Source organism: Granulicella rosea, assembly GCF_900188085.1.
Classification (GTDB): domain Bacteria; phylum Acidobacteriota; class Terriglobia; order Terriglobales; family Acidobacteriaceae; genus Edaphobacter; species Edaphobacter rosea.
Genome location: NZ_FZOU01000002.1, coordinates 401031 through 631716 on the forward strand (window position 1 = coordinate 401031; position 230686 = coordinate 631716).

The 230686-nt window shown below is 61.3% G+C and carries 190 protein-coding genes and 4 tRNA genes (2 of these 194 only partly in view); 105 read left to right on the forward strand and 89 right to left on the reverse strand.

Annotated elements, in window-relative coordinates:
- Positions 1–471, forward strand: the 3' portion of a protein-coding gene (locus tag CHB87_RS07760) for a molybdopterin-dependent oxidoreductase (protein WP_245817877.1). 69 nt of this gene lie to the left of the window's left edge; 471 of the gene's 540 nt are visible here — the last part of the coding sequence; the start codon falls outside the window, past its left edge; the stop codon is at positions 469–471.
- Positions 472–549: 78 nt separating this feature from the next.
- Positions 550–1194, forward strand: coding sequence for a hypothetical protein (locus CHB87_RS07765; protein ID WP_089407837.1), 645 nt, complete (start codon positions 550–552; stop codon positions 1192–1194).
- Between the two features lie 44 nt (positions 1195–1238).
- Here the strand turns inward: CHB87_RS07765 and CHB87_RS07770 are convergent, their stop codons facing one another.
- Entirely contained in the window at positions 1239–2831 is a 1593-nt protein-coding gene (locus CHB87_RS07770; protein ID WP_089407838.1) for a UbiD family decarboxylase, read from the reverse strand.
- A gap of 173 nt (positions 2832–3004) precedes the next feature.
- Here CHB87_RS07770 and CHB87_RS07775 point away from each other — a divergent pair, with 173 nt between their 5' ends.
- Positions 3005–3766 (forward strand): energy transducer TonB, encoded by a 762-nt coding sequence (locus CHB87_RS07775; protein WP_089407839.1) that lies wholly within the window; start codon positions 3005–3007, stop codon positions 3764–3766.
- Here the strand turns inward: CHB87_RS07775 and CHB87_RS07780 are convergent.
- The 4 genes from CHB87_RS07780 to CHB87_RS07795 form a co-directional block, all read right to left on the reverse strand.
- Positions 3763–4770, reverse strand: a complete 1008-nt coding sequence (locus CHB87_RS07780) for a VTT domain-containing protein (RefSeq protein WP_089407840.1) — start codon at positions 4768–4770, stop codon at positions 3763–3765. The two genes, CHB87_RS07775 and CHB87_RS07780, sit on opposite strands and share 4 nt — an antisense overlap.
- 105 nt (positions 4771–4875) lie before the next feature.
- On the reverse strand, positions 4876–5463 hold the full coding sequence (locus CHB87_RS07785) for a Dps family protein (protein WP_089407841.1): 588 nt from the start codon (positions 5461–5463) through the stop codon (positions 4876–4878).
- A gap of 97 nt (positions 5464–5560) precedes the next feature.
- A complete protein-coding gene (locus CHB87_RS07790) occupies positions 5561–6814 on the reverse strand; it encodes an HlyD family secretion protein (RefSeq protein WP_089407842.1) in 1254 nt (417 codons plus the stop codon).
- A 2-nt stretch (positions 6815–6816) separates the two neighbouring features.
- The gene (locus CHB87_RS07795; RefSeq protein ID WP_245817878.1) at positions 6817–8340 is read right to left on the reverse strand and encodes a TolC family protein; all 1524 of its coding nucleotides are present in this window, start codon (positions 8338–8340) and stop codon (positions 6817–6819) included.
- Positions 8341–8575: 235 nt separating this feature from the next.
- Between CHB87_RS07795 and CHB87_RS07800 the strand changes: the two genes are divergently transcribed.
- From CHB87_RS07800 to CHB87_RS07840, 9 genes are all read left to right on the forward strand, one after another.
- Positions 8576–9670, forward strand: a complete 1095-nt coding sequence (locus CHB87_RS07800; protein ID WP_089407843.1) for a Gfo/Idh/MocA family protein — start codon at positions 8576–8578, stop codon at positions 9668–9670.
- 122 nt (positions 9671–9792) lie between these two features.
- Positions 9793–11016, forward strand: a complete 1224-nt coding sequence (gene argJ / locus CHB87_RS07805; protein WP_089407844.1) for a bifunctional glutamate N-acetyltransferase/amino-acid acetyltransferase ArgJ — start codon at positions 9793–9795, stop codon at positions 11014–11016.
- Between the two features lie 105 nt (positions 11017–11121).
- Positions 11122–13812: a pyruvate dehydrogenase (acetyl-transferring), homodimeric type gene (aceE, locus tag CHB87_RS07810; protein WP_089407845.1), complete on the forward strand. Its 2691-nt coding sequence runs from the start codon at positions 11122–11124 to the stop codon at positions 13810–13812.
- A gap of 92 nt (positions 13813–13904) precedes the next feature.
- The gene (locus CHB87_RS07815; RefSeq protein WP_089407846.1) at positions 13905–14690 is read left to right on the forward strand and encodes a thiamine pyrophosphate-dependent enzyme; all 786 of its coding nucleotides are present in this window, start codon (positions 13905–13907) and stop codon (positions 14688–14690) included.
- A 142-nt stretch (positions 14691–14832) separates the two neighbouring features.
- Positions 14833–17028, forward strand: a complete 2196-nt coding sequence (locus tag CHB87_RS07820; RefSeq protein WP_245817879.1) for a GumC family protein — start codon at positions 14833–14835, stop codon at positions 17026–17028.
- The gene (locus CHB87_RS07825) at positions 17025–18014 is read left to right on the forward strand and encodes a polysaccharide biosynthesis/export family protein (protein ID WP_089407848.1); all 990 of its coding nucleotides are present in this window, start codon (positions 17025–17027) and stop codon (positions 18012–18014) included. Before CHB87_RS07820 ends, CHB87_RS07825 begins: the two co-directional genes overlap by 4 nt.
- Before the next feature lie 5 nt (positions 18015–18019).
- Entirely contained in the window at positions 18020–19228 is a 1209-nt protein-coding gene (locus tag CHB87_RS07830) for a glycosyltransferase family 4 protein (protein ID WP_089407849.1), read from the forward strand.
- Between the two features lie 3 nt (positions 19229–19231).
- Complete coding sequence (locus CHB87_RS07835; RefSeq protein ID WP_089407850.1) at positions 19232–20383, forward strand: glycosyltransferase; 1152 nt, start codon at positions 19232–19234, stop codon at positions 20381–20383.
- Between the two features lie 15 nt (positions 20384–20398).
- Positions 20399–20995, forward strand: coding sequence for an LbetaH domain-containing protein (locus CHB87_RS07840; RefSeq protein ID WP_089407851.1), 597 nt, complete (start codon positions 20399–20401; stop codon positions 20993–20995).
- A gap of 102 nt (positions 20996–21097) precedes the next feature.
- Here the strand turns inward: CHB87_RS07840 and CHB87_RS07845 are convergent, their stop codons facing one another.
- Entirely contained in the window at positions 21098–21481 is a 384-nt protein-coding gene (locus CHB87_RS07845) for a response regulator (RefSeq protein ID WP_089407852.1), read from the reverse strand.
- A 161-nt stretch (positions 21482–21642) separates the two neighbouring features.
- Between CHB87_RS07845 and CHB87_RS07850 the strand changes: the two genes are divergently transcribed.
- The 3 genes from CHB87_RS07850 (at position 21643) to CHB87_RS07860 (ending at position 26981) form a co-directional block, all read left to right on the forward strand.
- Positions 21643–23007, forward strand: coding sequence for an ABC transporter ATP-binding protein (locus CHB87_RS07850; protein WP_089407853.1), 1365 nt, complete (start codon positions 21643–21645; stop codon positions 23005–23007).
- Positions 23004–24800 carry an ABC transporter permease gene (locus tag CHB87_RS07855; protein WP_089407854.1) on the forward strand — a complete coding sequence of 599 codons (1797 nt, stop codon included), beginning with the start codon at positions 23004–23006 and terminating at the stop codon, positions 24798–24800. Before CHB87_RS07850 ends, CHB87_RS07855 begins: the two co-directional genes overlap by 4 nt.
- A 123-nt stretch (positions 24801–24923) precedes the next feature.
- On the forward strand, positions 24924–26981 hold the full coding sequence (locus CHB87_RS07860) for a two-component system sensor histidine kinase NtrB (protein ID WP_176441650.1): 2058 nt from the start codon (positions 24924–24926) through the stop codon (positions 26979–26981).
- A gap of 128 nt (positions 26982–27109) precedes the next feature.
- Here CHB87_RS07860 and CHB87_RS07865 read toward each other — a convergent pair whose 3' ends face one another.
- Both CHB87_RS07865 and CHB87_RS07870 read right to left on the reverse strand, forming a co-directional pair.
- On the reverse strand, positions 27110–29005 hold the full coding sequence (locus CHB87_RS07865) for a glycosyl hydrolase family 28 protein (RefSeq protein ID WP_089407856.1): 1896 nt from the start codon (positions 29003–29005) through the stop codon (positions 27110–27112).
- Between the two features lie 441 nt (positions 29006–29446).
- Positions 29447–29917, reverse strand: coding sequence for an AI-2E family transporter (locus CHB87_RS07870; RefSeq protein ID WP_089407857.1), 471 nt, complete (start codon positions 29915–29917; stop codon positions 29447–29449).
- A 156-nt stretch (positions 29918–30073) separates the two neighbouring features.
- On the opposite strand from CHB87_RS07870, the gene CHB87_RS07875 reads away from it, so the two are divergent.
- From CHB87_RS07875 to CHB87_RS07885, 3 genes are all read left to right on the forward strand, one after another.
- Entirely contained in the window at positions 30074–31462 is a 1389-nt protein-coding gene (locus tag CHB87_RS07875) for an alpha-amylase domain-containing protein (RefSeq protein WP_089408128.1), read from the forward strand.
- A gap of 89 nt (positions 31463–31551) precedes the next feature.
- Positions 31552–31755: a hypothetical protein gene (locus CHB87_RS07880; RefSeq protein ID WP_089407858.1), complete on the forward strand. Its 204-nt coding sequence runs from the start codon at positions 31552–31554 to the stop codon at positions 31753–31755.
- Between the two features lie 116 nt (positions 31756–31871).
- Positions 31872–33269, forward strand: coding sequence for an arylsulfatase (locus tag CHB87_RS07885; protein ID WP_089407859.1), 1398 nt, complete (start codon positions 31872–31874; stop codon positions 33267–33269).
- 5 nt (positions 33270–33274) lie between these two features.
- On the opposite strand, the gene CHB87_RS07890 is transcribed toward CHB87_RS07885, so the two are convergent.
- The 8 genes from CHB87_RS07890 to CHB87_RS07925 form a co-directional block, all read right to left on the reverse strand.
- A complete protein-coding gene (locus CHB87_RS07890; protein ID WP_089408129.1) occupies positions 33275–33940 on the reverse strand; it encodes a UPF0149 family protein in 666 nt (221 codons plus the stop codon).
- Positions 33941–33977: 37 nt separating this feature from the next.
- The gene (gene queF / locus CHB87_RS07895) at positions 33978–34397 is read right to left on the reverse strand and encodes a preQ(1) synthase (protein WP_089407860.1); all 420 of its coding nucleotides are present in this window, start codon (positions 34395–34397) and stop codon (positions 33978–33980) included.
- A 17-nt stretch (positions 34398–34414) separates the two neighbouring features.
- Positions 34415–35020, reverse strand: coding sequence for an outer membrane beta-barrel protein (locus tag CHB87_RS07900; protein WP_089407861.1), 606 nt, complete (start codon positions 35018–35020; stop codon positions 34415–34417).
- Between the two features lie 90 nt (positions 35021–35110).
- Positions 35111–35683: a 3-hydroxyacyl-CoA dehydrogenase NAD-binding domain-containing protein gene (locus CHB87_RS07905; protein WP_089407862.1), complete on the reverse strand. Its 573-nt coding sequence runs from the start codon at positions 35681–35683 to the stop codon at positions 35111–35113.
- 2 nt (positions 35684–35685) lie between these two features.
- Positions 35686–35868: a hypothetical protein gene (locus CHB87_RS07910; protein WP_089407863.1), complete on the reverse strand. Its 183-nt coding sequence runs from the start codon at positions 35866–35868 to the stop codon at positions 35686–35688.
- A gap of 74 nt (positions 35869–35942) precedes the next feature.
- A complete protein-coding gene (malQ, locus tag CHB87_RS07915; RefSeq protein ID WP_089407864.1) occupies positions 35943–37526 on the reverse strand; it encodes a 4-alpha-glucanotransferase in 1584 nt (527 codons plus the stop codon).
- A 134-nt stretch (positions 37527–37660) separates the two neighbouring features.
- Entirely contained in the window at positions 37661–39640 is a 1980-nt protein-coding gene (locus CHB87_RS07920) for a peptidylprolyl isomerase (RefSeq protein WP_089407865.1), read from the reverse strand.
- 250 nt (positions 39641–39890) lie between these two features.
- The gene (locus CHB87_RS07925) at positions 39891–41183 is read right to left on the reverse strand and encodes a BON domain-containing protein (protein WP_176441651.1); all 1293 of its coding nucleotides are present in this window, start codon (positions 41181–41183) and stop codon (positions 39891–39893) included.
- Positions 41184–41405: 222 nt separating this feature from the next.
- Between CHB87_RS07925 and CHB87_RS07930 the strand changes: the two genes are divergently transcribed.
- Positions 41406–41482: transfer RNA gene (locus CHB87_RS07930), tRNA-Met, on the forward strand.
- 74 nt (positions 41483–41556) lie between these two features.
- On the opposite strand, the gene CHB87_RS07935 is transcribed toward CHB87_RS07930, so the two are convergent.
- Together CHB87_RS07935 and CHB87_RS07940 are read right to left on the reverse strand one after the other, a co-directional pair.
- The gene (locus CHB87_RS07935; RefSeq protein WP_089407867.1) at positions 41557–42702 is read right to left on the reverse strand and encodes a tyrosine-type recombinase/integrase; all 1146 of its coding nucleotides are present in this window, start codon (positions 42700–42702) and stop codon (positions 41557–41559) included.
- Between the two features lie 104 nt (positions 42703–42806).
- A complete protein-coding gene (locus tag CHB87_RS07940) occupies positions 42807–43049 on the reverse strand; it encodes a helix-turn-helix domain-containing protein (protein ID WP_176441652.1) in 243 nt (80 codons plus the stop codon).
- A gap of 228 nt (positions 43050–43277) precedes the next feature.
- On the opposite strand from CHB87_RS07940, the gene CHB87_RS07945 reads away from it, so the two are divergent.
- A complete protein-coding gene (locus tag CHB87_RS07945) occupies positions 43278–44240 on the forward strand; it encodes a LysR family transcriptional regulator (protein WP_176441653.1) in 963 nt (320 codons plus the stop codon).
- A gap of 31 nt (positions 44241–44271) precedes the next feature.
- On the opposite strand, the gene CHB87_RS22865 is transcribed toward CHB87_RS07945, so the two are convergent.
- Entirely contained in the window at positions 44272–44592 is a 321-nt protein-coding gene (locus CHB87_RS22865) for a helix-turn-helix domain-containing protein (RefSeq protein WP_425432472.1), read from the reverse strand.
- Positions 44593–44627: 35 nt separating this feature from the next.
- Between CHB87_RS22865 and CHB87_RS07955 the strand changes: the two genes are divergently transcribed.
- The 4 genes from CHB87_RS07955 (at position 44628) to CHB87_RS07970 (ending at position 51923) form a co-directional block, all read left to right on the forward strand.
- Complete coding sequence (locus tag CHB87_RS07955) at positions 44628–44840, forward strand: hypothetical protein (RefSeq protein WP_142988270.1); 213 nt, start codon at positions 44628–44630, stop codon at positions 44838–44840.
- 377 nt (positions 44841–45217) lie between these two features.
- Positions 45218–46348 carry a helix-turn-helix domain-containing protein gene (locus CHB87_RS07960; RefSeq protein ID WP_176441655.1) on the forward strand — a complete coding sequence of 377 codons (1131 nt, stop codon included), beginning with the start codon at positions 45218–45220 and terminating at the stop codon, positions 46346–46348.
- Positions 46345–46890, forward strand: a complete 546-nt coding sequence (locus CHB87_RS07965; RefSeq protein WP_142988271.1) for a hypothetical protein — start codon at positions 46345–46347, stop codon at positions 46888–46890. The genes CHB87_RS07960 and CHB87_RS07965 overlap by 4 nt, the downstream gene beginning before the upstream one ends.
- 143 nt (positions 46891–47033) lie before the next feature.
- On the forward strand, positions 47034–51923 hold the full coding sequence (locus CHB87_RS07970; protein ID WP_089407874.1) for a DEAD/DEAH box helicase: 4890 nt from the start codon (positions 47034–47036) through the stop codon (positions 51921–51923).
- A 13-nt stretch (positions 51924–51936) separates the two neighbouring features.
- Here CHB87_RS07970 and CHB87_RS07975 read toward each other — a convergent pair whose 3' ends face one another.
- From CHB87_RS07975 to CHB87_RS07990, 4 genes are all read right to left on the reverse strand, one after another.
- Positions 51937–53526, reverse strand: a complete 1590-nt coding sequence (locus CHB87_RS07975) for an ATP-binding protein (RefSeq protein ID WP_176441656.1) — start codon at positions 53524–53526, stop codon at positions 51937–51939.
- A 110-nt stretch (positions 53527–53636) separates the two neighbouring features.
- Entirely contained in the window at positions 53637–54806 is a 1170-nt protein-coding gene (locus CHB87_RS07980) for an SIR2 family protein (RefSeq protein WP_089407876.1), read from the reverse strand.
- 261 nt (positions 54807–55067) lie between these two features.
- Positions 55068–56684: a ParB/RepB/Spo0J family partition protein gene (locus CHB87_RS07985; protein ID WP_089407877.1), complete on the reverse strand. Its 1617-nt coding sequence runs from the start codon at positions 56682–56684 to the stop codon at positions 55068–55070.
- Between the two features lie 86 nt (positions 56685–56770).
- On the reverse strand, positions 56771–57715 hold the full coding sequence (locus CHB87_RS07990; protein WP_089407878.1) for an ArdC family protein: 945 nt from the start codon (positions 57713–57715) through the stop codon (positions 56771–56773).
- Positions 57716–58290: 575 nt separating this feature from the next.
- On the opposite strand from CHB87_RS07990, the gene CHB87_RS07995 reads away from it, so the two are divergent.
- The 7 genes from CHB87_RS07995 to CHB87_RS08025 all read left to right on the forward strand — a co-directional run bounded on the left by CHB87_RS07995 (position 58291) and on the right by CHB87_RS08025 (position 68205).
- Complete coding sequence (locus tag CHB87_RS07995; protein ID WP_089407879.1) at positions 58291–58659, forward strand: hypothetical protein; 369 nt, start codon at positions 58291–58293, stop codon at positions 58657–58659.
- 558 nt (positions 58660–59217) lie between these two features.
- A complete protein-coding gene (locus CHB87_RS22220; RefSeq protein WP_176441657.1) occupies positions 59218–59391 on the forward strand; it encodes a hypothetical protein in 174 nt (57 codons plus the stop codon).
- 554 nt (positions 59392–59945) lie between these two features.
- Entirely contained in the window at positions 59946–61193 is a 1248-nt protein-coding gene (locus CHB87_RS08005) for an efflux RND transporter periplasmic adaptor subunit (protein WP_089407881.1), read from the forward strand.
- A 2-nt stretch (positions 61194–61195) separates the two neighbouring features.
- Positions 61196–64423 (forward strand): efflux RND transporter permease subunit, encoded by a 3228-nt coding sequence (locus CHB87_RS08010; protein WP_089407882.1) that lies wholly within the window; start codon positions 61196–61198, stop codon positions 64421–64423.
- The gene (locus CHB87_RS08015; RefSeq protein ID WP_089407883.1) at positions 64420–65859 is read left to right on the forward strand and encodes a TolC family protein; all 1440 of its coding nucleotides are present in this window, start codon (positions 64420–64422) and stop codon (positions 65857–65859) included. The genes CHB87_RS08010 and CHB87_RS08015 overlap by 4 nt, the downstream gene beginning before the upstream one ends.
- Positions 65860–65917: 58 nt before the next feature.
- Positions 65918–66799 carry a universal stress protein gene (locus CHB87_RS08020; protein ID WP_089407884.1) on the forward strand — a complete coding sequence of 294 codons (882 nt, stop codon included), beginning with the start codon at positions 65918–65920 and terminating at the stop codon, positions 66797–66799.
- A 77-nt stretch (positions 66800–66876) separates the two neighbouring features.
- Positions 66877–68205 carry a chloride channel protein gene (locus CHB87_RS08025; protein WP_089407885.1) on the forward strand — a complete coding sequence of 443 codons (1329 nt, stop codon included), beginning with the start codon at positions 66877–66879 and terminating at the stop codon, positions 68203–68205.
- Positions 68206–68287: 82 nt separating this feature from the next.
- On the opposite strand, the gene mobF is transcribed toward CHB87_RS08025, so the two are convergent.
- The 23 genes from mobF to CHB87_RS08140 all read right to left on the reverse strand — a co-directional run bounded on the left by mobF (position 68288) and on the right by CHB87_RS08140 (position 91448).
- Positions 68288–71419, reverse strand: coding sequence for a MobF family relaxase (gene mobF, locus CHB87_RS08030; RefSeq protein WP_089407886.1), 3132 nt, complete (start codon positions 71417–71419; stop codon positions 68288–68290).
- Positions 71420–71427: 8 nt separating this feature from the next.
- Positions 71428–73503, reverse strand: coding sequence for a type IV secretion system DNA-binding domain-containing protein (locus CHB87_RS08035; RefSeq protein ID WP_245817880.1), 2076 nt, complete (start codon positions 73501–73503; stop codon positions 71428–71430).
- Positions 73500–73877: a ribbon-helix-helix domain-containing protein gene (locus tag CHB87_RS08040; RefSeq protein ID WP_089407887.1), complete on the reverse strand. Its 378-nt coding sequence runs from the start codon at positions 73875–73877 to the stop codon at positions 73500–73502. Before CHB87_RS08040 ends, CHB87_RS08035 begins: the two co-directional genes overlap by 4 nt.
- A 198-nt stretch (positions 73878–74075) precedes the next feature.
- A complete protein-coding gene (locus CHB87_RS08045) occupies positions 74076–74396 on the reverse strand; it encodes a hypothetical protein (protein ID WP_089407888.1) in 321 nt (106 codons plus the stop codon).
- A 12-nt stretch (positions 74397–74408) separates the two neighbouring features.
- Positions 74409–75449, reverse strand: a complete 1041-nt coding sequence (locus tag CHB87_RS08050) for a TadA family conjugal transfer-associated ATPase (RefSeq protein WP_089407889.1) — start codon at positions 75447–75449, stop codon at positions 74409–74411.
- Between the two features lie 65 nt (positions 75450–75514).
- Entirely contained in the window at positions 75515–75907 is a 393-nt protein-coding gene (locus CHB87_RS08055; protein WP_089407890.1) for a single-stranded DNA-binding protein, read from the reverse strand.
- A 455-nt stretch (positions 75908–76362) separates the two neighbouring features.
- On the reverse strand, positions 76363–77052 hold the full coding sequence (locus tag CHB87_RS08060; RefSeq protein ID WP_089407891.1) for a VirB8/TrbF family protein: 690 nt from the start codon (positions 77050–77052) through the stop codon (positions 76363–76365).
- An 11-nt stretch (positions 77053–77063) separates the two neighbouring features.
- Complete coding sequence (locus CHB87_RS08065; RefSeq protein WP_089407892.1) at positions 77064–77915, reverse strand: type IV secretion system protein; 852 nt, start codon at positions 77913–77915, stop codon at positions 77064–77066.
- Positions 77916–77945: 30 nt separating this feature from the next.
- On the reverse strand, positions 77946–78746 hold the full coding sequence (locus CHB87_RS08070; protein ID WP_089407893.1) for a hypothetical protein: 801 nt from the start codon (positions 78744–78746) through the stop codon (positions 77946–77948).
- Between the two features lie 26 nt (positions 78747–78772).
- Entirely contained in the window at positions 78773–79066 is a 294-nt protein-coding gene (locus tag CHB87_RS08075; RefSeq protein WP_089407894.1) for a hypothetical protein, read from the reverse strand.
- Between the two features lie 8 nt (positions 79067–79074).
- Complete coding sequence (locus tag CHB87_RS08080) at positions 79075–80283, reverse strand: TraB/TrbI/VirB10 family type IV secretion system protein (protein WP_176441658.1); 1209 nt, start codon at positions 80281–80283, stop codon at positions 79075–79077.
- A 76-nt stretch (positions 80284–80359) separates the two neighbouring features.
- Positions 80360–81136: a TrbG/VirB9 family P-type conjugative transfer protein gene (locus tag CHB87_RS08085; RefSeq protein WP_089407896.1), complete on the reverse strand. Its 777-nt coding sequence runs from the start codon at positions 81134–81136 to the stop codon at positions 80360–80362.
- The gene (locus tag CHB87_RS08090) at positions 81133–83652 is read right to left on the reverse strand and encodes a VirB4 family type IV secretion system protein (protein WP_089407897.1); all 2520 of its coding nucleotides are present in this window, start codon (positions 83650–83652) and stop codon (positions 81133–81135) included. Before CHB87_RS08090 ends, CHB87_RS08085 begins: the two co-directional genes overlap by 4 nt.
- The gene (locus CHB87_RS08095) at positions 83652–83948 is read right to left on the reverse strand and encodes a VirB3 family type IV secretion system protein (RefSeq protein WP_089407898.1); all 297 of its coding nucleotides are present in this window, start codon (positions 83946–83948) and stop codon (positions 83652–83654) included. The genes CHB87_RS08090 and CHB87_RS08095 overlap by 1 nt, the downstream gene beginning before the upstream one ends.
- A gap of 51 nt (positions 83949–83999) precedes the next feature.
- Positions 84000–84326 carry a TrbC/VirB2 family protein gene (locus CHB87_RS08100; protein ID WP_089407899.1) on the reverse strand — a complete coding sequence of 109 codons (327 nt, stop codon included), beginning with the start codon at positions 84324–84326 and terminating at the stop codon, positions 84000–84002.
- 188 nt (positions 84327–84514) lie between these two features.
- On the reverse strand, positions 84515–85558 hold the full coding sequence (locus tag CHB87_RS08105) for a nucleotidyl transferase AbiEii/AbiGii toxin family protein (RefSeq protein WP_089407900.1): 1044 nt from the start codon (positions 85556–85558) through the stop codon (positions 84515–84517).
- Positions 85551–86147: a DUF6088 family protein gene (locus tag CHB87_RS08110; RefSeq protein ID WP_089407901.1), complete on the reverse strand. Its 597-nt coding sequence runs from the start codon at positions 86145–86147 to the stop codon at positions 85551–85553. The genes CHB87_RS08105 and CHB87_RS08110 overlap by 8 nt, the downstream gene beginning before the upstream one ends.
- Before the next feature lie 503 nt (positions 86148–86650).
- Complete coding sequence (locus CHB87_RS08115; RefSeq protein WP_089407902.1) at positions 86651–87424, reverse strand: tyrosine-type recombinase/integrase; 774 nt, start codon at positions 87422–87424, stop codon at positions 86651–86653.
- A gap of 7 nt (positions 87425–87431) precedes the next feature.
- Positions 87432–87938 (reverse strand): hypothetical protein, encoded by a 507-nt coding sequence (locus CHB87_RS08120; RefSeq protein ID WP_089407903.1) that lies wholly within the window; start codon positions 87936–87938, stop codon positions 87432–87434.
- Positions 87939–88049: 111 nt separating this feature from the next.
- Entirely contained in the window at positions 88050–88493 is a 444-nt protein-coding gene (locus CHB87_RS08125; RefSeq protein WP_089407904.1) for a hypothetical protein, read from the reverse strand.
- Positions 88494–88654: 161 nt separating this feature from the next.
- Positions 88655–89845, reverse strand: coding sequence for a HEPN domain-containing protein (locus CHB87_RS08130; protein WP_089407905.1), 1191 nt, complete (start codon positions 89843–89845; stop codon positions 88655–88657).
- A gap of 92 nt (positions 89846–89937) precedes the next feature.
- The gene (locus CHB87_RS08135; RefSeq protein WP_089407906.1) at positions 89938–90852 is read right to left on the reverse strand and encodes a nucleotidyl transferase AbiEii/AbiGii toxin family protein; all 915 of its coding nucleotides are present in this window, start codon (positions 90850–90852) and stop codon (positions 89938–89940) included.
- Positions 90849–91448 carry a type IV toxin-antitoxin system AbiEi family antitoxin domain-containing protein gene (locus CHB87_RS08140; RefSeq protein ID WP_089407907.1) on the reverse strand — a complete coding sequence of 200 codons (600 nt, stop codon included), beginning with the start codon at positions 91446–91448 and terminating at the stop codon, positions 90849–90851. The genes CHB87_RS08135 and CHB87_RS08140 overlap by 4 nt, the downstream gene beginning before the upstream one ends.
- A gap of 180 nt (positions 91449–91628) precedes the next feature.
- Here CHB87_RS08140 and CHB87_RS08145 point away from each other — a divergent pair, with 180 nt between their 5' ends.
- On the forward strand, positions 91629–92486 hold the full coding sequence (locus CHB87_RS08145; protein WP_176441659.1) for a type IV toxin-antitoxin system AbiEi family antitoxin domain-containing protein: 858 nt from the start codon (positions 91629–91631) through the stop codon (positions 92484–92486).
- A 32-nt stretch (positions 92487–92518) separates the two neighbouring features.
- Here CHB87_RS08145 and CHB87_RS08150 read toward each other — a convergent pair whose 3' ends face one another.
- A complete protein-coding gene (locus CHB87_RS08150) occupies positions 92519–92893 on the reverse strand; it encodes an antitoxin Xre/MbcA/ParS toxin-binding domain-containing protein (protein WP_142988272.1) in 375 nt (124 codons plus the stop codon).
- Between the two features lie 782 nt (positions 92894–93675).
- Positions 93676–96756, reverse strand: a complete 3081-nt coding sequence (locus CHB87_RS08160; RefSeq protein ID WP_089407911.1) for a sensor histidine kinase — start codon at positions 96754–96756, stop codon at positions 93676–93678.
- Between the two features lie 120 nt (positions 96757–96876).
- Here CHB87_RS08160 and CHB87_RS08165 point away from each other — a divergent pair, with 120 nt between their 5' ends.
- On the forward strand, positions 96877–97320 hold the full coding sequence (locus CHB87_RS08165) for a cupin domain-containing protein (protein ID WP_245817882.1): 444 nt from the start codon (positions 96877–96879) through the stop codon (positions 97318–97320).
- Between the two features lie 553 nt (positions 97321–97873).
- On the opposite strand, the gene CHB87_RS08170 is transcribed toward CHB87_RS08165, so the two are convergent.
- Both CHB87_RS08170 and CHB87_RS08175 read right to left on the reverse strand, forming a co-directional pair.
- The gene (locus CHB87_RS08170; RefSeq protein ID WP_089407913.1) at positions 97874–98857 is read right to left on the reverse strand and encodes a zinc-dependent alcohol dehydrogenase family protein; all 984 of its coding nucleotides are present in this window, start codon (positions 98855–98857) and stop codon (positions 97874–97876) included.
- A gap of 121 nt (positions 98858–98978) precedes the next feature.
- Positions 98979–99596, reverse strand: coding sequence for a DUF417 family protein (locus tag CHB87_RS08175; RefSeq protein ID WP_217897021.1), 618 nt, complete (start codon positions 99594–99596; stop codon positions 98979–98981).
- Positions 99597–99769: 173 nt separating this feature from the next.
- On the opposite strand from CHB87_RS08175, the gene CHB87_RS08180 reads away from it, so the two are divergent.
- The 5 genes from CHB87_RS08180 to CHB87_RS08195 all read left to right on the forward strand — a co-directional run bounded on the left by CHB87_RS08180 (position 99770) and on the right by CHB87_RS08195 (position 104716).
- Positions 99770–100399 carry a response regulator gene (locus CHB87_RS08180; RefSeq protein WP_089407914.1) on the forward strand — a complete coding sequence of 210 codons (630 nt, stop codon included), beginning with the start codon at positions 99770–99772 and terminating at the stop codon, positions 100397–100399.
- A gap of 135 nt (positions 100400–100534) precedes the next feature.
- On the forward strand, positions 100535–101362 hold the full coding sequence (locus tag CHB87_RS08185; protein ID WP_142988273.1) for a hypothetical protein: 828 nt from the start codon (positions 100535–100537) through the stop codon (positions 101360–101362).
- A gap of 151 nt (positions 101363–101513) precedes the next feature.
- Positions 101514–102236: a hypothetical protein gene (locus CHB87_RS21865; RefSeq protein ID WP_142988274.1), complete on the forward strand. Its 723-nt coding sequence runs from the start codon at positions 101514–101516 to the stop codon at positions 102234–102236.
- A complete protein-coding gene (locus CHB87_RS08190; RefSeq protein ID WP_176441660.1) occupies positions 102226–103101 on the forward strand; it encodes a CPBP family intramembrane glutamic endopeptidase in 876 nt (291 codons plus the stop codon). The genes CHB87_RS21865 and CHB87_RS08190 overlap by 11 nt, the downstream gene beginning before the upstream one ends.
- A 190-nt stretch (positions 103102–103291) precedes the next feature.
- Positions 103292–104716 (forward strand): dihydrolipoyl dehydrogenase family protein, encoded by a 1425-nt coding sequence (locus tag CHB87_RS08195; RefSeq protein ID WP_089408132.1) that lies wholly within the window; start codon positions 103292–103294, stop codon positions 104714–104716.
- Positions 104717–104829: 113 nt separating this feature from the next.
- On the opposite strand, the gene CHB87_RS08200 is transcribed toward CHB87_RS08195, so the two are convergent.
- Both CHB87_RS08200 and CHB87_RS08205 read right to left on the reverse strand, forming a co-directional pair.
- The gene (locus CHB87_RS08200) at positions 104830–106299 is read right to left on the reverse strand and encodes an ATP-binding protein (RefSeq protein ID WP_089407917.1); all 1470 of its coding nucleotides are present in this window, start codon (positions 106297–106299) and stop codon (positions 104830–104832) included.
- A complete protein-coding gene (locus tag CHB87_RS08205) occupies positions 106280–106960 on the reverse strand; it encodes a winged helix-turn-helix domain-containing protein (protein ID WP_245817883.1) in 681 nt (226 codons plus the stop codon). Before CHB87_RS08205 ends, CHB87_RS08200 begins: the two co-directional genes overlap by 20 nt.
- 616 nt (positions 106961–107576) lie before the next feature.
- On the opposite strand from CHB87_RS08205, the gene CHB87_RS08215 reads away from it, so the two are divergent.
- The 3 genes from CHB87_RS08215 to CHB87_RS08225 all read left to right on the forward strand — a co-directional run bounded on the left by CHB87_RS08215 (position 107577) and on the right by CHB87_RS08225 (position 110086).
- Complete coding sequence (locus tag CHB87_RS08215; RefSeq protein ID WP_089407919.1) at positions 107577–108635, forward strand: type III polyketide synthase; 1059 nt, start codon at positions 107577–107579, stop codon at positions 108633–108635.
- The gene (locus CHB87_RS08220; protein ID WP_245817884.1) at positions 108625–109338 is read left to right on the forward strand and encodes a methyltransferase domain-containing protein; all 714 of its coding nucleotides are present in this window, start codon (positions 108625–108627) and stop codon (positions 109336–109338) included. Before CHB87_RS08215 ends, CHB87_RS08220 begins: the two co-directional genes overlap by 11 nt.
- 106 nt (positions 109339–109444) lie before the next feature.
- The gene (locus CHB87_RS08225; protein WP_089407920.1) at positions 109445–110086 is read left to right on the forward strand and encodes a DUF2306 domain-containing protein; all 642 of its coding nucleotides are present in this window, start codon (positions 109445–109447) and stop codon (positions 110084–110086) included.
- A gap of 9 nt (positions 110087–110095) precedes the next feature.
- On the opposite strand, the gene CHB87_RS08230 is transcribed toward CHB87_RS08225, so the two are convergent.
- Positions 110096–110941: a hypothetical protein gene (locus CHB87_RS08230; protein ID WP_142988275.1), complete on the reverse strand. Its 846-nt coding sequence runs from the start codon at positions 110939–110941 to the stop codon at positions 110096–110098.
- 159 nt (positions 110942–111100) lie between these two features.
- Between CHB87_RS08230 and CHB87_RS08235 the strand changes: the two genes are divergently transcribed.
- From CHB87_RS08235 to CHB87_RS08250, 4 genes are read left to right on the forward strand one after another with little or no spacing between them, the layout of a single operon-like run.
- Positions 111101–112270: an NAD(P)/FAD-dependent oxidoreductase gene (locus CHB87_RS08235; RefSeq protein ID WP_089407922.1), complete on the forward strand. Its 1170-nt coding sequence runs from the start codon at positions 111101–111103 to the stop codon at positions 112268–112270.
- A gap of 43 nt (positions 112271–112313) precedes the next feature.
- Entirely contained in the window at positions 112314–112877 is a 564-nt protein-coding gene (locus tag CHB87_RS08240) for a YceI family protein (protein WP_089407923.1), read from the forward strand.
- Between the two features lie 53 nt (positions 112878–112930).
- The gene (locus tag CHB87_RS08245; RefSeq protein ID WP_089407924.1) at positions 112931–114313 is read left to right on the forward strand and encodes a multicopper oxidase family protein; all 1383 of its coding nucleotides are present in this window, start codon (positions 112931–112933) and stop codon (positions 114311–114313) included.
- A complete protein-coding gene (locus tag CHB87_RS08250) occupies positions 114306–115118 on the forward strand; it encodes a hypothetical protein (protein WP_089407925.1) in 813 nt (270 codons plus the stop codon). Before CHB87_RS08245 ends, CHB87_RS08250 begins: the two co-directional genes overlap by 8 nt.
- 100 nt (positions 115119–115218) lie before the next feature.
- Here the strand turns inward: CHB87_RS08250 and CHB87_RS08255 are convergent, their stop codons facing one another.
- The 3 genes from CHB87_RS08255 to CHB87_RS08265 form a co-directional block, all read right to left on the reverse strand.
- Positions 115219–116703 (reverse strand): ABC transporter permease, encoded by a 1485-nt coding sequence (locus CHB87_RS08255; RefSeq protein ID WP_089407926.1) that lies wholly within the window; start codon positions 116701–116703, stop codon positions 115219–115221.
- A 349-nt stretch (positions 116704–117052) separates the two neighbouring features.
- Complete coding sequence (locus CHB87_RS08260) at positions 117053–117427, reverse strand: RrF2 family transcriptional regulator (protein WP_089407927.1); 375 nt, start codon at positions 117425–117427, stop codon at positions 117053–117055.
- A gap of 115 nt (positions 117428–117542) precedes the next feature.
- A complete protein-coding gene (locus CHB87_RS08265; RefSeq protein ID WP_217897022.1) occupies positions 117543–118037 on the reverse strand; it encodes a GNAT family N-acetyltransferase in 495 nt (164 codons plus the stop codon).
- A gap of 58 nt (positions 118038–118095) precedes the next feature.
- Between CHB87_RS08265 and CHB87_RS08270 the strand changes: the two genes are divergently transcribed.
- Positions 118096–118890 carry a TIGR00282 family metallophosphoesterase gene (locus CHB87_RS08270; RefSeq protein WP_089407929.1) on the forward strand — a complete coding sequence of 265 codons (795 nt, stop codon included), beginning with the start codon at positions 118096–118098 and terminating at the stop codon, positions 118888–118890.
- Here CHB87_RS08270 and CHB87_RS08275 read toward each other — a convergent pair.
- Entirely contained in the window at positions 118874–119701 is an 828-nt protein-coding gene (locus tag CHB87_RS08275) for an EAL domain-containing protein (RefSeq protein ID WP_176441661.1), read from the reverse strand. The two genes, CHB87_RS08270 and CHB87_RS08275, sit on opposite strands and share 17 nt — an antisense overlap.
- 191 nt (positions 119702–119892) lie before the next feature.
- On the opposite strand from CHB87_RS08275, the gene CHB87_RS08280 reads away from it, so the two are divergent.
- Positions 119893–123246, forward strand: a complete 3354-nt coding sequence (locus CHB87_RS08280) for a sugar-binding domain-containing protein (protein ID WP_089408135.1) — start codon at positions 119893–119895, stop codon at positions 123244–123246.
- Positions 123247–123314: 68 nt separating this feature from the next.
- Here the strand turns inward: CHB87_RS08280 and CHB87_RS08285 are convergent, their stop codons facing one another.
- The gene (locus tag CHB87_RS08285) at positions 123315–124625 is read right to left on the reverse strand and encodes a hypothetical protein (protein WP_089407931.1); all 1311 of its coding nucleotides are present in this window, start codon (positions 124623–124625) and stop codon (positions 123315–123317) included.
- A gap of 462 nt (positions 124626–125087) precedes the next feature.
- Between CHB87_RS08285 and smc the strand changes: the two genes are divergently transcribed.
- The 14 genes from smc to CHB87_RS08355 all read left to right on the forward strand — a co-directional run bounded on the left by smc (position 125088) and on the right by CHB87_RS08355 (position 140840).
- Positions 125088–129011 carry a chromosome segregation protein SMC gene (smc, locus tag CHB87_RS08290; protein ID WP_089407932.1) on the forward strand — a complete coding sequence of 1308 codons (3924 nt, stop codon included), beginning with the start codon at positions 125088–125090 and terminating at the stop codon, positions 129009–129011.
- An 86-nt stretch (positions 129012–129097) separates the two neighbouring features.
- A complete protein-coding gene (locus CHB87_RS08295) occupies positions 129098–129385 on the forward strand; it encodes a hypothetical protein (RefSeq protein ID WP_089407933.1) in 288 nt (95 codons plus the stop codon).
- Positions 129385–129867, forward strand: a complete 483-nt coding sequence (locus CHB87_RS08300) for a DUF5946 family protein (protein WP_089407934.1) — start codon at positions 129385–129387, stop codon at positions 129865–129867. Before CHB87_RS08295 ends, CHB87_RS08300 begins: the two co-directional genes overlap by 1 nt.
- Positions 129864–130718: an alpha/beta hydrolase gene (locus CHB87_RS08305; protein WP_089407935.1), complete on the forward strand. Its 855-nt coding sequence runs from the start codon at positions 129864–129866 to the stop codon at positions 130716–130718. Before CHB87_RS08300 ends, CHB87_RS08305 begins: the two co-directional genes overlap by 4 nt.
- A gap of 71 nt (positions 130719–130789) precedes the next feature.
- Entirely contained in the window at positions 130790–131725 is a 936-nt protein-coding gene (locus CHB87_RS08310; RefSeq protein ID WP_089407936.1) for a phosphoribosylaminoimidazolesuccinocarboxamide synthase, read from the forward strand.
- Positions 131718–132287 (forward strand): CvpA family protein, encoded by a 570-nt coding sequence (locus CHB87_RS08315; protein WP_245817886.1) that lies wholly within the window; start codon positions 131718–131720, stop codon positions 132285–132287. The genes CHB87_RS08310 and CHB87_RS08315 overlap by 8 nt, the downstream gene beginning before the upstream one ends.
- 45 nt (positions 132288–132332) lie before the next feature.
- Positions 132333–132617, forward strand: a complete 285-nt coding sequence (locus CHB87_RS08320) for a helix-turn-helix domain-containing protein (protein ID WP_089407937.1) — start codon at positions 132333–132335, stop codon at positions 132615–132617.
- A 121-nt stretch (positions 132618–132738) separates the two neighbouring features.
- Positions 132739–134565, forward strand: a complete 1827-nt coding sequence (locus CHB87_RS08325; protein WP_142988276.1) for a hypothetical protein — start codon at positions 132739–132741, stop codon at positions 134563–134565.
- A 111-nt stretch (positions 134566–134676) separates the two neighbouring features.
- Positions 134677–134751: transfer RNA gene (locus tag CHB87_RS08330), tRNA-Gly, on the forward strand.
- A 74-nt stretch (positions 134752–134825) separates the two neighbouring features.
- Positions 134826–134900, forward strand: a tRNA-Cys gene (locus tag CHB87_RS08335).
- Between the two features lie 71 nt (positions 134901–134971).
- Positions 134972–135046 (forward strand) — tRNA-Gly (locus CHB87_RS08340).
- A 155-nt stretch (positions 135047–135201) separates the two neighbouring features.
- Positions 135202–137169, forward strand: coding sequence for a spermidine synthase (locus CHB87_RS08345; protein WP_176441662.1), 1968 nt, complete (start codon positions 135202–135204; stop codon positions 137167–137169).
- A gap of 34 nt (positions 137170–137203) precedes the next feature.
- Positions 137204–138766 (forward strand): trehalase family glycosidase, encoded by a 1563-nt coding sequence (locus tag CHB87_RS08350; protein WP_089407940.1) that lies wholly within the window; start codon positions 137204–137206, stop codon positions 138764–138766.
- A 70-nt stretch (positions 138767–138836) separates the two neighbouring features.
- Positions 138837–140840: a methyl-accepting chemotaxis protein gene (locus CHB87_RS08355; RefSeq protein ID WP_089407941.1), complete on the forward strand. Its 2004-nt coding sequence runs from the start codon at positions 138837–138839 to the stop codon at positions 140838–140840.
- A 4-nt stretch (positions 140841–140844) separates the two neighbouring features.
- Here the strand turns inward: CHB87_RS08355 and CHB87_RS08360 are convergent, their stop codons facing one another.
- Positions 140845–141297, reverse strand: coding sequence for a hypothetical protein (locus CHB87_RS08360; protein ID WP_142988277.1), 453 nt, complete (start codon positions 141295–141297; stop codon positions 140845–140847).
- Positions 141298–141428: 131 nt separating this feature from the next.
- Between CHB87_RS08360 and CHB87_RS08365 the strand changes: the two genes are divergently transcribed.
- Positions 141429–142598, forward strand: coding sequence for an alginate lyase family protein (locus tag CHB87_RS08365; RefSeq protein ID WP_089407943.1), 1170 nt, complete (start codon positions 141429–141431; stop codon positions 142596–142598).
- Here CHB87_RS08365 and eda read toward each other — a convergent pair.
- From eda to CHB87_RS08385, 4 genes are all read right to left on the reverse strand, one after another.
- Positions 142595–143251, reverse strand: coding sequence for a bifunctional 4-hydroxy-2-oxoglutarate aldolase/2-dehydro-3-deoxy-phosphogluconate aldolase (gene eda, locus CHB87_RS08370; protein WP_089407944.1), 657 nt, complete (start codon positions 143249–143251; stop codon positions 142595–142597). The genes CHB87_RS08365 and eda overlap by 4 nt on opposite strands.
- A 143-nt stretch (positions 143252–143394) precedes the next feature.
- On the reverse strand, positions 143395–144492 hold the full coding sequence (locus CHB87_RS08375) for a sugar kinase (protein WP_089407945.1): 1098 nt from the start codon (positions 144490–144492) through the stop codon (positions 143395–143397).
- A complete protein-coding gene (gene kduI, locus CHB87_RS08380) occupies positions 144489–145322 on the reverse strand; it encodes a 5-dehydro-4-deoxy-D-glucuronate isomerase (protein ID WP_089407946.1) in 834 nt (277 codons plus the stop codon). Before kduI ends, CHB87_RS08375 begins: the two co-directional genes overlap by 4 nt.
- Positions 145323–145695: 373 nt before the next feature.
- Positions 145696–146982, reverse strand: a complete 1287-nt coding sequence (locus CHB87_RS08385) for a zinc dependent phospholipase C family protein (RefSeq protein WP_245817887.1) — start codon at positions 146980–146982, stop codon at positions 145696–145698.
- 140 nt (positions 146983–147122) lie between these two features.
- Here CHB87_RS08385 and kduD point away from each other — a divergent pair, with 140 nt between their 5' ends.
- The 9 genes from kduD to CHB87_RS08430 all read left to right on the forward strand — a co-directional run bounded on the left by kduD (position 147123) and on the right by CHB87_RS08430 (position 154012).
- Complete coding sequence (kduD, locus tag CHB87_RS08390; protein WP_089407948.1) at positions 147123–147893, forward strand: 2-dehydro-3-deoxy-D-gluconate 5-dehydrogenase KduD; 771 nt, start codon at positions 147123–147125, stop codon at positions 147891–147893.
- 89 nt (positions 147894–147982) lie between these two features.
- The gene (locus CHB87_RS08395; RefSeq protein WP_089407949.1) at positions 147983–148183 is read left to right on the forward strand and encodes a hypothetical protein; all 201 of its coding nucleotides are present in this window, start codon (positions 147983–147985) and stop codon (positions 148181–148183) included.
- A gap of 43 nt (positions 148184–148226) precedes the next feature.
- The gene (locus CHB87_RS08400) at positions 148227–148982 is read left to right on the forward strand and encodes a hypothetical protein (RefSeq protein ID WP_089407950.1); all 756 of its coding nucleotides are present in this window, start codon (positions 148227–148229) and stop codon (positions 148980–148982) included.
- A 271-nt stretch (positions 148983–149253) separates the two neighbouring features.
- Positions 149254–150252, forward strand: a complete 999-nt coding sequence (gene yiaK / locus CHB87_RS08405; protein WP_176441663.1) for a 3-dehydro-L-gulonate 2-dehydrogenase — start codon at positions 149254–149256, stop codon at positions 150250–150252.
- 29 nt (positions 150253–150281) lie between these two features.
- Positions 150282–151115 (forward strand): ATP-dependent sacrificial sulfur transferase LarE, encoded by an 834-nt coding sequence (larE, locus tag CHB87_RS08410; RefSeq protein WP_089407951.1) that lies wholly within the window; start codon positions 150282–150284, stop codon positions 151113–151115.
- A gap of 11 nt (positions 151116–151126) precedes the next feature.
- The gene (gene larC, locus CHB87_RS08415) at positions 151127–152404 is read left to right on the forward strand and encodes a nickel pincer cofactor biosynthesis protein LarC (protein WP_089407952.1); all 1278 of its coding nucleotides are present in this window, start codon (positions 151127–151129) and stop codon (positions 152402–152404) included.
- A gap of 8 nt (positions 152405–152412) precedes the next feature.
- Positions 152413–152958 (forward strand): SMI1/KNR4 family protein, encoded by a 546-nt coding sequence (locus CHB87_RS08420; RefSeq protein ID WP_089407953.1) that lies wholly within the window; start codon positions 152413–152415, stop codon positions 152956–152958.
- Positions 152955–153725 carry a nickel pincer cofactor biosynthesis protein LarB gene (larB, locus tag CHB87_RS08425; protein WP_089407954.1) on the forward strand — a complete coding sequence of 257 codons (771 nt, stop codon included), beginning with the start codon at positions 152955–152957 and terminating at the stop codon, positions 153723–153725. Before CHB87_RS08420 ends, larB begins: the two co-directional genes overlap by 4 nt.
- A 50-nt stretch (positions 153726–153775) precedes the next feature.
- Complete coding sequence (locus CHB87_RS08430; RefSeq protein ID WP_089407955.1) at positions 153776–154012, forward strand: hypothetical protein; 237 nt, start codon at positions 153776–153778, stop codon at positions 154010–154012.
- Between the two features lie 156 nt (positions 154013–154168).
- Here the strand turns inward: CHB87_RS08430 and CHB87_RS08435 are convergent, their stop codons facing one another.
- From CHB87_RS08435 to CHB87_RS08465, 7 genes are all read right to left on the reverse strand, one after another.
- Positions 154169–154945: an SDR family NAD(P)-dependent oxidoreductase gene (locus tag CHB87_RS08435; RefSeq protein WP_089407956.1), complete on the reverse strand. Its 777-nt coding sequence runs from the start codon at positions 154943–154945 to the stop codon at positions 154169–154171.
- A gap of 24 nt (positions 154946–154969) precedes the next feature.
- On the reverse strand, positions 154970–155479 hold the full coding sequence (locus CHB87_RS08440; RefSeq protein WP_089407957.1) for a gluconokinase: 510 nt from the start codon (positions 155477–155479) through the stop codon (positions 154970–154972).
- A gap of 72 nt (positions 155480–155551) precedes the next feature.
- The gene (locus tag CHB87_RS08445) at positions 155552–156814 is read right to left on the reverse strand and encodes a tagaturonate epimerase family protein (RefSeq protein ID WP_089407958.1); all 1263 of its coding nucleotides are present in this window, start codon (positions 156812–156814) and stop codon (positions 155552–155554) included.
- Between the two features lie 124 nt (positions 156815–156938).
- The gene (locus CHB87_RS08450) at positions 156939–158216 is read right to left on the reverse strand and encodes a nickel-dependent putative hexonate epimerase (protein WP_089407959.1); all 1278 of its coding nucleotides are present in this window, start codon (positions 158214–158216) and stop codon (positions 156939–156941) included.
- A gap of 47 nt (positions 158217–158263) precedes the next feature.
- The gene (locus tag CHB87_RS08455) at positions 158264–159205 is read right to left on the reverse strand and encodes a hypothetical protein (protein ID WP_142988278.1); all 942 of its coding nucleotides are present in this window, start codon (positions 159203–159205) and stop codon (positions 158264–158266) included.
- A 34-nt stretch (positions 159206–159239) separates the two neighbouring features.
- Positions 159240–160655, reverse strand: a complete 1416-nt coding sequence (uxaC, locus tag CHB87_RS08460) for a glucuronate isomerase (protein WP_089407961.1) — start codon at positions 160653–160655, stop codon at positions 159240–159242.
- A gap of 181 nt (positions 160656–160836) precedes the next feature.
- Positions 160837–162780: a hypothetical protein gene (locus tag CHB87_RS08465; RefSeq protein WP_089407962.1), complete on the reverse strand. Its 1944-nt coding sequence runs from the start codon at positions 162778–162780 to the stop codon at positions 160837–160839.
- Positions 162781–163037: 257 nt separating this feature from the next.
- Here CHB87_RS08465 and CHB87_RS08470 point away from each other — a divergent pair, with 257 nt between their 5' ends.
- Both CHB87_RS08470 and nagA read left to right on the forward strand, forming a co-directional pair.
- Complete coding sequence (locus CHB87_RS08470; protein WP_089407963.1) at positions 163038–165236, forward strand: glycoside hydrolase family 20 zincin-like fold domain-containing protein; 2199 nt, start codon at positions 163038–163040, stop codon at positions 165234–165236.
- A gap of 30 nt (positions 165237–165266) precedes the next feature.
- Positions 165267–166403, forward strand: coding sequence for an N-acetylglucosamine-6-phosphate deacetylase (gene nagA / locus CHB87_RS08475; RefSeq protein WP_089407964.1), 1137 nt, complete (start codon positions 165267–165269; stop codon positions 166401–166403).
- Positions 166404–166497: 94 nt separating this feature from the next.
- On the opposite strand, the gene CHB87_RS08480 is transcribed toward nagA, so the two are convergent.
- The gene (locus CHB87_RS08480) at positions 166498–167892 is read right to left on the reverse strand and encodes a glycoside hydrolase family 28 protein (protein ID WP_089407965.1); all 1395 of its coding nucleotides are present in this window, start codon (positions 167890–167892) and stop codon (positions 166498–166500) included.
- Between the two features lie 126 nt (positions 167893–168018).
- On the opposite strand from CHB87_RS08480, the gene CHB87_RS08485 reads away from it, so the two are divergent.
- The 9 genes from CHB87_RS08485 (at position 168019) to cobA (ending at position 179921) form a co-directional block, all read left to right on the forward strand.
- A complete protein-coding gene (locus tag CHB87_RS08485) occupies positions 168019–172257 on the forward strand; it encodes a sodium:solute symporter family transporter (RefSeq protein ID WP_089407966.1) in 4239 nt (1412 codons plus the stop codon).
- Between the two features lie 66 nt (positions 172258–172323).
- On the forward strand, positions 172324–172998 hold the full coding sequence (gene phoU / locus CHB87_RS08490) for a phosphate signaling complex protein PhoU (protein WP_089407967.1): 675 nt from the start codon (positions 172324–172326) through the stop codon (positions 172996–172998).
- Between the two features lie 6 nt (positions 172999–173004).
- Positions 173005–173943: a hypothetical protein gene (locus tag CHB87_RS08495; RefSeq protein ID WP_089407968.1), complete on the forward strand. Its 939-nt coding sequence runs from the start codon at positions 173005–173007 to the stop codon at positions 173941–173943.
- A 20-nt stretch (positions 173944–173963) separates the two neighbouring features.
- On the forward strand, positions 173964–174563 hold the full coding sequence (locus tag CHB87_RS08500) for a Uma2 family endonuclease (protein WP_089407969.1): 600 nt from the start codon (positions 173964–173966) through the stop codon (positions 174561–174563).
- Positions 174564–174778: 215 nt separating this feature from the next.
- Positions 174779–175303, forward strand: coding sequence for a transglycosylase domain-containing protein (locus CHB87_RS08505; protein WP_176441664.1), 525 nt, complete (start codon positions 174779–174781; stop codon positions 175301–175303).
- A gap of 182 nt (positions 175304–175485) precedes the next feature.
- The gene (locus CHB87_RS08510; RefSeq protein WP_089407971.1) at positions 175486–177207 is read left to right on the forward strand and encodes a nitrite/sulfite reductase; all 1722 of its coding nucleotides are present in this window, start codon (positions 175486–175488) and stop codon (positions 177205–177207) included.
- A gap of 158 nt (positions 177208–177365) precedes the next feature.
- Complete coding sequence (locus tag CHB87_RS08515) at positions 177366–178439, forward strand: hypothetical protein (protein WP_089407972.1); 1074 nt, start codon at positions 177366–177368, stop codon at positions 178437–178439.
- Between the two features lie 103 nt (positions 178440–178542).
- Positions 178543–179193: a precorrin-2 dehydrogenase/sirohydrochlorin ferrochelatase family protein gene (locus tag CHB87_RS08520; protein ID WP_089407973.1), complete on the forward strand. Its 651-nt coding sequence runs from the start codon at positions 178543–178545 to the stop codon at positions 179191–179193.
- Positions 179190–179921 carry a uroporphyrinogen-III C-methyltransferase gene (cobA, locus tag CHB87_RS08525; RefSeq protein WP_089407974.1) on the forward strand — a complete coding sequence of 244 codons (732 nt, stop codon included), beginning with the start codon at positions 179190–179192 and terminating at the stop codon, positions 179919–179921. The genes CHB87_RS08520 and cobA overlap by 4 nt, the downstream gene beginning before the upstream one ends.
- An 83-nt stretch (positions 179922–180004) precedes the next feature.
- Here cobA and CHB87_RS08530 read toward each other — a convergent pair whose 3' ends face one another.
- From CHB87_RS08530 to CHB87_RS08555, 6 genes are all read right to left on the reverse strand, one after another.
- Positions 180005–181606, reverse strand: coding sequence for an amino acid permease (locus CHB87_RS08530; protein WP_089407975.1), 1602 nt, complete (start codon positions 181604–181606; stop codon positions 180005–180007).
- 51 nt (positions 181607–181657) lie between these two features.
- The gene (locus CHB87_RS08535) at positions 181658–183136 is read right to left on the reverse strand and encodes an APC family permease (protein ID WP_089407976.1); all 1479 of its coding nucleotides are present in this window, start codon (positions 183134–183136) and stop codon (positions 181658–181660) included.
- A 146-nt stretch (positions 183137–183282) separates the two neighbouring features.
- Positions 183283–183918 carry a thiamine phosphate synthase gene (gene thiE / locus CHB87_RS08540; RefSeq protein WP_089407977.1) on the reverse strand — a complete coding sequence of 212 codons (636 nt, stop codon included), beginning with the start codon at positions 183916–183918 and terminating at the stop codon, positions 183283–183285.
- Complete coding sequence (gene accC / locus CHB87_RS08545) at positions 183919–185274, reverse strand: acetyl-CoA carboxylase biotin carboxylase subunit (protein WP_089407978.1); 1356 nt, start codon at positions 185272–185274, stop codon at positions 183919–183921.
- 167 nt (positions 185275–185441) lie between these two features.
- Positions 185442–185951, reverse strand: a complete 510-nt coding sequence (gene accB / locus CHB87_RS08550; protein ID WP_089407979.1) for an acetyl-CoA carboxylase biotin carboxyl carrier protein — start codon at positions 185949–185951, stop codon at positions 185442–185444.
- A gap of 52 nt (positions 185952–186003) precedes the next feature.
- Positions 186004–187083, reverse strand: coding sequence for a M24 family metallopeptidase (locus CHB87_RS08555; RefSeq protein WP_342743546.1), 1080 nt, complete (start codon positions 187081–187083; stop codon positions 186004–186006).
- 72 nt (positions 187084–187155) lie between these two features.
- On the opposite strand from CHB87_RS08555, the gene CHB87_RS08560 reads away from it, so the two are divergent.
- Positions 187156–188052, forward strand: coding sequence for a metallophosphoesterase (locus CHB87_RS08560; RefSeq protein WP_089407981.1), 897 nt, complete (start codon positions 187156–187158; stop codon positions 188050–188052).
- 3 nt (positions 188053–188055) lie between these two features.
- On the opposite strand, the gene CHB87_RS08565 is transcribed toward CHB87_RS08560, so the two are convergent.
- Together CHB87_RS08565 and CHB87_RS08570 are read right to left on the reverse strand one after the other, a co-directional pair.
- Positions 188056–188307, reverse strand: a complete 252-nt coding sequence (locus CHB87_RS08565) for a helix-turn-helix domain-containing protein (protein WP_089408138.1) — start codon at positions 188305–188307, stop codon at positions 188056–188058.
- Positions 188308–188409: 102 nt separating this feature from the next.
- Complete coding sequence (locus CHB87_RS08570; protein ID WP_089407982.1) at positions 188410–189441, reverse strand: MBL fold metallo-hydrolase; 1032 nt, start codon at positions 189439–189441, stop codon at positions 188410–188412.
- Positions 189442–189792: 351 nt separating this feature from the next.
- Here CHB87_RS08570 and CHB87_RS08575 point away from each other — a divergent pair, with 351 nt between their 5' ends.
- Positions 189793–191094: a hypothetical protein gene (locus CHB87_RS08575; protein WP_142988279.1), complete on the forward strand. Its 1302-nt coding sequence runs from the start codon at positions 189793–189795 to the stop codon at positions 191092–191094.
- 71 nt (positions 191095–191165) lie between these two features.
- On the opposite strand, the gene CHB87_RS08580 is transcribed toward CHB87_RS08575, so the two are convergent.
- Positions 191166–192953 carry an AMP-dependent synthetase/ligase gene (locus tag CHB87_RS08580; protein ID WP_089407984.1) on the reverse strand — a complete coding sequence of 596 codons (1788 nt, stop codon included), beginning with the start codon at positions 192951–192953 and terminating at the stop codon, positions 191166–191168.
- Between the two features lie 156 nt (positions 192954–193109).
- Positions 193110–197657, reverse strand: a complete 4548-nt coding sequence (locus CHB87_RS08585) for a glutamate synthase-related protein (RefSeq protein WP_425432470.1) — start codon at positions 197655–197657, stop codon at positions 193110–193112.
- 210 nt (positions 197658–197867) lie between these two features.
- On the opposite strand from CHB87_RS08585, the gene CHB87_RS08590 reads away from it, so the two are divergent.
- The 9 genes from CHB87_RS08590 (at position 197868) to CHB87_RS08630 (ending at position 206831) form a co-directional block, all read left to right on the forward strand.
- Positions 197868–198308: an arginine repressor gene (locus CHB87_RS08590; protein ID WP_089407986.1), complete on the forward strand. Its 441-nt coding sequence runs from the start codon at positions 197868–197870 to the stop codon at positions 198306–198308.
- Positions 198301–199380, forward strand: coding sequence for an N-acetyl-gamma-glutamyl-phosphate reductase (gene argC, locus CHB87_RS08595; RefSeq protein WP_245817888.1), 1080 nt, complete (start codon positions 198301–198303; stop codon positions 199378–199380). The genes CHB87_RS08590 and argC overlap by 8 nt, the downstream gene beginning before the upstream one ends.
- Positions 199377–200159 (forward strand): acetylglutamate kinase, encoded by a 783-nt coding sequence (gene argB / locus CHB87_RS08600; RefSeq protein ID WP_089407987.1) that lies wholly within the window; start codon positions 199377–199379, stop codon positions 200157–200159. Before argC ends, argB begins: the two co-directional genes overlap by 4 nt.
- Complete coding sequence (locus CHB87_RS08605) at positions 200156–201406, forward strand: aspartate aminotransferase family protein (RefSeq protein WP_089407988.1); 1251 nt, start codon at positions 200156–200158, stop codon at positions 201404–201406. Before argB ends, CHB87_RS08605 begins: the two co-directional genes overlap by 4 nt.
- Positions 201399–202487: an ornithine carbamoyltransferase gene (argF, locus tag CHB87_RS08610; protein ID WP_089407989.1), complete on the forward strand. Its 1089-nt coding sequence runs from the start codon at positions 201399–201401 to the stop codon at positions 202485–202487. The genes CHB87_RS08605 and argF overlap by 8 nt, the downstream gene beginning before the upstream one ends.
- 138 nt (positions 202488–202625) lie before the next feature.
- The gene (gene argH, locus CHB87_RS08615) at positions 202626–204074 is read left to right on the forward strand and encodes an argininosuccinate lyase (protein ID WP_089407990.1); all 1449 of its coding nucleotides are present in this window, start codon (positions 202626–202628) and stop codon (positions 204072–204074) included.
- A complete protein-coding gene (locus tag CHB87_RS08620; protein WP_089407991.1) occupies positions 204061–204678 on the forward strand; it encodes a GNAT family N-acetyltransferase in 618 nt (205 codons plus the stop codon). Before argH ends, CHB87_RS08620 begins: the two co-directional genes overlap by 14 nt.
- 71 nt (positions 204679–204749) lie before the next feature.
- Positions 204750–205421, forward strand: a complete 672-nt coding sequence (gene tmk / locus CHB87_RS08625) for a dTMP kinase (RefSeq protein ID WP_089407992.1) — start codon at positions 204750–204752, stop codon at positions 205419–205421.
- Between the two features lie 3 nt (positions 205422–205424).
- Positions 205425–206831, forward strand: a complete 1407-nt coding sequence (locus CHB87_RS08630; RefSeq protein WP_245817889.1) for a cytochrome P450 — start codon at positions 205425–205427, stop codon at positions 206829–206831.
- 68 nt (positions 206832–206899) lie between these two features.
- Here CHB87_RS08630 and CHB87_RS08635 read toward each other — a convergent pair whose 3' ends face one another.
- From CHB87_RS08635 to ku, 3 genes are all read right to left on the reverse strand, one after another.
- The gene (locus CHB87_RS08635) at positions 206900–207820 is read right to left on the reverse strand and encodes a TPM domain-containing protein (RefSeq protein ID WP_176441665.1); all 921 of its coding nucleotides are present in this window, start codon (positions 207818–207820) and stop codon (positions 206900–206902) included.
- Between the two features lie 29 nt (positions 207821–207849).
- Complete coding sequence (ligD, locus tag CHB87_RS08640; RefSeq protein WP_089407994.1) at positions 207850–210486, reverse strand: DNA ligase D; 2637 nt, start codon at positions 210484–210486, stop codon at positions 207850–207852.
- 93 nt (positions 210487–210579) lie between these two features.
- Positions 210580–211503 carry a non-homologous end joining protein Ku gene (ku, locus tag CHB87_RS08645; protein ID WP_089407995.1) on the reverse strand — a complete coding sequence of 308 codons (924 nt, stop codon included), beginning with the start codon at positions 211501–211503 and terminating at the stop codon, positions 210580–210582.
- Positions 211504–211592: 89 nt separating this feature from the next.
- Here ku and CHB87_RS08650 point away from each other — a divergent pair, with 89 nt between their 5' ends.
- Positions 211593–212720 (forward strand): DNA polymerase III subunit, encoded by a 1128-nt coding sequence (locus CHB87_RS08650; protein WP_089407996.1) that lies wholly within the window; start codon positions 211593–211595, stop codon positions 212718–212720.
- Positions 212721–212884: 164 nt separating this feature from the next.
- Here CHB87_RS08650 and CHB87_RS08655 read toward each other — a convergent pair whose 3' ends face one another.
- Entirely contained in the window at positions 212885–213937 is a 1053-nt protein-coding gene (locus CHB87_RS08655; RefSeq protein WP_245817890.1) for an L-threonylcarbamoyladenylate synthase, read from the reverse strand.
- A gap of 181 nt (positions 213938–214118) precedes the next feature.
- Between CHB87_RS08655 and CHB87_RS08660 the strand changes: the two genes are divergently transcribed.
- Together CHB87_RS08660 and CHB87_RS08665 are read left to right on the forward strand one after the other, a co-directional pair.
- Positions 214119–214733 (forward strand): class IV adenylate cyclase, encoded by a 615-nt coding sequence (locus CHB87_RS08660; protein ID WP_089407998.1) that lies wholly within the window; start codon positions 214119–214121, stop codon positions 214731–214733.
- A gap of 126 nt (positions 214734–214859) precedes the next feature.
- Positions 214860–216527 (forward strand): methyl-accepting chemotaxis protein, encoded by a 1668-nt coding sequence (locus tag CHB87_RS08665; RefSeq protein WP_089407999.1) that lies wholly within the window; start codon positions 214860–214862, stop codon positions 216525–216527.
- 90 nt (positions 216528–216617) lie between these two features.
- Here the strand turns inward: CHB87_RS08665 and CHB87_RS08670 are convergent, their stop codons facing one another.
- Positions 216618–217589: an energy transducer TonB gene (locus CHB87_RS08670; RefSeq protein ID WP_089408000.1), complete on the reverse strand. Its 972-nt coding sequence runs from the start codon at positions 217587–217589 to the stop codon at positions 216618–216620.
- Between the two features lie 337 nt (positions 217590–217926).
- Here CHB87_RS08670 and ileS point away from each other — a divergent pair, with 337 nt between their 5' ends.
- The 8 genes from ileS to CHB87_RS08710 all read left to right on the forward strand — a co-directional run bounded on the left by ileS (position 217927) and on the right by CHB87_RS08710 (position 227969).
- A complete protein-coding gene (ileS, locus tag CHB87_RS08675) occupies positions 217927–220827 on the forward strand; it encodes an isoleucine--tRNA ligase (protein WP_089408001.1) in 2901 nt (966 codons plus the stop codon).
- 116 nt (positions 220828–220943) lie between these two features.
- A complete protein-coding gene (gene lspA, locus CHB87_RS08680; protein ID WP_089408002.1) occupies positions 220944–221453 on the forward strand; it encodes a signal peptidase II in 510 nt (169 codons plus the stop codon).
- 3 nt (positions 221454–221456) lie between these two features.
- The gene (locus CHB87_RS08685) at positions 221457–221636 is read left to right on the forward strand and encodes a hypothetical protein (protein ID WP_089408003.1); all 180 of its coding nucleotides are present in this window, start codon (positions 221457–221459) and stop codon (positions 221634–221636) included.
- 64 nt (positions 221637–221700) lie between these two features.
- Positions 221701–224742: an excinuclease ABC subunit UvrA gene (gene uvrA / locus CHB87_RS08690; RefSeq protein ID WP_089408004.1), complete on the forward strand. Its 3042-nt coding sequence runs from the start codon at positions 221701–221703 to the stop codon at positions 224740–224742.
- A 107-nt stretch (positions 224743–224849) separates the two neighbouring features.
- Positions 224850–226148: a tetratricopeptide repeat protein gene (locus CHB87_RS08695; protein ID WP_176441666.1), complete on the forward strand. Its 1299-nt coding sequence runs from the start codon at positions 224850–224852 to the stop codon at positions 226146–226148.
- 32 nt (positions 226149–226180) lie between these two features.
- A complete protein-coding gene (locus CHB87_RS08700; RefSeq protein ID WP_089408006.1) occupies positions 226181–226648 on the forward strand; it encodes a hypothetical protein in 468 nt (155 codons plus the stop codon).
- 2 nt (positions 226649–226650) lie between these two features.
- The gene (locus CHB87_RS08705) at positions 226651–227190 is read left to right on the forward strand and encodes a hypothetical protein (protein WP_089408007.1); all 540 of its coding nucleotides are present in this window, start codon (positions 226651–226653) and stop codon (positions 227188–227190) included.
- A 155-nt stretch (positions 227191–227345) separates the two neighbouring features.
- The gene (locus CHB87_RS08710; protein WP_245817901.1) at positions 227346–227969 is read left to right on the forward strand and encodes a SprT-like domain-containing protein; all 624 of its coding nucleotides are present in this window, start codon (positions 227346–227348) and stop codon (positions 227967–227969) included.
- A gap of 48 nt (positions 227970–228017) precedes the next feature.
- Here CHB87_RS08710 and CHB87_RS08715 read toward each other — a convergent pair whose 3' ends face one another.
- Together CHB87_RS08715 and CHB87_RS08720 are read right to left on the reverse strand one after the other, a co-directional pair.
- Complete coding sequence (locus CHB87_RS08715) at positions 228018–229040, reverse strand: pectinesterase family protein (protein ID WP_217897023.1); 1023 nt, start codon at positions 229038–229040, stop codon at positions 228018–228020.
- Positions 229041–229102: 62 nt separating this feature from the next.
- The gene (locus CHB87_RS08720) at positions 229103–230005 is read right to left on the reverse strand and encodes a prolipoprotein diacylglyceryl transferase (RefSeq protein WP_089408009.1); all 903 of its coding nucleotides are present in this window, start codon (positions 230003–230005) and stop codon (positions 229103–229105) included.
- An 84-nt stretch (positions 230006–230089) separates the two neighbouring features.
- Between CHB87_RS08720 and hpt the strand changes: the two genes are divergently transcribed.
- A complete protein-coding gene (gene hpt, locus CHB87_RS08725; protein WP_089408010.1) occupies positions 230090–230668 on the forward strand; it encodes a hypoxanthine phosphoribosyltransferase in 579 nt (192 codons plus the stop codon).
- Positions 230669–230676: 8 nt separating this feature from the next.
- Here hpt and CHB87_RS08730 read toward each other — a convergent pair whose 3' ends face one another.
- Positions 230677–230686, reverse strand: partial view of a hypothetical protein gene (locus CHB87_RS08730; RefSeq protein WP_176441667.1) — the 3' portion only. The gene runs 158 nt beyond the window's last position; only the last 10 of its 168 coding nucleotides appear in the window; its start codon lies off the right edge, out of view; its stop codon occupies positions 230677–230679.

The following is a 230686-nucleotide window of genomic DNA, read 5'->3' on the forward strand; positions in this document are numbered from 1 at the left end:
CATGCGCAGATGGCGAAGATGGAGGAGCACACGCATAAGCCCTCCGCTCCGTCGACCAGCCTGAGCCTGACCGTCGCGGGCAAGACCACCACCTATGCGCTCGCCGACCTGCAGGCGATGCCGCAGAAGACTGTCACGGTCCACAACGCGCACGCCAATACGGACGAAACCTACACCGGCGTCCTCGTCAGCGACCTGCTGGCGAAGGTCGGCGTCACGCCCGAGAAGCTGGGCAACAAGGCGATCTACCACAGCTACCTTAAGGCCGAGGGCACGGACGCCTATTGGGTGCTCTACTCGGCGACCGAGATCGAGCCCGCGATGCACAAGTCGACCGCGATCATCGCGCTCACGGTCGGCGGCAAGCCCATCGGCGAGGACGGCGTGTTCAAGTTCGTCGCCAGCGACGACGTGCATCCGGCTCGTTGGGTGAGGAATCTGAAGGCGCTCACCTTTGTGACGGTGGAATGAAGTTGCCGAATTTAAGGATTGGTGCACCAGTTGGAATCTTAATGATCTGCACGATGAATTCACGAGTATGCTCATCCGATGACGCCGTTCAAATTTAATAGCTCTGAACTCCTAATTTCGCCAAAAGAACTGGTTCAATTATTGGGCGAAAAGATGGACACTTTATGGAAAGCTCAACCTAAAGCGACCAATGCTGAATGGACCCGCCAAGTTAAGGGGTTTCTACGGGAAATCGCGCAGGGGCTTTCGAACTTGGAACCGGACGTCAAAATTGAGGTTCTTTACACCAACGCCGCTCCAGACACCCACGAGTTTCTTCTGGACCTTGTCTGGTGGTGCAGAAGAGGCGAGCCAGTCAAAACCGAGTTCATGGCGCTTGCGGCTGAGATTGAGTGGGCGTCATTCTGGTGGGGGTCCCCCGGTGAATCTCTCGGCAACCATGTACGTGATCGCGTTGGCGAAGATTTTGGCAAGCTAACGGTGGTGAAATCTCCTATCAAGCTGATGATTTTTTGCACAGATAAAAGCGGTCCCGAGAGGACGCATGAACCTATTCAGAGAATTGTCCTTGATGAGATCGATCGTTATCTGCGGGCCTACGCTCACCACATTCCCGGAGAAGCATACGTCTTGTTGGACGTCGCTACCGATGGAAACCGGAAAGCATGGATCCGAACTGTGGACGATGTAGGGATCTTGTCGGCACTCAAAGTCTTGATGTAACCCCCAACTGGGCTTACATCAAGGCTTCTTGACGACCGAGTACCCTACTCCACCCCCAGCTTCTTCCACATCGCATCTACCTTCGCCTTCACCGCCGCATCCATCTGGAGCATCGGCGGCCATTCGCGCGTGAAGCCTTCGGCGGCCCACTTGCGCGTGGCGTCGATGCCCATCTTGCTGCCGTAGTTCGGCAGGCGGCTGGCATGGTCGAGCGAGTCCACCGGCCCCAGGGTGAACTGGATATCGCGCTCGGGGTCGATATTGTTCGCCGTGCGCAGCGTTACCTCATTCAGGTCCTGTACATCGCAGTCCTCGTCGACGACGATGATGCACTTGGTGAACATCGCCTGGCCCATCGCCCAGATGCCGCTCATCACCTTGCGCGCGTGGCCCGCGTAAGACTTGCGGATCGACACGATCATCAGGTTGTGGAAGACGCCCGCTGCGGGAAGGTTGACATCGACAATCTCAGGCAATGTGAGCTGCATCAGCGGCAGGAAGATCCGCTCGACAGCCTTGCCCATCCACGCGTCTTCCATCGGAGGCTTGCCCACGACGGTTGCGGTGTAGATCGGGTCCTTGCGATGCGTGATGCAGGTGACGTGGAAGACCGGGTAGTCGTCCTTCATGGTGTAAAAACCGGTGTGGTCGCCGAAGGGGCCCTCAGTGCGCAGCTCGCCGAGCTGGACGTAGCCTTCGAGAATGTACTCGGCGTGCGCGGGCACCTCGAGATCGACCGTCTCCGCCTTCACCAGCTCAACCGGCTTCTGCCGCAGGAAGCCGGAGATCAGGTACTCCTCGACCTCTGGCGGCGCGGGCACGATGGCCGAAAAGGTCGTCGCCGGGTCGGTGCCGATGGCGACGGCGACCTCCATCCGGTCGCCGCGAATCTTCGTCAGCGTCTGGACACCGATGGAGGCGGTGGAGGCCGCTGCGGTCGTGCCGCCGGCGGTCAGGGCCATCAGGTCGACGGCCGCAGCCTTGTCGGTGGTGGAGGCGCGCAGGCGGTCGCGAAGCTGCTCGGCTGCGTTCTTCTGCCGCTGCCAGTGCATGCCGGTCGTCTGGCCGTCGTAGACCTGCATGCGATACATGCCGACGTTACGCTTGCCGGACTTCGGATCACGGGTGATGACGCAAGGCAGCGTGATGAACGGACCGCCGTCCTGCGGCCAGGTGGTGAGCACGGGCAGCTTCGTTAGATCGACGTCGGCGCCCTTCAGGACGACCTCCTTGCAAGCGGCTTCGCGACGGTCGATGACCTTCGGGAAGAAGCTGCCGATCTCGGCCAGCTTGGGCAGCATCTTCAGCTTTTCAAGCAGACCGACGGGCGATTCAGGATGGAGCAGCACGCGGATGCGCTCGGCGATGCCGTCGAGCGAGTCCACTTCCAGAGCCAGCTTCATGCGGCGTTCGGAGCCGAACTGATTCATCAGCACGCGTGCGCCAGGATAGCCGGTGACGTTCTCGAACAGCAGCGCCGGGCCGCCCTCGCCGCGCGTCGCAGTCGCGGGCAGCTTAGCCACACGGTCGGCGATCTCCGCCATCTCGAGCACGGGCGAGACCGCCTGCTTGATCCTGACCAACTCCCCTGCCTTTTCCAACTGCCTGATCCACTGCCGAAGATCGCTGTAAGCCAATGCCCTGCTCCTATCGTTTCCTACCTGATGATAAAGGTTCCGAACGGAGGGAGTTTCAGCGCATCCACACGATGCGGCATGGAACATCGTAAGAGGCTGAGGTGTCTAAGGTTGTGGACGCATTCCTCGCTGGATACGCCCCGATTCCAAAGCTCCAGGAGAGGGTGAAGCCCATGTTCGAGGACAGCCTGTTTTCATCGCAGCCCCAGCCCGCCACGTCGCGCAAACGCTGGACAACCGTTGCATCGATCGGGATTCAATGCGCCATCGCGGGAGCGATCATCGCCGTGCCGATGCTCAACCCGGAGACGCTGCACACTGCCGTCACCCCACCGTCCGCCGTGTTCTTCATGCACCGCGAGCCCCCTCCACCGCCGAAGCCCGTACCGGTTCGTCTCGCGGAGAGCGTCACGAACAGCGTATCCACAACTCCGCAGCCGATGGTCGAGCGCATTCACAGCGCGTTGCCGTCGCGGCCTGCCGCTGCGGCAGCCGACGACGGCCCGGCTCCCCTGATCGCAATGAACAGCGGCATGGGGAACGGCAGCGCCATCACCGCGCTTACCGGAACAGGCACAGGAACGGGGGTTGGAGTCAGCGTCTCTGCGGCGCCCGGCGGCGAGGCTGGACGTCCCGGCACTCCGCCGCGCATCTCTTCCGGCGTGTCGAAAGGCATGCTGATCACGGAGATCAAACCGGTCTATCCGACCATCGCCAGGGCCGCGCGTGTCCAAGGCACGATCATGCTCTCGGCTGTGATCGACAAGACAGGCCGGATTACCGGACTCCAGGTGGTTAGTGGGCCGGAGATGCTGCGAGGCGCGGCGCTCGATGCGGTACGCGGCGCTCGCTACCGGCCGTTCCTGCTCAACGGCGAACCGACCGAGGTGCTGACGACGATCTCGGTCAACTTCCGGATGGATGGGCAGGCTTAGATCGTGATGGGATGCGCGGTGGCGGGATCGGTCAGCGATGTCGCCGCCGGGGTCTCCACATAGTCGACCAGCGGGTAACCCAAGTCGCGCCAACCTTCGAAGCCTCCACGCAGCGGACGCACCCGGTTGATGCCCAGCTTGTGCAACTGCATCGCGACCTTCGCGCTGGTCTCTTCGCTGGGACAGGTACAGTAGAGGATCACGTCGCGGTCGCGCGGCAGGATGTCCTTATGGAGCGTAAGCTCGGCAGGTCCGACGCGCACCGCGCCGGGCAGCACACGGGGGTCGGGCATGTAGTCCAGCGGATGACGCAGGTCGACGATGAACGGCGGAATATGCCCCAGCCGGGTCGCCATCTCCATCATGGAAAGCAGTTCGGCAGGTTCGAGCCGCATCTCACGCACGCTCAGCAGGAACTTGCGGTTGCGATAGAGCCGCTGAAAGATGAAGCCCAGCACCATCAATGCGAAGATCGCCACGGCAAAGTGGCCGAGAATCGCGAAGAACGGCGCGCTCCGCTTGGCGATGTCACCGAAGAAGCGTCCTGCCAGCAGATACGCCTCCGCCCAGACGATCGACCCGAGCAGATCGTAGAGCAGGAAGCGCGGAAGCGGCATGCCGGTCTGTCCGGCAATCGGAGCCGCGACGGTCGAGAGACCGGGGATGAACTTCGCGAACAGCAGAGTGACCGCGCCGCGACGGCTGAAGTAACCCTCCGTCTTGCTGACACAGGTCGAGGCCTCCAGCGAGAACCGGCAGAGCAGCTTGAGCACGGCGTTGCCATAGCGCCGGCCCAGCCAGTACCAGCTCGTGTCCGCGATCAGGCACGCGGCCACCACCGTCACCAGCGCCAGACTGTTGTGGACGCGGTGGGTCGCCGACAGTGTCCCGGCTGTCAACAGCAGCGGGATACTGGGGATGGGGATTCCGAATTGTTCGACCAGCACCCAGACGAAAAGGATCACATAGGCGTACTGGACGAAGAATGCAAGTGCGATGGGCATAGCCGTTAACGAATAGATGAACAGATTCTGCGCTTTGATGCATGTGGAATACAAACGAAGCGGCCCGGCGAATGGTCGCCGGGCCGGTATTCGATATTTTTCCGCCTACACTGCGAAGGTCAGAGGCATCTCGACCAGGTGCTGGCCGATGAACCAGGACTGCAGTTCGTTCGGGCGAAGCACGTCGCTGACCACCAGGTCGTTGGTCCCCTGGTCGCCCGCGTCGTCGGCAGCCTCGGAGATATCGAGGCACTCCTTGATGATGATCTTGTGCGCTTCGAGCAGGCGCGAGATCTGCACCGGAACCTCTTCCTTGCCCTTCGGCGGACGCGGCACCTTGGTCATCTCCGCGACATCTCCACCCATGGCGACGGTCACGCCACCCAGCAACTGGATGCGCTCGGCGATGGTGTCGACGATGTCGACCTGCTCCTCGAAGTGCTTGTCGAAGAGGAGGTGGAGCTGGTAGAAGGTCGGTCCGCCAACCTGCCAGTGGTGCTTCTTATACATGTCGCGCAGCGCGATCGAATCGGCAAGAAGCTGGTTCAGCTTCTTCACCATCTCGGTGCGGACCTTCTGGTCGAGCGGGTGCGGCAGATCGGCCGTCACGGTTCCAAATGCCTGAATTTCACGTGCCTGTGCGTGCCAGTTTGGGGTTGCCAGGTCAGCCTTGCCGCTTTTATCCTTTGCCATCTGCTTTCACCTCTTCCGTTTGCCTTGCATTCCTTGAGATGCAGCAACGGCGGAGCCGGATGGCCCCGCCGTTCTGTATGACAGATAGGTGACAAAGCTAGTTCTTGACCCGAACCTCAGGCGTGACCGAGAAGCCGGGACGAAGTGCGTAGTCGCCGTTCTCCTGCTGAAGGTTGGTAAAGTCGATGCGAACCGGGATGCGCTGGACAACCTTCACGTAGTTGCCGGTCGCGTTCTCCGGCGGGAAGAGCGAGAGACGGGAGCCGGTCGCGCCGCCCACCTGCGTCACCTTGCCCGAGAACTTGCGTCCGCCGAGCGCGTCGACCTTCAGGGTGACCTCCTGGCCTGGCTTCATCTGCTCTAACTGCGTCTCCTTGAAGTTCGCCGTCACCCACAGGTTGTTGAGGGGAACGATCGTGACCAGATCCTGGCCGATGGAGAGATTCGCGCCCACCTGCACATTCTTCTTGTTCACGATACCGGCGGTCGGCGCAAGCACCCGTGTGTAGGAGAGGTTCAAGAGCGCCTGATCGACCTTAGCCTGAGCCTGCTTGACGTTTGCCAGTGCGGAAGCCGCCTTCGCGCGCTGCACCGCAACCTCCTGCGGTCCGTTCTTGCTCGCCTGAGCAGCCTGGAAGCGGCTCTGATCGAGCTTCTGCTGCGCCTGCGAGATCGCCGACTGCGCCGCGACAAGAGACGCCTCGGATTCGATGACAGCGGCAGAGCTGGCACGGGCCGTGGCCACGGCCGCATCGAACTGCTGCTTCGAGATGACGTCCTTCTCGACGAGCGGCGTGTAGCGCTCGACGTCCAGACGCGCCTTGATCGCGTTGGCCTGCGCCTGTTCGACGCGAGCGGCAGCGGCGGCGGCCTGCTTCTGAGCCTGGTCGACGCTGGACGTAGAAGCTCGCACGTCGGAGCCGCTCGTGCTGACCGTGGTGTTGGTCGTCACGCTGGTGATCGGCACGTTGGCGCTTGCGGTCGTATAGTCCGCCTGCGCGCTGGCGAGGGCCGCCTGCGCCTGTTCAAGCGCTACCTGATAGTCCTTCGGGTCGATCTCGACCAGAAGCTGATTGGCCTCGACCTTCTTGTTATCCTCGAAGTCGACGCGCAGCACCTGACCCGAGATGCGCGAGCTTACCTGGTAGATGTCGCCATCCACCTGCGCATCGTCCGTGTCCTCGCTGAACGTCGAACGCCAGTAGTAAAGCCCCGCCAGCACCACCAGCAGAAGAACGACGCCGATGACGATGAACTTGCGGCCCGACTTCTTCTCGGGCGACTCCACATTTCCGTTTGAGGCATTCGCCGCGTTCTGCGCGCCTTGATTGTTCTGATCCTGATCTGCCACGGCTACTTCCCTCCGAGATAATCTTTGTAGTTGGTCTGGGCGGCGCCGAGCGCGCGCGCCAGTGAAAGCTTCGCGACGTTATGCTGATACAACGCGCTGATGTACTGGTCGTTGGCCTGTTCGAGCTGCGACTGGGCCTGCGATACCGGCAGGTTGTCCGCGATGCCGGCATGGAAGCGCTGCTGCGATTCGCTCAACGCCTCCGTTGCAAGATCGACGTTCGACTTCGCCGCCTCGACCAGCTTGGCTGCCGCCTGGATGTCGAGTATGCTGTCCCGGACATCGGCGTTCACCTGCTGCACCTGGTCGGCCAGCTTTGCCTTCTGTTCCTGCACCGCGGCATCCGCGACCTGCACCTCGCCGCGATCCTTGGCAATCTGCAGGATCGGCGCCGAGATGGTTCCGGTTGCAGTGTAGGTTCCGTGCGAGTGGCCGAAGGTTGTGCCCTGATCGCCGTAGTCGCCCGAGACCTGCGCGGTCGGCAGACGATCGTCCCACGCCGCCTTCTTCTGCGCCTCGGCTCCCTTCAACTGCTCGGCCATGGCCTGCAGATCTTTGCGAGACTTCACCGCCTGCTCGAAAGCAGTCTGGGGATCGACGTTGTCGAGCGCCTTATACGGCGACAGATCGATCGCTCGGAAGTCCTGGTCGAGCGGCAGGCCGATGGTCCGGGCCAGCGCCAGCTTGTCCTTCGCGAGCTGATTTGTGGTCGAGATCAGGCTCTGCTGCTCGTTCTGATAGTCGACCTGCGCGCGCAGCACATCGAGCCGGGGATTCGTACCCGCATCGTGTCCCGCGACAGCCTGGTCGAGCGTGACCTTTGAGGTCGCGAGTTCGGCCTTCACCGCTTCGATCCGCGCGGCATCCGCCACGCAGAGCAGGTACGCGTTGCCAACCGTCAGGACGACCATGTCGTGCGCGTCTTCCGCCGTCAGTTTTGCACCGGCGAAGTTGTGCTTCGCGGCAAGGTAGCCCTGCAGCGCGTTCAGGTTCAGCACATTCTGGGTCAGATAGGCGCGAAAGTCGACGACCTGAAACGGTCCGATGATCGGCTTGATCCCGGCGATCTTCAGACCGAAGGCCGCAAGGTTCAACTGCTCGACCTCGATCGAGGCCTGGCCGGAGACGGTTGGCAGAAGCGCCTGAAGCTGCTCCAGCCGCTGACCGTTCGCATTCCTGACCGTGCTCGACTGCAGAATAACGCCAAGATTGTTGCGCAGGCCACGCTGAATCGCGTCGTCGAGCGTCAAATCCATGGTGGCTCCGGTCGACTTGCCTTCGACGACCGAGCCGCGATAGGAGTCCTGGCTGGAGCTGGCGCTGTTCTGTCCGGTCGCGCCGTAAAGTAGGGTTTGTCCGCCAGCGACCGACTGCGCGGTGGAAGCGGTGGACTGAGCTGCGTTCTGGCCGGTCGATCCCGGCGCCTGCGCCTGCATCATTCCGCCCACTCCGAAGAGGCTGAGGGCGAGTACCGGCCCCGCCATCTGGGCTGCCCGTCCAGCGGGCGTTCGTTTGCTTGCACTCATACTGGTTATGTTACCTGCACCTGTTCGTGATGGGAGTAATTCGGGAGAACGCTCTCTCGGCACTGTTTCTCTCATGTCCTGTTTTCAGATGCGACGGACTGCGAGGAAAATTCATTTTTTGTGAAAACCGCCTGAAATCGTCGGATTTATCGCAAATTCACCTCGAAATGGCCTCGAAAGCAGGCTTCCGGGTACACTGCGGACTGCGTCCAACCGGACTCAAGGGAGATTCACGATGGCTCAGGGAATCAATGTCGGCATCATCGGGTTCGGACTCGGGACCCGCGTCTTTCATGCGCCGTTCGTCAGCGCGGTGCCTGGACTGCACCTGCACGCCATCGTTCAACGCAAGGGAGACGAGGCGGCCGAGGCCTATCCGGCGGTGCGGATTCTCCGCTCGTCCGACGAGCTCTTCGCCGACCCGGCCATCGATCTCATTGTGGTGTCGACCCCGAACGAGACGCACTACGAACTCGCCCACAAGGCTCTGACCGCCGGCAAGCATGTGGTCATCGACAAGCCTTTCGCCGCCACCAGCGACGAGTGCCTCGCGCTGATCGCGCTGGCTTCGTCCAAGGGGCTGGTCGTCGCTCCCTTCCACAATCGCCGCTGGGATGGCGACTTCAAGACCGTCCGCGGACTGGTGGAGACCGAAAAGCTCGGCCGCCTGGTCACCTTCGAGTCGCACTTCGACCGATACCGCCCCATTCCGCGCGAGAACACATGGAAGGAGGCCGGCAACCCGGCCAACGGGCTGCTCTTCGACCTTGGCCCGCATCTGGTCGACCAGGCGCTCGCCCTCTTCGGCGACCCGGCCAGCATCACTGCCAGCGTCCGCACCGATCGCGACGATACGGCCATCGAAGACGCCTTCGATATCACGCTGAGCTTTCCCGACTGGCAGGGCCACGGCCTGCGGGCGCACTGCCGGTCGAGCATGATTGCCGCGGACGCCGCGCCACGCTTTCTGCTGCATGGAACGGCGGGCAGCTTCAGGAAGTACGGACTCGACCCGCAGGAGCCGACGCTGCTCGCCGGAAGCCACCCTCCGGTGATGGGCCCCGCGCCCGACTCCTGGCTGAGGGATGACGAGTCCTGCTGGGGCACGCTGACCATCGCGCCCGTACTCGCCGATCCCGGCACGCTGGTCCGGACGAAGGTCGAGACCGCGCTGGGAGATTATCGCGACTTCTACGCCAACGTCCGCGACGCGGTGAAAGGGGCCGCTCCACTGGCTGTGCCATCCGAGGCGGGATATAAGGTCATCAAGCTGCTCGAACTTGCCCGCGTGAGCAGCGCCGAGGGACGCACCCTTCCGGTCGTCTTCTAGTGGCGTCCTAGCCGGTTCCTTTGGTTGTCACTTCCGCAGGAGATCCGCCTCTTCTTTGGCGGTGGCCTGTTCTCCTTCGGGCCGCCCCTCCACAACCCGTTTTTCAGTAGAGTAAAGACACTATGGGCGAGCAACAACAGCAGTCGGCCGCACTCCCACGCGGTTTTCAATGGGGTGCGGTCAAGGCAGGCATCAAGGCCAGCGGTAATCTCGACGTCGCGGTGGCCTACGCTCCGCGCGGCGCGAACGCAGCGGCGATGTACACGAAGAACCAGGTGGTCGCGGCGCCGGTCACGGTCGGCCGCCGGCACCTGGCGTCCACCGGCGGACGCGTCACCGCCGTGCTGGTGAATGCCGGCAACGCCAACTGCGCCACGGGTCAGCCCGGCATCGACGCCTGCCTCCGCACATGCAAGGCCGCGGCCGAGCGCTTCCGCTGCATCTTCGATGAGGTCTTCCCGTCTTCGACCGGCATCATCGGCGTCCCGTTTCCGGTGGATAAGGTCGTCGCCGCGCTGCCCGCCGTGCAGGCCGCGCTGGGCGAAACGCCCGACCACGCCGAGCTCTTCGCCAAGGCGATCATGACCACCGACACGAAGATGAAGGTCGCCCGCGCGGTCATCGACGTCGACGGCACGGACGTTCATCTCTTCGGCGCGGCCAAGGGCGCCGGGATGATCCATCCGCAGCTCGGTCCGCCGCATGCGACGATGCTGGTCTATCTCTTTACCGACCTCGCCGCCTCGCCTGCCAGCCTGCGCGAGTTTCTGCAGCCGGCGGTCGAACGCAGCTTCAACTCCATCTCGATCGACGGCGACACCTCGACCAATGACACCGTGCTGCTGCTCGCCAGCGGCGCCAGCGGCGTCTCGCTCGACGACCGCATCGGCGAGGCCTTTGCCAATGCGCTGGAGTTGGTCTGCGGCTCGCTCGCCCACCAGATCATCGACGACGGCGAAGGCGTCACCCACGTCGTCACGCTGCAGATCAACGGCGCCGAGACCTATGAAGAGGCGAAGCAGGTCGCGAAGGCCATCGCCCACTCGCCCCTGTGCAAGACCGCATGGTCGAGCGCGGACCCGAACTGGGGACGTCTGCTCGCGGCAGCCGGCTACTCCGGCGTCGCCTTCGACCCGAACCGCGTCACCATCCGGATCGGCGATCAACTGGTCTTCGAGAACGGTGTTCGCGCAGCGCTCTTCAACGAGGCCGCCGCCCACGAGGCGATGTCCGCCCGCGAGTACACCATTGCGATCGACCTCGGCGAAGGCGAGGCGGCCTGCACCTTTCTGACCTGCGACCTGACGGCAGAGTATGTGAGCATTAATGCGGACTACTCCACCTAGCCGCTCCGGTCATTGATCGCACAGAAGATGACAGGTTCGCGCCATCCCTTATATCGTTATAAGCGACAGCACTATGCTGAACCTCACAACTGAGACCGGAGTCCCATGTCGACCAAGCTTGAAATCGCTGCCAGCACCCAGAACCGGACGCCCGCGGAGAAGCAGGACATCGCCGCCGAGGTCGCCGAGTGGATCGAAGCCTTTGACCAGGTGGTCGCACAGGACTGGGAGATCGGCGCCGATCTGTTGAAGGCTTTGCGTCAGCGCGCGAATGAGGCCGGCGTCCCGGTCGCAGGCAGCGTGACCACGCCGTACAAGAACACCATCCCCAAGCACGACGAGGTTCCCTACCCCGGTGATCGCAATCTCGAACGCCGCGTCGAAGCGCTGATCCGCTGGAACGCCATGGCGATGGTGCACAAGCAGAACAAGTACGACGCGGGCATTGGCGGCCATATTTCGACCTACTCTTCGCAATGCACGCTGCTTGAGGTCGGTTTTAACCACTTTTTCCGCGCCTCCTATGGCAGTGAGCCCGGCGATTTCATCTATTTTCAGGGTCACGCCTCGCCCGGTGTCTACTCCCGCGCATTCCTCGAAGGCCGCCTGACCGAAGATCACCTGCACAACTTCCGCCACGAGCTCCGCGACACGCCTGGCCTCTCCAGCTATCCGCATCCCTGGCTGATGCAGGACTTCTGGCAGTTCCCCACGGTCAGCATGGGCATCGGTCCGCTCAACGCCATCTACCAGGCGCGCTTCATGCGCTATCTCGAGAACCGCGGCCTGATCGAGAAGACCGGCCGCAAGGTCTGGGCCTTCGTCGGCGACGGCGAGACCGACGAGGTCGACACGCTCGGCGCCATCTCGCTCGGCGCACGCGAGAAGCTCGACAACCTGATCTTCGTCGTCAACTGCAACCTGCAGCGTCTCGACGGACCCGTGCGCGGCAACGCCCGCATCATCGACGAGCTGGAAGCTGTCTTCCGCGGCGCGAACTGGAACGTCATCAAGGTACTCTGGGGCTCGGACTGGGACGAACTCTTCGCGCTCGACCATACCGGCCTGCTGCTCAAGCGGATGGAGGAGTGCGTCGACGGCGACTACCAGCGCTTCAAGGCCAAGGATGGCGCGTATCTGCGCGAGCATTTCTTCGGCAAGTACCCCGAACTGCTCAAGATCGTCGAGCACAAGACCGATGAGGAGCTGGCCCACCTGCACCGCGGCGGTCACGATCCCATCAAGATCTACAACGCCTACAAGCGCGCCGTCGAGCATAAGGGCGGCCCGACGGTCATTCTCGCGCACACGGTCAAGGGTTATGGCATCGCTTCGGCCCAGTCGCGCAACCCAACCCACTCAGAGAAGAAGCTCACCGATGAAGGGCTTGCCGCCTTCGTCAAGCGCTTCGACATACCGCTGCCCGAGACCGCCGCGCTGAACGCCGACTTTTACAAGCCGGCCGACGACGATGCCGCGCTCCAGTACCTGCACGCCCATCGCGCCGCGCTCGGCGGTTACCTGCCCAAGCGCGAGATTCCCGCGAAGAACTTCGACGCCCCGGCGATCGACTTCTTCAAGGGCTGGCTGGGCGGCTCCGGCAGCCGCGCCATCTCGACCACCATGGGCTTCGTCAACATGCTCAACGGCATGTTGAAGCACCCCGAGATCGGCAAGCTCATCGTCCCCATCATCCCGGATGAGGGCCGCACCTTCGGCTTCGAGAGCGTCATGAAGGCCGTCGGCATCTACGCGCCCGAGGGCCAGAAGTACATCCCGCACGACGCCGACATGCTGCTCAGCTACAACGAGAAGAAGAACGGTCAGATTCTCGAGGAAGGCATCACCGAAGCCGGCTCCATGGCCAGCTTCACCGCCGCGGGCACTGCGTACACCAACTACCGGGTACCTACCGTGCCGTTCTATCTCTACTACTCCATGTTCGGCTTCCAGCGCATCGGAGATATGGCCTGGGCCTTCGCCGACTCGCGCGGCAAGGGCTTCCTGATGGGTGGAACCGCCGGTCGCACCACGATGCTTGGCGAAGGTCTCCAGCATCAGGACGGCCACTCCCCCGTGCTCAGCGGCACCGTCCCAACCTGCATTACCTACGATCCCGCCTTTGTCTACGAGATGGCGGTCATCGTGCAGGACGGCCTGCGCCGCATGTACCAGGAGGGCGAGAACGTCTTCTACTACCTCACCATGTACAACGAGGACTACCTCCAGCCGGCGATGCCCGAGGGCGTCACCGAAGGCATCCTGAAGGGCCTCTACAAGTATCAGCCCGCAGCCGGGACCGCCGTCGCCCAGCTCTTCGGCTCCGGCCCGATCCTGAACGAGGTCGTCAAGGCGCAGGGCATCCTCGCCGAGAAGTACGGCGTGCATGCCGATGTCTGGTCCGTGCCAAGCTACAACGAGGTTCGTCGCGAGGCGCTCTCGGTCGAACGCTGGAACCGTCTGCACCCGGCCGAACCCGAGAGGAAGTCCTACCTGGCGACGCTGCTGGACGGTACGGCAGGCCCGATCATTGCCGCATCCGACTATATGAAGAGCCTGCCCGATGCCCTGTCGCCCTGGCTGCAGTCGCGTCTTGTCACGCTGGGAACGGACGGATTCGGCCGCTCGGACAACCGCGAGCACCTGCGCCGCCACTTCGAGGTCTCGGCCGAGGCCATCGTCGGCGCGACGCTCTCCAAGCTCGCCCGCGAAGGCAGCTTCGACCCGAAGGCCGCCCAGCAGGCGTTCGCCGACCTCGGACTCGACACCGAGATCAAGGATCCTGCTCGCGCCTGACCCTGACCGGACGCCCCATGATCGCCGAGCCAAAGCGAGGCTATCATGGGGCTAGTCTTTTTAATACAGCCACAGACTGGACAAAGCCACACGTGAGCGCCAAGGCCTTCGAAAATCCACTGATCCCCAACCAGCGGCTGCGCGATATATATATCGCCATGGTGCAGACGCGTCTGCTGGGCAAGCGCAAGCCTCGCACCGCCTCGATCGCCCTGGGCCGCGAGGCTCTCTGGGCCGCCACCGCCATCGGCTTGCGTGACGCGCTCGGCGATCTTGTCAGCGAGACCGGCGCCGGCGTCGCGCTCGACATCATCCTGGGCGCGGAACTGAAGAAGGTCGTCAGCGGAAAGGCCGGCGGGAGTCCGCACCGGCTGCCCACCCTCGGCAAGGCGCCGGAGCGGTTGCAACTCGCGCTTGGCGCGGCCATGGCGTTGAAGGCCGCGGCGCAGAAGAATGTGCTGCTCGTGTACGCGGATCAGGCGGACCTTCCGCGCGCGGACTGGCGTGCGGTTCTGGGAACGGCGCTCGGGGGCGAGCTGCCGGTTGTCTTCGTCGTCTCCTGCGAAGCGGGTGCTAGCTACGATCTGGCCGCGTTGTCGCAGGCTCGCGGCGTGCCCGGCATCGCGGTTGACGCCAGCGACGCCATCGCGCTCTACCGCGTCGCGCAGGAGTCGATCGGACGCGCGCGCGCCGACGGCGGGCCGGCGCTGATCGCGGCTGTTCCCTTCCACTTCGGTTCGGCGAAGCAGCGCCAGCCGGACCCTGTCGCCCTGCTGGGCGGCCAGCTTCTTCGGCGTAAGGTATGCACCCAGGCGTGGCTGGAAGCGGTCGAACAAAAGACAGTGGCGATGCTCGCCCCGAAGCTCACGACGGCCTGACGCCGTACGAATTTCATCTCTTTCCATCCACATGCAATAATTGGCTCGCGTCAACATACCAACCTCCCCGGTTCCAAGTAGACTGATAAAAATGGATCGAAACGAAATCCCAGGCAAACCCTCCGGGGGTGCAATCCCAACCATGCCGGGATCAATTCCCCAGGCGGCTGACGCATCCCTAGCCGACGCGCTGCTCACCTTACGCAAACGCCGTTGGGTTCTCATCGTCGCGTTCGTTCTCGGCGCCGCCTTCGGTCTTTACCGCGCCTTCTTCCAGCCCAGAATCTTCGAGGCGTATGGACGCATCCAGGTGCGAACCGGCTCGGCCGACCAGTACAAGCTCACCTCCCCGGTGGGTCTCGGGCAGGACACAATGACGCAGATGATGACCGAGACGGCCATTCTGCAGAGCGACACGCTGCTCTTGACCGTCGCCAAGGATCTCGACCTCTGCAACAACCCCGCTTTTCTGGGCAGGAAGACGGCGCCCGAGCCGCGCCGCGATCTGAACGATCCGCAGGTGCGTCAGGGGACGCTGCTGGTTTTAAGCTCCAACCTGAAGATCGCCATGCAGCCCCGCACGAACATTCTGCGGCTGAGCTACAGCAGTCTCGATGGCAAACTTTCCGCCGAGATCGTCAATACCGTCATCTCCGAGTACATCCAGCGCAGCTACGAGACGCGTTTCGCATCCACGCAGCGCGTCTCCAAGTGGCTTTCGAAGCAGCTCGAAGATCTGAAGGCGGACGTCGAAGCCTCGCAGGAGAAGATGATCAACCTGCAGCGGAGGCTTGGCATCCTCGGCTTCGATCCGACGCATAACCAGATCAGCACCTCGCTCGACGACCTCGCCAAGGCATCGGGTCAGGCGAAGCTGGCGCGCATCATCGCGGAGTCACGCTACCGGATGCTCTCCGGTATGGAGCCCGACGCCATCGAAGGGTCGATCGACGCTGGCCCGGGTCTGCCGCCAAGCGGTCTGAATGCGCTTCGCACCCAGCTCTCCACCGCCCGTTCGACCTATGCGGAGCAAGAGGCGACACTCGGCCCGAACCATCCGCAGGCGAAGTCCACCAAAGCGCAGATCGACGAGCTGGCCCGGCAGGTTGCCGCTGAGCAGAACCGTCTGCTGCTGCAGTCCAAAGAGAATTACCTGATCGCGCAGGCCAACGAGGAGAAGACCAACGCCGCACTCGATGCCCAGAAGGCGGACGCCTACAAGCTGCGCGACGACCTGGTTGAATACACCCTGCGGCAGCGCGAGTTCGAATCCAACCGAACGCTCTACGAGGGCTTGTTGCAGCGGTTGCGGACGGCAGGCATCCAGGCCGGTCTGGAGTCGCTTGAGATCGACATCGTCGACCAGGCCGTGCCGCCGGCTTCGCCCATGCTGAGGCCCAAATCCACGCTGGTGCTCACGACACTGGCCGTCGCAATGATTCTGGGCGTGCTGATCGCGTTTCTGCTGGACACGCTCGATACGGGTATCCGCAGCGTCACCGAACTCGAAGCGATCACGGAGATGCCGTCGCTGGCGGTCATTCCGCGGCTGCGCAAACCTGCCGGTGCGGCGGTCCCGGATACCTCGCCGCTACCCGTCATCTCCCAGCCGAAGTCGCAGTTCACCGAGTCCTTCCGCGCGCTGCGCACGGCTCTGCTGCTTTCGACCGCCGGCCGCGAGCCCAAGCTGCTGATGTTTACCAGCGCGGCGCCGGGCGAAGGCAAGACGACGACCTCCATCAATCTTGCCGCGATCCTCGCCCAGCGCGGCGCGCGCGTACTGCTGATCGACGCCGATCTCCGCCGCCCGGCCGTACATGTCCGGCTCGGACTCGAGGGCCGTCTCGGGTTGAGCACCTATCTGAGCGGCTCGTCGACGCTCGAAGAATCGCTCCAGCATCTCGATGAGCTGCCCAGCCTCGACATCCTGACCAGCGGCCCCGTGCCCCCCTTCCCGACCGAGCTCGTCAGCTCCACCGCCATGCGCGAGCTGCTGCGCTACGCCGGCGAGATCTACACGCATGTCGTCATCGATTCGCCGCCCATTCTCTCCGTCACCGACGGCGTGGAGCTGGGCGGCATGGTCGACGCCGTCATCCTCGTCCTGCGCCACGGAAAATCCAACAAGCACGTGGTGCGGCGCGCGCGCGATCTGCTTGTCCGCTCCAACTGCCCGCTCAAAGGCATCGTGCTGAACGCGGTCGATCTCAGCGCGCCCGAGTATGAAAGCTATTATGGCTACTCGGGCGACGGCTACGCCAATCTGGACAATGGCTGGAGCGCGAGCTTCCGAGGCAAGAATGGCCGGAAGAACCGGACGAAGGGAGATCAGGCATGAGCATCCAACGCGGAGTCCTCTCGCGCATCGCTCTGACCTTGGCCGCCCTGCTGCTGACCGTCGATTGCCGGGCGCAGTTCTCCGGGCCAGCGTTCCTCTCGAACAGCCCCGCCAACCGGGCCGTCGTGCCGACCACCGACCCGGCCGTCCTTGCCGCGCCCAGCGTCGACCCGCAGATCGGCCCGGGCGACCTGCTCAGCGTCACGATCTTCGGCGTGCTGAGCTACGCGGCGCCTGCACGCGTTTCGGTCGACGGCACGGTGCAGCTTCCGCTCATCGGATTGGTCCCGGTCGGAGGGCTGCCGCTGCATCAGGCGGAGCGGCTGATCGCGACTCGGCTGATCGACGCCGGCATGTATCGCAACCCACAGGTGACGATCCAGATCACGGAGTCGCAGAATCAGACCGTAACCGTGACAGGCGAACTTCACGCGGTCATCCCGGTCAGCGGCGAACGGCATCTGCTCGAAATTCTGGCGGCTACCGGCCCCGGCCCAATCCCGAACACGATCAGCCGGGTCATCACGGTGCTCCGGCCGGGGCTGGATCAGCCCATCGTCGTCGATCTGGGCACGGACCCAGTGCAGAGCGCGAAGGCGAACATCCTCATCCGGCCGCGCGACACCATCGTGCTCTCTCACGTCGGCGTGGTCTATGTGGTGGGCGCGTTCAAGACGCAGGGCGCCATCCCGCTGGTGCAAAGCTCTCCCCTGACGCTGCTCGAGGCGACCTCGCTTAGCGGCGGCGCGGGCTTCGAGGGCAAACTGAGCGAGGTACGCATCATCCGGACCTTTGGCGCCGAGCGACGCATCCTGCCGATCGACATGAATCTGGTGCTGAAGAACAAGGCGCCGGACCCGGTTCTCCAGGCCGATGATATTGTGATTCTCCCCTCAAGCGCCATTCGGGCGGCGATCAAGTCGAATGGAATCAACACCCTGAGCAGCGTCGCCTCACTGCTGGTCGTCGCGCTTCAATATCACTGATCGACATGACGCGACCGATCCGGCTTGCCTATCTCGTCAGTCATCCGATTCAATACCAGGCTCCGCTGCTGCGGCGCATCGCGCATGAGCCGGGGATCGAACTGACTGTCTTCTTCGGGTCGGACTTTTCCGTCCGCGGGTATAGAGATGACGGCTTCGGCGTCGAGGTGAAGTGGGATGTGCCCTTGCTCGACGGCTACCGTTATGAGTTTCTGCCAAAGCTGCGGGACAACGGGACGAACGGAACATTTTCGCCGATCTGCCGCGGCCTGTTGTCACGCCTCGCCGGTTGGGGAGGCCAACCCTTCGACGCGTTGTGGGTCCACGGTTATGCGACGGCGCTCGCGATGCAAGGTATCCTGGCAGCGAACTTTCTGCGTATTCCCGTTCTGCTGCGTTCGGACTCTTCCCTGAAAGATCGCGCGCGCAGCCCCTGGAAGCTGGCGGCCAAATCAGCTTTCTTCCACATGCTGCGGCCGCTGGTCGACGCCGTGCTGACGACGGGAACTCTCAACGAAGACTACTGGCGTCTGTACTTCGGGCCGGATTATCCGCTCTTCCGCATGCCTTACGCGGTGGACAACCAGTGGTTTCAGGCGCAATGCGCGCTGGCGTCCACGCGTCGGCGGGAGTTGCAGGCGGAGTTCCAACTGGAGCCCGGCCGCCCGGTCATCCTTTTTGCTTCGAAGCTGCAGACGCGCAAGCACTGCGACGACCTTGTCGCAGCCTATGCGCAGCTTTCAGGGATGCAGCCGGCGCCTTACCTGTTGATTGTTGGCGATGGCGAGGAGCGCCTCGCGCTGGAACGGCAGGCTGCCGGGCTTGAAGGGGTGCGCTTCTGCGGATTTCGCAACCAGTCCGAGCTGCCGCGCTTTTTCGATCTTGCGACGGTCTTCGTGCTTCCCTCGCGTCACGAGCCCTGGGGGCTGATCGTGAATGAGGTGATGAACGCAGCGCGGCCGGTCATCCTGTCGGACGACGTGGGGTGCCAGCCCGATCTGCTCACCGACGGCGTTGAAGGTTTCGTCTACCCGGTTCGTGATGTCGACGCTCTCGCCGACGCCCTGCGCCGCGTATTGGCGACGCCCGAGACCGCCGTGAACATGGGACGCACTGCTCTCAAACGAATCGATGCATGGGGTCTGGAGGAGAACGTCGCAGGCCTGCTCGCGGCGCTCACACATGTCACCCGCCTCCGGCCCAGGGTGCGATAGCCGATGCGCGTCCTGCACGTCATTTCAAGTATCGATCCGGAGAACGGCGGCGTCACGGAGTTCGTCCTGACGCTGCTGCGCCATGCCGCGCCGGGAGACTCCGTCGAGGTCGTTACGCTGGACGATCCCTCCGTTCCGTTTCTGAAAGTGCTTCCGGCCTCCATCCACGCCATCGGTCCCGGCAGGACGGCCTTTGCCTATACCCCAGCCTTCCCGGCATGGCTGCGCGAGAATCTGCCCCGGTTCGACGGCGTAGTACTCCATGGACTCTGGCAATACAACAATCTCGCGGTCTTCCGCGCGATCTCCAAAAGCAAGCCCTATGTAGTGCTTCCGCACGGAATGCTCGACCCTTACTTCAAGTATCAGTCGAGGTTTAAGCACTACCGGAAGTGGCTGTATTGGGTCGCCGCCGAATACTGGATCCTGCGCGGGGCCGCGCGCGTCGTCTTCACCACGCAGGAGGAGGCGCGGCTCGCTCGTGAGAGCTTCTGGCTGCACCGCTGGAAAGAGGCGGTCATTCCCTTCGGCACAATGCCGCCGCCACCCGATCCGGAGGCACAGGTGGCGGCATTTTTCGAACGTACTCCGCAGCTTCGGGGGCGGAGTTTTCTGCTCTTCCTCGGGCGCATCCATCCCAAGAAGGGCTGCGATCTGTTGATCGAGGCTGTTGCGGAGGTTGCGCATCGTATGCCAGGGGTCGACCTGCTGATGGCGGGTCCAGACCAGATGGGCTGGGCCGCCGAGCTGCAGGCGAGGTCCGCGGAGCTTGGCGTCGCGGACCGCATCCACTGGACTGGCATGATCGACGGCGACGCCAAGTGGGGCGCGCTTCGGGCTGCGGAGGCCTTCGTTCTGCCGTCGCATCAGGAGAACTTCGGCATTGCCGTCGCCGAGGCGCTCGCCTGCGGAACGCCGGTGCTGCTGTCGGACAAGGTGAACATCGCCCCGGAGATCGCCGCCGATCGCGCCGGATATGTCGAGCCGGACACGCGGGAGGGTGTGAATCGTCTGCTTGAGCGCTGGCTCGCCAGCACCGCCGCCGAGCGCGCAGAGCTGGCTGCCAGCGCACTCGTCTGCTTCGAGCGCCGGTACGATCTGCGCGGAAACATACAGGCGATCCACAACCTCTTCAGACCCGCCGGGCCATCGTAGGATAGAAAGACGATCATGGCCAGAAAGCCCGCTTACAACGCGGCCGAACACATCTCCGCAGACACCGCCACCGACGCTTACCTGCGTCCGGCCTTTCCAGCCGGCAACCGCGCACGCCGGCTGGTTTGGAACATCGTCCACGCGCTGCTTTACCGCACGTCACCCCGCCCGATGCATAGCTGGCGGGCGATGCTGCTGCGGCTCTTTGGAGCGACGCTCGGGCCGAACTGCCATTTCTACCCGTCGTCACGGGTCTGGGCGCCGTGGAACCTCCACTGCGCCGACTCGGTCGGGGTCGGCGACGACGCGGAGATCTACAACCCGGCACGAGTTCGGCTGGGCTCGCATGCGATCCTGTCGCAGGGCGCTTATCTGTGTGGCGCCACGCACGACTACAACGACCCCGGCTTCCCGCTGCTCGCCTATGAGATGGAGATCGGGGCTTACGCCTGGGTCTGCGCGCGGGCTTCCGTTGCGCCGGGCGTACAGATCGCCGAAGGCGCGGTGCTGGGGCTGGCGTCGGTCGCCACGCACGACCTGGAGGCATGGACGGTCTATGCGGGGTCGCCCGCGGTGCGGGTGAAGGACCGCAAGAGAACCCTCTCACCTTAATTGAAGGTTAAGAAGCGGCCCGCTTAAATAGCCACAGGCACCCAGGGGAGTGATGCTCCGCGCCCGTGGATGCCTGTCGCTTAGAAGGTAAATCTGGTGGACCTACCGCCGCAGTTTGGCGAGCAGGTCGGTGGGATGTACGGGCTTGGCCAGAATCTCGAACTCATGACCCTGCGCGCGCGCCTTCTCCAGCAGATCGGCCGTGGCGGCCTGGCCGGAGAACAGCAGAATTTTGCAGTTAGGACGTTTCTGTCGCGTTGCGATTGCCGCCTCGATGCCGGTCATTCCGGTCATGATGACGTCGCTAATGAGCATATCCGGTTCAAAGGTGTCGAGCGCCTCGATCGCCTTTTCGCCGCTATATACAGCACGTGCTTCGAAACCTGCCTGATTCAGGATGATGGCGAGCGTATTGGCGATGACCTGCTCGTCATCGGCAACAAGAACGCGCGGTTTCGACGGTGTGCTGGCGGTTGTTTCAGACATGCGGAGTATCCCCAGGTGGTCTTCGTTTTCTTGCCGGTACGGCTGGGCGACGTTCGTGCAGCCGCTTTAACCGTTATACCAGCTAAGTAATGATACGCTGACCGGAGGCAACAGGGCGCAGCGTGTTTTTTACGCGTCTACTTCAGTTACGGGAACATTGAATGCCAGCAGCTATCATCCGGGCCGAACGCGTGGAAAAGTATTATGCGCAGCCCAGCGAGAATCGCATCCAGGTCATCTCCCCTACCGATCTGTCGATCGTGCCAGGAGAGATTGTCGCCCTGCTCGGCCCCTCGGGATCCGGCAAGTCCACGCTGCTCCGCATGTTGACAGGTCTCTCGGCGCCTTCGGCCGGCCAGGTTTATTGGCATGAGAAGCCGATTGCGTCGGCGGATGCGAACGTCTCGATCGTCTTCCAGAGCTTCGCGCTCTTCCCCTGGCTCACGGTGCTCGAAAACGTCGAGGCGCCGCTGAAGGCCCGGGGCATGGAGCCGGCCGAACGCCGCCGCCGGTCCATCAAGATTCTCGACACCGTCGGTCTGGACGGATTCCAGGCCGCCTACCCCAAGGAGCTCTCGGGCGGCATGCGCCAGCGCGTTGGATTCGCGCGCGCCCTGGTCGTCGAGCCCGAGGTCCTCTTCATGGACGAGCCGTTCTCCGCGCTCGACGTGCTGACGGCCGAAAACCTGCGCTCCGAGCTGCTGGAGCTGTGGCAGAAGAAGACGATCCCGACGCAGGCCATCTTCATCGTGACCCACAATATCGAAGAAGCGGTGCTGCTGGCCGACCGCATCGTGGTGCTGGGGCGCAATCCCGGCCACATCCGCACGGACTTCAAGGTCTCGCTGCCGCATCCGCGCGATCGCAAGGCGACCGCCTTCACCCAACTCGTCGACTATATCTACAAGGTGCTGACGCAGCCGGACGCCAAACCGCCGGCTCTGCCGACCACACCCACCGGCAAGCCCGTCCGCGACCAGCGCCAGATGCACTACCAGATGCTGCCACACGCGCGTCCAGGCGGCATAGCCGGACTGCTGGAGCTGGTGCTGGACCACCACGGCAAGGATGACATCTACCGCTTGGCCGACGATCTTGCCTTTGAGATCGACGATCTGCTGCCGATCGTGGATGCCGCGCAGTTGCTCGGCTTTCTGACCGTCAACGAAGGCGACGCGGCCATCACCTCCACGGGAACGGAGTACGCCAACGGCGAAATTCTGCGTCAGAAAGAGCTCTTCCGCACCGCCGCCGTCGAGAACGTGCTGCTGCTGCGCCAGATCGTACGCGCGGTCGAGGCCAAGAGCGACAAGAGCGTGCCCGAAGACTTCTTCCACGACATGCTCGACGAGCAGTTCAGCGAAGAGGAGACCCTGCGCCAGCTCGAGACCGCCATCTCCTGGGGCCGCTATGCGGAGCTGTTCGACTTCGACGCGTCTCGCCGCCGCTTTATCCAACCGGAGAAGCTCGTCCACGAGACCGACGTCGAGCACACGAGCCGCACCGAAGGGGAGATCGACGCATGATCCGGCTCCCCCACCGCTTCAACCGGCTCCAGACCCTTGGGAGTCAGTCGCGGGAGACGCTCGCTCGCACCCAGGTGCTGGAGCGTAGCTGGCCCTTCTTCCTCGACCTCTGCATCGCGGCCATCGGCCTCGCGTGCTTCTACGCGGTCGTACGCATCGCCATGTTCTGGGCCGGAACGGCGGAGCCCGATATCGTCATCTCGCTCCGTCCGCGGGCGCTGCCGCTGTATGCGTTCTATTCGGTCGTCCGCATCGGGCTGGCCTATCTGTTGAGTCTCGTCTTCGCCGTGGGCTACGGCTATCTCGCCGCGTACAACAAACGCGCGGAACCCATCATGATCGCGATTCTGGACATCCTGCAGTCGATTCCAGTCCTCAGCTTCCTGCCCGGCGTCATGCTCGCGATGGTCGCGCTGTTTCCCACGCGGCAGCTCGGCGTGGAGATGGGCGCCATCGTGCTCATCTTCACCGGCTCGGTCTGGAACATGGCCTTCAGCTTCTACTCTTCGCTGAAGTCGATCCCCAAGGAACTGGTCGAGGCGACCGGCATCTACCGCTTCTCGGCCTTCCAGCGGCTGGTGCAGCTCGAGCTTCCCTACGCGGCCATCGGCCTTGTCTGGAACTCCATCATGTCCGTCGCCGGCGCCTGGTTCTTTCTGATGGCGTGCGAGATGTTCCACCTCGGCAGCCGCGACTTCCGCCTGCCCGGTCTGGGCTCCTACCTCCAGACCGCCGCCGACTCCGGCAACGGCGCGGGCATCGCGTGGGGGCTGGGCACGATGGTCGCGATCATCGTCGCGACCGACCAGATCGTCTGGCGGCCGTTGATCGCTTGGAGCGACAAGTTCAAGTTCGAGGCGGTCGAAAGCAACAAGCGCGTCAGCTCGCCGATCCTGCATCTGCTGACGCACTCGAACGCGCTGGCGTCGGTCCTGCGCCATACGACCACGCCATTGTCCGAGAGCATCTACGCGAGGCTCGCCGCGCGCCGCGAGCGCAAGCTGATGCGACTGGCTGAGGCTGGCGCCCCGGCCGGTCGCCGCCGCACCGCTGTGCTCCAGATCGTGCTGCTCGTCGCGGTCAGCGGCGTTGTCCTCTTCGCGGCGTTTCAGGCCGTGCAGTTGCTGCGCCCGGTACAGGGTTCGGAGTATCTGCAGATCGCCAAGGGCGCCCTCGCCACCTTCCTTCGGGTGAACCTCTCGCTCGCGCTGGCCGCCGCGTGGACGATCCCGGTCGGCGTCGCCATCGGGTTTCATCCGCGGCTCGCACGCATCGCGCAGCCTCTGGCGCAGATCGCGGCGTCGGTCCCGGCGACGGCGCTCTTCCCCGTCATCCTGATCGCGCTGGTTCAGATCGGCGGCGGCATGGGCATCGGCTCCATCGCGCTGATGCTGCTCGGCACGCAGTGGTACATCCTGTTCAACGTCATCGCCGGCGCCATGGCCATCCCGTCCGACCTGAAGGAGGTTGCGACGCTCTTCCACTTCACGACGATCCAGCGCTGGAAGACGGTCATCCTGCCAGGCATCTTTCCCTTCCTCATCACCGGCATGGTGACGGCGTCGGGCGGCGCCTGGAACGCGAGCATCATCGCCGAATACTTCCGCGTGAAGAACCAGACCCTGCAGACGGTCGGCCTGGGCGCACAGATCAGCGCCGCGACCGAAAGCGGCAAGTTTCCCCTCCTGCTGCTCGCGACCATTGTGATGGCATTGATGGTGGTGACGACGAACCGGCTGGTCTGGCGGCCGCTCTTCCGGCTGGCAGAGACCCGGTACAAGCTCGGCAATTAATAAAAGCCGGTCGCGCGGCTTCCACTTCCCAAAACGGCACCCCTTCCGCATTCGGGCGAGGGCCCGCGAAGCTGCTGGACGAACGCTATCGCGCTTCCGATAATGGAGGAGCGGCCCGCCTATATGGAAAAGCTGTCTCCCCGAGCCTCTGCCCCAGCACTCGCTCCCCGCTTCGATTCACATCTCGATCCCGAACGGATCCTGCGTCTCTGCGTGCAGGCCTGCGCCGCTTCGCTCATCCTACTCGGCGTCCTCGTCCTCATCGGCTGGAGCCTCGATATCGGCGCACTCATGTCGATCCTGCCCGGCTACGTCAGCATGAAACCGAACACCGCGAGCGGATTCCTCGCCTCCGGTGCGGCTCTCCTTCTGGCAACCTCCCGCAGAGCAGGTGTGCTCCTTTGGAGCAGTCTTGCAGCGGCAGTCACCCTGCTGCTGGGCGCGCTCTCGCTCGCTGAATACCTCCTCCATGCCGACCTCCACATCGACCAGTTGCTGTTTCGCGACACCATGCAGACCATCGATCCAGGTCGCATGGCCTACATCACCGCCGTAGCCTTCTGCATCGGCGGCCTCGCGCTGCTGCTCATGCATGGTGCCCTGTTCGTCCGCCGTCTCTCCCAGGCGCTCGCCCTGCTCCTCGCCACGCTCTCGCTTGCCAGCATCGTCGGCTACCTCTACGGGGTCTCGGCGCTCTACGGTTCGTTCAACAACGCGAACTCGATGGCGCTCCACACTGGTGTGGGCTTCCTCATCCTGGGCTGTGGCCTCGTCCTCGTCCGACATGACTCCACCATCGGCCGGTTGCTCTGCGCGCGCGAACGGGGCGGCAACCTCGCCCGGCGCCTGCTGCCGCTGCTGGTCGGTCTGCCGATCCTGCTCGGCTACCTCTACCTCCGGCCAGCTGTCAATCTCGGCCAGCTACGTTTCGGCATGGCGCTCTTCGCCGTTACCCTCTCCCTTGCCGGATCGCTCGCCATGGTCATCGTCGGCCGTTCGCTCAACCGCGCCGAGCGTCAGCAGCGGGAGATGATGCAGGTCGCCGCGGAGGCCGCCGCCGCCATCGAACTCAGTGAGCGCGAACTTCGCCTCGTTACCGACCATCTGCCCGCGCTCATCGCCTACATCGACGCGTCCGAGCAGTTCGTACGCGTCAACCGCACCTACGAGCAGTGGCTCGGCCGCGCGCCGGAACAGATCGTGGGCCACACCCTGCGTGAGGTTCTCGGCGCGCCTTATGCCGACCGCACCCGCCATATTCGCAAAGCTGCCCGCCGCGGCCAGACCAGCTCCACCGAGACCCCACACCCCACCCTTCGCGGAGAACGCGCCGCACTCATCACTTACGTCCCCGACCTCGACGAAAAGGGTCGCTTCCGCGGCTTCGTCTGCATGGTGATGGACGTCGAAGACCAGCGCCGTGCCGAGGCCGCCCTGCGCCAGAACGAGAAGCTCGCCGCCGTAGGCCGTCTCTCCAGCTCCATTGCCCATGAGATCAACAACCCCGTCGATGCCGCCATGAACCTCCTCTATCTCGCGCGCGAGCAGACCGCCGACGCCGAGATTCGATCGCTGCTCGAGATCGCCGACAGCGAGCTAAAACGCGTCGCCAACATCGCCGGCGAAACCCTCCGCTTCCACAAGCAGGCCGACCGCCCCGAGCGGGTGCTCGCCGCCGACCTCTTCGCTTCCGTACTCATGCTGCATAGCCGCCGCCTGCGCAACAACCGCATCGAGGTACTGCGTCGCGAACGCGCGCTCAAGCCCTTCGAGTGCTTCGAAGGCGAGATCCGCCAGGTCTTGAACAACCTTATCGCCAACGCCATCGACGCCATGCTGCCAGGAGGCCGACTCCTGCTGCGCAGCCGGCCAGCCGTCGATTGGGCCTCCGGACAACACGGCATCGCACTCACCATCGCCGACACCGGCAGCGGCATGAACGAGCAGACCCGAAACCGAATCTTCGAAGCCTTCTTCACCACCAAAGGCATAGGGGGCACCGGTCTCGGACTCTGGATCAGCTCCGAGATCCTCATCCGCCACGGCGGTCACCTCAAACTGCGGAGCAGCACCCTCGACCGACGCCACGGCACGGTCTTCGTCATCTTTCTTCCACTCAACAGCCCCCTATCCGAAGACGTTCCAATCTCGGAGCCGCTCTACATCTTCGGCAATCACTAGCCGTTATGTTTCAATAGGTGGTCCAGTCGATCTGAATGCGAGAAGCTGATTCCGCGATCGGCCCGAACGCACGAAGGGGCAGACATCGGATGTCTGCCCCTTCGTGCATCTTTGGTAAACGCAGGTTATCAGTGGAAGGTTGGAGCCGCGATGTCGTCCGCGGTGTAGGTTGAGTTGAAGATGTAAGCCGAACCCGTGCTGCGGTACTCAGCGGTAGACAATACGGTCGAGTCACCCGGCATGGAGCCTCCGGCAGAGGGATCCGCCGCGACCGTATTGGTGCTCACCAGGGTGCCGCTCGTGTACGCGCCGCCCGTTCCCGTCCATGTGCCGTCCGTATACACCTGACTGAACGTGCTCGACGGAATGACCGACCCGCCAGACCCGACCCAGCTCGAATCGCTGTTGGGAAGCCGAACGAAAAGCTGAATGTTCGGCACAGCGACGACGTTGATGCCGGAGATGGTCTGTGCCGTCTGCGTCACCGCGTTGATGTTGGTGAACGAAGACGTTCCGATGATGGGCGGCGCACCAGTCGCACCGGTTCCGAGCGCGGACCCAAGACTGATCAGCGCACGATTCTCTTCGACGTTGATGTTGCTCCAGGTGAGATTCTGCACCGTTCCCGGAGCATAGTTATAGACCCCCATCAGGAAGGCCGCACCCGTGTCGTGAATGACGGTATTGCTGTCGAAGGTCACGTTCTGCGAGGCCGCCGTACCATCGGACCCGTTGTACTGCGTGGGGCCAACCAGCATCGCGTGGGCGTACTCATTCCACAGGATGTTGTCGTGCGCGCTAATGTTGTTCGTCTCATACACCGGCGCGGAGCGGTTCTGGTAGACGACGATCAGGTCGTCCATGGTCCGGATAAACGAGTGCTCGACCGTCACCCACTGGCAGTCTTCGATGTCGATGCCATCGCTCTCGCCCTCGTTCTTGGTCGTGCCGTCGTATGCCGTGTACTGGGTATTTCCGGAGAAGCCGAGGATCTTGATGTTGTTGACGGTGACCGGGCTGGTCGACGTCCCCACCGCATTGCCGAGCGGGAAGTTCCAACTGCAGGCGTTGCGAATGGTGAAGCCGGAGAAGTTGATCGTGTTGCCCCCGTTGGTGCTGACGTTCGTCGCGGTGATCGGGTATTCGGCGGTCCCACAGCCATAGGACGAGGCATACTCCTGGGTGCCGGTGCCGTCGAGAATGCCCGGACCATGCACGTTGATACTCATATTCACATTCGGGTAGTTGTTTCCGAATGCAAGCATCGGCCCGGAGTTGGTGGCGGCGGGCGATCCAGTGGAAAGGGCTCGCTTCAGGATCGCGCCGTCGGCAAGATACACCTCGCCTCCCGTCGGAAACGACAGATTGCCGCTGATCCAGTACTCGCCCGGCCCGAAGACGATGGGAAAGGTAGCGCCGGTGATGTTGGCCTGCGTGGTCGGGCTTGCCTGCGTGCTGGGCGTCATGCTGGTTCCGCCGGTGGGCGCAGTCTCGTACGGATTGACGAAGATGTGGATGGCGTTGAGCCAGTCGCCCTCGAATTCCACGGTAAACTGCTGGCCCACCGTCACGCCGCCGACGGTCTTCTGGGTCACGGGGAAGGTGATGGTATTGCCGTTCTTGACCGTGATCGTCGGCGCGCCGAGGCTGGGCAGAATCTTGACCTGGCTCGCGCTGGTGATCGTCGCCGGATGAGACCCATTCGGCATGGTGGTCGGGAACGAGATCGCCACGGTGGCGGTTCCGGTCAACATGAAGGAGGCGAAGGATCCAATTCCCAGGTTCCCGGTGTTGGCCGGAGCTCCTGTCGTGGGGCTGTAGCTCATGCCCGTGAAGGAGGAGGGAAAAGCAGTGAAGTTCACCGACCGCACCGGCGCCTGGTACACATGCAGGGAGATGTTGTCGGCCCATGCGGAGAAGTATGGAGAGGGTGTTTCGTCCGCTGGCAGCGAACCCGTGTAGGCGGTGACCGTCGCGCCTGCCGATCCACACAGCACAGCCAGCAGCGCGAACGCTCCGGCCAATCGACCGATCCAACCCGCTGTGGCGGTCCTTCTCCTTTGTTTGTTTTCCGTTTTTCCGACGTTCGCCGGCATGTGACCTGATCTCATGCTTCACCTCGTAACTTGCAGATTTAAAAGCGTCAAGCGCCGAGAACTATGGCCTTGGCGGAAATCCGATGTCAAGAGATCGGATCATAAAGCGAGGTAACATTTACGGTAGAAGGGAAGCGCTGTCATTTTGATGCAGGAGCAATTCCGCTGCTCTTTACTCTCATCCACCTCCCCGGAGCCGAACGCCTGCCTGAACTTACGCGAACCCACGCTGCGACTGAGTTCAACGCATTTCAGGCTGATGCCCGCCACCGAAGAAGCGCCGCGGTTACCGTAAGCAGAGTCTGAGCCAACCCCGCATCGTCCATGCGCAGATGAACGATGCGTGAACCGGCTCACGTTGGCCGGGCTTCAGTTGACATTGCGCCGCTTGAACGCGAAGATCACCGCCAGCACCGGCGGCGCAATCAGCACGCCCCATGGCGGGATGAGGATACCCAGCACGATCGGACCCAGCAGCGACGCCCACCACGGCACCATCGTGGTCCGGTGAAGGATGTAGGGCTGAATCACCAGACCTTCGAGCACCACGATTACGGCATAGAGTCCCAGCACCATCGACAAGCGGAAGAGCGTATCGTCGCCGCCGCTCAAGGCTGCGGAGATCGCCGGCCCAGCCACGGCCAGCATGCCGCCGATGCCGGGGATGAACTGGCAGACGCCGCCGATGAGCGCCCACATCGGCGCCAGCGGCACATGCAGCAGTTCGAGGCCGATCAGCCACAGAACACCCACGATCAGCGCATCGAGCGTCACCGCCTTCCACCAGTTCGCCAGCGCGCCGCCTGCCGTCTTCAACGGCGATTCCTGTCCCGTCACCATGACTCTTCCCCCATTCCAACCTGTTCATAAGATGCGGCATCTCACGCCTTGTAGCCGGAAATCAGCATATGGCAGCCGAGCAAACTCCAACTTCGCTCTGAAGTCCGATCTCTCTCGATGTCCATGCACGGCCCGGCAAACAAGGAGATCGAACCCATGGCAGTGATGATGCAGGCGTTTTACTGGGATGCCCCCAAGAACGATAACAAGGAACATGAGTGGTGGAACTTCGTCTCTGAAAAGGTCGAGGCGCTGGGCAAGGCCGGCATCAACGCTCTGTGGCTGCCACCCGTCAGCAAGGCATCGAGCGACACCTCCATGGGCTACGATCCGTACGACTACTTCGACCTCGGCGACTTCGACCAGAAGGGCGGGACGAAGACCTTCTTCGGCAATCGCGCTGAGCTTGAAGCGCTGATCAAGAAGGCGCATGAGCATGGCGTTGGCCTCTACGCCGACATGGTTATCAACCATAACTCCGGCGCGGATGAGGAAGAGGTCAACCCGCTCGACGGTCAGAAGCGATGGACGAAGTTCAACCCCAAAAGCGGCAAGTTCCCGCGCGACTGGAACTGCTTCCATCCCAGCCGCTACGAGCACGTGATGATGGAGGGCGAAAACTTCGCCGGCTTCCCTCACCTGTGTCATCGCAACCCCGCCGTCTATACCGCGATGTTCGAGTACGCACGTTTCTTGATCGAAGAACTCGGCTTCGACGGCTTCCGCTTCGACTTCGTCAAGGGATTCGGCGCGTGGATGATCGGCCTGCTTTCGAAGTATCGCTATGTGAAGGACGGCAATGAGTTCACACCCTACGTCGTGGGCGAGTACTGGTCCGGCGAGCAGGACATCAATGCCTGGATCGACAAGGTGAACAGCTATACCGACAACCAGATCGCAGCCTTCGACTTCCCGCTGCGCTACCAGTTGAAGAAGGTCTGCGACGAGCCGAACTACGACCTGCGCAACCTGACCTACGGCGGCAACGTCGTGATGAACCGGCCTGCGCACGCGGCCACCTTCGTCGACAACCACGACATGGGCGCGGACACGATCGTCAACGACAAGCTGATGGCCTACTCGTTCATCCTGGTTCACGAGGGCTACCCCAGCATCTTCTGGTATGACTACTACAACAACGGCCTTGCCCGGCCCGGCACACCCAACGGTATCGACGCGCTGATCGAGGCTCACCACAAGTACGCCGGCGGAGACTCGCAGATCCTGCACGCCGACCCGGACCTCTACGTGATGCAGCGCGTGGGCTGGAAGGACGACTCGACCGATCAGCGCGGACTGGTCTACGTGCTGAACAATCTGGGCGACAAGTGGTCCGGCACGTCGGTAAAGACGAAGTGGCCGAACACCCGCTTCGTTCCCGTTGCGTGGGACGGTCACGACGCAGCCCATCCGGACGAACGCACGACCGACGGCGAGGGCAACGCCGAGTTCCCCGCTCCGCCGCGCGGTTACGCCATCTACGTGCCCGTGGCGCAGGATACCAACAAGGACGAGCTAATCGCCGGACTCCAGACCGGCGAATAAGAGGTCGCCCGCGCCGCAGTCTGACGAAGACGGCGGCGCGGGCAGCGGAAAGGCTTCGGCAAACACCCGGAGCATGAGAAGATTTAAGAATGAGCGACGAATTCATCCCGAAACCAGGCACGATCAAGATAGGCGGGCAGAGCCGTCAGGCCCAGAAGCTGCAGGCCCTGCGCGAAAAAGCTGCCCACGTGAAGAGCGGCGCGAAGCCGGCCCCAGGCGCCTCCGCCTCGTCCTTCAAGGCAAAGGAACTTGCTGGAACGAAGAAGACCAGCTTCCAGCGGAAGGCCGTTTAGGTCCAACGCAACTTTGTATCGGTCGGAACGGGCGCCTCTCACGGGGCGCCCGAATCTATCTTGCAAAGTAGATCGTAGAGATACACGCCTTCCATACAGGCAAACCGGAGTAATCAGTGCAGGATCTTACCCGCAGAAGCTTCCTTTGGACCTCGCTTGCCGCGACCTCGACGCTGGCGTTTGGCGCCAGTAAGCCGGCCAACGCAGGCCGCCGCCCGAACATCATCTTCATCCTGGCCGACGATATGGGCTATGGCGATCCGAGCGTCTACGGGCAGAAGAAGTTCCGGACGCCGAACATCGACCGGCTTGCAGCCGAAGGGCTTCGCTTCACGCAGGCATATGCCGGAGCGCCTGTCTGCGCGCCATCGCGTAGCGCTCTGATGACGGGCTTGAACGGTGGACATACGCGCGTGCGGGACAACTTCGCGCTCGCCGGCGGCCATGTCGGATACAAGGGCAAGGAAGAGATTCGCCGCGCCAGCCTGACGCCCGAGGATCGCACCATTGCCGATTACCTGTCCAAGAGCGGCTATGCGACCGGTCTGATGGGCAAATGGCACCTCGACGGTTACGACCCCGATGCGACTCCGAATCGTCATGGCTTCGGAACCTTCAAAGGCTGGCTGACCCAGACCGGGAGCACCCAGGGATACTTCCCCGAGCAGCGATACGACAACGAGCGGCTAATCGACATCCCCGCGAACGCGAACGGCAAGCAGGGGCGTTATGCCACCGACATGGTGACCGACGACTCCGTTGCCTTCATCCAGCAGCATGCCGGCCAACCGTTCTTTCTCTACGCCGCCTATGACGCGCCGCACAGCCCCTACATCGCGCCGGATTTCGGATCCTACGCGAACGAGCCCTGGGACGACGACGAGAAGACCTACGCGGCGATGATCGAGCGCCTGGACCGGGGCATCGGCCACATTCTCGACGCGGTAAAGGCCGCGGGCATCGATCGGGAGACGATCGTCTTCTTCGCCTCCGACAACGGCCCGCGCTCCGAGCCGACGCCGCAGCAGACAAAGGTCATCAACTTCTTCGATTCGAACGGCGCGCTTCACGGCTACAAGCGCGACATGTACGAGGGCGGCATCCGCGACCCGCTGATCGCGCGCTGGCCCGGACATATCCCTGCCGGACGCACCTCGGATCTGCCGACTTTCTTCCCCGACTTTGTGCCGACGGCTCTCGACCTTGCGGGCGCGCCCGCGGAGCATACGGACGGCATGAGCATTCGTCCCTGGCTGCTGCACCCGGAGCTGAAGTTTGCCGACCGCTTTCTGTACTGGGAGTTCTACGAGCCGAGCTTCGAGCAGGCCGTTCGCTGGGGCAAGTGGAAGGCGGTTCGTCATGGGCGGAAGGGCAAGCTGGAGCTGTACGACCTCACCATCGATCCGGCTGAGAAGAACGACATCGCCGCGCTGCATCCCGAGATTGTCGCTCGCATGGAGCAGCATATCCGAGCCACGCATACGCCCTCGGCGGAGTATCCCGACCCGAAATAGCCGGCTCAGGCGCCGCAGCAGCGTTTGAACTTCTTGCCGGAGCCGCAGGGGCACGCCTCGTTGCGGCCCGGCGCCTCGGCCTTGCGAATGGGCTGCGGAATGAGCTTCTTCTCACGCCAGTAGTCGTAGATATCGCCGACGGCCTCGGGGATCAGTTGCGGAACCTTTTTGAGCAGCTCGTCCGACCTGACCTCTTCGTCAAGGAAAGGTTCGCCCTCATCGTCGTGGCAGAGGGCGAGGATCGGCAGGAGAATGTCGCTGTCCTCAGGATGAAGGAAGAGCGGCTCCCAGGCGTCGAAGCGCAGGCGGACGGCCACCATAAAGCCTTCGGCCCAGTCCTCGGCGATGACTTCATCGGTGTCCGTCTCCCAGAAGATCGGGGAGATGGTCCACTCGCCGCCGGCAAGCGTCTCCTGAATCTCCTTGAAGCGGCGCTGAATAGAGGCGCGAACCGTGGCGCCCTGCCCCTCGGTCGGGAATACGGGCTCTTCCCCATTCCAGACCTCGAGCATCCACTCTTCCTCTGGGACTACCTCTGGACCGACGGCGATGCCGGTGAGATATCCGTCAAGCTCGGACATCAACATGCAGCCCTGCGGCGCCTCTTCGGATTCAAGGAACTGCTCAAGCTCTACAAGGTAGCCGGATTCGGGTGTCTGAGTTGGTTCCATCGTGGTCTCATGGGTCTCGTCGGGTCGCGACGGCGGGCTAGCTGCGCGGAGGCTTCGAGTCTTCCGGGCGGGGGTAGGTTGCTGTGACGACGGTCGAGATGCCTCCGCGAGGACGGAAGTCGCCCTTGACGACGGCCCAGACTGGATCGGTCGCCTTCACGATGTCGTTCAGCACCTGATTGGCAATGTTTTCCTGAAAGATGCCGAGGTTGCGATAGTGGAACAGGTACTCCTTGAGCGACTTGAGCTCCAGGCACTGCTCGCGCGGCATGTAACGGATGGTGAGGACGCCGAAGTCGGGCAGGCCGGTCTTGGGGCAGATGCTGGTGAACTCCGGATCGTCGACGAGGATCTCGTAGGCTTGAAACTGGTTCTGCCAGGTGTCGATGGACGGAAAGACATGGTCGAGGCCGGAGGCCGCGTGGTCGTCGGTGTAACCGGTATTCTGGGTGCGCATGGTGTGCTCTCTTGTGGCTAGTTGCCGGATGGCAGGTGGAAGACGATGCCTGCGCTGACGGTCATGAGGGGGTAGTTATGGCCGTTGGTACCGAATGGGTCCAGGCCGCCGTAGGTCAGCTCCGGCAAACGGATATCCAGGATGGGCGCAATCTTGAGGTCGAGGCCTGCTGCGACCTGATACTGGAAGTTGCTCTTGATGTAGGGCTTACCACTACTGTCGATAAGGTGGCCGTAGTCAGTGCGCCCCAGGCCAGCCGAGGCCTGCACATAAGGCTTAAGCGCCTGATACCGGGTCTTGAAAGAGCCGCGCGCACCGAGAAGCGAAGAATAGACACGTCCGCCGGTGCCTTGTGCATAGCCCAGCGCACCCTGTTTGGTGCTGATGTCGGAGAAGCGGAGGTCCGCGCCGAGGCGCATGGGGCCCACATTGTGGAAGTCGTAGTAAACTCCGCCGCCGCCGCCGATGGGGGCAATGCTATTGACGAGGGGGTAACTCGGTTGCGAATCCTTTTGTATTCCGGAGAGCCGGCCGACAGTGACGTTGCCGTAAGCGGCGAGCTGGGCATGGGCGCAGTGAGCAAGGGCGAGAACGGAGAGCAGAAGAAGAGGCTTGCGAGTCATTGCTTCCAGTCTATCGCGTCTCTACGCCGTCAGCGCCGCCCGGGCAGCGGTTTATACGGCAGGCGCGCTCGCGGGAACAATAGCGCTTCGTCAGGAGACGGCATAGCCTTGATTCTTCATCAACATGGGCAGGTCGGGGTCGAACTCGGCCTCGACGGCATATCCCAGCGCAACCAGCAGGGCCGTGGCAAGGTCCATGGTAGGCGTTGCGATCTCGCGGGCGTAGAGGAGATTTACTCCCTGCCCTGGCGCTGCGTTCAGGACGCCGCGAATCATGACGCAGCGGTCCGGGCGGTACGTGCAGGAGGAGAGATCGGTGATGCTCAGCGTCTCGCTTGGCGTACACATGACGGTCTTCGGCGGGGCCATGCGGTCGACGAGGCTCAGAATTTCGAGCTTCGATTCCAGCTCATCCGGCACGAAGTCCACGACGATATCCGCCTCGCGCACTGCGGCTTCGACGGTCGACGCCAGCTCGACAGACTGACCGAGGCTGGCGAAATCCGACTCCGCGCGACGCAGCTTCGAGGGCATCACATCTTCGAGAATGACGCGAAAGCCAGCCGTGGCGCATGCGAGCGCAAAGCTGCGACCGAGAACGCCCGCGCCGATGACGGCAACGGTGATGCCGTGCGGCGCGGGCGTTCCGGATAGCTGCGTCATGGTTACTTGGCGGAGAGCGCGGTGATGACCGACTCATAGCTGGGATCGGCGGACTTGATGTGCTCGGCGACGCGCTGACGCTCCTCCTCAGACAGCGACGGCATCGTGGTAAGGATGCGGCGCAGGGTGACCGAGATATCGTCAACGTAGTTCATGGTGCGGATGGCTTCGCCGGAAAGAGGCATTCTTGCTCCTGATCTTTGTTCGGTCTGACTGCTGATTCGAGTTTAGTGCATTTGCCGCCGCGACGGGATGCCGCTTACTGCGCCGCGCCCAACTCCGCCCGTTTCGCGGCCTCGTCGGCCGGTTTGCCGGCTTCGGCGCCTTCGACCGGCGCCTCGTAGCCGTCGCGGTCGGTCATCTCCATCAGGGCGGAGAGCTTGATGGCAAAGTCCGGATGCAGGGCGTTGGGATGGTAGCGCCAGGTCCAGTTCCCCTGCGCCGCCGATGGCACGTTCATCCGCGCCTCGCTGCCGAGGTGCAGGATATCCTGCAGTGGCAGGATGCAGATGTTGGCGACCGAGCGTGCGGCAGCCTTGATCATCGCCCAGACGATCTCGCCGTCGTGATGAATCTCTTGCAGATAGGTCTGGACGTTCGCACGCTCCGTTGGCCCGCAGTCGTCACGCCACCAGCCCTGCGTGGTGTTGTTGTCGTGGGTGCCGGTGTAAACGACGGTATTCGGCACGAAGCGGTGCGGCAGATATAGGTGGCTGCCGCGATCCGAAAAGCCGAACTGCAGGATGCGCATGCCGGGCATCCCGAAGTGCTCGCGCAGCTCATCGACCTCGCGCGTGATGAGGCCGAGATCTTCGGCGACGAAGGGCAGCTCGCCGAAGACATCGCGCAGGCGCTGGAAGAGTTCGTGGCCGGGCGCCTTGACCCACTGGCCGTTCATGGCGGTGGGCTCCTCGGCGGCGATGGACCAGAAGGCCTCGAAGCCGCGGAAGTGGTCGAGGCGAATGCAGTCGTAGAGCGCAAGCGAACGGCGGATGCGCGCGACCCACCAGTCGAAGCCACGCTCCTTCAACGCGCTCCATTTATAAAGCGGGTTGCCCCAGCGCTGGCCGGTGGCGGAGAAGTAGTCGGGCGGCACGCCGGAGACACGGATGGGAGCGAGCTTGTCGTCCAGCTCGAAGATCTCCGGGTGTGTCCAGACGTCGGCGCTATCGTAGTTGACGAAGATGGCGACGTCGCCCATGATGGCGATCTTGCGGTCGGCGCAGTAGCAGCGAATGGCATTCCACTGTTCGGTGAAGAAGAACTGAATCGCCTGTTCGATGGCCAGCTCGCGTCCCTTTTCGGTCAGGATGGCGGTCATGGCGTCGCCGTTGCGGTGAGCATACTTCTCCTCCCACTCGTTCCAGCTCGCGTAGTTGTGCATGCGCCGGATGACGGTGTACATCGCGTAGTCGGGCAGCCAGGATACGTTATCGGTGCAGAACTGGTGGAACTTCGCGCGCAGCTCGTCGGGTGCGCGGTCGAGGAAGTTGGCCGCAGCCTCTTCGATCAGCGGCAGCTTCTGCACCGAAGCCAGCACGAAGTCCACCGGGCCTTCGTGGCCGGCGAGCCCCTGAATACGATCCCACGCGATCCAGCCCTGTTCGGCCAGTCGCTCAAGGCTGATCAGCAGCGGATTGCCAGCAAAGGCCGAGAGGGCCGAGTACGGCGAGCTGCCGTATCCTGTAGGGCTAAGTGGCAGCACCTGCCAGAGACGCTGCTTCGACGCAGCAAGGAAGTCGACGAATGCATAGGCCGCCGGGCCCAGATCGCCAACGCCGCCATACGACGGCAGAGAGGTTACATGCAGCAATACACCAGAGAGACGTTCCTTCATGTTCATCGGCTGTGGTTCCACCCTTTCGCTTCTGGTGTGATGCTCAAACTGTATATCGGCTTGCCCCGGAAAAGGAAAAAGGCCTGCGACCTTACCCTTGGCGGGCTTGAGTCACAGGCCTTACTTCCCTTTGCCCAGCGCTAGTTGCCGAAGGGCGATGCGCCCGGAGCGGGCTGCTTCTTGGTGTACTTCACTGCGTTTGCCTTCTCGTACTTGTCGGTGAGCGAGCCGACGAAGACCTTGAAGATCTCCTCGTGCTGCTCGTTCAGGAGCTGGTCCTTGGTCGCGTTGAAGTTCTTCGCAATCTCCTCAGCCGTCGGCTCCTGCTTGTCGGTGATGGTCAAAACCACACCCACGCGGCCGGCGTTGATCGGGCCCGAGATAGCGCCCTTGGCGAGCGAGAACGCCACCGAACCGGGGCCGGACATGGCGCCGAGATCGGGCACCTGACCATCCTTGCCAACGAGGTCGCTCGACTTGACCGGGATGTTCATCTCGGCCGCCGCCTTGCGCAGGTCGTTGTAGACCTTCGCGTTGGTGGCCAGCTTTTCGAGCTGCGAGTTCAGGAGCTGCGGCACCTTCTGCTCGCGGAAGTCGTCGGCGATGTGCTGCTTGTACTCGTCGAAGCTGGGTGCGTGCGCGGCTTTGATATCCACGACCTGGAAGATGGCAAAGCCGTCGCCGGTCGAAACCGAAGCCGGCGGCGCGCCTTTGGCGGTGGTGAAGGCCTGGGTGAGCAACTGCGCGCCATCGGCGACTCCGGCAACGACGCCATCCTTGGCGAGGTAGTCGGTCGTCTGGGCGTGCAGGTTGTGCGCAGCGGCGGTCTTGTCGATGCCGGTCTTGCTGGCTTCGGCGACGAGGTCGCTCGACAGCTTGGCCTCGGCCGCGCCGACCATCTGCTGCTCGAGCACCGGTACGATCTCCGGCTTGACCTCTTCGAGCGGCTTGGTGTGCGCGTCTTTCTTCTCCTCGACCTGCAGGAAGTGATAGCCGAACTGCGTCTTGAAGACGCCGGAGATCTCGCCAGGCTTCAGCGAGAAGGCGGTCTTATCGAACTCCGGAACGGTCTTGCCGCGGTCGAGCCAGCCCAACTCGCCGCCCTGGCCCTTGCTGCCGGGGTCGTCGGAGGTGGAGGCCGCAATCTTGGTCCAGTCGCCGCCGGCCTTGATCTGCTTCAGCGCGTCCTCCGCCTTGGCCTTGCCTGCGGCGTCGGTCTTCGCATCGGCCGAAGCCGGGACCGCAACGAGAATGTGGCGAACCTTCACCTGCTCCTTCACGTCGTAGTCGGCCTTGTGGTCGGCGTAGTACTTCTGAATATCGGCGTCGGTGACCTTCGGCTTGCCGCCGGGCAGCGCGTTCGCGTCGAAGGCGAAGTAGGTGAGCTTGCGCGTCTCTGGAATGGCAGTCGCGTAGCGGGTCTTGTTGTCCTTGAAGAAGGTCTGCAGCTCGGCGTCGGTCGGGTTGATCGTCTTGCGCAGATCCTCAGCCGAGATCGCTGCGTAGTCGAACTTCACCTTGGTGCCCGAGATGCGGTAGGAGTCGCGCACCGCGTTGTCCGAGACGTTGACGCCGCCGGTGACCAGCGCCTGCAGGCGATTCATCTCCATATCCTGCTTCACCTGGTACTCGAAGTCCGAGCGGGTGAGGTTGAAGGCGCTCTGGACGAAGTCCATGTACTTGTCGTCGCCGATGTACTCGCCGTTCGGGAAGAGATACTGGGCGAAGGGTCCGATCTGCAGCTCGCGGCGCAGATCGGCGTCCGAGACCTGAAGGCCAAGGCGGTCCGCTTCCTGCTTCAGCATCGCGCGCTGGACCAGCATGTGCCCGGCCTGCGTCTCCACATAGGGCAGCAGGAACGGCGGCAGCTTCTGCTGCTGCAACTGCTGCTGCGCCAGACGGGTGACGTCGGCCTGCTTCACGGTCTGCGTATCGCCCATGAAGCGTCCGAAGGCGCCCGGCTCATGCACCGTGGCAAAGACCGTGCCGTCGGCGCCCCCACCCATGCCGTCGTTGATACCCGGAATCAGGTAAGCCACCATGGAGACCACCGCGACTCCGATGATGCCCGCAAAGATAATCTTGGTTACGCGATTTTCCTTCTGCAAAATACGAATCATGCTTGGCTGACGACCTTCACTTCGCGCGGAGCTTCCTCCGCGTGCCCGGGGTTTTGCGTGACCGGCGACACCCTTTCAGGATGCACAGCCTGGTCCGTTGCAGGGCAAGCGTCGATTATAAATCAGCGCCGGGGTTGACGTGAGCGGAAGCCGCAGGATTCTCACAGAGGCTCGCAACCCATTGAAAATAAAACGAGCCCGGATGAACCCGGACTCGTCTTCCGTGCCTGAATCGTGGCTTCCGCCGCAATCAGCGAGGCGGATAGTAGTAGCCCGGCCCATAGTAGTAGCCCGGAGGATATGGACCCGGCGCGTAATAGACCCGGCGCCGCATCGGATAGCCCGGCTGAGCGCCAGCCGGAACTCCATACGCGAGCCGCTGCATCTCCTGCTCCGAGACGGTCGTGACCGCAACCTCCTGCGCCAGGTTGAAGGTGATGATTCCTTCCGACGGAACGAAGACCTGTCCACCGCCCGAGGTAGCCGAAGAACCCAGCCCCGCCGCGGCGCCGATGCCGCCGCCAACCGCCGCGCCCACTCCACCGCCCGCGGCCGCGCCCAGCAGAGCGCCGATCGCGCCGAATCCGGCCGTCTTATTCACCGTCTCGATCGTCTTATCGCTGCCGTTATGCGCCCAGAGGGTTGAGTTGATCGGATAAACTTTGCCGCCCATCATGACCTGCGTGATCTGCAACGAGAGTTCGCCGCGTCCTTTGAGCGCGCCGGATGCCTTCGCATCGACCACCTTGCCCTGAACCGTGGCTCCGCGCGGAATCGCAACTGCGCCGCCCGCGATCACGTCGTTCGCCACGACGCCGTCGAAGACCATGCCAGGCTTGGAGTGGTTGCTGGACAATGGCTGATTGACGCGTATGCGGATCATCGTTCCCGTCGGCACCGTAACCAGCGCGCCGCCCGGCTGCCCGCCATAGGGCGCCTGCGCATACTGCTGGGGATAGCGCTGCGGATACTGCGGAGGCGCGCCATAGGGATTCTGCGACGGCTGTTGCTGCTGCGCGTTTGGATCGCCGCCAGGATTGATCGGATGTCCGTTGGGATAGGTCGTCGGCATCGGCGGCTGATCCTGCTGCTGCGCCATCTGCGGCTGGTCCGGAGCCTGCGGCTGACCCGGCGCGGGCGCGATCGTTCCGTCCGACTGCAGCAACGGGTTCGAGCCGCTCTGATCGTCCTGCGGCGGAGGCGGCGCCTGATCCTGCATGCCTGGAGCCCCGGCCTGGGGAAGATTCGCCTCGGCGGCCGGGGTTCCCACGCCAAGGGTCAGTTCGTCGACTACCTTTTTGACGCCATTCGCATTCGCGGCCAGATTTTCCGCGCGGGTGCGCAGAGACTCATCACGCACCGACCCGCTCAGCGTCACGGTTCCATAGACGGTCGTGGTGCGGATCGATTCATTTGCCAACTCCGGCGCTCCGGCGAGCGCCTTCAGGACGTTCGCCTCCACCTGCGCGTCGGGCACGCCGCTCTGCGCCATCGCGCCAGCGGAGATCGCGATCATTCCGGCAGTAAGGACGGCAACACGCATCGACCGGATAGCCCGGTCGGTTGAAGAAGCGAATCCGGCAACTCGGTGAAAACCTGCAAAAGACATGGTGCCCCTCCAAAATATCGCTGCGGACAAGCGTACAGCCGGCACGTCGCAGCCACATCTATGCAGACGCGGATTTCAAAAAAAAGTTACGGATCGCTCTTTCCCCGCCAAAACACCCCTAGTTGACGCAGCTCGCCATCAGAGCTATATTGGGAATGCGGGGTGGAGCAGCCCGGTAGCTCGTTGGGCTCATAACCCAAAGGTCGTAGGTTCAAATCCTACCCCCGCAACCAATCAAATCAATGGTTTAGAGAGAATCAGAAAATCAGATTCACTCCCGTTTACTCCCAATAAGAAAATGGTCGTTTTAGGCACTCGCCCGCAAGGGCTTGAGCACCATCGTGACGACTTTCCCATTGGCTTCTCTCTTCGACTCCGGCATCGCCTGTCCGTACACGTTCATCGTGGTCTGGATGGAGGCGTGGCGCATGAGTTCCTGTTGCACCTTCATCGGCGCACCGGTCTCGTCAAGCCATGACCGGTACGTGTGACGAAAGGTGTGCCAGCCGATCGGCCCCAATCCCAACTTGATGCCCGCAGGCTTGAGATACCGCTTTTGGATCTCAGTTGAGTAGTAGGGCTTGCTCGACAACGGATTCGGGAACATCCATCCCTCCTCCGTCTCTGGGCACTGCTCACTCCAGGCGAGCAGGACCTCCAGCAAGGACTCATGAATCGGCACATGATCGTGGGAATACTCGGTCTTCACGTCGTCCACTCTTCCGTTCACGATGCTTCGTTGAACGAGGAGCTGACGACGCTCAGTGTCGAGGTCGCCCCACTGCAAACCTGTAATCTCGCTTACGCGAAGTCCAAGGCATTGCGCCACCACGACCATCGTCCGAAACGGTTCTGGTAAGCCGGCCAGTACCGCATCGAAGGTGTCATTGGTGAGAATCATTGGCCGCTTGCGCCGCTTCGTCGAATCTTTGACACGCACCATCTCGATTGGGTTGCGACGTTCGGTGAACAGTTCCCAGCGGGCAGCGCACTCAAAGATGACGTGCATCACGCTTCGGATATGCGCCTTCGTCTTGGGAGACTTGTCCATCTCTTTGAACCAACCTTCGACTGCCATCGGCCTGATCGCCCCGATGAGGTATTCACCCCAACGCGGCTTGATGTGCAGATTGATGTTCGACAGATAGGACTTCCGAGTCGAATAGCGTTCGGGCAACTCTTCAGCGATATACCTGTCACAGAGACCGCCAAACGTCACGGTTCCTAGATGGTGCATGGGCTTTTCAGCGTTGAGTTTTAGGAGAATCGCTTCGACGGCTTTTCGGGCCAGAGCTTCGGTCTTGTACTTATCGGTGGTGCCGATGAAGAGAGCTTTACGTGCTCTCCCTCCCGTGGCCGCATCCTCGTAGTACCGAAACTCCCAGACGTCTGCACTCTTCGCCCGCTTCTTGAGCGTTAAACTTCCGAATTGGTAATATGCTCGTGATTTCAAGGTATTCCTCCCTGACTCACGGCACTAATGGCTACCTTAAGGGTAGTCGATTGTGTGCCGAATCGCCAGTAAAATCGGGCCTTTCAGAGCCTCTGGAAAACTGGTCAGCCAACCATTTTGTGTTCTTTACGCTCGATCCATTCGTCGATGGCTGAAGCCCTGAACCGCCAGAGTTTGCCTACTTGAACTCCAACAATCTGACCGCGCAAGACCATCCGTTGGAGCGTTCTGGGATGGACGCCGAGCATCGCAGCAGCCTTGTTGCTATCGAGCAGAGGCTCGATACCGGATCGCCCTGGAACCGGCAAACTACGTTCGGACGTTGGTGGCTTTTTCTGGTCATACATGGCTGACCTCCAGTTGTTGCTTTGAAGGTGCGGCTCATGCGTCCGGTCTGTCCAATGAGTCCCAAGAATCGCCTTATGCGTGGCGCGCATAAGGCCGATTTCGTGAGGAACTTAGATTGACATGGGGTTTGCCGCCTGTGGATAATTTGTTATCGGCGGAAGGGTTCGACTGCACGAGCCGCCGACGCTATACCCATGTTGTTCTTAGAGCTAATGGGAGGCCGGGCCATGCAGAAACCAACTTTGGAGCTTCGTCATTTCAACGCTATCGTCACGCTGGCGGAAGAGCTGAGTTACACCAAAGCGGCTAGAAGGCTGGGAATGAGTCAGTCTGGTCTGAGCCGGTCGATCCAAGACGCAGAGCGTCGCCTCAATCGCAAAATCTTTGATAGAAACCGCTCTCGGGTCGAGCTGACTGACGCTGGTCGTGCTTGTGTCGCAGAAGCACGTCTCACTATCGAGCATGAGGAGCGAGCCATTCAGTTCACAAAGGCTGTTGCTCATGGGGTGGATTCCACGTTGATCGTCGGACGCTCACAGTACACCGATCCAGTGCTAAACGAAGTCCTTCTATCTCTCCATCTGCCTCTGCATCCGAATCTCGATGTTCAGTTGCATAGCGAGTTCGCGCCCGAGCTGGAGCATGGCGTTCTACACTCGCGCCTCGATCTCGCGCTCATCACGCATCCCAGTGAAAACCCTCGCCTCTCAACGGTGAAACTGACAGAGACACCGCTACACATTGTCCTGTCTGAAGATCATCCTCTCGCCAGGAAACACTCCGTGAAAGTCAAAGACCTGGGTGGAAACCGCTGGACGGTCTTTGACCGCCGCATTCATCCGTGGCTGTATGACACTCTCATGGGTCTTGCGAGACTTGCGGGAGTGGAATTCAAATCCCTCAATCACGTAATGAGTGCCGATGAGGCAAGCCACTTGCTCCTGAAGAGCGGCGGCTTTGCCTTCCTTACGAGGGCTGGCGCACTTCGCATAGCGAGGCACGGCCTGGTCGCCAAGCCGCTTGACGAAGACGCTCTCAAATTGGACGTTCACCTGGTGGCGCGGGCCGACAACAACTCGAAGCTCGTCAGTGAATTTGTCCGAACCTTTGTGACGAAACTGAAAACGGTCCTGCTACCGCCCCAACTCACATTGCTCATAGAACCGGGACACGGTCATCTCGGACGCTAGCGGGCCTGAACACCTAGTGCGCGGGGTTTCGTCACAGTTTGTCGGGAGCAAAGTGACTAAGGGGCTTGCCGTAGATGTTCGATATGGCCCATAATTCCGCGATGTCGATTGCTCGCTCGCCGGATTCGCATTTGTTCATGAAGGAATGGGCCATACCGAGGCGTAGGGACACTTCGCGTTGAGTCAGACCACTCTCGATCCGCGCCGCAATCAGTTTGGATAGAACCCTTTCGTAATACTCACGCAGGTCTTTGTTGCGTCCCTTTCGGGACTTGCGAGCATCCGGTTTGGCTCTTGCTGCCACACCCTGAAGTGTGGGTAACAGTTGACGAAAACCCCTAATAAGGGACACGCTTAAGGCGTCAGATGACGAGGAGTTCGACAACAATGGAAAACCCAAGATTGGTGTTTCCCGAGGTGGTCGGCAAGTCCGTGGCAGAGCTGTCCGTCTACGACGACGCGACCTACGGACGTGAAGTGCTGGTGAGGTTCACTGACGGAACTCAACTCTCCGTCTGCGTGGGCGTCAAGCAGTCCATCGACGCGCGATATTGCCGCGAGGACACACCGGATCAACCTATCTTCACGCGTGAGGATTAAAGCCCTCTCTATGCGACCGGCTGAACCGGTCGCACAAAGGTTGCGGTGTATAGGGGGATGGTGGCGATGTTATCGGGCTGAGACTGCGCCTGAATGACGAGTAATCTCCGAACTTCTGGACGGGAAGAGCGTCTTCTAGCAGGAGACACCCTGACAGCTCTCTATGACTACAGCAAGTGGAAGCCGAGCTGCTTCGCCATGAAAACCATGGATGTAGATGCAACCGATCTTGGAACGGGCCATATGGGGGCATTCCCTTCCTATCTCATCGCCCTTGCTGAAGGGCCGATGCCTAATTGGTGCAAGTCAAAGGGAGCGGATAGCGCACTTTATTTGACATGGGAACAGGCTTGTGTAAAGGTATTACACATAGATACATGACCCATATAAAACATCCCGGCGCAATACTCAGAGAAAAGTTGGAAGCGCGCGGTTGGACGCAAGACGAGCTCGTTGCCATTACCGGCAAGAGCCGCGCGACCATCGCCAAAATCATTGCAGGAAACGTTGGAATCTCTCCCGAGATGGCCGCTGTATTGGCCGCAGCTTTTGGGGATGCTCCGGAGGACTGGCTCAAGTGGAGCGGGCAATATGAGCTCTCTCTTGTCGATGCTCCAGTGGACGCCATCGGCAAGCGAGCCAAGATTTACGCGGATCTTCCCATTCGAGACATGCAGAAGCGGGGCTGGATCACTTTAAGCGCTGATCCTGTTGTGCTTCAGGCGGAACTAGAGACTTTCGTGGGTTCCCAGTCTGCCGATTCTTTGGCGTTTCCTATCGCAGCTCGAAAGTCAGATCCATTAGCAGAACTCTCCCCCCGCGAGAAGGCGTGGGCGTTTAGAGCCCGGCAGCTTGCCGCAGCCTTACCGGTTGCCGAGTTCGATCCATCGGCTCTTCCCGGTTTAGTCAAAAAGTTACGCGTCCTTGCTGCATACCCTGAGGAAATCAAAAAGCTCGCACAAACGCTCGCCATCCATGGAATTAAGTTCGTGATCGTCGAGCCATTAGCCGGAGCTCGTCTTGATGGAGCCGCCTTTTGGATTGGCGAATCGCCGGTCATCGCTATGAGCGCGCGCTTTGATCGCAACGACAACTTTTGGTTCACCTTCTTCCATGAATTGGGGCATGTAATTGCCCGAGACGCGCTCTCTTTTGACAGCCACGGAACGACGGAAGAGGAGAGCTTCAGTATCGGAGACGCAAAAGCAGAGGCAAAGGCCAATCGTTTTGCGTCGGATACCTTGGTTCCGAACTCGGAGATGGAATCATTCATTCGACGAGTAGCTCCCCTCTATCAAGAATCGCGCATAGTCCAGTTTTCGAACCGAGTAAAGATGCATCCAGGGGTTGTTCTCGGGCAATTGCACAAGCGGGGCGAAGTATCGTTTGGAGCGCACCGTAAGCTCATCGTGAAAATAAGAGATCTAGTGATTAGGACCAGCCTCACTGACGGCTGGGGCAACAGCATTTCACCCAAATTGATAAATGGAAATGAGGCGAATCTGTGAGCAAAGTATTGCCGACCCCAAAAACAATGAAGAAAAAAGCGCAGATGGAATACGTGCTCAGTCAGTACCGTTTGGCACATCCAAACACCGACCCAGCTATCGAACCACATCTTGTCGCACCCTGGGCCATAAAGAAAGGCATCATCATCCCTCGCATTGTGACGCAGGAAGATGTGCTGCGCCGCGATTTGTCCACTCACTTGAAGAGTGAACACGTCACCGACCCTCAAGACCGCCGCGTTCGCAAAAACCACTCAATTCCTGTTGAGGTTCAGACGCAAGATGGAGTGAAAAGGCGATCTAAATGGTATTCCATTTTCGAGGCTCCGGCACCGCACATGCATTTGTCCCTCGCCCTGAGACGAAGCATGGCGCTTAGCGATTGTCAGCAGCTCGACCTTGATTTGCGGTCTTACAACGACAACAACATTCACAGCGCTGTCGTGCCGAAGTTGGACTACAACTTCAATCTGGATATCGAAGAGGCCAGCCTTCCAACAACGTATCCCGCTGCTCCCCCGGATGATGCGGATGAGAGCTAGACAGATGAATAGTTAACACCCTGTCTGTTTCTGAGTTTTTAACGCGCTTCAGTGTTTTGACACTCAGCGAATCTCGGCGGGAACACCAGCGCAACGGACTGGCTCCCCTTTTTCGCCCGCACACCCTATTCTGAAGATGACCCATGACGACACTTCAAGCAATCCTCGATGAATACAGAACCGCGGCGGCTTCCGAACGCGAAAAGGGAACATATTTTGAGGAGCTAATCCTCTGCTATCTGAAGAATGAGGCTACCTACAAGGATCTCTATAGCCAAGTATGGACGTACGCTGATTGGGCCAATGAAATGGGTCTCGATCGGAGGGACACCGGAATTGATCTTGTCGCCAAAACTCGCGGGACCGGCGAATTTCACGCCATCCAGTGCAAGCTTTATGCCGAAGACTATTGTCTAAACCGGTCCGATCTCGACAGCTTCTTCACCGCGTCCGGGAAGAAGACATTCAGCCACCGCTTGATCGTCAGTACGACGAATTTATGGACGGAACATGCAGAAGATGCCCTTAACAATCAGCATCCTGCTGTCAGCAAAATCGACTTGCACGACCTGGAAAACAGCCAGATCGACTGGTCGCGTTACAAGCCGCAAGCGGACGCACCCCTAAAGCCGAAGAAGGTTCTACGAGAGCATCAGGTACACGCGGTTACAAATACGCTTTTGGGACTTTCGAGCGCTGAACGCGGCAAACTAATCATGGCTTGCGGAACCGGAAAGACATTCACAAGCCTCAAAATCGCGGAAGCTAAAGCCGGAAAGGGCGGAAGAGTTCTCTTTTTGGTTCCAAGCCTTTCTTTGCTGTCGCAAACGCTCACCGAATGGACGCAGGAAAGCGAAATACCGCTTCATAGTTTCGCGGTCTGTTCCGACAGTGACGTTGGGAAGAAGCGCAAGAAGGATGACGATAGCGTTCAAACGTTCACGCACGAACTTCGCTATCCGGCAACGACAGACGCGTCCCGTCTTGCAACTGAAATGCTCAAACGCCACGACGACGAACATATGAGCGTCGTTTTCTCTACCTATCATTCGCTTGCCGTCGTCAGTGCCGCGCAACATCATCATGAACTTCCTCCATTTGATTTGGTCGTATGCGACGAAGCTCACCGCACTACGGGCGCGACTTTCGACAACGAAGACGAAAGCACATTCGTTCGCGTGCATGATAAAGACTTCCTTGCCGCTGATAAGCGTCTGTACATGACCGCAACACCTCGCATCTATGGTGACCTAGCAAAGGCCACGGCGGAACGTGACAGCATCGCCCTCTGCTCGATGGATGACGAATCCCTCTATGGCACCGAACTTCACGTCATTACCTTTAGCGAAGCAGTCAAACGAGGGTTACTCGTTGACTACAAAGTCATCGTTCTGTCGATCGAGGAATCTCACGTCAGCCGACGTCTACAGGGTCTACTCGCCGATGAACATAATCAGCTCAAGGTTGATGATGCTGCGAAAATCGTAGGTTGCTGGAAGGCTCTAAGCAAGCAAGGCCTTACGACCGACCTTGCCACTGATGATGTGGCGATGAAGCGAGCTGTGGCCTTCTGTCAAGTCATCGAGATTGCCAAAGGCTCCAAAATCCACAAAGTGAGCTCAAAAAATATTGCTTCCATGTTCCAGGAGGTAGTGGAGGCCTATCAGGACAGTGAAGGTCTAACTCCTGAGAAGCGTCTTGCATGTGAAGCCGCGCACGTTGACGGGAGCATGAACGCAAGCGAAAAGGAAGCTAAGTTGGATTGGCTGAAAGCCGATGCTCCTGGCAACACGTGTCGAGTCCTTAGCAATGTTCGGTGCCTCTCCGAAGGTGTGGATGTGCCGGCGCTGGATGCCGTACTTTTTCTCACTCCACGAAACTCGCAAGTAGATGTTGTGCAGTCAGTCGGACGTGTGATGAGAAACGCTCCTGGAAAGCAGCGCGGTTACGTAATTCTTCCGGTCGTCATTCCGGCTGGGGTCGAGCCTCATGATGCTCTTTCTGACAATAAGACCTACGCCGTCGTCTGGCAGGTTCTCCAAGCACTCCGGTCGCACGATGACCGATTCGATGCGATGGTCAATAAGCTCGACCTGATCGGCCAAGACACTAAAAAAATGGAAGTCATCGCGATTACCGACAAGATTGATCGGAAACCCGCTCAGACAGGAGACAAGTCGAAATCTGTTTCCTCCAAGAACTCGTTTGGTATTGGTATCGTCCCGGAACTGACGGACGGACCGAAACAGGAGCCCCTTCAGTTTGAGATCGGAGAGATTGAGCGCGCAATATACGCAAAGATCGTGCAGAAGTGCGGCAATCGTAATCATTGGGAAGACTGGGCTAATGACATCGCCAAGATCGCCCGGACCCACATCGGGCGAATCACGGACATCGTTCAGACGGAAGCTAACGAAGAGGAGCGCGCGGCGTTTGACGCCTTCGCGAAGGATCTCCGTGATGACCTCAACGACAGCATTACGGATGCAGAAATCATCGAGATGCTTGCCCAACATCTCATAAGCAAACCAGTCTTCGACGCCCTCTTTACAGATCACAGCTTTGCCGAACACAATCCGATGTCTCAAGCGATGCAGCACATACTCGACCTGCTGCAGAAGCATCGCCTTGATAAAGAAACGGACACGCTGCAAAAGTTCTACGACAGCGTTAGAGTTCGCGCTGAAGGTATCAGCAGCGCGGCTGGCCGACAAAAAATAGTGGTTGAGCTTTATGATCGCTTTTTCCGCAATGCCTTTCCAGAGATGGCAAAGCGTTTGGGCATCGTGTACACGCCGGTCGAAATCGTAGACTTCATCATTCACAGCGTCAATCGCGTTCTCCAGACAGAGTTCTCTCAGAACCTCGGCAGCGAAGGCGTCCACATCATTGATCCCTTCACGGGCACCGGAACCTTCATAACGCGGATGCTTCAAAGCGGTCTGATTGATCCAGAGCAGATGCAAAAGAAGTACCGACGCGAGATCCATGCGAACGAAATAGTATTGCTGGCTTATTACATCGCGGCGGTAAACATCGAAGGCGTTTATCACAGCCTCATGGGAGGCAAGTACGAGACATTCGAAGGCATCTGCTTGGCCGACACGTTCCAGCTCTACGAGAAGGAAGATCTCATAAGCCAGATGCTCGTTGACAATAGCGCGCGAAGGAAACGCCAGAAGAAGCTTGATATTCGCGTGATTGTAGGCAATCCACCATATTCCTCCGGAGACAAAGACGACGACAACAACAAGAGCGTAAATTATCCCTCTCTCGACGAACGCATCGCGGAAACCTACGTCGCGCGTTCATCGAAACGTGTAGGAAAGAGCAAGATGTATGACTCATATATCAGAGCCATCCGTTGGGCCTCCGATCGAGTAGGAAAGAGTGGTGTTATTGGTTACGTGACGAACGCTGGCTGGCTTGAAGCGAATACGACCGATGGTCTGCGTAAATCACTGGGAGACGAATTCAGCACGATCTACATCTTTCACTTAAGAGGCAACCAAAGAACGATAGGAGAAAAATCGCGACAGGAAGGGGGCAAGATCTTTGGCAGTGGCAGCCGTGCTCCAATCGCGATTTCGATCTTTGTAAAGAATCCAGCGTCAGCTCATCGCGGGCGCATTCTGTGGCACGATATTGGTGATTACCTCAACCGGGAGGAGAAACTGGCCAAGATTGCCGCATTCGGCGATATAGAAGGCATCGAGCTACAGAACGGATGGGTCAATGTCAACCCAAATGAGCATGGAGATTGGTTCTCGCAACGATCCGGCGACTTCTCTGAGTTTTTCCGACTAGGAGACAAGCAGAAGGACGAGGAACCGAATCTATTTTCCACCTATTCAATGGGCATCAAGACGAATCGCGACGACTGGGTGTACAGCTTTTCCAAAAAAACACTTGAGAAGCGAATTGTGGAAATGACGAATTTCTACAATAGCGAAGTGGCTCGATTCCAAGACTCCATGGCAGACGGTCAGGATTCAGATTTCGTCATCAATCGGGATAAGACCAAGATCAAGTGGACCTCAGATGTTATCGCAGACCTTGAACACGGCAGAACTCACGAGGTGCATGATACTGACTTTGTTCAAGCCCTTTATAGGCCTTTCACAAAGCAGTGGATCTACTCAAACAAGACTTGGAATTGGAGTAGACATCTGATGCCATCGTTCTTTCCGAATTCGGAAGCGAAGAATCGTGTCATTTCTTTAACCGGCTTAGGGTCAACCAAAGGATTCACCGCGCTGATGGTAGACACGTTGCCTGATCTCGAAGTGGTCTCGAAGGGACAGTGCTTTCCGCAATACGTTTACGAATCGCAGAGGACGACCGAAGAGCTCACTGATGCAGACCAAGATCGTCTGTTCGCACCCGTGAATGCTGGGCTGGCGGCTAAACGTCATGGCATTACGGACGAAGGCTTGCGCCACTTCCAGAGCGCATACCCATCCGAATCCATAAGTAAAGACGACCTTTTCTTCTATGTCTATGGGGTGTTGCATTCCGTTGACTACCGCGAGAAGTTTGCTGACAATCTCTCGAAGGAGATTCCCCGGATTCCGAGGGTGAAGTCCACAGAAGATTTCTGGAGATTCTGCAACGCTGGCCGAGAACTGGCTGATCTGCATTTGAATTATGACTCTGTCGCCATGTACCCGCTGGTGATTGAGAGCCATGGCCCAATCAAAGACTCTGATTTCGCGGTACAGAAAATGCGTGTCGGAAAAGTGGATGGTGAAAAGGATCTTTCCACTTTGCATTACAACGAACGGATCGTCCTGAAAGGGATACCAACCGGCGCGTACGGATATATTGTGAACGGAAAGTCAGCCCTGGAGTGGGTCATCGAACGGCAAGGAATCAGCCTTGATCCAATCACCGAAATTAGAAATGATGCTAATGCCTGGGCCAAAGAGACTGTCAAAAACCCGCGCTACCCGTTGGAGCTATTTCAACGTGTCATCACTGTGAGTCTCGAAACACAACGTATCGTAGCCGGTCTGCCTTCATTAGATCTCTGATGAAGGCCGCCTATTAAGTAATTGTGCTGCTCGCCGCCCAAAGCTTTTGATAGTTAGGGCCCCTCGAATCTGGCGGCGAAACGGGTGGAATGATCTTGACGGACACGGGAAAAGCAAAATCTGTGCCGACTAAGATTGCTTCACCTGGCGCGAGCGTAGGAAGGAAACCGGCCGCAGACCGGTCAATGTCACCCGATGCCTTCTCGACCAATTCCCGATCGTTATTGTTCGTTAGCCGGTGAACAATCATCGTTCCCATCTGAGATAGGACGGCCTCAGGTAGGTCACGAGGTCGCTGCGTGGCGAGACAGAGGTTCAGACAAAATTTTCTCCCCTCACGAGCAATCAATTCGTAAGAGTCCAAGTAGTGCCTAGAGAATTCATCACCGATCGATTTGTTTATAAAGTTGTGTGCCTCGTCAAGGATGACTACTACCGGCTTCGCTTGGAAGCAGCCAGTACGCGCAGCAGTTAACAGATGCTTCCCGATGGTGTTTGCTACGATCTCGCGAGCGTTCGAGGCAAATGCTACATCTCTAAGTGACACTCTCAACACACGATTGTCTTTGTCAGCGAAGAATTCGGCCATCGCAGCGAAGAGTGACTTCTTGGCTCCAGGCTTAAATATGCACGCAAATTCGGGCGCGCTGACCATCGAAGCAATTCTTGCGATGAGGCTGGAGCAATAGCTCTGTTCGTTCCCATTAACATTTCCCCAATTTCCAGAGTTATTTAGCGCGATGCATTCGTGCTCGATTTGCTGAGGGAGTTTGTTTATATCGAAATCGGCTTCGTCGGCATCAACTGCGACAATATGCTTCACATACGCCGCGTTGAACAAGCTCTTCGATTGGTTCGCCTTCACAAACAGACCATTCACCGCCAAAGAGTTTTCCAGCTTGAGCAGTTTAAGGGTTTTCATTGCCGCCCTCAATTTGGGAGCCTGAGATTGTCCAGATGGGCGAAACATCGCGAAGAGATCGTGAATCGACATCGCCTGATAAGGCAGAACGACCTCTTCGGAACTGAGGGGCGGCTGATCTGCTCCGAGGTGCAGATGTCGAACCCCATTTCTTGCCGTGTGATACTCGCCGGTCGCGTCAATCAGAATGACTTTGGCATTGCTCTTTGCCAAGGATTCGATGATTCGGGCGATTGTCCAACTCTTACCTCCGCCCGTTGCACCGAGGATTGCAGCATGACGACCGAAGAGCTTCTCGGGCGTTAGCTTCACGGGCGTCTTGTCGTCCCTCGCCAACGTAGCTATTGACAGGGCCAAGACATCCTCGTCGTCAGCCTTAGCGAACTCCGCAATCTTGCAAAGAAGGTCGGGATGAGCTGAAAACACGGAAGCACCAATTCTCGGAAAACTTGAAATTCCCGTTGACACCTCACCGCTTGAAAGAGACATGCTGCAGAGGAGCTGAACCAACCCTAAGGGATGAGACTGTGGAGGTTTTCCCATATGCGGTTCGACGCTCAGCCGTTCGCGATCTGGCAGCTTGATTTGATTGATTCTCCCCAAGATCGCGTGCTGTTGTGTCTCTATGCACACAAACTCTCCGACCTCACCGGCACCAATGCGTGCGCCATGCAGCGTCATTCCCTCGATCTTGCTAGCAAGCGGGAGGTTGATTCGGAGAGAAGTGGGACTGCACTCGACCACGGAGCCTATCAAGCGGTCTGCATCGAAGGGGGAGACTGGGAGTCCACTCATTTGTTGATGACCTGCCTAATTCTGGCCGTATGCAGTTCGTCCTCTGAGGGAGCCTTCAAGTCGGGTATCGCAGAAACTAGATCTTCGAAACCAGCCGCAACGATCGTCAGGCGCCTATCCCCCGCTTCGATCAGCTTCTCCAATGAAGTTACTAAGTCGGGCATTTTTGATTCGTAGCTTGGGCCCACCACGACCATCTTGAGACTGGAATTTGAACGCAATGAAGACTCTATGGGCCCGACCAAATGTGCATCGTTGAAACCAAATCCCACGACCAAAAGCCCGGCGTTGGGCATACGCAGGGCGGATTGAAATCGAGCCATCATCTCGAAATAGGGCTGACTAAAAGAGGACTCAAACTTTCCATTTTTCGGATAAATAATGACTGGCTTCGCAGGATGTGAGACCCGTCTCACCATCCCGGCGGAATCTCGCTCCCAGTCAACCGAACCGTGAAGCTTTAGCAATTGGAGTGTGTTGGGGATATAAGTTGGAGCATCGTTGTCCGAGTCCCGCCGAACTATGTCATAGCTGAAATGGACTCCATCAAAGACCTGAGGGCTAGCGTGCGAGAAGCCGTCAATCAGTACAAAGCCAGCGGAACCCGCCGCAGACTCAAAACAGAGATCGTAGTTTGTCGTGAACAGCTTCGCGCGCGGAAGACGTGTCGGACGTTGAGCCAACTTTCGGAGAAAGGCTTCATGTATGGGCAGACCGGTTCCTACAGGTAGAAATTTCAGAAACCCGCACTTGTCCGCAATGAGCGCCTCTGCCTTGTCGATAAACGCTTGCACGATTGCATCTGAATTCAATACGACTGCCATTTGGCACCGCGAAAGTAAAAGCTCAACATCCTCCTTCCATCCATGGGTATCCTTTGGCTGTTGAACTCTCGCAAGAAGAGTGTCGAAATCTGGCGTGGCTGCCTTTATCGCTTTCCAAAGATCCGGCATGGTTGGCGCGAGCGCGTTTCCGGCGGAGTCCTTAATACAGAGAGACGTTCCCAACCCCGTCAGGATGACCAAGTTCTCAGAAAGTAACGTGGAGGACAGTATTGACTCTAGTTGTTTTCCCGCCCGCTTAGCTGCCTCAACAGCGGCGTCATCGGAACTTGTCGATACCGTCTCGGTCCAATGCTTCGAATACTGATAGGTTTTGAACTTCATTGTGGGTGCTCACTTTTGCCAGCTAGCGTTCAAAAAACACAAACAGGGCCGTATTACAGGCTATCAGTACCTTCGACCGTAATGCCCAAGGGAAAGGTGCAGGAGGAGGAACTTGACTCCTGCCGCGCCGCCGGCGAGCGGAGGCTGGCAAGCGGGATGAGGGTGCAGGGAGAAACCAAAGCGGGTTCTCCCTGCCACTTTTTGGGGTACAACGAAAATGAGCCCCGGACGAATCCGGGGCTCTTCTATACAGACAGTTTTTTACGCGGCCTTTTTTGCTGTGCCGCTCTTTTTCGCGGTTTCGGCTTTGACAGGCGGCTTCTTTTCCGTCCTGGCCTTCTCCTTGGCCGCGAATTCCTGCTTGACCTTGGCAGTTATCGCCTCGGTGTCCACTTTGTAGACTGCTGCCGCTTCTTTCAGCAATATAGGCGCATTGCTCCGGGCTGCGGCGAGAACGATGGTCAGTTCCACCATGATGCGACCGAGAATGCTCTCCTCTGAGCGGCGAAGGAACGCACTAAACAGCTTGGCGATGGAGTCTTTGTCGTTCTGCTTCTTGATGCCGTGCTGCTTGGCAACGATAGACAGACGGCGTTCATCCAGCATCGCTGCCAACCGCTCGACAACAAACAGCAGGTCGCGTTTCAGCAAGCGCACTGGAACGGCTGAACCGATGGCCGCGAGAATACGGATGCCCGTTGTCTCCGAGACAGCTTGCTCCCTGCGCTGCTTCTCCTGCTCCGCTTTCCACTTCGCGTTGTCGGCCACGTTGCGCGGCTCCTGCTTGGCTTTGGGGTGATGCACCGGGCAGTCGGAATTGGTGCAAACCTTCTGCATGGTGCCTTGGCCTTCGCCTTCCGCAACGATGGCCTCAGCTGTGAATTTGCACGTCTTGAACTCAGGCCGTTTCGCCTGTTCCTTGTCTTTGGGCTGGTCTTCGCGGATAGCGACGTACTTGTTACGAGGAAGCACCGAACCGCCCTCCGCCGTTGCGCGGTAGGCTGTGCTGATTTGCACGAGCTTGGGCGAAGCGGCGACGGTGACAGCGATATGTGCCTCGACCTTGACCTGATAGCAGCGTGGGTCGGTGCAAGCGTCCTGCTTGCCAAGGTCAGCAAACAAGAGCTTGTTATGGCCTGTGCGCTTGGGACAATCGACACAACTTCCGGCAGCCGGAACAAGCTGCGCGTTCCGCTTGTCGAACGGCGCGTCCTTCAAGAGCAAAAGCACGTTCGTTTCAATCCAGAAGCGAAGATTACGCACGGGTAAGAGAATCCGCACGGGCTTATCGCTGTTCTGGTTGTAGACCTCTTTGAAGCAAGCCGTCAGCCCTTGAACCTGCAACTCCGCTGTGAGCTTCGCCAGCAGAATCGCGTGTCCCACGCCGATCTCGTTGCTGTAGAACACAGCGGCGACCTCATCGCACAACTCGGTCAGCTTCAACCGCGTAGCAATGTAGACGGGGGTTTTACCAACTTTCGCCGCGATCTGCTCGATGGTGTAGGTCGGCTCCGTCAGTGCGAGAAGCCGTTTGTACCCTTCGGCCTCTTCCATCGGATGAACGTCGCGACGCTGGAGGTTTTCGACCAACTGCGCCTCAAGAACCTCGGCGTCGGTCATCTCGCGGATGATGCCGGGAATGGTGTCTTTCCCGGCCAAGGCGGAGGCACGATACCGTCGCGCCCCGAAAACGATCTCCAGCTTTTCTGCCCTGGGACGAACAAGGATAGCCTGATACACGCCGACCTTGCGGATGGTTTCGGCCATCTCACTCAGACCCTTCTCATCGAAGTGCTGGCGGGGGTTGGTGGGCGACTCCACAAGCATTGCAAGCGGAATATCGTGTGAGGAATTGGCTTGGTTGATTGCGGTTTCCATAATCGTTTGCTCCTTTCGAGCGGTTGGGTATTGCTGTGAAGACAGGGACGGGCATAGGTTCCTCACCCGCCCAACGCGGGAGAGAGCTAAGCCACTTGCGCCAGTTCTGCATCCGGCATTTCCGCTTGTTCCTTGGTGGGTGGCTCCAATGCCGCAAGAATGACGGCGGATGCTTGTTGCACCACTTCCAAGCTCTCGGTTAGGAGCGAAGCGTTGCCGTGGTACAGACCGATATAGTCAGCGGAAGCCGTGCCGACTTTCAGGCCAATGGCCTTACCCACAACAAAAGCGATGGCCTCGGCCTCGGTTTCGCGCACGTCCTTGGTGGTCGTGGTGCGCCGTTCGGCGTGCTTTAGCAACTCATGTCCCACCTCGTGAACAAGGGTGGAGAACTCTTCCGCTTCGGTCTGACCGGGGAGAATTGCTATGCGTCCGCCATAGCTTGCGCCTTGGGCGGGTGCGATGCTGTCCGTAAAGACAAGCTCGATGCCCTGTTGCTCAAGAAAAGCCAGCAAACGTTCGCGGTTCTCGCCTACGTCGCCGGAGACGTGGTGCATGGTGGGAAGCTCCGCCCCTTCGGTCTGTGAGACATCGAAGATGTAGGTATGGCGAAACCCTACGAGCTTGCGAGTGTTTTGCTTGGTAACATCCTTCTCCGCCTCGGCATCAGCCTTGCGCTGCACTCCGACTATGGGGGCGATAATGCGGATACCCTTCTCGCCCTTCTTCACGCTGCGGCCAAACTCCTTCCACTTCCAGAAACCAGCAACGCGGGTCGCGTCGGGCTTCTGTCGGGCAATTTCAAGGATGTTGCCGAAGCTGTAGTTATGGAAGCGGCTCATCGCGTCGAGGTAGGCGGTCAACGCATTGCTGCGTCCAGCCTCAAGCTGCTCAATCAGGCACTTCACGTTAGCGGCGATGATTTCTTTCGCCGTTTGAGGCTGTTGCTTTTGCTGCGGGGTTTCAGGGTTCTCGTTGACGAGGCGAGGACGGTTGTTGGTGGCTGCGGTGGTGGTGGCTAGGGTAGTCATGATTGCTTCTCCTTTGGGTGTTTGGCTCTTGCACGTCCGCGTTGATACGCGGCATGTACATGCCGAACGCCACCTGGCGAAGGCGGGGGTAGCAAGCGTCAAGGGGAGCGGGTATCTCCCACCCCAAAGGGGCGCGGTTTTATCGCGTGATTTTTGCGCGGCAAAAATTATGGGGAAACCCCTTGACGCGCGCGATCGGGGCAGAGCCCCTTAGCGAGGTCTGTTTTCCTTATGCGCGTGCGGGAGCACGCAAGAACTATTGGGAGGGCGTTGCGGGAAGGAACGGCCCGCTGAGGAGGGTGGCGAAGGACGCGCCGCGTCCGAAGACAGGGAGGATTACGTCCTCCCTCTTACGTTTGCATTTGAATGTGACTCTTAGACCGGATGTCTTGGAAGTTATGTCTGACCTGGCTGTCCAGAGCGATTAAAAGATTGCTTTCGGAGTTCGCTTTAAGAAGTGTTCTCTTGTCGCACGCTACCCTCCGACGATTTAGCGCGTCATTCTCAACGAGATGTATCGTGTGATACGCTTTTTTCAGCCACATTCGGGCACACTCGGTAATTGAGGTGGAGCAATGTTTTCGGACGCGAGATCGGTTGGCGCTTTGCTTCGCAAGTGCGCGTTCCTGTTTCTTGCGTTTTCGGTCTTCTGCTTCGCTCTTCATGCGAGGATTCAGGCGTACACAACAGCGACCTCGAATCTGACTGCCTCCAAGATCTCCACCGAGAAGCATTCCGCTAAAGTCCTCAAGGCGTTGGAAAAAGAAGACAATCCCACGGACGATGTCGATGCCTTAGTCCTGCATATTTTCCTTCGCGGATTTCATTCGGACGTTACGCCGCAGCCGTTGAGCGAACTGGCAAAGATTGAGCTCGCCGATCCCCGGAGACTCGATCTAGGCGGCATTTACTCCCTGCACGGCCCTCCTGCGACAAATCTGTAATTTGCTCTCCGTGGCCCTTGCGGCCCTCGCGTAGATCAACCGCCCTTCCACGGCGGAAACAGATTGTGGCATCTGCTGCCAATTTCGGAGGGACATTATGCACCCATTCAGTTCTTCTGATGGAAGCATCCCATTGGATCTGAGTTCCATTCTTCTCGTTGAACCCAATGCAGAGTTGCGTGATTCCAGACGCCTGCTCCTCGGTGCCCTTCGGCATCCAGTTCTTGCGGTAAGCGCCTACTTAGAAGTGTGTGCGCTGCCCGCGGATAGCAACTGCGCTCTGGTTGCTATCGACCTGACCCCAAACGAGCATGAAGCGTTCCGCATCGCAACGCACGCGCGGAGGACCTGGCCGAAGGCCAAGATTCTACTGCTGGGACAACCGTCCGAAGATTTTGACGACCCGCTTTACGATGATGCGGTGAGTCCCTGTTGCAACCCGTCTGGGATCGTAGAGTGTGCCGACAAGCTGCTTCGGGATCGAGTGCGGCGTTACTAGGGAGTCGCCGCACGTCGTATGTGCTGCAAGAAATTCGATGGGAGTAGATCGGAGTGACCATGAATACGAAGGGAGATTTTGAAGACCGCGAACGTCGCCGATCACCTCGTTTCCGCGCTATCACGGCGATCTTCATCATTCTGTTCACGGTGATGTGCTATCTGCTCGCACAGAGCATGATGCGTCATCACTTCTTGGACGGCGGTAGAGATAACAATCGGAGTCAGCATTAGCCATCGAACATAAATGTTAGTGGGCGGTGGCCTTGACACCCTCTTCCGCCATCCAACTCAGTAAGCACGCAACCAATAGCCCATGTATGCAGGAGCATACGACCCTTGGACACGTTCAATCACTCTCGGTCTCCTCGATCCAAATGGCGGTTTCCGCTAGGTGGACTCCTGTGTGTGATTTTGCCGTTCATGATCGTTGCCTGGGGAACCGCATATAAGCTTTCGCTGTACAAGACCACCAAAACTGGAACGCCGGCCAAGGTATGTACGCGCGGCAGCGACGCTGCGAAAAGCAGTGTGAGTCAAGCAGTGGATGGTCGCAAAGCCGTTGGAAACGGCACGGCCCTGGCGCTGCCTGTTAGTACCTGTCTCGTTGTTGCGGAACACCAGAGCTTGGTGTTGCCCAAACCTTTCCAGTCCATCCATTCTCTCCAGTCGGTGCCAGTTCTATCGGCAAGACCGCCTCCAGTCGGATTTCTCTTCTCGTAGATCGTCACTGACGAACGTCAGTAGGCCCTTGAAGATCCAAATCTGATTTGAAGGAAGGTCATCCCATGCGCTCAAAGCGCTTGCTTGTCGTCGCCCTTTTTCTGGCGGTCGCGTTCTTACTGTTTTATTTTGTCCACATTCATCATCGGGATGAAGCGGCCGCAGAAGCGCCAGCCGCGCCTCCCGCTGTTTCTGTGGCGACGGCACAGGCCGGGTTCATCGCCAATCAGCTCACGGTCGCCGGGGTGTTTCAGCCCTTTCAAGAGATCGACGTGCATGGAAAAGTGTCCGGCTACATTCGACACATCTATGTCGATATAGGCGACCGCGTTCGCCAAGGACAGACCCTCGCAGTCCTGGAGGTCCCAGAACTTCAAGCCGAAGTAGCTGGAGCGCAGGCTGGCGTTACCCAGACGCAACAAAACATCGTTCGCCTTCAAAATGAGGTGGCCAGGGAGCAAGCCGGATATGCGGCGGTTCACGCAAACTACGTCCGCCTCAAACAAGCCTCGGACCAGCAACCAGGACTCGTTGCAGCGCAGGAACTCGATGACGCCCTTGCGAAGGATCGTTCTGCGGCCTCGCAGGTGGATGCTGCCAAGTCAGCAGTCGCGGCGGCTCAGGGACAACTCGGCGTCTCGCGTGCCGAGAACTTGCGCGTCAGCAGCATGGAGCAATACGCCACCATTACCGCTCCGTACAACGGAGTTATCACGATGCGGTATGCGGATACCGGTGCGCTGATTCCGGCAGGAACGGCGGAAGGTTTGAATCAGGCGGTCGTTCGTTTGGCGCAAAGCGATGTGCTGCGTCTGCGGATGCCCGTCCCGGAAAGAGACGTACCGCTCGTCCACATCGGTTCCGTGGTGACCGTTCATGTGCAGGCCACCGGGCAACAATTTCCAGGCACCGTCGTTCGATTCACCCGCGACGTGTCGAACTCTACAAGGACCATGATGACGGAAGTAGATGTGAACAATCCCGACCTGACGCTGACGCCCGGCATGTATGCCGATGTCACTTTCAATCTTGAGCAAAAGAACAATGCCCTCATCGTGCCAGCGAGCGCAGTCATTCAGGGAGACCAGCCCTCTGTGATGCTTGTAGACAGCAACAATACGGTCCAAAAGCGTCCGGTTGTTCTGGGCATCAGCGGAGCGAATTCACAAGAAGTATCTTCTGGCCTCCAACCGGGCGACCGCGTCATTATCGGAGGAATGTCGGCGCTCCAACCTGGTCAGAAAGTCACTCCGCAAGCCGCTAAGAACGATCTCGCCAACTACCAGAAGGAATTACAGAAGGGTGGGCAATAACCATGTCCTTCTTTGCGATACGCTACCCCTTCTTCATCCTCATGGCCTGCATGATCGTAGTGGTTGTGGGCTGTGCCGCGATCACTGGTATGCCCGTTGACCTCTTCCCCCCGGTTAAAATCCCGGTTGTCGTCGTAGCGACTTTTTATTCCGGGATGCCGCCCCAGCAGATTGAATCCGATATCACGGACAGCGACGAACGCTTTTTCACGCTGGGCAGCAATATCGACCACATCGAATCCCGCTCGATGTCGGGCGTGAGTCTCATCAAGATTTACTTCCAGCCGGGTACGGACCCCACGGCAGCGGTGAGTGGTATCTCGAACCTTGCCATGGCGAACCTTCGCCGCCTTCCTCCAGGAACGCTTCCGCCGGTCGTCCTCAGCTTTGACGCTTCGAACCTGCCCGTATGCCTCATCACGTTGAAGGGCGCTGGGATGAATCAGACGCAGCTCAAGGATGCGGCTCAATTCAATGTAAGAAATCAGGTTGCAAATGTTCCGGGAGCCTCTGTCCCTCAACCATACGGAGGAACATATCGCCAGATCATGGTCTATGTCGATCCTCTGAAGCTCGAAGCCTCTCAGTTGGGGATTATGGACGTGGTTCACGCAGTCAATGACTCGAATCTCATTCTGCCAGCGGGTGACGTTCGCATCGGCCCCAAGGACTACAACATCTATGCCAACAGTCAGGTGCCAACGCCCAATGACGTAAACAGCATCCCGCTCAAGACCGTAGGGAACGCTTCTATCCTCGTTGGTGATGTGGGGCACGCCGTCGACGGAGGGCAGCTCCAAACGAACATTGTCCGCGTTGATGGTCAACACTCCGTCTACATCCCTGTACTCAAACAGGGTGGCAATTCGAACACGATCACCATTGTGAACGGAATCCGCAAGGCCACAGCGCATCTGCTCGACATCCCTCAGCAGTTGAAGACGGCGGTAGTGTTCGACCAATCTGTCTTCGTGAAGACAGCCATCAAGAATGTCATTAGCGAAGGCGCTATCGGTCTCTGTCTCACAGGCATCATGATCCTGCTGTTTCTCGGGAATGTCCGCGCAACCGTGGCCGTTCTACTATCTATTCCAATTTCGTGCATTGCCACATTCCTGATCCTCAATGCCTTCGGAGACTCGATCAACACGATGGTCTTGGGCGGAATGGCTCTTGTTCTTTCCCGTCTCATTGACAACTCCGTGGTGGTGCTCGAAAACATCTTCCGCCACTTCGAGATGGGGTCAGATCCGGTCAAGGCCTCGCAGGAAGGTGGTAAAGAAGTTCAGCTCGCGGTTCTGGCTGCGACCGTCAGCACCGCTATCGTCTTCTTCCCGGTAGTCCTGCTTACGGGCGTAAGTAAGTACCTGTTTACCGCACTCGCCTTGGCAGTTGTCATTGCTCTCTTTTGCTCCTATGTCGTGGCGATGACCGTTGTTCCTCTCTTCTGCTCACGCTTCATCAAGCACACGGGGCATGGCAACGAACATGAATCTGCCGAAGCCAATGATCCTGTACCGGAACATATGCTGGGTGGTCACGGTCAAACAAACATCTTTGCCAGGGTTGTCTATCACTTCAATCAGGGGTTCGGCTGGTTGCAGGCTCGCTACGACAGTGCCATCCACTATTGCCTCGGAAGACCAGTATTGGTCATCGCGGTCTTTTCAGCCTTCGTTCTAGTGAGCTTTGCCTTGGCTCCGTTTCTCGGTCGTGCGTATTTCCCCCGCACGGACCCTGGCCAGTTTGTTATCAGCGTCAAGGCTCCAACGGGAACTCGCATTGAACTCACCGATCAATACATCGCTCGCGTGGAAGAAGACGTTCGCGCCGTGGTCGCACCGAAAGACCTCAATATGATCGTTTCCAATATCGGTGTGACGCCTGACCTCTCGGCGATCTACACGCCGAACTCTGGAATGCACACAGCCTTTGTGCAGGTCAGTCTCAAGGAGGAACACAGCCTTAGCAGCTTCGCCTACATGCAGCGTGTTCGAGAGAGGCTCGCTGCCGATCTTCCGTCCGTGCAAACCTACTTTCAATCCGGCGGTCTTGTCGATTCCATCGTGAATCAGGGTCTTCCCGCGCCGTTCGACATCCAGGTCAGCAGTAACGATATGGAAGGCGGCTATGCTGTCGCCCAGCAACTCGCGCAGAAGATGCGGGCATTGCATGGTGTGAGCGATGTCCTGATCCCGCAGGACATCGACTATCCCGGCCTCGCGCTGAATATTGATCGCCAGCAAGCGGCACTCGAAGGACTGACACCCAAGACCATTGTCGATAGCGTGATTACGGCGATGACCTCGAATGGCATGGTTGCACCCAGCTATTGGATTGATCCGAAGAGTGGGAACAATTACATGCTCACGGTCCAGTACCCCGAGACGCAGGTGCAGACGCTCAACGATTTCAAACAGATTCCCTTACGTTCCGCAGATGGCAAAACGACGACTCCGCTTGAAACCGTCGCTTCGATCAAGTCGATCAATACGCCGACAGAGGTCGATCACTATCAACTCCGTCGTGTCTTTGATGTCTACGTGATGCCCAAAGCTGAGAATCTCTCCACCATCAGCAAGGACGTGGACAAGATTGTTGCCGGGATGCACCCACCTCACGGAACCGTGCTGACTGTTCGCGGCTCCGTAAACAACATGAATGAATCCTTCAAGTCGTTCGCCATCGGACTAATTCTCTCGATCATTCTCGTGTTTCTGATCCTCATGGCGCAGTTCGCCTCGTTTGTCGATCCCTTCATCATTCTCCTGGCGATTCCTCCGGGCATCTCAGGCGTCATTCTCTTCCTGCTGATGACGGGCACCACCATCAACATTATGAGTTTGATGGGAGTCCTCATGATGACCGGAATTGTCGTGTCGGATAGCATCCTGATCGTCGAGTTCACCGGCCAGCTTCGAGAACAGGGTCTAAAGCTTGAGGAAGCCATCATCACGGCCTGCAAAGTCCGGCTGCGGCCCATCTTGATGACTACACTGGCTACCATTCTGGGACTCATTCCGATGGCCTTGGCACTTGAGGCGGGAAGTGAACAGTATGCACCGCTCGCACGGGCGATTCTGGGTGGCCTCACCGTCTCCGGCATCGTCACGGTTTTCCTCGTACCGAGCGCTTATCTGTTGATCCATCGCCGCATCGAGGCACGCAAGGAAAATGCTGGGACTGAGGGCGAGGGTCACATGACCAATGGGATGGAGGCAACCGCATGAAAGGACTCACACTGATCTTCATTCTTGCGCTCCCGATCTCCGCGTTGGCACAGCAGAACGGAACAACCCTCCCATCTGCGCCGCAACCTGTGTCTCAGATGGCTTTCTCGTCGGGAGTGACACAGGCTCCTGCGCAGTATCCACCATCCGGTGGGTCTGCAAGCCAGCAAGCGCCCCTCGTCGATCCGGGAACTCCTGCTACTCCAATAACTCGTTCTGACGCGGAACAAATGGCTCTCAAGAACAACCCGAGAATTACCGCGAGTCATCTTCTTGCGCTAGCTGCGGGGCAGGTCACACGGCAGACTCGTTCGGGCGAATTACCGCAGATTTACGGCGCCGCAACCGCCGAGAAAGCTGAGGATGGGGGGCGGATCGGAGCGGGCTCGCTTACTGATTCGCGCTTGTATACCCATGCAGGGGCGGGCGGCACGTTGAGCCAGCTCATCACAGACTTCGGCCATACACGCGATTTGGTTGCGACGAATAAACTTCAGCAAAAGGCACAGGATCGAACCACGATTGCCACGGAGCAGGACGTGCTCCTAGCTGCCGACGAGGCGTTTTACCGCTTGCTCGATGCTCAGTCGTTGTTGAACGTCGCCAAAGCCACTGTCGCGGCTAGAGGGGATGTTCAAAAGCTCACATCTGCCCTAACCAAGAGTGCGCTGAAGAGCGATCTTGATTTGAATATCGCTTCGGCAGATTTATCGCAATCGCAGTTGTTGCAACTCGATGCTGAAAATGCTGTGGCGTCCGCGAGCGCCGCGCTGGCGGCGGTGCTAGCCGCGCCGCCCGATACGTTATACCAAGCCGTCGAAGACCCGCAGGCGTCCTTACCCCCTCCTCCCGCACCGGGTAGTTCGCCGGCACTCAATGCAGACGCCCAGGCGCAGAGACCTGACCTGCAAGCGCTACGGTTGAATGCCCAGGCGTATCAAAAATATGCCAGAGCCCAACAGCTTCAGCACCTGCCTACGATTTCTGCGTTGGCGACGGGAGGTATAACCCCTGTCGCGCCCGACGGGATCTTCACGCCGAATTATTACGCTGCGGGCGGCGTCAATCTGACCCTTCCGATTTTCACGGGGTTTCATATCGAGGCGCAGGCCGAGGAAGCTCGACTGCGGCAAAAGGCAACGGAGAAGCAAGCGCAAGAACTCTCCGATACGATTGCGCGCGATGTGAGAATCGGAATCTTGAACGCACAGACGACGTTCCGGAGGATTGCTGTTGCCGATCAGTTTCGAGACCAAACGGCACAGGCACTTGCGCTCGCGCAGACTCGCTACAAGCTCGGCCTGAGTTCCATCGTCGAGCTCAGTCAGGCCCAGTTGCAGAGTACGCAGGCAGCGGTAGCGGCAGTAAATGCTCGATATGACTATCTCCTTGCGTTGCGTTCTTTGGATTACGCTCGCGGACAACTTGCCCCATAGACGTTTCTGAGTTGAGGCAATCGGAAAAACAAGACTGGTTAGAGGCGAAGCGGAAACGATGAAAGACAGCTTGAAAATTCAAAAGATAGTGTTCGCAACCGATCTCCTGGAGAACTCTCGGCTGGCACTCGACTACGCGGTGGCCTTTGCCGAACACTTCGGCGCTTCGATCCTCATGCTGCATGTCGTTCAGCTCTCGGGAGCGGCACACGCTGCGGAGTTGGAAATTCACCGCGCCAGCGTTTCCCGACTTGCTGCACAAGAACGGCTGGAAGTGCTTGCCTCTGGGGTACGCCGCTTGGGTATGAGCGTAGAGGCCGAAGTCGTCGATGGGCTGACTTGCGAGATGATCTTGCAAGCGGTCGATAGACATAGGGCGGACCTACTGGTCTTGGGAGTTCATGGTGTTCACCGAGGCGTTGAACACCTGCTCATTGGCTCAAATACTGAAAAGATCATGCTCTCTGCTAAATGCCCCATCTTGACCGTCGGCGCACACGTGCTCACTGGTTTCGACATCAAGCTACACGTACAAGAAATCTTATTGTTTTCAGATTTCACGCCTGAGTCCACCTCGGCTGCTCCCTATGCGCTGATGCTTGGACAAGAGTTCGGGCTACCGGTAGATGTCTGCCAGTTACTTCCAGTGGTTGTGGAAGATAACCCCCGATTAAGAAGGCAGCTCGCTGAAGACTACTGTCAGAGCATGAAGCATGTCTTGGCTGACGAAAACGCCGTGTGGTGTCAGCCAGCATTTCAACTGGAGCGGGGAATGCAACTAGAGCAAATCGTTGATCGTGCAAAATCCCATCACGCGGGCCTTATCGTCCTCGGCGCGCATACTGAGTCTTTGGTCGGTCGCCACCTGCATACCAGCTTTGCCTATCAAGTGCTGGGTCGCGCGACTTGCCCAGTTTTCACGATTCCGCGACTGCCGTAATTAGGCTGGTCATCGTCATCGGCTCGCTCGCTAAGCATAAAATTTTCCTGTCTCAGAATTGAGCGAACGGAGTTGAGTTGCGTAACGCCGAGAATGTCCCTCAAGGATCACCCGACGCGCTCTTGAATAGCGCCCAGCCAAACGTTCTCTCGGCGGCACCGGATGCCGCTTTAATGACCGTCAAGATGTGGGTGATGGTGCTTCTTACTGGAATAGGAGCTGGCTTCACCAGTGGCTTGCTGATGAGACTCCTTCGTCTGGCACAGCATCTCAGTTTTTCCTACTCGACGGGCGATTTCCTTACTGGGGTGCGCAACACATCTGCGGAACACAGGATCATTGTTGTTTCGTTGGGAGGGGTTTTTGCTGGATTGTCGCTGTATCTACTGAGACGCATCTCTGGCGGCTCGGGAGCTGAGGTGACGGGAGCCATTTGGCATAAACAGGGTCGGTTTGAAGCTGCCCCTACGGTAGCGAAGTCAATCATCTCCATCATCATCGTCGGCATGGGCGCAGCAATTGGCCGTGAGGCTGCTCTGAAAGATACCGGAGCCACGGTCGCAGGAAAGATCTCTGATTGGACTAGCCTGTCACCGGAACAAAGACATCTACTCGTCGCATGTGGTGCGGGAGCGGGCATGGCGGCAGCCTATAACGTTCCTCTGGGGGGAGCCTTGTTCGCCATCGAGGTCTTGCTGGGGACGATGTCGCTTACCAACGTCCTTGCCGCTGTCATCACCTCATTCGTCGCGGTGGCGGTCTCCTGGTCGATGCTCCCGAACGTTCCAACGTTCAACGTGGCCCAACTTTCCATAACGCCCTCGCTGCTCTTATGGGCTGCTCTCGCAGGTCCGATTCTTGGAGCAGCGTCCGCAGGGTATGTGAGGTTTATTGGCTGGTCGGAAACCGGAAAGCCTAAGTCCTACATGGTGATCCTTGGGCCGATCATCGTATTCAGCATCTTGGGTATCGTCTCCGTCCGCTTCCCAGAGGTCCTTGGCAACGGAAAGAACGTCGTGCAGGAGGCATTTGGCAGCCAGCTCGGCCCGGGACTCTTGTGTTGGCTGCTCGTTTTGCGACCGCTTGCTACGGCAATGTGCCTGAAGTCGGGTGCGCCCGGAGGGTTGTTTACTCCGACCATGACCTTCGGGGCATTGCTCGGCGGTCTGCTCGGCGAGGGATGGAGATACGTGTCTCCGGCAACCTCAAAGGACAGCTACGCCATTGTAGGAGCGGGCGCGATGTTGGCGTCGGCATCCCAAGGCCCGCTTTCTTCTGTGGTCTTCATGCTTGAGCTAACCAACCACACGGACGCCCTTATCGTTCCGTTGCTCATCGCGGTGGCCGGTGCCACGCTGATGGCAAGAAAATTGGACGTTCACTCAATTTATTCCATTCGAGGCTGATACTAAGTCCGCGCGGCTTCTGGAGATGAGCCTGGTGATGGCGGGAGAGAATGAACTTCCGAGGAAGCAGGTTCGACTAGCTTTAGAGGCTCAATCCCTGGTCGCTGCTGGTATCGATCTTGGTGTGGGTTTGGACTTGAGAATTGTCATTCGCAAGAACTGTCGGGGTATGTCCCGCGTGTTCCAAGGCCTGGTCTCGCGCTATTGGTTGCGCCTGACGGTCATAGAACTGCCCCTGCGGATCAATGTGAAGCCAGCCCCCTTTTTCGTTGTGCTGGTAGCTCTGGATGTCTCCGGTTTCGCGTTTCCAATCATATCCAGTACCCTCATGCGGCAATGCAATATGGAGTGGGGCGTAGTGCCGCTGATCGGCTTCCGCAATCGCCTGCAATGTCATTGCCGCTGGTGTGAGTTCGTTTTGAACTTGGCGTCTTTGCTCTTCGAGAGACTGTTCATAGTTGTTCGTCATGGTCTGCTCCTTGGGTTGGGGTTGCTGGTTTTGAACCTCGCCGTTGGACCGTGAGACCTCGACAGCGGAGGCTTTGCTGATGTCCGTGCTGAGTCGTTCGGCAAGGGTTGAAACGTCGTTGGTGTAGATTCGCGCGTCCTGAGACGCGCGGGAGACGGACACATACGCAAAGCGTGTGTTGATGAGTTCCGGGTGTGCCGTGGTGTCCATGTTGACGAGCACACGATCCGTGGTGAGTCCCTGAGAGCTGTGCGAGGTGACGACGTAACCGTGGTCGAAGTGCCGCATCTGCGATGTATCGAATGTCAGAGTTCGATCTTTCTCGCCGTCCATGCGAACGGTCATAGCAGGGCCGTCGATCCGCTCGATGGTTCCCAAATCCCGGTTCTTCACCTCCATATCCGGCTTGCTCACGGTGAACTGAATCCGGTCTCCCTCCGAGAACTCGCGGACGATCTCGCGGTAGGCTGCGATGCCGTGTAGCCTTTCGGGGTTATAGGTGACGTGCTGGCCGTCCTGCCGCTCGACAGTGAGCTGGTTATCCTTGGGGCTCGTCGAAACGACGGTGGCGTAGGTGCCACGGTCGATTCCGAGTTCCTTGCTGCCTCGCGTGTAGTACAGAACATCGGCTGGCTGGTACAGGGCGGCCCAATTCCGGTCGGCACTGGCCAGTTCCGATCGCTGCGTAAGGACGGTCATCGGGTGGTTCTCTTTCGACAGAGCGCCGCTGCTCTGTAACTCCGAGCGGACGGCATCGTTGATGTCGCGGCGGCTGGCATTGTCGGGCGAGACGATGAGGGTATTCTCAGGCCGCGCAACGTAGTCTCTCGCGATGGCCTCGATGCGCTGCTGCCGGTCGGGGATCTCACTGATGCGTCCTTGCTTCTGGAGAAGCTGAACGCCTGTCGCGGTCTCGTTGCGCGAAAGGTGTTCGACGGCGCGGAGAAGTTCTGGGTCTTTCTGGCGAACGATCTGGTCAAGCTGGGATGTACGCATCCCGGCTTCCTGCATCTGCTCGAAGGGCTTTCCGGCGTCTACGCCCTGATGCTGCCGCGTGTCTCCGATAAGAAGTACCCGGTCCTGTGGGCCAATCTTTTCGAGAAAAGATTGCATCTGGCGGGTGCTGGCGAGACTGGACTCGTCAAGCATGTACAGGTGTCGTGCATTCGGGTCTCCCGCGTTGCGTTCGACCCCTCCACGCGCAAGGAAGCCTTGCAACGTGTCCGCTGGAATGCCAGCGTCACGCAGCTGGCCGGCTGCGCGGCTGGTCGGCGCAAAGCCCTCTACGGCGTAGCCGTTTTGCTCCGCACCCTCGCGAATACTGGAAAGAGCCGAGGTTTTGCCTGAACCGGCTAAGCCCTGCAGCCCGTGGATTCGATCTTGCGAGGTAAGCACCTCCTCGATGGCTCTTTGCTGCGCTGGATTCAGAAAGTCGCGGGAGCGGGCGTGGGCGGCGGCGGCATCCTGACGCATGATCGGTTCGGTGGTCTGTCGTCCCTGTTGCATTTGCTTGATGGTCGAAAGCTCCTCGGCAATCGCCTCACGGGTCGTGAACTGGCGACCCGTTTCATGCTTCTGGCCGGGTGTGATCTGGAACTCACTGGAGGTCACTCGCTGCTCGAAGTGGCCTCGCACCTGGCTGTACGTCAGGTCGCCCATCCCACGCCGGAGGGCATCGCGCATGATGTCTCGTTCATCGGTGATGGCCTCGCGCTCGAAGTTGCGGCTTTTGGCGAAACTCACCGCTTCTTGAACCTGTTGCGGTGCCGTTGTAGGCGGCTTACGTTCCATGCTGTTTGCACGTTCTTTGGCCTCCTGGACGACTCGATCTGCCTGATTGCCGAACTCGGCGGCAACCTGCCTGTGAGCGGCCAGCACCTCCGACGGAGTATGGATTTCCTTCTTGTCGCGAGTGGTGTGGGCGGCGATCTGCGCCGCCTCCGGCCCAGCAAAACCGCTCTTTTCGAGGTACTCCCGAATCTGCTGGCTGCGGGGACTGGAGGCGTCAAGGTACTCCTGGGTATAGCCCTTGATCTCGGGTGCGCCGCTTCTTCCCGGCGTGATCTCGTAGCCCAACTGAGAGAGCCGGTACATCAGCTCCGATTGGTAGACAGCGGTCGCAAACTGCTGGCTGTCGAAGTAGCTTTGGGGCTGGACGGCGCGAGTGGAGCCGTCTGCGCGTTCTGTCATATTGAAGATGACGGCATGGGTATGGAGCTGCGGCGCGGCATAGCCATCCACCGGACGGGCGGTGTCATGCTCGAACTTGGCAGCAACAAACTTCCCGGTTGTTTCAGCGGCGTGGTTCCCGCCGATTCGAGCTTGAGTGTATCGCTCCAACTCGATGAGAGCGGTTGTGACGGCTTGCCGGTGCGCCTCGCGTACCCGGTCATCTCCACCGACAAGGGCGGTCAGCGATACGGACTTTGGGGCTGAGAACGTGGCATCCCAACCGGCCCGATGCTCGACGGGTTTCACTGTGGTTCCGTCGGCGGTCGTGTACTCCTGGCCGCTACGGTGCCGAACCAACTGCTCGCCCGTGAGGGGATTCTGGCCCTCACTGAGGCGAGCGAAGTGTTGCGCGTCGATGCCCCCGGCAAGGCCGTACTGCTCGGCCAGCCTTCCTTGCCACTCTCCAAGAATGGTGTCGCCTTGCTTCCAATAGTTCTGCTCCGCAGACGTGAACTCCTTGGCGTGATACGTCTGCGCCTGACCGGAGCTGAGCGGTTTGGAGATGGTGAGCATGGGCGGTCTCAGACGCGAATCGTTTCATCTACTGCTACCGGTACATCTTCTTCTTGATCGTCGTCCGGGCTGTCGGGATTGGCTCCGCTGGAGGCAGTCTCTTCTGCGGTTGGCTGATCATCCTCCGCGTCCTTTTCGTCCTCCGGCTCGGCAACTGAGGGTGCCGGAGCTGACGCTGGGGCGGGTGTGGCGGCCTCCAAGTCGATACTCGGCGTGGCCGGTGCCGATGCCTTCTGTACGAGGGTCTTCGGATCGAAGGGCAGCTCATCGTCCTCCACCTTGCGCGGCACAAATCCGGGCGTGGTCTGCGCCACGTCCATGTACTCGAAGTGGAAGCGGGCGACATTGTTGCCCAGCTTCAGGAACGCATGGCGGTTCTCCAAGCCGGAGATCTCAGAGTCCATGACCAAGGGTTCAACCTGACGGTCGATGGTGAAGTTCTTGCCGGAGCGGGAGCCGTCGAAGTGTGTCTCCTTCATGCGCTCGATCTCGATCTTGCCGATGGCGTTCGACACCCATTCGGCGGCTTTCGGCTCCGTCGTTTTCAGAAAGATCTTGGTCGCGGGTTGCGAGAGCATGACCTCGGCAAGATGTCCGTAGATGACTTCCAACTGAGCCTTGCCCTGGAATCCGAGAACGAGAGGGTTCTTGGATTTCCGGTTTTCCGTGATCGCTGTATGGAGTTGCGGGAGCCGCTGGAGGCTGGCAAGTTCGTCAAGAACAAACCAAACGGGAGTCTGGTTCTCCTGCGGTGCAGTGAGGAGCCGCATGACGAGCAAGTCGATCCATAAGCTGTGCAGCGGCCTCAGTGCTTCGCGTTCGGTGGCACTCGACGTGATGAATATCCAACCCTTCCGCTCGACCGCCCATTCAGTCGCGCTCCAGGTTTTGTTCTTTGCTTGTTCTTTGGTGGGAAGCATCCGAAGGCTGTCCGCCACCAATCCCAGCGAGGCCAGAACGCCGTTGCGCTGCTGCTGCGCGCCCTTAGCAATCATGGCCTCCATCTCTGTCCCGCGCACCCGCTGGTCGATCTCGGCAGGATTGGAAAGCCACTCCACAAGCTGCTGAGGATTCGGACCGTAGGTCAGAAGATGAGCGAAGATTTTCTGCGGCGTCTCGGTGAAAAACTCACCCTTCTTGTCGCTGGTCGGCTGGTAGAGCGATGCGGCGATTGCCTTGGCTTCGGCTTTACGGCGAAGCTCCTCGGACGGTCCCCAGTAGGGGCACCGTTCGTCCAAAGGATTGAGCACCAGGTCGCCCCGTTTCTGGTCGTAGAACCTCTGGATGAACTCGCAAGCCGGGTCGTACACGATGGCGGAATGACCCCGGCTCTGTATCTGCCGGAGCACCTGCATAATCAAAGTCGTCTTGCCAGCCCCTGTGTCGCCCATGAGTTCGATGTGCTGCGCCTCGGCCTGCAGCGGGATACGCATCATCTCCTTGGCTTCGGTCGTGACGAAACCGATGCCATCGCCGTTCACGGTCTTATTGAACTCTTTTGGCGTGAGCAGGACGGGGCCTTTGAGCCGCCGGCCGTACTTCAATTCCTTGCGGCGCCGGATGTCTTTGCGGATGGCGAACGGGAGCTGCGCGAGCAACGAGAGGAAGCCAAAGAGGAGTGGCGGAGCGTAGATGCTCCGGAGCTGATCGCCGCCGAAGACGGCAGTGCGGAGGTAGGCATGGAGCGGTGCATCGAAGAATGTCTGTTCCTGGCCGCGATAGAGAATGCGTAGCCCCTGTGCGGTAGCTTGGGCCGATACCGCAAGCGGGATATGCTTGCCGTTTGGAGCGGCAGTCATTCCTTCCTGAACGTCGGACTCGGTTGCGAGGCGGCCCAACTTCGCTCCATCTCCGACGTAGAGGAGCTGGTACTTGCCCTTCCTGTTGAGTGCTCCCCCTGCTGCGCTCTTTGCGTAGATCGGTGTGTAGAACTGCTGCAATGGAGTCTGCCCGTAGCTGAAGCGGAGGTAGACGAAGATGCTCGTCAGTATCAGTGCGAAGAAGATCGCACCGTAGCTGTACACGGGCGAATGCGGTGGGAAGATGATGGTCTCTTTGCGACCCCATTGTGTGGTGTTCATCATGCACGCTCCAGGTCTTGCATCGCGTCTTCGGCGACGCTGCGTTTGCGTTTCTTGACCTCGGCAACCATGTTGTCGAAGGCTTCCGGTGTGAGCTTTTGTCCCGTGGCGAGCGGGCGAAAGAGATTGGTGAGCATGAGCCGGATGCCCATGATTTCCGTTAGCTCCGTGCTGGCCGCGACCGTACCGGCATCACGGGCAAGCTCGTCAAGGATGAGCTTGCGGATAAGCTCCCCTCGCTGCATACCGCGCGAACGCGCGAGTCGTTCCACGGATTCAACTTCGCTGGGATTGAGTTTTGTCGTTACACCACGCAATCGGTAGGTGGCTCGCTTGGCGGCATCTGTTGCGATCTGTGAGTCGTCGAGGAGTTTCATCTTTCCTCCTTGAGGTGTGGTGTCCCTGCGTGTACCCGAGTGTCCGCGGGGACACCTGATGGGCGTAAATCATTGGTATTGCTGGCCCTAGCTTGTCGTTCTCAAGTGTCCCTACACGACCCTCAGAGGGGTGGAGTGTCAACATGCTTCCGGTGCGTAGCACCGTTTCCACCCCGCCGAGACTGCCAAGGGAAGCCACTACTTCGTCCCCTGAGTCGATACTGGAGTTGAGGGAGTAGTTGCCGGGGGAGTCGAGCGCCGTCCGCGCTTGGCTCTCTCCGCCGCTTCCATCGGCCTGCGAATGCGGAGCGGATGTTCGGGCTTCTTCCCATCCGCTGTCTGAGCGAAGGTAAGGAAATCCTTGTCCTTGGAGAACACATACTCCAGGGCCTTCGAGACAACCTCGTCCGAAGGCGCGTTGATGAAGAGTGCGTACTGGTCGGTCCGCTGAGCAATCGACTCGTCAAGAGCGATGGTGGCGGTAACTTTGTTGACGGTTTGGACTTCAAGTAGTGCCATGCTGTTTCTCCTTTAGTGATGGATCGGTGCAATGGAACTTACAGGTCTATCGAACTGCGCCCACTCAGCAGGTAATGCAAGCTGGGCAGAATCGGTGATGTCGGCTCGATTGAACTTGGTGTCGAACTCGAAGACTTTGGCTGTGCGGTCGTAGCCGAGGACCTCGACCACTTCGCTTACCTTGCGGCCATTGGCGTACCGCTGTACCTGCACGACGTACTGCACAGAGTCCGCGATCTCGGCGGCGATGTCGTCGCGGTTGGCTTGCTGATGCGAACGCATCGCAAGCTCGCCAAAGCGACGCAGTGCTTTCACTGCGGAGCTGGCGTGAATGGTCGCCATCGAACCGGCATGGCCGGTGTTGAAGGAGTCGAGTAGAGTCCGGGCTTCATCTCCCCGGACTTCTCCGAGGATGATGCGGTCGGGACGCCACCGTAGAGCGGCCTTCAAGAGGTCGTTGAAACTCACCTGGCTGGTGTGTCCGTCCGTCTGGCACTCTGCGGGTAGCAGGTTCGGCTTGGCGATGCGAAGCTCGGAAGTGTCTTCGATGACGACGATTCGCTCCGACTCCGGGATGAAATCGGTGAGTGCGTTCAGCAATGTGGTCTTCCCACTACCCGTTCCACCGCTGATGAGAACGGTCTTGCCGGAGGCAATCAGACCGCTCAGAAACTCCCCCAGCGACTCATCCAATGCACCCTCCTGGATGAGCAGTGGAAGCGTGTAGCGGGTTCTGGCGAACTTCCGAATCGTGACGGACGGATGAGGACGGACGACCGGAGGAATGACGGCGGCAAGACGACTCCCGTCCGGGAGTTGAGCATTGAGGAGCGGCTTGTCCGCTCCGAGCTTGCGACCGAGTTTGTTGGCGATGACATCAAGCCCGGTGAGAAGCTGCCGGATCTCAAACTTCACCTCGGGCGCGGCGAAGAGTTTTCCACGCCGCTCATACCACCACAACCCATCAGGATTGCCCATGATCTCGCTTACGCTGTCGTCCAAGAGCAGCGACTCGATGGGGCGAAGGAACGGAAGTATCAACTCGAAGCTCATAGCGTCCTCAGAGAAGTAGGCAGCCCAGAGATACCGGGCTGCCTGCTTGGGTAGGAGAAGGCGGCCTATGCGGCCGCGTCCTCGGTTGCGATCTCCCCATGCTCTTCGTACTCCGCTTCTTCGGCGGCGGCCTGCTCTGCCCGGTCGAGCTTGAGGATGGACTTCACCTTGATCTCCCAGATGCGCTGCTTGGTGTCCGTCTTCTTGCTGTCGTACTCCCGGCTCCGCAACTCACCTTCCACCTGGATATGTGCGCCCTTGGTGAGGGTCTTGGCGAAGTCCGACAGCTTGCCGAAGACGATGCAACGGTGCCATTCGGTGTGCGAGATGTACTTGCCATCCTTCTTGTAGGAGGACTTGGTTGCCAGCGAGAGAGTTGTGAAGCTGCGGTCGTTGTTGGTGCGAACTTCTGCGTCGTTGCCGAGAAAGCCGATGAGGGTTACTTTGTTCTGGTACATGGTCGTGTCTCCGTTTGTTGAATTTCCCGAACTTGCTCGGGTCACTATTAAGCGAAGTGGGCCCGGCTCCCAAGTGCCGAAGCTCTGCATTTACGGAGGGTCCGGAACGGAAACCGTAACCCGCAGGGCGGCGTAGCCGAAGCAGAAGAGCGAGCTGCCGCAGGGCGCCGGATAGGCCCCGAAGCAGTGACCGTGCAAAAGGCGGGATACAAAACGGCAGACACATGCCGGAACTGAGTTCTCATCTGCTCTTTGGCTGCGGAAGTTTGCCCAACTGCAGCGTCATTCGAGCGACCGGGAACTCCCATGAGGGATGACCATTCGCCAACGTCGTTGCATGGCTTCTGGCCTCGGTTCGCCGCGAACACCCTGCACAGGCACAGGTGGGGTGAAGCAGCCGGATTGGCAGCAAGTTTGGACATCGCAGTGCCTCGTGGGATCGGGGAGTCTGTTATCTAGCTGAACGCCTGGTCAACGCGGAAACGGATGATGGTCAACCCGAGAGGATCAACCGTGGTCTTCTCGTTCGATACCTGCGGATTGAAGACGTAGGTGACGGTGGCTGTCCACTTCTCGCGCTTCAAGACGCTCTGGTCGCCGGAGTTGGTGAACACCTTGTCGAACTCGATCCGGGCTGAGTAGGGCGACTGGCGCAAGTCATCGAGGATGACGTTCTTTACCTCGATGTCCACATACGGCAGAGTCGAGTCTTTGACGTAGGTGGCAATGGTGTTGTTCTTCTGCTCCTGCTCAATGACGGCCCGCTGCACGTCGGCATTGAGGAAGTAAAGCGCCTGCGTCTGGTCGCGCTCGATGGTGTAGCGATTGCGACCAAAGTACAGGTTCGCCCAGCGGGTGAGGTAATACTTGTTCTCCGCCTCCTGGGGCCGATAGTCGAAGTTGCGGTAGTCGATCGCTTCGGCGTGTCCAACATCGCTGATGCGGATGATGAACGGCTTGGCCGATGCGAGTGCCTTCTGGCTCTTGAAGACGAGCAAGCCAAGCATCACGCAGAGTCCAGCAAGGCAGAGCATGGCGATCTTGAGGTAGGTGTTCGTCACCAGTGGATCGCCGTACTGTTCGAGGTACCGCTCCGCCGCACGGCTGATGTCGGGAGTGACTTCGGACTTCATAGATTCCTGCATGACGAGTCTCCTTATCCAAGTGCCATAATCGCGGTGGTAATCATGCCCCTGCCGCCGTCATGCCCGCTGCTCGAACCGGAGAAGATGGAAGCGGTGAGAGCCGGAATTTTGAGCAGGACGAAGACATTGACGAGGATGAGCAACAAGAGCAATGGGAAGTTCTTGACCATCGTCGCTGGGTCGGTCGCATTGATGAAGTTGGTGTAATAAGCGGTCAGGATATGGCTGAGGACGCTGAGGCAAGCGGCGGCGACAACCTTATAGAAGCTGAAACTGATGAACGCCTTGAGCCAGCCCCAGAAGAGGAAGTCCAGTTTGTCGAAAACAAGGAACGGGATGAACACTGGGCCGAGGAGTCCAACAACCGTGCTGGCGATAGCGCCATAGCCGACGATGGCGGCAATGAGTGCCGACAGCAGTCCAAGCAATACCTGCGTGATGGCGAAGATGAGCACAAGATACGGCTGCTCGAAGCTCGCCACCATGCCGGGGCCGGCGTTCTGTTGTGCCTGCGATAGGGTGTTCATCATCTGGTCGGTACTATCCGTCCCAATGAGTTGAACAAGGTTCTGAGCGCCGCCGTTGATGTAGCCTTTGATCGAAGATCCCAGTCCCGGAATGGACGAGTCGTAATACTTCACCATGACGTAAGCAAAGGTGATGAGCATGAAGAAGCTCAAGAAACGCGACATGCTAAATCCGGGTCCGCCCTGCGAGGATGCAAGCGCCTCCTGCACTCCGAACCAGACGAGCATGATCGTGGCGAGGGCGATGCACATGCGCAGGCCCATTGCGGTAACGGAGGGTGCGGCTGTCGCCGAGAGCGAGTCGCACCCTTGAGTGATGAAGTTCAGTAGTCCCATACTGCAACCCCCGCGTAGTGGATGAGGCGGTTAGTACCGCATTGCGGACGATGCACCGGAGTAAGCCGGTGCGACGGATGTCTGGAAGTTGTTCTGGTAGCTGGTGGCGTTCTGGAAGCTCGCCTTGAGAGCGTCCTGCTGCTGTTTGCCAGCCATCATCTGCTGCAACGATTGCGTGGTGTTGATGGAGTTGGTCTCCTGCTGAGTGCGAAGCATGAGCAAGAGTGCCTGGTTGATCCGCTGGAGAGTAGCCAACTCGGTTTGCTGCGTTGGGTCAGCCGAGTGGCTGGCCGCCTCCAGTGTGGCGATGTCCGTCGCCCGCTGTTGTGCGTTCGACCGGATGGTACCGAGAGTTTGCAGAGTAGTTGCGTTCACAGAGTCGTTCAGGTCGCTTGTCGCGCCCTGGGCGGCGATCTGCTGCTGCGATTGCGCGGTCAGACTTCCGTATCCGGGTAGCTGCGACCCGGTACGGGGGACATAGGCTTGTGTCGCCAACGACGCGCCGCTGCCGGTGTTGGCGGCATTTGTCCAAGACGAGGTGTTGTTGTAGGTGTTGGCGGAGGTATTGATCGCCGCCTCCCATGTGTACGGCGAGATGAACGGCTGGTAGAGCGTCTGCGGTGCCGTCATCATCTGGCGAGTGAAGTTGTAGGCCTTGATCGCGGTCTGCATCTCCTGCAAGGTATTCGCGCTGATGCCCGTTTCCTGTACGAGCTGCTGGATCGCATGGCCTGACTGTGTTGGGTCAAAGACCACGCCGCCAAACTGCGCGTGCGCAGTGGAGGCGAGGGTCGCCGATAGGAATGCTGCAAGTAAGACAAGTCGTTTCATGGCCGGTCTCCTTATTTCTGGGGTGGTTACTGTTTCGGTTGTGGTTTGGCCGGTGGCTTCTGAGTCGCCTTGTCGGGGTCGTAACTCAGGGCCGAACCGGCCCCGGTGTATGCGGGGGCAATGTTCTTCTGGAAGTTCTTCTCGTACTCCGCCTGGTCCTTTTCGATCTGGCGACAGGCCTTGGCTGTATTCCCACGGTCAAAGCACTCGGTAAGAGCCTTGCAGGTCGTCGCGGAGTCGCCGGGAAGACACTTCTTGTCGGCGCAGCCTGCGAGCATGAGCAGAGCGAGCGCGAGTGAGGCATAGCGAACTGTTCGCATGGAGTCTCCTAGAACGTCTGGGGGATGTTGTGATTGGTGTAGGCCGGGAGGAGCATGTCCTGGGTGAAGTAGATCTTTACCCGATGCCCCTCGCGGATGGTGATGGTCGGTGGTATCTGCATGAACCGGTCAAGGATGGTGGTGGAGGACTGCGAGACGCTGGCCGCCGCGCCGTTCGTAAAGGCCTGGGAGCCGGACGTGGTGATCGTGCCGCCGCCCTGTTCAATCTCCCCCGCGCCGGCAATCACGCCAAGGGCGATGGATGTGCCGAAGATTTGCAGGTAGTGATTGTTCACCTTGTCCTTCAGTCCTTCCTCTCCGATCTGATCGAGGCCGTGGAACTGATCGAGGTCCACGGAGTACCCATCAGGCATGATGAGGCGGTGAAACACGACGGCCATTCGGCGTTGCTGGCCGAAGCCCGCTGAACCGATCTTCTTGGCCTCACCCAGTACAACCGTCCCGTCAGGGATGAGGACGTGCTGGTGATCGTGCGAGTAGAAGGGATTCGAGACGAGCACTTTGACCGGACCGACAGCATCTCCATCAAGCCGATTCATCAACACCGTATCGAGCACCGCGCCCTCGAAGATGACGTAAGGCTGGCCCACGGCGGAGTCCAGATTCACTTCGGGGGCCTTCTTGGGAGCGGCAGTAGCGGCTTGCTCTCCAGCCGCACGGCTCGGTACGAAGCTCGAACCTTCACCGCCAGCTAATGCGGCGGCATACGGGTTCGCAGCGGAGACCGGCATCATCTGAGGCGAGTTCTGTGGTTGAGCTTGTCGTTGTTCCTCTTCCTTACTGCGGCTGTAAGCAAGATTCGAGGCAAAGCGAGAATTAAAGCTTAATTCGCGTTCTTTGCTGGCGAGCTGCTGCTGTTGCTGCTGCTCGGGCGTGAGCTGAGGTTGCCCGTTCTGCGGCTGGCCCTGCGAGGGTGGCATATTGGGTTGGCCGTTAGGGCCATACATCGCTGCCGCCTGTTGTTGTGCCGGTGTCTGACTCGCCGCCATCGCCGCCGCAAGCTGTGCGTCCTGCTGCTGCTTCTGCTTTTCAGCCGCAAGCTGGTTCTGGAGGTCGGCGATGTTGTTGGCGGTGTTGTCCTGCACGAACGGCTGCGGTGGCGTTCCCTTGGCTGGAGTGCCGTTGGGCGTCTTCTTCTTGGAGCTGAATAGACTTGCCGTGATGAGCAGAAGAATGGCACCCAGATAGACGAACATCTTGATGTTCTTGCGTATCACGCCCTTCGGCTCGGAGGCATTCTGCGAGAGCTGCGGTGTCTGATCCGTCATGACATTACCCCTTCCGTGAGAAGTCCATGTGCTTCTTGCCGATCTCGATGTATCCCTTGTCCACGATCTTCGGGATGATGTACGTGCCGTCGCGCAGGTCGTAGTTGATGAGGTCGGGCTTGCCGTCCTTCATCTCGTACACGCTGAACTTCTCGCTGGCCGTCGTCTTGATGTAGGTGAACTTGTCGTCGTGGTAGATCGACTGGACGGCGAAGGGGTCTTCGTTCTTGAACGTGTAGTCGAACTTGAGCTGCAGCGGGTACGCGCTCTTGTACTCGTCTACGGCTTGGGTGACATGGCTCTGCAAGGTAGCGAGCTGCTGTTTGGCCTGGTCTAGCTGCGCGGCGGGAACGTACTGCGCCGGTCCTGCTGACGCGGTGATCGAAGACTGATCTGCGGGCTGGACGATAACCTTGAGATCGGGGTCGCCGCCCTGGGCGGAGATGTCCTGCAAGGTGAAGCTGTAAATGTTGCCCTTGTCGGTAATCAAATTGAGATTCGTGCTGATCCCCGGCTTGGCCGGGTGAACGAAGCAGAAGCTCCCCACCACATCGACGATCCAGAAGTCCTTGTCGCCGGTCGCGGCCTCCATGATCTTTTCGGTCGTGGGCACCACGATCAAGGTCGTGTACTTGACCTTGGCGCGGATGGGCACGATGTCCTGCGAGTGGTACTGCACCGTCCGGGCTTGTTCGGCGGGTGCAGCGGGTGCGGCCTGGGCAAAGGCCATAGTCGAAGACAGGGCCGATGCAAGGGCGAGTGCGAGAAGGGTATTCTTCATGCGACAGCTCCTTTGCGGTTGGGGGTTGCGGTGGACGCTGCGGGTTTCTTCTCCGTGGCGTGTTGTTTGGGCGGAAAGGGTTGGTCTTCGGCCAGACGGCGGACGCCCTCGGCGACGCCGTAGCGGGCAAAGTAATCGCGTTTGAGCTGGTTGTCCTTGGCGTTGTTCGTTGCAATCCAGTAGGAGACCGAATCGACGTTGAGCCGGACTTTCTTGGAGGTCTGGGCTTTGCGGATGAGCATCTGTCCGCGTGTGAGGTCGGAGATGATCTCAAGCTCGGTATCGTTGAGGTGGAACGCTTGGCGGTACACCTCCCGGTTCATCTCCGGGTTGGCAAGGAAAATCTTGGTCGGGCAGCTCTCCGAGACAATCTGGAGCATTCCCGACTCCTCAAGCTCCTTGATGGACTGGGTAGCGAGGATCATCGCGGCGTTGTGCTTGCGCCAGGTCTTCTGAGCGGTGACGACATAGTTCCGTATCGTCTCGTTCTTGATGAAGAGCCAAGCTTCGTCCAGAAGAAACAGCTTGAAGGTGGAAAGCCGTTTCGGATTGGCGATTTCGAGTGAAGCCCGATGCAGGACATAGAAGAGCAGCGGCTCCAACACGTCCGGCGCGTCACCCCAACCGCCGAAGTTGAAGGTCTGGAAACTGGAGAATGTCAGCGTGTCTTCCGCGTTGTCGAAGAGGAAACCGTACTGTCCGTCAGCCGTCCACCGGTGGAGCAGTTCCTTCAACTCGCCGATGATCTCGGCGAAAGTCGAGAGCGTCCGCTGCGCGGGCTCGATGACGTACATATTCTCGATGGCCGCCCAAAGCTTCCGTTCCTCTTTGAAGTCGAGGTGATAACGCTGGCCGGTGCCTTCGATCAAGACACGGAAGAAGGAAAACAGAAATTGCAGGTTTTCCTTGGTGGGCTCAAGAGAGAACGGATTGATGCGAAAGTCCCGTGACTCCTGGCCGACATTCAAATAGCTCCCGCCGAAGATTTCGGTGAGCGATTGAAACGAACCGCCGATGTCAAAGATGTAGGTGAGAGGCTTGTATTTCTGGGCGTTTGTGAGCAGAAAATTACATAGGAAACTTTTGCCTGAGCCGGTCATGCCGAGGATCAACGTATGCGCCACCTCGCCGTTATGCAGGTTGAGGTAATAGGGCGTGGCGTTATCCGTCTCCATCACGGCCAGGTACTCCGTTCCCAGATGCGGGTTGTATTTCTCGCCTTGCAGGATGGTGAAGAAGAAAGAGATGTCGGCGTAGTTACTCAACAGCATGTACATCTTGCGGAGGTTATGCGCGTAGTTGCCGGGGACCACGGCGAAAAGCGCATTGAGCTGGTTGTAGGTCTCTGGAAAGAGCGAACCGTCTGCGTTCGTAAAGACAGTAGCGAAGTCGGCGATCTCGCGGTCGATGACCGCTTTGTCCTTGCCGTACAGAACGATGGTCAGAGACAGATCGCCAAGCGTCTGTCCGTCACTGAGCGCACGCAAGCAGTCGCCAAGAACCTCGATGTCCGCCTGTTTGCCTTCGTCGATCAGCACGTCACGCTGATTGACCTTGCTCTCATCCTTCATCGAAGAGATGAGTCCGGCCTTTGACATATTGGCGTGACGCCGCCGTTTCACAACTTCCTTCTTGGCCGCGTCGGTCGCAAGTGGAGTCCATTCGGTAACGGCGTAGAAATTCGCCTCGATCTTGAGCAGCTTGTCGAGCACCAGCGGGCGCGTCTCTGTGATGGACTCGCGCATCGTCAGCAGGCGAACGAAGTGATCGCCGATACGGAGGTGGTCGCGCTCCGCTTCGATGTCCGAGTTCACCACCTGGAAGTCGAGATACTGCGAGGTCTGCAGCTTGCCGGCGATACGCCACGCATCGAAGTTGAGCAGACGGCGAAGGAAGTGGAACTGGTTGTCGGACGAAAGTATCTCGATATCGACCTGATCTCGGAGCTGCTGCTCAAACGCCTCGACACGCTGCTTGAGCCGAAGATGATCGCGCTGTATCTGAGAGCGGAGCAACACCTTCATGACGTTGCTGGTGAACTGCGCTTTGAGCTCTCGAACCGCGCCCTCTGGATCGCTTGGGAGTCGTCCCAACGCGGCCATGATGCCGGTCTTGGACCTTGCTCCCTCAAGCACCACCGCGTAGTAAATCTCTATCTCGTAGAGATGGTCGCGCTTCGACTCGAAGAATTCACGGCGCTGGTCGATGGCCGCGTCGATCAGCGGGTCGCCATAGCGAGCGAATGGCATTTCTGGCCGATTGGTCTTGAAGAGATACTGATAGACATGAAATCCCGGCCCGAAAGATTTGAGGGCCGCTTCCAACCGTTTGACCGCGAACTCCTGTCCGGCCTGGTCGAGGCTCTCGAAGTCCACTCCGCAGACCTTGAGGATGATGCCAAGGTCGCCGCTCTTGGTGAGGAAGGTTGTCTCATCCCAGAAGCCGTAGAGGTTGATGTTCGCGTTCAGCGAACCGGCCTCAGTCCACGGCTTGATGATCTTGGCGAGTCGTAGCATCAGCGTATCTCCACGTTCGGGACTTGTTGCTTGGCAGCGTCGTAGCGCAACTTGAAGCGTTCGGACTTGCCCATGATCTTGAGAAATGCTGGGTCTGTAGTCGTGATCCAGCGACCGAAGATGTAGCCGCCGATGAAGACTGCGGCTCCGGTGAGGAGCGAGTTGAACAGGTTGAAAGCTCCGACCGCGCCAACGCAAACGAAGTAGAAAACCGTGCGCTCAACTCCGAGATACGTGAGGGGCTTATGCAGAGCCTTGTAGACCCGATTTCGGCGTCTTGGTGTGAGTTCTGTCATAAAGCCCCTCGCGGGTGAATGGAGCGTGAGTGGAATGACGAGACCAAGGGGCTATGAACCCCAAAGCCAAGTCAGGATGTTGGTAGCCATCACCGCGATTCCGGTGCCAGCCGCAACTCCGGCGAGAGTCTTCTTCGCGCCGGGTTCTCCGTGGGCGAACGCATACCCGCCCAACACAATCGCAATCAGGCTGCTCACTTTCGCGATCGTTCCTGTGAAGAGAGTCTGAATGGATGTGAGACCTGTATCAAAAGGCGAACTCCCGCTTTGCGCGTGAGCTGCCAGTGGAAACAGGAGAAGGGTGAGCAGTAAAAGGCCCGAGAAAGAAGGCCGAAGTTCCGGCCTCTTAACTCGGGCTATACGATGAAGCATCTTCATGTTTGCACCTCCATCCGACTTGAATCGTGTCGGGTATGGCGCAAACCTACGGCTCGCTACGGCTTCAAGTCCAATGACTTTCCGGTTCGCACTTATGCGTGTGAAGCATAAGTGCCTTGGACGCGTAAGGAGTCAAAGGAACTTTTCGGTACTTGTCGGTCTTCGCAGAGAAGGGAGCGAGCGAATTTCTATGAGCCGGGATCTTGCACTGGCAACAGACGTAATTGGCCTTGTATTCGAGCGCACTTGGTCATCATCTCCTCGAATGAATCGGCTTCATCGAGAAACAGACGCTCCTCAATCATGCGCTGATAGTCTGCGCGGAGCGCGTCGTAGGCGGTTCCGGTTGGCACCAACTTGAGTCCGTCGCGAACTGCTTGGAGGTAGTCGATACGATTGCCAGACGCATCCTTCTCGGCAAAGAAGGAGTTCTTGTGGACTGCAACGGCCTCCGCTACTTTCCGTGCCTTAAGCACATCCGGCAGGTATCCCTCTTGATCGAGGCGAGTCAGGTCATGGAAGTGTCGAGAAAAGCGCTGGCTGAGTCCGGCCTCACCCTGTAAGCAGTAGACGTGAGCGGCGGTGGCTTTCTCCCAGAAGATACGTTCGATCTCCATGACACGCGGTTTGGCGGTTGGGAAGGAAACATCCTGGATGAAGTCCTGCATATCGCACTGTACCGGTCGGACACTGCTGGGCTCGCCGGTGGATCTTGCTCCGAATTCCAGCATCACGCTTGGCAGTGCATACCGGGAAGGCGCGATGAGAGGTTCGTAGTCGATAAAGATACAGCTTTCAGTGACGCGGCTCTTTACGCCAGACAGGCCCGCCATCGCTGCTTCCACAATCGGATGCGCGTGGTCCCGTAACCATGCGGGCAGAAGTTCCTTGCGGATTTCATCCGACCATTTCTTCTCTTGGCTTCTCGTCGGCGGGATGGCGTCAAGTCCTTGCGGAGCGTTCGCCACCAGTTCGGGTGCGAGCGCCCGAATGTCATAGGTGAGGTCTATGTCTTCTGAGAACCGGCGAATGGCTTTGTACGCCTTGGACAGAGCGGTTCCACCTTTAAACACCAGATGGTTTCCGAGCGGGGACTCAAAGAACGTCGAAAGAGCCCAAACGACCCAGACATCTTTTTCGAGGAGTGGGCCTGAGCGACCGGAGGTAGAGATAGCGGTACGCAAAACCGCTAGCCTGTCTTTCGCGCTTAGTTGGAGAAAATTCTCAGGCATAGGAAGCACTTCGGCTCAACGCGGTCGCCAGCCATCCGGGGAACAAGGAGATATGCTGATTGACCTTCTTGAGGTCGCCCTTTGGAACCTTCCTCTCAATCTCTTTTAGCACCTCATCCACTCTCTCCGGTCCGGCCCATGCCAGCGCACGGACGATCTCGCCAGCGGGTTCCTTGGCGAACGTGAGTTGCCAGGAGGGGGCGTGCTGGAGTTCAATGACCTGTTTTCCGAGCGTGAGCTTTCGGGTTCTGCCGGAGGTCAGATAGACAGCGCGAACGGGAACTTGGGTCGTCAGGCCCAGCGCATTCGCTGATGTCGCGGGGGAAGGAACAATCGTCTCGCCCCGTTGTGCGGACAACTCTTCAATCAGCCTCTCCGCCAGAGGGGCACTGCTCCCGAAACGAGTGACAACCGGCGAGACATACACTCCTCGACCAGCTCTGAGCAGCCGTCCTCGGCGAGCGAGCCGGGAGAGAGATTGGTCAATAGCGGGTCGCGTTCCAAGATGCAGCAGCATCTTGGCGCTGACCGGCGCACCCTCCGGGAGGGCTGTCACTCGCTGCAATATCGACTCCACCAATCGCTCCACGTTCCACCCCTGTCAGAAGTATTATATTGACTTCTGACACTTTTGAACATGGGATTTCACTCCCGTCATTGGGAGTCGATTGGGAGTGCGAATCTGCGATGCAAACGGTTGAAACGAATTCCTTTACGCCACGTGCCCACACGGTATTCCGCTTGGCGAAACCCCAACAGTCGATCCGACTGTTGGTCACAAAATCTGACAAACCCAACGGTCGAGATTCACTCCCGATGCACTCCCGATAGCCTGTCCGATGCGTACTTTTCCGTACTTTTGAGTCGCCATTAGTACCGTAGAGTCAACAACATGCGCGTTATTCAGGTCACTCATAACCCAAAGGTCGTAGGTTCAAATCCTACCCCCGCAACCACTTAGCGAAACTTCCAACCCGGAATAACCCGGTGTAAGAGCAGTAACATTTGCTCCGCCGGGTTTTCGCACGTTTGGACGCTCACCTTCATGGGTTATGCGCTCCTCAAAATCCTGTTAACGACTGCGGCGTTTGCCTAGCGCTTTGCTTCCATCAGCGCGTTGCCGTACACGTTCATCGTGGTCGAGATTTGGGCGTGCCGCATAAGCTTCTGCTGCACTCCCATCGGTGCTCCTGTTTCGTCCAGCCAGGACCGGTAGGTATGCCGGAAGGTGTGCCAACCGATGCTGCCGTACTTGGCGGCCGCATCCCACCGCTCATCGTGCAGCGGTAGGCGCTTCCCGTTCGGAACGGGAAAATCGGTCTTGCACCACTCACCTGCGACGGCCCCACAGTTCGGGCAATCCACGAGACAGCAACCAGCGGGACGGATGTAGTCCTGCCCGATTGGCGACGCGTGGAAATGCCGCCCCGTCATGGGGCTGACGAAAAGCAGGTCCGACTCTATGACTCCGGCTCCCTCGTCTCCCAACTTGGCGAGCGCGTCCCTCTCGGCTTCACGAATGAAGTCGAGCAAGATGGCAGCGAGATCCGGGTCAAGGGGCAGTTCGTCCTCCGAGTATTCCGTCTTGACCAGCTTCAGCCGACCATGAACGACTGCTCGAACGATCTGCATACTGAGCTTCTGGAAGTGGATGTCCGGCTTTTCGAGAGCCAGGACTTCCTCAACGCGGAGACCCGAGCATTGCGCGAGTAGTGCCATCATGCGGTACGGTTGCGGAATCAGGGGAAGGATTAAAAAGAACTGCTCGACGGTGAGGATCACTGGTCGTTTCCGGCGTTTGCTGATGCCCTTGATTTCGACAAACTCCATCGGATTCCGTTGCCACTCGACCATCTCCCACAGCATGGCTTTCTCATACAGGCGATGTATGACTGTCGAATCCGTAGCTGTTCGCCGTTGCGAGTTCCTGCTTCTCCATTAGAAAATCGTCGCCGGTGATGATAAAGACTTCAAACTCTGGATGGATGTGCTTTGCCCCTGATTTCCGGACGAATGCTTCTTTTTCCTTCGCGTGCTTGATCAAATCCTTGTTCTTCCAGTGGGGCACAACAAGGTGCCATCGTCTAATCTTCACTGCCCCCAAGATCTCCAAGAGTTCTTGCTCGTTGTTCAAAAGTTTGCCGATATCTGCGGTGATCTTGCCCTTCTGCTTTTTGAGCAGTTCAGCAGGTGTCACGTAGTCCTGCGCGGAATAGCACTGGTATGCGTTTCCGTCACTTGCAACGCCCTCAAGGCCGCAGTCACCGTGAGTCTCGTCGGCAATTTCCTGATATCCGCCCTGCTTGTAGCGCAGTTTGAGGACCTTCTGGATATGGTCTTCCCACTCCGTCGTTCCCCAAGGTGTGAAGTCTCCAGGCATAGAGGCAATGCTCCGTTAAATTGCACCAGATGTCTAGCATAAACGGCTGGACGAGCGTCGTGCCGGTAGATCCCCGAGGAGACCACCGGTCTAAAGAATGCCAGCCACGATCTAGCGCCTCATGCGGGCCAGTACCAACAAGTTGATCTCGTTCTTTTTTGCCGCTTGTTTAGGGGAGAGCTTCTGCTTGCGCATGATGTCGAAATAGAACTTCTTCTCCCACTCACTAATCCAGCAGCGGTCAAAGGCGTGCTCAATTGCCTCAGCATTCAAAGACTTGGATTGGTCTTTCCTGATTCTCTTGACCGCTTGGAATATCTTGTCGGACGGGAGCCCAATGAACTTCTTTACACAACAGTTTCCAACCGTTGTCTGTTCACGATTTCGCCGGTTGACCAGCACGCAGAGTTCGATAATCGGAAAGTGTCCACAGAGGCATGTCTCTGGAACCTCAGCTTCGTAGACCTCAAGCAGGGACCATTCCAATTTGGCTTCGTCCCAAGTCTTCGCTGCAGAGCGATTGATTATCTCGTTCGTAAGTTGGAATTGCGGCAATCAGCCTCCGATTCTCAGGGACAGTTTACGCGCGACATTGAGGAATCAAGTCAAGTTCTTCATTGTCGGCCGGGCTATCCAGCGGCTATCCCTGACTCTGTTTCATTGCCGGGGCGTATTCTACCCTTGGATCAGGACAGAGATACCTTCTCAGGCGTCGTTTAGCTTTTCTTAACCGGAGTCCGGACGATCATCATCGCATCGAACGATTCCTCGTCTTTTTCGATGGTAGTACCCGGATCAGGCCGTACTTTGGGGGCCTGCCGTGACCTCGCCATGATCTCCTGGAATCGTGACTCGAGCCTCTGCAATGTAGGCACATCCGTGATCGCGAAGTAGTGAAAACTGCAGGGCAAGATGAACCGCACAAGCGCGTCGATTTTCTGGCCGCGATCTTGAGCTCCCAATAGATACATCAGGGCAAGCTGCTCGCCATCCTTCTGACGAGTTCCGCAATAGCGATATTGCCGGTCGGCGCTGTCCTGGTAGTACCGACCTTCTTGAAGACCGATATCAAAAGCGCCCCTGACTCGGTCCAAATGAATTTGCTGCGCGACAAAACTGCAGCAGTGCCGTGCGAGACGAAATGCCTGCGCAGCATCTTTCTGCGTTCTCTTAAGCGAAGAGTAACGAGCATTCATCGAGTCGAGGAGGGCATGGAGTTCGTTTGCCGGCTTTCGCAGAAAGACATACTTATTCTGCCGTCCTGCCAAGGCATCAATCAGATGGTTCAGGTTGTGGCGATATTTACCTTTCCCGAGTTGTTCGGGAGGCAGGCCGACGTGCAGCAAGGCGATCTTCAGGTACTTTTCAGCGGCTTCATGGGAATGAACGATGGCTCCCTGAACGTCGCCAGAAGAATGAAGTAAAGGACCCACGTTCCTAAGGTCAAACCATGCTCGACGGCTAAGATCGCGCTGCATGGGCGAAAGCAGTGAAGGCATCATTTCCAGATTGTGGAGGGAAGAGAAATCCTGGCTGCTTTCGAGCGCAACTCTTGAAAGATACTTCCATTCCTCAAACGACGCCGGTTTGCCGTTATCTTCCAGTTCCTTGAGAAACGTGTCGAGTCCGCGTCTCTCAGACACACCGTTATGGATGATCTCGAGAACTTGGATGCGTCCGCGAAAGAAGATGGGATCGCGGGAGAGAACGCCGTCCCAAGCAGCCTCCTCCCCATAGCGCTGAATGAACCAAGCCGTAATCTTGCCAAGATACGCAAGGCTTTCCTCATCACGCTCCTCCTTGCCGATCAGAGCGTGATAGATGTCCAACGGACGCAGGATCAGTGGAGTTTCCGCCATCTCAGCGTCTAGTTGTTCGATCTTTGCGTAGAGAAGCGCGTCATCCATCGGCGTCAATTGATTTCATCCATCGGCATCCTGTAAGGGGCTCGATCTAGCAACGGCCAGTTCCCAATACGGGATGGTTCAGTAGGACTTTACTAAGTTTTCCATGGCCCACCGGGACCCCATAGAAGCGACGTTGCGGACTGCTCGTTCAGCACGGGAAGAATGAAATTCTCGATGGTTGCGGTGACATCTCTTAGACCGATTGGCTCGATATAGAGCTTGTTCTTCGTTACGAAGGCGTTCCATTGCTTTTGCTTCGTCTCATCGTCGTAGAACTCGGGAGTGAGGGCGATTGGGAGAAGCTCAAGCGGAAGCGTAGTTTTTCGACGTTCGAATGTTCGCCGTATGGCTTCGGAAAGGGAGGCACCAGTAAACGAGAACATCTGAGAGATTGTTCTCAAGTCGTGGAAGTCTTTCATGCGAGTGTTCGCCATTCCCAGCTTAACCAACGCTTCAAATTTCTCCGCCACAACGGTTTCTCGCGGATACGCAAGAAGGAGTGGGGCGGGAAACTCAAGAAGTGTCGGGAAGGATGTCTCCACGGGAGCGGGCGTGATGGCGTCTCCGAAGCCGATATCGATTTGTACCGGCAATCTGGCGTTCTCAAGGTATCCGAGAAACGTGGCTCGAATCCCTTCATAGTCCTGGTCCTCTTTTATCCGTTCCACTTTGACAGTTCCTGGATCGAATTGGAGACCATCGTCCTCAACAGCCAGCGTGCAGATTTCTTCAAAGATTGCTTGGAACCGCTCTGGACTGTTGTTGCCAGTCGAGAGAAAGTCTGCATCTCGAGTGGGCCGGTGAGTTTGTTCAGTCCAAAGCTCGAATAACAGAGCCCCTTTCAGCACAAAGGAGTCTTTATGGTTGGATTTGCTAATTCGATATAAAACGCGTTCGAGGGCATACTTGGTCAGAAGAAGATTGAAGTCTTCCCTCTGGGTCCTTGCCCGATTCAGAAGGCGTTGCTTTACCGATGCGGCGACATTCGTGGGGCTAGCGTTACTCAGACGAGCGCCTCCATGTAGGGCCGAATCACGTTCAGAACCCTACAGATCTTTGCAGCTTCCCATAGATCATCCATAGAAGCCTTTCTTTCTTTATATGCGGCGCGAAGTGCTTGGATCGCAGTCTCCATGCCGATTTTGGAGCGAAATTTGAAGCAATCCGCGACTGTTTTTGCCGGGGTATACACCCGCAGAATCCCGCCATCCACGGAGTGCGTTTCGATGCCGTATTCAAACGCAGATTTGGAGAAATGGACGATTCGGATCGGAGGAAAATCGATTCTAGGGGTCCATGCGCCACGTTCGATGGCGAGCCACGTCTCAAATGGGTTTTCAGTGGTGAGCTCGTGATAACGAAGAGCCGACGAGAGGCAGAGAACTCCTGAAGGGATTCGTTTGGCGACTTCCAGGATCGTTTCGTACTCCGAAATCGAGACATTTTTCGCACGGTACAGCCCGCGGCCAACCCTCTCGATCCGTCCGGCCTGGGCGAGATTCCAGAGATGGGAACGGTCGAGGTCATGTTCTCGTAGGTCTTTGGAGCGTACGAGTTTTCGCTCCTGCACGATGGCCCCGACGGATTCGACCTTCTTGCTCACGGTTACATCCTATCAAAACCTTTACACTTGTCAACATCTGTCGAGGTTTTGATAGGTTCTGCCGCGCTGGATTCAGGATTACATCCGTCCTTGTGAAGGTATATATACCTTCACAAGGACGGTATATTTCCCAAAACTGGCTTCAGTGCTATGTATATATACCTAGCACTGAAGCCAAGAATGCGCCTCAAGACCCAACTCGCGATCAAAGCCGACATCGAATCGCTACCGCCTCGCGCGTGGAGCCGCAAGGACCTTCAGAAATACCTGGCTGAAAAGCGAGAAGCTTGGAACGCTCCCCAATACTTCAGTACTGGATTGTTTATCGACTTTCTCGTAGAGAATGAACTTGCTCGAACATCCGAGATTCGGTCAAAGGAATACGGCTCAAAATCCAGGTATGTAACGGGCGAACTCACCATCCTCCCTTTCGCCTGTTCCTTTTTCCCACGTTCATACGTTTCGCATGCCACAGCTCTCCACGTTCACGGTTTCTTGCCGATTGGAACAATCTACGTCAACCATGAGCAGAGTCCCAAAAAGACCACGTCACGACTCAGCCAAGGGCGCATCGATCAAGCATTTCAGAATCAACCCCGCCGTTCGGCCTTCGAATTCAGGACGGAGCGCCACACTGTCATTTTCTTGAACGGCAAGAACACCCGTGACGCAGGCGTGATCGAAACCACAGGACCCTCAGGAGAGCTTCTACGCTGCTCATCCTTGGAGAGAACCTTGATCGACTGTGTCGTACGCCCGCAGTATGTTGGAGGAATAGAAGCCTTGGCAACAATCCTTCCTAACGCGATTGATCGGGTCTCAACAGAGGAGATCGTGAGGCTGCTGGCTCAAACGAAATACGCCTGCCCATACCATCAATCGCTCGGATTTCTCCTTGAAAGGGCCGGGGTGGCTGGGGTTCATCTCGAACCTCTTCGCAGACTGCCGCGGCGCTTCAAGTTCTACCTGGATTACGGGATGAAGATTCCACTGTACGACCCCGACTGGCAGGTTTACTACCCCGCCACCATGAAATAAGCACATGGTGAAAGGACTCCGCGACGCTCTCGTTATACGGGCTGTCGCGCGTTGATCGCTTCAACGAGGCCTTCCAGGGGCTTTAGGTCACCCTTCTCGATGAACTCGACGGGGGCTTGATTTTCGAGATGCTTGTTTGGAGCGTTCAAAAAGATGCGTGCGCGTTTCTTGTTCCCGGCATGAAGTTCCACGATTGCCACCCAGATGCGGTAAACGCGGCGAAGTTCCGGCTGCAGGCTGCTGGCGTCGGGGTGCTTGCGAACACTCGGAGCCTTCTTGCCGATAGCCATAGCAATCGTTGAGACCGGCAGTTGGATATCGCTCGCAATATGCGAGGCATCGAGTCGACCGGACTGTGGATTGAAAAGGGCAGGATCGGCGCTCACAAAGGCAGGGGTACTCGACATTCAGATCACCTCTGCGCACCATGATAAGTTCTCGTTCAGGTCTCGAAAAGGTATCGTCAAAGTGATTCTCACCGGGTTGGAAATCCAAAGGTCGTTGGGTTTTCAACCCGGTTTCAACCCGACGTAAAAACTCCCTTCTCCTACTTTCAAGGACTTACGGCTACTTAAGGCTCCCGATCGGGCCATGTAACTCGTTGAAACTACGTTTCTACTGCCACTCATAACCCAAAGGTCGTAGGTTCAAATCCTCCCCCGCAACCGATCAAATCAGCAACTTACAAAAGTCTATAACTATCAGTCAGTAGACTCCCAAAAACTCCCAATAGTAAGATGCTGAGTTCAGGTGCTCGCTCTAAAAGGCTTGAGCGCCATCTCTACCACCTTCCCATTCGCTTCCCGCTTCGATGAAGACATTGCATATCCATAAACGTTCATTGGCTTCTGGATAAGAAGCGTGCGGAACGCGTGCCAGCCGACGGTCCCCGTACTTGCCGGAGTCTCCATGCGCGTCTCGCGCAGAAGCATGCGAACGCCGTTTCCGGTTTTCCGATCCTGGTTACACCAGGCGCCAGGCGCCGCCTCGAAACTCGGACATGCAACCGCACAGCAACCCAAGGGGGAGGATGGTCGCTGCAAACTGATCAGTCGCGGCGATTTTGGTCATAAGATCGCGTAGCAGTCTAGTCGTTCCTGCAGGTATGGCTAACAGGTCAGATAACAGAGCGAGAACTGTGAAGAGGCGTGATGCCTTGCACGCTCGTCATGTGACCGTCTTCGTATTTTCATTTGATGAATCTGGCAATGAGGATAACCTCCGTACCACTTCCGACTTTGCTGACGACCGAAAGCGAAGCACCCAACTGCTGTGCTCGTTCCCGCATACCGTCTAAGCCATAGTGACCGGAGGCGCGGCCCGAGGCGCCGTGGACATCGAAGCCAATGCCGTTGTCCTTGACGGTAAGTTTTAACGCCTTGGCGTAGATAAGCTGAACCTCAAGGGCGCGTCCCTGAGAATGGGCACAAGCATTGCGGATAGCCTCGTATCCAATGCGAAAGACTTCTTCCATGATGGAAGACGAGAGCTCGACCGGCACCCCAATGCAGTCAAATTCGACCTCCATTCGACCGTCTTTCGAACATTCCTCCGCGGCAGCACGAAGTCTTTCCGCCAGATCCCCTGCATGAGAGCCAGTACGCAGAGCAGTGAGCGCAGCGCGGCCTTCTATGACCGCTCGCGACAGCCATTCGTGAATCTTTGCCACCACGTTGTGTAGCTGAGTAAGATCATCGCTTCCATGTAGCGCTTCTTCCGCCACGAGTTTGGTCCCTTGAATCGTCTGCAGAAGCGTGTCATGTAAGTCACGCGCAACACGAGTGCGCTCTTCGAGCCGCGTCGTGTACTGAAGCTGAAGTCGCTTCCGCAGTTGCGTCACTCGAAGCCGGTAGAAACCATACAGGAGCATCGCCGCTGAGAGAAAAGATAGAGCCATGAACCAGCGAGTCTGGAACCACGCTGGGGCGATCGTGAAGATGATGCTAGAGCCGATTTCGTTCCATAGCCCCGAGTTGTTGCAGGCCAGTACGGTGAATCGGTACCTTCCCGGCTTCAGATCGTTGTAGAAGGCTTGGCGACGAGTCCCAGCGAGCTGCCAGTCTTTGTCGTGACCCTCTAATTTGTATCGAAAGAGTACGCGCTGGGGATTGGACAGACTCGTGGCCGTATAGTCAATTTGCAACTGTCGCGTCAGGGGCGGGATAGAAATATTTTGTCGCGCTCCTAAACTGGTTCCATCGGCAAAAAGTTCTTCGATACGAATGAGCGGCGGGAGAACATTCCTTGCGAGGTTTGCAGGATCTATCATCTGCAACTGATTTCCGTCAGCAAACCACAGTTTTCCATCTTCAGTCATTGCCGCCGCACGAGTAAGAAAGCCTTCTGTGAAACGCGCTCCATCGAGCGTATCTAACAGTAGCGGCCTTACGATGGCTTTTGGATTTTGCCTCCAACGCATCCAGTCTCGATGCAAGATTTCCATCGTGCCGCATTCAGACGTAAGCCATAAATTTGCCGAATGGTCGAAGACAAAGGACCGGAAATTTTCACATGGCAGCCCGTTCCCCAACCCGAGCGTTTGTTCCTTCCCATCCTTGTAAAGAACGACGCCGCCTGCTGTCGTTCCCATCACAGCGTCATCATCGGTTATGGCTATCTGCAACAGCGCCTTCGGCAGCCCACGATGCGGAAACGGGATGCGTTCGATCGATTCGCCCCAAATGCGAGCAAGGTTGCCATTGATATCGCCGATCCAGAGATTTCCTTTATGATCGAAGGCCATATCGTAAACACTCGGCAGTCTTGTTTTGACCATGAACCGGGTTGCTACGTCGTCATGAACCTTCCAAATCTCGCGGCTTGGGCCAAAGGCTACCCACATGTCGCCTTGGGCGTCCTCTGCATAGCTTTCAACGGTCGAATCGGTCGGACTGCCGGCCGGCGCGGCAATCTGGTGCATCGTGCCGTGGTCATAGCGAAAAAGCCTATTTCCTCTGCCTATCCAGATCCCGCCCGCGTTGTCCTGCGTGGCGACACCGATCGGATCTCCGGGTCCGATGCGAGCTTCGTGCTCAATCGAAATTGTGGCGCCACTACGGAGGACATCCAGCCCGTTTCCATTGACGACCCAGAGCGCACCATCCTTGGCAAAGAACAAGGACTGGACAGCATCGATGGTGAGCCCCTCCTTCTTGCCGAACGTCTTTATCGGAAGGTCGCGCAGACGATCGATTCCCTGGCTTGTTACAACCCACATATTTCCTTCGCGGTCTTCAAAGAGATCGTCGACCACCCCACCCGATAAACCATCGCTTTCCCGATACCGATCGACGACATCGCGATAGATACGGTAGATACCGTTTGGTGTTCCAAGCCACAGTGCGCCATGCCTGTCAAACAAGATTTTCTGAATCTCGATCTTCGTTGTGTCGAAACCCCTCACCGGATATGGCTTCGCCGCGCCGTCCACGATCTCTTCAAGACCCAGTTCAGCACCGACGCCTGCAAGACCGACCAGCAGTCTTCCGTCTGGAGCGGTGGCCACGGCTCTGACACCTTCAATATCCGCCAGATGCTCGAACAGCTTAGGCGTGTAAACCGTATGGGATATGGGACTCCATCTCACATAACTTCCCCCAGCACCCACCCAGAGATTTCCGTTGTGATCAGCAGCCATTGCTCCGCCGAACGGAAAGGGGAACGTCTTTGAAGGTCCAGCGCAATCAAGAGTGAGACCTGCTACCTTACAGAGTCCGCCTCCCACCACCAGGTTTTGGCGCGCTGCCCAGATAGTCCCGGAATCATCCTGAACGATGGCGACAATCAACGCTACTTCACTGGAGTAATTGAACAAGACTCCGTTTTGAAGATGAGACAGACTCGCGCCTGCGCCGATCCACAAGCTTCCATCTTTTGCAGTGAATAGCGAATGGATGCCTCCGTGCGGCAGCTTGACGTCGCCAACTCCTTCCCAACGAATAAAACGTACGCCGTCGAAGCGCAGCAAACCTGCGGCTGTTCCGACCCACAGATATCCGTCGGGGGTTTGTGCGATCACATTCGGCGCACCCTCAAACATCCCGTCCGACAAGCGCCATGCCGTGTGACCATACTGAGTGATCCGGCTGCTTGGGTCTACGGCCCATGCAGGACATACCCCCAGTTTGCAGAGACAAACCAGTAGGAAGAAACGTAGCCACGGCCTGACCATCATCGCTCCGATCACTACCCGCCAAGCAGTCCAGAATGCTTGCATACTGTTGTTGTACATCCGCTGAGCTGCGAAACAGCTATAGAAATCGATAGCCATCCCACTATCTTTTCTTATGTTGGCGTTGGCATGTAAAACCGCTAATGTTCATCAATGCAAAACGAAACGAGCAAAGCACCGACCAACTTGCGTACTCGGTTCCTCCTAGCTGGAACCGTGATGGAGCAACACCTTTCCGGGACCGAAACAGATTCTCAGTTCTCACTTTTCGAGAACCGCGCGCCGGGCTCATCTCGAACGCCTATCCACGAGCACGCCCACGACGATGAAACTTTCTTCATGATCGAGGGAGCGATGACAGCTCTCGTCGATGGAGAGAGATTTACCCTTCGTCCGGGCGAATCGATCTTTCTGCCACGACGTATTCCCCATCAACTCTTGAATGAGACCGCGGAACCTGCTCGCTATTTACTGTTGTGTACCCCCAGCGGGTTCGAAGGGTTTCTGGCGGCTGGGGGTTCAGTCCTGCCCCCTGGTACTGAACCCAGGCCGGTATCCCGTGAGGACATCGAACGCATGAGAAGCGCGGCTCCCGACTTCGGCATCACGATATTGCAGGACTGGCCACTCGATACCACCCAGTCCGCGATCGGTCCCGAGTGAAGCCCTTGACCCTGGGTCCTTTCGTTCTTGGGTTATGCGTCCTCGCGTTCTCGCTCCTCGCCTTATTCGCGGGTCGGCGGGGCCTCCGTCGTCATTCCATAAAGATGAACAACGATTTGTATGGTTCTTCGAAGACACGAACTCTTCCCGATCAACAGCGTTGCGAGAAGCTGCTTGATGGCATCGAGGGGTGTAAGGCGATCGCCGATAAAGCGCTTTCATCGCCTGTCAGGGTTGAAGATCTTCAACGAGCTCTCGGCGAAATTTCCGATCTTCTGGCGCAGACGATTGGGGATTGGGGTCCGCCTGGACCGTGAGCCGTGTCATGACTTACATGTCTAATCTCGCAAGTTAGAAGGTGGCGTAGCAGAACTACATCAAGCTACCTATGTGAGCCTTGTACTGCAGATCAAGCCTCCAGGCGGCATTCTCGACACATTCGATCTACGCAATTACGCTCGCCCTTCCTTCGTTACTATCCCACGAATAAAGTGAAGCCCAAGTCAACGAGGCGCCTTGAAGAGGGCGCCTCGTTGACTGAATAACGCCGTTCTCAAGCGTTTATACGCACCACGGTTTTGCCGAGACTTCCGCGTGCGACCGCACTGTGAGCGGCATCGATCTCCGAATCTTCGAAGACCCTTTCGGCAAGTAGAGGGCGAACCTTGCCGGATTCAACCATTTGAGTCACGCGGCTGAGGATCTCACCGTGGTGGGTCCGGCCTTCCCCGGTGAGCAGCGGAAGTAGAGTGAACACGCCGGAGTACGATGCGCCCCGGAAAGAGAGCGGAGCCAAGGAGTGGCTTCCCCAACCGAGACAGCTGAGCGCATGCCCCGTGTATTTCTTCACCAGCTTGAAGGACGCGTCCAGCGCGCTGCCGCCAACAGTATCGTAGACGATCTCCCAACCCCCACCATCGGGCGAAAGCGAGATGTACTCATCGGGTGTGAGGGTAAGATAGTCGATTGGGATTGCCCCGTATCTCTTTACGACATAGGACTTCTCAGGCGATACCGTGGCATGTACCTCCGCGCCGAACGCTAATGCGATTTGCACCGCAAGGTGTCCTACGCCTCCTGCGCCTCCGTGAATGAGTACGCTCTGGCCGGCGCTAACCTGTGCTCGATCGACGAGCCCTTCCCAAGCGGTAATGGCTGCGAGCGGCAGAGCCGCAGCCTCGGCCATCGTAAGGTTGGAGGGTTTACGGGCAAGGAGCGCCGCGTCAGCCGCTTGAAACTGAGCAAGCGAACCTTGCAAGCCGGCAACGCCCCCGGTCATCCCGTAGACGTCATCCCCGACCTGGAAATGCTTCACACCTTCACCCACCAACTCGATCGTACCCGCCACATCGATTCCCATCACGGCGGGAAAGGGGTGCCTCGCATGAGCCGCATTCCCAGCGCGAATCTTTGTGTCGAGCGGGTTTACTCCGCTGGCCTCGACCCGGATCAACACCTGGTCGGCTCCGACTGTTGGCAATGGTCGCTCGACAGCTTCAAACTGGCTACCTGCTTCGTTCACTACCCAAACTTTCATGCTTCCCCCCTCCCGGAATTCTTCAATGAGCGAGATTGCGCGCTCTTCGCTGGTCCGATGGCGCGCCGTATCCGACGCCGAATCATGGCTTCTGCACGCGGTGCGTTCGTGACGCATTCGGCTATAAGGCGTTTACGTTTCTTCGTCCGAGATACATACGAGCGGAATCCGCCATGGTGACGAATGCTGCACCGAACATGATAGAGTCCTTCAGAATGAGGCGACCTACGCCGGACAGGAAAGGAAAGCCCTGAGCACCGTCGCCCATAAAGTGGACCCAGGCCTCGGGTGTCGTTACAAGAAACGACAGTGTCACGCAGCTCATGCCGATGAGCAACGCGCTACCGAAAGCCGCCACTTGCGGCAGGGGCTTGTGCAGAGCAATCATAAAGCCGAGCACGACGATCGCAAGACCTAATGCCTGCGACACGGGATAGGTGCGATTCCCTTCATGCCATTCTTGGTGCGACGGAACGACCTCACCCTCTTTATTCATGTATTGACGATATGCTGGGGCACGGTCTTGATAAAGAAAGTTCATCGCTGGGCTGTTTGCGACCAGAGGAACAATGCTTTCCGCTTCATATTTCGCGAACTTCAGGCCACCGATCCACACCAGCACCAGCACCAGCCCGCAGCGGAGAATTGTTACCGAAACCCGATTCATACTCGCCATCGTTTCAAGCAGCCTTTGAGCAATAGATTTCCGGCCAGACGTCTCAATCATCAGGTTGTTCACGTTAGTCCCTCCACACGTGACAATAGTCGGGTGGAAGGATATCCGCGCCCCCCATCGCCACAGACTCGAACCCGGAGTTTTAGATAGGTAGTCAGCGACCGGGAAAAGCGCATAGGATTTGTCTATCACGTGAACGATCGGGCGATTGTTGGCGGAATCGAAAGGATGCTGCGATGCAACACTCTCAACCAATCCGGATACTCAGCATTGAAGATCATCCTGTCTTTCGCGAAGGATTGACTGCGATCATCGGATCGCAAACGGATATGGCCCTGATCGGTCACGCAGCGAACGCGAAAACGGGTCTCTCTGAATTCAGGGACAAGCGCCCGGACGTCACCCTGCTCGATCTGCGGCTGCCAGACTCCGACGGGCTGAGCCTTCTCGCAACCATGCGTGATTTGATCCGAAACGCGCGAGTCGTGATTCTGACGACTTCCGAGAGCGATGCCGACATTCTTCGGGCTCTCAAAGCAGGAGCCGCCGCTTACATCCTGAAGAGCATGTCGCGGGATGAAATCCTGGGAACGATTCGCGATGTTCACCTTCGAGGTAAGAGCATATCTCCGTCTATCGCAGCAAGACTTGCCGACCAGGTTGGCGAGGAGCAACTGACAACACGCGAGCTCGAGGTGCTCCGCCTCATCCGTGATGGGCATCGCAACAAACAGATTGCGGATGCGCTTTGCATTGCTGAAACAACAGTCAACTTCCATGTCAAAAACCTTGTCGATAAGCTCAATGCCAATGACCGCACACACGCGGTCACTCTGGCAGTGCGCCGCGGTCTGCTTTCCATCTAAACCTCGTCAAGTTGCAAAACTATTGAAATCTCCAGCAAAGATTCTGTTGGTTTAGGGTGCGTATATCGTGGAAGTCTCTCATAGTCTGACGGTATGAACCGTTGGGTTCAAGGAGGGATCCCAGTAATGCGCCCCATGTCTAAGTTTCAAAAGCAGCTTCCATCCTTCGCAAAAGAAACCGGTTCTTCCGGCCTGCCTGGCCGAGGTGGCGGCTACACGAGTTCAACCTTTTTCACCGGTACAGGCGATGCCGTCAACGAGACAAGTCAATCGCGCGGCTTGCAACTTCATGTCTTAGGACGTGTGCTTGCCATGATGCTCTTCCTGTGGCCCATCGGGCTCGCGGCGCAATCCTCGCGGAGGTCCAACTCTGTTGTAGTGGTGCCCAGTTCCTGGCTGCCGGAAGACGCACAGTCGCCCAGCGAATCTATGTTCTTGCACCCAAATAACGATGGAACAACTTATCTCTATCTGGAACAACATAGCAAGAATCATCTTGTCGTCCTGGACGTGACTCATCCGATTCATATTTCACAGGTGTCGGTCGTCCAGTTTGAAGGAGCCGCATTTGATTTTGTTAGAGCGCTTGGATCGTCATCCGCTCTGATCTGCTTCCGAGACAACAGCGGTTCCGGGGTCGTGCAATTCCGCCAGCCAAAGCAACCTCTGCTGATTGCGGCTCCAGAACTCAAGCAGGCCTCGCGCACGGAAGATATCGGCGCCTTCGGTCTTCTTGTTACCAACAGCCCACGAACAACAAATGACGTGCCCGAACACGACATCCAGATAGTTGATCTGTCGCCCAACAAACCGACCGTCCTGGCCACGGCTCATCGTGTGCATCAGCAGATTGAAGACTCATCGACGGGCGCTCACTTCCTGCTTGGTGCGGACGGTCTGACCGTAGTCAGACAACCGGATGTGGAATCACAAAACGAGATTGCACAGAAGTCGACAAACTGATTAGTGGCCCCGTTTCACTTGTCGCATCAGAAGAACGATATGAGCGCCGCCCGAAGGCGCCAAACAGATTCGGCGGATTTTGACAGACAAGTTTCCACGAAACATCATGTGCTTGCGGACTGGCCAACAGACCTTATTGTTTGGAGCGGAAATGCTCGATGTTCATGCACCACATACATCGCCTCACACATGGCGAGACTTCTTCGTACACATCGCCACAATAGCCGTCGGGCTTCTGATCGCTTTAGGTCTGGAGCAAGCGGTTGAGGCAGTCCATCGCCACCATGAACGTATCCATCTTCTCGACGACCTTCGCCAAGAAGCGCAGGTAAGCGCGCTCGAGATCCATGAAAATAACCAATCCTATCTTGTCGTGGAACGTTGGTACCGCGAAGCACTCCATGCGGCACTCAAGACCACGGACCGCAATGGCTACGTCGTCTTTACTCTTCCAGCACCGAGCACCCCAACATCCGGAGACCCAAGACCACCGGCGGCAGTATGGTCTGCAGCCAAATCCTCGGGACTTGTCAGCGTACTCACACGGGAAGAGATCGAAGATTGGGAGCGAGTCGACTATTTCGCTTCATCCGGGCAGCGCGACTTCGAAGCTTCGCAGGCAGCACTCAAATCTGTTGAGGCTGCCTGTGACCATCTCGGAACCGACTTCACTCCCGGCGCCACCATTCACACGACATTGGCGGGCCGCGACGAATTGACTCGCGCCATGAGTCTGGTTATTGGGTCGCTGCAATCGCTGCGCCACGACAATGACGAGACCATCTCGGCAACAGACTCGGTCCTACATGGAACACACCTCCTCGACCCTGCAAAGCAAGCAGCAACAATACGGGAGAACGCCAATGCTGAATAGCCGCAAGGGCTTCGAGCCCGGCTCAACGGGACTTCTCTCGGCCGGTCGCCATTTGCAAACGCGTGCCGTGCTTTGGGCATTGTTCCTCTTTGCGTTTACCTTTGCCTCGATGCTCGCTTCTGTGTTTGGATCCCGATGGTTGCAACTAAATGGGAATGCGTCTTATCTCCCACCAATTCTTGTACCAGTTGCCGCCTGCTGGATCTATGCCTTGCTGGTGCGCCGGTTCGAGGCGCGCAACGCGTGGGAACTCCACATCGGCTCGAACTTGTTGCCAGAGTTGGCGCTCGGTTTCCTCTTTGGCGGCATCTTCATTACGGCAATGTGGTCCGTATTATGTGGACTGCATCTGTACAAGGCACACCGTGGGCTTTGGACACAATGGTTCTCGGACTTTGTGTTCGATAGCTACATCTCCGCCGTGGTCGAGGAACTTGCGTTCCGTGCCGTCCTGCTAAGGATCTTTGCCAGGCTTTGGGGTGTCCGGACCGCGGTCCTGCTTTCATCGCTCCTCTTTGGACTGGCGCACATCTCTCATGGTTCATGGCTTGGGGTGATAGGAATCGCCGTCAATGGAGGCATCACGATGGCATTACTTTATGTCATTACCGGCCGTCTTTGGATGTCCATTGGAATGCACCTTGGCTATGACTTTGTGGAGACGTCGGTGCTCGGTGTCGCAAGCAATCACGGTCTGCTCTTGAGCGAGACAATGTCGAACGCGCCAGCGTGGCTCACCGGAGGATCGTTTGGTCCAGATGCCGCGGCGCCCGCGATGATTCTGGGCGTAATGATCAATATATGGCTTTGGCACGTAGCATTTGGACCTCGCCACACTCCAACGAGAGTAGTCAAAGTCCTCTGAGATTGATGCGCGACTGCCGCGCCGATATCAAACTGCCACCGGATCTGCCGAAGCTGGGGAGACCAATCACAGTGTTTACATGCACCACAGCCTGGATGACAATCGAGTGCAGGCATCCGCTGACGGCTCGGTCTGTCACAACCTTTTCCATCTCACGCCCATAGGTTTCATCGATCATTCGGAGGACAGTATGACAAGCATCGAAGAGGTCGCAGCGATAGTGCCTGAAGAATTTGATCTCGTCGTACTCGGCAGCGGAGAGGGTTCCAAGTTTCTTGCCTGGACCCTCGCAAGGCAAGGTCAGCGTGTCGCGGTGGTGGAGCATCGCTGGATTGGAGGCTCCTGCCCCAATATTGCATGCCTGCCGAGCAAGAACCTTATACACAGTGCGAAGGTCGCTTCCTACTTTGCACGTGCGGAAGAATTTGGCATTGAGATTCAAGGGTACGGCATCAACATGGCTCGGGTGACAGACCGAAAGCGATCGATGGTGAATGCCCTTGTGGACATCCATATGCGCAACTTCGAGAACAGCGGCGCAGAGCTGATTCTCGGTCACGGACGATTCGTCGGCCCGCGAACAATTCAGGTTGATCTCCAAACTGGGGGGAAGCGTCTATTGCGCGGCGCCAACGTCGTAATAGGAACAGGCACGCATGCGAGCTTGGACATGATCCCCGGCCTCGCCGCCGTGAATCCCTTGACACACATCGAAGCCCTGGAGTTGGAGCAAGTGCCCCCACACCTTTTGATTCTAGGCGGAGGCTACATTGGTCTTGAGTTTGCACAGGCAATGCGCCGGCTAGGCAGTCGTGTTTCCGTTGTCGATCACAATAGAACTCTATTGCACCGCGAGGATCCCGACGTCACATCAGCCATTGAAACTCCTTTTCGGGAAGAAGGAATCGACTTGATTCTCGATGCCGCGGTTCAGAGTGTGACAGGCACATGCGGTCAGGCCGTCAAGATGACCTATCTCCAGGATGACATAGAGCATTCCGTCGATGGCAGCCACATTCTCGTTGCTCTGGGGCGTACACCAAATACCCGTGATATCGGCCTTGATCTCGCTGGCGTCGACGTCAACCAGCGAGGGTACATCGAGGTGGATGAACATCTAAGGACCTCGGCTGACGGCGTATGGGCAAACGGAGATGTAACCGGCGGTCCACAGTTCACGCATGTCGCCTTCGACGATTTCCGCATTTTGCGCGACAATCTTGCCGGGGGCAAACGATCGACCAAAGGAAGGCAGATTCCGTTTTCCCTTTTCACCGACCCTGAGTTGGCACGCATCGGTTTGAGCGAGACTGAAGCCAAGGCCAGGGGTATCGCTTATCGACTCTTCAAAATCCCGATGGCCGCAGATCTCCGCACACGTACGCTGTCGGAGACACGGGGGTTCATGAAGGCGTTGGTCGGAGATGACGATCGCATTCTCGGGTTCACCGTGTTTGGAGTTAGTGGTGGAGAGATTATGTCCGCGGTTCAGATGGCGATGATCGGGAATCTTCCCTACACCGCGATACGGGACGCAGTGCTCGCTCATCCAACTCTCGTCGAGGGACTGGTTGTTCTCTTCTCCTCGACTCCGGAGATTAAGGCCGCTCCCTGACCCCATGCGACTTCGGTCCTGAGCTTGGTAGAACAAGTCGCCTGCTCCTGCGAAAACTTCGGCTTGATTACTCGCGATAAGAAACTTCGCGAGGCGTAAATCCCTTGTGGGCGCTACCCATGGACCAGTGCAAGAGAGCTGGCCTCCTCCTGCCGATGAGCTTCGTACAGCGGGAGCATGACCGTGAGTTGCGCCCCACCCTCATGACGATTCGAGGCAGTTACGCTGCCTCCGTGGACGCGGACAACTGCCTCAACGAAAGCGAGTCCAAGTCCATGTCCACGCGATGCGCGACCCTTCACTCTGCGCTCGAAGAGGTGACGATCGATCCCGGCCTCGAAGCCCGGTCCATCGTCTTGCACGGTCAGCGTAGCCATACGATCGTCCGCTCGGAGCGAAACGCAGACCATACAGGAAGCGGGAAGATGTTTCAGTTCGTTATCCAGCAAATTCGCGACGACACGGTGGAGGAGACCTGGATCGGCCAGGACTTTGATGGAGCCCGCGCTTTGAATCTTAACCCCGATTCCCTTGTCGCTCATGGATGGCTCGTACAGATCGATCATGCTTCTCAGCAGCTCGTCGAGATCGACTTCACTCCGCGAGAGCCGCAGTGCGTCCGCCTTGGCTTCCGCCACATCCAGCGAGGTGTTGAGGAACTCGGTCAGCCGGTCGAGTTCATCGATCGCCGAGCCAATGGACTCGGCGTGATCCTCCGCGTTGCCGTTGGCCAATGCAGTCTCCAGCTTGCCACGAACAGCTGTGAGAGGGCTTTTCAGGTCGTGCGTGAGCGAATCTGTGATGGTGTGCAGTTGATGGACGGTGACCTCGATCCTGTCGAGCATGTTATTCAGCGTGCGGGCCAGATGACCGATCTCATCTCTTCCGCTCGTGTCCGGAACCCTGCTGCTCAGGTCGGACTGGCCGATACGCGATGCTGCTTCTGTAATCTCGCTGACTCGGCCCAGCATCTTTCGCGTTGCATAAAACACGATCACGAAGCCAAGCAGGACCATGGCGCCCCAGAGGGTGAGAAATCGTACCCGAAGATTTCTTAAGACGTGAAGTTCGTCGCGCTCCGATAATCCGAGATAGATGTTGCTGCCATCCTCGATGCTGACGGAGGCAACGCGAAATGGGATGCTGGCGCCTTGGACTTGCACATCGAAGGGCACGTCACGCACCACCCGAGTCGAGCGGATGGCGGCAAGATTTGCCGCGCCATCGCCAGAGCCAACCCAAAGTTTAGCCGGCCCGCTTTCCCCTGCCTGAAGAAAGAACACGGCATCGTTCTCTTCGGCGCCGGATCGCTGACGGTTTGGAACCTCTCGACTGGCAAGCTCCGCCACCTCCCCCACGACCCGGCGATAAAGGCTGTCTTTGGGTGTTCTCGCGGCCACGTCTCCCAGAACCTCGACCTCGCCCGAGAGCCACGCATCGCTCCGCCGCTGGATGTCGTTTGCAACGAAACGGTGTAGCATCGCGAAGACCAGCATCGTTCCAATGGCGAATGCCAGACTCGCCCAGAGGGAGATACGCCACGCCGCGCTTCGCATCGTGGGGTTAGCTGCCTTGAAGAACATATCCGATACCTCGCAATGTCTTGATCAGCGGCTCGCGTCCTTCGGTGTCGATCTTGCCGCGCAGACGATAGATGTGAACATCGACCACATTGGTGTCGGGCTGGAAGCGCATCCCCCAAACTTCAGTCACGAGCATGGAGCGGGACACGACTCTGCCAGCGTTGCGACACAGGTACTCCAGTAGAACGAACTCCTGCGGACTGAGGTTGAGAACCTCATCGCCTCGCGTCGCCCTTCGTCGAAGGACATCGAGTTCCAGATCGCGCACACGCAAACGGTTCGAATCCTCTGCCTGGGGAGCGTTCCGTCTGAGGAGATTACGCATCCTGGCGAGCAGCTCGGCGATCGCGAAAGGCTTCGTCAGATAATCGTCTCCTCCGAGTTCCAGCCCCTTCACGCGGTCGTCCACCGATCGCCTCGCCGAAAGGATGAGCACCGGACTGGTCACGCCGGATCGCCGCAGTTGAAGGATAAGATCGATGCCGTCCTGATCCGGCAGTCCGAGATCGACGATCAAGCCCTGGTAGACGTGCTTCGCCGCAAGGAGAGCGGCGGCCTTTCCATCCTCGGCCGTATGGATCTCGTAGCCCGCGCCCATCAGCGATTGCTTCACAAAGGTTTGAATCTCGAGTTCGTCCTCGACCAGCAGGATTCGCATCATTCCATCCTCGCGTTGCGCTTCAAACGCCCCATCAATCCATCTTCGCCGCTCCGGGCCGGCTCCGCCCAGCAAGTGAGGTGCGACGACGAATCGTTCATCCAGCCGGACAGTTCGTCAAACTGGTTCCTGCCATCATAGAAGCAAAAGAGACGCGGGCAGACGACCCCACCCTTGCACTTCAACAACCAGCCTTGCTGGCCCGTCTATTTCCACCACATGACAAGCCCGGTGCAAGTCGATATCATCGGGGCGAAAGCAGGCTCGGAGAAGAACCGTCGCACGGGAAGTAGATCGGGAGCAGGTGGAACGAGGCCTACGGCAGGAGACTTCGAAGCCGCGCACATGGCTGACTGATGTGTAACGTAGCATGTCGACCGAGGCATTCCATCTCCCCGTATTCTCATGGCATCGTCCATGAACGAATCGTCATCATACCCCTCACGTCAAGGTGCTATCAAAGAAGTAAAGTTCTCGTCTCAACGAGTAGCTATTGATAAAAATACGGAGCCTGCTCTTTCCGGCAGTCGGCAATCTTCGGGAGCGTCGTTCTTTCACAGTTCAGCTTTTCCGCAACATAGGCGACATTTAACCCAACCCGGCTGAGGGCCCTTTGTGCATGACTACGGCTTACCTGAACCGCATCGCCACTGCCGTACCAGAGCACGACGTGCACGACTCCTTCGTTGTCTTTGCGGAGAAGATGCTCGCCGACCCGCGACTCCGCGCGGTCTTCCGCCGCATGGCGAACCGCGCAGACATCGGCCACCGGTATTCATTCCTCGATCCGACGGGTAACGGCCAGTTTTCTTCACACGATGCCAACGAGTTCTATCGTCTTGGAAGTTTTCCTCCCACATCTCAGCGTATGGAGCTGTTCGAGCAGAGCGCTCCCCTGCTGATGCGGAAGGTCGTGGACAAGCTCGCCCTGAGTAACGAGGAGCGAGCTGGAATCACGCACGTGATCGTCACCTGCTGCACCGGGCTTTATGCGCCTGGGCTGGACTTTGAGATCGTCGAGCACCTGGGACTTTCGCCGGGCGTGGAGCGCACGATGGTTGGATTCATGGGATGTTACGCCGCCATCAACGCGCTCAAGCTGGCGCGGCATATCGTGCGCTCCGATCCGAAGGCGAGCGTCCTCATGCTGAACCTCGAGTTGTGTACCCTGCACTTCCAGGAGACGCAGGATCTGGAGCAGATACTTTCTTTTCTGGTCTTTGCCGACGGCGCCGCCGCAAGCCTGATCTCGGCGCGCGAGCAAGGCCTGGCGCTGGACAGCTTCAAGGCTGTGGTCGTGCCCGAGACACGGGGGCTGATCACCTGGAAGATTCGCGGACTGGGTTTCGACATGTTGCTCTCCGGGCAGGTGCCGGTGGCGCTGGGACGTGCGCTGCATGAGGGCGAACTGATGGCTGAGCGCGACGGCATCGATCTCTGGGCGGTGCATCCCGGCGGACGGTCGATTCTGGATGCGGTCGAGAAGGGGCTGGAGCTGCCGCCGGATGCGCTCGCGGCGTCACGAGAGGTCTTGTCGCGCTTTGGCAATATGTCGTCGGCCACGGTGATGTTTGTGTTGGAGAAGATCATGCAGCAGGCGCGTCCCGGCCAGCGTGGCTGCGCCATGTCGTTCGGTCCGGGCCTGACGGCGGAGACGATGCGTTTTCATGTGGCCTAGCGCGGGGATTGACTTCAGTCGACGGGTCTCTCCGCGCGAGCTGCCGGAGCTGATGGATGGAGACTGCAGCTACGAGGATTTTCGCGACTGCCTGCGGAGTCTGGAGAAGGTCAATCGATGGTTGCTGGGCTACCGTCCAACGCTGGCCTGGCTGGACAAACTGCCGCGCGGCCTGCGTGAACCGGTGCATATCGTCGATGTAGGATCTGGCGGCGGCGATCTGCTGCGGCGGATCTCACGACGGGCGCGAAGACGGCAGGTTGCCGTACGGCTCACGGGCATCGATCTGAATCCCCATGCGGCGCGCGCGGCTTCGGAGTCTACCCCCAAAGAGTGCGGGATCGCATGGGTCACCGGCGATGCCATGCTATACCGTCCCGATGAGAAGATCGATATCGTCGTCAGCTCGCTGACGGCTCATCATCTTGAAGATCCGGAGGTCGTGACCTTGTTGCAGTGGATGGAAGCGACCGCGCAGCGAGGCTGGTTTATCAACGATCTGGAGCGGGCTGAATGGAGTTATCGCATGTTCGGCTGGGTGCGGTGGCACCCCATTGTGCAGCACGACGGGCCGGTTTCGTTCCGGCGCGCCTTCCGTAAGGAGGATTGGGTGCGTCTGCTGGCGGGGGCCGGGATATCGCAAGAGGCGGTGACGCTGGAGCGCTGGCGGCCAGGCCGTCTGTGCGTGGGGCGGTGGAAGTGATGACCGCGGATAGGATGCGTCTCGGGAGATCGACAGGTAAGAGGCCGGTTGCATCCGGAGCCAGCCTCGCCTACCCCAGCCCCTCGAAGCGCGGGAGAGACGACTGATGCCAACCGTTCCCCTGCCGGCGGCCAGACCCGCCAACTCCCGGTTCAAGACGATACTCTGGATCTCGCTTGGGATCACGACGCTCTTCGTCTTCATCACGTCCGAGGTTCTCCTCGTCACCGATTATCCGATGTACCATGCCTACCGCCTGCAGGTCATAGCCGACCGCGGGCTACTCATCCCGCACACGCTATGCGGCTCCTTTGCACTGCTGGCCGGTCCTCTGCAGTTCTCGTCGCGCTTCCGTCTCCGCCATCCCAAGCTCCATCGCATCCTCGGCCGGATGTATTTCGTCTCGGTCATTCTTGGCGCTCTCACCGGGATCGCCCTCGCCGCCGGTCGCCCCGGTCTGCCCGGAACCTCGATGCAGGGCGCCGCCTGGATCATCTGTACAACCGCTGCGGTCATAGCCGCTCGTAACCGGCAGATCGCCGTGCATCGTCAGTGGATGGCGCGTTCTTACGCGGTGACGTTTACCTTCGTTTCCAGCCGCGTGCTGAATCTCGTACCTTCCTACTGGAGCCACCTTGGCGACGTCCTGTCGGCGGTTGGGGTGATCGCCTTCACGCTGGCTTCTATCCTCCTGGTCGATCTCGGGCTGAACTGGCGCGAGTTGACCACGCGCCACAAAGAGCGTTGACAGGACAGCCTATTTTCCAAGACTGGTTCCCACCAGGTCCGAGCTGACGACAGGCCCGTAACCGCCGAGCTGCCCCACCATGACCGCGATCGCGGGGTCATCGCCCTCCAGCACCCACACCGAAACATCTTTCGGCTGAAGGCCAATCAATCTCGCAATCACCCTCACGATGCCGCTCAATTCCGGATGAATGCGAAACACCGTCGCCTTGATCGCCTGCCCCTCAAGATAAACCGTCTGCTCGCTCTGCGGCGAGATCACGAGCGGAACCAACCTCCCGCCGCCAACCGGCGCCAGCATCCTCACTCGAAACGGCTTCGTATCGTGCGGTACGTTCAGCAGCACCGTCCCGACAAAGCCATTCGCCAGGTCATTCGGCAGGTCCACATGCTTGCTCTCGAGATGGATATTGCCATTCTTGTCGGTCGTGCGGCTGGTCGCCGTGCCGGTTGCGGCTTCAACCGTGAAGTCGATAGGCTTGGTGAAAAACGGCCCCTTCTGTATGTGTCGGCTACGCACCAACCGAAGCGTACCCCGCTGCGTGAACGTCGTCTCCTCATCGTCGAGCGATCCATCGACAAAACGATAGGTCAGGCGCATCGTCACTTCGTCGCCCTGCACTACCTGCGAAAATTCACCATTGGCGATCGTCCTTCCATCCTCAGAGCGTGCCACCATCGATCGGCGCATCGGCCGTTGCACATGCCTGACGGCAATCGGTTCCGCCGGCAGTGCGATGGCCCAGACAGCCACCATCAAGCCGGCGAAGAGGAAACTGCATCGTCTCAACAAATGTCTCACCCTGACGTTCAGCTTATGTGACGCAATCCGCTGCGAAAAGAGCAGGCTCTCCATCCGCCTGTAAGATGACGATTCGTACAGAATGAACGTTCAACCTGTTTTTTGTACGTCGATGGGAATCCAAAATGACGATTCGTACAGAATGAGCTTTCAACCTGTCTTTTGAACGTCTATCAGGTTTAGATAGAAGCAAAGAAGCTCGCCAGGCATGGATTGAACACTCAGCGGGCCAGGAGCAATAATTTGCAAGATGAAGTTCTCATCCTTGGCGGCGGAGTGGCCGGCTGTGCCGCTTCGATCGCGCTCGCCCGCAAAGGACGCAGTGTAACGCTGATCGAGCGCGAGCCCAGCCCGCGCCACAAGGTGTGTGGAGAGTTTCTGAGCGGAGAGGCCCTGGAGGATCTGCATGCGCTTGGCATCGACGTTGCGTCGCTTGGCGCGGTTCCCCTGAACTATGTGCGACTCGCCGCAGCCAGGCGCGCCGCGGAGGCGCCGCTGCCCTTTCCCGCTGCCTCACTCACCCGCAAGGCGCTCGATACGGCGCTCATCGCCGCAGCCGTCGCGGCGGGAGTGAACGTTCTACGCGGACGCAGCGTGCAGTCGCTCAGTCGCACGACCGGCGGTCTCTGGACGGCCAGGGTCGACGACGGCGCCGTTTACGAAGCCCCAACCGTCTTCCTCGCCACGGGCAAGCACGACCTGCGGGGCCACGCCCGCCCAAAGGATCCTCACCAATGGGTCGCATTCAAAATGTACTACCGGTTGAGCGAAGGTCAGAAGACCGACCTTGCGGACGCCTCCGAGCTGATGCTCTATTCCGGAGGGTACGGCGGTGTTCAACCGGTGGAAGGCGGCGTCGTCAACTTCTGCTGTGTCGTCGAACGTCGGTTATTCGCGCGCGCGGGTCTTCGCTGGGAGGGTCTTCTGCGCAAGATGCAGCAGGATTGTCCTCACCTCGCGATGCGGCTCGAAGGCGCCGAACCGCTGCTTGAAAAACCGATCACCGTCACGCATATCCCTTACGGTTACATCCGCCGCATGACCGAGGATGGGCTCTACTGCATCGGCGATCAGGCAGCCGTCATCCCGTCGTTCACCGGCGACGGTATATCCATCGCCCTGCACACTGCCCGTCAGGCCGCCGCCGCCTATCTGGCTGCGGAGCCGGCGCCGGTCTTTCAGCCAAAACTTCGCTCCGCGATGCTGCCTCAGATGCGCCTTGCCGAAGTTGCCGCGAACGGGCTGAATAACGGACTTGCGCGTGCCGTCCTGCCCTTCTGCCTCAGGGTCTGGCCGGGCGCGATGCGTGTTACGGCCAAGCTCACGCGTGTCACCCAGCCTGCGGCGACTGTCGCGCCGCAGCTCTCCGCCAACTCCATCTAGCGAAGTCGCCTCCGATCCCGGCGGCCGGCTTTTCGGGGTAACTATGAATCCTTACGCCGCCTTGATCCTCGCGCTTCTATCGTCTCCAGCCGCGCTGGCGCAGCACGAGACCTTTGTTGTCCGCCCCGACGCCAGCGAGGTCAGGATCAGGCTGAACACGACGCACGAAGTCGTCAATGGCACGTTCCATGTGCAGTCGGGATCGATCGACTTCGACTCAGCCGCCTCCCGTATCTCAGGCCTCGTCACGGTTGCGGCAGGGAGCGGCAAGACGGGAAACGAGAGTCGCGACAAAAAGATGAAGAAGGATATCCTGAAGGTGGAACAGTTCGCGGCCGTCTCGTTCGCGCCGAAGGCGTACGCGGGACGGATTGCAGTCTCAGGCGACTCCACCATTCAGGTCACTGGCGTCTTCACTCTGCTGGGCACGCCACACGACCTGACGATCCCGATGCAGATACATATCGATGGTTCGAAGGCGACAGCGAAGGGGCAATTTGTCGTTCCCTATGTGCAGTGGGGTCTGAAGAATCCCAGCTTCCTGATCTGGAAGGCTGAGAACGATGTTGGAGTCGAACTCAACTTAGTCGGCGATATTGGAAATTAAGCGGCGGCCTCCAGTCGATCCCTAAAGATAGCTGTTGGAGAAACGGATAAACGATGCGAACCGAGATGCTCTCCCACGCTCTGACCCGCAGACGATTTACGCAGCTTTCGGGCATGGCGGCTGGGGCTCTGGCGATCCCCGAGGCGATTCGCGCTGCGACCACACCGGATGTGTCGCTTGTGATCGCTCCATACACGCTGGAGGCTTCGCCGAAACACCATATCAAGACCCTGGCCTATAACGGTCAGATTCCCGGTCCGCTCTTTCGTATGCGTGAGGGACGACAGCAGGCGGTCGAGATTCGCAACCTGTCCGACCAGCCGGAGGTCGTTCACTGGCACGGACTCTTTCTTCCACCGGCGATCGATGGAGCCATGGAAGAAGGCACGCCTATGATTGCGGCTGGAGCGTCTACACGCTACACCATGACGCCCAGTCCGGCCGGATTCCGCTGGTACCACACGCATACCTTCGCCGGTAAGAATCTCACCAGGGCGCAGTTTGGCGGTCTGCATGGTTTCCTGCTCGTTGAACCGCGCGACAACCCTGCACCGTACGATCGCGAGGTCTTCCTCGCGCTGCATGACTGGCGTGGACAGTTTCTGGGCGGTGACGACGGTTACATGAGTCCGGTCTACGACGTGACGACCATCAACGGCAAGATGCTCGGCTTTGGCGATCCGATCAAAGTGAAGCAGGGCGAGCGCGTGATGATGCACATTCTCAACAGCAGCCCCACGGAGACTCACTGGATCTCACTTTCAGGGCACAGCTTCAAAGTCATCGCACTCGACGGCAACGAGGTTCGCGAACCCCAGACGGTCACGATGCTCCGGCTTGCTCCGGCGGAGCGCGTCTCGGCCATCGTCGAGATGAATCATCCGGGGGTCTGGATACTCGGCGAGGTGCGCAAACACATACAGGCGACGGGCATGGGCATTGTCGTCGAGTACGCCAACTCCACCGGAAAGGCAGTCTGGACGCAGCCGGAAGAACTGATCTGGAGCTATCGGATGTTTGCAAAAGCAGATGAGACCGTGCCCGGCGCAGCGGCAAAGACCCTGGAGTTGGTCTTCGACTCCAGGTTTCAGGGACACGGGAATGAAGAGTTGTGGAGAATCAACGGCCTTCCCTATCCGCAAAATTCAACCCCTGAACATTCTCCCCTGCTCCGGGCGGGAGAACGCTATCGCCTCGTGTTGAAAAACAAGAGCATGGACGACCACCCCATGCACTTGCATCGACACACGTTTGAGATCAGGCGGCTTGAAGATGGTGCCGCAATCGCCGGTCTGCGAAAGGACGTGGTTCTGGTTCAGGCCGGTAAGACCGTCGAGGTTGAGTTCGTCGCCGACAATCCCGGCGATACGCTCTTCCATTGCCACCAGCAGGATCACATGGATCGAGGGTTCATGATGGTGTTCAAGTATGCGTAACGCAGCGTTCCGATGGGCGGCAAAGGCGGCTCTGGCTCTCGCGGCGCTTTTGTCCGTAAGAGTAGCCGCAGCGCAGGGCAACTATGAGATTCAGGTCTACGGCGCGGATACAGTTCCCCCCAGAACCCTGATGACCGAACTGCACTCCAACTACACCATCCAGGGTCAGAAGTACTTCGTGGACGGCGTGATCCCGACCAATCATCAGGAGCACGAGACGCTCGAGCTGACTGAAGGCATCACCAGCTGGTCGGAGATCGGCTTCTACGTCTTCACGAGCGAACAGGATGGTCATGGAGTGCAATGGGTTGGGGATCACATACGTCCGCGCGTGCGCGCACCGGATAGCTGGCATCTCCCCGTGGGGCTCAGCCTTTCCACGGAGGTCGGCTATCAGCGAGCCGTGTACTCACCGGACACATGGACCTGGGAGATCCGCCCCATCATCGACAAGACGCTGGGGCGTTGGTACTTCGCCTTCAATCCAGCGCTGGAGCGCACCTGGCACGGTCCGGACGTCCATCAGGGACTCGGCTTTTCTCCAGGCGTCAAGTTGGGTTACGACTTCACTCGTGTCGTCAGCGGTGGCTTTGAATACTACGCCGACTACGGTCGTTTGGGCGCCTTCGACAACCTGCATACACAGCAGCAGCAGATCTTTTTCGTCACCGATCTGAACACCTCGCCGAAGTGGGAGATCAATATCGGAATTGGCGTCGGTCCAACCGCCGGGACGGACCACCTGATCGTGAAAGGCATTCTCGGCAGACGCTTCGACTGGGGCCACCACACGAGTGTGGAGTAGTCCTCTGCCGCGTAAGCACGGGAGCATGGCAACGACACGGTGGACGAACGCAGGAAAGCCCGGCAGCCGAGCAGGCCGCCGGGCTTTTCTCTCTTGCAGCTTACTCGTGCTTGAGCGCCTTGATCGGCAGAATCTGCGAGGCCTGTCGTGCCGGGTAGTAGCCGAAGAAGATGCCGATCGCCGCCGAGACGCCGAAGGAGATCGTCACCGCCGGGATCGAGATGTTCGTCGACCACTGGACGGTCCTCGCGATCGAGGCAGCGACAAGACAGCCGATCACGATGCCCGCCAGGCCGCCGACCACACTCAGCGTCGTCGCCTCCAGCAGAAACTGCGTCAGCACATCGGCCGAGCGGGCGCCCAGAGCGCGGCGAATGCCAATCTCCTTCGTCCGCTGAGAGACCGACAGCAGCATGATGTTCATCACGCCGATTCCGCCGACCAGCAGGGAGACCGCGGCGATGCTCGTCAGCAGAGCCGACATCGTCGCGCTCGCCTGATCGAGCGTCTTGCCAAGCTGGTCGAGCGTGATCTTCTCCAGTCCGGCCGCATTGCCCATCACGGCGTTCGCGACGTCGGGCCGCATACCGTGCGCCATCGTCTGATGCGCCTCGCCCTTCACGGTGAAGTCGTCCGGATCGTTGGGTCCGATGTGGTGGCGCTGCTCCAGCAGATCCTTCAGGGCCTTCTGCACACGCAGCACGTCGCCGGTCGACTCGGTCGTGACGGCGGCCATCGTGAGGTAGTCCTGGTGCATCAACCGCTGCATCGTCTTTACCGGAACATAGACTGCGTCGAACTGGTCGTCGCCCTGCGCCGGGGTCACCATCCAGCTTCCGCTGCCGATGACGCCGACCACCTTGAACTGCTCGCCCTTCAGCTCGATCATCTTGCCCAGCGGGCTGGCTGCGCCGAACATCTTGGTGGCGACGAACTGTCCGAGCACCACGACGTTCGTGCCGTTCTTCTCGTCGCTCGAGCTGTAGAACTTGCCGAACGGAAAGACCCATCCGCGGCGAATCTTCGGCAGCGAGGTGTCGTCGCCATGCATCGAAGTCACGATGATCTGTCCGCCAAACGGAACCTTCACCGTGTCATGAACGCCGCCCGAGACGTACTGCACGCCCTTGAGCTTGCGCATCGCCTGCACGTCGGCGTCGACCAGCGTCGTCGCGGCGCCGTGGCCCTGGACACCGTCACCCGGACGGCCCAGTCCATGCACCATGCTGCCGCCGCCGCTCGTGTCGGCTTCGCCCTGCACGCGCATCAGGCGCGCGCCCTGGCGGGGATCGTAGGTTGCCGAGACGAGGTGCGGACGGCCCAGCATCGGTTCATACGCCGCGGCCATATTGCCGCCGTTGCCGGAGTCGTTGCCTCGGCTCCAGTTCCCGCCCGTTACGATCAGCATGTTCATGCCGGCGGAGCGGACCTGGTCCTGGATCGACTGCTCGGCGCCGGAGCCCAGCGCGATCATCGTCAGCACAGTCGCCACGCCGATCGTCATGCCGATCATGGTCAGGATCGTCTGCAGCTTGTTCTTCTGCAGCGCCTTGACCGCAATACCCCACGATGTTTTCTGCTTCATGCGTCTCTCCCCTGCGTTGCCGTCGTTTGTGCGCTTCTCGAAACCGTGCCCGTTCGCCGTTGAAGACCGCTGCCGCAAATCCCGCCTGGCGTTCGTGGAATGCGTTCGGGTGAAGATAAGTCTGGATAGCACTATCGTAGACACGAACCTGCAAACGCGGCGCCGCCATGCGCAAAAGCTCTGCGCCGCATAAAGGTGAACAAGAACCGGGATTTTCAAGAGACTTTTCGGAAAGTGCCTGCGTCGAACGAGCCGCGAATGCGGATTTACTGCGCGGGGCGGGAGGCAGCCGCAATTCCCCTGCGCCCCCGGCCCGCATACGATGTTGGAGACACGTAGAGCGGACGGGCTAACTCTTCTTCAGCTTCTTCGCCACCGACGCGATCGTCGTCTCGTTCATCGCTTCGATCGCCTGCTGCCTGGTCTTCTTCAGCACCGCATCCAGCGACTTGTCGCCCACGCTCAACCACTCGCCCGCGACCGCCGCGTACAGATCGCCCAGCCCGATCGACTTCGCCGGCATCTTCAGCTTCGCCCCACCCTGCGGTCCCTTGCGCTGCGAGACGAACCCTGCCTCATGCAGCAGCAGGAAGACCCGCCGCACCATCACCGGACTCTCGTCCAGCGCCTCGCCGATCGCGGCCGAGGTATGGTTCGTATCGGGCTGCTGCGCGAGCACGGACAGCACCCGCAGACTAAGACTGAATCGACCGTTCTGCGCCATCGAGCAACTCTCCTTTGAAAACCAAGGTACGGCATGGAACCACGGTACCGCGTTGAAAGCATTCGGCGCTGGCCGCTATCTGTGACGATAACAGTTACGCTCTAACCGCAAGCTATCACAGGCTGTCTGCCGGCGTCCCCAATCGACCGACGAGACTCTTCGCCATCTCGTTGGTGCTCTTCCAGCCGGAGCGCTCGTAGACCGGCCTACCCATGGGGCTGGCATGCAGCACGGCGTAGTCGATGCCCAGCTTGCGGCTCTCGGCCTCGGCCAGCTCCATCAAGGCCTTCGCCGTTCCTCGGCCACGCTCCTCGGGCGCCACGTAGACGTTCAGGACGTACGCCCGGCGGCCATCCGTGGGATGCTGCGGGTGCGGCGGCCAGTCGAGAATCATCACGCCCGCCCCAGCCACGACAACCCCATCCCGCTCCATCGCCCAGCCGAGGTACGTGCCGTCCTCGATCTTCGGGCGCAGCCAGGCCGCAAACGGCGCGCGCATCGTCTCCAGCGTCCCGGCGTCGATGCCGTTGTTCTGGAACATCCGCTCCCGCTGCAAACGGATCAGCTCCACATCATCGACCGTCATACGACGGGTCACAAGTTCTGCCATGCCACTACTTTACTAGACGAGCCAACCGGAATCGGCTTCAAACTGATAACCTCATACGGTGAATATCCTGTTTGTCGGCGACATCTTCGGCTCGGCCGGACGCCATATCGTACGCGAGCATCTGCCCCACGTCCTTGAGACCTATCAGGTCGACCTTCTCGTCATCAACGGCGAAAACGCCGCTGGCGGCTTCGGCATCACGCCCTCCATCGCCGAGGAGATCTTCGATCTCGGCGCGCACGTCATCACCACCGGAAACCACATCTGGGATAAGCGCGAGATCTTCGAATACATGAAGGTCCCGGCCGATTCGCACGAACGCGGACGCCGCATCCTGCGTCCGGCGAACTACACCAGCACTACGCCCGGTTTCGGCTTCTACCAGGGCCAGCTCGCCGACGGAACGGAATACGCCGTGATGAACCTGCAGGGCCGCGTCTTCATGTCGGCCTGCGACGATCCCTTCCGCAAGGTCGACGAGTTGCTTTCGAAGATCACCGCCAAGGTTATCCTGCTGGATATCCACGCCGAGGCGTCTTCCGAGAAGGTCGCGCTGGGCTGGTATCTCGACGGTCGCGTCACCGCCGTGCTCGGCACCCACACGCATATTCCGACGGCGGACGAGCGCGTTCTGCCTGGCGGCACCGCCTTCCAGACGGATGTAGGCATGTCCGGGCCATACGACTCCGTCATCGGCGTCGAGACCGAGCTGGTGCTGCACCGCTTCCTGACCGGCATGCCCGGTAAGTTCGAGGCCGCCAAGGGCAATCCGAAGATGTGCGCCGCACTGATCGAATGCGACGCCGCCACGGGCCGCGCCTACGCGATCAAACGCATCATGCTGGGAGAGTAATCGGCTCGCACTGCATCCAGGCGCCGATTCTGGGCAGAAGCTGCGCCTGGCTCTTCGCCGATCGCAGCGCCTCCCAGTTCGGCTGGGGCAGCGCGTCGACCTCGGGCCGGGCGAAGAGATAACCCTGCATATAACGGATGCCGATCCGGCGCAGCTTCACATACTCGGCGCGCGTCTCCACGCCCTCGGCCACCATCTCCATCCCCAGCGACTGGCAGACATTGGCGAAGGCGCGCACCAGCTTCTGCCGGGTATCGCAGTGGTCGATCCCCTGCACCAGCGCGCGGTCCAGCTTCAAAATCTGCGGGCGGCACTCCGCCAGCATCGACAGCCCGGCGTAACCCGCGCCGAAGTCGTCCATCGCCGTCGCGAAGCCGGAGTTCTCGTTCTCCGTCATCATCTGGCGAAGAACCTCCGCGCTCACCTTGTGATTCTCCGTCAACTCCAGCACCACGCGATTTCGCGGCATGCCGTGGCGATCGGTCGACTCACGAATGAACGCCGCCGAAAGCGCGCCCTTTTCAATCTCCGGTTCGATATTGATGCATAGCCGTGCATCCGAGTCGAGCAGGCCAAGCTCCAGCGATCGCCGGATCATGTGGTCCGCCGTTGCCAGGTCGAAGCGCCGCCGCATGGCGCTGTCCATGCTCGCGATCAACTCCGGATAGCTGACACCCTGCACGCCGCGCGTCAACGCCTCGTACGCCATGACGGACCGGTTCGCCACGTCGACGATGGGCTGAAAGGCGATCGCGAAGGCGGGAACCGTCGAAAAATCGGGGGACACGGCAGACAGAACTTCGGTGCTCACGGTATGGGCCTCTGATGAAATGAGCAGATCGGAACCTACATCCACTAGGATGCATCACCGTTACCGAAATGGGATAAGCCGGACCTACAACTTCTGGGGGAGGCATGATCCGCCTCGAATACCTGCGTGATATCGTCTTTTGACCGAGTGCCTAGCCAGTGGTCGAACCTTTCGGCTACAATCTGGCAACGATGCCAAACGAGACCTCGCCCACGTCCCAGCTCTCCCGCCGGAGCTTTCTCAAGAGCACGGCCGCCGTCACCGCCGCCAGCGGCTTACTCCCTGCCGTCGCCAGCCTGGCCGAGGCGACGGCGCCTGCGCCGTCCGTGTGGCCCGAGAACGGCACGCTCATCCCCGACGACGGCTGGCATCTCTGGGTCGACCAGCACGCCGAATGGAAGAACGACACGCTCTACCTGCCGGAGGACGTGCGCCCCGGCGGTCCCGGCGACATCGCCAAACTGCCCGTCAACCCGCCCACCGGCGGCTGGTCGGTCCTATCCCCTGCGCACCCCGATACCCTGCCCGTCACGCTGCCGTCGACGGTAGAGCAGCACCTCTGGGGCAAGTTCGGGCAACGTCCTTATACGCCGGACGAGTACCGCTACGCCGCCGACGATCCCATCCCGCAGAACGGCGCCTACCTGGGCGTCTCGTGGTGGTACCGGCCGATTGACATACCCAAGGAGATGCAGGGCAAGCGCATCTTCCTGCACATTCGCGGTGCGCACCTGCGGGCCGAGGTCTATCTGAACGGCAAGCTGGTCGGCTACTCGATCATGGAAGAGCTGCCCTTCGAGGCCGATCTGACCCACGCGGCGAACCCCGGCGGCGAGAACCTGCTGGCCATCCGCATCACCAACCCCTTCGGCCGCTACGACTGGGTCGACGGCTCGAATGCGCAATGGGGAGCGGTGAAGCTGTATCGGTCGCACGGGTTCGGCGGACTGGATCGTGGGATGACGATTCGTGCCGTTCATCCTGCGGTCCATATTCAAGATGCATGGATACTCAACGGCCCCGAAGCCCCACGCACCTCTGAAGATCAATACGTTCTCCACATGAGTCCCGGCCCGAATCAAGCTCATATCCTCGTCCAAAGAAGCGATTCTTCCATCACGTCACGCTCGATCTTTAGTTCGATTGAATTGGAGATTGTCGATCCAGCCGACGGTACGATCATTTCAAAGCCGCGGATCACCCAGGTCCATGAGTCGGATCGTGGTTTGCTCGTTACCGCGCAGTTCGGACAGTACAACGCAAAGCTATGGGATCTGGACAGTCCCAAGCTGTACCACATGAGGATCACCCTTAAGCATCCAGAGACGAAGCTGATCGCCGATACCCGCACCATCCCCTTCGGCTTCCGCACCTTCGCTCCCGTTGGACTCGGCAAGGACGCCTTCTTCCGCCTGAACGGCAAGCGCATCAAGATCTACTCCTCCATCTCCTGGGGATTCTGGGGGATCAACGGCATGTGGCCCACGCCGGAGCTGGCCGAGAAAGAGGTCACACAGGCAAAGAAGCTCGGCCTCAACTGCCTAAACTTCCACCGCAACCTCGCCAAGGAGGACGTGCTCCGCGCGCATGACCGGCTCGGCCTGCTGCGCTACATGGAGCCCGGCGCGGGCAAGCTGGCCATCGGCAAGCTACCCGCCGGAGCCGCCACCAACGCCGCCGGCACCATCATGGAGAAGCCCACCGCGCCCGCCGACAAGTTCGCCCAGCGCTACATGTTCGTCAAGTGCGTGGAGATGGTCAAGGCCTTCCGCTCGCATCCCTCGGTCATCGAATACTGCCTGCAGAACGAGATCGGCGCCGATCTGAAGAACCCCGACACCCTCGCCGTCCTCGCCGCCATGCGTCTTGAAGATCCCTCGCGTTGTATTGTGCTCAATGACGGCTTCGTCGCCCCGCCCCGCAAGGCCGCGCAGGCCTGGTACGAACCCTGGAACGACAAGCTGCACCGCTCCGACGAAGAAGAATGGGGCGGCTGGTGGAACCAGCACCAGGGCGCGGGCGACCAGTGGTACGACGAGTTCTACAAATCGCCCACCGAGTTCACCTACATCTCACCCCACAAAAGTGTCATCACCGAGTTCGGCGAGATGGAGGGCTGCGCCACGCCCGATAACCACTCCCTGATGCTGCACCAGCATGCCGACCCCGTGGGCACAGGCATCGGCCGCCAGCCCGCGAACAAGAGCTACGACCACGTCGACCACGCCGAGATCCTCGCCGCGACCGACAAGTGGCTCGACAAATGGAAGTTCCGCGAGGCCTTCCCCGCCACCGAACAGCTCTGGCTCTCGATCGGCAGGAAGTGCTACGACACGTGGCAGAACTATATGGAGAACGCGCGGATCTCGAACGACCTCGACTTTGCCGTCATCTCCGGCTGGGAGTCGACCTCGATCGAGAACCACTCCGGTATCGTCGATAACCTGCGCAACTTCAAGTCCGACCCAACGCCGATCGCGGCGACGCTCCAGCCCGTCCGCCCGGTCGCGAAGCAACGCAGCATCTGCACCGCGCTCGGCCAACCGGCCGTCTTCGACCTCTTCCTGTTCAACGATACCTCGCAGCCCGCTGGCGGTACGCTGAGTTTCACCGCCGTCACCCCCTCGGGCAAGCTACTGAAGCTCGCCGAGTTCCCCGCTCCCGCGCAGACCCCGGACGTCTCCAGCTACCTCATCCAGGAAGCCTTCGCCACGCCCGCATTGACCGAAGAGGGTATGTACCGTTTCAGGTTCAGCATCAGCTCCAGTCCGCAGGCCACGCAGACGAAGGAGATCTGGGTAGCGGGCGTGCCGCAGTACAAACGCACTCGCATGATCGAGGTCGCCATCTCCGGCATTGCACCGCCGCTGCGCAGGCAGCTCGCCGAGCTGGAGCCGAGGCTCGGCATCCATGTGCAGGACTTCAAGCCGGGCGGCAAGTACGACCTGATCGTCTCATCCGGCCTGACCGCGAAGACCTCGGCGAAGCAGGAGTCGGGCGATACGACCGGTCTCGAAGCGCAGCCCGGCGCGGCGAAGGTCGTTCCCGGACGCAAGCTCGAGCCTGGCGAAGGCCCGGAGGTCGCGCAGACCGGCAAACTCGCCGACGGCATCCTCGAAGCCGTGAAAGCCGGAACGCCGCTGCTCGCGATCCCGCAGGCGGACGCACTCTCCGAAGGCGTCGCCAGGCAGCTCGCCGCAGCCGGAGCCTTCACCTACGCGGGCACGGTCGGCGACTTCCGCGCGCCATGGATGGGCAACTGGTACTTTGTCCGCAAACATCCGCTGTACGACGGGTTACCGCAGGATCAGGCCATGGGAATCCATTACGCGGCGAAGGGCCGCCAGTCGAACGGTCTACTGGTCGATGGCCCGAACGTCGAGATCGTCGCCGGCTACTCGCGCGACCACGACCGCAACATCGGAGCCGGAACGTTCACGACCCGGCTCGGCGCGACGAAGGTGCTCTACCACCGCGTGCCGGAGATGCAGCCGGTGCTGCAACTTCGATTTCTGGCGAACGCGATCCGGTGGCTGATGGCATAGTTGACGATAAACCGCGAAGGCCGCCCCGAATTGAGGCGGCCTTTGCGCTTGCTGCTGGACGCGTACTACTACTTATGGTGTACGGGAGCCTTATGCACCGGAGCGGCCTTCTTCGGCGCCACAATCTCGGCATCGCTCATGATGATCATCAGCGGTTTGGAGGTGTAAGAGGCGTAGGTGCCGGTCAGCGTGACCTTTGCCCCAACCGCTGGCAGCGTCTTCAGGGCCGTCTTCATGTTGAAGGTAAAGTCGGCCGTCTTGGCCTGGACCGCATCGTCCGAAACCGAAACTGTCAGCGAGCTATCCGACGCCGTCACGACCACGGCATCCGGAATCTCGACTGCTTTGCCCTTCACGGTTGCGAAGACCTTATCCGCATCCTCGGGCTTGCCGTACTGGATGATGAATTCCTTATCGCTCAACGCAAGCGTAGCGAGGTCGGGGGTGTCCTTGATCGTCTTGGCGACGATATCCTCGTTTGTCGGCGCAGGCACGATGGAGAAACTGGCCGGTGGGTTGATGCTGGTCTGGACCGCTGCGGTCACGGCCTCATAACCATCTGCGCCACCGTGGTACTTCTTGTAGCAGTAGCTGGCCAGCGGCTGAAGCTGCGGCTTGTAGGCCTCGGGCGCATAGAACGCCGCGCGGGTCGCATACCAGGTGCAGTTGAAGAGATCGGGCGGCGTGGAGCCGTAGTACGCGGTGCCCAGCAGATACGTATCCTGCAATACCTGACCCGGAGTGGTGGTCGCCGCCGGCGGTACGGCGGAGAGTTCAGCCTTGTAGGCGACGATGGCGCCGGCGAAGTCTTTCTTGTTCAGCGCAGCCGCGCCGATGGTGGTGTAAAAGATCGGAGTCGCGGTGGCCTTCAGGGTGTCGTAGTCGGCCTGCGGCATATCCTTGGGCTTGGTCGCGGCCAGACCCTTGGTGGCGAAGCCGGAGGCGGCGTCGAGCGCAGCCTGCTTGGCGGCCGGATCGGTCGCGGCGTCGGCGGTCTGCTTGCGGAAGTAGACCTCGAAGGTCAGTGCGCGCAGATTGTTCGGATCGACCTGCAGCAGACGGTCGGCGGCGTCGATCGTCTTCGCCGGGTCCATGGAGCTGTACGCGATCATCAGACGCTGCAACACATCGGCCTTGACCGCCGACTGCGGGTACGCCTTCAGATAAGCCTCGAGCGCGGGCGCCTGCGTCTGCGGCGTCGTCTGCTTATTTACCGCGTCGTCATAAGCCTTGAACTCCTCCGGCTGCATGGTGACGCCGCCCTGTCCGCCTGAACCAAGGTTGACAGCGGTTTGTGCAAAGGCCAGACCCGAACCGGCCATACCGGTGGCGGAGATTGCAGCGAACGCCAGGAGAGATGCAACGACTACCTTCTTCATTCAAGACTCCTCAGATATTTCTTCTTCACAGCTCTTGCATCTTCGATGTCATTTGGGCCGCAGGTGTAGCCCGCGGTCGGAACTTGTGTGGTGCGGTTGGCCTGACCTCAACGATAGCATTCCGTCGCCTGTACGGAAATCGGCGAGATCAATCGCAGGCAATTTTCCGAAGGTATTGATGCGGATTATAGGAAGGCCGCAGCCCGGTTGCAAGCTCCGTTTGCGGAGCCTATGCGGCCTACAGGAACGGCGCCTCCAGAACGCCGCATTTTCACAGGCTTGTCGCAGGGTTGGTGCATATCCGATCCCATCGGTGGTATTCGTTCCGTCTTATCCACAACAGGTAGCGCCATACCCGTTGATTCGTCGAAAACCGACCGCTACAGTGGAGGCAGGCCGAGGACTTCTGGCCGTGGGAGTTCCCTGCCCGCGCGCCTGACTCCTGGCCGGTGAGGTTTTGTCATGCTCAAGCTCAAGAAGGTCCAGATTCTGGGCTTCAAGTCGTTTTGCGATCGTACCGAGGTTCAGCTCTCCGGCGATGGCATCGCCGCCATCGTCGGGCCCAACGGCTGCGGCAAGTCGAACATCTCGGACGCCATCACCTGGGTGCTGGGCGAGCAGTCGGCCAAGAGCCTGCGCGGCGTCAAGATGGAGGATGTCATCTTCGCCGGCACGCGCGATCGCCGGCCGACGGGCATGGCCGAGGTATCGCTGACGCTGGTCGACCCAGAGGTCTACGACAACGCGAACCACGAGCACGACGACTCCGACATCACCATGGACGACCAGATCCCGACCGACTGGGACGAGACCACGCTCCGCGAGCAGCGCGCCGCCGAGACCGACGAAGCCGTCGCCGAGGCTCAGCCCGGAACCACCTTTGAAGCCGAGGTGAAGGTCAAGACGGGCGAGGAGACCGCTGAAGCTGCGACAGACGAGACCGAGCAGGAACCCGACTCCGCAGCCCAGGCAGCTCCAGGCAACAACGTCGTGCTCAAGATTCGCCGCCGCAAGTTCGGCCGCACGCCCATCCGCGCCGGTGAGCTGACCGTCACGCGCCGCCTCTTCCGCTCGGGCGACTCCGAATACCTGTTGAACGGCAAGATCTGCCGCCTGCGCGACATTCAGGACATCTTCATGGGCACCGGCCTCGGCGGCGAGTCCTACGCGATCATCGGACAGGAGCGCATCGGCCAGCTTCTCTCGGCCAAGCCGCAAGACCGGCGGTCGATCATCGAAGAGGCTGCCGGCATCACCCGCTTCAAGACCAAGAAGCGCCTCGCCGAGCTGCGGCTCGAATCCGCCAAGCAGAACCTCTCGCGCGTGAACGACATCTTCGACGAGGTCACCAAGCAGATGGGCACGCTGAAGCGCCAGGCCGCCAAGGCTGAACGCTACGGCCAGATTCGTGACGAACTGCGCACACGCCTGCGCGTCGTCCTCGCCAGCCGCATCGCTCAGCTCGACCAGGATCAGGCCGTGACCGCCGCGAAGATCGCCTCCCTCACCCAGACCATCGATGCGCAGGTGACCCAGACCGAGGCGATGGACGTCGAGCACACCGAGGGCGTCCGTCACGGCTACACGCTGGACCAGCAGATTCGCGAGTACGGCGCGACCGCCAACCAGTCCGCCGTCGAACTGGAGCGCATCGCAGCGCGCACCGCGGCCAACGCGGACCGCGTCGCCGAGCTGACCGTTCGCCTCGCCAGCGGCGCCGAAGAACTCGAAGCCGCGCGCGCGCAGCTCGCCCAGCTTGCGGGCGAGACCGAGCAGCACCGCAGCTTCCTCGAGTCTGCCACCTCCGAGGCCGCGGGTTCCCGGGAAAACGCTCAGCGCCAGCAGCAGGAGGCCCAGAACGCCATCCGCGCCGTCGCCGCCAGCGAGCAGCAGGCCGAGCAGCACCGCCGCACCTCGATGCAGCTCATTCAGCGCGCGAGCCAGATCCGCAATGAAGAGGCGCAGGCCTCGGCCGCGCTCGCCGGACTGGAGCGCGAGGCCGAACGCCTCGCCAACGAATCCGAGGTGGCGCGCGAGGAGCTTCAAACCCTCGGCATGCAGCGCGGTCAGGTCAAGATGTCGTTCGAGAGCGTCAACGAGCGGCTGAAGCGGCTGGAGCTTGAAATCTCCGAGCTGCGCCTGCAGTTCGAAGGCGGACGCAGCGAAGAGGCCCAGACCAAGCGTCGCGGCGATCAGCTACGAGGCGAGGTAGCCACGCTGAAGGGCCGTCGCAACTCGCTCGAAGGCCTCATCCGCGACCACTCGTACTCGACCGAGACGGTGAAGAATCTCTTCCGCGCCAGCGCCAAGAAGGCTACGCAGACCGGGCAGAAGAACTCCGCCGTCGGCACGCTCGCGGACTTCCTCGAAGTGGACGGCCAGTACGAGTCCATCGTCGACGAGTTCCTGCGCGAGGAGCTGAACTACATCGTCGTCAAAAGCTGGGACGCGGCCAACGACGGCATCCAGATGCTGCGGTCGGACGTCGCCGGGCGCGCGACCTTCCTGGTCGAACCGGCCGATGCCGAGGCGCGCTTCTCGCTCGATGGACAGGCCAGCTCGGCAAGCGTCTCCGCCGAGGGCGTGAAGCCGTTGACCGAGTGCATCCGCGTGCTGAACGGCTTTGGACGTTCGCTCGAAGTGCTGCTGCCGAAGCTCCGCGAGGGCTTCGTGACGCCGGACTCCGCGACCGCTCGCAGCCTGGCGCTGCAGCATCCGAGCGCATACTTCCTCTCCCCGACCGGCGAGACCTTTCACAATCTCACCGTCACTGGTGGACGTCCCAGCTCCGGCGGACCGCTTGCTTTGAAGCGCGAGCTTCGCGAGGTGCAGGACAAGCTGACGGCGCTTGAAGACGAGCTCTCCGAGACCGACCGCCGCACGCAGACGCTGCAGCACGAGCTGCAGGCGATTCAATCCACCATCGAAGGCAAGAACCACGAGCGTCGCGACGCCGAGCGCGAGGCCGCCAACTCCGGCGCCGCGCTGCGCCAGATGGAGACCGAGACAGCGCGGATCGAGCGCCGCCTTGCCGAGTGGCAGATGTCGACCGAGCGCAACCGCGCCGCGCTGGCCCAGAAGGCGGAGCTGATCGAACGCCGTCAGGGCGAGGCCGCTGCGCTCGAATCCGAACGCGCCAGCCTCGAAGCCGGTCTTGCCGAACTGCAGCACCGCGTCGAAACGCTGCGCGCGGAGCGCGAGCAGTTGCAGGCCGCCGCAGCAGCAGCCGGCGCCGCGCTGGCTGGACTCGAAGAACGCCGCCGCAACGCGCAGGCCAACTTCGAGCAGACCACGCGCCTCTTCCAGGGCCAGCAGAACCGCATCGGTCAGCTTGAGTCGCAACTGCAGAACGCAGCCGCAGAACGCCAGCGTCGCGAGGAAGAGACCGGCTCGCTCGCCGCGCAGCACGAGGAGCTGGCCGAGACCCGCGCCACCGCCGTCGCGCAGGGCCAGCGTCTGACCGCCGAGGCGAACGAACTGCGCCAGGTCACCGCCGCGCTCGACCAGCGTCTGCGCGCCCTGCGGCATGAGACCGAGGTCTTCCGCGAAGAGCGCGCCGGTCACGCCGCACGCGCGGCCAAGCTGGGCTCGGACCTTGAACACATCGAAGCGACCTGCCTGAACGACCTTGCGATCCCGGCGCTCGAACTCCGCGAGGACCAGACGGTCGAACGCATCGACGGCCAGGCGCTGAACGAACTGGAGGCCGAGGCTCGCTCGCTGAAGCAGCGGCTGGAAGCCATGGGTCCGGTGAACATGATGGCGCTCGAAGAGTATGCGGAATCCGCTCAGCGCCACACCTTCCTCGAAGCCCAGCGTAAGGATCTGCTCGACTCCATTGAGAACACGCAGGCGTCGATCAAGGAGATCGACGACGTCTCGCGCATCAAGTTCGACGAGGCCTACAAGGTCATCAACGAGAACTTCTCGCTGACCTTCACCAAGCTCTTCGGCGGCGGACAGGCCTTCATGCGGCTGACCGATCCGGAGAACCCGAACTCCGATTCGAGCGGCATCGAAATCGTCGCCTCGCCGCCGGGCAAGAAGCTGCAGAACATCCTGCTGTTGAGCGGAGGCGAAAAAGCGCTCACTGCCCTGTCGCTCCTCGTTGGCATCTTCCAGTTCCAGCCAGCGCCGTTCTGCATCCTGGACGAGGTCGACGCGCCGCTCGACGAGACGAACGTGGGCCGCTTCGCCAAGCTGATCCACGACATGAGCGCAACGACGCAGTTCGTCGTGATCACGCACTCGAAGCGCACGATGAGCCAGGCCGACGTGATCTACGGCGTCACGATGCAGGAGCCGGGTGTGAGCAAGATCGTCAGCGTCAACCTGGGCAAGAACAACCGCAGCCAGGAAGATCGTGGCGCGCGGCGGGTGGCATAGCCGCCGCGCCGTCATTGCTTTTCTTGTTTTTCATCCTCGCAGAGGATCTGCTTTTTGCCTTTCGCTTCGCTTGAGGGAGACCGACGATGATCCGGATCTGGCTAGGCTGGCTGGCGCGTGGCGTGGTCGCACTCATCGTCGCCGCGGCGGTGCTGTACATCGGCGACGCCGGTGTACAGCAGTACCGCGCGAGCCACGGCACGGGCTATGGCACGGTGGAGGTCCACCAGTTCCTCGCCACACAACTGAAGGGCAGCAAGGTGGAGTACGATCCTCTGGGCACGGTCGAACGCCGCTGCAGCCGGTCGATCTTCCCGCAGAATGGCGCGCCGGCTTGCTGGTGGCTGGCGCGCAACCCGACGGAGTGGGAGTGATGGTCTGCTCCGGCTGCCATGCGGACCTGCCGGAGACGACCGGCCCGACGCATGAGTACATGCTCTCGTCGCCCGCCTGCTGGGCAGTCTTCGGCGAGTTGCTGGCGCGGGAGTACAGCAACCCCTCGCTGATGCGCCTGCACCGCCTGACGGTCGACGCCTACGCGGTGCAGCATCCCGGGGTCGATGTTCCGCCTGCGCGCCGGTCGGTCGGGGTCCACCTCTCGCGGCTGTACCTGTTGCTCGAACGCGGCTGGCCAGTGGAGCGGGCGAACGACGCGATGCTCGTCATCAACCGCTTCAAAGATCGTTGCGAATGGTTGGCGCCACCTTCAATGGCCGGCACGCTGACGGTGCAGGACGTGATGGGCGCGACCTCGCAGGACGAACATGAGGAGCGGGTGATGGCCTGGGCTCGGTCGGTCTGGTCTGCCTGGGGAATACATCATGAGACGGTGCGGCGGTGGTGCGCGAGCCTATGATTCATCGCTGGATAACGCCCGTCTTTCTCTGCCTCCTGATCGGGTGCGATGCAAAGCCCGCGATAGAAAAGCCAGTCCAACTGCCAGCGGGAGTGGTCTTTCAGGACAAAATCTTTCACTCCGGCGCGCTGCAGCGGGATGTAACCTACCGCGTCATTCGGCCTGCGTCGATTCCGGCTGCGTCCCAGGCGCATGTGCTGTACCTGCTGCACGGCAATGGCAGCGGCTTCCGGGAGTGGTCTCAGTATTCGGCGATCTCACAACTGGCGACGCAGGGGTATGTCCTGGTGATGCCTGAAGGCCACTCGACCTACTTCATGAACTCCGCGAGCAAGCCGCAGGACCAGTACGAGGACTACCTGACCCGCGACCTGATTCGCGATGCGGAGAAGGATCTGCCGGCTCCGCCGGACCGCGCCCACCGCGCCATCGCGGGCGTTTCCATGGGCGGATTCGCCGCCGTCGTCATCGGCCTCGAGCACCCGGATCTATATGGCTTCGCCGGCGCCCTCAGCCCGCCGATCGATGCAGCGGGACGCCGCTTCACCTTCCGGCGGCTCTCGCAATCGCTGGGCTTCCGCTCGATCTTCGGCCCGTCGGGGAGCGACGAACGCAGGGCAAAGGATCCGTTCGTCCTCGCGCACACCGTCGATCCGCGGCAAGCGCCTTACATCTTCCTCCCGGTCGGTGAGCAGGAGAGTCTGGCTGCGCCGGTCCGGGCATACGACGCGCAGTTGACCCGGCAACATCTTCCGCATGAGTTCCAAACGCTGCCCGGCGGGCACGACTGGGCGCAGTGGAACCGCCAGTTGCCGGCTTTCGAGAGTGCGCTTGCGGCGCATGCGCCATAACGGAGGCAAGAGCAGTATCTCCGCTTCGCAAAGGATGACAAACATGCGATCAGGGGTGATACCGTTTTCCTATGGCTGACGCACTTCTCACCTCCGATCTGGGTTCTCTTCCGCTGCTGGCGCGCGGCAAGGTTCGCGATATCTACGCAATCTCCGAGGCGCCCGGCGCCGATCTGCTCTTCATTGCGACCGACCGCATCTCGGCCTTCGATCATGTGCTGGGCTCGGGCATTCCGGATAAGGGACGCATCCTCACCCAGATCTCGAAGTTCTGGTTTGAGTTCCTTGCCGACCTGGTTCCCTCGCACGTGATCTCGACCGCGGTCGCCGACTTTCCGGCCGCGATGCAGCCCTACGCAAGCCAGCTCGAAGGCCGCACCATGCTCGTCCGCCGGGCGGAGATGTTTCCCGTGGAGTGCGTCGTGCGAGGGTATCTCTCGGGCTCCGGCTGGAAGGACTACCAGGCGACCGGCGGCATCTGCGGCATTCCCCTGCCCGCGGGCCTGCGCGAGTCGGACAAGTTGCCCCAGCCGATCTTCACCCCTGCGGCCAAGATCAACACCGGCGGCCACGACGAGAACATCAGCTTCGACCTCATGGTCGAGACGATCGGCGCGGCGCATGCCGAGGCGCTGCGCGACCTGACGCTCGCCATCTACGCCAAGGCGTCCGAATACATGGCGGCCAAGGGAGTGATCCTGGCCGACACGAAGTTCGAGTTCGGACTCATCCGGGACGCAGAAAACCCGGACGGGAAGATCACCCTGGCCGACGAGGTGCTCACACCGGATTCCAGCCGCTACTGGCCGGCGGATCGGTATGCGCCGGGAGGCCCGACGCCGTCCTTCGACAAGCAGTATGTGCGCGACTATCTTGAGTCGATCCGGTGGAACAAGCAGGCTCCCGCGCCGGCGCTGCCGACGGACGTGATCGAGAACACACGCGAGAAGTACATGCAGGCCTTCCGGCTGATCACCGGACGTACGGGAATCGAAGACCATGCCTAGCCAGTTAGCCGGCCTGACCGCCTTCGACTGGCTGCTGATCGGCGTGCTGGCCTGGTCGATGATTGCGGCGTTCATGCGCGGGCTGATCCGGGTGCTCTTCTCGCTCGGCGGCTGGGTCGCGGGCATTCTGCTGGCGAGCTGGAACTACCGCCTGCTGGCGCCTCGGCTGCTGGGCTGGGCGCATCCGCTGGCGACGGCGCAGGCCGTGGCCTTCGTTTTAATTCTGGTGGGGGTAATCATCCTTGCCAGCCTCCTGGGCCGTCTGCTGCGCAAGACTGTCAGCGCTGTCGGTCTGGGGTTTCTCGACCGGCTTGGCGGCGCGGTTTTCGGCTTCGTGCGCGGTTGTCTGGTGGGCACGGCGATCATGATGCTAATCGCCGCATTTTCGCCGGGTTCGGATGCGGTCGCAAAATCGACGCTAACTCCCTATTTCCTTGCGGGTGCTCATGCGGTATGCTTTGTCGTACCCGCAGACCTCCAGGCGAAGTTCGCCAACGGCGCAACCAGGCTCAAGCACAACGCGCCCGATTGGATCAAATCGACGGAACTGCGTCACAATTAGCTGTGGGCTAACACCCGGCCATCGACAAAAAAGCGAGGAACGACCTTGAAGCGTGAACTGGATGGGCTGATTACGCAGATGCACAGCGGCGGAATTTCGTATAACGATGCCGTGCGCCAGTTCAAACGGCGCTACATTCTCGAGGTTCTCTCGCACCATAAGGGCAACCAGTGCAAGGCGGCCGAAGAGCTGGGCATGCACCGGAACACGCTCAGCCGGACACTGGCCGAACTCGACATGGACTCCGCGCAGATTCGCAACGGCATGCGCCGTCCGCCGATGAGCGAGCGCCCACGGCTCGTGCCGGGCAAGATCGCCAGCATTCGGTAGCGTGAACGCAGCGGTTTCCGCGCTGCTGCGTCCAACCCTCAGCAGTATGACCCTCTCTTCCAGACCTACGACGGCACGTTGTGCACGGCTTGCGCTTGCAGCCGTGCTTTGTGCTGTTCCCTTGTCTCTCGGCGCCCAGACGTCGACCGCCCCGACGTTGACAGCCCCGGCGGCAAAGCCGGATCCGAAGAAGGCCGAGGCAGCTTACCTCGATGGCGCCCGGCTGGTCGATCGCGGCGATCTCGCGCATGCCGAGCCGCTCTTCGCACGGGCTGTCGAGTTGAACCCAACACGAACCGAGTACACCGAGGCGCTGGCGAAGGTACGCGCCGGACGCGTGGCAGATCTACTGCAGCAGGCCGCCAAAGCGCGCATCGGCGGCGACAAGGCAAAGGCCGACTCCCTGCTCGCCGACGCCCGCAAGGTCGATCCGCGCAATCCGCAGGTGTTGCAGCAGACCGCCGACAATCTTCCGCCACGCATCGAGATCACACCCGCGAACGGGCCGGAGATCGCCTATGCCGGCGCCATTCAGCTTGCGCCGAACCGCGGGGATCATGAGTTCCACCTCCACGCCGACACCCAGCAGGTGGTCCGGCAGATCTGCGAGGCATATGGCGTCAAGCCGGTCTTCGACGAGTCCGCCAGCCACACCGATCTCAAGTTCGCGCTCGACGCCGCCCCGTATGAGGTGACGATGCCGATTCTGTTGCGCATCACGCACCTGTTCGCCGTGCCGCTCGACGAGCACACCCTGCTCTTCGCCAAGGACACGCAGGAGAACCGGCAGAAATTCGAGCGCCAGCTGGAGGAGACGATCCACGTCCCCGGCAGCACGAACGAGCAGATGACCGAGCTGACGAGCATCATCAAGAACGTTTTCGATGTGAAGCAGGTCTCGAACGTGAACAGCTCGGGCACGCTGCTGATCCGCGCGCCGGAGCCGACCCTGAAGGTGTTGAACGCGACGCTCGCGGACCTGATCGACGGCGGCGCCGAGGTGATGCTGGAGCTGAAGCTCTACTCGATCGACAAGACCAAGGGAGTCAACACCGGCGCGTCCTTGCCGCAGCAGTATGGAGCCTTCAGCGTCGTGGGTTCGGCGGAGACGCTCGTCGCGGCCAACCAGAGTACGCTCAACGCGGCGATCTCCGCCGGTTACATTACGTTGACTGGCAATCGTATCAATGACCTGATTACAGAGGTCGGCTTCCTGCTTGTTTCGGGCGCCGCGTCAAGTGCGCAGTTTTCAGGCTTCCTCGGCGCCATCGGCGGCGGCGTGTCGTTGCTGGGTGTCTATCAGGTCGGCGGCGCTACGTTCAATATCGGGATGAACTCGTCCGAGGTGCATGCGATCGACGATGTTCAGGTACGCGTTGGCGACCGGCAGACGAACACCTTCCGCGTCGGCTCCAAGTATCCCATCACAACCTCGTCCTACAGCGTCAGCACGGCGAGCACCTCCGCGACGATCAACGGGAGCAGCGCGGCCAGCCTGATCTCGCAGTATCTGGGAACTTCCGGCTCGACCGCGACGACGCCGATGATCCAGTACGAAGACCTGGGCCTGACCCTGAAGACGACGCCGGCGGTGCTGAAGTCCGGCATGATCTCGGTGCATCTGGATATGAAGATCGAGGCGCTGACGGGTTCGAGTCTGGACGGCAACCCGATCCTGACCAGCCGCGCGCTGGCGTCGGATGTGACGCTGAAGGACGGGACGACCGCGATCATTCTTTCGCAGGTGAGCAAGAGCGAGTCCGGCTCGCTGAACGGCATTCCCGGACTGAGCGAGCTTCCCGGCTTTCAGGACGCGACGGAAAAGACCACGGAGCAGGACTCCTCCGAGCTGCTGATTTCGATTACGCCGCGCATCATCCGGAGCCATCGCAACGAGTTCGCGGGACCGCGCATGGCCTTTCAGACCTCCGTGCCGCAGGATTATTAGCTGCGGCGGAGTATTTGAAAAAAGCCTCGTTTTTCGTGCAGTTTGGTGTGGAAAAGCGGCGTTCGCAAGTTGACCTGCCCCTCGCCGATGGATATAGTTGATCTTGTGAGAGCGGGAGTAGCTCAGTGGTAGAGTGCTTCCTTGCCAAGGAAGATGTCGCCGGTTCGACCCCGGTCTCCCGCTCCAAACTTGCTTCAACAAGACCCTCTGTTTCGAGTAGCTTTCGAGACAACCGACGGGTAAAGTAGAGCTTAACCCAAGGCGCGGTACCCAAGTGGTAAGGGAGAGGTCTGCAAAACCTTTATGCGTCGGTTCGATCCCGACCCGCGCCTCCATTTCCTACTTTTCAGTTACGAAGTCTGGTGATGACGGTTGTGTTGTAGTTTGTGTCCTGTAGTTTTAGAGCGCGGGAGTAGCTCAGTGGTAGAGTGCTTCCTTGCCAAGGAAGATGTCGCCGGTTCGACCCCGGTCTCCCGCTCCAAAACAACAGTCTGCTTCACCCCCCCTCTAATCCCCTGCTGTGCATGTAATCTCGACTGAGACAGGTCGTTGCGTCTTCAATCGGCGGGTTTGGTGAAAGCTCTCTTTCAAAGCGCCATCTTTCTGGCATCCCTTCTTCTCTTTCTCAGCGAGCCCATGGCCGCCAAGCAGCTTCTCCCCGTCTTCGGCGGGTCGGCGGCGGTGTGGATCACGTGCCTTGTCTTTTTTCAGGCCGCGCTGCTGGCTGGGTATCTGTACGCGCATCTGCTGGAGAGGCGGTCCGCGTGGCGTGGCTGGATCGGGCTTCACGTGCTGCTTCTGGCCGGGGCCACATGCTCGGCTGCAGTCTGGGCGTTTGGCGCCGGTCCTGCCGCCGGAGGAGCGGCGCATCCGTCGCTGCATATCTTTGCCTCGCTTGGCGCGTCGATCGGAATTCCTTTCCTGCTGCTCGGCTCGACCAGCCCCCTGCTGCAGGTCTGGCTGGGACGCATGCATCCCGGCGGCGTTCCCTACCGGCTCTTCGGGCTGTCGAATCTCGCCTCGCTGCTGGCTCTGGTCGCGTATCCCAGCGTCATCGAGCCGTACCTGGCGCTGCGCACCCAGCGGACGCTCTGGTTCTGCGGCGTGCTCCTCTTCGCGGCCATCTCCGCCGTGCTCTCCCGGCAGGTGCGGCGCACGCCTGCGACCCGAAAGGAATCGGAGTTCACAGGAGCTGCCAGTCACCGCGCGCGCCGATGGATGTGGTTTCTGCTGCCCATGGCCGGCGCGATGCAGCTCAGCGCGGTAACGGCGCACCTGACGGTCAACGTCGCGGCGATTCCCCTGCTTTGGATTCTCCCGCTTGCGGCCTATCTCGCCACCTTCGTCATCGCGTTTCAATACGCACGGTTCGTGCCGCGCACGGCGATGCTGGGCGTGCTGGCGGTGATGCTCATCAGCCTGGCCGACTTCCTGACCAAACCCGAGATGGCCGTGCCAATCGGGCTCTCGATCGGCCTCTTTCTGGTGGAGGTATTCGTCGCCTGCCTCTTCTGCCACACGGAGCTCTACGCCCTGCGGCCGGCTCGGGCGGATGAGGCGACGGGCTTCTACCTGATGATTGCGGCCGGCGGAGCGGCGGGTTCGGCGCTGATCGGGATCGTTGCGCCGCTCGTCTTCCGGGCGAACTACGATCTGTCGCTGACCTTCGTCCTGACCGCCGCGCTGGCGCTCGCCGCGTGCTGGCAGGACGGGCCGAAGCAGCGTCTGCTCTGGGGCGGATGCGTTCTGCTGCTTGTGGGGCTCTGCGTCGCGCTGCGCGTCGCCTACCTGCACGACGACATGATGGCCACGCGGAACTTCTACGGCAGCCTGAGCGTGAAGCGCAGCATCAGCGAGGATGGCGAGCAGCGCCGCACGCTGATGCATGGCACCATCGTCCATGGGACGGAGCTCTTCGGCGAGGGTGTCCTCGCGCCCGCCGCCGTGCGTACGCCGACGACGTACTACGCGCCGGACTCCGGCATTGGGTTGGCCCTGGGCGCATGCTGCGGGACACGCGGACGCAACATCGGCGTAGTCGGGCTGGGCGCCGGAACGCTGGCCGCGTATGGCCGCGCGGGCGACCGCATCCGGTTCTACGAGATCAACCCAGCCGTACCGCCGATCGCCCGCAATCTGTTCACCTACATCCGCGAGTCTCCTGCCCAGACCACCTTTGCCGAGGGGGACGCGCGCGCCTCGCTCGCCGCAGAGCCAGCGCAGCGCTTCGACGTACTGGTCGTCGACGCCTTCTCGGGCGACGCGATCCCACTTCACCTGCTCACGCTGCAGGCGCTCGCGATCTACCGGCGACACCTCGCGCCCGGCGGCGTACTCGCCTTCCACATCTCGAACCAGTACATCGACCTGAAGCCGGAGTTGGCCGAACTGGCGCTGGCGACGGGCATGCAGGCGCGCAGCGTCGCGAGCGAACGCAACGAGAGACGCGGCGAGTACCGCGCCGTCTGGGTGCTGCTAGCGGACAACGACCAACTCTTCCGGACACCGGAGCTGGCCGCTCACGCCGAACCGCTCGAACGCAACCCGCGCGTTCATGCATGGACGGACGACTACTCCAGCCTGATGCCGCTCATCCGGTGGTAGGCGCCGCAGGGTTGAGTTTCTGAATCCAAAGAACATGCGCCTGCTCTGCGGACTTCTCCTTGCCCTCGCCACCTCCCTGCCGGCCCAGCAACCGGAGATTCGCCAGTACATCGCGCAATCCTGGGATGTGCTCGCGCGCTCGATGTCCGACTGCAAGTCCGTTGTCGACCAGAAGGTCCGGACTACGCCGATCTTGTATCTGCCCGCCGGCATGAAGACGCCGGGGGCGGTTGCGAAGATGCAGGCTGAATGCCATGTCGACGTTCGCTCGCTCCCACGTCCAATCCACCGGCTCGGCGATGTGCGGCCATCGGAGATACCCGCCGAGGGTCTGCTTTACCTCCCGAATCCGTACGTCGTGCCCGGCGGGCGATTCAACGAGATGTACGGCTGGGACAGCTACTTCATCCTGCTGGGTCTGGTGCGCGACGGGCATGCGGATCTGGCGCGCGGCATGGTCGAGAACTTCTTCTTCGAGATCGAGAACTACGGCGCGATCCTGAACGCCAACCGCACCTACTTCTTCACCCGCTCGCAGCCGCCGTTTCTCTCGTCGATGATCCGCGAGGTCTACGAGCACCCAGCCTCCGGCCAGCAGCCGGACGCCGCATGGCTGGCGCGCGCCTATAGCTATGCCGAGCGGGACTACGCCCTGTGGATCTCGCCGACGCATCGTGTCGGCGCGACCGGGCTCGCACGCTATCGCGACCTGGGCGAAGGCCCCGTGCCCGAGATGGCCGACGACTCGACCTACTACCCGGACGTCATCCGCTGGCTGCTGGCGCACCCGGGCGTTCACCCCGAGTACCTCGTCACCGACACCTCCGCAAGCTGCGACGCGACCGCGTCGAAGGTCTGCGCGCAGGCCGTCGTCGACGGGCATCGGCTCTCGCAGGACTTTTACCGCGGCGACCGCGCGATGCGGGAGTCCGGCTTCGACACGACCTTTCGCTTCGGAGCCTTCTCGGGTTCGACCCAGGACTACGCGCCCGTCTGCCTGAACAGCCTGCTCTACAAGTACGAACGCGACATGGAGCACATCGCCATGCTCCTCCACCGGCCCAACGACGCGAATCTCTGGTCGAAGCGCGCGCGGGCAAGACGCGCGGCTATCGACCGCTACCTTTGGGATGCGAAGGCCGGCCTGTACTTCGACTACGACTACGTCACCCAACGGCGTTCGGGCTACAAGTACATCACCGCGTTCTACCCGCTGTGGGCGGGTGCTGCCGGCCCGGAGCAGGCGGCGGCGGTGCGCGCTCATCTGAAGGACTTCGAGCAGCCGGGCGGCCTGGCCACCAGCGCCACCGTCTCCGGCGTTCAGTGGGACGCGCCCTTCGGCTGGGCGCCGGTGACGTGGCTCGCGGTCTCGGGGCTCGACCGCGCGGGCTTCCACGCGGACGCGGCCCGCATTGCGACGAAGTTCTCGGCGACCGTGCTTGCGGGATATCGGGCCGACGGGACGATCCGCGAGAAGTACAACGTCGTGAGCGGCTCGGCCGACGTGCAGGTCGAGACCGGTTACAAGAGCAATGTCGTCGGCTTCGGCTGGACGAACGGCGTGTATCTGGAGATGCAGGACTTGCTCCACCAATAAGTTACAGTCCGGCGGGCGGCTTTGGGATATGCTTGGTCTGCCCTGAAACTTGAACTTTGTGTGAATCTTCGTGAGCCGGACACTCTCTTCGTACTTCGCCAACTGGATCTCGCTGCGTAAGAAAATTACCGGCCTCGCGCTGATTCCCGCGCTTGCGTGCTCGGCTGTCTTCGGCGTGCTCATCTGGTACGCCTCCGGTCGCACGGCCAAGCTGGTCGGCGAAGAGCTGACGCGCTTCATGGAAGAGCGCACCGCCCGCGCCTGCATCCACGGCTACAACACGTCGATCGTCACCTACGGCTATGTGATGGACGCGCTGAAGGCGAACTCCGCCACGGCGCGCCTGATGCTGGAAAAGACCGGCGGCGTCCACCTGAACCCCGCGCGAACGGCGAGCTGGCAGGCGGTCAACTCCGAGACCCAGCGATCGAACCCTATCATCGCACCGGAGCTGAGTCTGGGCGCATGGAAAAGCGCGCCCAACACGACCGATCCCGGTCCGCTGCACGACATTGCCGCCGTTACCGGGCGCGCCGTCGTGCTCTTCGAGAGGATCGACGCCGCGGGCGACATGATGCGCGTCGCCGGCGCCAGCCCACAGTCGGGCGCGAACCCCGGTCTGGGCAGCTACATTCCAGCGCAGCTCGCCGACGCCACCGCCAACCCGATGATCGCGACGATCCTCTCCGGGCGGACCTATCAAGGCCGGTCGGAGGAGTTCGGGAGCTGGCACACCGTCGTCTGCGACGCCCTGCGCCAGGCCACCGGCGAGATCTTCGGCATGGTCTGCGTCGGGCTGAACAACGACGGCATCCGCTCGCTCGAAGAGGAGCTGAAGGCGAACTACGTTGGCGCCCGTGGCTCGGTCGCGGTCTTCTATGGCCACGGCAAGGATCGCGGCAAGATGCTGCTTGCCCCCGACGGCGTCGCCGCCGAGACGCAGGCACAGTGGTTCCCGATTCTGCTGGACGAGAGCACTCACACGAAGGATCAGGAGATCAACGGGACCATCGTGCGCGACGCGGTCACCGGCGCGAATGTGATCGTGCGCTTCACCTACTTCGAACGCTGGGATTGGGAGATCGTCGTCATCGCCGACTCGCGCGACCTGCAGAAGGCCAGCGACACGGTCTCGACGGAGTTTCACGGGTTGAAGTGGCGGACGTTCATCGCCGGCCTCGTCTTCCTCGTGCTGACCGTCTTCATCGCGCTGCGGCTGAGCAAGCGGCTGATCGATCCGATGGTCGACCTGACCATCCGGCTGACCTCGAACGCCACGCAGATCGCCTCAAGCGCACGCCAGCAGGCCTCGAACGTCGCGAGCTTTAACACCTCGGGCAACGAGATCGCGAGCGCGGTGAAGGAGATCTCGGCCACCTCGAAGGAGCTGCTGCGCTCGATGGAGCAGCTCGCCGAGGACGCCGAACGCACCAGCGCGGTCGCCAACGAGGGCAGCCAGGGGCTCAAGGGGCTGGGTTCGTCCATGGGCTCGCTGGCCGACGCGACCCACTCGATCGCCGACAAGCTGAACGCCATCCGGCTGAAGGCGAACAAGATCAACGCGGTCGTGACCGTCATCACCAAGGTCGCGGACCAGACGAATCTGCTCTCGCTCAACGCCGCCATCGAGGCCGAGAAGGCGGGCGAGAACGGGGCTGGATTCGCCGTCGTTGCACGCGAGATTCGCCGGCTGGCCGACCAGAGCGCCATCGCGACGATGGAGATCGAGCAGATGGTCGAGGCGATGCAGGAGGCCGTCAGCACCGGCGTCGCCCAGACCCGCGACCTGACCGAGGCCATGCAGCGCGGGATCGCGGCGTCCGAGGGCATCAGCGGGCAGTTCGGCGACATCATCCACCGGGTGGAATCGATGGCGCCGCGCTACGAGGCCGTCCATCAGGGCATGCAGAATCAGAGCGAAGGCGCCCACCAGATCAGCGAGGCCATGTGGCAGTTGACCGAGATGGGGCGCCAGACCTCGGACTCGGTCAACGACCTGAACGAGGTCAGCAAGCAGCTCCACGGCGCTGTGCGCATCCTGAAGGAACGCATCATCCAGGTGCGCGGCAGGTAACTATCTACTGAGCCTGCCCTTGCTGCCTCTCCGCTCGCCGCTCCTTCATCTGCTCGCGCATCTGCGCTTCGAGCGCGGCGTACTGCTTCTGCTGGTCGGGTGTGAGAATGGCGTCGATCTTCTTATCCGAGTCCTCCATGATGCCCTTCATCTTGCGTCCGCGCTGCATGGGGCGACCGGAGCTGTCTGCCTGAAGATCCTTCATCTTCTGCTGGCGATCCATGAGGATCGGCATAATCTGCCCCTTCTGAGCGTCGGTCAGCGAGAGCTTCGTCTGGAGAAACATGGCCATCTTCTCCGGATTCATCCGCATGCCGCCAGCAGGCACGGAATCGGAAGCAGGCGCGGCGGCGGGCGGCGGCGCATCCGGTTGCTGCTGCGCGTGGAGAGTCACGCCGGGACATAGAGCAAGAAGGAAGGTTGCGGCACAGAGTGCGAGAATAGGTTGATTCTTCATGGCTTAGCTCCTGGTACGGCCTACTGGTGAGATAAACGCGCACCGCTGCCCAAAGTTGCTGCCGCTGCGAAGAATGGTCCGAGGCAACGCAATATCGCTCTTCGACGGCGACGTGATACGCTGGCCTCGCCATGCGACCCAGCCGCCGCAACTTCTGCCGCATCTCCGCCTCCGCGCTTCTGCTGGGCGCGAGAGGGTTGCGGGCGCAGGCCGATCTGGCGGCGCAGGGATCGGCGCGGGTCGACGTCGCCGCCTTCGACCACGACCGCATCCTGGCGGCGGCCAACCGTGCGCTCGAACATCCGCCTGCATCGCTGCCTGCACTGCCGGTCTCGCCCGCTGGCCCGCACGACTTCTACAGCCTCGCCGAGCCGGACGGCGAGCAGATCGCCTCGCCCCACCGCGATGCGCTGCTGCGTCTGACGCTGGACGTGCCCGCGCTGGCCGCCGCGGCTCACCTCTCACAACCTGCCGAGGCCGCTCGATATGCTCAGCACGCGGCCCGGCTGCTGGAGGCTTGGCTCGTCGCGCCCGCCACCCGGATCACCCCGTCGTTTGCGTTTGCGCAGTATCTGCCGCCGGAGAAGACAGGCCACCAGGGCGGTAATCCCGAAGGCATCCTCGAAGCCGTCGGGCTCGCCGAAGTTGCCGTGGCAATCCCCTTCCTACAGCTCTCGCCGGAGCAGGCGGACCCGATCAAAAGGTGGTTCGCCGAATACCTGGAATGGCTCACGACCTCGCGGCTGGCGCTTCTGGCCCGGGATAAAAAAGACCGCCACGGCAGTTCGTGGCTTCTTCAAACGGCGGCTATCGCCAGGCTGACACAGAACGATGCCATCCTCGCCGACTGCCGTCACCGCTTCAAGACCGTCACCATTCGCGCTCAGATCGAGGCCACGGGCGTCTTCCCGCATGAGTTGACGACGGCGAATCCGCTGCGTAACTCGCTGACCAACCTCGACCTGATCGCCGGCGTCTGCGTCCTGCTGACCACGCGCTTCGATAGCCCGTGGAACTACGAGCTACAGGACGGCCCCGGAGCGCGTGCCGCTGTCGCGAAGTTCTACCCCTATATCGAAAGCCGCAACCTCTGGCCGTACAAGGCCGACCTGGACCACTTCGCCGACCTGCCTGGACGCCGCCCGGCCCTGCTCTTCGCGGCGCGCGCGTACTCACGTCCAGAGTACGCCGCGCTGTGGAAGAAGCTCGATCCGAACCCGAGCGTGCCGGCGATCCTGCGAAGCATGCCAATCCATCAGCCGGTGCTCTGGACGACGCAACCGACACCGCTGCTCGATTAGTGAGCGTGCTTCGCGCGGAACTCCTTGACGATGTGCAGGTACTTCCGCGCGGTCTCGGTCACGGCCTCGGGGCGGCCCTCGGCCATCGCCTTCGCATCGACGAGGTCCGCGCCAACGCCCAGCGCGAAGGCGCCGGCCTCGAGGAACTCGTGCGCGGTCGCAAGCGTGACGCCGCCCGTCGGGATCAGCTCCACCTGCGGCAACGGCGCCTTGATGTTCTTCAGGTACTTCGCGCCGCCCATGGCCGACGCCGGGAAGACCTTCACCACATCCGCGCCCGCCTGCCACGCCGTCACAATCTCAGTCGGCGTCAGCGAGCCCGGCAGCACCGCGATGGAGTAGCGATGACACATCTCGATGGTCTTCGTATTCAGCGCCGGGCTGACGATGAACTGCGCGCCTTCGAGGATGCACATACGTGCCGTCTCGGGGTCGAGCACCGTGCCCGCGCCGATCAGAATGTCCGGGCGATCCTCCGCCAGCCGCCGCATCACCTGCATGGCGCCAGGGACGGTCATCGTAATCTCAAGCACCGTGACGCCGCCCGCCGAGATCGCCTCCGCCAGCGCCAGCGCCTGCTTGATCGAATCCGCGCGCAACACCGGCACCAGGCCGATCGTGCGCATCTGTTCCAAAACCGTTACCTTATCCATCGAATCTCCTCTTTACCTTACCGCTGAACCCCGGCGCAAGCGCCGCCATTGCGCACCAGCCCGGAGGGCCACCCCGTTCAATACCGCTGGACCCCGGCGCCAGCACCGCCATTGCGCGCCAGCCCGGAGGGCCACCCGATTTACTACCGCTGGACCCCGGCGCCAGCGCCGCCCATCAGTCTCTCCACCTCGGCCAGCGACGCCATCGAGCTGTCGCCCGGCGTCGTCATCGCGAGCGCGCCGTGCGCCACGCCGCAGTTCAACGCCCACTGCATTCCCTTGCCTTCGAGCAAGCCGTAGATCAGCCCCGACGCGAACGAGTCGCCGCCGCCGACACGGTCGAAGACCTCCAGGTCAAGGTAGTCGGTGCTGCGGAAGATCTCCCCGTCGGCATAGCCGAAGGCCGCCCAGTCGTTGCGGTTGGCCGTCTTCGGGCGCCGCGTCGTCGTGGCGATGACCTTGATATTGGCGTACTCGGAGGTCACGCGCGCGGACATCTTCGCGTAGCTCTCGTCGTTGTGCCAGGGTGGGCCGTGCGAGCTCTCGCCCATGGTCGCGGCGATGTCTCCCTCGTGACCGAAGAGCACGTCGACATACGGCATCAGCGAGCGGTTCACGTCAATCGAGCCCTGCCGTCCGCCGGCCGTCTTCCAAAGCGATGGGCGATAGTTGCAGTCGTAACTGACGACCACGCCGTGACGTTTGGCCGACTGCATCGCCTCGCGCGCCACCGCCGGCGACTGCGCCGACAGTGCGCACATCACGCCGCCGGTGTGGAACCAGCGCACGCCCTCCTGCCCGAAGAGGCCGTCCCAGTCCACTTCGCCCGGCTTCAACTGCGAGATCGGCGTGTGCCCGCGGTCCATCATCCCCATGGCGCCGCGCACGCCGGAGCCGCGTTCGAGGAAGTAGATGCCGTTGCGCGCCTCGCGGCCCACGCCGTCGTACGCGACCCAGCGCAGATGGCTCAGGTCGACGCCGCCCTGCAGCATCAGGTCTTCGAGCAGGCGTCCGACGGGGTTGTCGGCCAGAGCTGTAACGACCGAGGTTCGCTGACCGAAGCAACGCCGGAGACCGCGCGCGACGTTATACTCGCCGCCGCCCTCCCACACGCGAAACTCGCGCGTGTTCGCAATGCGCTGCTCGCCTGGATCGAAGCGCAGCATGACCTCGCCGAGCGAGACCAGGTCCCACCGGGTCGCGTCGGCGGGACGAATCTTCAGGCCGCCGGAGGGGGTCATTTCAGCTCCGCAATCGGCGCCGGGTCCATGTCGTCGTACGCCTGATTCTCGCCGCCCATGCCCCAGCAGAAGGCATAGTTTTTCGTGCCGACGCCGGCGTGGATCGACCAGCCCGGCGAGACCACGACCTCGCGGTCGGCGACGACGAGATGGCTCGTCTCCTGCGGCGGCCCCATCAGATGCAGCACGCGGTGCGCGGGGTCGATGTCGAAATAGAGATACACCTCGCTGCGGCGCATGTGCGTGTGCGGCGGCATGGTGTTCCAGTTGCTGCCGGGGTCGAGCAGCGTGAAGCCCATCACGAGTTGGCAGCTCTTCAGGCCGTCGCGATAGATGGCTTTATAGATCGTGCGCTTGTTGCAGGTTTCGACCGCGCCCAGCTTCAGACCTTCGAGATCCGCAAACTTGACCATCGCCGTCGGATAGACCGCGTGCGCCGGGTAGCTGAGCAGGTAGTACGCCGCCGGATTGGCTGCGTCCGAGCTGGCGAAGCTGACCTCCTTCGAGCCGCGGCCGATGTACAGGCAGTCCAGCTTGGCCAGTTCGAAGACCGTGCCGTCGACCGTCACCGACCCCGCGCCGCCGACGTTCAGCACGCCGATCTCGCGGCGTTCAAGGAAGTAGTCCGCGCGCAGTTCAGGCGTCGTTTCAAGCGTCAGCGGAGCGCCCGCCGTCGGAACAGCCGAACCCACGACCGTGCGATCCAGATCGACGTACGCGAGATCGAGTTCGCCGGGCCGGAACATGCCTTCGAGCAGGAACGTCGCGCGGCGCTCCTCGGTCGTCATACGGGAGTAGCGAACCGGGTCCGCCATCTGCAGAAGTTTCATGAATATCCTCGTATCTCGCTGAAAACAGGCATAAATTCCGAAGACCGCCAAGGGCCGGCCTATATCGCGAGACTCCCGATAACCATACGAAAGCCTACCGGCGCAGTCAACCGCGCTGTCCGGTGATCGGACGCCGGAGGCGCGGGTCTGGCTCGAATTCGCTGCGATACGTTGTAAAAACAAACAGAAACAAAGGCAGAAGCAGATCCTTCGCTTCGCTCAGGATGACATTTGAATTGACACGCGTTTGAATTGACACGCGTTTGAGATAGCACGCATTTTCGACGGCCCGCGTTTGAGTTGACGCGTTTTTAGTCGATAGGCGTTTGAGATGGCGCACGTTTGAGTCGATGACCAGAAGACCGTCTTCGCTCTACGGCTCCGCGACGACCGGCATGGCTCGCAGAACGACCAGCTCGGCCTGCACGCGCGCCCACTGCTTCGCATGCTTCTTCGTCGCGATCGGCGCATCCGGGTTGGCGTAGAACGCCAGCATGTCTTCGCGCAGTCCGCTCGGGACTGTGTGGCCCTGATTCTTCGCGATGGTGTCCAGCAGCCTGCAGTAAGTCTCGTCCGTCAGCCGGTAGCCGCCGGGTGCGACGATCTGCCCCGTGTCGAGGTCGCGGTTGGGGATCTCCGTCTGCCGCGTCGTTCCCACCGATCGCAACACCTCCGGCTGCTGCAGCCGCGCGATCGCCCCGCGCAGCCGGTCGGTCGAGCGATTGACGCTGCGCACGTAGAGCTGCTCGGTGTCGGAGTCCGGCTCCTTGACTGCGAGCATCGACGCTACACCCACCTTCGGCACGATGTAGATGAAGCCGGCCAGCAGATGCGTCCCAAAGCCGGCCGTGTGCCGCCACTGCTCCCAGCCATTGTCGACGGAGGCCTGCTTCAGCTCCGCCTGCAGCCGCAGGAATTCGGCGTCCTCGACGTCCGGCGGCATGGATTTTTTGTGCAGCAGGGTCTCGGCGTAGGCGATGCGCGGCAGGAACCGGCGCACGCCGAAGGTGTATCCAGCGACGGTCCGCCGCTGCACCTTCAACACCTTCTTCAACTCCAGCCCGTATGTCTCGTAAAACGCGCGGCCCAGCAGGTCGGTCGAGACCTTCAGCCCGACGTGGTCGAGATACTTCAACGGCGCGAAGCGGTGCTTGGCGATCTCGTTGATGTCGAAGCCGAACTCGGTGCGGACGTGCGCGTGCGGGTTCTGTTCGTAGTTCACCGACGCGCCGTAGCGCTCGCGGAGCTTCGGAAACTCGACCGCCACGGCCGGGTTGGTCGCCATGGAGTGGCCTTCGGTGTCGCCGATGTAATGCGAGAGCGCGCCGATGGCAAAAGCCAGCTCGTCCGGTGTGCGCGCGTTGCGCAGCAGGCTGGCGACGAAGTCTCCCGCACGGACATAGTGCGTCAGGTCGCTGAAGAGCGAGTTGCCGAAGGGGTAGTAGCCGATGTCCTGGATGGCGCAGCCGCCGTAGGCATAGCCGTGCGCCTCGGCGATCTGGGCGTCGGTGATGTTCGGGTATCGCGCACGCAGCAGCGGCACGATGGAGCTCTTCCATGTCAGGTCGACCAGTTGCTCGTGGGTCTGGACCGAGTAGGCGTTTCCCCGCCGGCCGGCGCAGGCAAACAACAGCAGACACACGGCGATGCGACGTCGCAAAGACCGCCTCGCGAGAAAGATACGTTCTGGTTCGAGCATGGCGTGCGCCTTCGTCCTGCGGGTCTAAGTGTTTACGATGCACAAACTCCCGCCCGCGCACGTTCCCAACCGCACGGAGGATGCAGTAAAGTGACCACATCATGTCAAACGTAAATGAACTCTTCCGTCTCGACGACAAGGTAGCCCTCGTAACCGGTTCCTCCAGCGGTCTTGGCGCGGCGATCGCCATTGCGCTGGCGCAGGCCGGCGCGGCCGTCGCCACGCACGGCAACAGCCGCCCCGCGGAAAAGACCGCCGCAGCGATCGTCGCGGCGGGCGGCAAGGCCGAGGCCTTCCAGGCCGATCTCGGGTCGGTCGATGGGCCGAAGGAGCTCTTCGCCCAGGCCGTCGCGAAGTTCGGCAAGCTCGACATCCTGATCAACAATGCCGGCACCATCCACCGCGACGCCGCCGTCGACACGACGCTCGAATCCTGGCAGCAGGTGCTGCAGGTGAATCTCACGAGCGTCTTCCAGCTTTCGCAACTGCTTGCACGCGACGTGATCGCGCGCGAGGCGAAGGGCAAGATCGTCAACATCGCCTCGCTGCTCAGCTTCCAGGGTGGCATCCGCGTGCCGGCGTATGCGTCGAGCAAGGGCGGCGTCGCGCAGTTGACCAAGGCGCTGGCGAACGAGTGGGCGCCCAAGGGCATCCAGGTGAATGCGATCGCGCCGGGTTACTTCGCGACGACCAACACCGAGGCGCTGCAGGCCGACGAGACCCGCAATCGCCAGATCCTCGAGCGCATCCCGGCCGGCCGCTGGGGTCAGCCCGAAGACCTGACCGGCGCCGCGCTGTTCCTTGCCTCGCGCGCCAGCGATTACGTCACCGGGTCCATCGTGACGGTCGACGGCGGATGGATGGGCCGCTAACGTACAGCGCGTGTAACGTTAGCGATCTGTTCAGGCAACAGGCCCGCCACGGCGGTGCGTTTCGGCATCCTATGGGCAGGAGAAACACTATGCCCCAGAGCACGCACGATCGCACCGCCGAGTTGCACAACCTCGCAGCACACGCTCACACCGCCGCAGCCGTCGCGCACGAGAAGGGCGATCACCGCACGGCGCATGAGCTGACGCGTCTCGCTCATGAGCAGTCCACACGCGCCTTCGATCACTCCCGCGAGAGCCTGGAGCCGCATGCGGTCGAGGCAAAGCAGTAACCGGCTTGCGCGAGTCCGAGCGAACCCCGTAGGCTAGACGCAGATGTCTCATTCGCTCGAGCTCGCGCTCCTCTCCTGTACCCTTCTGGGCCTGCGCCACGGCTTCGACTACGATCACCTTGCGGCGATCACCGATATCACCAGCACCCAGCTTCATTGGCGCAACGCCATGAAGCTGGGTTTGCTGTATGCGCTGGGCCACGCGCTCACCGTCGCCGCGCTGGGTTCTGCGGTCATCTTTCTGCACGTTGGGCTGCCGGCCCACATCGACGCCGTCGGCGAGCGGCTTGTGGGCGCCACTCTGATCGTGCTCGCCGTGTATGTGCTGGTCAGCTTCCTGCGCCGCAAGCCGGTGGACCTGCACCGCCATGTTCCCCAGAGCCGCATTGCACTGCTCGTCTCGGGCGCCCGCTACGCCAACTGGCGCGTCCGCCGCATCGCCGACCCTGCGCTGGTCAGGCCCGCCCCCTTCGCCTTCAAGTACGACCGCAGCTCCGTCTTCACCGTCGGCATCATTCACGGGCTCGGCGCGGAGACGCCCTCGCAGCTCATGCTCTTCCTGCTGGCGGCTAACCTGGGCGGGACCAGCCGCGGCTTTCTTGGACTCGCCTGCTTCCTGCTCGGTCTCGTTGCCATGAATACATTGATGACCGCCAGCGCCTCCGGCCTGTTCGCCGGCAGTCAACATCGCCCACGCCTGCAGACTGCTCTTACCTCGCTGACGGCGGTGTATAGCTTCGCTATCGGCGTCGTCTTTCTGATCGGGGCGAGCGACCGTCTGCCCGCGCTGGTGCGCTGAAATGAACTCGCCTGAGGATTTAGTCTCCACGTTAGGTGGATTAGTGGAGCCTGGTGCGATCGTCGCTGCCTGAATGCACTCCGCTTTATTCTGCAGGCATACCCACTGACCTCGCAGCTAACCGATTCATTTGCCGAGTTGAAAATCGCTTTGGAAAATATCCGTGCCTTCGCCCGAGATGAGCTGACGGAAACGGAGATGCAGCAAGTTCATAACTGCATTCACATGTTGAACCGGATGCTTCAGCGAAACTAGCCGCCAAAGGAAACACATGCTGCGAGTCCCCTACGCCGAACTAGAATCCGCACTCGAACGCTCGCTCCTGGCCGAGGGCTTCTCGCCCGACCGTGCTCACCGCTGCGCGAAGCTCTTCGCCGAGACCACCTGCGACGGCGTTTACACCCATGGGCTTGCGCGCTTCCCGCGCTTCCTCGCGACGGTGCGGAATGGCATCGTGAACATCCACGCCAAGCCCGTGCGCGTCTCCGGCATCGGCGGTCTCGAGCGCTGGGACGGCGGCCACGGGCCGGGCAATCTGAACGCGTGGGCCGCGATGGACCGCGCCATGACGCTCGCGCGCACGCACGGCATCGGCATGGTCGCGCTCGCCAGCACGAGCCACTGGATGCGCGGCGGCAGCTACGGCTGGCAGGCCGCGAACGAAGGCCTCTTCGCCATCTGCTGGTCGAATACCCTGCCGAATCTGCCCGCCTGGGGTACGACGACGCCGGTGCTGGGGAACAATCCGCTGGTGCTCGCGATTCCTCGTCCGGGCGGACCGGTCGTCGTCGACCTCGCGATGAGCCAGTTCTCCTACGGCACGATGACCCAGTATGCGAAGCGAGGCGCGCAGCTTCCCGTCCCCGGCGGCTACGATACGGCAGGCGAACTGACGACCGATCCCGCCGCCATCGAGGCCTCGCAGCGGCCTCTGCCCATCGGCTTCTGGAAGGGCTCCGGCCTCGCCATGACGCTCGACCTGATGGCCGCGATGCTGACCGGTAACCCCGGCACGCATGCCATCGACAAGGATCCGCTGCGCGAGTACAACATCTCGCAGGTCTTCATCGCGGTCGATCCCTCCGCCGTGGCCTCGCCGGAGGAGCTGCACCAGATCGCCGAGGGCATCCTCTACGACCTGAAACAGGCCACGCCGATCGACCCCGCCAGACCGGCAAGATATCCCGGCGAACAAACCCTCCGCCTGCGTGAGGAGAACCTCCGCCTGGGCGTTCCGGTCGACCCGGAGATATGGGCCGGCATCCAGTGAGTTCAGCGCTTGCCCTACAATCGAAAGAGATGAATCTGCAGGAAAAATCCGCGCTGCTGAGCCGGACCCTCACCGAACTGGGCTCGCTGCTGGTCGCTTACTCTGGCGGCGCCGACTCGGCTTACCTGGCCTACGCGGCGCACCGCGCGCTGGGCGACCGGATGCTCGCGGTCATCGCCGACTCCGCGTCCCTGCCTCGCGCCGAGCTTGCCGCGGCGCTGGCGTTCACCGCCGCGCACGGCATTCCGACCCACATCCTCCAGACCAACGAGCTCGACCAGCCCGACTACGCACGCAACGATAGCCGCCGCTGCTTCCACTGCAAGGACGAGCTCTTCACCCAGATGGAGACCACGCGGCGCGAACTCGGCTTCGCCCACCTTGCTTACGGGATGAACCTAGACGACAAGGGCGACTTCCGCCCCGGCCAGCAGGCGGCGCAGCAGCACGGGGCGCTCGCTCCGCTCGTCACCGCGGGTCTTGCCAAGGCGGAGATTCGCGCACTCGCCCGCGAGGCCGGCCTCTCCATCGCCGACAAGCCCGCCAGCGCCTGCCTCTCCAGCCGCATCGAGTATGGACGCACCGTCACCGCCGCCAACCTCGCCCAGGTCGAACAAGCGGAAGACGCCCTGCACCGGCTGGGCTTCCCGCAGGTCCGCGTGCGCCACCACGGCGACCTTGCGCGCATCGAGATCGCCCGCGAGGACTTGCCGAAGGCCCTGAACCTGGCGACGCTCGACCGCATCACCTCCGCCGTGCGTGGCGCCGGCTTCCTCTATACGACGCTCGACACCCAGGGCTACCGCTCCGGCTCGATGAACGACATGCTCCCGGCGAGCGCCATCGCCCCCGCCCGCCCGTAGAGGAACCACACATGCGCATCGCCTACCTCGACTGCTTCGCGGGCATCTCCGGCGACATGATGCTCGGCGCCCTGCTCGACGCGGGCGTCCCGCCCGAGGTGCTGCACGAAGCCGTCGCCGCCCTGAACCTTGGAGCATCGCTCAGGATCGAGCGAGTCGACCGCAGCGGCATCTCGGCCGCGAAGGTGGACGTATTCGACGGCGCAGAGCCAGCCGAAAAAACGGTCGCCGAACCCCGGCGGTCCGTAGCCCACTCGCACCCGCACCAGGCCGGTCAGCCGCACGCCGCCCTGGAGACGGACGGGCCGGAAGATCATTCACACGTCCATGGCCGCTCGCTGACGGAGATCCGCGCAATGATTCAGGCCGCCCGGCTGGCGCCCGAGGCGAAGGCGCTGGCGATCCGGACCTTCGAGTTGCTCGGATCGTCCGAGGCTCGCATCCACAACGTCCCGGTCGACGAGATCCACTTCCACGAGGTCGGCGCGGTCGACGCCATCGTGGACATCGTCGCCGCCAGCGCGGGCATCTGCTGGCTGAAGATCGGCGCGTGGCACAGCTCGCCCCTGAACGTCGGCGGCGGCATGGTCAAGTGCGCGCACGGAACCTTTCCCGTACCCGCGCCCGCCACGGCGGACCTGCTGCGCGGCGCCCCCACCTACTCGGCGCACATCCAGAAAGAGCTGGTGACCCCGACCGGGGCGGCGCTCCTTCGCGCGCTCTCGCCTGCCTTCGGGCCGCAACCTGCGATGACGGTCGATCGTATCGGCTACGGCGCCGGCACGCGCAATCCGCCCGGCTTCCCCAACGTCTTGCGCCTCAGCATCGGGGACACAGCCGAACCGGCGGGCCTCGAAACCGTGACCGTACTCGAAGCCGCGCTCGACGACATCACCGGCCAGCTCCTCGCGCACGTCGCCGAGCGGGTGCTGGCCGAAGGCGCGCTGGACGTAATGCTGACGCCGGTCATCATGAAGAAGGGCCGGCCGGGCAGCCTGCTCACGGTCCTCTGCAACCCGGTCGACCAGGATCGTTTCGCCCAACTTCTCCTGCGCGAGACCACCACCCTCGGCCTGCGCATCCGGCAGGACCGACGCGCCATCCTCGACCGCGCCCACGTGACCGTCGAGACGCCCTACGGCCCGATCCGCGTGAAGGTCGGCTCACAGGCAGGCGAAGCCTTGAACGCAACCCCGGAATTTGAAGACTGCCGCGCCGCTGCGCTCGCTCACAACGCCCCGGTCAAGCTGGTCCTGCAAGCCGCGACCGCAGCCTACGCCAACCGATAGGGCGCCCCATGATCACTCGCCCAAGCGAAGCGCAGGAAGAGTTATCGTGGGTTGTGGCCCTTTTTTACTTCAAGTCGGCAAAATACCGCGATCTAGTCGAATTCTGGGAGCGTCAGGGTATTCCAATCGCTCCTGCCACAGAAGAGGATGTCGCCGCGTTCGAAAGATCGTTGGGCATCCGTCTACCGGATGAATTCCGCCGGTACCTGCTCGAAGTTTCCGGTACTGGTCCCAACGGGGATCGGGAGTACTTCGACTTCTACTCTCTTTTCGGGCTGAAACTGGGATCCGAAAAGCCATGGATTGCAATGGGTGATGGCTCCCTGTTCACTGCGCCTGCCCACTTTCGTCCGGAAGACTTTCTGATCTTCGCCGACTACCTGCAAATCTGCTATGCCTACGCCATTCGAATAAGGGGCGATGCCTCTCAAATTGGCGAAGTGGTGCATTGGGGAACTACGGCGTACTCGCCAATCTGCACGAGCTTCCGAGTCTTCATCGACCTATACCTTGCCGACGATCCGCGGCTTCACGATATCAAGGCCCTTTCATGACACCAGCATCTCTGCTCGAACTCCTCGCCGCTGTCCAGCGCGGCGACACCACCCCCGAGGCCGCGTCAGAGCGGCTCGCTACCCTGCCCTTCGAAGACCTCGGCCACACCCGCGTCGACCACCATCGCAGCCTGCGCACCGGCCTGCCGGAGGTCGTCTATGCCGCGGGAAAGACGCCCGCCCAGACCGCTGAAATCTTCGCCAGCCTCGCCGCCTCGGGCGTGGCCGTGCTCGCGACCCGCGCGACGCCCGAGGCCTACGCGGCCATCGCGCAGGCGGTTCCCGCAGCCGAGTACCACGCTCTTGCGCGCTGCGTCACGCTTCCCGGCTCCGCTGTCGCGGGCGAGACCGGAGGGACCATCGCCGTGCTCTGCGCGGGCACGAGCGACCTGCCGGTGGCGGAGGAGGCAGCCGTCACCGCCGAGATCTTCGGCGCGAAGGTCATTCGGCTCTATGATGTGGGCGTCGCCGGGTTGCACCGGCTGCTGGCCGTAAAGGACCAGCTTGCCGCCGCCGATGTAGTCATCGTCTGCGCAGGAATGGAGGGCGCGCTGCCCTCGGTGGTCGGCGGTCTGGTTGGCGTTCCGGTCATCGCCGTGCCGACCTCGGTTGGTTACGGCGCGAGCTTCGGCGGAGCGGCAGCGCTGCTGGGCATGCTTAACTCCTGCAGTCCCAACATTTCCGTTGTCAATATAGACAACGGCTTCGGAGCGGCCTACACTTCTACGCTGATCGCACGCGCTGCTCGAAACGTGCATCAAAAGTAAGGAAGATCGTTCCAGGCCGCGCAACTATACGACCGGAAAGAAGGTACGCCATGCTCCCGTTCGAGGAAAGATCCTGGGCCAAACCCGTTGCACGCTTCAATATCGTGTTTTCCATCCTTGCCGTCGCCGCTGGACTCTCCATGCTGCGCCTCCAGGGACCACTGGATACAGCCGAAATTACCGCAGGAATACTGGTGTTGCTCGCGATCATCCCGCCCAGCATCGCGGTCCTGCGCTACGACCCGACTAAGATTCGGGTGAAGAAGACACTCCGCGTCACCCACTAAGACTTTGGCCTGGGAACGGTGCTGACTTGGAATCGTTCGGTCGAACCAGCCGGAGTCAAACTCGGGCCAGCTTCTTCTCACCCGTCGCAATTCCTGGATCCAAACGGAAAGGCCGGAACGGATATCCGTCCCGGCCTTTTTCGTATCTATCCGTCTTTACTGGTTGACGCCGCTCGCCAGGAAGCCGCCGTCGACGACCAGAATCTCACCGGTGACGAAGCTCGAGGCGTCGCTCGCGAGATAGATCGCCGAGCCGACGAGTTCCTCGGTCTTGCCGAAGCGACCCATCGGAGTACGCATGCGCAGCTCCTTGCCGCGCTCGCTCTCGTCCAGCAGCTTCTGGTTCAGCGCCGTGCGGAAGACGCCCGGGGCGATTGCGTTTACCGTCACCCCCAGCGATGACCACTCCACCGCCAGCGACTTGGTCAGCGCGCCGACCGCCGCCTTGCTCGCCGCATAGGCGGTCACTTCCTTCAGGCTGACGAACGTATTCAGCGACGCAATGTTGATGATGCGGCCGTAACCCTTTTCGATCATGACCTTGCCGAAGATCTGGCAGGCGCGCAGCGTGCCGGTCACGTTCGTGTCCATGATGTCGTCCCAGGTCTCTTCGGAGACGGTCAGGGTCGGCTCGCGCTTGATCTTGCCCGCGCAGTTGATGAGGATATCGACCTTACCGAAGGCCTTGAGCGTCTCGTCGCACAGCGTCTGCAGGCTGGCGCGGTCGCCCACGTCCGAGGTCAGACGCAGCGCCTTTACACCCTTGGACTCGATCGTTGCCGCAGCCTCATCCACCTGCTCCTGCCGGCGCGAGGTCGCCACCACGTCCGCGCCCGCCTCAGCCAGACCGATCGCCATCGCCAGCCCAATGCCGGAGGTACCGCCCACTACTACCGCAACCTTGCCCTTCAGATCGAACAGCGGATGTCCCATGATTCTCTCTTTCGTATTTTTCGTTTACTTCAAACTGGTGCGAATTCCGGCGACGTGGGCCAGGATGTCGGCCACAATCTCGTCCGGCGTGCGGTCGTTGACGATGGTGAAGGCGTCCGTCGGCGGTTCGAGCGTCGCCAGCTGGCTCTCCAGCAGCTTCGGGTTCATGTACTCGTGCGACCGGGCTGCGAGCCGCTCCGCAATCATGTCCTTCGAGCCATCCAGATGCACGAACGTGACCGCGCCATGCGGCATTCCGGACGCCAGCGTATCGCGGTACTTCGCCTTCAACGCCGAGCAGGCCAGCACGCCACCCTTGCCGTCCTTGTACCAGCCCTTCATCAGCTCGTTCAACGTCTCGAGCCACGGCTGACGATCTTCGTCGTTCAGCGGATTGCCCGCAGCCATCTTCTGCTTGTTCGCCAACGGATGGTAGTCGTCCGCATCGGCGAATCCCGCGGCGATCTGCTCCGCCAGGCGTGTGCCGATGGTCGTCTTGCCCGATCCGCTAACCCCCATCAAAACAACAATCATTCCAAATCCCCGTATGAAGTTGAAAAGGGGCAAGGTGTCTCACACCCTACCCCTTTGTACCCTACACCCTTTTTACAGGCCGAGGAAGACCGGCTTGATGTGGCGCTCGAAGAGATTCGTCGTCACGTTCTTGGCAACGATTTCCTCGTTGGCCTCGAGCGCATCGAGGTACTTGCGGCCCATCTTCGCCGCCACCTTGAAGCCAACGTGCAGCAACTGGCGAAAGCTCTGGTTGTAGGCCGGGTTCGACTGGTCGTGCCGGAGCGCGGAGGTGTACTGCTCGCTGGTCCAGCCATTCACCTCTTCGGGCGTCGGCAGCTTCGCCGGATCGATGTCGATCACGGTCGCATAGGGCGCGCAGAGCTCAGCCGAGTGAGCGAACGCCTCGGCGTAGACCTCCTTGGCGATTTCGAGCCCCGAACCGCCAGCCTCAGCCAGGCCGATCAGCTCTTCGAGCCAGGTCGTGCCCGCCGTCTTCAGGTGAACGCCCATGTTGAAGCGCTTGGCGCCCTCGTAGATCGCCTTGTAGATCGAAAACTTGTCCGAGCCCGAGTGAACGCTGAGCTTCAGGTTATCCGGCAGGCCATACTTCGAGATGGCGTACTGAATTGCCGCCAGATCCTCGTTGAACTCCTTGGTGAACTGGGCGACATCGCCGACGTAGTCGACGCCCTTGTTGAAGCGGCCGGTGAACTTCGGCGCGATCGTCTGGATCGGAATCTTCTCGTCCGCGATCATGGCCAGAATGATGAGCAGCTCGACCGGCGTCTGCGGATAGTCGGTCTCGTCCATCGAGATCTCCGGCACGAAGCGCCCCGCGCCCTTGTTCTCGAGCAGAAGGCGGTAGATCTCGCCCGCATGCTTCACGGCCGCGAGGAACTTGTGCGCCACGCCCTCGACGAAGGCCTTATCGGTCTTGAACGGCTCGTCGACGTGAGGAATGGTCACGGTGCCGACCAGCTCCGGATGGGCCGACAGGAACGCCGTCACATCCTCATCCTTCGCCGGCTGACCGATCAGGTCGGCCACGTCGAGCGTGAAGAAGTCGCACGGGTCGAGGAAGCGGCCGACCGTCTTAAGGTTAATGTGGTCCGCATCGAGGAAGTATGGCTTGGTCCAGCCAAGCTCCTTTACCGCTGCGTCGGCGGCCGCGCGGGTCGCGCTGGGCTCCGAACCGATAATCATGTGCTCGCGGTTGGACTTGTTCCACACCGGAACGACCTCGACACCCGCGTCAGCCGCGAGGATACACGCAGTAAGCTGCGCTTTTGCCTGGTGCGCAAACCGGTCGCCTGTACCGACCGAAAACTTGGGAAGCTTCAAACCGTCACTCATCACACTCTCCGTATTCCGCTGCTCTTGCAGTCCTACCCGAATCGAACAACCAAAAATGGTCTAACCAATTTGGACATTCACCGCCACCAAGCATACCGGCACGATGGCAAAACCCGCAACTACATCAGTCCTTAAAACGGCCTTCGTACGCCCACAGGCCGAGCGCGGGGTTCGAGATGTAGAAGATCTCCTCGCCGTCGACCATGTTCCAGCCGTCGACCAGAACCTCGGGATCGTACTTCGCGGTGTACTCGGCCAGGTCGCCGTAGGCGAAGTGAACGCCCTCGATCTCGGCCTGCGTCAGGTGGCCCGGGCAGTACCGGATGGTGAAACGGCCCTCGCTCGAACCATGGATCAGGTGAGCCGCCGCGCTCAGATTGCCCGCCAAGTCGGCGTCGTTCTTCACCGCTTCGAGCGTACCGGGCGTGCCGCAGTAGCCGTACTTGCGGATCAGCAGGTCGATCGCGCCGTCCTCGCCGAAGGTGTTCACGCCCGGCGCCAGCACGATCAGCTCCGCGTCGTCGGCGAGCGCCATGCGCGTGCGGTAGACGCTCTTGTTGCCCAGCCAGGTGGAGTGGAACTCGTGCGGATCGAGGAAGACGACCGCCTTCTTGATCTCGCGGTCCATCATCAAAAAGTTGCACTTCAGGCTGAGCGCCGCGGCCAGCTCGAAGCACTCGTTGTCGTCGCCGATGTACATGCCGCGGATGACGAGCTTTCCTTCCGCGTTCTTGTTGACGACTGTCTGCACATACACAATCTGCGGAAGCGATGTCGCGAAGTGCTCGCTCGCATAGTTCAGCACGCGGCGGACAGGCGTATCCGCGCGGCCCATCATGCGCTCCATCCCGTAGACCGCGCCAAGGAAGTGCGAGCGGTGGATGCCCATCACGCCGCCTGTGCCGACGAAGATGTTCTTCGAACCGTTCGCCATGCCGACGACCTCGTGCGGCACCACCTGCCCGATGGACAGGATCAGGTCGTGGCCGCCGTCTCGCAGCAGCTTGTTCACCTGCGCGGGCCAGGTGTAGTCCAGCTTGCCCTCGGAAACCTCGAACATGAACTCGCCCGGAACCTCGCCCAGCGTGACGATGTCGTTCCGCCAGTCGTGTACGCGAAAGAGATCGCGCGGCGTGCCGGGAAACATCGTCGCCAGCTCCTTGTCGGTCATCGCCTTGTGCGTGCCAAGGGCGGGCAGCACGTCGGCCATCTTGTCGCCGTAGAACTCGTAGGCATAGTCGGTCAGCACACCGGCCTGTGAGTGAAAGCGGGTGAAATCCGGCGGCACAGCCAGGACGCGGTTCTTCGCGCCCAGTTGTTCGAGCGCGCTGAATAGACCGGCCTTGACCTCAGCCGGAGACAGTTCGGTGGTGGGCGATCCGGCGCTGAAAAATAAACTCATTTGATATCTATCCTAAACTTCATAAAGACTGCGCAGTGATTGGAAAGCTAGCTACATTCAACATCAACGAAATCGTGCTTAGACATGAGATTTCGAATTTCTTCATGGGCCGTTGAACTAAATACCTTCGGATACTGCTTCACCTTAGTGAACGGCAGTCCCGGCCGCATCCATCTGCCGTACTGATCGTTTCTGGAAGGCAATTTCAGCTCGATACGCCGTGGGTTTTGTAGAATCGCTCGTGCGAATCCCTCATCGGACATCTTGGGGGCCGATGAGGCAATCGCGAACTTCGGAGTCGTCACCAATCGCCACTCCTTTTCCGCCTCATAAATTTTGTTTTTGAATCCGGCGAGCAAAACTAAAAGCAATTGGCCAGCGTCTCTTGCGCATTCCTTCGCCATCGACTGAATCCAAGGACCTCCGGGATCGCCAACTGTGAATCGCTGAATTGCTCTCAGAATTGCATCGACTGATTCAGAAACGATTCTTCCCTGCTCAGTATGGTCATAAATAACAGGCTGATACCACCTTTCGCTTCCCCAAGCACTCGATTGAAGGCCGTACTCTATGGAGCTTGAAAATGGCAAAGTCAGCCTAAAGTTGCCAAACCTCTTCCAATGGTAGTCTGACGCGTCTTCATCGCAGAAACAGGTGATGAATGTCCACGACTTTCTACTCTTGAGAAAAGCCGGAATTTCCTCTAATACAGCCTTCGCGAAAAACGGTAGCCCGAGCGGGAGCCGCCGTTCAAGCTCATCTTGCATCCAGCCGATACCATGGCTCAATTCTGTTGAGTCCTCTTGGTCTGCCAGAGATTTAGACCAAAAACATTGATTCTCGATGATTCCCAATACAGCGGGCAGCTTTGCATAATGGTGCAGTTCCGGAGGTGTGGGATGGCTACCGAACTCTCGCTGCCATACACCGCTCACGACTTCATCCCAGATCGATGAGGCGAGAGCAAGCGGATTCATACTAAAGGACATCTCTCGCCTCATCCAAGAAGAAGATTCAAGTTATCTACAGCCGGTAAGCCTTCCGCACCAGGTTCACCGTCAGGTCCTGAATCAGCTCGAACGCCTCATCCTCGTCCAGACGATGCTCTGCCACGAGCCGACCAAGGAACGCCGAGTCCACCCGGCGAGCCACGTCGTGCCGTGCCGGGATCGACAGGAACGCGCGCGTATCGTCGTTGAAGCCGACCGTGTTGTAGAAGCCGGCTGTCTCGGTGGCCTGCTCGCGGAAGCGCATCATGCCCTCGGGCGAGTCGTGGAACCACCAGCTTGGGCCGAGGCGCAGGCAGGGGTAGTGTCCGGCCAGCGGGGCCAGCTCGCGCGAGTAGGTCGTCTCGTCCAGCGTGAAGAGGATCATGGTGAAGTTCGGCTCGTTGCCGTACTTTGAGAGCAGCGGACGCAGGCTGCGCACATACTCGGTCGGAGACGGAATATCGGCGCCCTTGTCGCGTCCGAACTTCTCGTAAACCTTCAAGTTATGGTTGCGGACACTGCCCGGATGTAGCTGCATCGTAAGGCCATCTTCGACGCTCATGCCGGCCATCTCGGTCAGCATCTGCGCCTGGAAGAGCTCCACATCGCCAGGCTGCGTCTTGCCCGAGTAGATGCGGGCGTAGAGGTTCGACGCGTCGGTCTCGGAGAGATCGGCGGTCAGCGCGGTCAGGTGGCCGTGGTCGGTCGCGGTGGCGCCCATGCTCTTGAAGAAGGCGCGGCGCTTGCGCAGGGCGTTCAGGTAGCCCTTGTAGGTCGCGACGTCCTCGCCGGCGATCTCGCCCAGCTTCTGGATGTTCTCCTGGAAGCCGAGGTACTCGGCGTCGATGACGGCATCGGGGCGGAAGGTGGGCAACACGCGCCCGCCCCAGCCGGAGTCCTTGATCTGCTGGTGCCACTTCAGATCGTCGACGGCGGCGTCGGTGGTGGCGAGCACCTCGATCTTGAACCGGTCGAAGAGCGCGCGCGGCAGAAACTCCGGCGTATTCAGTTTGGCCGCGATGATCTCGTAGTACTCGTCTGCGTTGCCCGGGCCCAGGCGCTCGGTCAGACCGAAGAGGGTCGAAAACGCGTAGTCCAGCCAGATGCGGGTCGGCGTACCGCGGAAGAGGAAGTAGTTCTTCGCGAAGATGCGCCAGGCCTCGCGCGGGTCGACCTGACCGGCTGCGGCTGGATCGCCCTTGGCGCCGCCCTGCGGTACGCCCAGCGACTCCAGCGGAATGCCCTGCGAGTAGAGCATGCGGAAGATATAGTGGTCCGGCTGCAGAAACAGCGCCGTCGGATTCGGAAACGGCTTGTTCTCCGCGAACCACTGCGGATCGGTGTGGCCGTGGGGAGAGATGATCGGCAGATCTTTCACTGTCTCGTACAGCTTGGCGGCGACCGAACGGGCCGCGCCCTCCGCAGGGAAAAGCCTATGCTCATGCAACATGATTGACCCGTCCTGAATACTTCCGAATTTCGAACTGCAAACAACGCAACACGTCCAACCTAAGCAGCCTATCAAATTGGACTGACCACCGGCTGTGAATCTTCGCAACTTCCATGAAATTACGACGCAAAAAGAAGAGGCGCCCCGGTTGCGGGCGCCTCTTTGCGAAAGGAAGTGCTGTTTACGGAATGTAGTAACGCATGCCGAAGTGGATCATGCTGTCCTGGGCACGCGGGCTGACCGGGGTGGTCGCGCTGCCGACGCCAGACCAGAGCTGGCGCTGGATCAGGCTGTAAGTCGCCTGATACTGCAGGCGGCCAAACTTCGGGCTGTTGACGACGCGGTAGGTGAAGCCGATCATGCCTTCCTGGATGTACTTGGTCGGCGAGGCGCAGGAGCCGACCGTGGAGAGCGAACCGTCGCTGCCCGCGCTGCCGCCGGAGACGACGTTCGTCGCAGGTGTGTAGCATCCGGTGTCGCTGAGGTTCGGCGCGCCGTAGCCGATGAGGTCGGTTCCGCCGCCAGTCGGATTGACCGCGTAGATCGTCCGCTTGGCGTACTCGCCACCGTAGTAGGAGTAAACGTCGAGCTTCTTCGTCGGGTGGCTTTCGAGCGAGAACATACCGTGGTAGTTCTTGATGGGCTCGATCGTCTCATCCGGACGCAGAGTCGCGTCGGCGAGCTGGGCGGAGCCGTAACGGCCTACGCCGGTGCCGGCCATACCCTGAATCGCAACATCCAAATACTTGCTGGCCGAAGCCCGCGCGCTGCCGAAGACGCCGCCGGCAGACTTAGTGTTGTGCTGCTCCACCGAGCCGTAGGCGTAGACCGGCAAGGCGGCCGTGCCGGTCAGCGAGGTCACCGAGTAGTAGTAGTCGCGGAGGAAGCGGGCGAGACCACCCAGTTCGAAGTGGCTGTACTTGTTGTCGTAGGCGGCCTTGAACACGAGGTCGGGAGCGACGTTGTTCGCGTAGTTGGTAATGCCGGACGTGCTGGCGGTATTGCCGTTGCCGATGTTGCCGGCAGCGTTGTACAGACCGCCGTTCTGTCCGGGACCGCCGAAGAAGTACTGGACCGGAATCGCCGCGCTGACCGTGCTGGATACCGTAAAGTTGGTGATCTGCGCCTGCTCGACGGACGCCGCGATGGTGAAGGCGCCGGTCTTATAGTCGCCGAACTTCTGCTGAAGGCGGAGAGCTGGCTGACGCGTCCACGAGAAGCCGACCATGTACTGGGGGTCGACCGTGTTCGGCAGCTTCTCGGTGCGGTTGTCCGCGCCTTTGCCGTCTTCGGTGACGAGCGACCACATCTGACCGCCAGTGACGGTGAAGCCGCCCTGGGTTGCGGCCTGGCCCCAGATCTGGCGCTGGCGCAGGACATAGCTGTCAGACTGGTTATTGTTCGACGAGGTGCCCGTGCCGAGGAAGTCGGCTTCGAAGTAACCCGACAGCTTGAACGTACCGGCGTTGCCTTCGAACAAACCGCCGAGGCGGCTCTGGCGTCCGGAGAAGTTCAGCTCGCTGACATGGCCTTCGGTCGCGCCCGGGAACGGGATGGAGTTGAAGGGGGTGTTGATGTCCGAGTTCACCGAACGCTCGCGCCACACGCCTTCGAAGGCGAAGAACGCAACCGGCGTGATGGTGATGCCCTTGTAGTGCAGGGCCAGCGGGCTGTCGATCTTCTCGGTCAGCTCGGTCTTGGTAGCGCTGATCGTCGTCGCGAGGCCGACATTCGCGGTCTTCAGGTCGCTGACGTCGGACTTGACGGAGTTCACCGCATCCGTGTTGGCCTGTACGCTACTCGAAACGCCCTGAACCTGGGCGTTCGCGGTCTGGGCATCGCTCTCGGCCTTGGCCGCGGAGCTCTGTGCCGTCGCAAGGGCGGCATCCTTGGCCGCTACCTGCTGGCTCAGGCTATCGATCTGTGCCTGCTGAGCCGCCTGCTTCTCGCGCATCTCGCGCAGTTCACGGGTAAGGGCGCTTTCGGCGGGAGCCTTTGCCTTCTTGGCGGTCTTCGAGGTCTTCGCCTTCTTCTTCGCCGTGGGAGTCGTCGTAGTCTGCGCCTGCGCGGACAGCGTGCCTGCGATCAGCACAGCGGTCAGGGCGGCCTTCATCTGCTTCGTCATGGAACCTCTCTGGGTTACAAGAACAATGCCGGCAAGGAGTGACGCATGGGCACGGCCTCGCCGCCCTGCGCTCTCGGTGTCAGTTGCTCTTTGAACTCGATTCTTCCCAGTTCATGTAACGGAACGATAAATTCCTACCACTTACGGGGTAGATTCACGGGATATTCATATTGGCGCGGCCGCCGGAATCGAGCCTGATTCCGTCACTCGACGTCGAAAATCCCCGTTTCAAACAGCTTGCGGGTTAGTCTTGGACTATGTTGTCGCCCCGCGCCCAAGCCGTCGTCCTGTCTGCCCTGCTGGCTCTGCCCGCCGTCCATCTGCAGGCTCAAACGCCGAGCCAGGCGCCGAAGCTGATTCCGATTCCCCGCGAGCTGCATACCGCTCCGGGCGTCGCGGCCAGCGTGACGCTGCCGCTGGGCGTCCACATCGCCTGCGCCACCTGTCAGACCGCCGAAGGCGCGGACGATAAGTTCGCCGCCGACGACCTGAGCAAGGAGCTGAGCGCGCGCAACATCCCGACCCTTTCGGGCAACGCATACACCATCCAGCTCGTCCGGAGGCCGGACGCCAACTTTACGGCCGAGATGAGGCCCGAGGGCTACACCATCTCCGCTACAAGCGCCGCCCTGACCGTCACCGCCGTCACGGCCGAAGGCCTCTTCTACGGCGTCCAGACGGTCAAGCAGCTCATCACCGGCGACGGCGCTCAGGCCGCGATCCATCCGGTTGCCATCCGCGACTGGCCGGCGATGAAGTATCGCGGCTACCACGACGACATCTCGCGTGGCCCTGTACCCACGCTCGAGTTCCAGAAGAAGCTCATTCGCACGCTCGCGGCCTATAAGGTCAACCTTTATAGTCCATACTTCGAGCACACCCAGCAGTACGCATCGAATCCCCTGCCCGCGCCTCCGGGCGGCAGCATCTCGGCCGAGGATGCGCGAGCGCTCGTGACCTTCGCCCGGCAATATCACGTCACCATCGTGCCCGAGCAGGAGGCCTTCGGCCATCTACGCCACGACCTGATCTGGGAGACCTACGCGCCCATCGCCGAGACGCCGCACGGCGCCGTCTTCGCGCCAGGCCAGCCCGGCTCGCTCAAGGTCATCGGCCAGATGTTCACCGAACTCGCCGGCCTCTACCCCGGCCCGTTCCTGCACATTGGGGCGGATGAAACCATCGACCTCGGCATCGGCCAGACCAAGCCGGCCGTGGACGCGCGCGGGCTGGCTGCCGTCTACCTCGACTTTCTCGATAACATCGTCAACACGCTCAAGCCTCTGAACCGCCGCATCCTCTTCTGGGGAGACGTCGCCCAGGACTCGCCCGCGCTGCTCAAAGCCATGCCGCAGAGCTTCAAGGACCAGACCGTCGCCGTGGCCTGGGGCTACACCTACGACGCGAAGAATCCGCGGGCGTTCGAGAAGGCGCTCCATCCGTTCCGCGACGCAGGCTTCGAGACATGGGTCGCGCCAGCCGTCAACAACTACCGGCAGGTCTACCCCAACCAGCAGATGGCGCTCGAAGACATTCAGCAGTTCACATACGACGGCCAGCGCCTTGGCGCCACCGGCCAGCTCAACACCGAGTGGAACGACGACGGCGAATCCCTCGTGAATATGAACTGGTACGGCGTGCTCTTTGGCGCGGCCGCGGCCTGGCAGCCCGGCCAGAGCTCCATCCCGGCCTTCCAGCAGAGCTTCGGCGAGGTCTTCCACGGCGACCGCACGGGCCTGATCGACCAGGCGCAGATGAAGCTGACCGACGCCATGGCGCTGCTGCACGACGCGAAGATCATCGGTAACACCGAGGGTACGGACGGTCTCTTCTGGGTCGATCCGTGGTCGAAGGACGGGCAGACGATGGCCGCGAAGCTGCGGCCGCTCGCGAGCGCGGTGCGCCTCGACGCCGAAAACGCGCTCGTCCTGATTGCGCAGGCGAAGGCCGCGAGCGGCCACCATCCACCCCTCGCGACCTCGGCTCCGGGAACGTTCTACGATGCCAGTGTTTACGGCGCGGCGACCTCGAACCTCCGCGAGCCCGACGCGATCGACGCCATGGAGCTGGGCGCGCGCCGCATCGACTTCCTCGCTCTCAAGTTCCAGCTTGCGGACGAGATGGCCGCTGGCTACTCGCGCGCCTATCTCGCCTCGAACTCCACCGATCCGAAGCTGAAGCGCACCGTATCTCGCGAGCTTTCGGACATCAACGGCGTCAACGGCCGCATTCAGGACCTCACCTACGGCTACAGCCAACTCCGCGATCTCTTCGAGTCCGCATGGCTTGCCTCGAATCGCCCCTCCGGCCTGCGTCCGGTTCTCGAGCACTACGACGCGACGGTCGCCCTGTGGATCGGCCGCATGGACAAGGTGCGTGTGGCACAGCGCCAGTGGGCCGACTCGAAGACACTGCCCACCGCGTCAGAGCTTGGCATCCCCGCGCCCACACGCTAACCGCGTCACGGACGTACACTGTAGGCGAACATGACCACCCTTACTGCACGCACCCTTGTCACCTCCGTCGGCACGATCGAATACCCCGCCATCACCATCGACGACGACGGCCGCATCGCCGACATCTCGACCGACGCCAGCATCCGCAGCGACAAGACGCTTACCGCAGGCTTCTTCGACATCCACATCCACGGCGCGGCAGGCCAGGACGTCATGGACGCCTCGCCTGCCGGGCTGAGCGCGATCCAGCTCTTCCTCGCCACGCGCGGCGTCGCGCACTACCTTCCCACGACCGTCACCGCGACCATCGACGATACGCTCTCCGCGCTGAACCGCCTCGCCACGCTGATCGAATCGCCCACGCCCGGCGACCAGGCGACACCGCTGGGCATCCACCTCGAAGGTCCGTTCCTCTCCCACGTCCGCCGCGGCGTCCACCCCTCGGAATTGCTTCAGCAGCCGTCGGTCGAACTCTTCGAGCGCTTCCAGCAGGCCGCGCGCGGACACATCAAGCTCGTCACGCTCGCGCCCGAGATCGCCGGCGCGAACGAGATGATCGCGCACGCGACCGCGCAGGGCGTCCGCATCAGCATGGGCCACACCAACGCCACCGCCGCCGAGACGCTCGCCGCCATCGAGGCCGGCGCGACCTCCGCGACACACGCCTTCAACGCCATGCGCCCTATCGAGAATCGCGAGCCCGGCGTCCTCGGGACTGTCCTGGATCGTCAGGAGGTCTACGCGGAGCTGATCTGCGACGGCATCCACGTCGATCCCGCGCTGGTGCGGATGTGGCTGCGCCTGAAGGCCGAAAAGGCCATCCTCGTCACCGACGGCATGGCCGCCACGGGCATGCCCGACGGCGTCTACAAGCTGGGTTCGCTTGCGGTGAACGTCCACGGCGGCCGCTGCTCGCTGGTCTCGAATCCGGAGACGCTGGCCGGTTCGGTCCTGACGCTCGACCGCGCCGTGACGAACCTGCGACGCTTCACCGGCGCATCGCTCGACGAGGCCACGCGCTGCGCGAGCCACCACCCAGCGGCGATGCTCGGCATCGGCTCAAGGGTCGGATCGATCCAGCCCGGCAATCCGGCGCACTTCAATGTCTACTCGGCGGAGGGTGCGCTGGAGGCGACGTACCTGCACGGGCAATTAGTCAATCGATAAGACAGAAGCAGATCCTCTGCGAGGATGACAGGCAAGAAAGGAAAAAGCTCCTATTGTTTTTCATTCCCGCAGGGAATCTGCTGTTGTCATTGCCTCAATGCAGCCGATACTCAGCCACCGGCACATCCGGCGTCGGCTTCGGCGGATCCACCTTCACCGCATCCTTCAGCCCCATCCCGGTCACATTCGAGACACTCAGCAACGGCCCGTCCGAGACCTGCACCGTCACATCACGAATCACCGCACCGTGCACATTCGCCAGCGAGATTCCCTTCGCGCAGACGCCAGACACGTGCTCGAAGACAAATCCCTCCAGAGGCTTCGAGGGGTGAATCGCCGTGCCGTCGACCAGCACGGGACACTCCGTCACCTTGATATTGCTGAACTTGAAGTTCTTCGCCGTGGGGATTCCCACCGGGCCGCCGACGGCATACTCGTCCTGAATCCCGCTGTTCAGCAGGTTGAAGCGCAGGAAGCCCAGCTTCATCCCTGCCGCGGTCACGTCGTCGACCGTGATGTCTTCGATGAACGCCCCGCGACCCGGCCGGCTCTTGATATAGATCGCGTGCGTCGCGGCCGAGGTGAAGGTGCAATGCGCGATTCGCACATTGCGTATGCCGCCCGAGGTCTCGCTCCCAATGCCGATGCAGGCAAAGATCGAGTCCGCGAAGGTGCAGTTCGTGATCTCGATATCCTCGCTCGTCCGCAGCAGCGTGAAGCCCTCCGCGCCGCGCCCGCTCTTGACCGAGATGCAGTCGTCGCCGGTCGCGATATCACATCTGTCGATCTTCACCCGCCGGCATGAGTCCACGTCGATCCCGTCGCCATTGCCTCCGGTCGAGCGGATCGTCAGGTTCCGGAACGTCAGGTCCTCGCAGTTCGTCGGATGCATCGACCACATGCGAAAGTAGTCGGTCGAGAAGTCCTCGAAACGGAGCCGCTGGCAGTTGATCGGCTCGACCAGGCAAGGATGACGCAGCGGCTGCTCCTTCGTCGGACGCCCGCCCAGCGCGTGATTGCCCATGATCTTGCCCGGCCCGACGATGCCCGTGTCGACCGCATCGATGGCGTGGATGAGTCCAAGATGGCCCTGAATCCAGCGGCCCTCCCAGCGCACCTGCGCGACCGGGTAGTCGGCAAACTCCGCCGAGCCCATCAGCACGGCGTCCTTCTCCAGCCGCAGCAGGACCCTGGACCGCAACGCGATGCCGCCGATCAGGTACGTCCCCGCCGGAACCACCACCTCGCCGCCGCCGAAGACCGAGACGCGATCGATCGTCTGCTGGATCGCCGCCGTATCCTTCGCCACGCCGTCGCCCACCGCTCCGTAGTCCCGCACGCTCAGGCTCAGCGTCGGAGTCGGTTTCGCGGCGGGTACGGGCGGAATCTTGCCCATCGCCAGACCGTCCATCGCCGATGCCAAAGGCACAGCCGCCACGCCGGCCGCAGCCAGCTTCAAAAATCCACGCCGTTCCAACTGCTTCGCCATTCCCTTGCGCCTCGTCTTTCGTCAGCGCAAGCAGTGTAATCCAAGCGGCACACGATTGGTCCGACCAGCATCTCCCACCACGCTCAACGCCGTTTATGATGAGTCAACACCTCGGAGATTGCCCCTTTGCCCAGCAGCATTTCCACGCTCGGTCTCGCGCTTCTTTCCACCTGGATCGCCCCGCCCACCCGGCTCGCCCCGGTTGACCTCGCGCTGGTCGCCGCGTACCTGGTCGCGATCACGGTCTTCGGTCTGCGCTTTTCGAAGAAGGCGGGCAAGCAGGACAGGTCGCTGAAGACCTACTTCCTGGCCGGCAACACGATCCCCTGGTGGGCCATCGCGCTTTCGATCGTCTCGGCCGAGACCAGCACCCTGACCATCGTGTCGATCCCCGGCGTCGCCTTTGGGGGCGACTTCGGCTTCCTGCAAGTCGTCCTTGGTTATATGGTCGGACGCGTGCTGGTAGCGCTGCTCTTCCTGCCGCGCTACTTCCGCGGGGAGATGCTCACCGCCTACCAGCTCATCGACCAGCGCTTCGGCCACACGCTGCACAAGGTGACCGCCGGGCTGTTTCTCATCACGCGCGCGGCGGCGGAGGGTGTACGCGTCTTCGCCATCTCCATCGTCGTCGGCATCGCGATCGGCACGGGAGACACGCTTTCGATCGCCATCATCTCCGCGCTGACGCTGCTTTATACCTTCGAAGGCGGCATGGCGGCGGTCATCTGGACCGACGTGGTCCAAATGGGCCTGTACGTGGCCGGGACGGTCGTCGCGCTCTTCACCCTGGGCGCGCACATCCCCGGCGGCTGGACGCAGATCCACGCGGTCGCCGCGCCGCTGCACAAGTTCCACATGCTCGATTTCAGCCTGAACCTCACGCAGAACTACACCTTCTGGGCAGGACTGCTGGGCGGCAGCTTCCTGACCATGGCGAGCCACGGGACCGATCAGTTGATGGTCCAACGCATGCTCGCCGCACGCAACCTGCGCGAGTCGCGTATCGCTTTGCTGTCGAGCGGCGTGGTCATCTTCTTCCAATTCACACTATTCCTGCTGATCGGCGCCGGACTGTTCGTCTTCTACGGTCTGCACCCACAGGTCTTCGCGTCGAGCGACCGCATCTTCCCCAGCTTCATCGTGCAGCAGATGCCGCACGGCGTCGCCGGGCTGCTGGTCGCGGCGATTCTGGCCGCGGCGATGTCGAACCTGTCGGCCGCGCTAAACTCGCTCGCCAGCACGACCGTCGTCGACTTCTACATGCACCTGAGGCCGCAGGCCGACGGCGCCGAACGCACGCTGATCTCGCGCACGGCGACCGTCTTCTGGGCCGTCGTACTCTTCGCCATCGCGGTCTACTCGATCCAGCACGGCGGCAAGGGCCATGTCGTCGAGACCGGCCTCTCCATCGCGTCCGTCGCGTACGGCGCGCTGCTGGGCGTCTTCCTGCTCGGCACGCTGACCCGCTACGCCACACAGACCGGCGCCATCGCAGGCATGGTCTTCGGCTTCACGACGAACTTCATCCTGTGGCTGCCGAGCATCACGCCCATCCGCCAGATCGGAGGCATCGCCATTCCTCACATTGCGTTTACGTGGTTCGTCCTCATCGGCTCGTCGGTCACCTTCGCACTGGGCAGCCTGGCCAGCCTCATCTTCCGCAAGCAATCGCTGAACAAGGCCACAGCCGCCGCGCTCATCCTGCTCCTGGCAACGCCGTTCGGACGCGCCGAAAAACCTGTCATCCTGAGCGAAGCCGAAGGACCTGCTTCTGGAATCGCCCCAGACTTCACCCCCGTCTCCGCCCTCATCCAAAGGGCCATCGCGGAAAAGAAGCTGCCCGGCGCGGTCGTCGTCATCGGCCACGGCGGCAGCATCGTCTTCGAACGGGCCTACGGCAACCGCGCCCTTGAGCCGTCCATCGAGCCCATGACCGAAGACACGATCTTCGACATGGCCTCGCTGAGCAAGGTCCTTTCGACCACCGTCGCCGTCCTGCAACTCTACGAGCAGGGCAAGATCGACCTCGACGCACCGGTCGCGAAGTACCTGCCCGCCTTCGCCCAGAACGGCAAGGACAGGATCACCGTCCGCGAGCTGATGACACACTACTCCGGCCTGCCGGAGGACGTGGACCTGAAGGACGACTGGGGTCTCACGACGCCGGACAAGGCCGAAGGCATCCGCCGCGCCATGGCCTCCGTTCCCTACGGGCCAGCAGGCGTGACCTTCAAATACTCCGACATCAACTTCATCACCCTCGGCGCATTGGTTGAATCCATCAGCGGCGAGACTCTCAACAGTTACGCCAAGGAGCATGTTTTCAAACCGTTGGAGATGGCGGAAACGATGTATCACCCCATCTTCGGCTACTGCTCCCCCAGTTATAGTTGGGAGCCTCCTCCCTACGGACATTCCGACCCTCGTTTAGGACCGCCTCAACGTTGCAGTTCGAGCGCAAATTCAGCCCTAATCCGTTTGGCCCTGGAGAAAAACCCACGTACATCTCCTACCGCACACGACAATGAAGGCTCCAGCGCCACCAACCCTCTCTTCGACCACTTGCTGCGCGGCACGGTCCACGACCCCACCACACGGCGCATGGGCGGGGTCGCCGGCCATGCGGGAGTCTTCTCCACCGCGGCCGATACCGCGAAGTTCGCACAGGCGCTGCTCGACAAGCTGCTCTTCGACAAAGGCCCGTTTCCGCTCAAGCAATCTACGCTGAAGCTCGCCACCAGCCCGAACGAGCCCTCCACCGCCGTCAAGACCGCGACCATCTTCACCGCTGACGGCAAGCCCACTACTGGGCCAGCCTCGCGCGGCCTCGGCTGGGATCTGAACTCAGCCTTTTCCCGCCCGCGCGGTGAGGTCTTTCCCATCACGACCAAAGGCCACCCCGGCAGCTTCGGCCATACCGGCTTTACCGGCACCAGCCTCTGGATCGATCCGACCACCGACACCTACGTCATTCTGCTCGCGAACGCCATCCACCCACGCGGCGGCGCACCAATCTCGGTTCTGCGCGGACAGGTCGCGACGGCTGCGGCAAAGGCGATCCACGCCTGCCCTGTTTCAACGATCTGCGATGACGTAATCGTCACAGCCGATTCCGGCGAGATACAGCCGGACGCCCCACGTCTCGCCTCTGAGACGTGGGTTTCCGGAGCAGCGACCCTCACCGGCATCGACGTCCTCGAACAAACCAACTTCGTTGAGCTGAAAGAAGCCGCCAAGCGCCACGACGGTCATCTCCGCATCGGCCTCCTCACCAACCAGACCGGCCTCGACTCCCACGGCAGGCGCACCGTCGACATCCTCGCCCACGCGCCGGCGCCCATCCAGCTCAAAGCCCTGTTCACCCCCGAGCACGGCCTCTTCGGCAAGCAGGACACGGAGCACCTGAAGGCTGAGGAAGATGCCGTCACTCGCCTGCCGGTCCTGAATCTCTACGGTCCAAAGCCATCGGACAAGCGGCCGAAGCAAACCGACCTCGCCAACCTCGACGCCATCGTCATCGACCTGCAGGACGCGGGCGTCCGCTTCTACACCTACGAGAGCATCGTCGGCTACTTCGTCGAAGCCTCAGCCGCAGCGAAGAAGAACGGCCACGATCTCGAGATCATCGTTCTCGACCGGCCTACGCTGACCGCATCGCTCGCGGCCGACGGACCCATCAGCGATCCGGGGCTTGAGGCCTACGTGAATTACATGGTCGAGCCCAGCACCCCCGCCATGACGCTTGGCGAACTGGCGAAGTTCGTCCAGGGGGAGATCGCATCGCAGGCGACCGTCACCGTCGTTCCCATGCGAGACTGGTCCCACGCCGAATTCTTCGGAGACACCCATCTTGCCTGGGTCAACCCCAGCCCGAATCTCAAGTCCGCCCGCGCCGCCGTTCTCTACCCAGGCATCGGCCTTGCCGAGACCACGAACATCTCCATAGGCCGAGGAACCGACACACCCTTCGAGCACATCGGCGCCCCGTGGATCCAATCGAAGGAGCTGGCCGACTACCTGAATGGTAGAAATATCCCCGGCGTCCGGGTGACCCCGACCACCCTGACCGTCGCCGAAGACGCCAACAAGTACCCCAGCCACGGCCAGACGATCCCCGGCGTTCACTTCGAGGTCGCCGACCGCAAAGCCTTCGAAGCGCCCGAGTTCGGCATCGAGCTGCTCTCCGCGCTGCATCGGCTCTATCCCGCGGAGTTCCAGCTTGCCAAGGCGCAGACGATTCTGTGCAGCGCCTCGACGCTCGCCGCCATCGAACGCGGTGACGATCCTCGCGCCATCGCCGCAAGCTGGAGTCCCGCTTTGAAAGAGTTCGACGCCCGCCGCCGGAAGTACCTGCTCTATCAATAGCGAAATGTAACTCACCATTCACACAACGTGCGTCACAATAGAAACTTCAGGTAAGGAGACTCCCGAGTGCCCCGTATCAACTTTCAGCAACAACTCGTCGCCCTCAAGGACAAGCTCCTCGCCATGGCCGCGCTCTCGCAGCAGTCGCTCGAGTTCTCGCTCGAGGCCTACCTGACGAACGATGAAGGCCTCTGCAACCACGTACGCGAGGTGGAGGCCGCGATCAACGCCGCCGAGACCTCGGTCGACGAGATGGCTCACGACCTGCTCGCCAAGGAGCAGCCCATGGCCATCGACCTGCGCTTCATCCTGTCGGTGATCAAGATCAACGGCGACCTGGAACGCATCGGCGACCAGGCCGCCAACATCGCGCAACGCGCCGCCGCGATGGCCAACTACCCGCAGATCTCGCTGCCGGTCGATATCAGAACGATGGGAGCGAAGGTCGGGGTGATGATCCGCCGCGCCGTGCAGGCGCTGCTCGAAGCCGACGCGAAGCTGGCCGAATCGGTGCTGGCAATGGACGAAGAGATCGACGAGATGAACCGCGCCGTGCAGGCCGAACTGGTCGCGGTGATGCAGCAGCATCCGCTGGTCGCGGAGCAGAGCCTGAACGCCATCATCATCAGCCGCAATCTCGAACGCGCGGCCGACCACGCGACCAACATCGCCGAGGATGTCATCTTCTGGGTTCGCGGATCGGACGTGCGGCACCAGGTCTCGCTCACGCACCCGGAGTAGCGTCGCATGGCGGCCAGCAAGGGATTTGAAGCTCAATCCGAGGCGCTGGACGCACTGCGCCATCTGACGCCCGAGGCCGCGGAACCCGGACTGCGCAAGGCGCTTGGGCAACGGAACAACTTCCTCGTCGCCAAGGCCGCGCGCCTGACCGCGCTGCAAAACCTGCGCTCGCTTAGCGGAGCGCTGGCCGAGGCCTTCCACCGCTTTCTGCAGGACGCCGCGAAATCCGACCCGCAGTGCTGGGCGAAGAACGACATCGCCAAGACCCTCGCCGAGTTCGAGTTTCAGGACGCCGAGCTATTCCTCGCCGGCATGCGCCACATTCAGCTTGAGCCAACCTGGGGCGGACCGTCCGATACCGCCGGCGCCCTCCGCGGCACATGCGCGCTGGCGCTGGTCCAGTGCCGCGAGGTGCGTAGCCACCAGCTCCTCCTCTGGTTCACCGAGCTTATCGCCGATAAGGTTCTCACCGTGCGAGTGAACGCCGCGCGCGCCATCGAGCAGGTGGGCTCGGACTCCGCCGCGCTGCTGCTGCGCCTGCGCGCGGAGCTGGCGTCCGACGAACCGGAGCTTCTCGGCGCCTGCTACTCCGGCGTGCTGCGGCTCGAAGGCCCGCAGGCGATCCCGTGGGCCGCACGGTTCCTCGCGCTGGGCGACGATGCCTCCGCCGAGGCCGCCATCGCCATCGCCGAGACCCGCACGCCCGAGGCCTTCGCCATACTCCGCGCTACCTTCGACAAGACCGCGCGCACGAACCAGTGGTTCCGCAGCGCTCTGCTGTCGGCCATCGCGCTAACGCGTCAGCCGGAGGCCGCGCCCTTCCTGCTGGACCTGATCGACCGCTCGCCCCACGACCGGCAGGACGCCGTGGAAGCCCTTTGCCGGTCGAATCCGAATCGGGAGACGGTGGAAGAACTAACCAAGCGCGGGCATCGCTGTCCGTAAAGCTGGAGTAAACTACCCGCATGAACATCTCTCTTAGTGAAACGGAGTTCCCGGTGCGTCTGCGCTTTGAGCGTCCGTTGACGGACGAGGAGTTGATGCGCTTTTGCAGCGAAAACGACATATTGCGGGTTGAGCGGGACGCCAATGGAGAGCTTATCGTGATGTCGCCAAGCGGGCTCGAAGGAAGCAGTTGGAACTCCGAAATTATCGCCGAACTCATTTTCTGGGCGCGTACAGACGGCCGTGGCAAAGTCTTCGACTCCAATGGAGGATTCACGCTGCCGGATAGCTCGATGCGCAGCCCGGATGCCGCCTGGGTTTCCTGGAGCCGCTGGAACGCACTACCCCCGGAAGAGCGGAAGGTGTTCGGCCGGATCACACCTGAGTTCATCATCGAATTGCGCTCGGAAAGCGACCGCCTTTCGGAGCTTCAATCCAAGATGCGGACGTGGCTGGACAATGGCGTCGAACTCGCATGGCTTATCGATCCGCAGCGTAAAGTCATCGAGGTCTACCGCCCGAACGAACAACCCGAGATTCACGAAGACCCCACCTCCGTACAAGGCACTGGACCTGTTCGCGGCTTTGAGCTGGTTCTTTCCAGAGTATGGGGCGGATGACGGCACTGGCTGTCACCCACCCAAGCGGACGCCGAACACGCATCCTCCTTTTGTTCACAGGATGCTTGCTAACGACTCCGTTTCTCATCCTCGCTTTCGCGGCAGCGATTGAGATGCATAGCCTACCGTCGACTGGGTCTCTGAACGTCTTCCTGCCAGATCACGCTACGACCGTTACTGCAACTTCGTCATGCACTCAGGACCAGTTCGTCGTAATGCCAACCGCTGCTCTCACCCCGTTCTTCCCTGCCTTGACCGCAGCAGAAGGCCCTGCGGAAGATGAGACGAGCGAGCTGCTGCAAGTGTTCTCCACATCGCCACGCAGGTCGGGCCATTACGCTAGCAGCATCGCGCGCGGGATGCTTTGCTCCGACCATAAGAATCTCCGGCGAAACTTCGACGAGATGCTTCTATCGTTCGCGATTGCGGCAAGCTATTCCAAGCAGCAGAGACAGGCGATCTACCTCAACTGCGCCTATTTCGGAGATGGGCAGGTCGGAATCGCTCAAGCCTCGCATTTTTACTTCGACGAACCTCCCGACGAGCTCGATCTACCTGCGCGTACGCTGCTGGTCGGCCTCGTCCAGTCTCCAAATCGACTCTCGCCCTTCAGACATCCTGATCGGGCGCTGGCACGCCGCAGCGTGATCCTTGAAAAAATGCTGGCCGAACACAGCATCACACTCGAAGAGGCCACCGAGGCCAAGGCCGCATCACTCCCGGCAGCGTCCCAGCCTTGACCCAACTCCCCCAACCCCGTACCCTGATAGAGATGATTCCCACCGCCCACGTCTGTCCCTGTTGTCGCCAGACCGCGGCGCCGTCCTCTTTGCTCTAAACGCCTTTTACGCAAAGTCCGATTCGAGCGCCCACGTCCAGAACGTGGGCTTTTCTGCAAGCCGACCCTGAAGAAGGAACACCGATGCCCGACGCAGTCGCCACCCCCGCCGCAACGCCCCTGAAGGAAACCAAAGCCCAGAAGTCCGAGCGTCTCAAGCTCCTGAAGAACCCGTGGGAGAACTGGAACGACGTGCGCGAGTACGCCAAGGGCGGCCGCGACACCGTCGACCCTGCCTGGGCGAATCTCTACTTCAAGTGGTGGGGCATCTACACCCAGGGCGACGGCGTCGGCGTGACCGGCGGCAAGGGCGGCGAAGGCGTCACGACCGAGTTCTTCATGATGCGCATCGGCATCCCGAACGGCCTGCTGACCTCGCACCAGCTCCGCACCATCGGGCAGCTCACGCAGAAGTTCGCGCGCAACCTGTCCGACATCACCACTCGCCAGGCGATCCAGCTCCACTGGCTCACCATCTCCGACCTGGTCGAAGTGACCGATGCGCTCACCGAGGTCGGGCTCTCCCCCAAGGGCGCCTGCGGCGACGTCGTCCGCAACGTCACCGGCTGCCCGCTCGCCGGACTCGATCAGCACGAGTTGATCGACGCAAGCCCGCTTGCCACCGAGGTGGCGCGCTTCCTCACCGCGAACCCGGAGTTCTACAACCTGCCGCGCAAGTTCAAAATCTCCATCACCGGCTGCCCGCTCTGGTGCTCGTACCCGGAGATCAACGACCTCGCCCTCACGGCAATCAAACGCGGCGATGAGATCGGCTATACCCTCCGCGTCGGCGGCGGCCTCTCGTCCGAGCCGCATATCGCAGTGCGCATCCCGGCGTTCATCCCCCAGGAGAAGGCGCTCGCCGTCGTCACCGCCGTCGTCACGATCTTCCGCGAGCAGACCGCGCTGCGCGAGAGCCGCACCCACGCCCGCATCAAGTACCTCTTCATGAAGCACGGTTGGACCGCTGAGTCCATGCTGGCCGCCATCGAGGAGAAGCTCGGCTATAAGCTCGATCCCTCGCCCGTCAGCGAGGACGCCGTTCCGGCCGACATCTACCGCGACCACGTCGGCGTCAACCCGCAGAAGCAGCCCGGGCTATCGTCCGTCGGCGCCAGCGTCCTGCGCGGGCGCCTCTCCGGCGATCAGCTCGTCGCGCTTGCCGACCTGGCCGAGAAGTACGGCGACGGCCACCTCCGCACCTCGATCATGCAGAACATCCTGCTGGTCAACATCCGCAACGAGAGCGTGCGCGAGCTGATCGCCGAGCTGATCGCGCTCGACCTGACCGTCGAGGCCTCGACCTTCTGGCGCGGCGCAGTCGCCTGCACCGGCACCGAGTTCTGCAAGCTCGCCATCTCCGAGACCAAGGCCTTCACCAAGTGGCTCGTCGCTGAGATGGAGGAGCGGCTGCCGGCCTTCGACCAGCAGATTCGCCTGCATGTCACCGGCTGCACTAACTCTTGCGGCCAGAGCTGGATCGCCGATATCGGCCTCGAGGGCAAGAAGATCAAGAAGGACGGCAAGATGGTCGACGCCTTCTACTTCTGCGTCGGCGGCTCGGTCGGCAAGTACGCCGGCATCGCCCGGCAGATCGGCTACCGCGCCGCCGCCGAGGACTGCCCCGAGGCGATCGAACGCATGCTGCGCGGCTACCTCGCCCTGCGCGAGCCGGAAGAAGACCTCCGCGCCTACTTTGCCCGCACGACCGACGAGCAACTCCGCACGCACCTCGCCGGCGAGATCATTGCCCCTGTCGAGCGCGATGCCCCGCCCGCTGGCGGTCGCCGCGTGGCGGACGCGTAACACAATGCACGAAGCTCACTCCGCGATGCAAAGGACGGCGTGGGCTTCTTGCCGGAGCGATGGCTGACAGGCTAGACTGACATCGCTGTCAGTCCAATTTAGGGATGAGCTTAATGATCTCCTTCCGTTCCGGTCGTCTGCCGTGCGTGAGCGCTCTAATGCTGTTTTTCCTCGCGCGGTGTTGCATCGCCTTCGTTTCGGGAGCAGGTGTGCTGGCGCAGGAGTCCCCACAGGAATCCCCCTGGATACGCCCGGCCAGTCCGGACGCGCCGCTCATCTGGGGGCGGCGAGATGGCGTCGTCTTCGGCCTTCCGTCTCCCGGAGGCATCCGTGGACCGCGCGGACTCATCCGTGTCGGTCCCTGGAGCAAAGGCGATCTTCAGAACGAGCTGCTGAACTTCATCGCGGTAGAACCGATCGTTGCCGGCGCCGGCAATCGCTATAACCGCGCGGCGTTCAGTGAACTGGAGATGAGCGAGCTCGATCCTGGCCAGCAGGGCAAGAGGCTGTGGGTCGACGGCGGCGGCGGGCCCGATGCCTACAAGGGGAAGCTCGAAACCATCCATGTAGGCCGCGGCACCGTCGAGCGCCTGTCGGTTCGCATCGACATCGAGCGGTTTACGATCAACGGAGCGCATGTGTACCTGATTGCCTCCATCGACAGCGACCAACGCGATGAGGTGCGGCTCTCCGTCTTCGCGGAGAAAGACAGCCCGCCGCTTCAAGAGATCGGGGTGAGCGCGACCATGGGTAACTACGAACGGCTGCGTCTGCTCTGGCTAAACGGGAGCGTGGAAAGCAGTTGGCAGCTCTTTGGCGACTACATGGGCAATCGCTTTGTCGAGGGTGGAAGTTATCCGCTCCCCCAACTGCTGCGCAATAACGACGGGGACGCCGTGGTCTATGCCACATCGGACGAGGCCGATCCGGGCGCGAGCCCCGGCAACGCGACCGCCCACTGGCCGTACACATTGCCGAAGCTGACGCAGTACTGGCGGATACCGGGTTACGAGGTGCAACCGGACCTCCGGGCAAGGGTGAATGCGCGCCGCGTCTACTGGAACTCGGATGAGCCGGTGCCGGGCGGCATCGCGTTTGAAAATTTCGAGACCCGGCAGCGTTATATTCCTGGCCAATCGTTCATCTTCGGGGTATCGACGAAGAATCCGTGGGAGCTGTATCAAGGGTCGGCCATCGTGCGCCCGTACAACCGTGGACACTACGAATATTGAGCCGGGAGATCGGCATCCGGTAGCGGAGACCGGTGAAGAGGCGGCATGACGGGTTAGATTCACGAACCCATCCGGCGACCGCGCAACCTATACTGAAGACAGTATGGACCTCTTCCCCATCTTCCTGAAACTCACCGGCCGCCGTTGCCTCGTGGTCGGCGCGGGCAATCTCGCCGAGTCCAAGATCGAGTCGCTGCGCGCGGCACATGCCGACGTCACCGTGATCGCGCCGGAAGCCCGCCCACGGATCGCCGAAATGGCTGCATCCGGCGAAATCACCTGGATTCAGCGTGAATTTACCGCCGGAGACGTCGCCGAAGACCTCTTCCTCGTCGTCACTGCGACGAACGTGGGCGCCGTGAACCGGGCTGTCTATCTCGAAGCCCAGGCGAAGAACATCATCTGCAACGCGGTCGACGACCCGCCTTTCTGCGACTTCTACTTCCCCTCCGTCGTCCGGCGCGGCGACCTGCAGATCGCCATCTCGACCGCCGGCGCCAGCCCTGCGCTCGCCCAGCGGCTGCGCAAGGAGATCAACGCGCAGCTCCCGCTCGACACCGGCGACTGGCTCACCGACCTCGGCAACCTACGCCGCGAGGTCACCCAGATGGAGCCGTTGAACGAAGAGCGCAAGCTGCTGCTCCACCAGCTCGCCCAGCGCGAGGTCTGCGGCTACGACGGCTGCCCCAGCCGCGTGCTTGCACGCCAGCATGCCAAAACGAATCCCCTGCCCGCGATCGAGGAACAGAAGTGAACCCCTCCGCCGAACCCGGCCACGTCTACCTCGTCGGCGCAGGCCCTGGCGACCCGAACCTCATCACGCTGCGCGCCGCACGTCTGCTCGCCACCGCCGATGTCGTCTTGCCCGACGACCTCGTTTCGGACGCCGTGCTCGACCTCGCCAGCCCTACCGCCGAAATCATCCCCGTCGGCAAGCGCTGCGGCCAGCCGCGCATCACGCAGGCCGGCATCCACGAGCTGATGCTCCACCACGCACGCGCCGGACAGTCGGTTGTACGCCTGAAGTCCGGCGACCCGCTCGTCTTCGGACGCGCTGGCGAAGAGATGGCAGCGCTCCGCGAAGCCGGCGTCCCTTTCGAGATCGTCTCCGGCATCACGACGGCATTCGCGGTCGCGGCATCGCTCCAGACGCCCCTGACCGACCGCACCGCCGCGAGCAAACTCATCCTTGCCACCGCCCACCACGCCGAGGGCAAGCTCTCCCTCACCCCAAGCTGGCACGGCGCCTTCCCGCCCGAGGCCACGCTGGTCCTCTACATGCCCGGCCGCAACTTCGCCGCGCTCTCGGCAGACCTGATCGCCGCCGGCATCCCCGGCGAATCGCCCTGCGTCGCCGTCTCGAAGGCCACCACACCGGACGAGCAGGTCTGCGCGACCACCGTCGCCGGGCTACCCGAGGCCTCCGTTGGACCCGCTCCGCTGCTGCTGCTCATCGGCCACGCCATCCAGCCCGGCCGCTGAATCCGGTCGTCGTCTTTTCTCTCTCCAAAACATGAACGCCCAGCCACAATGGCTGGGCGTCCTCGCTGGAAGCGAACCGAGAGTTACTCGCCGCTACCCAGCGACTCGCGAATCTGCACCCGGCTGTTCTTGCGGCTGTAGCTAAAGTAGACGACCAGACCGATAATGAGCCAGACGATCAGCCGCACCCAGTTCCAGATGCCCAGCTTGTACATCATGTAGCCATTGAACAGGATGCCCAGAATGGGCACCAGCGGCACAAACGGCGTGCGGAACGGCCGGTCGCGCGTCGGGTCCTTGTACCGCAGCACGATGATCGAGATGCAGACGATCACAAAGGCCAGCAGCGTCCCGATGTTCACCATCTTGCCGATGTCGTCGATCGGCGTCACGCTGCCCACGATCGCGGCCAGAAAGCCTGCCAGAATCGTCGCCTTCCAAGGCGTGCGGAACTTCGGGTGAATCTCGCCGAAGAACTTCTTCGGCAGCAAACCGTCGGCGGCCATCGCATACAGCACACGCGACTGGCCCAGCAGCATGACCAGCATGACCGACGTCAGACCGGCCAGCGCACCCACCGTGATGATGTTGGCCGCCCAGCCCAGGTTATGGTCGAGGAAGGCGCGCGCAATGGGCGCTTCGATGTTGACCTCACGCCACGGCACCATTCCCGTCAGCACAGCCGCCACGCCGATGTAGAGGAGCGTGCAGATCGAAAGCGATACGATGATGCCGATCGGCAGGTCGCGCTGCGGATTCTTCGCCTCCTGCGCCGTCGTCGACACCGCGTCGAAGCCGATGTAGCTGAAGAAAATCAGACCAGCCGCCAGTCCGATACCGCCGAAGCCGGCCGGCGCGAAGGTCGCCCAATCCGTGCCCCAGTTCGCCTTGTTCACATAGTGTGACCCCAGCGCCAGCACGAAAAGCACCACGCCGACCTTCAGCGCGACGATCGACGCATTGAACTTTGCGCTCTCCTTGATGCCGACCACGAGCACCCAGGTGACTAGCAGCGCGATGATGAACGCCGGCAGGTTGAAGCCGATCTCCACGCCGCCGATCGTCGGGGCATGCAGAAGGGCGTGCGCCTGAGAGATGAGTTCCGGAGTCGGCGAGGCCTTGATGGCGTCCAGCGCCGCTCCAAAGGCCGGTGTCCCCGGAACCAGGCTTGGATTCGCGGCCACGGCCATGTGGCGCGCCACGGTGTCGGTTGCCTGCTTCAGGCCCGTCCAGTGGTCGTAGGCCAGCCAGAGCGGAAAGTGGATGCCGAAGATGTTGAGGAACTCGACGAAGTGATTCGACCAGCCGGAGCTGACCGTGCTCGCGCCCATGGCGTACTCGAGCGTCAGGTCCCAGCCGATGATCCAGGCGATCAGCTCGCCCAGCGTCGCGTAGGCGTAGGTGTAGGCCGAACCGGCGAGAGGAATCATTGCCGCAAACTCCGCATAGCAGAGGCCTGCAAAGGCGCAACCGAGGCCGCTGAGCACGAACGAGAGCATCAGGCTGGGGCCGGCGGTCTGCGCGCCCAGGCCGCTGAGCACGAAGATGCCCGCACCGATCACCGCGCCGATGCCGAGCGCTGTAAGCTGCACCGGACCAAGTACGCGTTCAAGGGTATCGGCGCCCTCGGCTGCGGCCTCCGCCTTCAAGACATCCATCGATTTCTTCGCAAAAAGATTTGCCATGCGCTCCCAGATCCTCCGACCTACTCAATCAAATCCAAACCAGACAACAACTTACGCCTCACGAGGCTTGCTGCGCGACCACACCAGGTACACCGGCACGCCCAGCACGACCAGAATCAGACCCGGCCACGTGTATTGAGGTTTGTAACGCAAGAGTACAACAGAAATCCAACTCGCCATCACGATATAAAGCGCAGGCAGGACGGGATATCCGAAAGCCCTATACGGACGCGGCGCGTCGGGCTGTGTACGGCGCAGAACGAACAGGCCCACGATGGTCAGGATGTAGAAGATCAGCACCGCAAAGATGACGTAATCGAGCAACTGGCCGTAGCTGCCGCTCAGGCATAGCAGGCACGTCCAACCCCACTGAATCCAAAGCGAGTTCACCGGAACGCCGCGCGCGCTCAGCTTGCCGGTGGCTTTGAAAAACAGCCCGTCCCGGCTCATCGCATAGTAGACCCGCGCCCCGGCCAGCAGCATGCCGTTCACGCAACCGAAGGTAGAGATGAGAATGGCGCCCGCCATCAGCTTCGCGCCGATGCCGCCGAAGGCCTTCTCCATCACCGCGGTCGCGACGCGATCCTGCGCTGCGTACGAGATTCCTCGTCCCACCACGTCCGTCGCATGAGCATCCCCGGCGAGAGGCAGCACGCTCAGGTAGACGAAGTTACAGAGGATATAGAGCAGCAGCACGACGCCCGTTCCCAGCGCCAACGACAGCGGCAGGTTGCGCTTGGGGTTGCGAATCTCGCCCGCCGTGAAGGTTACGTTGTTCCATGCGTCGGAGGAGAAAAGACTTCCGACCTGAACGACCGCAACTGCGGTAATCGCCGAGACGAGCGTCGTCGAATCATGGGTACCCGGAAAGAATGCTCCCACGCTTATCGAATGAGGTCCCATACCTTGCAACCAGAAGTTGGCGTGAGGCAAAGGGCTGAGTGGTACACGGTTGGAACCCGAGAAGTTGGCGGCAATGGCAGTTGCGTTCTTAGCAACCAAGCCGACCGATACGACAGCAGCGAGCGCCAGCACCTTCGCCGACGTGAACAGGTTCTGCACCGCCGCGCCCAGCTTCACACCAAAGGTATTCGCCACGGTCAGCAGTGTAACGACGACGATGGCGACGAGATTCGCCGTATTAAGGCCGATATTCCCCGGCCCATGCCATATCCAGTTCCCTGCGCTGACGCTGGGAAAGAAGACCCCGAGGAACTTGCCGAAGGCCACGCCCACGGCCGCGATCGTGCCGGTCTGGATGACCAGGAAGAGCGTCCAGCCGTAGAGAAATCCCCAGATCGGCCCAAGCGACTCCCGCAAGTACACGTACTGGCCGCCGGCCCTGGGCATCATCGCGGCCAGTTCGCCATAGCTCAGCGCGCCGATGATCGTCATCGCCGCCGTCACCAGCCACGCCGCGATCAGCAGCGCCGGCGAACCCAGCACGCGCGACATATCCGCCGAGACGATGAAGATGCCCGACCCGATCATCGATCCCATCACGATGGCCGTGGCCGAGAACAGCCCCATCCCCTGGACGAACTGCGGCGCGCTTGCCGACGAGCTGTGGTCCTGAGGGGAGCGCAAAGCCTCTACACTGTCATCCTGAGCGGAGCGCAGCGAAGTCGAAGGACCTGCGTTTGCTTTTGTGGTTGGACTGTTCACGTCCCACCAACCTATCGCAAAATCTCCAGAAAGTCTCTCGCAACCTTTTCGAACGAGTTCCCGTCCGTCAGCTTCGGAAACAGACCGGAGATCACCGCGACCGAATCAGCCCCGGCATCGATGACCGAACGGGCGTTCTCCCGCGTGATGCCGCCGATGGCGACCAGCGGCTTGGATGTCAGCGCCCGCGCCCGCCGCACACCCTCAAGCCCGATCACCGGTTCGGCGTCGGTCTTCGTCCCCGTCGCAAAGACCGGGCCGACAGCGATGTAGTCCGCGCGGCTCTTGTCCGCCGCGACGACCTGCTCGTCCGTGTGGGTGGAGACGCCGATCATCCGCCCGTCGCAGACGACGATCCGCACATCGTCGACCGGCATGTCACCCTGCCCGACATGGACGCCGTCCCACCCCGCGATCAGGACCAGGTCGACGCGGTCGTTCAGCAGCAGCGTCGCGCCGGAGCCATTGAAGCGCTTGTAGATGGTCTCCGCCGCTTGCAGAAACTCCTTGTCGCTGCCGGTCTTGTCGCGATATTGCAGCAGCTTCACGCCACCGGCGCGCAGACCTTCGGCCACCTCGGCGATGCTGCGGCCACGCTTGCGCGTTACTTCGGCATCGACAATCGCGTAGAGACGCGGTAGAGGCATTTACTTCTGCCCCTGCCGCTCGAAGAACCGCTCCATGAACTTCGTATCGAACGCGCCCGACCGGAACTCCGCATCGGCGAAGATCTTCTGGTGCAGCGGGATCGTCGTGTGAATCCCCTCGACGACAAACTGCGACAGCGCGCGCTGCATCTTGTTCATCGACTCTTCGCGGTCCTTGCCGTGACAGATCAGCTTGGCAATCAGCGAGTCGTAGTACGGCGGCACGACACCCTCGGCATACTGCGCGGTGTCGACGCGCACGCCGTTGCCGCCCGGCAGGTTGAACGCCGTAATCTTGCCCGCGCTCGGCGTGAACTTCTCCGGGTGCTCGGCGTTGATGCGGCACTCGATCGCGTGCCCGCGAATCGTCACCGGCTCGGTGATGATCTGGCTCAGCTTCTCGCCCGCCGCGATGCGCAACTGCGCCTTCACGAGGTCGATGCCCGTCACCATCTCGGTCACGCAGTGCTCGACCTGGATGCGGGTGTTCATCTCGATGAAGTAGATCTTGCCGTCCTCGTCCATCAGGAACTCGATCGTGCCGGCGTTCCAGTAGCCGATGTCCTTCAGCGAGCGCTCGATGGTCTTGCCCAGCTCCGCGCGGAGCTTCGGCGTCACCATCAGGCTCGGCGCCTCTTCGATCAGCTTCTGGTGGCGACGCTGGATGGAGCACTCGCGCTCGCCCAGACACATCACATTGCCGTGCTCGTCAGCCAGCACCTGAAACTCGATATGCCGCGGCCGCTCGATAAACTTCTCCATGTACAGGTCGCCGTTGCCGAAGGCGTTGCGCGCCTCGGTCGAGGCCTGCTCATAGAGCGCCGGCAGCTCATGCGCCGACCGGCAAATCCGCATGCCGCGTCCGCCGCCGCCCGCCACCGCCTTCAGGATGACCGGGTACCCGACGCTCTTCGCCCATTCGAGCGCCTCTTCAGGACTCTCGATGATGCCGTCCGAACCCGGCAGGATCGGCACCTTCGCCTTCTTCATCGTCTGGCGCGCGGTGGACTTTTCGCCCATCATCCGCGTGACTTCAGGCGGGGGTCCGATGAACTTGATGTTCGACGCCCGGCACACCTCGGCAAAGTTCGCGTTCTCGCTCAACAGGCCGTAACCCGGATGGATCGCGTCCACGTCGGCGATCTCGGCGGCGGAGATCACCGCCGGCACATTCAGATAGCTGTCCGCCGAGCGCGGCGGCCCAATGCAGATGGCCTCATCGGCAAACCGCACATGCAGCGAGTTCCGGTCGGCCTCGCTGTAGACCGCGACCGTCCGAATGCCCAGCTCCTTGCACGCGCTGATGACGCGCAGCGCAATCTCACCCCGATTGGCGATCAATACTTTACGAAACATTCCTGCCTGCACTTTCTATACGGAACCCTGAGGTAGCATCTCGCAGTTCGAAGAAAAGAACGTACCCCAGGGGCTAAAGCCCGCATCGTTGCCCGATCCGAATGCCAGGGCTAAAGCCCTGACCTACCTAGAAGCAACAGCAAAACCTCGATGCGCCAAACCTGAGCTTACCGAGCCTTGATCGCGAACAATGGCTGTCCATACTCCACCGGCTGGCCGCTGTTGGCGATGCGCTCGACAACCTCGCCCGCCACGTCGGATTCGATCTCGTTCATCAGCTTCATCGCTTCGACGATGCACAGCACCTGGCCGACCTCGACCACATCGCCCACCTTCACGAACGCGGGCGAACCCGGCGACGGCGACTCGTAGAACGTGCCCACGATGGGCGACTTCACCTGGTGGTGCTTGACCTCGGGCGCGGCAGGAGCAGCCGGAGCGGCGGCAGCCACCGGAGCAGCAGCAGGAGCGGCAGCAGCCGGGGCGGGCGCGGAGGCCATCAGGCGCGCAAGCTGCGCCATGTCGAATCCCGCCGGCGCGGCAGCCACGGGCGCCGGGTCTCCGGCAAACTTCAGCCGCACCTTCAGGTCGGCGCGCTCCATGTCGAATTCGGCAATCTCGTTGGCCTTCAGAAACTCGACCAGTTCGCGCAGTTCTTTCAGATCATTCCCGTCCATTGCATCTCTTCCTGTGTCCATTGGACACAACTTGAAATCTACAGCTCGAAATCTACAACTCAATCAACGCCTTGGTGCTCGGCGTTAGAATCTCACATCCGGTCGCCGTCACCAGCACCGTATCCTCAATCCGCACCCCAAATTTACCGGGGATGTAGACGCCAGGTTCGATTGTAACGATCATTCCAGCTTTCAGGGGCTGGGTTTGCTTTGTGGCGAGCCGTGGGCCTTCATGAATCTCAAGGCCGACGCCGTGCCCGGTCGAATGCGTGAAGTACTGGTCGAGCTTCGCCGCACGCAGCACGGAGCGCGCGGCCTCGTCCACATCGCCGGTCGACGCGCCGGCCCGCACCGCCGCCACGCCCGCAAGCTGCGCGTCCAGAACAGCCTCGTAGACTGTGCGTTCTTCGGCGCCGATGCGCCCGAGATGGACCGTCCGCGTCATGTCGGAGCAGTATCCATCGAGCAGCACGCCAAAGTCCAGCGTGCAGAAGCCTTTGCGCGGCAGCTTCGCCTTCGTCGCCCGTCCGTGCGGCAGCGCGGACCGCTCGCCGCTGGCCACGATCGTCTCGAACGACATGCCGTCGACACCCGCAAGCCGCGCCTGGTACTCCAGCGCCGCCGCCACCTTCACCTCGGCCGCACCTGCTACGATATGCTCCAGCACGCCGTCGAAGAGCCTGCAGCCCAGCGCTGCGGCAGCCCGCATCTTCACGATCTCTTCGGCGTCCTTGATCTCGCGCAGCCCCGCGACCAGCGGAGCCACCGGCGTGAACAGCGACCGCCGCAAACCCGCGGGCAGAGCCTTGCGCATCGTCTCCAGCGCCGCCACGGTGGTCTGCGAAGAGTCGAATCCGCACTTCGCAACCCCTTGCCCGCCCAGCCACTCGCACGCCGCGGCCATCGCGGACTTCGGCGCGATCACCACCTTCGCGCCCACGACCTCGGCCTTCGCCTGCGTCGTGTATCGACCATCGGTAAACAGCACCGCACGCGTGCCGATCACAGCCAGCGAGGCGTTCGACCCCGTGAATCCGCAGAGATAGCGCACATCCGGCAGATGAGTCACCAGCAGCGCATCGACGCCCGCCGCCTTCATCGCCGAGGCGAGCTTCCGCTTCCTTGCACTCATATTCATCCCCACCATTCTACGCAATCCGTCGTTTGTTCCGCAGAGCGGGTATCATGGTGTATGCCCCCTGAGATGCGGTTCCCATCGGAGCTTGAGCCGGAGAGCGCTTCCGCGCGCCTGTTCAGCCGGCGCAACTTCATGCTCGGCGCCGCCGCCGCATCCGGCCTCGCACTCTACGCCGGCGAGTTCGCACGGCATGAGATCGATGTCGTCAACCTCACCATGCGGATACGCAATCTGCCGGAGGCCTTTCATGGCTTTCGCATCGTGCAGATATCGGATATCCACCTGCAGGAGTTCACCGAGCCGCTCTTCCTCGAGCGCGTCATCCATCGCATCAACAGCATCCCCTGCGACATCGTCCTACTCACCGGCGACTACGTCTGCAGAACGCCGCTGCCAAAGTCCTACGCTCGCCGCCAGGCCGGCGTCTGCGGCGAACTCCTGCGCAGGATTGCCTGCCCGCAGCGTTACGGCATCCTGGGAAATCACGATATCGATGTGGGAGAGGCAGCCGTCAAGGACGCGCTGGAGACGACCGGCACCCCGATCCTCAACAACCGCTATCTGCCGATCGAGCGCGGCGGCCAGCGCATCTGGCTCTGCGGCCTTAGAGACCCCACGAGCGGGGGGGCCAGAATCGAAGAGTCCGTTCCGCGAAGGCCGGACGGCCCGGTTATCGTCATGGTGCATGAGCCGGACTATCTCGATGTGATGCTCACCGATCCGGCCAGCCGGTCGATCGACCTGGTGCTCTCCGGCCACTCTCACGGCGGCCAGGTCCGCATCCCGGGGCTGCCGCCGCTCACCCTGCCGCCCGGCGCCGAGAAGTATTACGAAGGCCTCTATCGCTTCGGCGACCTGCAGCTTTACGTCAACCGCGGCATCGGAACGGTGGGCCTGCCCTTCCGGCTCTTCTGCCCGCCGGAGATAACAGTCTTTACCCTGCAACCACACGGGCTGGTGTAACCCTTACCGCGCCCGCCGCACCGGCTTCTTCTGCTTCGGCATCACGGAGATATCCGAGCTGTGCGGGCCGCTCTTTTCGACCATCCACGCATCCAGCAGGCTGCGCTTGAACCGCCAGCGATTGCCCAGCTTGAACGCCGGAATGAAGCCCTCGCTTGCGTAGCGGTACAGCGTATCGCCGCTGATCCCCAGATACTCCGCAGCCTGCCGGATATCCATGACCTCACGCAGCATTGTATGAACGGCACCTGGCATCGAAAGCTCCTCTTCACGTTCCCGCAATATTTCGGACGGCATACTGTTTGTACCCGGTTTTCCACACGCTTACAAGGAACTTCCGAGAGTCTTAACCAGAAGCTAACCCCCTTCGCCCTGCCACCAGGTCGACCGCACCTCGACTCCGGCCGTCACTTCGGTCGGCCTGCCCGGCTCGGGCGACCATAGCCGCAGCCCCTGCTGCCCTGCCAGCTCCAGCATCTCGCGGATCGGCGTCCGCCAGCTATGCAGCGCCAGGTCGAACAATCCCCAGTGCATCGGCATCAGCAATCCCTGCCCGCCCATCGCCGCGAAGCTCCGAGCCGCGCCCGCCGGGCCCATGTGGATGTCCTTCCAAAGCTCGTGGAAGGCGCCGATCTCAAGCATCGTCAGGTCGAACGGGCCGTACATCGCGCCGATCTCGCCGAAGCCCTCCCATTCGCCCGAGTCCGCGCCGAAGTAAACCGCGTGCGCCGAGCCGCGCAGCGCGTACGACGACCACAACGTCTCGAAGCGGTTGAAGGCGCTTCGGCCCGAGAAATGGCGTGTCGGCACAGCGGTGACCGCCAGTTCGGCGCCGTTGTCGCGCCTGTAGATGACCGTGCTCTGCGTCCAGTCGAGCTCGGTGATGCGCGACGGAGCGACGCCAAACTTGCGCAGCTCGCCGCCTATACCCAGCGGCGCGACCCAGCGCATCTCTGGATGCAGCCGGGCGAGTATCTTCACCGTGCCCGCACCCAGATGGTCGTAGTGGTCGTGCGAGAGAATGACCGCGTCCAGCGGCGGCAACTCATCGAGCGCCATCGTGGGCGGGAAAAATCGCTTTGGCCCAAACCACTGCACCGGCGACGCCCGCTCATCCCACACCGGGTCCATCAGCACCCGGACGCCGTCGATCTCAAGCAGCGCCGAAGAGTGGCCGAACCAGGTCGCCCGCAGGCCGCTCAAGGGCTCGGTCCGGTAGATCGACGCATCGGTGCGGAACGGCCCCGGAGCGACACGCGGCGTCCGCTCCTCACGGTTGACGACGTAAAGCGGAAGCACCTTCAGCATGATGCTCAGGCCGCCCACCGCGGTCGGCACGGGATTTTCAAACTTCCGGCCGACCTTCATTGCGCGCTTCAAATTAGTCATTGCTATTTCGATGATAACCGCCCGCTTCCGTCACAAAATTCCTGTCTTACCCGATAACTTCGCGGCGTCGGCTGGGTTTTTACAGGCAGCCAACAGCGGTTATGGGAGTAAGGAATTCATCACTCCTATCACTTGCGGGCGAATAACCTCTTTCTTTTCCGTCGGGTTTGAGCTACATAAGGAGTGAACACAAAAATCTTTCTGTAGATTTGAGAAACTCTCGGGCTTATAGTCAAGGTTTCCAAAGCTTATTCCCGTGCAGTCGTCCTCAAAAACAGCACCTCCGGGCCCAGTTCCTCGCGCTTTCAAAACGAAACCGAAATTCGAACTGACAGATGGAGTTTCCCGCTCATGAATTACCACCGTCTACCAACCACCATGCTTTTTTTGGCGACCTCCCTGTCGGCCTTTGCCCAACCGCAGAAGACCTCTGGAGACCGGCTAGGCACCCTTGTCGGACTCACCCCCAGCGAAGCAGACCTGCAGGTGATCGACAGCAAGGGAAAGCCTCAGCGGCTGGTCTTCGCCATCGGACCGGGCGCCGCCACCGACGCCGTCAAGACCGGAGACATGGTAAAGATCGTCTACAGCGGCGAGGGTGATTCCATGGTCGCGACGGCTATTTCGAGCGTCGGCGCCGCCCAGGGAGCGGTTCAAACGACCGGTATCTCGGCCACTACGATGTCGCTGGGACAGGCGCAGGCCGGTCCACCTCCGCCAAGCGCCAACACGCAAGCCACATCCATCAACCTCGGCATTCCGGCGCCGCCCTCGGTCAACGGTCAGCCGCCGATCCGGATCGCCGTGCTGGACTTCAAGTACACCGACCCCAACGGCTCGGACAAGAGCCCGATGCAGACCGACGACTCGCCCTGGACCGAACTGGCGGAAAAAGTCGCCGCAAAGCTGGGCATCGACGCCGGATTCACGGTCGTCCACGGCAAGGGTGAAGACCACGTCACCGTGTCGCTCGCGCCCGGCCAGACCGGCGACTCCGACCAATCCACCGCCGCCAAGATCGGCGCCCTGCTCGGCGTCGATGCGGTGCTGATCGGCAGCATCGAAGACAGTCTGCTGGCGCCGCACGCCTCGGCGATGACCAAGGACGGCAAGTCCGCGCCGGAGAAAGAGATCTCGCTCCATGCTCGGCTGGTCGACGCCAGGTCTGGCCAGACGCTCTCGGTTGTCAACGGCGTCGGCTACACCCCGCCGATGGACTCCGCAAAGGCGGCCAACTGCAGCGGCTCAAAGAGCGAAAAGGCCGACTGTCTCGCGCGCAACGCTCCCACGCCGACATGGACGAACACCGCCGACTTCCAGGTCGCCTCCAGCCAGGCTGTCGACTCGCTCGTCGGCGACCTGGCCACCGGCGGCGACTCCCCCATGACCGGCTCGGTCGGCACTATCTTCGACGCGGATGGCGGACAGACCTCGGTGCTCGCCGACGAGGGCAAATTGCCAGCCATCGGCACGCGCCTGATCGTCACGCGCCCCAGCGGCCTGACCAAGGACGCCAACGGTTCGGTCGTACGGCCCACCGACCTGACCATCGGCTATCTCACGGTCTCGAGCATCGACGGATCGCTGGCCATCGGCCACTTTGAAGGCAGCATGCAACCGAAGGTTGGGGATTCGGTGTCGATCGCAAAATAGCCCGGCAAATGTCATCCATCATGCCAAAGAGGCTCTCCGGGGGAGAGCCTCTTTGGCATGGAACGAGCGGCCTACTCCTTGGAGGTAGCCTCATCGGCGTAGAACGCGTCAATCTCTTTCTCGTACTTCTGCGTGATCACCCGGCGCTTTAGCTTCATGCTCGGCGTCATCTCTCCGGCTTCGATCGACCACTCATCCGGCACCACCGCGACACGCTTCATCGTCTCGTAGTGCGCGAGCGAGCCGTTCACCTGCTCCATTACGCCCTGATAGAGCTGCACGACCTTCGGATCCTTCACCAGCGCCGCGTGATCGGCGGTCGAGACGCCGTTCTGCTGCGCCCAGTGCTCCAGCGCCTGGAAGTTCGGCGAGATCAGCACGCAGGCGAACTTGTGCTTGTCGCCCACGACGCAGGCCTGCCCGACCAGCGAGTTCGCTTTCAGCTTGTTCTCGATCGGCTGCGGCGCGATCAGCTTGCCGCCGCTGGTTTTCAGCAGCTCCTTCTTGCGATCGGTGATGGAGATGAAGCCATCCTTATCCGCGTTGCCGATGTCGCCGGTCTTATACCAGCCGTCCGCGGTGAAGGCCTCGGCCGTCTCCTTCTCCATGTTCCAGTAGCCCTTGAAGACCGACGGCCCACGAACCTCCAGTTCGCCATCGGCGGCGAAGCGCGTCTCGATGTTCTCCATCGGCAGGCCGACCGTGCCGATACGCGTGCCGTGGGGATCGTTTGCCGCGACGACAGGCGAGGTCTCCGTCATGCCGTAGCCTTCGAAGATACGAATGCCCGCATCGGCGAACCAGCCGGCCGTATCGATGCCCAGCGGCGCGCCGCCCGAGATAAACGACTTCACCCGTCCGCCGAAGGCCTCGCGAATCTTCGAAAACACCAGCTTATGCGCGATCATCGGGAAGAGGCCGCCTGGCGTCTTGCCGTCCATCACTTCCTGCCGGTGGCTCTTGCCGACGCCCAGCGCCCAGTTCAAAATCGCCAGCTTCAGCTTCGACTTCGCGGACTTCCCTTCCACACCCTGACGAATCTTCTCGTAAACGCGCGGTACGGCCATGAAGATCGTCGGCCGAATCGCCTTCATCACGACGGCAAGCTGGTTGAAGTTCGGGCAGTAAGCGATGCTCGCGCCATGACACATCAGCGAGTAATCCACGTGCCGCGCCGTGACATGCGAGAGCGGCAGAAAAGAGATGACGCTGTCCTGATCGTTGAAGCCGAAGTAGGTCGTCGACACATTGACATTGCTGGCGAGATTGCCATGCGTCAGCATCACGCCCTTCGGCACGCCCGTCGTGCCCGAGGTGTAGATCAGGGTCGCGAGATCGTCGCCCTGCACCGAGGCCACGATCGCATCGAAGCCCGCGTCGCGCGCCTGTTTGTCCTTGAAGTTCGCCACCAGATCGCCGAAGCTGTCGGCGTTATCGAACTTGCCGGCATCCATCACGACGACGTGTTCGAGCGCCGGCATCTCGCCCGCCTGCGCGATCTTCGCATACTGATCCTTGCTCGAAACGACGATCACCTTCGCCCCGGCGTCCTTCACCATGTAGCCGATCTGCTCGGCGGTGAGCGTCGCATAGAGCGGTACGTCGACGGCGCCAAGCGCCAGCGTGGCGAAGTCCGTCACCGACCACTCCCAGCGGTTCTCGGCGAGGATGGCGATGCGATCGCCCTTCACGATGCCCCAGCTCTGGAAGACCTCCGCCAGCGCGCGCACACGGCCGTAAAGCTCATCCGAGGACATCGGGTTCCAGGCGCCCGCCGTGTCCTGCCACTGGATCACAACCTTCGCCCCACGCGACGTACCCTTTACGAAAACATCGTTTACCGTCTTCAGATCGAACATGCACTCTCCAGAACTCTCGAACCCCGCAAGACTATCGCATTGCGCGGATGTCCAGCCAAACAAAAGGCGGATTGCTGGTTGGATGCTCAAACTTCGATGCATCGCACAGCAATCCGCCGGATCTTACGCAATTCTTACGACCGAACCAAAATCCCGCTAAACCTGCGGCTTCGGACTCAGACGGACAAACGCCGCCGACTTCGTCCCCCAGTCCGCCAGCATCGACTGCGCCAGACCGCTCGCAGCCTTCTCCGCGTGGACGCCGATCAGCGCGCGCAGAGCCTCCTGCGACTCCGCATCGACCGCGCTAAACGGTTCCGGGTCAACGAAATCCGGATGATACCGCAAGCCCTGGACGAAGCTGCCGTCCGCGTCGTAGACCCACGCCAGACCACCCGTCATGCCGGCGCCGAAGTTCATCCCGGCACGTCCCAGCACGACGACCGTACCGCCGGTCATGTACTCGCAGCCGTGGTCGCCCACGCCCTCGACGACCGTCGTCACGCCCGAGTTGCGTACGCCGAACCGCTCGCCCGCGCGACCCGCCGCGTAGAACGCGCCCGCCGTGCCGCCGTAGAGCGCGACGTTGCCGAGGATCGCGTGGTTGCCGCTATCCTTTGCCGCGAGGCCCATCGCCCGGATGACGATCTCGCCGCCCGCCAGCCCCTTGCCGACGAAGTCGTTCGCCTGGCCGTCAAGCACCAGCTTCATGCCCTCGACCGTGAATGCGCCGAAGCTCTGCCCCGCCGTGCCCGTCAGGTGGAGGGTCACGTCGACCGGAACCTCACCCTGCGCGCGCTGCAGCGCAATCTCACCCGCAAGCCGCGCGCCGATCGAGCGGTCGCAGTTCGAGATCGACGATTCAACCACATGCGGCACGCCCGCCGCGATGGCCTCGAGCGCCGGTGCGATCCATGCCTCGTCGAGCGGAGGACCGTCGACCGGCTGGTTATTGCGGATGCCCTGCGACTGCACCGGACCGTCGTTCACCCGAGCCAGCATCGGCTCAAGATCCAGATTGCCGTCGAACCGCACCTGCTCCAGCAGGTCGGTGCGGCCGATGGCGGCCTCAAGCGAAGGCAGACCGTAACGCGCCAGCAGATGACGCAGTTCGTTCGCCAGCTCGGTGAAGAAGCCGATGATGTGCTCTGGCTTGCCGCGGAACTTCGCCCGCAGCTCCGGCTTCTGCGTCGCGATGCCCGTCGGACAGGTATTCAGATGACACTGCCGCGCCATATCGCAGCCAATCGCGACCAGCACCGCCGTACCGAAGGCGTACTCGTCCGCGCCCAGCAGCGCCGCGACCAGCACGTCGCGGGCGGTGGCCAGACCGCCGTCCGTACGCAGCCGCACCCGGCCACGCATGCCATTTTCCATCAGCACCTGCTGCGCCTCGGCAAGCCCCAGCTCCCACGGATTACCCGCGTACTTGATGCTCGAAAGCGCCGCCGCGCCCGTGCCGCCGGTGTTGCCGGCGATGACGATGAAGTCCGCATAGGCCTTCGCCACGCCGGCCGCCACCGTGCCGACGCCGCAGCTCGAAACCAGCTTCACGCCGACCAGAGCCTTCGGGTTGATGCGCTTCAGATCGTAGATCAACTGCGCGAGGTCTTCGATCGAGTAGATGTCGTGATGCGGCGGAGGCGAGATGAGCGAGACGCCCGGCTGCGCATGACGCAGACGCGCGATCAGCCCTGAGACCTTGTGCCCGGGCAACTGTCCACCCTCGCCGGGCTTGGCGCCCTGCGCGACCTTGATCTCGATCTCGTCCGCATGCGCCAGATACTGCGCCGTGACGCCGAAGCGTCCGGACGCGACCTGCTTGATGCGGTTGTTCTTGAGCAGCGGCGCATAGTGCGCGGCGGTCTCGACCATCTCCGCGACAGCCGTACCGCCGGCCTGAGCCTGCGCGGCGCCACCGCCGTCACTCGGAACGCTCGAAGCCGGAATCCACTCCTTGCGGTAGACCTCCGGATCTTCGCCGCCCTCACCGGTGTTCGACCGGCCACCCAGCTTGTTCATCGCAATGGTGATGCACTGGTGCGCCTCGGGGCTCAACGAGCCGAGCGACATGGCGCTCGCGACGAACCGCTTGAAGATGCTCGACGACGGCTCAATCTCATCGAGCGAGAGCTGCGGGCCGGCGGGACGAATCTCCAGCAGATCGCGCAACACCGCAGGCTCGCCCGCATTGACCTGCTGGCTGAAGATGTTGAACGCGGCGGTGGAGTCCGGCGGCAGAACGCCTGCACGGGTGCTGCCCACAACCGTCTGCAGAGCCTTCACGGTTGGCGGCTGCCAGGCGTGCGGCTCGGCCACATCGGCCTTGCGAAAGCGCACCCAGCCATAGTCCGGCAGTTCGCTCGCGACGGGCGCGGGCGCGGCGTCCCAGCCCATGCGAAGCTGACGCTCCAGCTCCGGGAAGCCGATGCCGGAGAGCGGCGCGGGCGTGTCCTGGAAGCAGCGGTCGACCACGCTCTGGTGCAGCCCGAGGATGTCGAACAGGTGCGCGCCGCGATAGCTGTCGACGACCGAGATGCCCATCTTCGACATCACCTTCGCGAGGCCGGCGTCGAGCGACTTCAGCATCTTCTTCTCGGCGACAATCGGGTCGGCGGGAACGAGCGCACGCGCCGTCTCAAGCGCCAGCCACGGGCAGACGACGCCCGCGCCATAGCCGATCAGCACGGCGGCGTGATGAATGTCGCGGCAGTCGCCGGCCTCGACCGCCAGCCCGGTCAGCGTACGAAGACCGGCGGCGACGAGTCCCTGATGCACCGCTCCGGTCGCCATCGCCATGGGAATCGGCAGCGAGGTGGAGCTGGCCTCGCGGTCGCTGATGAGCAGGATGCGCGCGCCGCCACGGACGAGATCGATCGCCTTCGCGCCGATCGCGTCGAGAGCCTCCGTCAATGTGGTGGAAGGCGAATAGACGCAGTCGAGCACGGCGACGCGAAGCTCCTCGGCGTGGTGATGCTCGCCTTTACGGAGCGCGGCGACCTGCGCGAGCGAAAGGAACGGCGAGGCCAGCGAGAGTCCACGCAGACGCTCGTTCTTGTCGAGCAGGTGGGGCCAGGGGCCGAGACGCGTGTGCAACTGCACCACGCAGGCCTCGCGCAGCGGATCGATCGCCGGGTTGGTCACCTGCGCAAAGCGCTGGCGGAAGAACGCATACACCGGACGCGGCGCGCGCGCCAGGAAAGCCAGCGGGGTGTCGTCGCCCATCGACCAGACGGCGTCCTTGCCCTCGACCGCCATCGGCTGCAGGATCATCTTCACGTCTTCGCGGGTGTAACCGAAGCCGGTGTGCAGCGCGCGGATCGCGGCGACGTCCATGACGGCGTCGTCGGCCTTGGCGACAAACTCCTCGTTCTCCATCAGCGAGGTGTAGGTCGCGCCGGTGTCGAAGATCGCCAGCAGCTCCTCATCCTCGTACATCTTGCCATCGATCAGGTCGACCGCGAGCATCTGACCGGGGCCAAGGCGTCCACTATGGATGACCTCTTCCGGATCGAGATCGACCAGGCCGATCTCCGAGCCAGCCGCCACCAGGCCGCTCTTCGTGACGGCAAACCGGCACGGACGAAGGCCGTTGCGGTCGAGCGCAGCGCCGACCACGCGGCCGTCGCTATAGGCGATCGCGGCCGGGCCATCCCACGGCTCGGCGCAGTCCGCGTGATACTGCAGGAAGCTGGAGGTGTGGCCGCCGGTGATCGCGGGCGGCAGCAGCATGCGCACTGCCTCCGAGATCGAGCGTCCGTTCTTCGAGATCAGCTCGATCGTCTCGTCGAGCGAGGTGGAGTCCGTGCCGCCCTTGGTCAGGACAGGCTTGCATTCGACCGGCAGCGTGGCGTCGCGCGCGGCCATGCGTGCGCGATTGCCCCATACGGTGTTGATCTCGCCGTTGTGCCCAATGGTGCGGCCAGGCTGCGCGCGGTGCCACGCGGGTGTTGTGTTGGTCGCGTAACGCTGGTGGAAGACCGAGAACTGCGTCACGTAGTCCGGCGAGGCAAGGTCCGGGAAGAAGCTCGGCAGCAGCTTGCCCGAGCACATCGCCTTGTAGACCAGCGTGCGCGTCGAGAGCGAGCAGATGTAGCCGGTAACGTGGCCCTCTTCATGAGAGCGCTCGAACTGCTTGCGCGACAGGTAGAGGCGGCGCTCCATCGAGTTCGACGCCTTGTCGCTCTTTGGAGTCTCAGCGCCAAGAACATCCGCAACCAGCACCTGGCGGATACGCGGCATGGCGCTCAGGGCGATCTCGCCCAGGGCGTCCGGGGCAACGGGCACGTCGCGCCAACACAGCACCTTCAGATCGTGCGAGGCCAGACAGCGCTCCAGAACAGCCTCGGCGCGGGTCTCGGCCGGGTCGGTGAAGATCATGCCGACGCCCAGCTTGTGGTCGTCCGGCAGCGAGACGCCGGTCTCGCGCAGCAGCAGAGCTCGCGGCACGCCGGTCATGACGCCGACGCCATCGCTGCTCTTCCCGTCGGCCGCGGTGGCGCCGCGGTGGGCGAGGCGGGCGAGCGCGGTCAACGCCTGCTCCAGAATCTTGTGCGAAATCTCACCGGACATCGACGCGACAAAGCCGACGCCGCAGGAGTCCTGATCGAAACGAGGGTCCAGCAGGGATTTGCCGCCACGCAGCGTGCGCTGCATCCGGGCCGAAACACCGAGAGAAGGCGAAGACTGGAGAGAGTTGTCCATAATTCACTATACGTCGCCGAGAATCCGCATGGAGTCTCCGCACACATTCCTTTTCTTTATTAATTGACGCGGCTTCTTGGATAATTACCACAGCACTGCTTGACGTGTGTCTTGTGTATATTTATACATAGTAATGTATTTTTATGCATCCGGAAAGAGAACTTTCTTCCGGAGCGGGGACGAAAGACAGGCGGAGAGGAGGTGGAGGCTATGAAACAGCAACGGCACGCAGCAATCCGCGAACTGCTGGCCCAGGGAGCGATCCCCAGCCAGGATCAACTGCGACGCAAGCTCGCGGCCAATGGCTTCCACGTCACCCAGGCGACGCTTTCGCGCGACATTCACGAGCTGAAGCTGAGCAAGGGACCGAACGGATACTCCTCCCCCGCGAGCGAAGACGACGAAGAGGATGATCTTCCCGGCATCCGCGACGTGCTTCATTCCTTCGGACTCGAAGTCCGGCAGGCGTTGAATCTGCTCGTCGTCATCACCACAACCGGCGGCGCGCAGCCCATCGCAGCCGGCATCGATTACGAAGACTGGCCGGAGGTCGTCGGCACCATCGCGGGCGACGACACGGTGCTCATCATCTGCCCCGACCTACCACAGGCCAGCACGCTGAAGACCAGGATTGCAGGACACATTGGCTAACGAGATCAAGACATCCGTACGGACCGCCGTTGCAGGCGTCGGCGGCTACGCCGGCGGCGAGCTGGCGAGGCTGCTGCTGCATCATCCCCGGCTCGCCGCCGCGCAGCCGCTCTTCCTCGGCCGCGTCGCCGACGAAGCCACCACCGGCCGCGTGCCGCTCGAATCGCTTCACCCGCAACTTGCACTCGGCGGCGGCGTTGCGCAGCCCGAGGTCGTCAGCTTCTCGTGGGAGAAGGTTCAGGACGCCGGCATTGAAACGGTCTTCCTCGCGCTGCCGCACGAGACCTCGCGCGAGTGGGCGCCGGAGTGGCTCGAGCGCGGCATCAAGGTCATCGATCTCAGCGGCGCATGGCGGCTGCACCAGGCCGCGAACAGCGCGGTCTACAAGCTGACCGACGCGAACGAAGCGCTCGCGCAGTCGCTCCAGCAGGAGGCCGTCTTCGGCTGCCCCGAGCTGCATCGCGAAGAGATCGCCAACGCACGCCTGGTTGCGAACCCCGGCTGCTACTCGACCTCGATCATCCTGGCGCTCGCTCCCCTGCTGCGCGCCGGCATCGTAGATGTCGATCATGGCATCATCTGCGATGCGAAGTCGGGCGTCAGCGGCGCGGGCAAGGCGGCGACCGCGAAGACGCACTTCATGTACGCGGCGGACAATCTTTCGGCGTATGCGGTCTTCGGCCATCGCCACACCGGCGAGCTGCTCGAACAGCTTGGCCTCACCGCTGACCAGATTCAGTTCACGCCGCATCTGCTGCCGATTCCGCGTGGAATTTTATCGACCATCTATCTTCGTCTGAAAGACTCGATGAAGCCGGAGGAGGTCGAATCGGTACTGCGAAGTTTCTACGCGAGCAGCCCGATGGTCCGAATTCACAAGACACCGGGCCTGCCGCAGATACAACACATCGTACGAACGAACTACTGCGATATCGGATTCGAGCTGGCAAAGGATGGCAAACGACTGGTGCTGGTCAGTTGCCTCGATAATCTATTGAAGGGCGCCGCCGGACAGGCGGTGCAGAACTTGAACGTAATGTGTGGCTGGAAGGAAGAGGAGGGTCTGCTATGAAGTATGTCGTGAAACTGGGTGGCGCGGCGCTCGAGGATGAAAAGCTGTTGCACCTGTGCGGCAAGGCGATCTTCGATCTCGTCAGCGATGGCAATCAGGTTGCCGTGGTGCATGGCGGCGGCGTTCAACTGACCAAGACGCTTGCCCAGATGGGTAAGAAGAGCGAGTTCATCAGCGGCCTGCGCGTGACCGATGCGGAGACGCGCGACGCGGCGCTGATGGTGCTCGCGGGCCGCGTGAACAAGTCGCTGGTCGCGGCGCTTGGCAAGCACGGCCAGGCGGCGATGGGTCTTTCAGGCGGAGACGGTCACGTCTTCCGCGCACGCAAGAAGAAGACGACGCCGGACCTTGGATTTGTAGGAGAGATTGCCGCCGCCGATCCGCGCTGGCTCGACGCCATCTGGATGATGGGCGCGGTGCCCGTGATCTCGTCGATCGCACTCGGCTTCGACGGTGAGTACTACAATATCAACGCGGACGAGATGGCCGCGGCGTGCGCGATCTGCACCAAGGCCGACGCCCTCGTCTTCCTCACCGACGTACCCGGCGTCAAGGGCGCGGACGGCAACGTCATGCGTTGGCTTAGTCTCAAGGAAATCCCCGCGCTGGAGCGAGCCATGGTCGTCTCCGGCGGCATGCTGCCGAAGCTCAACGCATGCAAGGATGCGCTCACGCATGGCGTGAAGCGTGTAAGAATTCTCCCCGCAGGGGCAGCCGCAAGCCTGCCCGATCTGCTGAGTTCCAGAGTGGAAGATGGTACGGAGGTGATGGTCGCATGAACCTACAAACGACACAGGCCGCGGAGAAGAAGCTGCTGCTCCAGACCTACGATCGGTATCCCATCCTGCTCGAATCGGGCAAGGGTGTGCACGTGCGGGATAGCGAGGGCAACGAGTATCTCGATCTGCTGAGCGGCATCGGCGTGCTTGGACTCGGCTACTCGCATCCCGCAATTACCGCGGCGATCGTGGCTCAGGCAGACCGCCTGCTGCACACGTCGAACCTCTTCTATCATGCGGGCACGGCGGATCTTGCGCTGCGCTTGACCGAGATCAGCGGGATGGATCGCGTCTTCTTCTGCAACAGCGGAACCGAAGCATGGGAGGCCGCATTGAAGATCGCGCGCGCCCACGCTCTGCGGCTGCGCAACGAAGGCAAACAGATCGGCACGAAGTTCCTCGCGCTCGAACACAGCTTCCACGGACGTTCGATGGGCTCAGTGTCGACCACGCACAAGGCGCTCTACCGCGAGCCCTTCGGCCCGCTCATCCCGACCGTCGAGTTCGTGCGCTTCAACGACATCGAAGACCTGCGCGCAAAGTTCTCAGACGACGTCTGCGGCATCTGCATCGAGGCCATCCAGGGCGAGGGCGGCATTCACCCCGTGTCGCAGGAGTTCTTCGCCGCAGCGCGTGAGCTTTGCGATTCCACCGGCGCCCTGCTCATCGCGGACGAGATTCAGTGCGGCTTCGGACGCACCGGCAAGTGGTTCGGCTATCAGCACTACGGCATCCTGCCCGATGTGACGACGCTCGCGAAGCCGCTTGCCGGCGGCCTGCCCATCGGGGCGACGCTCTGCACCGAAGAGGTCGCACGCGCCATCACGCCCGGCATGCATGGCACGACCTTCGGCGGCGGCCCGCTGGTCATCGCAGTCGCCCTCGCGGTGATCGACACGATGCAGAACGAGCACCTGCTCGCTCACATCGAAGAGGTCGGCGGCTACTTCCTCGCCGAGCTGCGCAAGCTGCAGCAGAAGCATGCGGCCATCGTCGACGTACGCGGCAAGGGCCTGATGGTCGGCGCCGAGATCGAGAACGCCACGCTGGCGAAGGACATCGCCGCGCAGATGCTGCAGCGCCACATCATCATCAACCGCACCAGCGAGACGGTGCTCCGCTTCCTGCCCCCATACATCCTCGAACGCGAACACGTGGACGCCGCCATCCACGCGCTCGACGAGATTCTCACATCCCTCACCGCGTATGCGGGCAAAGCAGTTGCAGGAGAGCACATCCATGGATAACAAGACCGTCGTCATGACCCCCGCGCCCGGCGAAACACCCGCAACCGTGAAGGGCGGCGCATCGCTCGGCATCCAGTCCGACACCGCATTCTCGGAGGCGTCCAAGCGCCTGCGTGGCCGCGACCTCTGCTCCATCGCCGACCTCACCGTCGGCGAGACCGCGGCGATCATGGAACTCGCGCACGCAGTGAAGACGCACCCTGAAGATTTCCGCCACGCCCTCGATGCGCGCCAGATGGTGCTCTTCTTCGAGAAGGCTTCCCTGCGCACGCGCCTTACCTTCGAGGCCGCGATGAGCACCCTCGGCGGCAACGCCATCTTCGTCGACCAGACCGCATCGCCGCTCGGCGAGCGTGAGTCGCTCGCCGACATGGCGCACAACGTCGAGCGCTGGATGGACGTCATCGTCCTGCGCACCTACTCGCACGAGACCATCACCGAGATGGCCGCAAGCTCGAAGGTTCCGGTCATCAACGCGCTCTCGGACTACGAGCACCCGTGCCAGGCCATCGCCGACTTCTTCACGCTCGAAGAGCGCTTCGGCTCGGCCGAGGGACTCAACTTCGCCTATGTCGGCGACGGCAACAACGTCTGCCACTCGCTGATGCTCATCGCCGCGCAGCTCGGCGCGCACTGCCGCATCGCAACGCCCAAGGGCTTCGTGCCCAAGCTCGAGATCATCCACAAGGCCATCGAGATCTGCGAGCAGACCGGCGGCAGCCTCGAACTCATGCACGACCCCATCAAAGCCGTCACCGGCGTCGACGCGGTCTACACCGACGTCTGCACCAGCATGGGTTTCGAGCACGAGGCCACCAAGCGCGCACCCATCTTCAAGCCCTACCAGGTGAACGAAGAGCTGATGAAGCACGCGCAGCCGCACGCCGTCTTCATGCACTGCCTGCCCGCGCACCGCAACGCCGAGGTGACGGACGCAGTCCTCGACGGCCCGCAGTCCATCGTCTTCGACCAGGCCGAAAACCGCATGCACGCGCAGAAGGCCGTCCTGCTGATGCTGCTCGGCGGAGCGAAGCGCATCCCCAACAGCCGCGAGCGTGGCCTGAACTCGCGCAAGCGGTAACTCATAAGCGTGTCATCCTGAGCGCAGCGAAGGACCTGCTTCTGTACTCGCACTTCATCAACACCAGCGGAGAAGAAGGCCAACACCCTCTTCTCCGCTGCATCATTCGCAACAAGAGATTGGAACAAAGATTCAGCTATGTCGACAGAGCCGAATAAGAACGCGAGCAAGATGTGGTCGGGCCGCTTCCGCGAGCCGCTCAACAAGCAGTTTGAAGAGTGGCAGCGCTCCTTCCCCTTCGACTACCGCCTGCTCCCGCAGGAGGTCGCCGCATCGAAGGCGCACGCCCGCGCCATCGCCGCCGCAGGCATCCTCTCGGACGATGAGTTGAAGCAGATGCTCGACGGCCTCGACCGCGTCATCCCGCTGTCCGAAGAAGAGGGCGACATCGTCGCGCGTAATCCACAGGCCGAAGACATCCATCACTACACCGAGCTGCAGCTCACCAAGATCGTCGGCGACCTCGCACTGAAGCTCCACACCGGCCGCAGCCGCAACGAGCAGATCGCCACCGACATGCGCCTCTTCGTGCGCGACGCCATCGACGACACGCTCGTCGGTCTGAACGAGTGGGCCTACGCCCTCATCGAACTGGCCGAGCAGGCAGGCGACGCGTCGATGCCCTCGTACACTCACCTGCAGCGCGCAGAGCCGGTCACCGTAGCCCACTGGCTGCTCGCATACGTCAGCATGATCGAGCGCGACATCAGCCGTCTCATCGACGCACGCAAGCGCATGAACCTCTGTCCTCTCGGCTCGGGCGCCATCGCCGGCGCGACGCTTGCACTAGACCGGACGATCGCCGCACGCGAGCTGAACTTCGACGGCCCAACGCCCAACTCCATGGACGCCACCAGCGACCGCGACTTCGCCGTCGAGTTCACCCAGCATCTGTCACTGCTTGGGTTACATATCTCGCGCTTCGCCGAAGAACTCACCCTGCACTCCACCGCCGAGTTCGGCTTCCTCGATCTACCCGAGGCCTTCTCGACCGGCTCATCGGCCATGCCGCAGAAGAAGAACCCCGACCTCACCGAGCTGATCCGCGGCAAATCCGGCCGTCTCTTCGGCGCGTCGGCCACGCTTACGATGCTGATCAAGGGCCTGCCGCTCGCATACAACAAGGACTTGCAGGAAGGTCAAGAGCCGGTCTTCGACGCAGCCGACACCATCGCCGGCATCCTCAGCGTACTGCCCGCCTTCACGCGCTCGCTGAAGTTCCGCTACGACCGCATGAAGCTCGCCGCCGACACCGGCTACCTGAACGCCATGGCCGCCGCGACCTATCTCTCGAACAACGGCGTGCCCTTCCGCAAGGCGCATGAGATCATCGGCAACGCCGTGCGCCTCGGCCTTGAGACCAAGCGTGAACTCGGCGAGATCGCGCTCGCTGAACTCCAGCAGCTCAGCCCGGCCTTTGGCGACGACTTCTTCGCCGCCATCACCCTCGAAGCCACGCTCGACTGCCACGACGTCATCGGCGGCACGGCGCGCGGGCGAGTCCAGCAAGCACTCGCCGCCGCAAAGTCCCGCCTTGGAATCACCGCAACAGGAGTCAAAGCAAAGGAGCAGCATGTCCCTGCTTAGCACCCTCGAACCCGTCGCCGAGAAGACCTTCGCGGCGGATCCGGTCGACCACACCGGCGTCACCGTTCGCCAGGCAAAACTGGGCGATGCGGTCCACATCTTCGACCTCGTCAACTCGCTCTCTCACGACGGCACGCTGCTGCGCCGCAATTACGCCGAGATCTGCGAGAACGTGCGCGACTTCGCCGTCGCCGAGTCGGCCGAGGGAGAGTTCCTCGGCTGCGGCGCGCTGCATCTCTATGGGCCACACCTCTCCGAGGTTCGCTCCATCGTCGTCAAGCCCGAGGCCAAGGGCCAGGGCGCCGGCGGCAAGCTGCTGCGCGCGCTGTTGCACGAGGCCGACTACCAAGGCGTCACCTGCGTCAGCCTCTTCACGCGCATCCCGGAGTTCTTCGATCACTTTGGCTTTCGCGTCGTCGACCGCACCACTCTGCCGGACAAGATCTACAAAGACTGCCAGACCTGCCCGCGCCTCTATGCCTGCGACGAGGTCGCCATGGTGCTCGGCGCGCTCCCCCGCATCGCCGTGCTCGGACCTTCGCTGATCCCGCAGCCGGAGTTGGTCAAGCTGCAGACCTCGGTCATTCCGCTGCATCGGCACTGATCCTCGCAAACGCCCGCGTCGAACTACTGTCCGATCAAAGCGCCTCTCCAGACCTGCGTTAGACTTGCAGGATGGAACGCGGGTACTTCATCACCTTCGAAGGGCTCGACGGCTCGGGCAAGACCACGCAGCTACGCCGTCTGGCCCAGAGCCTCACCGACCGCGGCTACCACGTCGTGACGCTGCGCCAGCCCGGCAGCACGGCGCTCGGCGATCGAATCCGCGGCGTCCTGCTGGACTCACGTTCCGAGGCCTCCGTCGGCCAGATCGCGCCGGCCGCGGAGCTGGCGCTCATGTTCGCCGACCGCGCCCAGGCCATCGCCGAGATCATCCTTCCCGCGCTCGCCGCCGGCAGCATCGTCCTCTGCGACCGCTACACCGACTCGTCCGAAGCCTACCAGGGCGGCGGGCGCCAGCTCGGCTCGGAGCGCATCCTTGCGCTGCATCGCGCGGTATGCGATGACCTGCAACCCGACCTGACGCTGCTCCTGCTACCTGATCTCGAGGCATCTCTGGCCCGCGCCCGCCGCCGCAACCAGCGCCACGTGCAGACAACCGGCTCCGACGAAAATCGCTTCGAGCGCGAGGATGAGATTTTCTACGGACGCATCCACACCGCATACGAGCAGATCGCCGCACGCGAGCCGCAGCGCGTCGTCGCCATCACCGACAACGCGTCTATTCCGGAGATCGAAGAACGCATCCACCGCATCGTCACCGCCCGGCTCGCATCGAGGTCTTAGCCCATGTCCACCGCAACGCCGCCCATGCCGCCTGAACCCATACCCGCCGAGCAGGGACCGTGGCGCATGCCACCCGGCCTCAAACGCAGCCTCCCTTTTTATGCGCTGAAGAAATGGGTGAAGCTGGGCGAGCCCATCCGCCTCTTCGAGTACCTGCATGCGAAGTACGGCAACATCGCCTACTACCGCTTCATGGGCACGCCCATCGTCTTCGTCAACGAGCCCGAGTACATTCGCGAGATCCTCATCAACCAGGCGCCCAGCTTCATCAAAGAGCGCACGCTCAAGCGCATGAAGATCCTGCTCGGCGAAGGCCTCATCACGTCGGACGATCCCATCCACATGCGCCAGCGCAAGATCGCCGCGCCGGCCTTCCATCGCCAGCGCATCGCAGCTTACGGCGACACCATCGTCGCATGCGCCGCCAACGCTACCACCAAGTGGCAAGACGGCCAGACCCTCGACATCGCCGCCGCCAGCATGGACCTCTCGCTCGAGATCGTCGCGCGTACCCTCTTCGACACCGACGTGACGGACGACATCCGCTCGATCAACGACGAGGTCAACACCATCATGGGGCTTTACAACTTCCTCGTCGCGATGCCCAAACTCGAAAGCTACCTGCACCTGCCCATCCCCGGCGTGGTGAAGTTTCGCAAGTCGCGCGAGCGTCTCAACCGCGTCGTCAACCGGCTCATCTCGGAGCACCGCGCCGCGGGCGTCGATCGTGGCGACCTGCTCTCCATGCTGCTCGCCTCGCGCTACGAGGCCACCGGAACGGAGGCCGAGACCGGCATGTCCGACGAACAGGTGCGCGATGAGGTTCTCACCATCTTCCTCGCGGGCTATGAGACCGTCGCCAACGCGCTTACCTGGACCTGGTACTGCCTCTCGCAGAACCCCGAGGCCGAGACGCGCATGCACGCCGAACTGGATGCGGTCCTGAGCGAACGCACGCCGACCCTGGCCGATTACCCCAACCTGCGCTACACCGAGCAGGTCTTCGCCGAGGCGATGCGTCTCTATCCGCCCGCCTGGGCCATGGGCCGCATGTCGACCAAGCCCTTGCAGCTTGGCCCATACCTCATCCCGCCCGGCGCGCACTTTTTCTTTTCGCAGTACATCATGCACCGCTCGGCCGAATACTTCCCCGACCCGCTACGCTTCGACCCCGACCGACACACGCCGGAGCTGAAAGCCGCCCGCCCCAGGTTCGCCTACTTCCCCTTCGGCGGCGGCGGACGCCAGTGCATCGGCGAGAGCTTCGCCTGGATGGAGGGCGTGCTGTCGATCGCGACCATCGCGCAGCGCTGGCGCATGCGCTATCTCGGCAAAGAAGCGCCCGTCCCGCAGGCCAAGATCACGCTGCGTCCGCGCGACCCCATGATGATGCGCCTTGAAGCCCGTTAGGGCGGAGCGCCCAACACGTGTACAAAAGAATTGTCATCCTTCGCGCTGCGGAGGATCTGCTTTTTGAACTACCAGTCCCCGCTCGCGCCGCCACCGCCGGAGTCGCCGCCACCGCCACCGCTGAAGTCCGAGCTGCTCGTGTCGGAGCTGCTCGTGTCGGAGCTGCTCGTATCGAAGTTGCTGCCCGTATCGAAGCTGCTGCTTGTATCGGCAGTATCGTTGGAGTGACTGCTCAAGCTGTCGTCACTGGCAGCCGCGCCCGCCCCGTAGCTGCGGCCCCAGTCGATCGGCGCGGCAACGGCAGGATCGGTGTCCGTCGCCGGGGAGAAGAGCGTCGGCGACTCGCCCCGCGTCAAGCGTCTGTTCCGCCGCACAGCGCGAATGAAGAACCACACAAGAAACACGAGCGAGCCGCCAATCAACACAACCGCAAGCACGATGGCGAGCGCTGAGTTTGAAGCACGCGTTACACGAGGCGCGACATCGGCATCGAGCGACACCCCCGCGTCGGCAGCGATCGCCTCAGCCACATCCCGCACGCCGAGATTGATCGCCTCGTCGTAGTGCTCCGCGCGCAAGGCCGGAACCATCTCACGCCCGATGTCGCCCACCTTGGCGTCGTTCAGAATGCCTTCAAGCCCGTATCCGACTTCGATCCGCCGCTTGTGATCGTCGATGGCGAACAGCAGCAGCACGCCCCGGTCGGTCTTGCTCTCGCCGATCTTCCACTGATGGAAGAGTTTGTTGGCGAACTGGTCGACCGATACGCCTTCGAGCGTCTTCACCGTCACGACGATGACTTGCGCCTTCGTCAGCAGATGCAGCCGGGTACACATCGCCTCCGCTTGTTGCCGGCCGCCAGGCGAAAGAACGCCTGCGTAGTCGTCGATGTACGCCGTGGGAGCCGGCATCGAAGCAACCGTCTCGGCGACCGACAGACCGCAGCAGATCCACACGACGTATACGAAGACCGCCCAGGAACGCATCATCCGTCTCATACACGCATTCTAGGCCTGGATTACGTCGTCACCATGTTCTCCAGCGCCAATCTTTGGGTATTCTTTGCGAAGTCCTTCCAGGGATCGCTCTTCAGCCGCGCCTTCCATTGCGCGAACTCCGCCACACGAAAGACAGGCCGCTCCGCCGGCTTCAACTCGCTCCAGCTCAGCGGCAGCGATACAGCCATCCCGGGCCGCGCGCGTGGCGAGAATGCCGCCACCGCCGTCGCTCCGCGCTCGTTGCGCAGATAGTCCAGATAGATCCGCCCCTTGCGCGCGGCCTTGCTCATCTTCGTCAGGTAAAGCTCAGGCCGCTGGGATTCGAGCATCTGCACGAAGGTATGGGCGAACTGCTTGATCTCCGCCCAATCATGCTCGGCCTTGATCGGCACGACCAGATGCAGCCCCTTACCGCCCGTGGTCTTCAGATAACTTTCGAGCTCCAGCTTCTTCAGCTCCCCGCGGATCTCCAGCGCCGCGTCCGCGAGCGCTCGCCACGGGATCGACTCATCCGGATCGAGGTCGATGACAATCCGGTCCGGATGCTCGAGATGGTCGTTGCGCGAGCCCCAGGGATGCACCTCCAGCACGCCCATCTGCGCGAGTCCGGCCAGAGCCTCCGCGGTCGAAAGCGTAATGTATGGCTCTGTCTTGCCCGTCTTCTTGTCCGGCACATCGACCGACTCCACGCCAGGCGGCAGCATGTGATTCACATGCTTCTGAAAGAAGCACGGCGACCCCACCCCCTCCGGACAGCGCACCAGCGAGAGCGGCCTGCCCGCGACATGCGGCAACATCCGCTCCGCGACCGCCCAGTAGAAGTCGGCAAGCTGCTGCTTGGTCACCCCGGACTCCGCATCCAGCACCTTATCCGCATGCGTCAGCCGTACCGGAGCACGATCGCTCGTCGCATCATTCGTCTTCGCGGCAATCCCCTTCGGCGCCGCGTGCGAGGCCTTGGGACGCGGCGCGACCGTCGCCTCTTCTCGCTCGACCCCGGCCGCCGGCTTGTCTTCACGCAGGCCCTGGAACGAGGCCTGACGCACCAGTCCATCGGCGGTCCACGTCGCGAATCGTACCTGCGCCACCAGCTCCGGCTTAACCCAGATGGCGCCCCGCCGAGCCTCCGCCGGCGGCTTGTCGAACGCTCCCGCCGCAACACGCAGCGCATCCAGCCGATCGCGCATCATCCTGTGCGTCTTCTGCGTAAACCCCGTGCCCGCCCGCCCCGCATAGATCAGCTTGCCGTCGCGATAGTACCCCAGCAGCAGCGCGCCTACGCCATGAGTTCCCTTCGATGGCAACGTAAATCCGCCGATCACCAGCTCCTGTTCGCGCACGCACTTATGCTTCAACCAGTCCGCCGTGCGGCCCGACACATACTTACCCGATGCCCGCTTCGAGACGATGCCCTCCGCATGCAGTTCGCACGCGCGATGAAAGACCCGCTCGCCATCCTGATCGAGATGCTCGCTGAACCGTACATGCTCACCCGCGCCGTGCAGCAGCGCGGCCAGCATCTCTTTGCGCTCCACCAGCGGCAGACCGCGTAGATTGCGCCCATCCAGATGCAGCAGGTCGAAGGCGAAATAGACCAGCTCCGACTTTTTGCCCTCTTGAAAATGCGCCTGCAACTCGGCAAAGCTGGTCGTCCCATCCTTTGCCAGCACCACGACCTCCCCATCCAGCAGAGCCTTCTCGCAAGGCAGCGCAGACAACTCCGCAGCGAGGTCCTTCATGCGATGGGTCCAATCCAATCCGGAGCGCGTCAGCATCCGCGCCTTCGAGCCATCCTTGCGCACCTGCACGCGATAGCCATCCAGCTTCAACTCATGCAGCCAGCCGGAGTCCGCCGGCGGACGCGTCGACTGCATCGCAAGCTGCGGTTCGACAAACTCCGGTAACGCCTCCTTTGGGGAGTCCTTCGGCGGTGCAACCGCTTCCACCACGGCGTCCTTGCGCACCCAGGCGTTGCCCTTCGCCGTCTCCTTCGAGTTCCACACATGGTCTTCACTTGCGGCGATCTGATCCAGGCTCCGCCCGGTCACCACACTATTGGGCGAGTCGTCCGTCACGCATGGATCGTCCTTCCCGCGCTCGAAGTCGTCATGCTCTTTGATGAGCAGCCAATTCGGTTTGCGCTCGTTCGCCGCCTTGCCGCCCATGCGCACCAGCGTCCAGTTACCCTGCATCTTCGAGCCATGCAGGGTGAACTTCAACGACCCAGCCTTGAGTCCCGCGTCCACATCGGTATGCCCAGCCTGCGGCTCCCACGTCCCCTGATCCCACACCATCACCGTGCCGCCGCCATACTGCCCCTGCGGAATGATCCCCTCGAACCCGCCATACTCCATGGGATGATCTTCCACCTGCACCGCGAGCCGGCGATCACCCGGAAAGTAACTCGGCCCCTTGGCCACAGCCCAGCTCTTCAGCACGCCATTCCAGCCCAGGCGGAAGTCATAGTGAAGATGCGAAGCCGCATGCTTCTGGATAACAAACGGCAGCTTATCTTTCGCCGACTTCTTATTCGGCTTACCACTCGGCTCATCCGTAATACTGAAATCGCGCATCTCGCGATAACGCGCAAGCTGCTCATCGACCGCATCCGCGGCAGTCGCGCCGGATTGAACTTTCTTTGCAGCCTTCTTCGCCATGGAGGCCTTATTCCTGCTTCTCTTTATTCTTGCTTTGCTTGTCATCCTCGAAGAGGATCTGCTTTTGCCTTTCTTCCCTGCTAATCCAAGATATTAAGCCGACTTACGCTTCGACTTACTTGTCGACTTATGCGCAGCCGCCTTGGCAGCAGGCTTGACCAGCACAATCCCACGCTTCGGAGCCGAAGAGGCAGCAGGCTCGGCGGCAGCCTTCTCGGGTTTTTCACCCACGGCATCGCTCTGCACACTCTTTCGCAGCGCATCCATCAAACTCACCACTTTACCCGCGGGAGCAGCGGGCTCGTCCTTCGGCAACGGCGCATGACTCACCTTCGCCTCCACCATCGCGCGCAGCGCAACCTCGTACTCATCCTTGAAATCCTGCGGCGCAAACTTAGCCGCCTTACGCTTGATGAGCTCCTTGGCGAGCGATAACTGGTCGTCGTCGATCTTGACTTTTTTAATATCGGAGAAATAATCGGCAGGCTTGCGTAACTCCTCCGCATAGCGCATCAGGTAAGCCATCATCCCGCCTAACTCGTCGTCGCTCGTCGCCGAGATAGCCACGACATGCTCGCGTCCCCCAAACGCGATCTTACCCAGCGCAACCTTCCCGGTCTCCTGCAAAGCCTTGCGCACCACGGCGAACGCCTCAGCCTGGGACGCGCTCTCCGGCGTCACAAAGTAAGGCTTCTCGAAGTACTCCGGATCGATCTCCGACTCATCGACAAACTGCGTCACGGCCAGCGTCTTGCGCGAAGGAATGCGCAGGTTCTCAATCTCATCCGGTTCAATCTGGATGTACTCGCCCTTGCGATACTCGTAGCCCTTGACGATGCCGCTCGCCTCGACCGGCGCGTCATCGCCCGACACCTTTTGGTGACGCACTCGCTCACCGGTCTTGCGGTCGATCTGATGGAAGCGAATCTCGCTCTTCGACTCCGTCGCCGGAAAAAAGTTGACCCCAAACGAAACGAGCGAAATCTGTATCTGACCGGACCAATAAGGACGGGGCATGGTTATTCTCCAACTATTTAGGAGTGGAAAACCCGTACGAAAGATGCCCCACCGCAGCCCAGGCTTTCGGATGAGTTAAGCTGGAAGACGTGCCGTTACCCGCAACCTTCAACGAATTTCTCGGCAGCACCCCGGCCATCGAGGGCCTGCGCACCGCCATCGCCGGCGGACGCCTGCCGCACTCGCTCATCCTCGCCGGTCCGCAGGGCGCGGGCAAGTACACCCTCGCGCTGATGCTCGCCATGGCGGTCGAGTGCGAGCGCCAGCCGCGCGACCAGTGGTCCACCGGCCAGACGCTTGCCGGATTCTGCGGCGCCTGCTCGAACTGCACCCGCATCGCCTCCGCCGCCGACCTGCAGGAGCTCGTCGACGCCGCCGTCGCCGGTCGCGAGGAGATGCGCGAGACTGACAAAAAAGAGACCCGCGTCCTCATTCAGCAGCATCCCGACGTGCTCATCGTACCGCCCGACCCGCCGCAGCTCCTCATCAAGCTCGGCCAGGTACGCACCCTCATCCAACGCGCGCAGTACCTGCCCTCCGAGGCGCCGCGCAAGATCTTCATCCTCACCGCAGCCAGCTTCATGAAAGAAGCCGCCAACTCCCTGCTCAAGATCCTCGAAGAGCCGCCGGCCTACGCCCACATCATCCTCTGCGCGGAGAACCCCGGCGAGCTGCTGCCCACCATCCGCTCCCGCTGCGCCCTCATCCGCCTCGGCGCGCTGCCGGTGGAGGAGCTCGAGATGCTGCTCGCCGACCGCCGCCCCGAGTGGCAACCCAAACACCGTACGCTCGTCGCCAGGCTCGCCCAGGGCGCGGCCGGCAAGGCGCTGAGCTTCGACCTCGCCGCCTATACCGCCGCCCGCGCCGACGCGCTCCTGCTCATCCGCGGCGCAGCCGCCGAACCCGACCACACCACCCTCTTCAAAATGACCGAGACCTACCGCGCCGGCGCCGACGGCCAGACCAAGACCACCGCCCTCCTCCGCGCCCTCGGCCTGCTGCTCGAAGACCTGCTGATGTTGAACTCCGGCACGCCGGAGCTGCTGCGCAACGTCGACCTGAGGCCAGAACTCGAAAAACTGTCGGCCCAACTCAGCTTCCGATGGATCGAACAGGCTGCGCGCGGCCTCGACCAGGTCCAAAGCGGTATGCGCCGCAACCTGCTGCGTAATCTCTCTCTCGACGCCTACGCCGGCCAGCTTACGCAAAGCCGCTAGAGCCTGCGGTTTTTTTTTCTCATTCCCGAAGGGAATCTGCTTCTGTCTTTGCTTTCCTGCTTTGTCATCCTCGAAGGGAATCTGCCTTCCTCAACCCAGCCACCAAAGCGGGGTGCCCCACATCTCGCCTTTGAGATGTGGGCCTCGTGCGAAGCAAGCCCGATTTACTTCACCCGCGCAGCCTTCTCCAGTCGATCCCGAATCGCTGCCGCCATTCCAGCCCCATTCGGCACCGGACAGACGATCACATCGACCCCGCGATCGTCCAACTCCCGCAATCCGGCAAACAGCCGCCTCGCGAGCGTCTCGTGATCGCTCCAAGCACCCCAGCGGAAGACGGCCTGGGCGCATGAGGCGTCCCATCCGTCCGGCAACATGACTCCAACCGTAGCCACGCCATCGAACGCCTCATCGATCGCTGCAACAACCTGCTGCGTCGGTAGATAGACCTTCAAATCTTCATGAACCAGAACCACCCGCGCACGGGGCGCATAGTGCCGTATCCCAACCCCCGGTGACGGTAGGCTCTCCGGTTCGTCCGCCTGCACCGGGGGCGTATAGGCCACAAACCCAACACCACCCAATGACTCCAGCATAGAAATCGTCACGCCACCAGGACGATAGACCACCCATGGCGCCCCGTAGAAGTCGATATCGTCCTGCGACCAGCCGGACATGTCGACGTGGCCGTCCCACGGTCCGATCACCGTCGACTCAACCCCGACCTCCGTCGCGCCGCCATCCAACACCGCATCGATGCGCCCATCCAGATCCTCCAGCACATGCGCAGCCGTCGTCGGACTCGTATGCCCGAACCGGTTCGCACTCGGCGCGGCGATCGGCACGCCAGCCCTGCGGATCAGCTCCAGAGCTACCGGATGCGCAGGCATCCGCACCCCAACCAACGGCCTGCCGGCGGTCACCGCATCCGGCACCGCCGCACTGCGCGGCAGCAGCAAAGTCAGCGGCCCGGGCCAGAACGCCTCCATCAGCTCCCGCGCCCGAAACGGCAGTTCACCTTGCACCACCCGCGCAAGCATCGCCGCATCAGCTACATGCACAATCAGAGGATCCCACCCCGGACGCTGTTTCGCCGCGAAGATCTTGGCCACGGCCACCCGATCGAGCGCATTCGCCCCCAGCCCATAGACCGTCTCAGTCGGAAACGCGACCGTGCCGCCGCCCCGCAGCAGCTCTGCCGCCCGCGCGATCGCCACCGCATCCACTCCCAGCCGTTCTGTCTTCCAATCCGAAATAATTCACTCCCTCACAACCAGCAAAACCGGTCTAAAACCGTGTTCCAAATCGGTGCTCGTCTGCCCTGACCGGTGTTACGCAGTTCCGACTTCGACTTTCCACAGTTCCATCTTATCCACTCGCAGCCGTATACTCACCGACATGCAGAGCGCCGAGATCGAACTCAAGTTTCCCGTCACGAACGTCGATATCCTGCACGAACAACTCCTGGGTCTCGGCTTCCATCTCGACACCCCGCGCACCTACGAGCAGAACACGCTGTTCGACACTCCCGAGCGCAGACTCCGCTCCACCGGCCAGCTCCTGCGCCTGCGCCAGTACGGCGAACGCACCGTCGTCACCCACAAGCGCCACCCCGACGACGAAGACCCCTCCGAGACCAGATACAAGGTCCGCATCGAGACCGAGACCGAGGTCGGCGAGGCCCCGGCCACCGAGGAGATCTTCCGCAATCTCGGCTACCTGCCGACCTTTCGCTACGAGAAGTTCCGCTCCGAGTGGTCGCACCCCGCGCACCCCGGCACGCACCTCGTCGTCGACGAGACCCCCATCGGCGACTACGCCGAGCTCGAAGGCCCGCGCGGCTGGATCGACCGGATGCTCGCCGAGCTGGGCGTCGATCCCGCCGCCTGCATCACCCTCAGCTACGGCAAGCTCTTTCTGGAGTGGAAGGCTCGCACCGGCAGCCCTGCCGAAGACCTGACCTTCGCCCAGATTCCCAGCCCCGAGTACGAACCCGAGCTGATCCCCTCCTAAGCTGCCTGGCTGGTCATTCCCGGATGTGCCGTTGCCTCGCCAGATGGGCAGCCTGCCTCACGCACCGTCTCACCTCAGCCGATACACCCTGCAGCATCCGCTTTCGCCGCATGCTGCAGGAGCCTGATGAGACTTGAAACCAAACTTGGCATCTGCACCGGCGTGCTCATCGCCGGCTCTTTCCTTGGCGCCATTGCCGTGCATCTCCGTCTGGCGAAGATCATCCGCGATGCGGGCGCCATCAGCGTTGGCCGCGATCCCTTTGTGAACACCCTGCGCGATCTCCGGGCGCATCTGGCCAACGCCGCCATCGCCACCCAGTCCGCCATGCACCACGCCTCGACCGGCGGCGCCCTGCAGGACTCTGCCATTGAAACCGACCTGCAACAGCTCCGCACCGAGAGCGCGACCTTCGACCTTGCGGAGGAGCGCCCGCACTTCGAGCTCATCCTCCAGCAGTCGCAGCAGATGCACGCGCTCACCCGCGAGGCCCAGGAGTCGGTGGCGCTCGGCACAGCCGATGGCGGCACGCATGCCGCAGCCTTGCTGCACGAGAGCATCTTCCCGCTCGAAGCGCAGTTGTCGACCGAAGCCGATCAGCTCATCGCCTCACAAAGCGCCATTCTGAATGCGGAGTATGACGTCCTCCTGAAGGACGATGACAATCTCCTGCAGACGCTCTGGCTCGCGACCGGCCTCGGGGCCATCGTCGCGACGATTCTTTCGCTGACGCTCGGTCGCCAGATCACCGAGTCCATCCGAAAGGTCTGCGCGCGCGCCAACGCCATCGCAGGCGGCGATCTCACGGGCATGGAGCTCGACATCCAATCCGGCGACCAGATCGCCGAACTCGCCGACGCCATGCAGAAGATGCAGACCAACCTGCGCGCCGTCATCGGCACGGTGGTCCACACCGCAGGCTCTCTCACCGGTTCGGCCGCCTCCATGCGCAACGCCAGCGACCAGATCCACCGGCGCATCGATCAGCAGTCCCAGCAGACCCAGCAGGCGGCAACAGCCATGCAGGAGATGTCCGCCTCCATCGCCGAGGTCTCGCGCCACACGCAATCCGCCGCCGAAACCGCCCGTTCCGCCGCCCAGACCGCACGCGACGGCGGAGCCATCGTCAAGCAGGTGCTTGGCGCGATGCACTCCATCGCCGACGCCGTGACCGACACCGCCGCCACCGTCGGCATGCTCGGCGACGACTCCAAACGCATCTCTCAGATCGTCACCGTCATCGACGAGATCGCGCGCAAGACCAACCTGCTCGCCCTGAACGCCGCCATCGAGGCCGCTCGCGCCGGCGAACAGGGCCGCGGATTCGCCGTCGTCGCCGGCGAGGTCCGCCACCTCGCCGAGTCCACCGCACAGGCCACCGGCGAAATCGGCGCCATGATCCATGAGATTCAGGAGCGCACCCGCACCGCCATCGCCTCCATGGAGTCCGGCACCGGCACCGTTCGGCAGGGCGTCGTCACCACTACCCAGGCCGGCGAGGCGCTCGAGCGCATCATCGGCATGGCCGAGCGCGTCGACCGCATGATCGCCCAGATCGCGATCGCCGCCTCGCAGCAGGCAGCCGCAGCCGATCAGTCCAGCTCCAGCCTCGACTCGATCCACCAGCTCAGCCACGACAACCTTTCCGCCATGGCCACCACCACCGCCGGCATCGAAAGCCTGCGCGGCACCGCCGCCGCCCTCGAAGACCAGGTCGAACGCTTCCACATCGGCGACAACTCCCACATGCCGGCCGCAAAGCCCCAGCTCGTCCGCCCCCACCAGGCCGCCTGAACAATCCAGCCACAACAGAAAAGGGCCGCCGTCAAAGACGGCAGCCCTTACCTCTGCAAACCAGAACCACAAAAAACTGACCTCTAGCGTTTAGAAGATCTGGAAGTCGACCTCGACATACATCGCCACCGAGACCGGCTTGCCCGCCTTCATCGCCGGCTTGAAGCGATACTGCTTCACCGCTTCGACCGCCTTCTCGTCCAGACCCATACCCAGCGCGCGGACGACCTTCACATTGCGCGCCGTGCCGTTGGCGTCGACGACGATCGACAGCGTCACCACGCCTGCGACCTTCGCCTTGCGAGCCTCCTCCGAGAACTCCGGCTCCGGCTTGAACAGCACCTCCGGCGCAGAAACACCGCCGCCGATCCGCTCCAGCCCGCCGCCGGTATTGCCGCCCTCGCCCTGGCCAAGGCCATTGCCATGTCCGCTGCCCAGACCGCCGCCCGATCCGCCGCCACCCGAGGTGACGCCCACCAGCGGCGAGGTCGGCAGGCCGATAGCCGGCGTATCGACATGGGCAAACTTCACATCCGTCTGCACATTGATCGACGGATCGATCTTGATCTTCGGCTGCTCCAGCGGAGGCGTAGCCGGCGGCACGATCGGATTCTTCTCGAACTTGGGCGGATTGCCATGCACCACCGGCGTCGGACCAGCCGAGCCGCCACCGCCGCCCATGGCAACGGCCTTCGGCGGAGCCTTCGGTGGATCTTCCATCGCGATGATCGTCGGCGGATCGACAGGCTTGTTGATGGACTGGATCTTTTTCGTTCCCCACCAAACCGCCAACAGCAGCAGCGAGCCATTGATGACGACCGCAGCCGCGGTCGATTTCGGATCGCGCTTCACCGCCATCCGGTCCGGCACCGCGATCGGCTTCGACTCCAGCACCAGCGGAGGCAGCTTCACCGGGAAAAACACATCGCGCACGCTGCTGATCAGCGAGCCAAAAACGCCTTCATTCTGCGAGGAGAGATCGCCGGAGAGGTTGACCGCGCTGTCCGGCCGTACAGCCGGAGCGCCTTTTTCTTCCGTTGGATCGGGTGTCATCAAAGCCATAGTGTTCGCCTCAGTGCATCTGCATTTGCATGCAACGGATTCCGCCGTCTCTCCACAAAACCAACGCGCGGCATGCACACGCCACGCTGCATTCTACAAACTTTCACACATTCCTGTCGTCGAGGCCAGAGAAATTGAAATCCATGCTCTGAAATTGTTTCCACGCGCAGAACGACCTGAATTCTTTGACGTAGATAACGTGTAAGAAGTCTCTTCGGCCGGAGCCAATATATGTGGAGAACCCGCTCGGCGGATACAATAAGGGTTTGGCGCAGCCACGCGCCCCTGTTGCCGTATCGCCGTTGCTTCGTTTGCCGTCAGGATTGAAGAGGAAAGAATGCCCGAAACGCCCGAGACCAAGCCGCTCAAAGCTACCCTGAACCTGCCTGTCACGCAATTCCCCATGAAGGCGAACCTGCCCCAGAACGAGCCTGCCCGCCTGAAACAGTGGCAGGACGACGGCCTCTACGCCCAGATTCGCGCCGCACGCGCCGGCGCCCCGCGCTTCATCCTCCACGACGGACCGCCCTACGCCAACGGCGCCATCCACCTCGGACATGCGCTCAACAAGTGCATCAAGGACTTCGTCGTCAAGACCAAGACCATGGCCGGCTTCGACGCGCCCTACGTCCCCGGCTGGGACTGCCACGGCCTGCCCATCGAGATCAAGGTCGACGAGCAGCTCGGCCGCAAGAAGCTTGAAATGCCCCCCACCAGCGTCCGCCGCGCCTGCCGCGAGTACGCCCAGAAGTACGTCGACCTCCAGTCCTCGCAGTTTCAGCGCATCGGCGTCTTCGGCCGCTGGGACAACCCCTACAAGACGATGTCCTTCGACTACGAAGCCCACATCCTCGAAACCTTCTACGAGTTCTACGAGCAGGGCTTCGTCTACAAGGGCCTCAAGCCCGTCTTCTGGTGCCTGCACGACCGCACGGCCCTAGCCGAGGCCGAGGTCGAATACGAACAGCACGTCAGCCCCAGCATCTACGTCCGCTACGCCCTGACCAGCGACGCCGCGACGATTGCCCCGGAGCTCGCCGGCAAGCCCGTCTACACCATCATCTGGACCACCACCCCCTGGACCATCCCCGCGTCTCAGGCCGTCGCCTTCAACCCGACCATGGAGTATGTCGCCGTCGAAGCCTCCACCGGCGTCTACATCGTCGCCGAAGAGCTGCTATCGTCGGTCATCGTCCACTGCAACCTGCTCAGCGGCGCCAACCCCGCCGAACCGGCCAGCGCCACCGACGTCGTCGCCCGCTTCCCCGGCGCGAAGCTCGACCGCACCACCTTCAAACACCCGTTCCTCGACCGCACCATCCTCGGCGTTTTGGCCGAGTACGTCACCGCCGACCAGGGCACCGGAGCCGTCCACACCGCGCCCGCCCACGGCGTCGACGACTTCCAGACCGGCAAGCGCTACGACCTGCCCGAGCTGCAGTACATCAGCCACTCCGGCCACCAGATGAACACCGGCGGCCAGCCGTACGAGGGCCTCGCCCTCTTCGACTCCAACCCCGTCATCACCGAGCTCCTCCGCGAGTCCGGCGCGCTGCTCTCCGCCACCAAGTTCGAGCACTCCTACCCGCACTGCTGGCGCTGCCACAACCCCGTCGTCGTCCGCGCCACCGAGCAGTGGTTTATCGGCATGGAGACCCCCATGCCCGGCGAAGAAGGCGAGCCGCCCACCACCTTCCGCCAGCGCTCCCTCGACGCCATCAAGCAGGTCGTCTGGGATCCCGCCTGGGGCGAGGAACGCATCTCGAACATGATCGCCACCCGCCCCGACTGGTGCATCTCCCGCCAGCGTATCTGGGGCGTCCCCATCGCGGTCTTCCTCTGCGACCGCTGCGCGCACCCGCTGAACGACGAAAAGATCAACGCCAGCATCGTCGAACTCTTCAAGAAAGAGTCCGCCGACGCCTGGTACAAGCACGAGCCAGCCGACCTGCTTCCTGCCGGCACGACCTGCAGCGCCTGCGGCAACCACAGCTTCCGCAAGGAGATGGACATCCTCGATGTCTGGTTCGAGTCCGGCTCGAGCTGGCACGCCGTGCTCGACCAGGAGGAAGAGCTTGACTTCCCCGCGGACCTCTACACCGAGGGCGGCGACCAGCACCGCGGCTGGTTCCACTCCTCCCTGCTCACCTCGGTAGCCCTGCGCGGCATCGCTCCTTATAAGAAGGTAGCGACCTCCGGCTGGACGCTCGACGAACAGGGCCGCGCCTTCTCGAAGTCACTCGGCAACGGCGTCGACCCGGTCGACATCGCCAAGCGCCTCGGCGCCGAGATCGTCCGCCTCTGGGTCGCCTCGGTCGACTTCCGCGAGGACGTCGCGGCGAGCGAAAACCTCCTCCAGCGGGTAGGCGACAACTATCGCAAGCTGCGCAACACCTTCCGCTTCCTGCTCGGCAACATCCACGACTTCGATCCCGCAACCAACGCGGTAAAGTTCGCCGAGATGGAGCCGCTCGACCAGTACATCCTCGCGCGCACCGCCGAACTCGACGCCAAGATCCGCAAGGCCTACGACGAGTTCGAGTTCCACCGCGCCTACCACGCCCTCAACGAATTCGTAAACACCGACCTTTCAGCACTTTACCTCGACGTCCTGAAAGACCGGCTTTACACCTTCGCACCGAACCACAAGGCCCGCCGCAGCGCCCAGACCGCTCTCTGGCGCATCGCCGAAGCCCTGACCCGCCTCGTCGCACCCATCCTCAGCTTCACGGCGGACGAGGTCTGGTCGTATCTGCCCAAGGCCGAAGGCCGCGAGGCGTCGGTTCACACCGCACTCTTCCCCGATCTCGCCGAGATCGTCCCCGGCAACGAATCCACCGTCCTTGCCGACTGGCAGCAGCTTCTTGGCTTGCGCTCGGTTGTTCTTTCCACGCTCGAAACACTTCGCGCTGAGAAGGTGATCGGCAAGTCACTTGAGGCTGAGGTTGTAATCAGACTCTCGAGTGAATTCCAACCGGCATTGTCTGCAATCCTCAGGAAATACAGCTCAGCACTTCCAGAGTTGTTCAACGTATCCGCTGTTGAAGTCAGCTTGGTAGAGGCCGAAGGTCATTCCTCTGATCCGATCATCGACGCTGCGGCATCCGAGCAGCCGAAGTGCGAACGCTGCTGGCGCTATGTAGCAGACGTTGCCGGCAATGTGAGCTACCCCACCGTCTGCCTGCGCTGCGCAGAAGCCCTCGAAGCCATCGCCTTCCCACCCTACGCCTCCGCATAAGAGCGAAGGGTGGAGGCCTTACGCGGCCAGCTTGCAAGCTTTAAGCTGACGGCTCTCGAAGAAGCCTTCCATCCCCGCGCCCAGACCGTCCAAGCAATAGGAGAGTCAGCCCGAAGATGTCCGAAATCGAAGTCAAATCCCGCGACGCCCGCCTTCCCCTGCTCGGGGTCGCCGCCGTCGTCATCCTGCTCGACCGCCTCAGCAAGCTCTGGATCGTGAAGCACATCCCGACCGGTCACAACATCAAGATCATCGACAAGGTCTTTCTCCTGTCGCACGTGTTGAACACCGGCGCGGCGTTCTCGCTCTTCGCGGATTCGCTCTCGCCCGTCGTCGTTCGCAACGTACTGATCGGCTTCTCCGTCATCGCCGTCATTGTCGTCCTCGGCATGATCTGGAACGTCGGCAAGTCGTGGTCCATCACCGCCGTATCGCTCGCCCTCATCCTCGGCGGCGCCATCGGTAACCTCTACGACCGTGTCCGCTTCTCCTACGTGGTCGACTTCCTCGAGGTGCACATCTACCACTACCATTGGCCGGACTTCAACATCGCGGACTCGGCCATCGTCGTCGGCGCCTGCCTGCTGCTGCTCGAAATCTTCCGCGCCCAGCCCGCGCAGGAGTAGCCGATGGCGAACCTGCAGATCCCCGAAGAACTCCTCGCCGCCCTCGAAAAAGAGGCGCGCGAAGGCGGTTACGACAGCGTGCAGCAGTACCTCGCGCGCCTGGTTCGCCAGGATCAGAAGCGTCGCGCCAAGGAAGAGCTGGAGCTGCTCTTCAGCCGTCACGAACACAACGAGCCGCAGTAAATTCACTCCGTTCAACAGCGCGATTCGCAATCCACGCCCATCTGTCCGACAATAGAGTGTGGCGATGATTGAAGAGATAACCGAACAGAAGACGTCCGCGCACCCAGCGGCGAACGACCGGATCACGATCCGCGGCGCGCGCACCCACAACCTCAAGGGCATAGACGTCGATATCCCGCACAACGCCCTCACGGTCGTCAGCGGAGTCTCCGGCTCGGGCAAGTCGTCGCTCGCCTTCGACACAGTCTACGCCGAGGGACAGCGCCGCTACGTCGAGTCGCTCTCGGCCTACGCGCGCCAGTTCCTCGAACGCATCGAGAAGCCCGACGTCGATCACATGGACGGACTCGCGCCGGCCATCGCGATCAAGCAGAAGAACACCACGCGCAATCCGCGCTCGACCGTCGCCACCGCGACCGAGATCTACGATTATCTCCGCCTGCTCTACGCGCGTTGCGGCGCCGTCACCTGCCTGCACTGCGGCGGCATCGTCAAGCGCGACACGGTCGACGAGATCGTCACCGCGCTGCTCGCTCTGCCCGAGGGAACCCGCACCTACGCGCTCTTCCCCATCGTCCGCGCCGAGATCAAGCTCGAACCCCTGCAGGGGCCGGGCGTCCCCGAGGCCGAACCGGCCAAGCCGGCAAAGAAGCCCGCCAAGAAAACCGCGAAGACGGTCACGACGAACATCGCCGCCGCGACCCTGACCGACACGCTCAAGGATCGCCTGCTCGAACTCCGTCGCCGGGGCTACAACCGCCTCTTTCAGCACGGCCAGATCGTCGAATTCAGCACGCCCGAGTCGCTGCTCGAACTCAACTTCGACGAGCCGATCTTCGTCCTCATCGACCGCCTCGCCCTCAGCACGGAGATTCGTTCCAGACTGGTCGACGCCATCGAGACCGGCTACCGCGAGTCCGGCGAGATCCAGTTCCACACCGTCCCGCGCGGCGACGAACCGGCGATCAAGCAGCGTTATTCTTCGGCCTTCGAATGCACCACCTGCCACCGCGCCTATCGCGAGCCGGAGCCGCGCCTCTTCTCCTTCAACAATCCCTTCGGCGCCTGCCCGCGCTGCCAGGGCTTCGGCAACACCATCGACTTCGACCCCAACCTCATCATCCCCGACCGCTCGAAGTCGTTGATGAACAATGCGATCTCGCCCTGGGCCGGCGGCAAATACCGGCCGCATCACGCCGAGATGCTGCGCGCCGCCAAGGCTCACAACATCCCCGTCAACACCCCCTGGTACGACCTGACTGCCGAGCAGCAGCGCGTGATCGAAGAGGGCTCCGGCAGCTTCCCCGGCATTCGCGGCTTCTTCGCGGAGCTCGACCGCAAGAAGTACAAGCTGCATGTCCGGGTATTCCTCTCGAAGTACCGCGGCTACGCGACATGCCCGGACTGCCGCGGCACGCGCCTGCGCCCCGAGGCCCGCGCCGTCCTCATCCACAACAAAAATATCTGCGAGGTCTCCGCGCTCACCATCACGGCGGCCAGCGAGTTCTTCGACGCGCTCGACCTTTCGCCCGCCCAGATGGAGATCGCCGGGAAGGTCCTCGAAGAGGTCCGCCAGCGCACCCACTTCCTGCACCAGGTCGGCCTGGACTATCTCACGCTCGACCGCCTCGCCGCGACGCTCTCGGGCGGCGAGGCCCAGCGCATCCAGCTTGCGACCTCGCTCGGATCGCGACTCGTCGGCGCTTTGTACGTCCTCGATGAGCCGAGCATCGGCCTGCACACCCGCGACACCGCCAAGCTCATCCACATCATGGAGGAGCTACGCGACCTCGGCAACACCATCCTCGTCGTCGAGCACGACCCCGACGTCATCCGCGCGGCCGACTACCTGCTCGACCTAGGCCCCGGCGCCGGCGAACTCGGCGGCCACCTGCTCGCCGCAGGCACGGTCGACGAGGTCTCACGCAACCCCAACTCCATCACGGGCAAGTATCTCTCCGGCCGCGCGACGATCCCCGTCCCGAAGATTCGCCGCGAACCCGGTCGCGAGAAGCTGAAGCTCACCGGCGCGCGCATCCACAACCTGCGCGGCGTCGACCTGGAGATTCCGCTCGGTCTGCTGTGCTGCGTCACCGGCGTCTCCGGCTCGGGCAAATCGACCATCGTCCATCAGGTGCTCTACCGCGCGCTGATGCAGTCGCTCGGCCAGGCGTCCGAAGGCGCCGAGACGTCGAACTCTTCGCTCGCGCACCTCTACCGCGAACTCTCCGGCACGCACCATCTCAACGACGTCGTTCTGGTCGACCAGTCGCCCATCGGACGCACCCCGCGTTCGAACCCCGTCACCTATATCAAGGCCTTCGACGACATCCGCGCGCTCTTCGCCGCGCAGCCCGACGCCAAACGCAAGTCCTTCGCAGCCGGAGCATTCTCCTTCAACGTTCCCGGCGGACGCTGCGACGTCTGCGAGGGCGACGGCACCGTCACGGTCGAGATGCAGTTCCTCGCCGACATCGAGCTGCCCTGCGAGGAGTGCAACGGCACCCGCTACAAGAACGCCATCCTCGACATCAAGTACAAAGGCAAGAACATCTACGACGTCCTCAACATGACCGTCAAGGAGGCGCTTGTCTACTTCGCCGGCCACCCGCGTATCGTCGACAAGCTCTATGTGCTCGATGAGGTCGGCCTTGGCTACGTCCGGCTTGGCCAGTCGGCGACGACGCTCTCCGGCGGCGAGGCCCAGCGCGTGAAGCTCGCCAGCCATCTCGCGACCGCGCGGTCCATCACCAATCGCGCCACAACGAACGAAGTCGCCGCAAAAGCTCGCAGCCGTACCCTCTACATCCTCGACGAACCCACTACCGGCCTGCACTTCGACGATGTCGCCAAGCTGCTTGCGGCCTTCCGTAAGCTGATCGACGGCGGCGGCTCGCTGCTGGTCATCGAGCACAATCTCGACGTGATCAAGTCCGCCGACTGGGTCATCGACATGGGTCCCGAAGGCGGCTCGGGCGGCGGACAGGTCGTCGCCGTGGGCACGCCGGAGGAGATTGCGGCCAACCCCGCGTCGCACACCGGCCACTGGCTCGGCCCGGTCCTGAACGCCACCGCCCACCACGAACCCATCCCGGCGAGCGTCTAATGTCGATGAACCCAGTCTCGAGCTCCTATCCCCTTCGCCCCGCCCAGGCAGCCTGTCATCCTGAGCGAAGCGAAGGACCTGCCTCTATATTTCGGAGCTGCGCGGCCTTGCTTTTCGCGTTCACCCTCGCCGTTCCGCACCTTCCGGCCCAGGACTTCGACGCCAACCGCACCCACACCGTCGCCCCAAGCCCGGCCAGAGCCGAAGCCAACGCCGCGCTCGAAGCTCGCGACTATCCTCTTGCGCTGAAGCTGCTCAAGAAGCTGGCGGCGGAAGACCCTAAAGACGCGCACGTTCTCTACGACCTGGCCTACACCCAGGACGCGCTCGACCAAAACTCCGAAGCCGAGGCCAGCTATCGCGCCGCCATCGCCGACGACGGCAACTATATCGACCCGCGTGTAGGTCTCGGCCTGCTACTCGCCCGCGTCGGCCGCACGGCGGAAGCCCGCACCGAGCTGCTCGCCGCAACCGCGCAGCCGAATCCGAAGGCGGAGGATGCGCCGCTCCGCGCGCATGCCTTCCGCGCCCTGGCCCGCCTCGACCAGACCGCGCGCAACTTCGAAGCATCTCGCTCCGAGCTGCTCGCCGCTCTGAAGCTCTCGCCGGAGACCCCTGACGACATGGCCATGGCCGCCGACCTCGCCGTCCAGGCCGACGACCTGCCCGAGGCCGAAGAGGCCTATCGCCGTCTGCTGCAGCAGAGTCCCGGCGACCCAGCCGCCACCGCCGCGCTCGGGCATATTCTGCTGCTCGAAAAGAAGCCCAGGGAGGCCGAGCCGCTCCTGACCGCCGCGCTCGACCAGCATCCCGGCGACCCGACGCTGACCGCCCAGCTTGCCAGCATCTATACCTCCGAGGAGCGCATCGGCGAGGCCATCCCCATGGTCGAGCGCATCCACGCCGCGCGCCCCACCGACCAGAACATCGCCCGCCTGCTCGGCCATCTCTACGCCGAGAACGGCGACTGGGCCAAGGCCGAGCCGCTCTTTGCCGCGCTCATCACCCTCACCCCGCAGGATCCCGCCCTGCTCGACGACCGCGCCGATGCCCTCATCCATCTGCGCCGCTACGCCGAGGCCGAGGATCTGCTCAAGCGCGCCGTCGCGAACCCCAGGGCGTTCACGACGCCTGGCGACCTGGGATCGGCCGCCGGCCATCTCGCCTTCGCCGCCTCCGAGAACGGCGATCCACAAACCTGCTTGCAGGCCATCGAGCTGCGTGCTAAAGTTCTTCCAACTTCCCCGGCCACACTATGGTTGACTGCTATTTCGCACGATAAGTTACATCAGGTAAAGCAGGCGAAGGATTCGTATCAACAGTTCCTGGCAATCGCTGACGGTAAGTTCCCCGATCAGGAGTTTCAGGCGCGCCACCGGCTTGTGGCTCTTGAGCACATGAAATAAGTACGCCCTTTCCTGCTGCCTGAGGTGCGTTCATGAATCTTCGTGTCCTGCCGCACGCCGTGCTTGTCCCTCTCTGCGTCCTCGTTCTCTGCCTTCCCTGCCGCGCCGCCAGCTCGGCCGACTCGACGCTCGACGAGACCGCTCTCGCGCAGCTCGAAGCCCGCGCCCAGCAGGCCAACCCACGCGAACAGTGCTTCCTCTACACCGAGCTCGTACAGCAGATGACCGCCATCGCCGGCAAACAACTGCTCGCAGGCGACTCCGACCGGGCAAGCGCGACGCTCAAGCGCGTGGAACGCTACGCCAATCTCATCCACATGAGCCTGGCCCGCGACACGCGGCGCCTGAAAGAGGCGGAGATGGGGATGCACACCGCCAGTCGCCGCCTTGGCGAGTTTCTTCACCTCGTCTCACCCGAGGACAAGGTTGTGCTCGAGGCCACGCTCAAGCAACTCGACAAGGTCAACGAAGAGCTGCTGACGCAGGTCTTCGCCCACTGACCATGCGCCTGTGCGTCCTTCTTCTGCTGCTGACGCTCACCCCGGCGCTCCACGCCCAGGGCCACGAAAACGCCCTGAGCGACGCCGAGGTCGAGATCCTGCGGGACACCGCTCCACTCCCGGCGGACCGCGTGCAGGCCTTCATCCGCTTCATCGACGATAGAACGAAGACGATCCAGACCCTCGCCAACGGTCCGCGCAAACCCGGCTGCGAAGAGGACATCCACGATCTGATGGAGCAGGTCGCCAGCATCGCCGACGATCTCGACGACAACCTCGACGACTACGGCCCGCGCCATCGCGACCTGCGCCGGGTGCTGCCGAAGCTCGTCGCCGCGACCGAACGCTGGAGCAGCACCCTGCGCACGCCCGCCGATCACGAGGCCTACAACGTCCAGCGCAAGCTAGCGCTCGAAGCCGTCCGCGACATCCACGACGAGGCCGTCCGGCTGGTCGAGGAGCAGAAGACCTGGTTCCACGACCACCCGCCCGGCAAGGAAGACAAGGACTCCACAAGCGGCCATGCTAACCTCGAAAAATAGTGTCCGCCGAGATCATCCAACTCCACCTCCAGGCGCCGCACCCGCCTGAAGCCAAGGCGAAGCCCAAAGCCAAGCCAAGGGTGAAGAGTCTGGCGCCGGCCCCGCTCGTCAAGATCTTCGAGGAGCAGTACCGCGAGCTGCGTCCGCGTGCGCCCATGCCGCCCTTCGACGTGCGATTCCGCCGCTTCACTTCGCTGAACACGACCATCCGGCTGCGCGAGGGCCAGCTCAAGGTCCGGCTGTCGGACCTGCTTGAGGCAGCGCCTAGCTCGGTGCACGAGGCCATCGCCCACATCCTGATCGCGAAGCTCTACAAGAAACCCATCGCCGCCAGCCAGTCCGACCGCTACCGCCGCTACGTCTCGTCCGAGGCCGTCACCCGGCAAGCCCAGCAGATTCGCCAGGACCGCGGTCGTAAGATCCTGCGCTCGCCCAAGGGCCACTACTACGATCTCGAAGAGGTCTTCGAGACGATCAATCAACGCTTCTTCCACGGCCTGCTCGGCCGCCCGACGCTGACGTGGTCCGCCCACGCCGCCCGCCGCATGCTCGGCCACTACGACGCCGCGCACAACACCATCGTCGTCAGCCGCGTCTTCGACCGGGCCGACACGCCGCGCTGCGCCATCGAATACCTGCTCTACCACGAGATGCTGCACCTCAAGCACCCCGTTCGGGTCAAAGCCGGCCGCCGCTGCGTGCATTCGCGCGAATTTCAGGCCGAGGAACGGCTCTTCCCGGAGCTGGATGAGGCGAAGGAATACCTGAAACGGCTGTAAACCCTTTCTTTTCGTCATTCACGAAGGGAATCCGCTTCGGTTCTTGTCCTACCGCACAGCCTCCGGATTCCACCCATCCGTTCCCGCCAGCCACGCCTTCACCGTCAGCTTCGCCGCATCGCTCGCCGATAGCTGGTGCGAACCCGCAATCCTCTTCCCAATATCTCCGGCGTTCCCATGCGAGCCGAACTCCGCGTAGCTGCTCGTCTTCAGCTTGCCGTCCCACTCCGACCAGCCCGCCGGGTTCAGATTCGCCACGAAGTTCGTGTTTAAGAAGTAGGTGGTCGCGTAGGCGCGCCACGGCCGCCCGAGCAGCGTATTGTCCGCTCCAGCCGCCGCCGTTACCGTGCAGTTCAGGAAAAGATAGCCCGAATCCTCCGCCGGATAAACGCGGCTTTGCGCAGTAATGGTCGTCACGGCATGCGGCATGGAGTGCAGCTCGCAGCGATCGAAGACCGCCTTCGCATCGCCGAAGATGTAGTCGACATGGCCCTCGATGTAGCAATCGGCGAAGTACTGGCGGCTAGCCCGGCACGGCGCCCCCGCCATAACCTCGTCGGCTGAGTGGCACTTCTTACTATTTGCATACAGGGTGTCCTGAAAGCCGAGAAGACGGACGTGCCGGAACACATCCCGGTCGCCGCTGACCAGCAGCGCCACTGCCTGCGAGCCCTCATGCTCGGATGCGTGCGTTCGCTCCCAGGCGTTTTCGAAGGTCAGGTTCTCGGCTCGAAAATCGTCGCCCGTCACGGTCACGCTGGCCGATTTGGTCGTTCCACCGGCGGTCTTCGCGGAGTCGTCCCAGCTCAAAACCACATCTTCCGGCTTCGACCCAAGACCAATTATTTCAACATGATTCGCCAAAACATGAAGCTTCTGCTTGTAGATTCCCGGCTTGATCTGAATCGTGAGGCCGCTATCGGGCGCGGAATCAATCGCCGCCTGAACCTCCTTGAAGTCGCCCGTGCCGTCAGCGGCTACCGTCACGATCTTGTGGCTGGCAGCCCACCCCGGAAGAGCCAATCCCATGAACAAGGCAGCAACAGACAGACGGTTCCAAAGCAAACGCATAGGACCTCCAGTGGTCGGACCATTATGCATGCCCCTGCACACCACCGTAAAGCCCCCACCGGTCAAATGGCGGGCAAAACCTCACTCGCCTCTTCCGGCACGACCGGCATCGCCGCAGGCCCGCCTACCGGCTCATTGCCACGCACCACCAGCATCAGGATCAAACCGAAGACCACGCTGCCCAGCGCCGCCGTCTGAGCGTTGCTCATGCCCCAGTAAAGACGCGGATTGATCCGAATGAACTCGACCAGAAACCGGCCGATGCCGCTGACGCAGAGATAAAACCCGGTCAGCCAGCCCAGCGGACGCGCCTTTCCGGCCAGCTTCCACAGAATCCACGCCAGTGCGACAGCGAACAGAAACTCGTAGAGCGGCGTTGGCAACACCAGCGCATTCGCGGGATTCGGCGGCACCAGCGCGCGATGGTAGACGTCCGGCCCGTTCGCCATGTGGACGCCCCACGCCGAGGTCGTGTTCCTGCCGTAGTCGCCGTCGCCCGAGGTCAGGCAGCCGATGCGGCCGACGCCATACCCCACCGCGGCCGAAACCGTCGCCAGGTCGAGCATCCGAATGCCGGCCTTCAACCCGCGCATTCCGTTCGGCTTCGCGTCCATCCCCTGATATATCAGCATCAGAATGCCGGCCACCATGCCGCCAAACCAGGCGAATCCAGCCTGAAACCAGTGCAGAAAGCCAAACAGAACATCCGCCGGATGCTTCATTCCCGGCTTGAAGATGAGCTTCATCGCCGCCGAAAGCTCCGCGGGATCCTGCAGTTCGTGCCACAGCTTCGCGCCGATCACGCCCGCGATGACGACGAAGGCCACCACATTCAACGCGTCGGCGACCACGCCCGAGCGAACAAAATTCCTGTGCAGTACGACAGCTCCGGCGACGGCCGCCAGCCAGAGGAGCAGACCGAAGGTTCCAAGATGCAACGAACCGATGTTGATATACGGGTACATTCCTCCGAGTATATCGCCACTTTCCCACCGAGACGCCGGCGTCTCGCGCTTCCCCCCAGCGGCCAAACACGATAATCTTTATCGATGGCAACCTCGAAGCCCGCTCCGGTCCAGCTCAACTTTCCGCCCTCCTCCAGCATGGAAGTCCTCTTCTCGAAGGAGGAGATCGCCGGTCGCGTGAAGGCGCTGGGCAAGCAGATCTCCGAGGACTACGCAGGCCAGTCCATCGTGCTGATCGGCGTGCTCAAGGGCGCAGCTATCTTCCTGTCGGATCTCGCGCGCGCCATCTCGGTCGACAACACCTTCGACTTCGTCGCCGTCTCCAGCTACGGTCGCGCGCGCGTCTCGTCCGGCGCCGTCAAGCTCATCAAGGACATCGACAACCCGATCGAAGGCAAGCACGTCATCATCGTCGAGGACATCCTCGACACCGGCCTGACGCTCAGCTATCTCCGCGGCCTGATGCTGCAGCACATGCCCGCCTCGTTGAAGATCGCCACCTGCCTCGACAAGCCCGAGCGCCGCCTGGTCCCGATCGAAGCCGACTACATCGCCTTCCAGATTCCCAACCAGTTCGTCATCGGCTACGGTATGGACTACGCCGAAAAGTACCGCAACGTCGAAGACATCCGCCTCTTCCCCGAGGAAGCCGTCGGCCACTAGCGCGGACTTCACCGCTCC

Excerpts from the sequence above, each read along its gene's own strand:
- CHB87_RS07765 (WP_089407837.1), top strand. The coding sequence starts at position 550 with ATGACGCCGTTCAAATTTAATAGCTCTGAACTCCTAATTTCGCCAAAA.
- CHB87_RS07775 (WP_089407839.1), top strand. The coding sequence starts at position 3,005 with ATGTTCGAGGACAGCCTGTTTTCATCGCAGCCCCAGCCCGCCACGTCG.
- CHB87_RS07780 (WP_089407840.1), bottom strand. The coding sequence starts at position 4,770 with ATGCCCATCGCACTTGCATTCTTCGTCCAGTACGCCTATGTGATCCTT.
- CHB87_RS07785 (WP_089407841.1), bottom strand. The coding sequence starts at position 5,463 with ATGGCAAAGGATAAAAGCGGCAAGGCTGACCTGGCAACCCCAAACTGG.
- CHB87_RS07795 (WP_245817878.1), bottom strand. The coding sequence starts at position 8,340 with ATGAGTGCAAGCAAACGAACGCCCGCTGGACGGGCAGCCCAGATGGCG.
- CHB87_RS07800 (WP_089407843.1), top strand. The coding sequence starts at position 8,576 with ATGGCTCAGGGAATCAATGTCGGCATCATCGGGTTCGGACTCGGGACC.
- argJ (WP_089407844.1), top strand. The coding sequence starts at position 9,793 with ATGGGCGAGCAACAACAGCAGTCGGCCGCACTCCCACGCGGTTTTCAA.
- aceE (WP_089407845.1), top strand. The coding sequence starts at position 11,122 with ATGTCGACCAAGCTTGAAATCGCTGCCAGCACCCAGAACCGGACGCCC.
- CHB87_RS07820 (WP_245817879.1), top strand. The coding sequence starts at position 14,833 with ATGCCGGGATCAATTCCCCAGGCGGCTGACGCATCCCTAGCCGACGCG.
- CHB87_RS07825 (WP_089407848.1), top strand. The coding sequence starts at position 17,025 with ATGAGCATCCAACGCGGAGTCCTCTCGCGCATCGCTCTGACCTTGGCC.
- CHB87_RS07830 (WP_089407849.1), top strand. The coding sequence starts at position 18,020 with ATGACGCGACCGATCCGGCTTGCCTATCTCGTCAGTCATCCGATTCAA.
- CHB87_RS07835 (WP_089407850.1), top strand. The coding sequence starts at position 19,232 with ATGCGCGTCCTGCACGTCATTTCAAGTATCGATCCGGAGAACGGCGGC.
- CHB87_RS07840 (WP_089407851.1), top strand. The coding sequence starts at position 20,399 with ATGGCCAGAAAGCCCGCTTACAACGCGGCCGAACACATCTCCGCAGAC.
- CHB87_RS07845 (WP_089407852.1), bottom strand. The coding sequence starts at position 21,481 with ATGTCTGAAACAACCGCCAGCACACCGTCGAAACCGCGCGTTCTTGTT.
- CHB87_RS07850 (WP_089407853.1), top strand. The coding sequence starts at position 21,643 with ATGCCAGCAGCTATCATCCGGGCCGAACGCGTGGAAAAGTATTATGCG.
- CHB87_RS07855 (WP_089407854.1), top strand. The coding sequence starts at position 23,004 with ATGATCCGGCTCCCCCACCGCTTCAACCGGCTCCAGACCCTTGGGAGT.
- CHB87_RS07860 (WP_176441650.1), top strand. The coding sequence starts at position 24,924 with ATGGAAAAGCTGTCTCCCCGAGCCTCTGCCCCAGCACTCGCTCCCCGC.
- CHB87_RS07870 (WP_089407857.1), bottom strand. The coding sequence starts at position 29,917 with ATGGTGACGGGACAGGAATCGCCGTTGAAGACGGCAGGCGGCGCGCTG.
- CHB87_RS07875 (WP_089408128.1), top strand. The coding sequence starts at position 30,074 with ATGGCAGTGATGATGCAGGCGTTTTACTGGGATGCCCCCAAGAACGAT.
- CHB87_RS07880 (WP_089407858.1), top strand. The coding sequence starts at position 31,552 with ATGAGCGACGAATTCATCCCGAAACCAGGCACGATCAAGATAGGCGGG.
- CHB87_RS07890 (WP_089408129.1), bottom strand. The coding sequence starts at position 33,940 with ATGGAACCAACTCAGACACCCGAATCCGGCTACCTTGTAGAGCTTGAG.
- queF (WP_089407860.1), bottom strand. The coding sequence starts at position 34,397 with ATGCGCACCCAGAATACCGGTTACACCGACGACCACGCGGCCTCCGGC.
- CHB87_RS07900 (WP_089407861.1), bottom strand. The coding sequence starts at position 35,020 with ATGACTCGCAAGCCTCTTCTTCTGCTCTCCGTTCTCGCCCTTGCTCAC.
- CHB87_RS07905 (WP_089407862.1), bottom strand. The coding sequence starts at position 35,683 with ATGACGCAGCTATCCGGAACGCCCGCGCCGCACGGCATCACCGTTGCC.
- CHB87_RS07910 (WP_089407863.1), bottom strand. The coding sequence starts at position 35,868 with ATGCCTCTTTCCGGCGAAGCCATCCGCACCATGAACTACGTTGACGAT.
- malQ (WP_089407864.1), bottom strand. The coding sequence starts at position 37,526 with ATGAACATGAAGGAACGTCTCTCTGGTGTATTGCTGCATGTAACCTCT.
- CHB87_RS07920 (WP_089407865.1), bottom strand. The coding sequence starts at position 39,640 with ATGATTCGTATTTTGCAGAAGGAAAATCGCGTAACCAAGATTATCTTT.
- CHB87_RS07925 (WP_176441651.1), bottom strand. The coding sequence starts at position 41,183 with ATGCGTGTTGCCGTCCTTACTGCCGGAATGATCGCGATCTCCGCTGGC.
- CHB87_RS07940 (WP_176441652.1), bottom strand. The coding sequence starts at position 43,049 with ATGTATGACCAGAAAAAGCCACCAACGTCCGAACGTAGTTTGCCGGTT.
- CHB87_RS07945 (WP_176441653.1), top strand. The coding sequence starts at position 43,278 with ATGCAGAAACCAACTTTGGAGCTTCGTCATTTCAACGCTATCGTCACG.
- CHB87_RS07955 (WP_142988270.1), top strand. The coding sequence starts at position 44,628 with ATGGAAAACCCAAGATTGGTGTTTCCCGAGGTGGTCGGCAAGTCCGTG.
- CHB87_RS07960 (WP_176441655.1), top strand. The coding sequence starts at position 45,218 with ATGACCCATATAAAACATCCCGGCGCAATACTCAGAGAAAAGTTGGAA.
- CHB87_RS07970 (WP_089407874.1), top strand. The coding sequence starts at position 47,034 with ATGACGACACTTCAAGCAATCCTCGATGAATACAGAACCGCGGCGGCT.
- CHB87_RS07975 (WP_176441656.1), bottom strand. The coding sequence starts at position 53,526 with ATGACGCTGCATGGCGCACGCATTGGTGCCGGTGAGGTCGGAGAGTTT.
- CHB87_RS07980 (WP_089407876.1), bottom strand. The coding sequence starts at position 54,806 with ATGAAGTTCAAAACCTATCAGTATTCGAAGCATTGGACCGAGACGGTA.
- CHB87_RS07985 (WP_089407877.1), bottom strand. The coding sequence starts at position 56,684 with ATGGAAACCGCAATCAACCAAGCCAATTCCTCACACGATATTCCGCTT.
- CHB87_RS07990 (WP_089407878.1), bottom strand. The coding sequence starts at position 57,715 with ATGACTACCCTAGCCACCACCACCGCAGCCACCAACAACCGTCCTCGC.
- CHB87_RS07995 (WP_089407879.1), top strand. The coding sequence starts at position 58,291 with ATGTTTTCGGACGCGAGATCGGTTGGCGCTTTGCTTCGCAAGTGCGCG.
- CHB87_RS22220 (WP_176441657.1), top strand. The coding sequence starts at position 59,218 with ATGAATACGAAGGGAGATTTTGAAGACCGCGAACGTCGCCGATCACCT.
- CHB87_RS08005 (WP_089407881.1), top strand. The coding sequence starts at position 59,946 with ATGCGCTCAAAGCGCTTGCTTGTCGTCGCCCTTTTTCTGGCGGTCGCG.
- CHB87_RS08010 (WP_089407882.1), top strand. The coding sequence starts at position 61,196 with ATGTCCTTCTTTGCGATACGCTACCCCTTCTTCATCCTCATGGCCTGC.
- CHB87_RS08015 (WP_089407883.1), top strand. The coding sequence starts at position 64,420 with ATGAAAGGACTCACACTGATCTTCATTCTTGCGCTCCCGATCTCCGCG.
- CHB87_RS08020 (WP_089407884.1), top strand. The coding sequence starts at position 65,918 with ATGAAAGACAGCTTGAAAATTCAAAAGATAGTGTTCGCAACCGATCTC.
- mobF (WP_089407886.1), bottom strand. The coding sequence starts at position 71,419 with ATGCTCACCATCTCCAAACCGCTCAGCTCCGGTCAGGCGCAGACGTAT.
- CHB87_RS08035 (WP_245817880.1), bottom strand. The coding sequence starts at position 73,503 with ATGATGAACACCACACAATGGGGTCGCAAAGAGACCATCATCTTCCCA.
- CHB87_RS08040 (WP_089407887.1), bottom strand. The coding sequence starts at position 73,877 with ATGAAACTCCTCGACGACTCACAGATCGCAACAGATGCCGCCAAGCGA.
- CHB87_RS08045 (WP_089407888.1), bottom strand. The coding sequence starts at position 74,396 with ATGGCACTACTTGAAGTCCAAACCGTCAACAAAGTTACCGCCACCATC.
- CHB87_RS08050 (WP_089407889.1), bottom strand. The coding sequence starts at position 75,449 with ATGAGCTTCGAGTTGATACTTCCGTTCCTTCGCCCCATCGAGTCGCTG.
- CHB87_RS08055 (WP_089407890.1), bottom strand. The coding sequence starts at position 75,907 with ATGTACCAGAACAAAGTAACCCTCATCGGCTTTCTCGGCAACGACGCA.
- CHB87_RS08060 (WP_089407891.1), bottom strand. The coding sequence starts at position 77,052 with ATGCAGGAATCTATGAAGTCCGAAGTCACTCCCGACATCAGCCGTGCG.
- CHB87_RS08065 (WP_089407892.1), bottom strand. The coding sequence starts at position 77,915 with ATGGGACTACTGAACTTCATCACTCAAGGGTGCGACTCGCTCTCGGCG.
- CHB87_RS08070 (WP_089407893.1), bottom strand. The coding sequence starts at position 78,746 with ATGAAACGACTTGTCTTACTTGCAGCATTCCTATCGGCGACCCTCGCC.
- CHB87_RS08075 (WP_089407894.1), bottom strand. The coding sequence starts at position 79,066 with ATGCGAACAGTTCGCTATGCCTCACTCGCGCTCGCTCTGCTCATGCTC.
- CHB87_RS08080 (WP_176441658.1), bottom strand. The coding sequence starts at position 80,283 with ATGTTCGTCTATCTGGGTGCCATTCTTCTGCTCATCACGGCAAGTCTA.
- CHB87_RS08085 (WP_089407896.1), bottom strand. The coding sequence starts at position 81,136 with ATGAAGAATACCCTTCTCGCACTCGCCCTTGCATCGGCCCTGTCTTCG.
- CHB87_RS08090 (WP_089407897.1), bottom strand. The coding sequence starts at position 83,652 with ATGCTACGACTCGCCAAGATCATCAAGCCGTGGACTGAGGCCGGTTCG.
- CHB87_RS08095 (WP_089407898.1), bottom strand. The coding sequence starts at position 83,948 with ATGACAGAACTCACACCAAGACGCCGAAATCGGGTCTACAAGGCTCTG.
- CHB87_RS08100 (WP_089407899.1), bottom strand. The coding sequence starts at position 84,326 with ATGAAGATGCTTCATCGTATAGCCCGAGTTAAGAGGCCGGAACTTCGG.
- CHB87_RS08105 (WP_089407900.1), bottom strand. The coding sequence starts at position 85,558 with ATGCCTGAGAATTTTCTCCAACTAAGCGCGAAAGACAGGCTAGCGGTT.
- CHB87_RS08115 (WP_089407902.1), bottom strand. The coding sequence starts at position 87,424 with ATGCTGTGGGAGATGGTCGAGTGGCAACGGAATCCGATGGAGTTTGTC.
- CHB87_RS08120 (WP_089407903.1), bottom strand. The coding sequence starts at position 87,938 with ATGCCTGGAGACTTCACACCTTGGGGAACGACGGAGTGGGAAGACCAT.
- CHB87_RS08130 (WP_089407905.1), bottom strand. The coding sequence starts at position 89,845 with ATGGATGACGCGCTTCTCTACGCAAAGATCGAACAACTAGACGCTGAG.
- CHB87_RS08145 (WP_176441659.1), top strand. The coding sequence starts at position 91,629 with ATGCGCCTCAAGACCCAACTCGCGATCAAAGCCGACATCGAATCGCTA.
- CHB87_RS08150 (WP_142988272.1), bottom strand. The coding sequence starts at position 92,893 with ATGTCGAGTACCCCTGCCTTTGTGAGCGCCGATCCTGCCCTTTTCAAT.
- CHB87_RS08160 (WP_089407911.1), bottom strand. The coding sequence starts at position 96,756 with ATGGCTATCGATTTCTATAGCTGTTTCGCAGCTCAGCGGATGTACAAC.
- CHB87_RS08165 (WP_245817882.1), top strand. The coding sequence starts at position 96,877 with ATGGAGCAACACCTTTCCGGGACCGAAACAGATTCTCAGTTCTCACTT.
- CHB87_RS08170 (WP_089407913.1), bottom strand. The coding sequence starts at position 98,857 with ATGAAAGTTTGGGTAGTGAACGAAGCAGGTAGCCAGTTTGAAGCTGTC.
- CHB87_RS08180 (WP_089407914.1), top strand. The coding sequence starts at position 99,770 with ATGCAACACTCTCAACCAATCCGGATACTCAGCATTGAAGATCATCCT.
- CHB87_RS08185 (WP_142988273.1), top strand. The coding sequence starts at position 100,535 with ATGTCTAAGTTTCAAAAGCAGCTTCCATCCTTCGCAAAAGAAACCGGT.
- CHB87_RS21865 (WP_142988274.1), top strand. The coding sequence starts at position 101,514 with ATGCTCGATGTTCATGCACCACATACATCGCCTCACACATGGCGAGAC.
- CHB87_RS08190 (WP_176441660.1), top strand. The coding sequence starts at position 102,226 with ATGCTGAATAGCCGCAAGGGCTTCGAGCCCGGCTCAACGGGACTTCTC.
- CHB87_RS08195 (WP_089408132.1), top strand. The coding sequence starts at position 103,292 with ATGACAAGCATCGAAGAGGTCGCAGCGATAGTGCCTGAAGAATTTGAT.
- CHB87_RS08200 (WP_089407917.1), bottom strand. The coding sequence starts at position 106,299 with ATGTTCTTCAAGGCAGCTAACCCCACGATGCGAAGCGCGGCGTGGCGT.
- CHB87_RS08205 (WP_245817883.1), bottom strand. The coding sequence starts at position 106,960 with ATGATGCGAATCCTGCTGGTCGAGGACGAACTCGAGATTCAAACCTTT.
- CHB87_RS08215 (WP_089407919.1), top strand. The coding sequence starts at position 107,577 with ATGACTACGGCTTACCTGAACCGCATCGCCACTGCCGTACCAGAGCAC.
- CHB87_RS08220 (WP_245817884.1), top strand. The coding sequence starts at position 108,625 with ATGTGGCCTAGCGCGGGGATTGACTTCAGTCGACGGGTCTCTCCGCGC.
- CHB87_RS08225 (WP_089407920.1), top strand. The coding sequence starts at position 109,445 with ATGCCAACCGTTCCCCTGCCGGCGGCCAGACCCGCCAACTCCCGGTTC.
- CHB87_RS08230 (WP_142988275.1), bottom strand. The coding sequence starts at position 110,941 with ATGGAGAGCCTGCTCTTTTCGCAGCGGATTGCGTCACATAAGCTGAAC.
- CHB87_RS08240 (WP_089407923.1), top strand. The coding sequence starts at position 112,314 with ATGAATCCTTACGCCGCCTTGATCCTCGCGCTTCTATCGTCTCCAGCC.
- CHB87_RS08245 (WP_089407924.1), top strand. The coding sequence starts at position 112,931 with ATGCGAACCGAGATGCTCTCCCACGCTCTGACCCGCAGACGATTTACG.
- CHB87_RS08250 (WP_089407925.1), top strand. The coding sequence starts at position 114,306 with ATGCGTAACGCAGCGTTCCGATGGGCGGCAAAGGCGGCTCTGGCTCTC.
- CHB87_RS08255 (WP_089407926.1), bottom strand. The coding sequence starts at position 116,703 with ATGAAGCAGAAAACATCGTGGGGTATTGCGGTCAAGGCGCTGCAGAAG.
- CHB87_RS08260 (WP_089407927.1), bottom strand. The coding sequence starts at position 117,427 with ATGGCGCAGAACGGTCGATTCAGTCTTAGTCTGCGGGTGCTGTCCGTG.
- CHB87_RS08265 (WP_217897022.1), bottom strand. The coding sequence starts at position 118,037 with ATGGCAGAACTTGTGACCCGTCGTATGACGGTCGATGATGTGGAGCTG.
- CHB87_RS08280 (WP_089408135.1), top strand. The coding sequence starts at position 119,893 with ATGCCAAACGAGACCTCGCCCACGTCCCAGCTCTCCCGCCGGAGCTTT.
- CHB87_RS08285 (WP_089407931.1), bottom strand. The coding sequence starts at position 124,625 with ATGAAGAAGGTAGTCGTTGCATCTCTCCTGGCGTTCGCTGCAATCTCC.
- smc (WP_089407932.1), top strand. The coding sequence starts at position 125,088 with ATGCTCAAGCTCAAGAAGGTCCAGATTCTGGGCTTCAAGTCGTTTTGC.
- CHB87_RS08295 (WP_089407933.1), top strand. The coding sequence starts at position 129,098 with ATGATCCGGATCTGGCTAGGCTGGCTGGCGCGTGGCGTGGTCGCACTC.
- CHB87_RS08300 (WP_089407934.1), top strand. The coding sequence starts at position 129,385 with ATGGTCTGCTCCGGCTGCCATGCGGACCTGCCGGAGACGACCGGCCCG.
- CHB87_RS08305 (WP_089407935.1), top strand. The coding sequence starts at position 129,864 with ATGATTCATCGCTGGATAACGCCCGTCTTTCTCTGCCTCCTGATCGGG.
- CHB87_RS08310 (WP_089407936.1), top strand. The coding sequence starts at position 130,790 with ATGGCTGACGCACTTCTCACCTCCGATCTGGGTTCTCTTCCGCTGCTG.
- CHB87_RS08315 (WP_245817886.1), top strand. The coding sequence starts at position 131,718 with ATGCCTAGCCAGTTAGCCGGCCTGACCGCCTTCGACTGGCTGCTGATC.
- CHB87_RS08345 (WP_176441662.1), top strand. The coding sequence starts at position 135,202 with ATGGCCGCCAAGCAGCTTCTCCCCGTCTTCGGCGGGTCGGCGGCGGTG.
- CHB87_RS08350 (WP_089407940.1), top strand. The coding sequence starts at position 137,204 with ATGCGCCTGCTCTGCGGACTTCTCCTTGCCCTCGCCACCTCCCTGCCG.
- CHB87_RS08360 (WP_142988277.1), bottom strand. The coding sequence starts at position 141,297 with ATGAAGAATCAACCTATTCTCGCACTCTGTGCCGCAACCTTCCTTCTT.
- CHB87_RS08365 (WP_089407943.1), top strand. The coding sequence starts at position 141,429 with ATGCGACCCAGCCGCCGCAACTTCTGCCGCATCTCCGCCTCCGCGCTT.
- eda (WP_089407944.1), bottom strand. The coding sequence starts at position 143,251 with ATGGATAAGGTAACGGTTTTGGAACAGATGCGCACGATCGGCCTGGTG.
- CHB87_RS08375 (WP_089407945.1), bottom strand. The coding sequence starts at position 144,492 with ATGACCCCCTCCGGCGGCCTGAAGATTCGTCCCGCCGACGCGACCCGG.
- kduI (WP_089407946.1), bottom strand. The coding sequence starts at position 145,322 with ATGAAACTTCTGCAGATGGCGGACCCGGTTCGCTACTCCCGTATGACG.
- kduD (WP_089407948.1), top strand. The coding sequence starts at position 147,123 with ATGTCAAACGTAAATGAACTCTTCCGTCTCGACGACAAGGTAGCCCTC.
- CHB87_RS08395 (WP_089407949.1), top strand. The coding sequence starts at position 147,983 with ATGCCCCAGAGCACGCACGATCGCACCGCCGAGTTGCACAACCTCGCA.
- CHB87_RS08400 (WP_089407950.1), top strand. The coding sequence starts at position 148,227 with ATGTCTCATTCGCTCGAGCTCGCGCTCCTCTCCTGTACCCTTCTGGGC.
- yiaK (WP_176441663.1), top strand. The coding sequence starts at position 149,254 with ATGCTGCGAGTCCCCTACGCCGAACTAGAATCCGCACTCGAACGCTCG.
- larE (WP_089407951.1), top strand. The coding sequence starts at position 150,282 with ATGAATCTGCAGGAAAAATCCGCGCTGCTGAGCCGGACCCTCACCGAA.
- larC (WP_089407952.1), top strand. The coding sequence starts at position 151,127 with ATGCGCATCGCCTACCTCGACTGCTTCGCGGGCATCTCCGGCGACATG.
- CHB87_RS08420 (WP_089407953.1), top strand. The coding sequence starts at position 152,413 with ATGATCACTCGCCCAAGCGAAGCGCAGGAAGAGTTATCGTGGGTTGTG.
- larB (WP_089407954.1), top strand. The coding sequence starts at position 152,955 with ATGACACCAGCATCTCTGCTCGAACTCCTCGCCGCTGTCCAGCGCGGC.
- CHB87_RS08430 (WP_089407955.1), top strand. The coding sequence starts at position 153,776 with ATGCTCCCGTTCGAGGAAAGATCCTGGGCCAAACCCGTTGCACGCTTC.
- CHB87_RS08435 (WP_089407956.1), bottom strand. The coding sequence starts at position 154,945 with ATGGGACATCCGCTGTTCGATCTGAAGGGCAAGGTTGCGGTAGTAGTG.
- CHB87_RS08440 (WP_089407957.1), bottom strand. The coding sequence starts at position 155,479 with ATGATTGTTGTTTTGATGGGGGTTAGCGGATCGGGCAAGACGACCATC.
- CHB87_RS08445 (WP_089407958.1), bottom strand. The coding sequence starts at position 156,814 with ATGAGTGACGGTTTGAAGCTTCCCAAGTTTTCGGTCGGTACAGGCGAC.
- CHB87_RS08450 (WP_089407959.1), bottom strand. The coding sequence starts at position 158,216 with ATGAGTTTATTTTTCAGCGCCGGATCGCCCACCACCGAACTGTCTCCG.
- CHB87_RS08455 (WP_142988278.1), bottom strand. The coding sequence starts at position 159,205 with ATGTCCTTTAGTATGAATCCGCTTGCTCTCGCCTCATCGATCTGGGAT.
- uxaC (WP_089407961.1), bottom strand. The coding sequence starts at position 160,655 with ATGTTGCATGAGCATAGGCTTTTCCCTGCGGAGGGCGCGGCCCGTTCG.
- CHB87_RS08465 (WP_089407962.1), bottom strand. The coding sequence starts at position 162,780 with ATGACGAAGCAGATGAAGGCCGCCCTGACCGCTGTGCTGATCGCAGGC.
- CHB87_RS08470 (WP_089407963.1), top strand. The coding sequence starts at position 163,038 with ATGTTGTCGCCCCGCGCCCAAGCCGTCGTCCTGTCTGCCCTGCTGGCT.
- nagA (WP_089407964.1), top strand. The coding sequence starts at position 165,267 with ATGACCACCCTTACTGCACGCACCCTTGTCACCTCCGTCGGCACGATC.
- CHB87_RS08480 (WP_089407965.1), bottom strand. The coding sequence starts at position 167,892 with ATGGCGAAGCAGTTGGAACGGCGTGGATTTTTGAAGCTGGCTGCGGCC.
- CHB87_RS08495 (WP_089407968.1), top strand. The coding sequence starts at position 173,005 with ATGGCGGCCAGCAAGGGATTTGAAGCTCAATCCGAGGCGCTGGACGCA.
- CHB87_RS08500 (WP_089407969.1), top strand. The coding sequence starts at position 173,964 with ATGAACATCTCTCTTAGTGAAACGGAGTTCCCGGTGCGTCTGCGCTTT.
- CHB87_RS08505 (WP_176441664.1), top strand. The coding sequence starts at position 174,779 with ATGCCAACCGCTGCTCTCACCCCGTTCTTCCCTGCCTTGACCGCAGCA.
- CHB87_RS08510 (WP_089407971.1), top strand. The coding sequence starts at position 175,486 with ATGCCCGACGCAGTCGCCACCCCCGCCGCAACGCCCCTGAAGGAAACC.
- CHB87_RS08515 (WP_089407972.1), top strand. The coding sequence starts at position 177,366 with ATGCTGTTTTTCCTCGCGCGGTGTTGCATCGCCTTCGTTTCGGGAGCA.
- CHB87_RS08520 (WP_089407973.1), top strand. The coding sequence starts at position 178,543 with ATGGACCTCTTCCCCATCTTCCTGAAACTCACCGGCCGCCGTTGCCTC.
- CHB87_RS08530 (WP_089407975.1), bottom strand. The coding sequence starts at position 181,606 with ATGGCAAATCTTTTTGCGAAGAAATCGATGGATGTCTTGAAGGCGGAG.
- CHB87_RS08535 (WP_089407976.1), bottom strand. The coding sequence starts at position 183,136 with ATGGGGCTGTTCTCGGCCACGGCCATCGTGATGGGATCGATGATCGGG.
- thiE (WP_089407977.1), bottom strand. The coding sequence starts at position 183,918 with ATGCCTCTACCGCGTCTCTACGCGATTGTCGATGCCGAAGTAACGCGC.
- accC (WP_089407978.1), bottom strand. The coding sequence starts at position 185,274 with ATGTTTCGTAAAGTATTGATCGCCAATCGGGGTGAGATTGCGCTGCGC.
- accB (WP_089407979.1), bottom strand. The coding sequence starts at position 185,951 with ATGGACGGGAATGATCTGAAAGAACTGCGCGAACTGGTCGAGTTTCTG.
- CHB87_RS08555 (WP_342743546.1), bottom strand. The coding sequence starts at position 187,083 with ATGAGTGCAAGGAAGCGGAAGCTCGCCTCGGCGATGAAGGCGGCGGGC.
- CHB87_RS08560 (WP_089407981.1), top strand. The coding sequence starts at position 187,156 with ATGCGGTTCCCATCGGAGCTTGAGCCGGAGAGCGCTTCCGCGCGCCTG.
- CHB87_RS08565 (WP_089408138.1), bottom strand. The coding sequence starts at position 188,307 with ATGCCAGGTGCCGTTCATACAATGCTGCGTGAGGTCATGGATATCCGG.
- CHB87_RS08570 (WP_089407982.1), bottom strand. The coding sequence starts at position 189,441 with ATGACTAATTTGAAGCGCGCAATGAAGGTCGGCCGGAAGTTTGAAAAT.
- CHB87_RS08575 (WP_142988279.1), top strand. The coding sequence starts at position 189,793 with ATGAATTACCACCGTCTACCAACCACCATGCTTTTTTTGGCGACCTCC.
- CHB87_RS08580 (WP_089407984.1), bottom strand. The coding sequence starts at position 192,953 with ATGTTCGATCTGAAGACGGTAAACGATGTTTTCGTAAAGGGTACGTCG.
- CHB87_RS08585 (WP_425432470.1), bottom strand. The coding sequence starts at position 197,657 with ATGGACAACTCTCTCCAGTCTTCGCCTTCTCTCGGTGTTTCGGCCCGG.
- CHB87_RS08590 (WP_089407986.1), top strand. The coding sequence starts at position 197,868 with ATGAAACAGCAACGGCACGCAGCAATCCGCGAACTGCTGGCCCAGGGA.
- argB (WP_089407987.1), top strand. The coding sequence starts at position 199,377 with ATGAAGTATGTCGTGAAACTGGGTGGCGCGGCGCTCGAGGATGAAAAG.
- CHB87_RS08605 (WP_089407988.1), top strand. The coding sequence starts at position 200,156 with ATGAACCTACAAACGACACAGGCCGCGGAGAAGAAGCTGCTGCTCCAG.
- argF (WP_089407989.1), top strand. The coding sequence starts at position 201,399 with ATGGATAACAAGACCGTCGTCATGACCCCCGCGCCCGGCGAAACACCC.
- argH (WP_089407990.1), top strand. The coding sequence starts at position 202,626 with ATGTCGACAGAGCCGAATAAGAACGCGAGCAAGATGTGGTCGGGCCGC.
- CHB87_RS08620 (WP_089407991.1), top strand. The coding sequence starts at position 204,061 with ATGTCCCTGCTTAGCACCCTCGAACCCGTCGCCGAGAAGACCTTCGCG.
- tmk (WP_089407992.1), top strand. The coding sequence starts at position 204,750 with ATGGAACGCGGGTACTTCATCACCTTCGAAGGGCTCGACGGCTCGGGC.
- CHB87_RS08630 (WP_245817889.1), top strand. The coding sequence starts at position 205,425 with ATGTCCACCGCAACGCCGCCCATGCCGCCTGAACCCATACCCGCCGAG.
- CHB87_RS08635 (WP_176441665.1), bottom strand. The coding sequence starts at position 207,820 with ATGATGCGTTCCTGGGCGGTCTTCGTATACGTCGTGTGGATCTGCTGC.
- ligD (WP_089407994.1), bottom strand. The coding sequence starts at position 210,486 with ATGGCGAAGAAGGCTGCAAAGAAAGTTCAATCCGGCGCGACTGCCGCG.
- ku (WP_089407995.1), bottom strand. The coding sequence starts at position 211,503 with ATGCCCCGTCCTTATTGGTCCGGTCAGATACAGATTTCGCTCGTTTCG.
- CHB87_RS08660 (WP_089407998.1), top strand. The coding sequence starts at position 214,119 with ATGCAGAGCGCCGAGATCGAACTCAAGTTTCCCGTCACGAACGTCGAT.
- CHB87_RS08665 (WP_089407999.1), top strand. The coding sequence starts at position 214,860 with ATGAGACTTGAAACCAAACTTGGCATCTGCACCGGCGTGCTCATCGCC.
- CHB87_RS08670 (WP_089408000.1), bottom strand. The coding sequence starts at position 217,589 with ATGGCTTTGATGACACCCGATCCAACGGAAGAAAAAGGCGCTCCGGCT.
- ileS (WP_089408001.1), top strand. The coding sequence starts at position 217,927 with ATGCCCGAAACGCCCGAGACCAAGCCGCTCAAAGCTACCCTGAACCTG.
- lspA (WP_089408002.1), top strand. The coding sequence starts at position 220,944 with ATGTCCGAAATCGAAGTCAAATCCCGCGACGCCCGCCTTCCCCTGCTC.
- CHB87_RS08685 (WP_089408003.1), top strand. The coding sequence starts at position 221,457 with ATGGCGAACCTGCAGATCCCCGAAGAACTCCTCGCCGCCCTCGAAAAA.
- uvrA (WP_089408004.1), top strand. The coding sequence starts at position 221,701 with ATGATTGAAGAGATAACCGAACAGAAGACGTCCGCGCACCCAGCGGCG.
- CHB87_RS08700 (WP_089408006.1), top strand. The coding sequence starts at position 226,181 with ATGAATCTTCGTGTCCTGCCGCACGCCGTGCTTGTCCCTCTCTGCGTC.
- CHB87_RS08705 (WP_089408007.1), top strand. The coding sequence starts at position 226,651 with ATGCGCCTGTGCGTCCTTCTTCTGCTGCTGACGCTCACCCCGGCGCTC.
- CHB87_RS08710 (WP_245817901.1), top strand. The coding sequence starts at position 227,346 with ATGCCGCCCTTCGACGTGCGATTCCGCCGCTTCACTTCGCTGAACACG.
- CHB87_RS08715 (WP_217897023.1), bottom strand. The coding sequence starts at position 229,040 with ATGCGTTTGCTTTGGAACCGTCTGTCTGTTGCTGCCTTGTTCATGGGA.
- CHB87_RS08720 (WP_089408009.1), bottom strand. The coding sequence starts at position 230,005 with ATGTACCCGTATATCAACATCGGTTCGTTGCATCTTGGAACCTTCGGT.
- hpt (WP_089408010.1), top strand. The coding sequence starts at position 230,090 with ATGGCAACCTCGAAGCCCGCTCCGGTCCAGCTCAACTTTCCGCCCTCC.